Source organism: Gordonia sp. HS-NH1, assembly GCF_001418765.1.
GTDB lineage: Bacteria > Actinomycetota > Actinomycetes > Mycobacteriales > Mycobacteriaceae > Gordonia.
The window spans coordinates 1-180,192 of sequence record NZ_LIYC01000007.1 but is presented as its reverse complement, the minus strand read 5'-3'; the positions used below and the strand labels follow the sequence as shown (position 1 = coordinate 180,192).

Annotated in this window: 156 protein-coding genes, 4 tRNA genes and 1 pseudogene; 101 read left to right on the top strand and 60 right to left on the bottom strand. The window is 69.0% G+C overall.

Going from position 1 to position 180,192, the window contains the following annotated elements:
- The coding region (locus AMD30_RS24490) for an AIPR family protein (protein ID WP_231632660.1) at window positions 1-1,668 on the top strand (1,668 nt) is incomplete at its 5' end.
- Between the two features lie 128 nt (window positions 1,669-1,796).
- The gene (locus tag AMD30_RS07945; RefSeq protein WP_055475254.1) at window positions 1,797-2,426 is read left to right on the top strand and encodes a TMEM175 family protein; all 630 of its coding nucleotides are present in this window, start codon (window positions 1,797-1,799) and stop codon (window positions 2,424-2,426) included.
- Between the two features lie 6 nt (window positions 2,427-2,432).
- On the opposite strand, the gene AMD30_RS07940 is transcribed toward AMD30_RS07945, so the two are convergent.
- From AMD30_RS07940 to AMD30_RS07915, 6 genes are all read right to left on the bottom strand, one after another.
- Window positions 2,433-3,566 (bottom strand): acyl-CoA dehydrogenase family protein, encoded by a 1,134-nt coding sequence (locus tag AMD30_RS07940; RefSeq protein WP_055475253.1) that lies wholly within the window; start codon window positions 3,564-3,566, stop codon window positions 2,433-2,435.
- A complete protein-coding gene (locus AMD30_RS07935) occupies window positions 3,563-4,531 on the bottom strand; it encodes an acyl-CoA dehydrogenase family protein (RefSeq protein WP_014928747.1) in 969 nt (322 codons plus the stop codon). The genes AMD30_RS07940 and AMD30_RS07935 overlap by 4 nt, the downstream gene beginning before the upstream one ends.
- Window positions 4,532-4,536: 5 nt before the next feature.
- A complete protein-coding gene (locus AMD30_RS07930; RefSeq protein ID WP_055475252.1) occupies window positions 4,537-5,703 on the bottom strand; it encodes an acyl-CoA dehydrogenase family protein in 1,167 nt (388 codons plus the stop codon).
- Window positions 5,704-5,705: 2 nt separating this feature from the next.
- Window positions 5,706-6,629 (bottom strand): enoyl-CoA hydratase, encoded by a 924-nt coding sequence (locus AMD30_RS07925; protein WP_055475251.1) that lies wholly within the window; start codon window positions 6,627-6,629, stop codon window positions 5,706-5,708.
- Between the two features lie 64 nt (window positions 6,630-6,693).
- Window positions 6,694-7,167 (bottom strand): hypothetical protein, encoded by a 474-nt coding sequence (locus AMD30_RS07920; RefSeq protein WP_044505915.1) that lies wholly within the window; start codon window positions 7,165-7,167, stop codon window positions 6,694-6,696.
- 120 nt (window positions 7,168-7,287) lie between these two features.
- Complete coding sequence (locus AMD30_RS07915; RefSeq protein ID WP_055475250.1) at window positions 7,288-8,217, bottom strand: IclR family transcriptional regulator; 930 nt, start codon at window positions 8,215-8,217, stop codon at window positions 7,288-7,290.
- An 86-nt stretch (window positions 8,218-8,303) separates the two neighbouring features.
- Between AMD30_RS07915 and cysD the strand changes: the two genes are divergently transcribed.
- The 3 genes from cysD to AMD30_RS07900 are packed head-to-tail and all read left to right on the top strand — an operon-like array spanning window position 8,304 to window position 11,947.
- Complete coding sequence (gene cysD / locus AMD30_RS07910) at window positions 8,304-9,251, top strand: sulfate adenylyltransferase subunit CysD (protein ID WP_193363253.1); 948 nt, start codon at window positions 8,304-8,306, stop codon at window positions 9,249-9,251.
- Window positions 9,251-11,113: an adenylyl-sulfate kinase gene (cysC, locus tag AMD30_RS07905; RefSeq protein ID WP_055475249.1), complete on the top strand. Its 1,863-nt coding sequence runs from the start codon at window positions 9,251-9,253 to the stop codon at window positions 11,111-11,113. The genes cysD and cysC overlap by 1 nt, the downstream gene beginning before the upstream one ends.
- 54 nt (window positions 11,114-11,167) lie before the next feature.
- Window positions 11,168-11,947, top strand: coding sequence for a 3'(2'),5'-bisphosphate nucleotidase CysQ (locus tag AMD30_RS07900; protein WP_055475248.1), 780 nt, complete (start codon window positions 11,168-11,170; stop codon window positions 11,945-11,947).
- 15 nt (window positions 11,948-11,962) lie between these two features.
- On the opposite strand, the gene AMD30_RS07895 is transcribed toward AMD30_RS07900, so the two are convergent.
- From AMD30_RS07895 to eccA, 3 genes are read right to left on the bottom strand one after another with little or no spacing between them, the layout of a single operon-like run.
- A complete protein-coding gene (locus AMD30_RS07895; RefSeq protein ID WP_010842112.1) occupies window positions 11,963-12,502 on the bottom strand; it encodes a hypothetical protein in 540 nt (179 codons plus the stop codon).
- A gap of 14 nt (window positions 12,503-12,516) precedes the next feature.
- A complete protein-coding gene (locus AMD30_RS07890) occupies window positions 12,517-12,984 on the bottom strand; it encodes a hypothetical protein (RefSeq protein ID WP_055475247.1) in 468 nt (155 codons plus the stop codon).
- Window positions 12,985-13,043: 59 nt separating this feature from the next.
- Window positions 13,044-14,825 carry a type VII secretion AAA-ATPase EccA gene (gene eccA / locus AMD30_RS07885; RefSeq protein WP_055475246.1) on the bottom strand — a complete coding sequence of 594 codons (1,782 nt, stop codon included), beginning with the start codon at window positions 14,823-14,825 and terminating at the stop codon, window positions 13,044-13,046.
- A gap of 204 nt (window positions 14,826-15,029) precedes the next feature.
- On the opposite strand from eccA, the gene purL reads away from it, so the two are divergent.
- From purL to AMD30_RS07870, 3 genes are all read left to right on the top strand, one after another.
- Entirely contained in the window at window positions 15,030-17,324 is a 2,295-nt protein-coding gene (gene purL / locus AMD30_RS07880; protein WP_197282755.1) for a phosphoribosylformylglycinamidine synthase subunit PurL, read from the top strand.
- Window positions 17,325-17,471: 147 nt separating this feature from the next.
- Window positions 17,472-17,843: a CD225/dispanin family protein gene (locus AMD30_RS07875; RefSeq protein ID WP_010842108.1), complete on the top strand. Its 372-nt coding sequence runs from the start codon at window positions 17,472-17,474 to the stop codon at window positions 17,841-17,843.
- An 88-nt stretch (window positions 17,844-17,931) separates the two neighbouring features.
- A complete protein-coding gene (locus tag AMD30_RS07870) occupies window positions 17,932-18,288 on the top strand; it encodes a DUF2752 domain-containing protein (RefSeq protein ID WP_055475245.1) in 357 nt (118 codons plus the stop codon).
- Here the strand turns inward: AMD30_RS07870 and AMD30_RS07865 are convergent.
- Window positions 18,274-19,200 (bottom strand): glycerophosphodiester phosphodiesterase, encoded by a 927-nt coding sequence (locus AMD30_RS07865; protein WP_055475270.1) that lies wholly within the window; start codon window positions 19,198-19,200, stop codon window positions 18,274-18,276. The two genes, AMD30_RS07870 and AMD30_RS07865, sit on opposite strands and share 15 nt — an antisense overlap.
- A gap of 83 nt (window positions 19,201-19,283) precedes the next feature.
- Between AMD30_RS07865 and AMD30_RS07860 the strand changes: the two genes are divergently transcribed.
- Entirely contained in the window at window positions 19,284-20,363 is a 1,080-nt protein-coding gene (locus tag AMD30_RS07860) for an NAD(P)H-dependent amine dehydrogenase family protein (RefSeq protein WP_055475244.1), read from the top strand.
- Between the two features lie 75 nt (window positions 20,364-20,438).
- Here the strand turns inward: AMD30_RS07860 and ykgO are convergent, their stop codons facing one another.
- Both ykgO and AMD30_RS07850 read right to left on the bottom strand, forming a co-directional pair.
- Window positions 20,439-20,561: a type B 50S ribosomal protein L36 gene (gene ykgO / locus AMD30_RS07855; protein ID WP_010842104.1), complete on the bottom strand. Its 123-nt coding sequence runs from the start codon at window positions 20,559-20,561 to the stop codon at window positions 20,439-20,441.
- 66 nt (window positions 20,562-20,627) lie between these two features.
- Window positions 20,628-22,136 carry a glutamate-cysteine ligase family protein gene (locus tag AMD30_RS07850; RefSeq protein WP_055475243.1) on the bottom strand — a complete coding sequence of 503 codons (1,509 nt, stop codon included), beginning with the start codon at window positions 22,134-22,136 and terminating at the stop codon, window positions 20,628-20,630.
- A 55-nt stretch (window positions 22,137-22,191) separates the two neighbouring features.
- On the opposite strand from AMD30_RS07850, the gene AMD30_RS07845 reads away from it, so the two are divergent.
- The 3 genes from AMD30_RS07845 to purM all read left to right on the top strand — a co-directional run bounded on the left by AMD30_RS07845 (window position 22,192) and on the right by purM (window position 25,562).
- Window positions 22,192-22,608, top strand: a complete 417-nt coding sequence (locus AMD30_RS07845; protein WP_044505926.1) for a sterol carrier family protein — start codon at window positions 22,192-22,194, stop codon at window positions 22,606-22,608.
- A 143-nt stretch (window positions 22,609-22,751) separates the two neighbouring features.
- Window positions 22,752-24,359, top strand: a complete 1,608-nt coding sequence (gene purF, locus AMD30_RS07840; RefSeq protein WP_055475242.1) for an amidophosphoribosyltransferase — start codon at window positions 22,752-22,754, stop codon at window positions 24,357-24,359.
- Between the two features lie 96 nt (window positions 24,360-24,455).
- Window positions 24,456-25,562: a phosphoribosylformylglycinamidine cyclo-ligase gene (purM, locus tag AMD30_RS07835; RefSeq protein ID WP_014925493.1), complete on the top strand. Its 1,107-nt coding sequence runs from the start codon at window positions 24,456-24,458 to the stop codon at window positions 25,560-25,562.
- A gap of 270 nt (window positions 25,563-25,832) precedes the next feature.
- Here purM and AMD30_RS24485 read toward each other — a convergent pair whose 3' ends face one another.
- From AMD30_RS24485 to ygfZ, 3 genes are all read right to left on the bottom strand, one after another.
- Complete coding sequence (locus AMD30_RS24485) at window positions 25,833-26,012, bottom strand: DUF3073 domain-containing protein (protein ID WP_010842099.1); 180 nt, start codon at window positions 26,010-26,012, stop codon at window positions 25,833-25,835.
- A 94-nt stretch (window positions 26,013-26,106) separates the two neighbouring features.
- The gene (locus AMD30_RS07830; RefSeq protein ID WP_231632659.1) at window positions 26,107-26,784 is read right to left on the bottom strand and encodes an MOSC domain-containing protein; all 678 of its coding nucleotides are present in this window, start codon (window positions 26,782-26,784) and stop codon (window positions 26,107-26,109) included.
- The gene (ygfZ, locus tag AMD30_RS07825; protein WP_055475240.1) at window positions 26,781-27,992 is read right to left on the bottom strand and encodes a CAF17-like 4Fe-4S cluster assembly/insertion protein YgfZ; all 1,212 of its coding nucleotides are present in this window, start codon (window positions 27,990-27,992) and stop codon (window positions 26,781-26,783) included. Before ygfZ ends, AMD30_RS07830 begins: the two co-directional genes overlap by 4 nt.
- 58 nt (window positions 27,993-28,050) lie before the next feature.
- On the opposite strand from ygfZ, the gene AMD30_RS07820 reads away from it, so the two are divergent.
- From AMD30_RS07820 to cydC, 5 genes are all read left to right on the top strand, one after another.
- Window positions 28,051-28,920 carry an aminodeoxychorismate lyase gene (locus tag AMD30_RS07820; RefSeq protein ID WP_055475239.1) on the top strand — a complete coding sequence of 290 codons (870 nt, stop codon included), beginning with the start codon at window positions 28,051-28,053 and terminating at the stop codon, window positions 28,918-28,920.
- 227 nt (window positions 28,921-29,147) lie between these two features.
- The gene (locus AMD30_RS07815) at window positions 29,148-30,731 is read left to right on the top strand and encodes a cytochrome ubiquinol oxidase subunit I (RefSeq protein WP_014925497.1); all 1,584 of its coding nucleotides are present in this window, start codon (window positions 29,148-29,150) and stop codon (window positions 30,729-30,731) included.
- Between the two features lie 12 nt (window positions 30,732-30,743).
- Window positions 30,744-31,826: a cytochrome d ubiquinol oxidase subunit II gene (gene cydB / locus AMD30_RS07810; RefSeq protein WP_055475269.1), complete on the top strand. Its 1,083-nt coding sequence runs from the start codon at window positions 30,744-30,746 to the stop codon at window positions 31,824-31,826.
- Window positions 31,823-33,571 carry a thiol reductant ABC exporter subunit CydD gene (cydD, locus tag AMD30_RS07805; protein ID WP_055475238.1) on the top strand — a complete coding sequence of 583 codons (1,749 nt, stop codon included), beginning with the start codon at window positions 31,823-31,825 and terminating at the stop codon, window positions 33,569-33,571. Before cydB ends, cydD begins: the two co-directional genes overlap by 4 nt.
- Window positions 33,561-35,273, top strand: a complete 1,713-nt coding sequence (gene cydC, locus AMD30_RS07800) for a thiol reductant ABC exporter subunit CydC (RefSeq protein ID WP_055475237.1) — start codon at window positions 33,561-33,563, stop codon at window positions 35,271-35,273. The genes cydD and cydC overlap by 11 nt, the downstream gene beginning before the upstream one ends.
- Before the next feature lie 194 nt (window positions 35,274-35,467).
- On the opposite strand, the gene AMD30_RS07795 is transcribed toward cydC, so the two are convergent.
- From AMD30_RS07795 to AMD30_RS07785, 3 genes are all read right to left on the bottom strand, one after another.
- Window positions 35,468-36,967 carry an aldehyde dehydrogenase gene (locus tag AMD30_RS07795; protein WP_055475236.1) on the bottom strand — a complete coding sequence of 500 codons (1,500 nt, stop codon included), beginning with the start codon at window positions 36,965-36,967 and terminating at the stop codon, window positions 35,468-35,470.
- A gap of 129 nt (window positions 36,968-37,096) precedes the next feature.
- Complete coding sequence (locus AMD30_RS07790; protein ID WP_055475235.1) at window positions 37,097-37,732, bottom strand: LON peptidase substrate-binding domain-containing protein; 636 nt, start codon at window positions 37,730-37,732, stop codon at window positions 37,097-37,099.
- A 54-nt stretch (window positions 37,733-37,786) separates the two neighbouring features.
- On the bottom strand, window positions 37,787-38,095 hold the full coding sequence (locus AMD30_RS07785; RefSeq protein WP_035717146.1) for an antibiotic biosynthesis monooxygenase family protein: 309 nt from the start codon (window positions 38,093-38,095) through the stop codon (window positions 37,787-37,789).
- A gap of 111 nt (window positions 38,096-38,206) precedes the next feature.
- Here AMD30_RS07785 and AMD30_RS07780 point away from each other — a divergent pair, with 111 nt between their 5' ends.
- The gene (locus AMD30_RS07780) at window positions 38,207-39,037 is read left to right on the top strand and encodes an alpha/beta fold hydrolase (RefSeq protein WP_055475268.1); all 831 of its coding nucleotides are present in this window, start codon (window positions 38,207-38,209) and stop codon (window positions 39,035-39,037) included.
- Between the two features lie 69 nt (window positions 39,038-39,106).
- Here AMD30_RS07780 and AMD30_RS07775 read toward each other — a convergent pair whose 3' ends face one another.
- Together AMD30_RS07775 and AMD30_RS07770 are read right to left on the bottom strand one after the other, a co-directional pair.
- Window positions 39,107-40,063, bottom strand: coding sequence for a hypothetical protein (locus tag AMD30_RS07775; protein ID WP_055475234.1), 957 nt, complete (start codon window positions 40,061-40,063; stop codon window positions 39,107-39,109).
- 163 nt (window positions 40,064-40,226) lie between these two features.
- Window positions 40,227-41,123, bottom strand: a complete 897-nt coding sequence (locus AMD30_RS07770) for an A/G-specific adenine glycosylase (RefSeq protein ID WP_055475233.1) — start codon at window positions 41,121-41,123, stop codon at window positions 40,227-40,229.
- On the opposite strand from AMD30_RS07770, the gene AMD30_RS07765 reads away from it, so the two are divergent.
- The 3 genes from AMD30_RS07765 to AMD30_RS07755 all read left to right on the top strand — a co-directional run bounded on the left by AMD30_RS07765 (window position 41,122) and on the right by AMD30_RS07755 (window position 43,943).
- The gene (locus AMD30_RS07765; protein WP_055475232.1) at window positions 41,122-41,772 is read left to right on the top strand and encodes a carbonic anhydrase; all 651 of its coding nucleotides are present in this window, start codon (window positions 41,122-41,124) and stop codon (window positions 41,770-41,772) included. The two genes, AMD30_RS07770 and AMD30_RS07765, sit on opposite strands and share 2 nt — an antisense overlap.
- A gap of 133 nt (window positions 41,773-41,905) precedes the next feature.
- Window positions 41,906-42,676, top strand: a complete 771-nt coding sequence (locus AMD30_RS07760) for a hypothetical protein (RefSeq protein WP_055475267.1) — start codon at window positions 41,906-41,908, stop codon at window positions 42,674-42,676.
- Between the two features lie 187 nt (window positions 42,677-42,863).
- Window positions 42,864-43,943 carry an alpha/beta hydrolase gene (locus tag AMD30_RS07755; protein WP_311199335.1) on the top strand — a complete coding sequence of 360 codons (1,080 nt, stop codon included), beginning with the start codon at window positions 42,864-42,866 and terminating at the stop codon, window positions 43,941-43,943.
- 53 nt (window positions 43,944-43,996) lie between these two features.
- Here the strand turns inward: AMD30_RS07755 and disA are convergent, their stop codons facing one another.
- Window positions 43,997-45,082, bottom strand: a complete 1,086-nt coding sequence (gene disA / locus AMD30_RS07750) for a DNA integrity scanning diadenylate cyclase DisA (protein WP_055475230.1) — start codon at window positions 45,080-45,082, stop codon at window positions 43,997-43,999.
- 106 nt (window positions 45,083-45,188) lie between these two features.
- Here disA and AMD30_RS07745 point away from each other — a divergent pair, with 106 nt between their 5' ends.
- Window positions 45,189-45,737, top strand: a complete 549-nt coding sequence (locus AMD30_RS07745) for a PaaI family thioesterase (RefSeq protein WP_055475229.1) — start codon at window positions 45,189-45,191, stop codon at window positions 45,735-45,737.
- Window positions 45,738-45,759: 22 nt separating this feature from the next.
- Here AMD30_RS07745 and radA read toward each other — a convergent pair whose 3' ends face one another.
- The gene (gene radA / locus AMD30_RS07740) at window positions 45,760-47,139 is read right to left on the bottom strand and encodes a DNA repair protein RadA (protein WP_055475228.1); all 1,380 of its coding nucleotides are present in this window, start codon (window positions 47,137-47,139) and stop codon (window positions 45,760-45,762) included.
- Window positions 47,140-47,225: 86 nt separating this feature from the next.
- Window positions 47,226-47,909 (bottom strand): annotated as a pseudogene (locus tag AMD30_RS07735) (hypothetical protein).
- Window positions 47,910-48,355: 446 nt separating this feature from the next.
- Here AMD30_RS07735 and AMD30_RS07730 point away from each other — a divergent pair.
- From AMD30_RS07730 to ispF, 3 genes are read left to right on the top strand one after another with little or no spacing between them, the layout of a single operon-like run.
- Entirely contained in the window at window positions 48,356-48,844 is a 489-nt protein-coding gene (locus AMD30_RS07730; RefSeq protein WP_004020903.1) for a CarD family transcriptional regulator, read from the top strand.
- A gap of 30 nt (window positions 48,845-48,874) precedes the next feature.
- Window positions 48,875-49,567 (top strand): 2-C-methyl-D-erythritol 4-phosphate cytidylyltransferase, encoded by a 693-nt coding sequence (gene ispD, locus AMD30_RS07725; RefSeq protein ID WP_055475226.1) that lies wholly within the window; start codon window positions 48,875-48,877, stop codon window positions 49,565-49,567.
- Complete coding sequence (gene ispF, locus AMD30_RS07720) at window positions 49,564-50,031, top strand: 2-C-methyl-D-erythritol 2,4-cyclodiphosphate synthase (RefSeq protein WP_055475225.1); 468 nt, start codon at window positions 49,564-49,566, stop codon at window positions 50,029-50,031. Before ispD ends, ispF begins: the two co-directional genes overlap by 4 nt.
- Here ispF and AMD30_RS07715 read toward each other — a convergent pair.
- Window positions 50,028-51,260, bottom strand: a complete 1,233-nt coding sequence (locus AMD30_RS07715) for a nucleotide disphospho-sugar-binding domain-containing protein (RefSeq protein ID WP_055475224.1) — start codon at window positions 51,258-51,260, stop codon at window positions 50,028-50,030. The two genes, ispF and AMD30_RS07715, sit on opposite strands and share 4 nt — an antisense overlap.
- Window positions 51,257-52,615, bottom strand: a complete 1,359-nt coding sequence (locus tag AMD30_RS07710; protein WP_055475223.1) for a hypothetical protein — start codon at window positions 52,613-52,615, stop codon at window positions 51,257-51,259. The genes AMD30_RS07715 and AMD30_RS07710 overlap by 4 nt, the downstream gene beginning before the upstream one ends.
- 497 nt (window positions 52,616-53,112) lie before the next feature.
- Between AMD30_RS07710 and AMD30_RS07705 the strand changes: the two genes are divergently transcribed.
- Entirely contained in the window at window positions 53,113-54,621 is a 1,509-nt protein-coding gene (locus AMD30_RS07705; RefSeq protein WP_055475266.1) for a condensation domain-containing protein, read from the top strand.
- On the opposite strand, the gene AMD30_RS25230 is transcribed toward AMD30_RS07705, so the two are convergent.
- Window positions 54,552-55,559: a hypothetical protein gene (locus tag AMD30_RS25230; RefSeq protein WP_055475222.1), complete on the bottom strand. Its 1,008-nt coding sequence runs from the start codon at window positions 55,557-55,559 to the stop codon at window positions 54,552-54,554. The genes AMD30_RS07705 and AMD30_RS25230 overlap by 70 nt on opposite strands.
- A complete protein-coding gene (locus AMD30_RS25225; protein WP_055475221.1) occupies window positions 55,556-55,828 on the bottom strand; it encodes a hypothetical protein in 273 nt (90 codons plus the stop codon). The genes AMD30_RS25230 and AMD30_RS25225 overlap by 4 nt, the downstream gene beginning before the upstream one ends.
- A 239-nt stretch (window positions 55,829-56,067) precedes the next feature.
- On the opposite strand from AMD30_RS25225, the gene AMD30_RS07690 reads away from it, so the two are divergent.
- From AMD30_RS07690 to rlmB, 3 genes are all read left to right on the top strand, one after another.
- Window positions 56,068-57,414 (top strand): condensation protein, encoded by a 1,347-nt coding sequence (locus AMD30_RS07690; RefSeq protein WP_055475220.1) that lies wholly within the window; start codon window positions 56,068-56,070, stop codon window positions 57,412-57,414.
- Between the two features lie 63 nt (window positions 57,415-57,477).
- Complete coding sequence (cysS, locus tag AMD30_RS07685) at window positions 57,478-58,869, top strand: cysteine--tRNA ligase (RefSeq protein WP_055475219.1); 1,392 nt, start codon at window positions 57,478-57,480, stop codon at window positions 58,867-58,869.
- Window positions 58,869-59,819: a 23S rRNA (guanosine(2251)-2'-O)-methyltransferase RlmB gene (gene rlmB, locus AMD30_RS07680; RefSeq protein WP_055475218.1), complete on the top strand. Its 951-nt coding sequence runs from the start codon at window positions 58,869-58,871 to the stop codon at window positions 59,817-59,819. The genes cysS and rlmB overlap by 1 nt, the downstream gene beginning before the upstream one ends.
- 20 nt (window positions 59,820-59,839) lie before the next feature.
- Here the strand turns inward: rlmB and AMD30_RS07675 are convergent, their stop codons facing one another.
- On the bottom strand, window positions 59,840-60,598 hold the full coding sequence (locus AMD30_RS07675) for a LamB/YcsF family protein (protein ID WP_055475217.1): 759 nt from the start codon (window positions 60,596-60,598) through the stop codon (window positions 59,840-59,842).
- A gap of 99 nt (window positions 60,599-60,697) precedes the next feature.
- On the opposite strand from AMD30_RS07675, the gene AMD30_RS07670 reads away from it, so the two are divergent.
- The gene (locus tag AMD30_RS07670; protein ID WP_055475216.1) at window positions 60,698-62,281 is read left to right on the top strand and encodes a carboxylesterase/lipase family protein; all 1,584 of its coding nucleotides are present in this window, start codon (window positions 60,698-60,700) and stop codon (window positions 62,279-62,281) included.
- Between the two features lie 4 nt (window positions 62,282-62,285).
- On the opposite strand, the gene AMD30_RS07665 is transcribed toward AMD30_RS07670, so the two are convergent.
- Window positions 62,286-63,089, bottom strand: a complete 804-nt coding sequence (locus AMD30_RS07665) for an alpha/beta fold hydrolase (RefSeq protein ID WP_055475215.1) — start codon at window positions 63,087-63,089, stop codon at window positions 62,286-62,288.
- Window positions 63,090-63,307: 218 nt separating this feature from the next.
- Between AMD30_RS07665 and AMD30_RS07660 the strand changes: the two genes are divergently transcribed.
- The 4 genes from AMD30_RS07660 to AMD30_RS07645 are packed head-to-tail and all read left to right on the top strand — an operon-like array spanning window position 63,308 to window position 70,079.
- Window positions 63,308-65,263 carry a hypothetical protein gene (locus AMD30_RS07660; protein ID WP_055475214.1) on the top strand — a complete coding sequence of 652 codons (1,956 nt, stop codon included), beginning with the start codon at window positions 63,308-63,310 and terminating at the stop codon, window positions 65,261-65,263.
- Window positions 65,264-65,314: 51 nt separating this feature from the next.
- Window positions 65,315-66,823: a hypothetical protein gene (locus tag AMD30_RS07655; protein ID WP_084817220.1), complete on the top strand. Its 1,509-nt coding sequence runs from the start codon at window positions 65,315-65,317 to the stop codon at window positions 66,821-66,823.
- The gene (locus AMD30_RS07650) at window positions 66,823-68,427 is read left to right on the top strand and encodes a glycosyltransferase (RefSeq protein ID WP_055475265.1); all 1,605 of its coding nucleotides are present in this window, start codon (window positions 66,823-66,825) and stop codon (window positions 68,425-68,427) included. The genes AMD30_RS07655 and AMD30_RS07650 overlap by 1 nt, the downstream gene beginning before the upstream one ends.
- Entirely contained in the window at window positions 68,424-70,079 is a 1,656-nt protein-coding gene (locus tag AMD30_RS07645) for a glycosyltransferase family 39 protein (RefSeq protein WP_014925524.1), read from the top strand. The genes AMD30_RS07650 and AMD30_RS07645 overlap by 4 nt, the downstream gene beginning before the upstream one ends.
- Before the next feature lie 28 nt (window positions 70,080-70,107).
- Here AMD30_RS07645 and AMD30_RS07640 read toward each other — a convergent pair whose 3' ends face one another.
- Complete coding sequence (locus AMD30_RS07640) at window positions 70,108-71,235, bottom strand: beta-mannosidase (RefSeq protein ID WP_044505951.1); 1,128 nt, start codon at window positions 71,233-71,235, stop codon at window positions 70,108-70,110.
- Between the two features lie 33 nt (window positions 71,236-71,268).
- Between AMD30_RS07640 and AMD30_RS07635 the strand changes: the two genes are divergently transcribed.
- Entirely contained in the window at window positions 71,269-71,796 is a 528-nt protein-coding gene (locus tag AMD30_RS07635) for a DUF2599 domain-containing protein (RefSeq protein WP_055475212.1), read from the top strand.
- 30 nt (window positions 71,797-71,826) lie between these two features.
- On the opposite strand, the gene AMD30_RS07630 is transcribed toward AMD30_RS07635, so the two are convergent.
- Genes AMD30_RS07630 through AMD30_RS07620 form a run of 3 tightly spaced genes read right to left on the bottom strand, consistent with a single transcriptional unit; the run spans window position 71,827 to window position 74,524 of the window.
- Window positions 71,827-72,696 carry a metal ABC transporter permease gene (locus tag AMD30_RS07630; protein WP_014925527.1) on the bottom strand — a complete coding sequence of 290 codons (870 nt, stop codon included), beginning with the start codon at window positions 72,694-72,696 and terminating at the stop codon, window positions 71,827-71,829.
- A complete protein-coding gene (locus tag AMD30_RS07625) occupies window positions 72,693-73,535 on the bottom strand; it encodes a metal ABC transporter ATP-binding protein (protein ID WP_055475211.1) in 843 nt (280 codons plus the stop codon). The genes AMD30_RS07630 and AMD30_RS07625 overlap by 4 nt, the downstream gene beginning before the upstream one ends.
- Entirely contained in the window at window positions 73,532-74,524 is a 993-nt protein-coding gene (locus AMD30_RS07620) for a metal ABC transporter solute-binding protein, Zn/Mn family (protein ID WP_014925529.1), read from the bottom strand. Before AMD30_RS07620 ends, AMD30_RS07625 begins: the two co-directional genes overlap by 4 nt.
- Window positions 74,525-74,651: 127 nt before the next feature.
- On the opposite strand from AMD30_RS07620, the gene mshA reads away from it, so the two are divergent.
- The 3 genes from mshA (at window position 74,652) to AMD30_RS07605 (ending at window position 78,368) form a co-directional block, all read left to right on the top strand.
- Window positions 74,652-76,007 (top strand): D-inositol-3-phosphate glycosyltransferase, encoded by a 1,356-nt coding sequence (gene mshA / locus AMD30_RS07615; RefSeq protein WP_055475264.1) that lies wholly within the window; start codon window positions 74,652-74,654, stop codon window positions 76,005-76,007.
- Window positions 76,008-76,064: 57 nt separating this feature from the next.
- Window positions 76,065-76,679, top strand: a complete 615-nt coding sequence (locus AMD30_RS07610; RefSeq protein WP_055475210.1) for a YbjN domain-containing protein — start codon at window positions 76,065-76,067, stop codon at window positions 76,677-76,679.
- A gap of 81 nt (window positions 76,680-76,760) precedes the next feature.
- Window positions 76,761-78,368, top strand: a complete 1,608-nt coding sequence (locus AMD30_RS07605) for an AMP-binding protein (protein ID WP_055475209.1) — start codon at window positions 76,761-76,763, stop codon at window positions 78,366-78,368.
- Window positions 78,369-78,444: 76 nt separating this feature from the next.
- Here the strand turns inward: AMD30_RS07605 and AMD30_RS07600 are convergent, their stop codons facing one another.
- Window positions 78,445-79,893, bottom strand: coding sequence for an APC family permease (locus AMD30_RS07600; RefSeq protein WP_055475208.1), 1,449 nt, complete (start codon window positions 79,891-79,893; stop codon window positions 78,445-78,447).
- 150 nt (window positions 79,894-80,043) lie between these two features.
- Here AMD30_RS07600 and AMD30_RS07595 point away from each other — a divergent pair, with 150 nt between their 5' ends.
- From AMD30_RS07595 to AMD30_RS07580, 4 genes are all read left to right on the top strand, one after another.
- Window positions 80,044-80,790, top strand: coding sequence for a phosphoglyceromutase (locus AMD30_RS07595; protein ID WP_010842052.1), 747 nt, complete (start codon window positions 80,044-80,046; stop codon window positions 80,788-80,790).
- Between the two features lie 80 nt (window positions 80,791-80,870).
- A complete protein-coding gene (locus AMD30_RS07590; protein ID WP_010842051.1) occupies window positions 80,871-81,191 on the top strand; it encodes a GNAT family N-acetyltransferase in 321 nt (106 codons plus the stop codon).
- Between the two features lie 118 nt (window positions 81,192-81,309).
- Complete coding sequence (locus tag AMD30_RS07585; RefSeq protein ID WP_010842050.1) at window positions 81,310-82,764, top strand: sensor histidine kinase; 1,455 nt, start codon at window positions 81,310-81,312, stop codon at window positions 82,762-82,764.
- Window positions 82,761-83,447 carry a response regulator transcription factor gene (locus AMD30_RS07580; RefSeq protein ID WP_014925536.1) on the top strand — a complete coding sequence of 229 codons (687 nt, stop codon included), beginning with the start codon at window positions 82,761-82,763 and terminating at the stop codon, window positions 83,445-83,447. The genes AMD30_RS07585 and AMD30_RS07580 overlap by 4 nt, the downstream gene beginning before the upstream one ends.
- A gap of 30 nt (window positions 83,448-83,477) precedes the next feature.
- Here AMD30_RS07580 and AMD30_RS07575 read toward each other — a convergent pair whose 3' ends face one another.
- On the bottom strand, window positions 83,478-84,338 hold the full coding sequence (locus tag AMD30_RS07575; protein WP_055475207.1) for a hypothetical protein: 861 nt from the start codon (window positions 84,336-84,338) through the stop codon (window positions 83,478-83,480).
- Window positions 84,339-84,392: 54 nt separating this feature from the next.
- Between AMD30_RS07575 and AMD30_RS07570 the strand changes: the two genes are divergently transcribed.
- The 11 genes from AMD30_RS07570 (at window position 84,393) to AMD30_RS07525 (ending at window position 96,619) form a co-directional block, all read left to right on the top strand.
- Window positions 84,393-85,370, top strand: coding sequence for a Ppx/GppA phosphatase family protein (locus AMD30_RS07570; RefSeq protein ID WP_197282754.1), 978 nt, complete (start codon window positions 84,393-84,395; stop codon window positions 85,368-85,370).
- 51 nt (window positions 85,371-85,421) lie between these two features.
- Entirely contained in the window at window positions 85,422-87,275 is a 1,854-nt protein-coding gene (locus AMD30_RS07565) for a hypothetical protein (protein WP_055475205.1), read from the top strand.
- A 14-nt stretch (window positions 87,276-87,289) separates the two neighbouring features.
- Window positions 87,290-88,207 (top strand): sugar phosphate isomerase/epimerase family protein, encoded by a 918-nt coding sequence (locus AMD30_RS07560; protein ID WP_014925539.1) that lies wholly within the window; start codon window positions 87,290-87,292, stop codon window positions 88,205-88,207.
- Between the two features lie 38 nt (window positions 88,208-88,245).
- The gene (locus AMD30_RS07555; protein ID WP_055475204.1) at window positions 88,246-89,103 is read left to right on the top strand and encodes a thioesterase family protein; all 858 of its coding nucleotides are present in this window, start codon (window positions 88,246-88,248) and stop codon (window positions 89,101-89,103) included.
- 6 nt (window positions 89,104-89,109) lie between these two features.
- Window positions 89,110-89,970, top strand: coding sequence for a pyrroline-5-carboxylate reductase (gene proC, locus AMD30_RS07550; RefSeq protein ID WP_010842043.1), 861 nt, complete (start codon window positions 89,110-89,112; stop codon window positions 89,968-89,970).
- A gap of 188 nt (window positions 89,971-90,158) precedes the next feature.
- Window positions 90,159-90,392 carry a helix-turn-helix domain-containing protein gene (locus tag AMD30_RS07545; protein ID WP_004019963.1) on the top strand — a complete coding sequence of 78 codons (234 nt, stop codon included), beginning with the start codon at window positions 90,159-90,161 and terminating at the stop codon, window positions 90,390-90,392.
- A 324-nt stretch (window positions 90,393-90,716) separates the two neighbouring features.
- Window positions 90,717-90,818 carry a 30S ribosomal protein bS22 gene (locus AMD30_RS24475; RefSeq protein ID WP_003402602.1) on the top strand — a complete coding sequence of 34 codons (102 nt, stop codon included), beginning with the start codon at window positions 90,717-90,719 and terminating at the stop codon, window positions 90,816-90,818.
- Between the two features lie 98 nt (window positions 90,819-90,916).
- Window positions 90,917-91,969: an NAD-dependent epimerase/dehydratase family protein gene (locus AMD30_RS07540; RefSeq protein WP_055475203.1), complete on the top strand. Its 1,053-nt coding sequence runs from the start codon at window positions 90,917-90,919 to the stop codon at window positions 91,967-91,969.
- Between the two features lie 198 nt (window positions 91,970-92,167).
- Window positions 92,168-93,340, top strand: a complete 1,173-nt coding sequence (locus tag AMD30_RS07535) for a lysophospholipid acyltransferase family protein (protein ID WP_197282753.1) — start codon at window positions 92,168-92,170, stop codon at window positions 93,338-93,340.
- A gap of 75 nt (window positions 93,341-93,415) precedes the next feature.
- Entirely contained in the window at window positions 93,416-94,579 is a 1,164-nt protein-coding gene (locus tag AMD30_RS07530; RefSeq protein ID WP_055475201.1) for a zinc-binding dehydrogenase, read from the top strand.
- A gap of 378 nt (window positions 94,580-94,957) precedes the next feature.
- Window positions 94,958-96,619, top strand: a complete 1,662-nt coding sequence (locus AMD30_RS07525) for an HNH endonuclease signature motif containing protein (protein ID WP_055475200.1) — start codon at window positions 94,958-94,960, stop codon at window positions 96,617-96,619.
- A gap of 35 nt (window positions 96,620-96,654) precedes the next feature.
- On the opposite strand, the gene AMD30_RS07520 is transcribed toward AMD30_RS07525, so the two are convergent.
- Entirely contained in the window at window positions 96,655-97,782 is a 1,128-nt protein-coding gene (locus AMD30_RS07520; protein ID WP_055475199.1) for an HAD family hydrolase, read from the bottom strand.
- A 180-nt stretch (window positions 97,783-97,962) separates the two neighbouring features.
- On the opposite strand from AMD30_RS07520, the gene AMD30_RS07515 reads away from it, so the two are divergent.
- The 9 genes from AMD30_RS07515 to AMD30_RS07475 all read left to right on the top strand — a co-directional run bounded on the left by AMD30_RS07515 (window position 97,963) and on the right by AMD30_RS07475 (window position 106,258).
- Window positions 97,963-98,217, top strand: coding sequence for a glutaredoxin family protein (locus tag AMD30_RS07515; RefSeq protein ID WP_055475263.1), 255 nt, complete (start codon window positions 97,963-97,965; stop codon window positions 98,215-98,217).
- A gap of 150 nt (window positions 98,218-98,367) precedes the next feature.
- Window positions 98,368-99,174 carry a redox-sensing transcriptional repressor Rex gene (locus tag AMD30_RS07510; protein ID WP_055475198.1) on the top strand — a complete coding sequence of 269 codons (807 nt, stop codon included), beginning with the start codon at window positions 98,368-98,370 and terminating at the stop codon, window positions 99,172-99,174.
- Window positions 99,171-100,550 (top strand): glutamyl-tRNA reductase, encoded by a 1,380-nt coding sequence (locus tag AMD30_RS07505; RefSeq protein ID WP_055475197.1) that lies wholly within the window; start codon window positions 99,171-99,173, stop codon window positions 100,548-100,550. The genes AMD30_RS07510 and AMD30_RS07505 overlap by 4 nt, the downstream gene beginning before the upstream one ends.
- Window positions 100,547-101,491 (top strand): hydroxymethylbilane synthase, encoded by a 945-nt coding sequence (hemC, locus tag AMD30_RS07500; RefSeq protein WP_055475196.1) that lies wholly within the window; start codon window positions 100,547-100,549, stop codon window positions 101,489-101,491. Before AMD30_RS07505 ends, hemC begins: the two co-directional genes overlap by 4 nt.
- Window positions 101,492-101,540: 49 nt before the next feature.
- Window positions 101,541-103,232, top strand: coding sequence for a uroporphyrinogen-III synthase (locus AMD30_RS07495; protein WP_055475195.1), 1,692 nt, complete (start codon window positions 101,541-101,543; stop codon window positions 103,230-103,232).
- Between the two features lie 112 nt (window positions 103,233-103,344).
- A complete protein-coding gene (gene hemB / locus AMD30_RS07490; protein ID WP_055475194.1) occupies window positions 103,345-104,322 on the top strand; it encodes a porphobilinogen synthase in 978 nt (325 codons plus the stop codon).
- 48 nt (window positions 104,323-104,370) lie between these two features.
- Window positions 104,371-105,225, top strand: a complete 855-nt coding sequence (locus tag AMD30_RS07485; RefSeq protein WP_055475193.1) for a hypothetical protein — start codon at window positions 104,371-104,373, stop codon at window positions 105,223-105,225.
- Window positions 105,222-105,656: a hypothetical protein gene (locus tag AMD30_RS07480; protein WP_010842029.1), complete on the top strand. Its 435-nt coding sequence runs from the start codon at window positions 105,222-105,224 to the stop codon at window positions 105,654-105,656. Before AMD30_RS07485 ends, AMD30_RS07480 begins: the two co-directional genes overlap by 4 nt.
- Window positions 105,653-106,258, top strand: coding sequence for a hypothetical protein (locus AMD30_RS07475; protein ID WP_010842028.1), 606 nt, complete (start codon window positions 105,653-105,655; stop codon window positions 106,256-106,258). The genes AMD30_RS07480 and AMD30_RS07475 overlap by 4 nt, the downstream gene beginning before the upstream one ends.
- Here the strand turns inward: AMD30_RS07475 and AMD30_RS07470 are convergent.
- Both AMD30_RS07470 and AMD30_RS07465 read right to left on the bottom strand, forming a co-directional pair.
- Entirely contained in the window at window positions 106,240-106,944 is a 705-nt protein-coding gene (locus tag AMD30_RS07470; protein WP_055475192.1) for a hypothetical protein, read from the bottom strand. The two genes, AMD30_RS07475 and AMD30_RS07470, sit on opposite strands and share 19 nt — an antisense overlap.
- A 162-nt stretch (window positions 106,945-107,106) precedes the next feature.
- Entirely contained in the window at window positions 107,107-109,191 is a 2,085-nt protein-coding gene (locus tag AMD30_RS07465; RefSeq protein ID WP_055475191.1) for an acyl-CoA dehydrogenase family protein, read from the bottom strand.
- A 158-nt stretch (window positions 109,192-109,349) separates the two neighbouring features.
- Between AMD30_RS07465 and AMD30_RS07460 the strand changes: the two genes are divergently transcribed.
- Complete coding sequence (locus AMD30_RS07460; RefSeq protein ID WP_055475190.1) at window positions 109,350-110,045, top strand: TetR family transcriptional regulator; 696 nt, start codon at window positions 109,350-109,352, stop codon at window positions 110,043-110,045.
- 169 nt (window positions 110,046-110,214) lie between these two features.
- Entirely contained in the window at window positions 110,215-111,378 is a 1,164-nt protein-coding gene (locus AMD30_RS07455; RefSeq protein WP_010842024.1) for an acyl-CoA dehydrogenase, read from the top strand.
- A 151-nt stretch (window positions 111,379-111,529) separates the two neighbouring features.
- On the opposite strand, the gene AMD30_RS07450 is transcribed toward AMD30_RS07455, so the two are convergent.
- Together AMD30_RS07450 and AMD30_RS07445 are read right to left on the bottom strand one after the other, a co-directional pair.
- Window positions 111,530-112,132 carry a YdcF family protein gene (locus AMD30_RS07450; RefSeq protein WP_010842023.1) on the bottom strand — a complete coding sequence of 201 codons (603 nt, stop codon included), beginning with the start codon at window positions 112,130-112,132 and terminating at the stop codon, window positions 111,530-111,532.
- Window positions 112,133-112,214: 82 nt separating this feature from the next.
- Window positions 112,215-113,687 (bottom strand): NAD-dependent succinate-semialdehyde dehydrogenase, encoded by a 1,473-nt coding sequence (locus tag AMD30_RS07445; RefSeq protein WP_055475189.1) that lies wholly within the window; start codon window positions 113,685-113,687, stop codon window positions 112,215-112,217.
- 116 nt (window positions 113,688-113,803) lie between these two features.
- On the opposite strand from AMD30_RS07445, the gene AMD30_RS07440 reads away from it, so the two are divergent.
- The 7 genes from AMD30_RS07440 (at window position 113,804) to ccsB (ending at window position 121,019) form a co-directional block, all read left to right on the top strand.
- Window positions 113,804-114,742, top strand: a complete 939-nt coding sequence (locus tag AMD30_RS07440) for an SGNH/GDSL hydrolase family protein (RefSeq protein WP_084817225.1) — start codon at window positions 113,804-113,806, stop codon at window positions 114,740-114,742.
- An 83-nt stretch (window positions 114,743-114,825) separates the two neighbouring features.
- Window positions 114,826-116,175 (top strand): glutamate-1-semialdehyde 2,1-aminomutase, encoded by a 1,350-nt coding sequence (gene hemL, locus AMD30_RS07435; RefSeq protein ID WP_055475187.1) that lies wholly within the window; start codon window positions 114,826-114,828, stop codon window positions 116,173-116,175.
- A complete protein-coding gene (locus AMD30_RS07430; protein WP_010842019.1) occupies window positions 116,175-116,801 on the top strand; it encodes a histidine phosphatase family protein in 627 nt (208 codons plus the stop codon). The genes hemL and AMD30_RS07430 overlap by 1 nt, the downstream gene beginning before the upstream one ends.
- Before the next feature lie 18 nt (window positions 116,802-116,819).
- Complete coding sequence (locus AMD30_RS07425) at window positions 116,820-117,413, top strand: TlpA family protein disulfide reductase (RefSeq protein ID WP_055475186.1); 594 nt, start codon at window positions 116,820-116,822, stop codon at window positions 117,411-117,413.
- Window positions 117,413-118,225, top strand: a complete 813-nt coding sequence (locus tag AMD30_RS07420; protein ID WP_055475262.1) for a cytochrome c biogenesis CcdA family protein — start codon at window positions 117,413-117,415, stop codon at window positions 118,223-118,225. The genes AMD30_RS07425 and AMD30_RS07420 overlap by 1 nt, the downstream gene beginning before the upstream one ends.
- Window positions 118,226-118,236: 11 nt before the next feature.
- The gene (resB, locus tag AMD30_RS07415) at window positions 118,237-119,979 is read left to right on the top strand and encodes a cytochrome c biogenesis protein ResB (protein WP_055475185.1); all 1,743 of its coding nucleotides are present in this window, start codon (window positions 118,237-118,239) and stop codon (window positions 119,977-119,979) included.
- Window positions 119,980-119,999: 20 nt separating this feature from the next.
- Window positions 120,000-121,019, top strand: coding sequence for a c-type cytochrome biogenesis protein CcsB (gene ccsB / locus AMD30_RS07410; protein ID WP_055475184.1), 1,020 nt, complete (start codon window positions 120,000-120,002; stop codon window positions 121,017-121,019).
- Window positions 121,020-121,029: 10 nt separating this feature from the next.
- Here the strand turns inward: ccsB and AMD30_RS07405 are convergent, their stop codons facing one another.
- The 3 genes from AMD30_RS07405 to AMD30_RS07395 all read right to left on the bottom strand — a co-directional run bounded on the left by AMD30_RS07405 (window position 121,030) and on the right by AMD30_RS07395 (window position 122,213).
- Window positions 121,030-121,506 (bottom strand): helix-turn-helix domain-containing protein, encoded by a 477-nt coding sequence (locus AMD30_RS07405; protein WP_010842014.1) that lies wholly within the window; start codon window positions 121,504-121,506, stop codon window positions 121,030-121,032.
- A gap of 123 nt (window positions 121,507-121,629) precedes the next feature.
- A complete protein-coding gene (locus AMD30_RS07400; protein ID WP_010842013.1) occupies window positions 121,630-121,848 on the bottom strand; it encodes a hypothetical protein in 219 nt (72 codons plus the stop codon).
- Window positions 121,849-121,988: 140 nt separating this feature from the next.
- On the bottom strand, window positions 121,989-122,213 hold the full coding sequence (locus tag AMD30_RS07395) for a BldC family transcriptional regulator (protein WP_010842012.1): 225 nt from the start codon (window positions 122,211-122,213) through the stop codon (window positions 121,989-121,991).
- Between the two features lie 188 nt (window positions 122,214-122,401).
- Here AMD30_RS07395 and AMD30_RS07390 point away from each other — a divergent pair, with 188 nt between their 5' ends.
- The 6 genes from AMD30_RS07390 to AMD30_RS07365 all read left to right on the top strand — a co-directional run bounded on the left by AMD30_RS07390 (window position 122,402) and on the right by AMD30_RS07365 (window position 128,583).
- Window positions 122,402-122,815, top strand: coding sequence for a DUF4229 domain-containing protein (locus AMD30_RS07390; protein ID WP_055475183.1), 414 nt, complete (start codon window positions 122,402-122,404; stop codon window positions 122,813-122,815).
- Window positions 122,812-123,975, top strand: coding sequence for a PLP-dependent cysteine synthase family protein (locus AMD30_RS07385; RefSeq protein WP_055475182.1), 1,164 nt, complete (start codon window positions 122,812-122,814; stop codon window positions 123,973-123,975). The genes AMD30_RS07390 and AMD30_RS07385 overlap by 4 nt, the downstream gene beginning before the upstream one ends.
- Before the next feature lie 45 nt (window positions 123,976-124,020).
- Complete coding sequence (locus tag AMD30_RS07380) at window positions 124,021-124,722, top strand: ABC transporter ATP-binding protein (protein ID WP_014925565.1); 702 nt, start codon at window positions 124,021-124,023, stop codon at window positions 124,720-124,722.
- A gap of 26 nt (window positions 124,723-124,748) precedes the next feature.
- Complete coding sequence (locus AMD30_RS07375; RefSeq protein WP_084817224.1) at window positions 124,749-127,334, top strand: FtsX-like permease family protein; 2,586 nt, start codon at window positions 124,749-124,751, stop codon at window positions 127,332-127,334.
- A 93-nt stretch (window positions 127,335-127,427) separates the two neighbouring features.
- Complete coding sequence (locus AMD30_RS07370; protein ID WP_014925567.1) at window positions 127,428-127,709, top strand: hypothetical protein; 282 nt, start codon at window positions 127,428-127,430, stop codon at window positions 127,707-127,709.
- The gene (locus AMD30_RS07365) at window positions 127,702-128,583 is read left to right on the top strand and encodes a Clp protease N-terminal domain-containing protein (RefSeq protein WP_055475181.1); all 882 of its coding nucleotides are present in this window, start codon (window positions 127,702-127,704) and stop codon (window positions 128,581-128,583) included. Before AMD30_RS07370 ends, AMD30_RS07365 begins: the two co-directional genes overlap by 8 nt.
- Window positions 128,584-128,601: 18 nt before the next feature.
- On the opposite strand, the gene AMD30_RS07360 is transcribed toward AMD30_RS07365, so the two are convergent.
- Window positions 128,602-129,471, bottom strand: a complete 870-nt coding sequence (locus AMD30_RS07360; RefSeq protein WP_055475260.1) for a 1,4-dihydroxy-2-naphthoate polyprenyltransferase — start codon at window positions 129,469-129,471, stop codon at window positions 128,602-128,604.
- Between the two features lie 74 nt (window positions 129,472-129,545).
- Here AMD30_RS07360 and AMD30_RS07355 point away from each other — a divergent pair, with 74 nt between their 5' ends.
- A complete protein-coding gene (locus tag AMD30_RS07355; RefSeq protein ID WP_084817219.1) occupies window positions 129,546-130,472 on the top strand; it encodes a type IV toxin-antitoxin system AbiEi family antitoxin domain-containing protein in 927 nt (308 codons plus the stop codon).
- Between the two features lie 50 nt (window positions 130,473-130,522).
- Here AMD30_RS07355 and menE read toward each other — a convergent pair whose 3' ends face one another.
- The 4 genes from menE to AMD30_RS07335 are packed head-to-tail and all read right to left on the bottom strand — an operon-like array spanning window position 130,523 to window position 133,663.
- Window positions 130,523-131,689 carry an o-succinylbenzoate--CoA ligase gene (menE, locus tag AMD30_RS07350; RefSeq protein ID WP_084817223.1) on the bottom strand — a complete coding sequence of 389 codons (1,167 nt, stop codon included), beginning with the start codon at window positions 131,687-131,689 and terminating at the stop codon, window positions 130,523-130,525.
- Window positions 131,686-132,054: a DUF3349 domain-containing protein gene (locus AMD30_RS07345; RefSeq protein WP_055475179.1), complete on the bottom strand. Its 369-nt coding sequence runs from the start codon at window positions 132,052-132,054 to the stop codon at window positions 131,686-131,688. The genes menE and AMD30_RS07345 overlap by 4 nt, the downstream gene beginning before the upstream one ends.
- Before the next feature lie 29 nt (window positions 132,055-132,083).
- Window positions 132,084-132,365: a hypothetical protein gene (locus AMD30_RS07340; RefSeq protein WP_014925572.1), complete on the bottom strand. Its 282-nt coding sequence runs from the start codon at window positions 132,363-132,365 to the stop codon at window positions 132,084-132,086.
- A gap of 2 nt (window positions 132,366-132,367) precedes the next feature.
- Complete coding sequence (locus tag AMD30_RS07335) at window positions 132,368-133,663, bottom strand: inorganic phosphate transporter (RefSeq protein WP_010842000.1); 1,296 nt, start codon at window positions 133,661-133,663, stop codon at window positions 132,368-132,370.
- 142 nt (window positions 133,664-133,805) lie between these two features.
- Here AMD30_RS07335 and AMD30_RS07330 point away from each other — a divergent pair, with 142 nt between their 5' ends.
- The 4 genes from AMD30_RS07330 (at window position 133,806) to AMD30_RS07315 (ending at window position 152,884) form a co-directional block, all read left to right on the top strand.
- Window positions 133,806-134,870 (top strand): LLM class F420-dependent oxidoreductase, encoded by a 1,065-nt coding sequence (locus AMD30_RS07330; RefSeq protein ID WP_014925574.1) that lies wholly within the window; start codon window positions 133,806-133,808, stop codon window positions 134,868-134,870.
- Window positions 134,871-135,528: 658 nt separating this feature from the next.
- Window positions 135,529-150,546 (top strand): non-ribosomal peptide synthetase, encoded by a 15,018-nt coding sequence (locus AMD30_RS07325; protein ID WP_055475178.1) that lies wholly within the window; start codon window positions 135,529-135,531, stop codon window positions 150,544-150,546.
- Complete coding sequence (locus tag AMD30_RS07320; protein WP_055475177.1) at window positions 150,540-151,127, top strand: arsenate reductase/protein-tyrosine-phosphatase family protein; 588 nt, start codon at window positions 150,540-150,542, stop codon at window positions 151,125-151,127. The genes AMD30_RS07325 and AMD30_RS07320 overlap by 7 nt, the downstream gene beginning before the upstream one ends.
- Window positions 151,124-152,884 (top strand): DUF4012 domain-containing protein, encoded by a 1,761-nt coding sequence (locus AMD30_RS07315; protein WP_055475176.1) that lies wholly within the window; start codon window positions 151,124-151,126, stop codon window positions 152,882-152,884. Before AMD30_RS07320 ends, AMD30_RS07315 begins: the two co-directional genes overlap by 4 nt.
- A gap of 21 nt (window positions 152,885-152,905) precedes the next feature.
- Here AMD30_RS07315 and AMD30_RS07310 read toward each other — a convergent pair whose 3' ends face one another.
- Complete coding sequence (locus AMD30_RS07310; RefSeq protein ID WP_010841995.1) at window positions 152,906-153,880, bottom strand: 1,4-dihydroxy-2-naphthoyl-CoA synthase; 975 nt, start codon at window positions 153,878-153,880, stop codon at window positions 152,906-152,908.
- A gap of 180 nt (window positions 153,881-154,060) precedes the next feature.
- Here AMD30_RS07310 and AMD30_RS07305 point away from each other — a divergent pair, with 180 nt between their 5' ends.
- Window positions 154,061-154,318 (top strand): hypothetical protein, encoded by a 258-nt coding sequence (locus tag AMD30_RS07305; RefSeq protein ID WP_197282752.1) that lies wholly within the window; start codon window positions 154,061-154,063, stop codon window positions 154,316-154,318.
- Window positions 154,319-154,352: 34 nt separating this feature from the next.
- Window positions 154,353-155,003: a PaaI family thioesterase gene (locus AMD30_RS07300; protein WP_010841993.1), complete on the top strand. Its 651-nt coding sequence runs from the start codon at window positions 154,353-154,355 to the stop codon at window positions 155,001-155,003.
- Between the two features lie 10 nt (window positions 155,004-155,013).
- Here AMD30_RS07300 and AMD30_RS07295 read toward each other — a convergent pair whose 3' ends face one another.
- Window positions 155,014-157,140 (bottom strand): Rv1355c family protein, encoded by a 2,127-nt coding sequence (locus AMD30_RS07295; RefSeq protein WP_055475175.1) that lies wholly within the window; start codon window positions 157,138-157,140, stop codon window positions 155,014-155,016.
- Window positions 157,141-157,310: 170 nt separating this feature from the next.
- On the opposite strand from AMD30_RS07295, the gene AMD30_RS07290 reads away from it, so the two are divergent.
- Window positions 157,311-158,069, top strand: coding sequence for a hypothetical protein (locus AMD30_RS07290; protein WP_156354189.1), 759 nt, complete (start codon window positions 157,311-157,313; stop codon window positions 158,067-158,069).
- On the opposite strand, the gene AMD30_RS07285 is transcribed toward AMD30_RS07290, so the two are convergent.
- A complete protein-coding gene (locus tag AMD30_RS07285) occupies window positions 158,015-159,220 on the bottom strand; it encodes a GGDEF domain-containing protein (RefSeq protein WP_231632658.1) in 1,206 nt (401 codons plus the stop codon). The two genes, AMD30_RS07290 and AMD30_RS07285, sit on opposite strands and share 55 nt — an antisense overlap.
- A gap of 459 nt (window positions 159,221-159,679) precedes the next feature.
- Here AMD30_RS07285 and AMD30_RS07280 point away from each other — a divergent pair, with 459 nt between their 5' ends.
- Window positions 159,680-160,885, top strand: coding sequence for an EAL domain-containing protein (locus tag AMD30_RS07280; protein WP_055475174.1), 1,206 nt, complete (start codon window positions 159,680-159,682; stop codon window positions 160,883-160,885).
- A 123-nt stretch (window positions 160,886-161,008) separates the two neighbouring features.
- Here the strand turns inward: AMD30_RS07280 and AMD30_RS07275 are convergent, their stop codons facing one another.
- The 4 genes from AMD30_RS07275 to AMD30_RS07260 all read right to left on the bottom strand — a co-directional run bounded on the left by AMD30_RS07275 (window position 161,009) and on the right by AMD30_RS07260 (window position 164,835).
- Window positions 161,009-161,455: an Hsp20/alpha crystallin family protein gene (locus AMD30_RS07275; RefSeq protein WP_055475173.1), complete on the bottom strand. Its 447-nt coding sequence runs from the start codon at window positions 161,453-161,455 to the stop codon at window positions 161,009-161,011.
- A 257-nt stretch (window positions 161,456-161,712) separates the two neighbouring features.
- Window positions 161,713-163,020, bottom strand: coding sequence for a saccharopine dehydrogenase family protein (locus AMD30_RS07270; RefSeq protein WP_055475172.1), 1,308 nt, complete (start codon window positions 163,018-163,020; stop codon window positions 161,713-161,715).
- 57 nt (window positions 163,021-163,077) lie between these two features.
- On the bottom strand, window positions 163,078-164,163 hold the full coding sequence (locus AMD30_RS07265; protein WP_055475256.1) for an AbrB family transcriptional regulator: 1,086 nt from the start codon (window positions 164,161-164,163) through the stop codon (window positions 163,078-163,080).
- A 54-nt stretch (window positions 164,164-164,217) separates the two neighbouring features.
- Window positions 164,218-164,835, bottom strand: a complete 618-nt coding sequence (locus AMD30_RS07260) for a class I SAM-dependent methyltransferase (protein ID WP_055475171.1) — start codon at window positions 164,833-164,835, stop codon at window positions 164,218-164,220.
- A gap of 121 nt (window positions 164,836-164,956) precedes the next feature.
- Between AMD30_RS07260 and menD the strand changes: the two genes are divergently transcribed.
- The gene (menD, locus tag AMD30_RS07255; RefSeq protein WP_055475170.1) at window positions 164,957-166,660 is read left to right on the top strand and encodes a 2-succinyl-5-enolpyruvyl-6-hydroxy-3-cyclohexene-1-carboxylic-acid synthase; all 1,704 of its coding nucleotides are present in this window, start codon (window positions 164,957-164,959) and stop codon (window positions 166,658-166,660) included.
- A 72-nt stretch (window positions 166,661-166,732) separates the two neighbouring features.
- Window positions 166,733-167,239, top strand: coding sequence for a hypothetical protein (locus tag AMD30_RS07250; RefSeq protein WP_010841983.1), 507 nt, complete (start codon window positions 166,733-166,735; stop codon window positions 167,237-167,239).
- Here the strand turns inward: AMD30_RS07250 and AMD30_RS07245 are convergent.
- Window positions 167,220-167,840: a Type 1 glutamine amidotransferase-like domain-containing protein gene (locus tag AMD30_RS07245; RefSeq protein WP_055475169.1), complete on the bottom strand. Its 621-nt coding sequence runs from the start codon at window positions 167,838-167,840 to the stop codon at window positions 167,220-167,222. The two genes, AMD30_RS07250 and AMD30_RS07245, sit on opposite strands and share 20 nt — an antisense overlap.
- 109 nt (window positions 167,841-167,949) lie before the next feature.
- Between AMD30_RS07245 and AMD30_RS07240 the strand changes: the two genes are divergently transcribed.
- Window positions 167,950-169,110: a glycosyltransferase family 4 protein gene (locus AMD30_RS07240; RefSeq protein ID WP_055475255.1), complete on the top strand. Its 1,161-nt coding sequence runs from the start codon at window positions 167,950-167,952 to the stop codon at window positions 169,108-169,110.
- Between the two features lie 72 nt (window positions 169,111-169,182).
- Window positions 169,183-169,905 (top strand): demethylmenaquinone methyltransferase, encoded by a 723-nt coding sequence (locus AMD30_RS07235; RefSeq protein ID WP_035717152.1) that lies wholly within the window; start codon window positions 169,183-169,185, stop codon window positions 169,903-169,905.
- On the opposite strand, the gene AMD30_RS07230 is transcribed toward AMD30_RS07235, so the two are convergent.
- Window positions 169,902-170,873 (bottom strand): oxygenase MpaB family protein, encoded by a 972-nt coding sequence (locus AMD30_RS07230; protein WP_055475168.1) that lies wholly within the window; start codon window positions 170,871-170,873, stop codon window positions 169,902-169,904. The genes AMD30_RS07235 and AMD30_RS07230 overlap by 4 nt on opposite strands.
- A gap of 122 nt (window positions 170,874-170,995) precedes the next feature.
- Window positions 170,996-172,255: a geranylgeranyl reductase family protein gene (locus tag AMD30_RS07225; protein ID WP_055475167.1), complete on the bottom strand. Its 1,260-nt coding sequence runs from the start codon at window positions 172,253-172,255 to the stop codon at window positions 170,996-170,998.
- A 118-nt stretch (window positions 172,256-172,373) separates the two neighbouring features.
- Between AMD30_RS07225 and AMD30_RS07220 the strand changes: the two genes are divergently transcribed.
- Entirely contained in the window at window positions 172,374-173,390 is a 1,017-nt protein-coding gene (locus tag AMD30_RS07220; protein WP_010841977.1) for a polyprenyl synthetase family protein, read from the top strand.
- Between the two features lie 59 nt (window positions 173,391-173,449).
- Here the strand turns inward: AMD30_RS07220 and htpX are convergent, their stop codons facing one another.
- Window positions 173,450-174,316 carry a zinc metalloprotease HtpX gene (htpX, locus tag AMD30_RS07215; RefSeq protein WP_010841976.1) on the bottom strand — a complete coding sequence of 289 codons (867 nt, stop codon included), beginning with the start codon at window positions 174,314-174,316 and terminating at the stop codon, window positions 173,450-173,452.
- Between the two features lie 159 nt (window positions 174,317-174,475).
- Complete coding sequence (locus AMD30_RS07210) at window positions 174,476-174,967, bottom strand: YajQ family cyclic di-GMP-binding protein (protein WP_044505993.1); 492 nt, start codon at window positions 174,965-174,967, stop codon at window positions 174,476-174,478.
- 127 nt (window positions 174,968-175,094) lie between these two features.
- Between AMD30_RS07210 and AMD30_RS07205 the strand changes: the two genes are divergently transcribed.
- The 10 genes from AMD30_RS07205 to rplA all read left to right on the top strand — a co-directional run bounded on the left by AMD30_RS07205 (window position 175,095) and on the right by rplA (window position 180,065).
- A tRNA-Tyr gene (locus AMD30_RS07205) sits at window positions 175,095-175,175 on the top strand.
- A gap of 117 nt (window positions 175,176-175,292) precedes the next feature.
- Window positions 175,293-175,365, top strand: a tRNA-Thr gene (locus AMD30_RS07200).
- Window positions 175,366-175,386: 21 nt separating this feature from the next.
- A tRNA-Met gene (locus tag AMD30_RS07195) sits at window positions 175,387-175,460 on the top strand.
- Window positions 175,461-175,553: 93 nt separating this feature from the next.
- Window positions 175,554-175,721: a 50S ribosomal protein L33 gene (rpmG, locus tag AMD30_RS07190; protein ID WP_003929651.1), complete on the top strand. Its 168-nt coding sequence runs from the start codon at window positions 175,554-175,556 to the stop codon at window positions 175,719-175,721.
- A gap of 97 nt (window positions 175,722-175,818) precedes the next feature.
- The gene (locus AMD30_RS07185) at window positions 175,819-176,916 is read left to right on the top strand and encodes a fused (3R)-hydroxyacyl-ACP dehydratase subunits HadA/HadB (RefSeq protein WP_055475166.1); all 1,098 of its coding nucleotides are present in this window, start codon (window positions 175,819-175,821) and stop codon (window positions 176,914-176,916) included.
- A 242-nt stretch (window positions 176,917-177,158) separates the two neighbouring features.
- Window positions 177,159-177,231: transfer RNA gene (locus AMD30_RS07180), tRNA-Trp, on the top strand.
- Between the two features lie 39 nt (window positions 177,232-177,270).
- Entirely contained in the window at window positions 177,271-177,744 is a 474-nt protein-coding gene (gene secE / locus AMD30_RS07175) for a preprotein translocase subunit SecE (protein WP_010841973.1), read from the top strand.
- Window positions 177,745-177,814: 70 nt separating this feature from the next.
- Entirely contained in the window at window positions 177,815-178,684 is an 870-nt protein-coding gene (gene nusG / locus AMD30_RS07170; RefSeq protein ID WP_010841972.1) for a transcription termination/antitermination protein NusG, read from the top strand.
- Between the two features lie 146 nt (window positions 178,685-178,830).
- Window positions 178,831-179,265 (top strand): 50S ribosomal protein L11, encoded by a 435-nt coding sequence (gene rplK / locus AMD30_RS07165; protein ID WP_004021736.1) that lies wholly within the window; start codon window positions 178,831-178,833, stop codon window positions 179,263-179,265.
- 83 nt (window positions 179,266-179,348) lie between these two features.
- Window positions 179,349-180,065, top strand: coding sequence for a 50S ribosomal protein L1 (rplA, locus tag AMD30_RS07160; protein WP_010841971.1), 717 nt, complete (start codon window positions 179,349-179,351; stop codon window positions 180,063-180,065).
- Window positions 180,066-180,192: the final 127 nt, after the last annotated feature.

Here is a 180,192-nt window from a genome sequence, read left to right as displayed (position 1 = left end):
CTTTCTCATGGCCATGGACAACAGATTAAGCAGGCACTGGAGACTACCTACTTTCCACATCTTGACTTCGCTGGAGCGGACCAATCGCACCACAAACTGTCTCGTGCTGTGGCCGCGGTGGCTATGGCTGACCGGTCGGGCCTACCGGCAGAGACGGTCTCTAAGTCGGTTACAGACAACGCCGGAGACAACGGAATCGACGGCGTCATCTACGCGGCTGACCGAGCCACTATGGTTTTCGTGCAAAGTAAGTGGTCCGAAACAGACAAAGGGCTAAGTTCGGGCGATGTTCTGAAGTTTGTCCATGGCGTCGAGCAGTTGATGAACATCGACTGGTCTGGGTTCGGTGGACCAATCGTTGCGCGCAAGTCGGAGATCGAAGACATCCTTTTTCAGCCTGGCACTCGGGTTGAACTGGTACTGGCCACCACCTCAACCGCCGACCTTGCTGTTGAACAAGTTGAGATACTCGAGAAGTTCTGCGGCAAGATGAATGATTCGTCTGATTTGGCTAGCTACCTTTACCTGAACCAAGGACGTCTACATCAAAGCGTAGTGTCTCGGGCCGGTTCGCAGATTGACTTAAGTGTGAACCTTCGAAACTGGGGTAGCTATCGTGAGGCGGGGTGCGTCGCCTACTACGGCACGGCTTCGGCTCAGGAAGTCGTTGGATGGCATCGTTCATTTGGGGATCTGCTGTTTTCTCGCAATATTAGAGGTGCGCTCGCAGGCACTGAGGTTAACTCATCGATCGCACAGACGGCTGGTTCAGACCCGGCGCGGTTCTGGTTTTTCAATAATGGGATTACAGTCATAGCTGAGTCGTTCGAACAAGCACCTTACGTGAATCAAAAGTCGGGGAACTTTACCTTTTCCCGGGCAAGTGTGGTCAACGGTGCGCAGACGGTGAGTTCGCTGACGGTGGCATCGAGTGTCAAACCCGAACTGATTGAATCGGCAGATATCTTTGTACGATTTGTAACGTTGGACGACCCTGACGGAGATTTTGCTCGGCTCGTCACTCGGCGCACCAACACGCAGAACAGGGTGGGCGGACGTGAGTTTGTTGCTCTGGACCCGGAGCAGGAACGAATTCGAATGGAGTTCGCGGCTTCCGGCTTGCGTTACGCTTACCGGTCAGGTGAGACTGTTTCGGACACAAGCAAGGGATGCGACCTGACAGAAGCAACGATCGCAATGGCCTGCGCTGCCGGCATCGACGAAGCTGTCCTGGTGAAGAGGGAGTTGAGTCGACTCTGGGAGGACACCGGTAAGCGCCCGTACACGAAACTATTCAATTCATCTATTACTGCAACTCACGTCTGGACCGCGGTTGAAGTCATGAGACGTGTGGACAGAAGAATTGAACAGCGGAAGCGTATCGTGGATGGGCGTGACCGAAGCATTCTCGTACATGGAAACAGATTTATTCTATGGTCAGTTATGGATCACTTCTCAGTTCGATCGGTGAAACCGCGGAGTGACTTCAACATTCCGTTCGCTGAAGACGCGATCGACGAGGCAGCGAAAATTGCGCTCGATGTGGTGAGTGACGTTGTGAATCGCAAGTTCCCTGATGCCTACCCTCAGCCACTGTTCAAAAACCAGACGAAATGCCGCGATCTCGGCCCTGATCTCGCTGAGGTCATCAAAGCGCGCTGTACGTGACCGGTGCCTTGGTAGAGATATACGGTATCGGTTGTTGGGGGAGTGTCCCGGTCAAGGTCGAGCGAGGAAAGTGCAGACATCCTCTTACTTTGCTTCCGTGGCGGGCGGCGGGCTCTACAGTGCATCGCATGGCAGAACCGGAGAACCGACAGTCGCCGGAGGGGTTGAGCCGACTCATCGCGTTTGCCGACGCGGTGGTCGCGATCGCATTGACCCTGCTCGTGCTCCCGCTCGTCGACATCGCCAACGATCTGCGCGAGGACTCGTCGGTCGGGGAGGTGGTGTCGGACAGGTCGATCGAACTGGTCAGCTTCTTCGTCAGCTTCGCCGTCATCTGGATCCTGTGGCGCCAGCACCATCAGACGATGGAGTACTTCCGCGCCTACGACCGGACGTTGATGAACCTCCACTTCATCTGGCTGCTGACGATAGTCGCGTTGCCATTCGCGACCGCCCTCGTCGACGGCGCACACGTCGAGCAGGCCAACATCCTCTACATCGGCGTGCTGGCTGTCTCCGTGGCCTCGCTCATCGCGATCGCCGAGTGGGGCCGCCGGCACCGGGGATTGCTCGCCGACGACGCCGCGACCGATCGCTGGGCCGCCTCGGCGAGCGGACTGGGAACGCTTCTGATCCTCGCGTTCGCACTGGTCGTCGCGATCGTGTTCCCGCGCAGCGGAAATCTCCCACTGGTACTGCTGGTGCTCACCGACCCGATGGAGCGCCTGATCGCGCGACGACGCGGCAGACAGGGCTGACCGTCGTCAGTGCAGGGAGCGGGCGAGCTCGGCCACCGCGGTGTGGGGTGCACCGAACATCTGCGAGGTGCCCTGGGCGCGCTTGAAATACAGCTGGATGTCGTGTTCCCAGGTGATGCCGATCCCGCCGTGCAACTGGATCGCCTCGCCCGCGACACGACGACAGACGTCGGAGCAGTAGACGTGGGCGGCCAGTGCCAGTTCCGCGGCGTCGGGATCGCCGGCGGCGATCGCGGCGACCGCGGCCCGGGCGATGGACCGGGCCGTCTCGACCGACACGTACATGTCGGCCATCCGGTGTTTGAGCGCCTGGAACGATCCGATGGTGCGACCGAATTGCTTGCGCGACTTGGTGTAGTCGACCGTGAGGTCGAGGGCTCGCTGGGCGCCCCCGACCTGCTCGGCGGAGAGCAGTGCCCACGCCAGCGCACGGAGGCGGGGCGCGAGGTCGTCCGGTGCCGGGATCGCCGAGGACGCCACCTCGTCGAACCGCACCGACGACAGCGCCCGGGTGGGGTCGAGCACGGGCATCGGCGACACCGAGACGCCCTCCGCATCGGCGGGCACCTCGTGCAGGGTGACGTGCGTGCCGGGGCCGGCCGCGAGCACGAGGAACAGGTCGGCCGACTCGCCGTCGACGACGAAATGTGCGGTCCCGGACAGCAGCCCGGCGTCGGCGCGCACTCCGGGGGTCTGCCAGCCGCGCTCATCGGCCCAGCACAGCGCGGCGGTCCGTTCGCCCGCGGCCAGGGCGGGCAGCAGTCGCGACGACGCGTCGTCGTCGGCCGCGATGAGGATCGTGCCGGTGGCCAGTGCGGAGCCGAACGCCGGGACGGGACTCAGTGCGGCGCCGAGTTCCTCGAGTACCGCGGCCGACTCCACCCACGACGCCCCGGCACCGCCGAACCGTTCGGGTATCGCCAGCGCGGCCACACCGATCTCGGTGCACAGCGTCTGCCACAGACCTGAGTCGATCCGCCCGGGAGCGGACATGGCGGCGCGGACCGCTGTCGAGTCCCCGCGGCGACGCAGCAGATCCCGCACAGCGTCGACGAGTGCCTCCCGTTCCTCGGCGCCGATCGCCGGGGACGGAGGCAGGGTCTCGGTGCCGCGGCTTTCGGTGCCGGTACTGACGGTCACAGCGTCTCCAGGATGCGTTGGCGGTGTACGGCGGGCGAGCCCCAGGCGTTGAGCAGTGCCCGGGTCTTGGTGATGTACAGCGAGATGTCGTGTTCGGCGGTGTAACCGATCGCGCCCATCACCTGCAGCGAGCGCCGGGCCGACAGGTCGGCGGCCTCGGCGGCCGCGACCTTGGCCGCGGACACGTCGCGGGAGACGTCGGTGCCCTCCGGGACCTGACCGTCGATGCCCAGGGCGGCCGCGTGGACGAGGGGACGCGCCATCTCGATGGCGATCGCCACGTCGGCGAGGTGATGCTTGACGGCCTGGAAGGACCCGATCGGGCGGCCGAACTGCTTGCGCGACTGGGCGTATTCCGACGCGATGGACAGCATGGCCTGACCCAGACCGAGCAGCTGCGCGGCTGTGGCCAGCGCACCCGCGTCGGCGGCGTCGGCGGCGTCGACGCCGGTCGCGAGCACCTCCCCGGCGGTGACCCGGGACAGGGTGCGCGTGCCGTCCACCGAGGCCTCGGTGCTCAGCACGGTCGCGCGTGAGAGCACCCCGTCCACGACGAGATAGACGTCGGCGGAGGCGGTATCGGCGGCCAGTGGCTGGAGCGGTCCGATCGCACACGTCGCCAGTCGCCCTTCGGCGAGGTCGCTGAGCGGACCCGACACGTCGGCGTCGTGCAGCAGGATCGGCAGCACGGCGACGCTCTCGACGATCGGGCCCGGGGCGCAATGGCGTCCGAGCTGTTCGACGGCGACGACCATCTCCACTGCCCCGGCACTGCTGCCGCCGTGTGATTCGTCGATCAGGAGTCCGCTGATGCCGGCATCGGCGAGCTGTGAGTAGACTTTGGCGACGGCCGCGCGGTCACCGGCCGCCCAGGCACGTGTGGCGGTCGGCATGTCGGCCTTGCCCAGCATCGCATCCACCGTCGAGGCGAGGTCTGTGTGAATGTCGGAGAGTCGGAAGTCCATGTGTTTCACCGATCTCCGCGGGGAAGGCCGAGCAGGCGTTCGGCGATGACATTGCGCTGGATCTCGTTGGTGCCCGCATAGATCGGCCCGGACAGTGAGAACAGGTAGCCGTCGGTCCACTGGTCGTCGAGTTCGGCTGCGGGACCCTGCAGGTCGAGCGCGGTCTCGTGGGCGGCGATGTCCCACTGGGACCAGAAGACCTTGTTGATCGACGACTCCATGCCGAGGGAGCCGCCGGCCGCGAGGCGACTCACGGTCTGATAGGTCGACAGTTCGTAGGCACGCGACCCGATCCACGCATCCGCCACGCGCGCATCGGTGTTCGCCGTCGGTGGGACGGCGTCGCGGTTCGACCGCCAGAGCTCGACCAGGCGGTCGGTGGTGGCCAGGAACCGGCCGGGTGCGCGCAGCGACAGTCCGCGTTCGTTGGCCGCGGTGCTCATCGCGACCCGCCACCCGTTGTCCACCTCGCCGATGACACCCGACTCGCCCGGATTCGACGGGTCGTCGGGGACGAAGACGTTCTCCAGGAACAGCTCGGCGAACCCGGCCTCGCCGTCGAGCTGCGCGATCGGACGGACGGTCACGCCCTCACCGCGCAGGTCGAACATGAAGTAGGTGAGACCCTTGTGACGCTGTGCCTGTTTGTCGGTGCGGAACAGGCCGAAGGCCCGATCGGCGAAACTCGACCGCGAGCTCCAGGTCTTCTGGCCGTTGAGCAGCCAGCCGCCGTCGGTGCGCACGGCGGTCGATCGCAGCGATGCGAGGTCGCTGCCGGCCTCGGGTTCGCTCCACGCCTGACCCCAGATGTCGTCGGCGTTGGCCATCCGCGGCAGGATGCGTTCCAGCTGAGCGGGACTCGCGTGCTCGAACAGGGTGGGTGCGAGCAGGAAGATGCCGTTCTGACTCACTCGCCCGGGCGCACCGGAGCGGTAGTACTCCTCCTCGAAGATGACCCAGTGCAGCAGCGGGGCGTCGCGGCCGCCGTACTCCTCGGGCCAGCTGACGACCGACATCCGGTCGGCGGCCATCGTCCGCTCCCACTCGCGGTGTGCCTCGAATCCCTCGGCGGTGTCCATCGACGGAAGTGGTTCGCGCGGAACGTTGTCGGCCAGCCAGGCGCGGACCTCGGCCCGAAAGGCGTCGGCGGCGTCGTCGAAGAGCAGGTCCATGATCAGCTCCCCGATGCCGCTGCGGTTCCGGTGGACGCCGACGCCTTCATCGACTTCGCGTCCATGCCGCCGAGCGAATCGCCACCCGCCTCGGAGTTGGCGGCATGCGCGAAGTGGTGCCACCCGAACACCGAGTCCATGGCGGTGCGCAGCCCCATCTGGTCCTCGCAGATGTTGACGGCCTTCTTACTGAGGAACAGACCCTGCATCGGCATGGCGACGGCCTTCTCGGCGATCTCTTTCACCTTGGTCTCGAGCGCGTCGCGGGGGACGACGTGGTTGACCATGCCCCAATCAGCGGCCTGCGTCGCGGTGAAACGTTCGCCGGTGAACAGGATCTCCTTCGCCCGGCGCGGGCCGAGCACGAAGGCGTGCGCGAAGTACTCGACGCCGGGAATGCCCATCCGTGCGACGGGATCGGAGAAGAACGCGTCGTCGGAGGCCACGATGAAGTCGCAGATCCAGGCGAGCATGAGACCGCCCGCGATACAGGCGCCGTGGACCTGTGCGATGAGGGGTTTGGGGATGTCGCGCCACCGGCGGCACATCCCCATGTAGACCTCCATCTCGCGCGCGAGACGCTGGTCGGCCCCGGTCTTGTCGGTGTGGTCCCAGTGCAGGACGGCCGCGTTCTCGTAGTAGGTGTCGAAGTCGCGTTCCGGGGTGCCGATGTCGTGGCCGGCGGAGAAGTGCTTGCCGTTCGCGCGCAGCACGATCACCTTCACCGCGGCGTCGTCGACCGCCTTGCGGAAGGCCGCGTCGAGCGAATAGGTCATCACCGAGTTCTGCGCGTTGCGGTACTCCGGGCGGTTCAGCGTCACATAGGCAACCGCGCCCTCGGGTCCGCCGGTCTCGTAGGCGACCGGTGAGGTGTCCGGGCCCAGATCGTCGGGTCCGAGCGGAGGTGGGATGACGACGTCACTCATGCCCCCGAGACTAACCTAGCAAGTGCTTGGTTGGTAGTCGGTGTGGGTGATCGGCGGAACTGGCTCAGGGGATGACGACGCTCCCGCTGCAACTCGTGGACGGGATGCTCCAGAGCGCGTTGCGGTTGACCGCGCCGAAGGTGACGTTGACGCGACCCCTGCCGATCTGGCTGACGGGGATCACGAAGTAGTGGACGCCCTGGTAGGGCGGGTTCACGCGGACGTTGCTCACCTTCGAGCCGCGCTTGCCGGTGGCGAGGTTGTGCCAGTCCAGGCGTGCGGAGGACTGGTATCCGCCGGGGAAGTAGCTGGTGAAGTCGGTGGCGATGTAGGCATTGCCGGCGTACGTGCTGACGATGGTGCGCCGCGCCAGGAATGGGACGTCGACGACGTTGGGGCTCAGGCCGATGCAGTTCGACAGCGGATACTCGCGCGTCACCGCGTTCGCCTCGCCGGTGGCAGCGGCGCCGAGGCCGGCGGCCGAGGTCAGTGCGATGGCGGCCGCGGCCAACCGGGTGATCGTCTTCGTGCCGGGCATGTCTCGACTCCCTTGCTGGTGGCGGTGATCGGATGGCGTGATCACCGGTCAGTTTCCCCGTGGGAAGCCCGTTTTGTGTCGTTTCGGCGCAGCGTGTTCATTCGATCGGTGGATGGGTTCTCACCTGAGGTGGCGTGAGATCCCGTCGGCGGCAGCCCGGGTGGCCTCGCCCAGCCGGTGGAGCTCGTCGACGCGGAGCTCCCGGTTCGGGCAGACGACGATCGCCGCCACCACCCGCTGCCCGGCATCGAAGACGGGTGCGCCGATGGTGACCACCGGCACCCCGGTGTCGTCGGCTGCGCACGCGTCGATCTCCTCGGGCAGGTAGTCGATGACGGACAGCTCGGTGAGCAGGTCCCCGACCCTCGCGCGCAGGGTGTCCGACATGGTGTCGAGGGAGCTGAGGGCCTCGATCATCGCCACGTGGTCGTCGGTCATGCGCTCGATCGAATAACCGCGGTCGGCGACGACGTCGAGCACCATGCGGAGTCGTGTGCGGGTGGACTCCGCGGCCTGGCCGACCCAGTCCGACCGCGCGTCGTCCGGGTCGAAGGCGATGAACTCGCGGCAGATCGGCGGACGGAGTCGAATCCGGCTGCCGTTGCGCAGCCACGGATGTGGCGCGGACTCCGGGGTGAGGTGGGCCGGGAACGCATGCGAGGCGAGGGTGACCGCATCCGTCGAGGTCCGCCGCGCGACGAAACACGGGATGTCGAATCGGTCGCAGAGTTCGCGCGCCGCCGATGCGGCCCAGCGGACGAGGTGGTCGGCGCTCTCGGCGCTGCGGACGAGGCCGACGAAGGCCGGTCCGACGGCGAAGGTGCCTGCCGACGGATCCCGGATCAGCCACCCGCACTCGACGAGTTCGGAGACGACGGCATGGGCGGTGGCGCGCGACATCGAGGTCTGGCGGACGATCTCGGCCAGGGTCATCGACGGCTGCTCCGCACCCGCGAGGAGTTCGACGATGCGGACGACCCGGGCGGTCGGCGGCGACGCGGCGCGTGCCGGTTGACGCGCGGCGGAGAAGTCACCTACGGTTTGTGTCACATTGTCAACACTTAGTGTCGAATATTCGACATGTCAAGGGGGTTGCTCCGGTGGCCATCACCATCGATGCCGACGGCGAACGTCGTCTGGATCGCACCGAGTCCACAACCGATGGACGTCCGTTCCACCGCGGCTACGAGCTCTCGCACCTCGCCGCGCTCGAGGCCGAATCGGTCCACATCTTCCGAGAGGTCGCCGCCACCTTCGAACGGCCGGTTCTGCTGTTCTCCGGCGGCAAGGACTCGGTGGTGATGTTCCACCTGGCACGCAAGGCCTTCTGGCCGGCGCCGATCCCGTTCCCGCTCATGCACGTCGACACCGGACACAACTTCGACGAGGTGATCGAGTACCGCGATCGGGTGGTCGCCGACACCGGGGTCCGCCTGATCGTCAGCTCCGTGCAGGACGACATCGACGCCGGGCGGGTCGTCGAGCAGACCGGGCCGGGCGCCAGCCGCAACCGGCTGCAGACGACGGCGCTGTTGCGCGGTATCACCGAGAACCGTTTCGACGCCGTGTTCGGCGGGGCGCGTCGGGACGAGGAGAAGGCGCGGGCGAAGGAGCGTGTGTTCAGCTTCCGCGACGAATTCGGCGCGTGGAATCCGCGCGAGCAGCGACCCGAGCTGTGGCGGCTCTACAACGGACGTCACGCCAAGGGCGAGCACATCAGGGTGTTCCCGTTGTCGAACTGGACCGAACTCGACATCTGGCAGTACATCGCGGCCGAGGACATCGATCTGCCGGAGATCTACTACGCGCACCAGCGCGAGGTCATTCCCCGCGACGGCATGCTCCTCGCGAAAACCCGCTTCCTGCAGGAGTTCCCGGGCGAGGAGGTGCGGACCGAGACCGTGCGGTTCCGGACGGTCGGGGACGCCACGTGTACCGGCTGTGTCCTGTCCGGCGCCGACGACGTGCTGAAGGTGATCGAGGAGATCGAGGTGACCCGGCTGACCGAGCGTGGCGCCACGCGCGCCGACGACCGGATCTCCGAGTCGGGGATGGAAGACCGCAAGAAGGAAGGCTACTTCTGATGGGCGACCTCAACGCCGTCGGCGGCGCGACGGAGATGCTGCGGCTGGCGACCGCCGGTTCGGTGGACGACGGCAAGTCGACGCTCATCGGGCGACTGCTCTACGACTCGAAGGCGATCTTCACCGACCAGCTCGAGTCGATCGAGCGCACCAGCGCCGAGCGCGGTGACGAGTACGCCAACCTCGCCCTGCTGACCGACGGGTTGCGTGCCGAACGCGAGCAGGGCATCACCATCGACGTCGCCTATCGCTACTTCGCCACGCCCAGGCGGAAGTTCATCATCGCCGACACGCCGGGCCATGTGCAGTACACGCGCAACATGGTGACCGGTGCGTCGACCGCCGATCTGGCGATGATCCTCATCGACGCGCGCAAGGGCGTGCTGGAACAGACGCGGCGGCACGCCTTCCTGTCGTCGCTGCTCGGCATCCCGCATCTGACGGTCTGCGTGAACAAGATGGATCTCGTCGACTGGTCGCAGGAGCGGTTCGACGAGATCTGCGCGGACTTCGTCGATTTCGCGACCAAGCTCAACGTCGTGGACCTGACCTTCATCCCGATGTCGGCCCTGCGGGGCGACAACGTCGTCGACCAGTCCGCGGCGATGCCCTGGTACGAGGGGCGGCCGCTCCTGAATCATCTCGAGCACGTCTACATCGCGTCCGACCGCAACCTGATCGACACCCGTCTGCCCGTGCAGTACGTGATCCGGCCGCAACGCAGCGATGGTGCCGACCACCGCGCCTACGCGGGTACGGTCGCGGGCGGAGTGCTCGCCAGGGGTGACGAGATCGTGGTCTTGCCAAGCGGTTTCAGCACCACCATCACCGAGATCTGGGCGCCGGGAGGGCAGCCGGTCGACGAGGCCTTCGCGTCGATGGCCGTGTCCGTCGAACTCGCCGACGAGATCGACATCGTGCGCGGCGACATGCTGGCGCGGCCCAACAACCGTCCGTACGTCGGCCGCGACCTGGACGCGATGGTGTGCTGGTTCGCCGAGGACGCCGAGCTGCGACCGGGGAACAGATATCAGCTGCTCTGCGGCACCCGGCTGACCCGGGCGCAGGTGAACGGACTCAACTACCGCCTCGACGTCAACTCGCTGCACCGCGACGAGAAGGCGGAGGGGCTGTCGCTCAACGAGATCGGGCGTGTCGCCCTGCACACCCAGGAGCCGGTGACCTTCGACTCCTACCGGCGCAACCGGGACACCGGCAGCTTCATCCTGATCGACGAGGCCACCAACCGGACCGTCGGGGCGGGGATGATCACCGCGCCGGTGAGTCACGACAGTCACGTCGTGTGGCAGGCGACGAAGGTCACCCGCGAGCACCGTCCGCACCACGGCGCCACGATCTGGCTGACGGGTCTGTCCGGATCGGGCAAGTCGTCGCTGGCGGTCGAGCTCGAGCGGCGCTTCGTCGCCGAGGGGCGTCCGGCCTACCTGATGGACGGCGACAACCTGCGGCACGGGCTGAACTCGGATCTGGGCTTCTCCGACGACGACCGGCGCGAGAACATCCGCCGGACCAGTGAGGTCGCGGCGCTGTTCGCCGACTCGGGATCGGTGGCGATCGTCTCGCTCATCAGCCCCTTCGCCGAAGAGCGGCAGCGGGCCCGCGAGATCCACGCCGAGCGCGGGTTGCCGTTCTACGAGATCTTCGTCGACACCCCGCTCGCGGAGTGCGAGCGACGAGACCCGAAGGGGCTCTACGACCGCGCGCGGCGGGGGGAGATCAGCCAGTTCACCGGTATCGACTCGCCGTACGAGCGGCCGTCGAGCCCGGATCTGGTCATCACCCCCGACGACGGTCCGCCGTCCGAGGTCGCCGACCTGGTGCTGCGTAACCTGGGTCTGTGAGTGCGTGGAGCGCTGTCTCCATGCCGTCCCGGTACCCGACCGAGAGGAATCCCCGTGACCGACGATCGTGCCCTGGCCGGTGAACTGGCCACCGCCGCAGGTGAACTCCTGCTCGACATCCGGCGCTCCAGCGGATTGACGGGCAAAGAGCTCGGTCAGGAGGGTGACCGGCGGTCCGACGAGTTCATCCTCGGGCGTCTCGCGCAGGAGCGCCCGGACGACGCGGTGCTGTCCGAGGAGTCGGCCGACGACAAGTCGCGGCTGTCGGCGTCGCGCGTGTGGATCATCGATCCGGTCGACGGCACCCGCGAGTACGGCACGTACGAACCCGGCGGCGGTCGGACGGATTGGGCCGTGCACGTCGCGCTCTGGTCGGCGGACGAGGGACTGATCGCGGGTGCGGTCGCGCTGCCGGCCCTCGGGGTGACCTATCTCGACGACGGTTCGGCCGTCGAGCCCGTGGAGGGCCTTGCGTCACGCCCCCGGACCGGTGTCCCGCGCGTCGTCGTGAGCAGTTCACGCCCACCGGCCTTCGCCGACGAGGTGGCCGCGGCCATGGCGGGCGAGGTGCTGCCGATGGGGTCCGCCGGGGCGAAGGCGATGGCGGTCGTGCGCGGTGAGGCCGACGCGTACGTCCACGCCGGCGGCCAGTACGAGTGGGATTCGGCCGCGCCCGTCGCCGTCGCGAAGGCAAAGGGCCTGTGGTGCGGTCGGATCGATGGTTCGCCGCTGGTCTACAACAACGAGGACACCTACCTGCCCGACCTCGTCATCTGCCGGCCGGAGTTCACCGAGGCGATCCTCACGGTCACCACCGAGGGCGCGGGCGGCTGACGAACCCGTCGCGCCTCAGTGCGTGACGACGACCTTGATCACGACGATCACGGTCGCCACCAGCGTGACCGCGCCGGCACTGAACACCGTTCCGCGGCTGAGCTGCTCGTGGTTGAGTCGGTCGATGACGAAGACCGTGCCGCCGATGCGCAGCAGGATCACGATCTCCGCGACGAGCTGGGCGGTACGGGGTTCGATCCAGCCGATCAGGCCGAGCAGCAGGATCGCGCAGGGCAGGAGCGCCGAGGTCAGGATCGGCACCGAGTCGCGGAGATGGCCCAGCACCTCCGATCTCGTCGGCTCGATCGGGCCGTCGGACACCCGGCGGGCGACCGCCTCGGCGAAGATGTGTGCGATGAAGGTCGACGCGGCGGTGCCGGCGAGGATCGCGATACCGACGAAGTCGTCCTCGACGTGCAGCGGGATGAGTACCGCGAGGATCAGGATGTTGCCGTAGATGTAGGCGCTGATCCGCGGCGCGGCGTGCTTGCGCTCGAGGGGGCTGTCGCGGCTGAACAGTGGTCCGTGCAGCAGGGTCCACGGACGATCGCTCATGGTTGAGAAAGCTATCAGCGCGGGACGAGTTCGGCGACGACAGCGGCGATGGTGTCGTCGGGCCGGGTGAGGCAGACCGTCGCCGCCACGGTGGCCACCTGTTGCGCGTTCGAGGTCACGTCCAGCTCGCGCAGCACCGCCGTCCGCGCCGCGTCGTCGAGTCCGCGGAACTCCGCGCACGTCATGGTCGACGCGGCCCCGGAACCCGACCCGCGCGACGGCGACGCGGTGGTGCGGGTCGGCGTTCCGGTGGTGGTCCCGCGGGTTCTCGACTCGGCGCTGGTGGTCCCGCCGGAGCTGGGCTCGGTGCTGCTGGTCTCGGTGCTGCTGGACGCGACGCTGCTCGTCGTCGACGCGGCGGTCCCGGGGGCGGGCGCGGGTTCGTCGGACGAGCACGCCCCGAGCGCGAGGGTCACCAGCGCGGTCAGGGTGATGGTCGCGGCCAGCTGCGCCGGACGGTTGCGGCGGGCGGGGACGGACATGACGGGACTCCTCGGAGAAGGTGATCCGGGTCGGGACCCGGCTGGTGATGGCGGGGCGGTCAGCGCATGAGGCCGGAGAGGACGCCGGAGATCGCGGCCCGGACGTCCGCGGTCTCGATGCGCATGAGGTCGTCCTGGCTGAGGGCGTCGAGATCGCCGGCACTGCTGAGGCGGAACTCGCGCTCCTCCTCGGCCGCTTCGATGATGTTGCGGATGAACCGGCCGTTACCCGCGAGGTCGGTGGAACGGCGCGTGGTGCCCTGATGCTCGCGGACATCGTGGTACAGGGGCGAACAGGCCTGCTCGATCTCGAACATCGCCTCGTGGGTCAACGACGAATCCCGCTTGCGCGCAATGAACTCGGCGATACGAGCGAGCTCGTCGGGGGTGTAGGAGTCGAAGCGCACGCGGCGGGCGAAGCGCGATGCCAGGCCGTCGTTGGACGCGAGGAACCGGTCGATCTCGGCGTCGTAGCCGGCGATGATGACGACGAGCCGGTCACGGTCGTCCTCCATCCGGGCGAGCAGCGTGTCGACGGCTTCGCGGCCGAACGCGTCGCCACCGGACAAGCCCTGCTGGATCAGCGTGTACGCCTCGTCGATGAACAGGACACCGTCCATCGCGGAGTCGATGAGTGCCGAGGTCTTGATCGCGGTACTGCCGAGGTGCTCGCCGACCATGTCGCGGCGGGTCGCCTCCACGACCTTGTCGGACTTGATGAATCCGAGACCGCAATAGATCTTGGCGACGATGCGCGCGACCGTCGTCTTGCCGGTGCCGGGCGGACCGGTGAAGGCGAGGTGCAGGCTGCGCGCCGATGTCGACAACCCGCGGTCGGCGCGGACCTTTGCCAGTGTCGCGGTGGACTGGAGCTTGGCCACCTGCTGCTTCACCGAGTCGAGGCCGATCTGTTCGGCCAGCTCGCGCTGCGCCTCGGTCACCAGCGAGCTCTGGGTGTCGGAGTCTGCGGATCCCGACACCAGCGTCTCGGCGCGATCGGGGACCGACTTCGGGTCCCACCGGTCGGTGCGTTGCGCGATCTGCTCCGGTGTCGTGGCGGTCACGCGCAGGGAGGGCGACCGGATCGCCTCGGCCGCGGCCGCCAGCGACGGGTCACGAGCATAGGCCTGCTCGAACATCGACTTGGCCTTCTCCTCGTGGCCCTGCTCGCGCAGCGCGAGGCCGTAGACGAACATCGCCTGGGTCGAACACGCCGCGATCGGGCCGTCGACCGCGTTCTGCAACCGTCGCATGCCCTCGCCGAGCATGCCGAGATGGACACACGACGTGCCGGCCATGAAGTCGGCGACGGCCTGCATGTACGGGTCGTTCCACCGATCGGACCTGGTGAGCGACGTCAGGACGTCGGGCCAGCGCTGGGTGGCGAAATGGAGGAAGGCACGAACGAAGTCCACGATCGGCACGCGATGGGCCGGGGGCACCTCGTCGAGAACCTCCTCGGCACCGGCGAAATCTGCGCCGCGGACCAGGCTGGCGGCGTAGGCGGCCGTCGCCTCGACGGCGCTCGACGCCGGGAAGTCGATCATCATGCCCGTGTACCAGCGCCCCGCGATGGTGCCGGGGGGAAGTCCGAGCCGGCGCTGCTCGGCGCCGATCGATCCGCGTGCGCGGTAGAGGCCCAAGAGGACCTCGTTGCTGTTGTCGCCGCAGGCGAGGCGGCCGATCCAGGCGTCGCCCAGGGACGGGTCCCATTCGGTCGCGCGGGTGAAGGCCTTGGCCGCCTGCGCGGGATTGTCGACGGGTTCCTGACCTTCGACGGGGATGTTCAGCGACAGGACACCGAGTTCGAAGAGCGCCCTCGCCTTGCGGACATCGGCCATCGCTTCCCCCTGTGTCGTCCCATCCCGTACGGAGTCCCCTGTATCGATCTCCCCGGGTGCAACGGCGACACACCGCGAGGGCGGTCGCCGGAGACAGAGTATCGCTAGACCGCGCCGGCACCGGGCGCAGATCTCCCAGGGCCCGACCGGCGGCCGGACCGCCCCGGCGGCCGGAACCGGCCGCGCCCGCCTAGACTTGTCTGCGTGAGTGCCCAGGTGGATACCGTCTCAGCCGCTGCCCAGACCCCGGATCATCCGCAACCGTTCCGCGAACTCGGTCTCAAGGACGACGAGTACGCGCGGATCCGCGAGATACTGGGTCGCCGGCCCACCGACGCGGAACTCGCCATGTACTCGGTGATGTGGTCCGAGCACTGCAGCTACAAGTCGTCGAAGGTGCACCTGCGCTACTTCGGCGAGACCACCACCGACGAGATGCGCGCGAGCATGCTCGCCGGTATCGGCGAGAACGCCGGTGTCGTCGACATCGGTGACGGCTGGGCGGTGACCTTCAAGGTCGAGTCGCACAACCACCCGAGCTATGTCGAGCCGTACCAGGGTGCCGCGACCGGCGTCGGCGGCATCGTCCGCGACATCATGGCGATGGGCGCCCGTCCGATCGCGGTGATGGATCAGTTGCGCTTCGGTCCGGCCGACGCCCCGGACACCCGGCGCGTGGTCGACGGTGTGGTGCGCGGCGTGGGCGGCTACGGCAACTCCCTCGGCCTGCCGAACGTCGGCGGCGAGACCGTCTTCGACGCCAGCTACGCGGGCAACCCGCTCGTCAACGCGCTGTGCGCGGGCGTGCTGCGCACCGAGGACCTGCACCTGGCCTTCGCCTCGGGCGCGGGCAACAAGATCATCCTGTTCGGTGCGCGAACCGGTCTCGACGGCATCGGCGGAGTGTCGGTACTGGCGTCGGAGACCTTCGACGATTCCGACGGTTCCGGCCCCAACCGGAAGAAGCTGCCGAGTGTGCAGGTCGGCGATCCGTTCACCGAGAAGGTGCTCATCGAGTGCTGTCTCGAGCTCTACCACGCCGGGTTGGTGGTGGGCATCCAGGATCTCGGTGGCGCCGGATTGTCCTGTGCGACGAGCGAACTCGCCGCGGCCGGCGATGGTGGCATGCACATCGACCTGGAGAAGGTGCCGATGCGCGCCGAGGGCATGACTCCGGCGGAGGTCCTCTCCAGTGAGTCGCAGGAACGCATGTGCGCGGTCGTGACGCCGGAGAACGTGGACCGCTTCCTCGAGGTGTGCCGCAAGTGGGACGTCCTCGCGACCGTCATCGGTGAGGTCACCGACGGCGATCAGCTGGTCATCACCTGGCACGGCGAGACCGTCGTCGACGTGCCGCCGCGCACCGTCGCCCACGACGGCCCGGTCTATGAGCGCCCGGTCGCCCGACCCGACTGGCAGGACACCGTCATCGCGTCGACCACCGAGCCCCTGCAGCGCCCGGGCACGCCCGACCAGCTGCGCGAGACGCTGCTGGCCATGCTCGCCTCGCCCGCGCTGTGCAGCCGCAAGTTCATCACCGATCAGTACGACCGGTACGTGCGCGGCAACACCGTCCTCGCCGAGCACGCGGACTCGGGGATGATCCGCATCGACGAGGAGTCCGGGCGCGGCATCGCGCTGGCGACCGACGCCTCGGGCCGGTACACCTTCCTCGATCCCTACCGCGGCGCGCAGCTCGCGCTGGCCGAGGCCTACCGCAACGTCGCCGTCTCCGGTGCGACGCCGAAGGCCGTCACCAACTGCCTCAACTTCGGCTCGCCGGAGGATCCGGCGGTGATGTGGCAGTTCCAGCAGGCGGTCCGGGGACTCGCCGACGGCTGTGCGCAGCTGGGCATCCCGGTCACCGGCGGCAACGTGAGCTTCTACAACCAGACGGGGGCGACGGCGATCCTCCCGACCCCGGTGATCGGCGTCCTCGGCGTCATCGACGACGTGCACCGCCGCATCCCGACCGGCCTCGGAACCGAGCCGGGAGAGACCCTGATCCTGCTCGGTGAGACCCGTGACGAGTTCGACGGATCGATCTGGGCGCAGGTCAGCCACGACCACCTCGGTGGCGTGCCCCCGCAGGTCGATCTCGAGCGCGAGCGGCTGCTCGCCGAGATCCTCGCCGCGTCGTCCCGGGACGGATTGATCTCCGCGGCACACGATCTCAGCGAGGGCGGTCTCATCCAGACCGTCGTCGAGGCGGCCCTGGCCGGTGAGACCGGGTGCCGGATCCTGCTGCCCGAGGACGCCGACCCGTTCGTCTGGCTGTTCTCCGAATCCGCCGGCCGGGTGCTCGTGGCGGTCCCGCGCACCGAGGAATCACGGTTCACCGCGATGCTCGACGCGCGCACGATGCCGTGGACGCGCATAGGTGTGGTCGATCAGGGCAGCGACGCCGTCGACGTCCAGGACTACTTCTCGGTGCCGCTCGCCGAACTGCGCGAGGTGCACGAGGGCACCCTCCCGAGGTTGTTCGGCGACGCCGTCTAGTCGCATGCCCTAGTTGCGCCCCGCAACGTTCGGATCGGTGACGATTCCGTTGTACGTCAATGGAATCAATATCTTTTGTGGACGTGTCGTGCCCGGTCACGGTCGGTTACGCTCCTTGAGTTCTCTGACCGAGTCGAAAGGGCGCAGATGAGCTACCCCAATGATCCGAACCAGCCGCCGAACTACGGCGCGGGTGGTTACGGACAGCAGCCGTACGGCGGGTTCCCGGGCGGCAACCCGGCCGGTCCGGAACCGGACAACAACCTCGTCTGGGCGATCCTGGCCACGGTGCTGTGTTGCCTGCCGCTCGGGATCGTGTCGATCGTGAAGTCGACCTCGGTCAGCAAGCTGTGGGCGGCCGGTGACTACGCCGGCGCGCAGAAGGCTGCCGACGAGGCCAAGAAGTGGGCGATGTGGAGTGCGATCTCGTCGGTCGTCATCTGGGTCCTGATCGTCATCGTCTATGTCATCTTCTTCGTCATCCTCCTCGGCGCCTCCGCGTCCACGTCCACGTACTGAGCGCTTCGAGAGGGCCGTCCTCGGACGGGTCTCGGCCCTCTCGAAGCATCGGTACCTCGGGCCGGCGACCGTTGTCGCCGGTACCGGGATGGTCTGTGCGGCAGTGTGGTTCGCCGATCCCACGACGCCGGGCGGTGCCCTTCCGGTGTGTCCGACCAAACTGATCTTCGGCGTGACGTGCCCGGGTTGTGGATCGTTGCGGGCCATCTACTCGCTGCTACACGGCGACGTCCCGGCCGCCCTGCACTACAACGCCGTCGGGGTGCTGGCGATGGGGCTGCTGCTCGTCGCCTTCGTCGCCTACTGCGTGCGTCTGTGGACCGGTCGCCGGGTTCGCAGCTGGCAGCACCTCAGATACTCCGGCGTCGTCGTGCTCGTGATCGTCCTGGCCTGGTCCGTGATCCGGAACATCCCGGTCGAACCGCTCTGGTCACTCCACGTCTGAACGCCCGGCGGCACCGCGAATCCAGCGGATCAGCCGCGAACCGGGATCGCGCACGGGGCCGTCGACATCGAGAGTCGCCAGCGCCTCGGGGTCGTCGGTCGTGATCTGATCGACCCGCAACTCGAGCAGCCGCCTGATCTCCGGGGCGACGCGTGGCCCGACCCGGGTCACCGTGTACCCGTCGACGAGACGACCGCGCTCGTGAAATGCGCCGATCAGGTCGTGGCCGCGGCGGTCGGCGGCCAGGATCAGCCGATTCTCCAGGTACACCATCTCGGCTTCCGGTGACGCCGCCACCGCCCGGTCGACGAACCCGTCGAAGTCCCCGGACCGTAGTGCTGCCTCGGCGGCGCCGTGATGGCAAGGGTCATAACCGATCCGGACGCCCGGCGCGGCCGAGGTCAGCGTCTCCACCGCCGCAGCGTCGCCACACGACAGGATGTAATGCCCTGCGTGGGGGGCGACGCTGCGGGCGAACACCTCCACGGCCGCGGCGTCGAGCGCGGCGTCGTCCTCCTTGAAGTCGAGCTGGAGCGACGCGGTGGGCGCGATGTCCACCCCGTCGAAGAGGTCGGTCAGGTCCTCGAGCAGGAGGACCCGGTCGTCGATGGGGCGTCCGCTGTTGTCCCGCAGGTGCAGTTCCCGCAGATACGACGCCGGGAGTGCCGACACCGCGCCGGTACCGGTGGTGGCGTGATCGACGGTGCGGTCGTGCAGGACGGCGAAACCCCGGTCGGCGTGGATCACCAGATCGACTTCGATGCTCGCGCCGAGCCGCATGCCCTCGACGATCCGGGTCGCGGTGAACGCCGGGTCGTCGGCGCGGCGCCGGCCGCGGTGCCACTTGAGCATCGTCCGATGGCCGTCGTGGTCGATGTGGATCGGGGCGTCGGCGGGGTCCGTGGGCGACATGGCAGTCACAGCTCCCGACCTTAGTGGAGTGCATCTCGCCGAATCGGCACGCCGAAGTTGGAACGTGTTCTAGTTTGTTTCGCATGACATTGCGAGTGGTCGAGTGGTCGACCGGAACCGTCGGACGACATGCCATCGCCGGGATCGACGCCCGGGGAGACCTGGAACTCGTGGGGGTGTGGGTGTCCGACCCCGCGAAGGTCGGCAAGGATGCCGGTGAGCTGGCCGGTCTCGATCGCGAGCTGGGTGTCGTCGCCACCGACGACCGCGATGCGTTGATCGCCTTGCGGCCGGACTGCGTCGTGCACACCGCCATGACCGACGATCGCGTCATGGAGTCGATCGAAGACCTGATCTTCTTCCTGGAGAACGGGATCAACGTGGTCTCGAGCGGCCCGGTGGTCCTGCAGTTCCCGCAGGGCATCCTCCCCGACTCACTGCTGCAACGGATCTCCGACGCCGGAAAGGCCGGCAACGCGAGCCTCCACGTCAACGGCATCGACCCGGGCTTCGCCAACGACGTGCTGCCGCTGGCGATGACCAGCCTGTCCCAGCGCATCGACGAGGTCCGCTGTCAGGAGATCGCCGACTACTCGACCTACTACCAGCCGGTGGTCATGCGTGACCTGTTCGGCTTCGGACAACCGCTGGACACCACGCCGCTGATCTTCGCGCCCGGCATCCTGTCGATGGGGTGGGGGAGTGTCGTGCGACAGATCGCCGCCGGACTCGACCTGGTGCTCGACGAGCCACTCGTCGAACGCGTCGAGCGGGTTGCGGCCGATCGCGACTATTCGACGGTCTCCGTCGAGATCCCGAAGGGGACGATGGCCGCGGTCCGCTTCGAGGTGGCCGGTCAGGTCGACGGCGTGGATCGTGTTGTGCTGGAGCACTATACGCGCACCCACCCCGATCAGTGCCCGGAGTGGCCGTCCCCGCACGAGGGTGACGGCTGCTACCGCATCGCGATCGCCGGCGAGCCCGAGATGGCCGTCGAGTTCGGGCATCACGGCGAGAACGGTGACCACAACGTGTCCGGAATGATCGTCACCGCGATGCGACTGGTCAATTCCGTTGCGGCGGTGGTCGATGCCAAGCCCGGTCTGGTCACCGCACTCGATCTCCCGCTCGTGACCGGCCGGGGGTTGTTCGCCCAGAAGTAGCCGCAATCCCGGCTTGACAGATCCCGTTGCGTTTTGTCCCGGTAACCGGGACAAAACGCAACCGGATCGCTTCGATCAGCCCTGGCGCGCCTTGAATCTCGGGTTGCCCTTGTTGATGACGAAGATGCGACCTCTGCGCTTGACCACCTGCGAGCCGGGCTGGTTCTTCAGTGAACGGATGGATGCACGAACCTTCAACGGAGCCTCCTTAATGGAAATTGTTTCCATTAAAGCAGGCTCGTCGTCCCTGATCGACGGCTGGGGTCAGACCTGCCAGGTGTGTACCGGCTCGCCCTCGTGCATCTGGGTGACATAGTCGCGCAGCATGCCCTGCAACGCCTGCTCCCGGCTCTCGCCCGCGCGCTCGCGGGCCGCGACCGCCTGGCGCTGCCAGACCGACCCGGTCTGGCGCGAGATGCAGCGCCCCTCGATCACCGAGAGGTAGCGCTTCCGGGCCTTGTCGGAGACACCGAACCGGCGCAGTCCGTCCTCGGCGAGCACGAGGAGCCGGCGCAGGACGAGCTCATCGGGCCGTACCCAGCCGACATCGGGCCAGTACAGCTGGGACTCCATTCCGCTGCGGGCGCCGGATTGCAGGTTCTCGGCGGCGGCGTTGAACGACATCCGCGACCACAGCGGCCGGTCGGATTCGACGAGACCGCGGACGACGCCGTAGTAGAACGCGGCGTTGGCCATCGTGTCGACGACCGTCGGGCCGGCGGGCAGCACGCGGTTCTCCACGCGCAGGTGTGCCTGTCCCTCGTGGATGTCGTAGACCGGACGGTTCCAGCGGTAGACGGTCCCGTTGTGCAGGCGCAGTTCGTCGAGGGTCGGGATGCGTCCGGAGTCGAGCTCGGCGAGCGGGTCGGTGTCGGTGGAGACCGGGAGAAGGGCGGGGAAGTAGCGGGTGTTCTCCTCGAAGAGGTCGAAGATCGTGTTGATCCATCGCTCCCCGAACCACACTCGGGGCCGCACGCCCTGATTCTTCAGTTCCAGCGGACGGGTGTCGGTGGCCTGCTCGAAGACTGGGATGCGGCTCTCGTGCCACAACGCGGTCCCGGCGAGGAACGGCGAGTTGCCGGCCAAGGCCACCTGCACCCCGGCGATGGCCTGGGCGGCATTCCAGTGGGAGGCAAAGTCTTCCGGTGCCACCCGGAGATGTAGCTGCAGCGAGGTGCAGGCGGCCTCGGGCAGGATCGAGTCGGTCGCGGTGCGAAGGTGCTCGGTGTGGTGGGTGTCGGTCAGTGGGACACCGGTGATGTCGATCTCGAGGTCCTCACCCCGGGCCGCGAAGATCTGCTCGTTGAGCAGGTCGTACCGGGGGTTCGCCGAGATCCAGTGATGTGCAAAGTGTTCGGACTTCAGCGTCGGCAGCATGCCGATCATCACCAGGTGGCTCGAGGTCTGTGCGGCGCGCTGTTCGGCCCGGTTGAGCGACGTGCGCAGCGCTTGTTCGAGCGAGATCGTGTCGTCGGTGGTGAACGGTCGCGGCGAGACGTTGATCTCGATGTTGAACTGACCGAGTTCGGTCTGATAGTCGGGATCGGCGATCGCCTCGAGGACGGCGGCGTTGGCCATCGCCGGCCGCATCTGCTCGTCGACGAGGTTCAGTTCGACCTCCATGCCGAGGAGCGGCTTCGGCGGACGACCCTGATCGGTGAACAATCCGTCGGCGAGCATCCTGGCGATCGCTTCCGTCCCGCGACCCACCTGGCGCCGGAAACGGACCCGGTCCTCGCCGGTGAACTGCTGCTTGGACACCTCGGCTCCCATGCGGTCAATACTGCCCGATCCGAACCGCCCCGAACCCTCTTGGGAGAATGGCCGGGTGCCACCACGCAGGAGAGTGGACCCAGCAGAGGTCCGAGCCGCAGTGCTGGCCGTCTCGGACTGGCTCGTCGACCCCACCGCGCCGCCGCCGGGACGCGCCGCCCTCGCCGACGCAGTCCGGCAGTCGGCCCGGACGCTCGAACAGCTCGCGCCCGGCAACTCGGTCGAGGTCCGGGTACCCCCGTTCGTCGCGGTGCAGTGCATCGAAGGACCCCGCCACACCCGTGGGACGCCGCCGAACGTGGTCGAGATGTCGCCGCGGACCTGGCTGCTCCTCGTGGCCGGTGTCCTCACCTACGACGACGCCCTCGCCGCCGGCGACGTCGACGCCTCCGGACACCGGGCCGGGCTGATCGCCGATCTGCTCCCGCTCGTCCCGATCGCGTCCTCGGGTGACCGCGGAGCCGGAGTGTGATTCATCACTCGCCGGGGTGTCGCGGAATTACCCGCAGGCCGACACTGCTGGAAGATTCGCATCGGGAGCCGACCGACCCGTAAACTCCGTGATGTCTCCCAGCCCACTCGACTGACCGATTCGCAGCCCCAGGGAGCTAGTCGATGCCTGATCATTCGATCGCCAACATGAACCTGCTCGCTCCCACGACGGCGGGCGGATGTTCTGCACGCGGTGCGGGCGCGATCAACCCCGCCCCGCTGGACGAACCCGAGAACGAACCGCGTGAGGAATGCGGTGTCTTCGGCGTCTGGGCGCCCGGTGAGGACGTCGCCAAGCTGAGCTACTACGGGCTCTACGCCCTGCAGCACCGCGGCCAGGAGGCCGCGGGTATCGCGGTCGGTGACGGCAGCCAAGTCGTCGTGTTCAAGGACCTCGGGCTGGTCAGCCAGGTCTTCGACGAGCAGACGCTGGGAGCGATGAGCGGTCACGTGGCGATCGGCCACTGCCGGTACTCCACCACCGGCTCGACCACCTGGGAGAACTCGCAGCCGATCTTCCGCACCACCGACGCCGGCACCGGCGTCGCCCTGGGTCACAACGGCAACCTGGTCAACACCGCCGACCTCGCCGCTCGTGCCCGTGAGCAGGGGATCAAGAGCTCGGCGGCCACCTCGGACTCCGATGTGGTGGGAGCACTGCTCGCGCACGGCGCCGCCGACAGCTCCATCGAGCAGGCCGCCATGGAACTGCTGCCGACCCTCAAGGGCGCCTTCTGCCTGACCTTCATGGACGAGCACACGCTCTACGCCGCGCGCGACCCGCACGGCGTGCGCCCGCTGTCGCTCGGCCGCCTCGATCGCGGCTGGGTGGTCGCGTCGGAGACCGCCGCGCTCGACATCGTCGGCGCGTCGTTCGTCCGCGACATCGAGCCGGGTGAGCTGCTGGCCATCGACGCCGACGGCGTGCGCAGCTCACGGTTCGCCGAGCCGACCCCGAGCGGGTGCGTCTTCGAATACGTCTATCTCGCCCGTCCGGACTCGGTGATCCACGGCCGTTCGGTCCACTCGACCCGCGTCGAGATCGGTCGGCGCCTCGCCAAGGAGCATCCTGCCGAGGGGGACCTGGTGATCCCGGTGCCGGAGTCCGGCGTGCCGGCGGCCGTCGGTTTCGCCCAGGAATCGGGCATCCCGTACGGCCAGGGCCTGATGAAGAACGCCTACGTCGGCCGCACCTTCATCCAGCCGTCGCAGACGATCCGTCAGCTCGGTATCCGTCTCAAACTCAATCCGCTACGCGAGGTCATCCGCGGCAAGCGACTCGTGGTCGTCGACGACTCGATCGTGCGCGGCAACACGCAGCGCGCGCTCATCCGGATGCTGCGTGAGGCCGGGGCGGCCGAGGTGCACGTCCGGATCGCGTCGAGCCCGGTCCGATGGCCCTGCTTCTACGGCATCGACTTCGCCTCACCCGCGGAGCTCATCGCCAACGGCATGGAATCCGAGGAAGGCATGGTCGAGGGCGTGCGCCAGGCCATCGGTGCCGACTCGCTCGGCTACATCAGCATCGACGAGATGATCAATTCGACCGGTCAGAGCGCCTCGTCCCTGTGCGCGGCATGCTTCGACGGCAAGTACCCGATCGAGCTGCCCAAGGAGACCTCGATGGGCAAGGCCGTCCTGGAACAGATGCTGGCCAGTGCCGCCGGCGACCGGGCGGTGGACCCCCTGACCAAGCCGAACGACAACGTCAGCGCGGTCATGCGGCCCTGATTTTGCGTCAACGACCCTCCGGTACCGTATGACCCGTCGGCGAACACGCCGGAAACAACGTTCGACCGAGAATTCTGGAACGGGAGTGCTGCGGAGATGACGGAGCGGGATGCTGCTGCCGACGAGACGGCCGGGAGCGCGACACCGGCCTCGTATGCGGCGGCCGGGGTCGACATCGACGCCGGTGAGCGGGCTGTGGAACTCATCGCACCCCATGCCAAGCGTGCGTCGCGACCGGAGGTTCTCGGCGGAATCGGCGGCTTCTCCGGCCTGTTCGCGCTCAAGGGCAACTACCGGGAGCCGGTCCTCGCCGCGGCGAGCGACGGCGTCGGCACCAAACTGGCCGTGGCGCAGGCCATCGACAAACACGACACCGTCGGTCGCGATCTCGTCGCCATGTGCGTCGACGACCTGGTCGTCTGCGGCGCGGAACCCCTTTTCCTGCAGGACTACATCGCGGTGGGCAAGGTCGTCCCCGAGACGGTGGCCCAGATCGTCGCCGGCATCGCCGACGGGTGCGTCGAAGCCGGCTGCGCGCTGCTGGGCGGTGAGACCGCCGAGCACCCCGGTCTGATGCAGGACAACCACTACGACATGTCCGCCACCGCCGTGGGCGTCGTCGAGGCCGACAACGTCCTCACCCCGGATCGCGTGCGCGCCGGCGACGTCGTCATCGGCATGGGGTCGTCGGGGTTGCACTCCAACGGCTACTCGCTCGCCCGCAAGGTGTTGCTCGACTGGGGTCACATGGACCTGTTCGGCCACGTCGAGGAGTTCGGGCGCACCCTGGGCGAGGAGTTGCTCGAGCCGACCCGGATCTACGCCCGGGACTGCCTGGCGCTGATCGCCGAGGCCGATGTCCGTACGTTCGCGCACATCACCGGCGGCGGCCTCGCCGAGAACCTCGCCCGCGTGATCCCGCACGGCCTCGTCGCCGAGCTCGAGCGCAACACCTGGACGCCCGCGCCGATCTTCGCGTTGATCGGGCAGCGTGGCCGGGTCGAACAGCTCGAGATGGAGCGCACCTTCAACATGGGCGTCGGCATGGTCGCGGTCGTGGCGCCGGAGGACACCGACCGGGCGCAGGCCGTGCTGACCGCCCGGCATGTCGACAACTGGGTCCTGGGCACGGTCAAGCGTGCGAGCGACAAATCCGACACAGACGCGCGTGTCAGTCTGCTCGGGGAGCACCCGCGCTTCTAGGATCGGCCGAAACCGCACTCTCGCAACGACAATCGTTCGAGGCGCGGGCACATACAGAACACCGACGCTCGCCGGAGGGGTATCCCTCGGCGAGCGTCGGTGTCTGACGATGTTCGATCACCCTGGACCAACGCATGAGCACGCACCACCCATCCGAAAACGGGTGGTGCGTACAAAATTATGGGCCCGCGTCGCCGCGGGTCCGCTCATGCGGAGAGTGTGTGGGGTGATCCCAGGCGTCGAGAGATCAACGCCCGAAGAGTGTGCGCGTCAAGCGCGTCGCCACTCCTCTTCGTCCACCCAGTCGTCCACCGGATCCGGTCGTTCTACAACCGGATCGCCCTGCCCGGAGAGCTCACGCTGCAAGCTTTCCAAATCGGTGTTCGGAGTGGAGTACTTCAGCTGACGTGCAACCTTCGTCTGCTTTGCCTTTGCCCGGCCGCGGCCCATATGGGACCCCCTCGCACAATGACGGGGCGGCCAAACGATTGGCGGCCCCGTTCTCTTGAAGTAATTCTGTCGTGCGGACCAGTCTAGCGCGCCTCTAGGATTTGTGTTGTCCACCCTGGGTTGCCGCGCCGACGCGTCTTTCCGACTTGTTCACCATCTTGGTCGCCTCACGCCGGACCTTGGCCGGCAGATCGTCTCGCGCGAGCAGGGACCGGATCGCCTCGAGGTCGCCGCCGGCGAGCAGATCGCGTGATCGCACGCCGTGCTCGGGGCGGTGGACGACGCTGATCCGATCGCCCTGCGCCACGCTGCCGTTCCGGACAACCCGCAGGTAGGTGCCGAAATCGGCTTGGTCGAGAAAGCGCTTCATCCATCGCGGCTCACCCGCCCAGACCGCGAAGGTCTTGCAGGGGACGCGGGGGATGGTCACCTCGAGGACCAGACCGTCGGTTCCCACCTCCCACCGTTCGCCGACCACCGCGTCGGTGACCGCCATGCCGTCGATGCGGAGGTTCTCGCCGAACCATCCGTAAGGAAGCTCACGTCCGAGCTCCTCTGCCCACCGGCGCGCCTCGGCGTCTGCGTAGGCGTACACGGCCTGATCGACGCCGCCGTGGTGCCGCTTGTTGCCCACGTGGTCGTCGACGAGGCCGAGCTCGTCGACGACGAGGCGTCCGTGACGGGGGCGCTTGTCGATGGCGGAGCGGCCGATGCCCTCGAGGATCACGTCGTCGCCGGCCGCGCACACGGCCAGCACCACGCCCTCGCTCAACTCTGGTGTCCCGGAACCGCCGAACCGCCGCGGAGGCGTTCCACGGCGGCGCGTCCCGCCTGGATCCGGTCGTCCTCGAGGATCGAGTCCGGGTCGATCCGGGCGCTCACGGCGGTCTCTGCGCCCACGGTCAGCTCGACATCTGTGCCCACGTTGCGTTTGACGAGCGCGAGAGCGATCGGACCCCACTCGTGGTGGTCGACGATCGTGCCCAGGCGGCCGACGGTCCGGCCGCCGGCCGTCACCGGATCGCCGGGCACCGGGCGCTCGTCGCTGCTGCCGTCCAGGTGCAGCAGGACCAGCCGTCGCGGCGACTTGCCGAGGTTGTGGACCCGGGCGACCGTCTCCTGGCCGCGGTAGCAACCCTTGTCGAGGTGGACCGCGCCGAGCTCGTCGGGACCGCCGATCCAGTCGACCTCGTGCGGGATCGTGCGCTCGTCGGTGTCGGCGCCCAGCCGCGGGCGGCGGGCGGCCACGCGGAGCGCCTCGTACGCCCAGCTGCCGGCCATCCGTGCGCCGGCCTCGGTCAGGGCGTCCCACCATCGGGTCAGCAGGTACTCGGGCACGATCAGATCCACGACGGGCAGGTCCCGATCCTCGCCGAACGAGGGCATGCGCCGCCAGAAACCGAGCGGTTCGTCCTCGTGGTGGGTCTCGGGCAGCCCGCCGGCCTGGTAGACGTCGGTGTCCGCGCCGATCTCCAGGAGGTCGGCGACCGGTCCGTCGAGCGCCCCCGGGCCGATGAGCGTCACGACCTTCATGTCGGGTCGCGCCGCCGGCTCGGCCTTGGCCCAGAAGACCATCTTGGTGAGGAAGCCGAGCAGCGGGTCACCGCGGGAACCCTCGGTGTCGATCCAGGTGACACCGTCGATGTCGGTGAGGACGAAATGCTCCTCGACACGGCCGTTGGCGTCGAGGGAGAGGTTCTCGGCGCTCGACCGGTCGGGCAGGGCGGCGATGTGCTGGCTGGTGATCGTGTGCAGCCAGGTCAGGCGTTCGGCGCCGGCGATCTCGATCACGGCTCGGTCAGACCGGTCGACGATGATCACGCCGCTCCGGCCGGCTCGTTCCTCCCCGCCGCCGTAGGCGGCTCGTTGTTCACCGAGCGGATCACCGTAGTGCCACGCGGTGTCGGCGGATTGGAGGTCTCCGGGACCGGGCACCGCCCCGCCCTCGGAATGCCTGGTCAGGATGGGTGAACGGCTCACGTGTCGATTCTACGGGTCGATTCGGCATACGGCCGGGACGCATGGCAGCCTTCTATCCATGGCGGATTCGATCCTTGTCTCGCTCGACGGCACACAGCACGATGCCGACGCTCCCTTCCTCCATGCCGACGATCTGGCCGCGGTCCGCGGCGACGGCATCTTCGAGACCCTTCTCGTACGCGCCGGACGGCCCCGGTGCGTCGAGCTGCATCTCGAGCGCCTGACGCACAGTGCCGCGGCGATGGATCTCGGCGCACCCGATCTCGACGAGTGGCGCGGGGCGATCGAGACCGCGGCGCAGGCGTGGACGGAGAAGCACGGATCGGCCGGCGAGGCTCTCCTCCGGCTGGTCTACAGCCGCGGGCGTGAGCACGGATCGGCGCCGACCGCCTACGTCACCGTCGACGCGGTGCCCGACCGGGTGGCGGCGGCGCGCGCGGAGGGGGTGCGGGTGGTCACCCTCGCCCGCGGCTTCTCGATCGACCTCGCCGCCTCGGCGCCCTGGCAACTGCTCGGCGCCAAGACCCTCAGCTACGCGACGAACATGGCGGCCCTGCGTCACGCCGCCGACGAGGGTTACGACGACGTGATCTTCCTCAGCAGCGAGGGCGTCGTCCTCGAGGGGCCCCGGGCCACGGTCGTGGCCGTCTACGCCGACACCCTGGTGACGCCGCCCACCGAGATCGGGATTCTCGAATCGACCACCGTGCGTGCGGTTTTCGATGTCGCGTCGCGGGAGGGTTGGACGACGAAGACCGACGTGCTGCGGCCTGAGGACCTGGTGGCGGCCGATTCGGTCTGGCTGGTCAGCAGCGTGACCCTCGCGGCCCGGGTGACCCATCTCAACCGGTACGTGATGCCGGTACCGTCCGATGCCGCGAAATTCACCGATCTGGTCGATCGGGCCATCTCGGTGGACGACAATTGACCCCGGTCACTCGCACCTGATCACCCCGCCCGGAACACACACCCCGGGCAATGAGAGGGAAGACACCGCCTCGAGCTGGTCGGCGGGACCTTTGGCGCTTGTCCGGGCCCGGTGACCAGGCGTAACGTCGCGCCTACGACCTACTACTACCGCTGGTAGTAGTAAGTTCCCGGCAGGTTTCGACCTGCCCCCGCAGCCCGGGGGCCGGCAACTCGATTCGAGGCGATATGGACGCTCTGGACGTCTCCAGATGGCAATTCGGGATCACGACCGTCTACCACTTCATCCTGGTCCCGTTGACCATCGGCCTCGCGCCGATGATCGCGGTGATGCAGACGGTGTGGCATGTCACCGGCAACGAGCAGTGGCTGCGCGCCACCAAGTTCTTCGGAAAGCTCTTCCTGATCAACTTCGCGCTCGGCGTCGCGACCGGAATCGTCCAGGAGTTCCAGTTCGGCATGAACTGGAGCGAGTACAGCCGGTTCGTCGCCGATGTCTTCGGTGCGCCGCTGGCCCTGGAGGGCCTCGTCGCCTTCTTCCTCGAATCCACGTTCATCGGACTCTGGATCTTCGGTTGGGACCGGTTGCCGCGCCGCGTGCATCTCGCGTGTATCTGGTTGGCGGCGATCGGCGTCAACGCCTCGGCGTACTTCATCATCGCCGCGAACTCCTGGATGCAGCACCCCGTCGGCGTCGTGTGGGACCCCGAACGCGGGCGGCCCGCGATGAACGACTTCGTCGCCGTGCTGACCAACAACACGACTCTCGCGGCCTTCCCGCACGTGATCGCCGGTGCCTTCCTCACCGCCGGCACCTTCGTCGCGGCCATCGGGATCTGGTGGATGGCCCGGAACTCGTGGCGGGCGAAGAAGATCCGCGAGGCCGCCGAAACCGGTGACGTGGGTGAGATCCCGGACAGCACGTCGCCGAGTCACCTCGACGCGACACCCGAGGACCTCGAGAAGGACGCCCGCGTCCTCTGGCGGCCGGTCACGAGGCTCGCGTTGTGGGTGACCATCGTCTCCGGTGTCGCACTGTTCATCACCGGGGACATCCAGGCGCAGATCATGTTCAAACAGCAGCCGATGAAGATGGCGTCCGCCGAGTCGCTGTGCGAGACCGAGACGGGCCCGGGTTTCTCGGTCCTGTCGATCGGCCGTCAGAACAACTGCGAGAACATCGACCACATCATCGAGATCCCGAAGATGTTGTCGTTCCTCGCGAACCACGATTTCGACTCGACCCTGCAGGGCGTCGAAGAGCTGCAGGAGCAGTACACCGAGGCCTTCGCCGGACAGCCGAACGTGCCGGCGAATCAGAACTTCGCACCCAACCTCTTCGTGACCTACTGGGGCTTCCGGGCGATGATCACCTGGGCGCTCGGTTCGGTGGTCGTGGCCCTGGGCGGCCTGTGGTTCACGCGACGCAAGCGGGTGGTCGAATCCAGACGTTTCGGTTTCATCGCCCTGCTGATGATCCCGACCCCGTTCCTGGCCAACAGTTCCGGCTGGATCTTCACCGAGATGGGGCGCCAGCCATGGGTCGTCGCACCCAACTGGGAGGACGATCTCGATCCACTGCGGATCAGCATGCTGGTGCAGAACGGTGTCTCCAACCACTCGGCGAGCACCGTGCTGGTCACGCTGATCGGATTCACCCTGCTCTACGGCGCCCTGGGTGTCGTGTGGTTCATGTTGCAGCGGCGCTACGTCATCGAGGGTCCGGCCGCGCACGACTCGCGGCCACCAGGCCACACCGACGACGACGAATCCGAATCCGATGAGCCCAAACAGCTCTCGTTCGCGTACTAGAGGAGCGTGATCATGAGTCTCGAAGAAGTCTGGTTCCTGGTCATCGCGTTCCTGTTCGTCGGGTATTTCGTCCTGGAGGGCTTCGATTTCGGCGTGGGCATGCTGATGCCGATCCTCGGATCGAGCCACACCGGTGGCGACGACAAGGTCGCCGCCGACGATCCGGAGGCCGATCCCGACAAACGGCGCCGCGCGCTCCTCAACACCATCGGCCCGGTCTGGGACGGCAACGAGGTCTGGCTCATCACCGCGGGTGCGGCGCTGTTCGCGGCGTTCGGCGGGTGGTACGCCACCATGTTCAGCGCGTTCTACCTACCGCTGTTCCTCATCCTCATCGGTCTCATCGTGCGGGTCTGCGCGATCGAGTGGCGGGGCAAGATCAACAATCCCCGCTGGCGCATGTGGTGCGACATCGGAATCGGGCTGGGGTCGTGGATTCCGGCGATCCTGTGGGGTGTGGCGTTCGCCAACATCGTGCGCGGGCTTCCGATCGACGCCGACGCCCAGTACACCGGTGGGTTCTTCAACCTCCTCAACCCGTACGCCCTTCTCGGCGGTGCGACCACCCTGCTCGCCTTCCTCACCCACGGCGCGGTGTTCATCTCGCTGAAGACCTCCGGTGTGCTGCAGGAGGATTCGGCTCGCTACGCCGCCCGGCTGGCCTGGCCGACACTGATCGTGGCCGCCGTGTTCCTGTTGTGGACCCAGTTCGCGTACGGCAACTCGTGGACGTGGATCCCGGTGCTCATCGCCGCCGTCGCCGCGGTCGGCATGGTGGTGGCGACGCAGATCCGCCGCGAGGGTTACGCATTCATGTTCACCTGCATCGCGATCGCGGGCACGGTCGCCACGCTGTTCGCCGTGCTGTTCCCGAATGCGATTCCGTCGACCCTGAATCCGGAGTGGAACCTCACCATCGAGAACACGGCGTCGAGCGACTACACACTCACGATCATGACGTGGGCGGCGGTGCTCATCACCCCGGTGGTGATGGCCTACCAGGCCTGGACCTACTGGGTGTTCCGCAAGCGGCTGTCGGTCGCGCACATCCCGGACCCGGCCGGACTTCCGTCGCTGCGAATCCCGAGCAAGTGAGTCGCACCGCCCGGCCCCCGCTCGATCCGCGGCTGCTGCGGTATTCGCCGACGACCCGCCGCTACGTCGGGGTCACCGCGGTGTTCGCGGTGGCCGAGGTGATCGCGATCATCGTGGTGGCGGCGATGGTGGCCTCGATCGTCTCCGAGTTGATCGTGTCGCCGGGCGCGCGGTCCTTCGCCGCGCAGGGAGCGCATCTGGCGATTCTGACCGCCGCCCTCGTGGTGCGGGCGGCGATGGCCTACGGGCACGATCGGTACGCACACCGGGCCGCCGAGCGGGCGATCGCCGAGTTGCGCGCCGAGGCGCTCGACGTCCTCACCGATCCGGCCCGCACCTCGCCACGGTCGCTGACCGCGATCCGCGAACATGCGAGCACGGTTCTCCTGCGCGGTCTGGACGCACTGGGGCCGTATCTGTCGGGCTACCTGCCGGCCCTCGTCGCCGCGGTGGTCCTGACGCCGGTCGTCACGGTGGTCATCGCCCTCGCCGACTGGCCCTCGGCGCTCATCATCCTCGTCACGCTGCCGCTCATCCCGCTGTTCATGGTTCTGGTCGGACTGATGACACGCGACCGCACCACGCGCAAGCTGGCGACGATGAGCCGGCTGAGCGCCCAGCTCCTCGACCTCATCGCGGGATTGCCGACCCTGCGGGCGCTGAACCGGGCCGGTGGCCCGGCGGCGCGCGTCGGTGAGCTCGGCGAGGCGTACCGCCGTAGCACGATGAGTTCGCTGCGTGTCGCGTTCCTGTCGGGTGCCGTCCTGGAACTGCTCGCGACGCTCTGCGTGGCGCTGGTGGCAGTGAGTATCGGTCTGCGCCTGGTCTACGGCGAGATGTCGTTGTACGCCGGTGTTTTCGCACTGATCCTCGCGCCGGAGGCGTACTTGCCGCTGCGTCGGGTCGGGATGCAGTTCCACAATTCGACGGACGGCCTCACCGCTGCCGAGCAGGTCTTCGGGCTCATCGCGCCGGCGTCCGCCGGGTCGGGTCCGGCGGTGCCCGCCGCGGGGAGCCGGGGCGTCACGGTCGCCGGAGCGCCGATCACGCTGCTCGACGTCGGGGTCCACGGCCGCGACGGGTGGGCGCCGGAATCCCTTCGCGCGACGGTCGAACCGGGTTCGCTGACGGTGTTCACCGGGCCCAACGGGTCGGGAAAGTCGACGGTGCTTTCGACGATCATGGGCCTGCTCGCTCCTGACGAGGGGTCGGTGCTGATCGGGTCCACCCCGGTCGCCCAGGCCGATCCCGCGGCGCTGCACGAACAGATCGCCTGGCTGCCCCAGCAGCCGGTGATCGTGCCGGGCACGGTCGCCGAGAACCTGGCGCTCTACGGCGCCCTGGACCGCGGCGCCTTCGAATCAGCCTCCGCGGCAACCGGCTTCGCGGATGTGGTGGTCGAGTTGCCCGAACGGCTCGACACGGTGCTGGGAACGGGCGGGGTCGGGCTCTCCGCCGGACAGCGGCAGCGCCTCGCGCTGACCCGCGTCCTCGCCTCACCGGCGCCGCTGCTGCTCCTCGACGAGCCGACCGCCCATCTCGACGAGGCATCCGAACGCGAGGTGTTCGCGACCCTCCGCGATCGCGCCCGCGCCGGGGACACGGTCGTCGTGGTCGCGCATCGGGGTGTCGCCCGCGAGTACGCGGACCGGGCGATCGAGTTCCCGGCGGTCTCGGGCACGGCGGTCTCGGGCACGGCGGGCACAGGCACTGGCACGGTCGCGGAGGTGGATCATGCGCGGTGATCCGCTCTTTCGGGCCCTGGGGTTCCTGGGTCTTCGGGGGCGTCCGACCATCGCCGCGCTCGCCCTCGGCGTCGGCGGTTCGCTGTCGGCGCTCTTCCTCGCCGCGCTGTCTGCCTGGCTGATCACCCGCGCCTGGCAGATGCCGCCGGTGCTGTACCTGTCGGTCGCGATCACCGCGGTCCGGGCGCTGGGTATCTCGCGCGGTGTGTTCCGCTATCTGGAACGGCTGGCGACCCACGATCTCGCTCTGCAGGCCATGGCCACCGCGCGGCAACGGGTGTACACGGCGTTGGCGTCGGGCGCACCGGGTTATTCGGTCACGCTGCGGCGGAGTGAACTGCTGAACCGGACCGGTGACGACGTCGACGAGATCGGGAACGCCCTCATCCGCGGCCTCATCCCGATCGGCATCGGTGCCACGACATCGCTTGCGGCAGTGGTGGTGATGGCGCTGGTCTCGGTGCCCGCGGCCGTGGTGCTCGCACTCGCGCTGGCCGTCAGCGGCGGTGTGGCGCCGTGGCTGGCCGCACGCGGTGGTGCCCGGTCGATCCGCGACGGCGCGCAGGCCGCGTCCGAGGCCACGGAGGCCGCCACGACGGCGCTGTGGCACGCGCCTGAACTCGTCGTCGCACGCAGACGCCATCACGCGCTGGCAGCGGCCGCAGCGGCGGATCGCCGCCATCTCGACGCCACGGACCGGGGTATCCGGTGGCAGGCATCCGCCGCGGCGGCGACTCCGCTGGCATTGGGTGCGTCGCTGATCGCGGCATGCGTCATCGCCGTCGAATTGGCCTCGGCGACCTCGGGTTCGCTCGCCGGGGTGAGTTCGGGGGCTGGACTGACGCCGATGATCCTCGGTGTGCTCGTCCTGCTGCCGCTGTCGGCCTTCGAATCCACCGCGCCGCTCACCGAGGCCGGGCTGCAGATCGAGCGGAGCCGACAGAGTGCGGCCCGGCTCATGGCGCTGGTGGACGGGGCGCACGCCGACGGAACAGTCGATGTAACCGACGCCGAGGTGTATCGGTCTCCGGTGCGCCTGAGGACCACGGGCTTGCGCTGGGGACACCGGGATCGGGAGGTCCTCGGTCCCGCGGCGGGCGTGGATCTCGACCTGCGACCTGGTTCGCGTCTGGTGGTCACCGGCCCGAGCGGGGCGGGGAAGTCGACGCTGCTCCTCACCCTCGCCGGGTTGTTGCCGCCGATGGCCGGGGACGTCGAGGCGGTCGACGTCGGCGACGGTTCGATCGTCGGGTTACGTTCGGCGGGATGCTATTTCGCCGAGGAGGCGCACATCTTCTCGACGTCGGTCCGCGAGAACCTGCGCGTCGCCCGCGGTGACATCACCGACGAGGAGATCGACACCGCGCTGGCGGCCGCCGGGCTGCAGCGCTGGGCCGCAGCACTTCCCGACGGTCTGGACACCGTCCTCACCGGTGGGGCCGATGCGATGAGCGGCGGGCAGCGGCGGCGACTGCTGCTCGCCCGCGCACTGCTGCATCCCGCGCCGGTCGTCCTGCTCGACGAACCGACCGAGCATCTCGACGAGGCGGACTCCGACGAGCTGTTGCGGCGCCTCCTGGGGATCGAGCGGGACCTGTTCGGGCCCGACCGCATCGTCGTCGTGGTGACGCACCAGCCACCGGCCGATACCGGTGCGGTGGAGGTCCTCGAATTGGCGGGCCGGCCCCTTTCTGCTCCCTGAGGTGCGAGCGAAGCGAGCCACGAAGGGCTCCGCAGCGTGCCTCACCAGGCCCTTCGTGGCTCGTCGCTATCGCTCCTCGCACCTCAGGGAGCAATAGTCAGCGGCTCTCTGCCTGTGGGCGGGCACGAAACAAGAACCGGGGCCGGACGTACACGTCGTCCGGCCCCGGTTCCCCCCTGTGAGAGGCGGGAGGGCTAACCCGTGGACACCTCGTATCCCATCGGCAGCATCGTCGACTTGTGCTCGAGGAAGGACTCGAGACCTTCTCGGCCGTTCTCACGGCCGATGCCCGAGTTCTTGTAACCGCCGAACGGTGACTCGGGATCGATGGCGTACCAATTGATCCCGAAGGTGCCGGTGCGGATCTTGGTGGAGATCTCGATGCCGCGCTCGACGTCGTTCGTCCACACCGTGCCGGCGAGTCCGTAGCTCGAGTCGTTGGCGATGGCGATGGCCTCGTCGACGTCGTCGTAGGCGATGACCGACAGCACGGGACCGAAGATCTCCTCCTGCGCGATGGCCATGTCGTTGGTGACGCCGGTGAAGATCGTGGGGGTGAGGAAGTAGCCGGAGTCGAGTCCCTCGGGACGCTCGCTTTCGAGAACCGCGGTGGCACCGGCCTTCTTGCCGAGTTCGACGTACTCCTCGACCTTGTTCCGCTGGTTCTCGGTGATCAGCGGTCCGAGCTGGGCCTCCGGATCGGAGGGCAGCCCGACCTTCATCGCCTTCGCGGCCTCGACCATCGCGGCCACGATCTCGTCCTGTCGGCTGCGCGGCACCAGAATTCGCGTCTGCGCGACGCATGCCTGGCCCGTGTTGAACAGGCCGAGGAACGTCAGCATGAAAGCGTTCGCGGCGAGGTCGACGTCGTCGAGGACGATGGCGGCCGACTTGCCGCCCAGCTCGAGCGAACACCGCTTGAGGGTCTGGGCGCAGGCGGCGCCGATCGCCTTGCCGGCCGCGGTCGAACCGGTGAAGGTGATCTTGTCGACGTCGGGATGCGCGACGAGCGCCTGCCCGGTCTCGGTGCCACCGGTGACCACCGAGATCGCCTCGGCGGGAACGCCCGCCTCGATGAACAGCTGCGCGACGTAGTTGCCGGTCATGGGGGTCTCGGGTGCGGGTTTGAGCACCACCGAGCAGCCTGCGGCCAGCGCGGCACCCATCTTGTTGCAGGTGATGAACAGCGGGACGTTCCAGGCACAGATCGCGCCGACGACGCCCACCGGTTCGCGGGTGATCCTGGTGGTGCCGAACAGGCCGGTGCGGTATTCCTCCCACTGGTAGTCACGGGCCGCGTTGGCGTAGGCGCGCAGGACACCGGTGCCGGGGAGCTGTTGGAGGGTGCTGATCGCGCTCGGCGGCGCGCCCATCTCGGCGGATACGAGCGCGGTGATCTCGTCGCCCCGCTCGTCGATCAGATCAGCGACCTTCGCGATGATGTCGGCGCGCTGTGCGGGCGGCGTCGAACTCCAGACCCCGGAGTCGAAGGCCGCGCGCGCCGCGCGGACCGCGGCGTCGACGTCGGTGGCATCGGCGAGCGGTACCGAACCGACGCGCTCACCGGTGGCGGGGGAGTGGACCTCGAGGGTCTCGGTGGAATGGGGATCGGCCCATCGGCCGCCGATGAGCAACTGGGGTTGATCGCCCCCGCCGATGAGGGTGGCGGGTTGGGACTCCACGGTCTCGGTCATTACGCGTGTGCTCCTCAGAGGACGGGGCCCTGCCCGGGCGTGGGCGGTCGACAGCCGCCGACGGACAGGTGTGAACTACGGCACACGCAATACTAGAACACGTTCTAACTCTGATGCCAGGGGTGGTCGTCAGGAACTCCCGAAGGCCACCCGGGCCTCCATCCCCTGCATCACGTCGTGGAGGATCTCGATCTGATCGGTCGGGTCCTCGGCCTCGAGGAGTCGTTGCTGGTCATGCGGTTGTCCCGCCGTCTGCGCCGCCCACCGGTGGATGGGCGAGAGGTCCGCGGCCCGGGGATCGGAGTCGATGAGGGCGAAGGCGGCGATGATCGGCTCGGGATCCTCGCCGGCGGCGCGGAACTTCCGCCGGATGAGCTCGCGGTGTCGTTCGGCGAGGTCGCGCAGACGGGCCAGATCGGAGCGGCTCGGGGTCCGCTCGGGCAACACCGTGATGCGGGCGCGCGGATATGGATCGTCGGGCAGCCATTCCTCGACCCGGAACCGGCGTCGGCCGATCGCGGTCAGCGTCGCGCGGCCGTCCGGTAGCCGGGCGGTGATCTCGGCGTGCGCCAGCGTGCCGACGCGGCAGCGTGACTCGCCGCCGCCGACCTCCGAACCGCGCTCGATCAGCACCACGCCGAATCGGACCGTGGGTGGATCGGTCGAGGTGTCGACATGGTCGTCGAGCATCTGCCGATAGCGCGGTTCGAAGATGCGCAGCGGTAGTTCCGCGCTCGGCACCAGGGCGGTGCCGAGCGGGAACATCGGCGCGACGAGCGACGCGCCCGCCGCCGGTTCAGGGGTCAGGGCGTGCTCGTCTCAGGACTTGGGCCGCGCGTCGAGCACGACCTCGAACTCGAGCAGATCGGCACCCGAGGCGACCGGCTTGGCGCGCTCACCGGAGTGCGCCTCGCGGGCCGGACCCGCCGACCAGGCCTGGAAGTCCTCTTCGGACTCCCACTCGGTGACGACGAAGTAGCGGTCGTCGCCCTTGACCGGACGCAGCAGCTGGAATCCGAGGAACCCCTTGGACCCGTCGACCGAGTGGGCGCGATTGGCGAACCGCTTCTCCAGTTCGGGGCCCGCGCCCTCGGGGACGGAGATGGCATTGATCTTCACAACAGACATGCGTCCACCATAGGCGCTGTGCGGGGGCGGTCGTCTGGGGAACGACGACACGGTGGTCGGGCCCCGTGCCGGTCGTCGGTGGCACTGCGGTTCTGCGACTACAGTTCTGGCATGTTCGACGGTGAGGTTCCGCAGGAGACCGGACTTCGCGACCACGGTGGTCCCGAAGTCGCGGACGAAGCGAACGGATCGTCGGCCACAGTCGAGCGCGCGGCGCCGCCCATCGTGTTGCTGCACGGCCTGATGGGCCGCGGACGGACATGGCGCCGCCAGGTCCCGTGGCTGCGCCGGTACGGCCGGGTGTTCACCTACGACGCCGCGTTCCACACCGGCGCCGACGCCGAACAACCCTGCGACGACGGCGAACTCGCGACGGAGCGGTTCGTCGCCGACCTCGCCGAGGTCCTCACCTGGATCGACCGCGGGCCTGCGGTCCTCATCGGGCATTCGATGGGAGCCCTACACGCCTGGTGCGCGGCGGCGGAGTACCCCGAACTCGTCGCAGCGCTGGTCGTCGAGGACATGGCCCCCGACTTCCGCGGCCGGACCACCACGAGCTGGACCCCGTGGTTCGAGTCCTGGCCGGACCGATTCGCCTCCGAGGCCGAAGCCGTCGAGATGTTCGGGCCGGTGGCCGGCCGCTACTTCTTCGAGGCCTTCGACGACGGCCGGTTACACGGTCGGATTCCGTTGTGGGCCGCGATCGCCGAGGAATGGGGCCGACGCGATTTCTGGACGCAATGGCGTTCGGTCGGCGTGCCGGCGCTGCTGATCGAGGCCGAGCACGGGGTCACCCCGCCGGGGCAGATGCGGACGATGTGCGCGGTCAACGACCACGCCCGGCATCTCCGCGTGCCGGATGCCGGACATCTGATCCACGACGACGCGCCACATGTGTATCGCGGTGCGGTGGAGGCATTCCTGTCCGGCCTCGACCGCTGAGACCGCCGCGCAACGTAATTCGGGGCGTACACGACGAATCGTGTACGCCCCGAGGAGGAACGGGTGGCGTCAGGCGGGGTCGGCCGGCGCGATGGGCGCGCCGTTGAGCCGACGCCAGCAGTGCACGAAAAACAGCTGGGCGACGGGAGCTGCAACGATCAGGCCGATTCCGCACAGTAGGGCGCCGACCAGGGTGATTGCGTAAGTCACCAACCACGTGAGTAGAGAGTCGCCGAATCTGGACTTCACCAACTCGAACGATGCCTTCAGTGCCTCGACAGGCGATAGCCCCTTGTCGATTGTGGCAACGATCGAGAAGATCAAGAAGAACGCGGCGATGATGCCGGGGAGCACGCACAGGAACGTACCGATGGCTGTGATGATCCCGACCAGAATCGCGGTGCCGATCACTGGTCCGAATCGAATCGGGGTCAGGAAAGATGCCGCGGATACAGGTTCGCCGTTAGCGACACGGACCGCTCCGGAGATGATGCTCGCCTGCAAGTACAGAATGCCGATGTAGAAGACCACGGCGATAAGCGCCATTAGGATGTAAGTACCGATTCCAGGCCCGCCGGACTGGATATACCCGTTCTCGTCTATAACGAGGTCGTCACTGCTGGCGAATAAAACGGTGTAGAAGACCCCGAGGAACACCGCGTAAAGCAGGAACATCGCGAGGCCCGGCAGGATCATCGCGCCGACGTTGTTCTTGAATTTGCCGAAGGCCCACGAGAACGCGGTGCCCACGTCGATCTTGCCCGAATCTCCCGGCGCGCCGTAGGGATCCGGGGCTCCGGGATAGGCCCCGGCGTCACCGTACTGCGGCCCGCCCGGAGGCGGCGGAGGCGGGGCCTGGCCGTACTGCGGCTGCGGCGGCGGCTGCTGGCCGTACGGCGGTTGCTGGGGAGGCTGCTGCCCGTACTGCGGCGGCTGCTGCCCGTATTGGGGCGGCTGCTGCCCGGGGAAGCCGCCCGGTTGCTGCGGGTCCGGCGGCGGGACAGGGGGATACGGCGGCTGACTCATGGATCGGGACATTAGCAACGATCCGGGCGTGGTGGGAGACTATCTCCGAACGATCAAACGACTGGTCAATGAACCCGGCACGGATTATGAGGTCTGTCGGCACCGGCTCGAGCGGAGTTCCGGTACAGCCGTCTCGGAGCCGTTCGGCGGAGTCCCGGCGGAGCTATGCCTCGCCGGCGAGGCAGTAGCGTCCGCTTGCGGTGATCTCCACGAGCCCGTCGACGAGCAGCGAATCCAGGGCCCGGTCGCGCTGGGCGGTGTCGGAGGTCCACACGACGTCGAGTGCGGCGCGGTCGACGGCGCCGCTCGTGTTGCGCAGGACATCGAGGAGCAGCCCGCGCACCTGACGGTCGGTGCCGGCGAACTTCTGCACCCGGCGCGGCGGTCCGGAGTGCGTCGGCCGGCCGAGGCCGACCCAGGTGCAACCGTCGACGAGAGGGCACATGTCGCACTTGGGGTTTCGAGCCGTGCAGACGAGCGCGCCGAGTTCCATCAGCGCCGCCGAGAAGCGTGGTGCCGACGCGGCGTAGGTGCCGTCGACGGACCGGGGGAGCAGCGCCTGCGCGTCGGCGAGATCCCGCCGCGACGGATTCGCCGGTTGTTCGCGCCCGTGAACCGCGCGGACGATGACCCGCCGGACGTTGGTGTCGACCACCGGCACGGCCTGTCCATAGGCGAAGCACGCGACCGCCCGTGCGGTGTAGTCCCCGATACCGGGCAGTCCCAGCATGGTCTCGACATCCTCGGGAACCCGATCGCCGTGGTCGGCGGCAAGCACCTTGGCGCACTCGTGAAGGCGGAGCGCGCGTCGGGGGTAGCCGAGCTTGCCCCACGCCCGCAGGACCTCCCCGGCCGGTTCGACCGCCATCGCCGAGGGGGCCGGCCACCGCCGGACCCACTCCCGCCAGGGTTCGACCACCCGGGACACCGGCGTCTGCTGCAACATGATCTCGCTGATGAGGATCTGCCAGCCGCTACACGACGGGTCACGCCACGGAAGATCCCGTTCATGCATATCGAACCAACCGAGCAGATGGCCCGATGGCACACTATTGGGCATGACCGCAACGACACCACGGCAGGCCTGGCGCATCCTGCGCGACGGCAACAACCGATTTGTGACAGGTGAATCTCAGCATCCCAGCCAGGGTATCGAGGACCGGGCGCGACTCGCCGGGGGCCAGCATCCGCACGTCGCGCTCTTCGGTTGCGCCGACTCGCGGCTGGCGGCCGAGATCATCTTCGACCAGGGCCTCGGCGACATGTTCGTCGTCCGCACGGCCGGTCAGGTCATCGACTCGGCAGTCCTCGGTTCGCTCGAGTACGCCGTCGAGGTGTTGCAGGTGCCGCTCATCGTGATCCTCGGGCACGACAGCTGCGGCGCGGTGAAGGCCACCCTCGACGCGCTCGACGACAACCAGATCCCCGGCGGTTACATCCGGGACGTCGTGGAACGGGTCACCCCCAGCATCCTCGCCGGCCGTAGCGAGGGCCTGACACGAGTCGACGAGTTCGAGGCCCGCCATGTGGTGGAGACCGGGCAGCTGCTCATGCAGCGCAGCCGGATCATCGCCGATCGGATCAGTACCGGCCGCCTGGCGATCGTCGGCCTGACCTACCAGCTCAGCGAGGGGCAGGTGAACGTCCAGGGCGTGTACGGGGACATCGGTGAACGCCCGGCGCCCACCGCGGTGGCCGAGTCTGCCTGACGTCGTATTCGTCTCCGCATGCGGTGGACCTGAAGGCGAACTCTAGACTTTGCCTGCTCGGGACCGCTTTCCCGCTGCGACACGCCGCACGTGATGAACCAGAAGTCAAGACCCGGCCGTTAGCGTTGTGGTCGTGATCGAACCCCAGGGCCCGCTGCCACCCGAGATCTACTGGCGACGCCGCGTCGTCGCCGCGGGTGGTGCGCTGGTCGTGGTCGGTCTGGTCGTAGCACTGATCGTGTGGATGACGTCGGGAAGCGGGGATCCGCAGAACACCGCAGCCACCGCGAGCGTGTCGTCGAGCTCATCGGCGTCGTCGACGACATCCGCGCCGCCCGCGTCGGAACCGCAGGCGGGTGGCGCCTCCGGTGAACCGGATGCGGGGGGCGGCGCCGGCGGCGGGGCGGGTGCTCCGGCGGGGCCGCCCGCGGGGTCCGCGACCCCGGTCGAATCGACAAGTCCAGCAGGCGTTCCCGGAGCGGCCGGCGGGCCGGCCCTGTGCCCGGATCAGGCGATCTCGGTGGTCCTCTACACCGACAAGCCCACCTACACGATCGGACAGAACCCGGTGTTCACCATCGTGACCACCAACGCGGGACTGTCCGAGTGCACCCGCGACGTCGGCAAGGCCGTGCAGAACGTCATCGTCCGCACCCTGGACGGCACCCGGACGCTGTGGTCGGCGCGCGACTGCTCGCCGCTGAACACCGTCAACAACGTGGTGCTCAAGCCTGCGCAGCAGGTCAAGGACACGATCACCTGGTCGGGCACCACCAGCAGCCCCGGTTGCGAGCGCCCGCGGACCCAGGTGCCCGCCGGCTCCTACTCCGCCATCGGCAAGATCGGCGAACGCGAATCGTTCCCGATCACGTTCAACATGGTCGCCCCGGCCCAACAGCCCTGAGCGACGGTCACGTTCGCCGGGCCAGGCGACTAGTCGTAGCGCTCGATGCTGGTCTCGGCCAGGCGGGTACCGCGAACTATTCGTTCGCTAGGTAAAGTACCGACTCGTTGAGTATCAATGATGAGATCTCCTACCTCGGTCTCGTCTGGCGGGGAGGTCTCTCATCCGAGTCGGATTCAAGGCGTTCATGCGTCGCTGTGTGGTTGCCGCGGGCGTTGCGGTGACGTGCGCATCATCAGCGCTGGTGTGGGGCAGCGGGCCCGCAGTGGCATCCGACCCGGAGATGCTCAGGGCTGACGCGGGTTGCGTCTGGAGAACGCCGGCCGAGCGCGCTCAGAACCTACAGACTTGTACCTTCGACTCGACTGCGCTCGGGCGAGAGGCCACGGTCCAGATCCGAGCCGCAGACACACGAGAGCGCCAGGCAGGGCGCGGAATCTACTTCCTGGACGGATTGGGGTCGAATCCGGAGTTCAGTACGTGGACAGCGGAGCCTGAAACCGTCGCTGCCTACGATTCCGTCAACACTCTCGTCTTTCCGGCCGGTGGTGCAGGTGAGTGGATGACAGACTGGGAGAAAGCGCCCACCGGTCAGTCGATTCCGCCGCAATGGAGCTCGTTCATCGGGGTCGAACTGCCGAAGTATCTGCAGCGGAACTTCGATGTGCCGAGATCGGGCAACGGCATCGTCGGGGTATCGATGTCCGCGGGTCCGGCGATCGTCCTTGCGCTGGACCATCCAACGGTGTTCAAAGTGGCCCGTTCCTACTCCGGCTACTATCCGACTGACAACCCGCTCGGGTGGTTGGGAATACCTGCCATCCAGCGTGAGCGTGCCGACATCGAGAACGGACGCACCGCGATGTGGGGAGACCCTGAGGCGCCGGGTAACCGCTGGGCACAGAACGACGTCCTGTCCCGTATCGGCGAAGTCGCGCGAACTCGCCAGACCGTGATTGTTTCCTCCGGGAACGGAATTCCGACCAGCAATGAACTCCGCGAAGCCAACCAGGTCCTTCAGGAACGATTGGCTGCTGATCCCGGATCGGGTCCGAAGCTCGTGCAGCAGGCGGCAACCGCGCTAGCTCTGGGAGTTGCGCTGGAGTCTGGCGCTATGTTCTCGACGGTGGCCCTCCAGGCCGTATCGACACGTCTCGGACTGCCGATCTCGTTCAACTATCGGAACGGCGGACACAACTGGTATGCGTGGTCGGCGGACGCGAACGATGACGCGCAGATGATCGAACGAGCACTGCTGTCCAACTAGCGGCCTCGCGGCCGTTGCCGTGATCGAGGTACCAGTCGCCCGAATACGCGCGATCAGTCGTAGCGCTCGATGCTGGTCTCGGCCAGGCGGGACAGTCCCTCACGGATGTGGCGGGCCCAGATGCTGCCGATACCCTCGACCGCCTGCAGATCGGCCGACGAGCTCGCGAGCAGCGCCTGTAGGGTCCCGAAGCTGCGCACGAGCCGGTCCACGTGGGCGAACTGCAGCCGCGAGATCCGGGCGAGCAGACGGTAACCGCGGGGACTCATCGCCGTGTCCTGGGCCTCGATCGTCGTCGGGTACCCGAAGGCCCCGGCGAGCAGGGTGAGGTCGAGAAGGTCTGCGTCGCTGAGGTTCTCGACGACCTCGAGCGCCTGGCGGACATCCTCGGCGGTCGCCGGCTCGGGGCTGGCGTAGTAGTCGCGGACGAGCAGTTCGCGCATGGTGTCGTTGTCGCTGATCAGCTCCTCGAGCTGCAGGCTGACCTGCCGGCCGTTCACACCGAGTTCGAGGACGTACTCCTCGATCTCGGCCGACACACGACGGACCATCTCCATGCGCTGGGCGGTCGACATCGCGTCGCGCAGCAGCACGTAGTCCTCGATCTCCGCGCGCGACAGCGCCGAGATCACCTCGTCGAGCCGGGCCTTGTACCGCTCGAGGGTGGCCAGCGCGACGTTGGCGCGGGACAGGATCGGGTCCGGGCTCTCGACGACCCGGCGGGCGCCGTCGACGTAGACGCTCACGATCGACATCGACGCGCTCACCGAGATCACCGGATGCCCGGTCTGGATGGCGGTCCGCTCCGCCGCGCGGTGACGGGTGCCCGACTCCTCGGTCGGGATGGAGGGATCGGGGACCAGCTGGACGTTGGCCCGCACGATGCGCTTGCCGTCGGTGGAGAGCACGACTGCGCCGTCCATCTTGGCGAGCTCGCGCAGTCGCGTCGGCGCGAACTCCACGTCGAGGTGGAAACCGCCGTCGCAGATCTTCTCGACGTCGGAGTCGTGCCCCAGCACGATGAGGGCGCCGGTGCCGCCTCGCAGGATGCGTTCGAGGCCGTCACGAAGCGGCGTGCCGGGCGCGACGCGCGCCACCGTGTCGCGCGTCAGCTCGGATCTGACCACCTCGGCAACCATGACTTCCCTCCAGTGACCCGTCCGTCCCCGCGGGGACGGCGCCCACCCGCGCCGGGCCGGATGCCAGCGACATCGGCCGTTCTGATGGTGACTAGGGTACCGGGGTGTGAAGAGCAGCAGTTTCGTGGTGCCCGACGACCTGGACGAGGTGGAACGCCACCCGAAGGCGGCGAAGCCGGGCGAACCCGTCCGCATGCACAACCCGACCTGCTACGGCTGCGGACCGGACTCCCCGCAGGGCCTGCATCTGGTGGTGCATGCGGGTGAGGGGTTCACCGTCGACGCGTCGATGGAGGTCGAGACCCGGATGGAGGGCGGCCCCGGCGTCATCCACGGCGGCATCCTGAGCACCGCGTTCGACGAGGTGATGGGCACGATCCCGCTCCTGATCGGGCCCTCCGGGGTGACGGTGCATCTCGAGGTGGATTACATCCGGCCCATCCCGGTGGGCTCGACGCTGCAGTTCACCGGCACCTTGCTGGGCCGACAGCGCCGCAAAATCTTCACCGAGGCGGTCGCCCACATCGGTAATCCGGACGAGCCGGTGGCCAGCGCACACGCGATCTTCGTGACGATCGATGTGCGGAAGCACTTCGCCGCCCATGTCGAGAAGAGCGCCCGGGCGGAGGAGTACAAACGCCGGATGTACCCCTAGGCGTAGCGGCCAGGGGGACGGGTCAGAAGGGCGCGTCCACCGGATCGGCGTCGCGGAGACCGACGGCGTCGCCGAGGTTCGCCACACGCAGGATCCGGATGCCCGTCGGCAGTTCCTCGTCGGTGGCCGCGGGGATGATCGCCTCCCGGAAGCCGAGTCGCTTCGCCTCGGCGAGTCGGCGCGCGACGGCCGAGACACGACGGACCTCACCGCCGAGCCCGACCTCGCCGACGACCACCGTCGACTGCGGGATCGGCTGGTTCTTCACCGTGGAGTACACAGCGAGCGCGATCGCGAGATCGGCGGCCGGCTCGGTCACGCGCATGCCGCCCACCGTGGATAGATACACCTCGCTCTTCGCGATCTGTTTCAGACCCCCGCGTGCCTGCAGGACCGCGAGCACCATCGAGACGCGGTTCATGTCCAGGCCGGAGACCGCCCGGCGCGGAATGTTCATCTCGGTGCCGTTCGCCAGCGCCTGGACCTCGCCCACCAGTGCGCGTTTGCCGTCCATGGTCACCAGGGTCGCGCTGCCGCTCACATCCGAATCACGTTGATGCAGAAAGATTCCGGAGGGATCCGGGACCTGATGGATGCCGTCGTCGCGCTGTTCGAAACACCCCACCTCGTCGGCCGCACCGAACCGGTTCTTGACACCGCGGACCATGCGTAGCGTCGAGTGCCGGTCACCCTCGAACGCGAGTACGACGTCGACGAGGTGCTCCAGCGACCGCGGCCCGGCGACCGCGCCCTCCTTGGTGACGTGGCCGACGAGGATGACCGCGACCCCGCGGTTCTTGGCGAGCGAGACCAGTGCGGTCGTGACCGCCCGGATCTGGGTCACGCCGCCGGTGACGCCGTCGGCCCCGGAGGCGACGAGGGTCTGTACCGAGTCGACGATCATGAGTGACGGCGCGACGGAGTCGACGTGGCCGAGGATCGTCGCGAGGTCGGTCTCGGCGGCCAGGTAGACGTTCGGGTGCACCGCGCCGGTGCGCTCGGCCCGCATGCGGACCTGCCCGGCAGATTCCTCGCCGGTGATGTAGAGCGCCGTGCGGTCCTGTGCCGCCCAGTGTTTGACGGCTTCGAGCAGCAGCGTCGACTTGCCGACGCCGGGCTCACCGGCCAGCAGGATGACCGAGCCCGGGACGACGCCGCGGCCCAGCACCCGGTCGAGCTCGCCGATGCCCGTGGGGATCGCGGCGGACGATTCGGCGTCGACCTCGGTGATGCGCAGAGCGGGGCTCGACGGTGCGACCGCCGCGGTCGAGCGCGCCGACGGTGCCGGCCCGGCCACCTCGCCGATGGTGCCCCATTCGCCGCACTCGGGGCAGCGGCCCACCCACTTGGGCACCTGATGGCCACACGCGGTGCAGCGGAAGGACGTCTTGGTTCTGGCCACCCGGTCAGCCTAGGTGGCGGGGCCGACAGAACGAGCGAGGCCCGGCGGGTGCCGGGCCTCGCTCGTGGAAGTGGTTCGACCGGTGGTCAGTGGCCGCCTTCGCCGTGACCCTCGCCGTCGGCGCCGTGTTCGCCGGTGCCGGCCCCGGAGCCCTCTTCGCCGTGGCCCTCGTCGCCGTGATGCTAGTTGTAGAAGGTCGGCTCGGCGTTACGTGCCACGTCCTGGCGCTCGAGCTCGGCGCCGCCGTCGACCGGGGCGTCGACGGTGGTCTGGCCGGCATCGACCCAGCGGCCGTCGGCCTCGCGCTTCTCGAACACGAACGTCAGCTCGGTCGTCAGACCCGCCGCGACCGTGTCACCGGTGTTGTCGAGCTCGACGCTGAGGCGCTTCTCGAACTCGGCGTTGGCGCCGACCGGGGTGCCGCCGCGCAGCGCCCCGTTGGGCGGGATGACGCGGTCATCGGCCTCAGCGCCCTCGATGAAGGTGACCTGCCCCTCCTCGGGGTTGATCCCCTTGAGGCGGTAGTAGACAAGCGGATCGGAGTTGGCGATGACGAACGCCAGCTCGAACGGTCCGCCGTCGCCGAAGACCGTCGATGCGTCGTTCTCGGGGTAGAGGATCTGCACGTCGCGGAGCTCGAGTTCGTCGTAGTTGACGTTCGCGCCGTTGATCGCGGGCAGCTGATTGGCGGTCTGCGAGATCTGACCCGCACCGCAGCCGGTGGTGCCGAGGGCGACGGCGATGCCGATCGCGGCAACCGCGGTCACCATGCGAGATGGCCGAACCGCCGACCGCCGCGCGGAAAGTGATAGCACTGACACCCGATCCTCCCAGGTCAAACGAAGCCGACATGCAGCGCGCGAAACCCTGCACTACGCAGCGTAGTGGGCGCGGTGCGGAAAAGTCCGGCCGGGTACCCGATTGGTCTGTCGCCGTCGCCGGCGCCACGGCCCCGCAGCGGTCGCCGGGTGGTCGTGCCCACGTCGTCCCAGGGGTCGGCGGGCGGTGCCGGGGAGCCCGGTCGACACCGTGGTGGGGCGTACCCCGCGCCAGGCCGACGGGGAGCTCCGGTGGGGTAGCGCACCCTCACCGCGCACCCCTCGCGACCTCGCAAGAGCCTGTCATGAAACCTGTTCACCGCGTTGACCTGCACCGTTGGGTGGGTGCCTCGGAACGCCCGTGCTAGACTGGCTTCACTCGAAAGGGGCAAGGAACATTGAATTTCAAAGTTGGCGACACCGTCGTTTACCCCCATCACGGTGCTGCCCGGGTCGAAGACATCGTGACCCGGACCATCAAGGGTGAGCAGATCGAATACCTTGTTCTCAAGGTTGCCGACGGTGACATGACCGTTCAGATTCCCTCGACGAAGCTCGAGTACGTGGGCGTTCGCGACGTCGTCGGGCAGGAAGGTCTCGATCAGGTCTTCCAGGTTCTGCGGGCCCCGCACACCGAGGAGCCGACCAACTGGGCGCGCCGGTTCAAGGCGAACCAGGAGAAGCTGATCTCGGGCGACATCATCAAGGTCGCCGAGATCGTCCGCGACCTCTGGCGTCGCGAACAGGATCGTGGGTTGTCGGCCGGTGAGAAGCGGATGCTGACCCGAGCCCGTCGCGTTCTGGTCGACGAGTTGTCACTCGCCCAGAACACCGACGACGAGAAGGCCACCAGCATGCTGGACGAGGTTCTCGCCGCCGCTTCCTGACCGCCGGTCGCACCTGGTTCAGGACTCTTCGTGACCCCTACGCCGGAGCTTTCCGGCGCAGAAGTCTGTGTCATCATCCCGGCCGCCGGGTCGGGAACCCGGCTCGGTGAGCCGGTGCCCAAGGCCTTCGTGGACGTGGGTGGACGGACGATCCTCGAGCGATGCGTCGACAACATCCCCGCCTCGCTGGGGGCGACCGTGGTCGTCGTGGTGCCCGCCGACCTCGTCGAGCGGGCATCGGCGTTGCTGACCGGCGTGCGCGTCGTCGCCGGTGGCGCTCACCGGTCGGATTCGGTGCGCGCCGGCATCGCCGCCGCCGGCCACGCCGGCATCCTGCTCGTGCACGACGCCGCGCGACCACTCACCCCCGCGCGGGTGTTCACCGACGTCGTCGCCGCGATCCGCGCCGGGCATCAGGCGGTCGTCCCCGCCGTTCCCGTCGTCGACACCCTCAAACAGGTCGAGCCCGGCCCGGCCGGTCTCGAACGCGTGACGCGGACCGTCGACCGCGAGGAGTTGCGCGCCGTACAGACCCCCCAGGGTTTCACCCGTGACGCCCTCCTCCGCGCGCACGCCGATGACGCCGGTATCGCGACCGACGACGCCGGCCTCGTCGAGACATGCGGAATCGATGTCCACCTCGTCCCCGGAGACCCGCTTGCCATGAAGATCACCACGCCCTGGGACCTGCGTATCGTGCGCGACATGGTCGGTGGGCGATGAGGGTCGGCATCGGTACCGATGCCCATCGCGTCGACGCGTCCGCCGAGTGCTGGATGGTCGGTCTGTATTTTCCCGACGAACCGGGGTGTGAAGGCCACTCCGACGGCGACGTCGGCGCCCACGCGCTGTGCGATGCGGTGCTGTCGGCGGCGGGTCTGGGTGACGTGGGTTCCGTGTTCGGCACCGGTCGCCCGGAGTGGGAGGGTGTCTCGGGAGTCCAGATGCTCTCGCACGTACGGACTCTCATCGAGGCCGACGGGCTCCGCGTGGTGAACGCGGCCGTACAGGTGGTGGGCAATCGGCCCAAGATCGGACCGCGCCGTGCGGAGGCGCAGCAGGTGCTGTCCGACGTGCTGGGCGGCCCGGTGTCGGTGTCGGCGACAACGACCGACGGCCTGGGCATGACCGGCCGCGGCGAGGGGATCGCCGCGGTGGCCACCGCGCTGCTGGACGCCGCGGGCTAACCCCCCGAGCTCAGCAGGATGTCGCAGGCCCGGCCGGTGGCCTCGGCCGGCGGGGTGAGACGCGCGGCGAGACCGGCCGCGCCCGCCGCCACCGCGGGATCGGTGAGGGGGGCCAGATCGTCCGGGCCGAACCGGGCGAGACGATTGCCCGCTCCGGCGCCGGCTCCGCGCAGGGCGGCCGCCCACATCGGCTGATCGGCGCTCAACCACGCGACCACCGACGGGATCCCGGCGCGCGCCACGGCCGCCGTGGTGCCGGCGCCACCGTGGTGAACGGCACCCCCGCACTGCGGCAACAGGAGCTCGTGGTCGACGGGCCCATCGATGTGCAGCAGCCGGTCGTGGTGTGGCAGCGGGTGTTCGGTGTGCCCGATGACGCGCAGGCCGCGGGCGAGCAGAGTGGACACGATGGCGGTGATCTGCTCGCTGCTGATCTTCATGCTGCCGAAACCGACATAGACGGGTGGTTCGCCTCCGCCGATCCAGTCCAGCGCGGCGGCCGTCGCGTCGTTCCCGGCCGCCATCGCACTCCGGGACGCTTTGTCGGGCAACAGGAATCCGACCAGCGGACGCTGCGCGCCCCACTCCTCGTCGAGACCGGGGAAGAGCGCGGCGTCGTAGGCCTGGATCTCCGGCACGCCCCGCGCGCGGAGTCGGCTTCCGAGTGGGCCTTTCGCGACCGGTAGGTCGAGTTCGTGGCGGAGTCGACGGTCCGCCCCGCGCACCGTCAGCCAATAGGTGCGGTCGGCGAGCAGCCACATCGCTCGCGAGACGGGCCGGGGGTAGCGGCGGTAGCGGACGTCGAGGCTCGCGTTGGGCCGCAGCGGACAGAAGTGCAACGGCACGAACGGGATTCCACGACTCTGTGCGATCGCCTCGCCGCGGTCCTGGGCGAGCGGACCGGTCACGAGCAGATCCGAGGAGTCGGCGAGCTCGCGCATCACGCGCTCGGAGGTCGCGCGCCCGTGTTCGGCGACCTCGCCGAGTGCACGCAGACGTACGCGCGGGTTCTTCGATTTGAGGCGTTCTTTCACCAGTGGGCTCGCGAGGAGCTCGGCGGTCGACGGTGCCAGCACCTCGGTCGGCAGACCCGTCGCGGCGGTCATGTCGACCAGATCCTCCGGTACGGCCAGACGTACCCCGTGTCCGCGCCGGGTGAGCTCGGCGCCGAGCGCGATCGCCGGCTGGATGTCACCCCGGCTGCCGTGGACCGCGAATGCGAACCTCATGCGCCCCAGGGCTTTCCCGAGATCCCCCAGGCGGCGAGCTCGTCGTCGACGAGGGACCGCAGGGACGCGGCGTCGGGGATGCGGACCGGGTCGAGGGAACTGACGCTGAACATCACGTGGCCGTCGTTGATCGCGAGCCAGCCGCTGACACCGCCTTTGCGGTCGCGCAACCGCACCGGGTCGCCGGTGGCGGTGATGGCCCGGATCGACAGTGCACCAGCGGTTCCGGTGCCGAGCGTCGCGAACTCGTCGGGGGCCTGGCCGACGTTCGACGCCAGGCACAGCGGTGTGGTCACCTTGGACGCCAGGCGCCGCGTGATCGACGGGCTCAGCGCCTGCAACACGACGGCTCGTTGCGCGACGGCGCCCGAGTTCGCGGCGAGTCTGCCGTAGGCGTCCTTGCATGCGGTGCGCACCGCGGTGAGGTCGTCGTAGCGCCCGGGGACGACCTCCACGAAAGCCGTTGCGCCCGAGCTGGCGTTGGCCCGCCGGTCGTCGAGCGTGCGGGAGGAGACCGGCAGCGAGACCGGGACGACGTCCCCCTCCGACACGCGGCCGCTGCGCTCGAGGATGCCGACCATCAGGGCGGCGAAGAGACTGTTGTCGGTGCCCCCGCGGGACTTCGCCGCCCCGGTGTAGTCCGCCTGCGGGATCAGGACCGTGACATTCGGCGCGGTCTCGGCGCCCGCGACGTCGGTGTCGGTGTCGGGTGTGGGCCGGCCGGTCACCCGCACGGGGGAGGGCGGCGGGGTGGACCGGCTCGCGCGCCAGATGCGCGCGGCGGTCGTGCCCGCGGTCCACAGCAGGTCCGCCGCATCGCGGACGTCGGAGACGAGGCCGGGTTCGGCGCCGGGCACGTAGTCGAGGCCGTGGATGGCCTCGATGACCGCGACCGCTCCGGTGCCGCCGTCGGCGATGACATGGGAGATGATCAGCGAGACCAGCACCGAGTCGTCGGCGGCCGCGCGGGCGACGACGAGCCGCCACGCCGGCCCGTTCTCGAAGTCGAGCGGGGCGTCCGCCTGTGCCCGCCCCCAGGCCTCCTCGTCGCCGGCCGGTACCGGTTCGGTCTGCACCGAGACCGCGCCTGCCTCCGGGGTGTACCGCCAGTACGCGCGGCCCGGTCCACGGTGTCGGGTGACGAGCCTGCTCAGGCGCCCATAACGCAACTTCTGGCCGAGTGCGGTGATGGTGTCGACGTCGACCGTGCCGGGGAACCGCCAGAGTGTCTGGTTCACGACGGGGAGGCCGAGGACGACGTCCATCCGGACGAACAGGTCGTCGTCGGCGGTCAGGCGGTCGACGGCCTCCGGTGCCGACGTGCGGTCGGGGCGGACCAGGGATGCAAAATTCATGCTTGCCTTGCCGTTGGTTGATCGGGTCAGGTGATTGCCGGTACGGACTCCGCACTCTTCACCGCAAGACGCGCACACTACCGGACGCCTCTCCGGGAAACACGAGAGGGAAACCGAGGTTCGGTAGGGGTTCTGACGATGAGATCTTTCACACCGAGTCAGGGACCAACGGGCGACTCCCGCGCGCCCAGCGGTCATTGCTACGGCAGAAAAGCGCTCCGGCGACCTCAAAACTAAGGGTCAGAGCCATACGAGCACGTTAGTCGGACCTACGGACGTTCGAGTTCGGGTTGTCGGCCGACTCTTGCCACCGCATAGCCTTCCATTCATTTTGCTCGCCAAACTATCAATCAAGGCGGATCCGGGTTACTGTCTTGACCGTTGATAAGGGCGTCCTAACCGCGTTGGTGCGATCGGCTGTGGTGTCTGGGTCTGCGGTGGTGTCGTTGAGGACGTCTACCGAGGTGCTCGAACGCGTGGCGAACACGGAGGAAGTTGTGGAATACACCGAGCTGACCGACTATTCGATGCCCGGCGGCACCGTCACCGCCTGGGAGCCGCAGGTCGACGCCACCGAGTGGCAGACGGACTCCCGACAGCTGTCCTACATGCACCTCGAACACGCCCGCCGGGCGGTCCGCGAGGGCTCGGAGTGGTACAGCCAGTGGATCGGCACCGCCTTCCGGATCGAGCATCCGCTCGACCGGGAAGCCCTCTCCCGCACCATCATCGCGTGGTATCGCCGGCACGAGGCATTCCGGACCTCGGTACGCGTCCACGAACCGGAGCATCCGCAGGGCGACCTGACCCGGATCACCATCTCGGCCGATTCGATCACCGTCCGCGAGCGCGACTTCGGGTCGGACCTGGCCGCCGACGAGGTCTCCGGCCTGGTCACCGACTACTTCAATCGCACGGTCACGCCGCTGAGCTGGCCGCACTGCATCGCCGTGACCGTGGAGCCGACCGGTGACGACACCGGGTTCCTGCTCGTGTTCGCGGCCGACCACACCGTGATGGACGCCTACACCCAGGTGTTCGCCATCCGCGAGCTCACCGCGCTCTACGCCGCCGAGGTGACCGGTGAACCCCACGCGCTGCACCAGTTCGGCAGCTACCTCGACTTCAGCGACGCCGAGCGTCGACTCGGTGAGCAGATCGACGCGAACAACGTCGCGGTCAGTCAGTGGCGGGACTTCTTCGACGACACCCCGACCGCCGTGCAGCCCGAACCCGTCCCGCGTTTCCCGCGGTTCGAGGTGCCGGCCGGGTCGCCGCGCACCATCGTGTCGGAACGCTTGCCGGACAACGGGTTCCAGGCGACCTTGTCGCACTGGCTGCTCGACGCCGCGGACACCAAGCGCTTCGACGCGGTGTGCAAGGGTGCCGGATCGTCGATGACGGCGGGGATCTACACCGCGCTGTCCATGACCTCGGCCGCGCTGTCGGGCAGTGCGGATCTGCGATTCATCGGCCCGGTGCACACCCGTAACGCCATCGAGTGGGGCGAAGCCGTCGGCTGGTTCGTCGGCATCATCCCCGTCGCGATCCGGCCCGGCCAGCCGGCGAAGTTCACCGACGCGCTGACGGCCGTGGCGGCGACCTCCGCGCAGTACAAGAGCGTGGGTGCGGCCCCGTTCGCGCCGGTGGCCGAACTCATCGGCGGCGACGTGACGCCGCCCGGCTTCGTGGTGTCCTACATCGACCTCCGTCATGCTGAGGGTGCGGCCGACTGGACACCTCGCCAGGCGCGCGTGCTGCGCAGCGCGACGCGCGACGCCGACGAGGTCTACTTCTGGATCAACCGGATTCCGACCGGGCTCAACGTGTCCGCGCGATTCCCCGCCGACGAGAACGCCGCCGCCGTCGAGGTCTTCCTCTCCACGTTCCGCGAGATCCTGACGACGATCGTCGCCGACGGTGACTGCGAGTACACCTACCGTGCGGTCGAATCCGTGCCGGCCGGAGCGCACACCGGAGGGTCGACGGCCGCACTCGGCAGCTGATGACCGGCGCCGTGCGGACCGTCTTCGCCACGCCCCGGTTCGGTGCGCCGGGCTCGGTGGTGGTCCCGCTGCGCGACCACCTGATCGGCGGTCGGACCGTCGAATGGGAACTGCGCGAAGCCGATCGAGTGGGCCGTGCCGCGCAGCAGTGGGGGAGCGGGGTCTCGTTCCTGCAGTCCGACCACCTGGCGACGATGGGCGACAAGCGGCGTCGCGGCGAGGTGCACACGGGATTCCTGCTCGCCGCCATGCGTTTCGACACCGTCCTCGACGAGGGTGCGATGGCCGCGGCGCTCACCGACTTCGTGCGTCGGCACGAAGAACTGCGCGCGCACTACCGCCCCGGACCGGACGGTCCCCAGCGGTGGGTGGCGCCGCCCGAGGAGTACGTGATCGAGGTCGCCGACACCGAATCCGTCATCGTGGCCGGGGCCGATCTCGGCACCTGGGTCGGGCGTCAGGCGTCGGAAAAGGCTCGCGCGGAACTGGTTCCGGGGTCCTGGTGGGCGGCGACCGTCGACGACGGCGGTTTCACCTTCTTCGTGGCCACGGATCACGCGCACGGCGACGGATATTCGTCGGTGCTCGCACTGACCGAGATCACCGCGCTCTACCGTGCACACTGCGCGGGGAGGACACCCACACCGCCGGCGCCGGGCGCGTTCGGCGAAGCCGTGCTCGCCGAACGGTCCGCGGCGGCCGCGCTCCCGCCCGACGACGAGCGGGTGGCGATGTGGCGAGAGGTGTTGCTGGCCAACGACGGTCGCGCACCGCGGTGCCCGCTCGACCTGGGCCTCACCGACGACGCCCCGGCCCCGGCGGTCGCGGTGGAGCAGTGGTTGCTCGATCCGGATGCGCTCGCGCGCTGCGACGCCCGACTGGACCGGACCGGCGAGGGATTCGCCGGTCTCCTGTACGCCACCCTGGCGGTGCGTCACCGCGAGATCACCGGGGAGTCGCGGTTCTTCGTCTCCACGGTGCTCGCCACCCGCGACGCCGGGACCGCGTGGACCCAGGGCTGGCTGTGCAACTTCGCCCCGATCGCAGTGGAGCTCCCCGCCGAGCCGACGCCCTTCGACGACGTGGTGCGCGCGGCCGGACGTAGCGTGCGCGCCGCGCGCCGCGCGAGTTCGGCGCCCGCACACGGGGTCCTGGCGTTGCTGGCCGCCGAAGGCGTCTTCCGGGGCCTGGACGGCAGCCCGTACATGGTGTCCTACACCGATCTGGCGCGACTACCGATCGGCGACGACCCGGCCCTGACGACGATGCAGACCTCGAGTGGCGTCGGCCCCACGCGCAACGCCAACCTGTGGTTCACGCGGACCCCCGCGGGCCTCGTCGTCCGGTGTCATCTCCCCGACAACGACGTGGCACGCACATCGGTCGCCGACCACCTCGCACGTGTCGGCGGCATCCTCGACGACTATGCGAGCGGGAGCCCGAGCGGTGAAGCTCTCGAGTTCGGAGACCTGGGAGGTCGAGCCGGGGGAACTGATCCGATGGCTTCCGCTACCCGGCGGCTGCGCGGCGTCGTCGAGCGCGCCGGTGTCGGAGAACGAGCGATTCCACCTGGACTCGATCGCGCAGGGGCAACCCGGCTGGATCGCGCTCACGCTCGACTTCCCCGAGCGGCTCGAGCTCGCGCGCCTTGGCGAGGTGGTGTCCACCGTCATCGCGCGGCACGACGTCCTGCGCAGCCACTACGTGGCGACCGACACCGGATACCAGCGAGTGCTGCACGGCGGCGTCGACGTCAAGGAGGACTCGCACGAACCCGACGCCGGGCTCGGGCCCGCGGAGTTCGCGGCCGAACTGGCCGGACGGATCACCGCCACGTGCAACCCGTTCGAGCCGGTGCCGCACTTCCTGGCCGCCGTCCGCAGAGCGTCGAGCACGACCCTCGTCTGCGGGTTCGACCACTGCTACGTCGACGCGCGCTCGATGGCGCTGCTGTCCTCCGAGATCTGCGATCTGCTCGCCGGCGCGGCCCTCGCTCCCGCGGAGTCCGGGCTGGACGCGCTGCGTCGGGTCGCGGGCGACGAGGCGGCGGTGCCCCCCGACGACCCCCGACTGGGCGAGTGGGGACGATTCCTGGCCGCGACCGACTGGCAGGTCCCGGAGTTCCCCGTCGACCTCGGTGTCCCGGCGGGCGAATCCGTGGAGATGCGCACGATCGTCGAGACCCTGCTGCCGGGCGATACGGCGCGGGCGTTCAGTTCGGCGGTCCACCGACACGGCGGGCGGACGTACCCCGCGGTGCTCACCTGCGCGGCGATGGCCGTCAAGTCGCTCGGCGGGCCCGACGAGCTCGCCACCGTGGTGCCCACCGGCACCGGCGCGGGCCCCGGCTGTGTGGGCTGGTCGGTGGGCAACGCGCCCCTGCGGATCACCGGCGGCGACGATCTGTTCGGGGCGGCAGAGATCAACACGGCCCGGCTCGCCGCCGCCCTGCCGCTGGCCGAGATCGGGCTGACCCCGGTCTACCTCGCCTTCGGCAGCCGGCTCCGTCAGCGCCGGTCGGACGTCTTCATGATGTCCTACGTCGACTACACGCGACTGCCGAGTCCGCATCGGGGGGTACGGGCCGAACAGGTCTCCAGTGCCAAACCGACCGACACCGCGCAATGGTGGTTCTGGCGCGATGCGGACGGGATCCACGTCCGCGTGCGACATCCCGCCACCGAGCGGGCGGTCGCGGTCCTGTCCGCGACCATCGCGGAGATGAGGGCGACCGCCGCCGCCGTCGCCGCGGAGCCGGCCGGCCCGGTCGGCGTCCCCGGTGAGCGTGCGTGAGGTGCGCGCACCTGCGGCTCGGGCCGTCGGTGGCCAGGTCAGGGTCCGGTAGGATTGCCGGTCGTGACCCTGCGCCTGTATGACACCGACTCCCGAGAGGTGCGCGACTTCGTGCCGCTGCACCCAGGCCAGGCGTCGGTGTACCTGTGCGGCGCGACCGTCCAGGGAGTACCGCACATCGGGCACGTCCGCAGCGGCATCGCCTTCGACATCCTGCGGCGCTGGCTGACCCACCAGGGTCTCGACGTGCTGTTCGTGCGCAACGTCACCGACATCGACGACAAGATCCTGCGAAAGGCCGCGGACGCGGGACGGCCGTGGTGGGAATGGGCAGCCACCCACGAGCGTGCGTTCGACGACGCCTACCGTGCGCTGGGGGTCCTGCCGCCGTCGGCCGAGCCGCGGGCCACGGGGTTCGTCACCCAGATGGTCGAATACATGGAGCGACTGATCAGCCGCGGGCACGCCTACGTCGCCGACGGCAACGTGTACTTCGACGTCCTGAGCCTGCCGGAGTACGGGTCGCTGTCCGGACACCGGCTCGACGACGTGCACCAGGGTGAGAGCGCGGGGACCGGCAAACGCGATCCCCGCGACTTCACCCTGTGGAAGGCGGCCAAGCCCGACGAGCCGTCCTGGCCGACGCCCTGGGGCCCCGGCCGTCCCGGCTGGCACCTCGAGTGCTCGGCGATGGCCACCTCGCTGCTCGGCGCTGAGTTCGACATCCACTGCGGCGGGATGGATCTCATCTTCCCGCACCACGAGAACGAGATCGCGCAGGCACACGGTGCGGGAGATGCGTTCGCGCGCTACTGGTTACACAACGGCTGGGTCACCATGGGTGGCGAGAAGATGAGCAAGTCGCTGGGCAACGTGGTGTCGATCCCCGCGATGCTGCAACGGGTCCGGGCGGTCGAGCTCCGCTACTACCTCGGCAGCGCGCACTACCGGTCGATGCTGGAGTACTCGTCTGGCGCGCTCACTGAGGCCGCCGCCGGCTATCGGCGCGTCGAGTCGTTCGTGGCCCGGGTCGGCGCGCGCGTGGGCGAGGTGGTCGTCGGGGATGTCGACCCCGAGTTCGCCGCCGCGCTCGACGACGACCTCGGCGTCCCGGCCGCACTCGCGGTCGTGCACAACGTGGTTCGGCAGGGCAATACCGCGTTGGAGTCCGGTGACGGAGCCGCCGCGCTGGCCGCTGCGTCCACGGTCCGCGCGATGATGGGGATTCTGGGCGTCGACCCGCTGGACGACCGGTGGGCGGGTGCCGCCGACGAGTCGGCCGCCACCTCCGCACTCGACGTGCTGGTGCAGGCGGAATTGCAGCGACGCGCCGACGCGCGCGTCGCCAAGGACTGGGCGACCGCGGACGCGGTGCGGGATCGGCTGGCGCAGGCCGGTATCGAGGTCACCGACACCCCCGACGGTGCGCAATGGGCATTGAAGGGTGAGGCGTGATGGCAGGGAACTCCAAGCGCAGAGGCGCGATTCGCAAGGACGGCACCAAGAAGGGGCAGACCGTCGGCTCGGGTGGTCAGCGTCGCCGCGGCCTCGAGGCCCGTGGCGCGACACCGAAAGCAGTTGACCGGCCGTATCATCCGGCTCACAAGCGAGCCAAGGCGGCGTCGAAGTCGGCGGCCGGTCGCAGCGGGGCGCGGGCCCGGGACGAAGGTCCCGAGTATGTCCTCGGCCGCAATCCGGTTGTGGAATGCCTGCGCGCCGGCGTGCCGGCCACCGCGCTGTACATCGCCACCAACTCCGAGCCCGACGAGCGGGTCGCCGAGGCGGTGAAGATCGCCGGCGACTCGGCGATCTCCATCCTCGAGGTCGGCAAACCCGAACTCGATCGCCTGTCCACCAACGGAATGCACCAGGGCATCGCGCTGCAGGTGCCGGAGTTCGAGTACACCCACCCGGACGACCTGATGGCGGAGGCCAAGGCCAGCGGCACCCCGCCGCTGCTCGTCGCCCTCGACAACATCACCGATCCGCGCAACCTGGGCGCGGTGATCCGCTCGGTCGCGGCCTTCGGCGGGCACGGCGTGGTCATCCCCGCACGACGCAGCGCGAGCGTGACGGCCGTCGCCTGGCGGACCAGCGCCGGTGCCGCGGCGCGCCTGCCGGTCGCCCGCGCGACCAATCTGACTCGCACATTGAAGGATTGGGCCGACGCCGGGGCGCAACTGGTCGGTCTAGATGCAGACGGTGACGTCACCCTCGACGACTACGACGGCAGCGGCCCCACCGTGATCGTGGTCGGTTCGGAGGGCAAGGGGCTCTCCCGCCTCGTCCGCGAGAGCTGCGACTCGATCCTGTCCATTCCGATGGCCGGCGACGTCGAGAGCCTCAACGCCTCGGTCGCCGCGGGTGTGGTCCTCGCCGAGTTCGCCCGCCAGCGACGCGGCTAGGCAGCATCCCTCCCGGCCGGTCAGGCCGGTGGCGCGCCGATGACGATTCCGGCGGCGGTGAGTGCGTCGCGCACGGCCTGCGCGTGTCCGACCGCGCCCGGGGTGTCGCCATGGAGGCAGACCGATCCGGCGTCGACGTCGATCAGGGTTCCGTCGATCGCGCCGATCCGGCCCGTCGTGACGAGTTCGACCACCCGTCGCGCGATCTCGGCGCTGTCCGACAACACCGCGCCGTCGGTTCCGCGCGGCACGAGGGTGCCCTCCGGGGTGTAGGCGCGGTCGGCGAACGCCTCGGAGATGGTGTCGAGTCCCGCCCGTCGGGCGCGTGACAGCACCTCCGATCCCGGTAGCCCCATGACCGCCAATCCGGCGTCGACATCGCGGACCGCGGTGACCACGGCCTCGGCCTGCTGCTCGTGATGGACGATGGTGTTGTACAGCGCGCCATGCGGTTTGACGTAGGTGACGGCCCCGCCGACCGATCGGGCGAGGGCGTCGAGCGCGCCGATCTGGTACACCAGGTCGGCGACGAGGTCCGGAGTCGTCATCTCCATGAACCGGCGCCCGAAGCCGCTGCGATCGGGGTAGGACACCTGGGCGCCGATCCGGACCCCGGCGTCGACCGCGGCCCGGCAGGTGGCGAGCAACTGCGCGGGGGTGCCGGCGTGAAAGCCGCACGCCACGTTGGCGCTGGTGACGATCCCCAGCATCGCCGCGTCGTCACCGATGCCCTCACCGAGGTCGGCGTTGAGGTCGATGCGTGCCGCGCCGGAACCCATGAGCGCATCGTAGTGGTGGCCGACCAGCGGGGACCGCCCGATCGGTGTGTGCGCGGCGGCGGGTAGACGAAGTCGTCGTTTTCGTCTACGGTGGTGGGTATGGCATTTCTCGACAGTAAGGTGACCACCCGTAACGGCGTGGTCGAGGGCGCCCGGGGGAAGCGGCTGCGCAAGGGGACCATCAGCTGGCGAGGCATCCCGTTCGCGGCACCGCCGGTGGCCCATCGCCGGTTCCGTGCACCGGAGCCCGCCCACGACTGGCCCGGCGTCCGCGACTGCACCAAGGTGGCCAAAGCGGCCATCCAGGAGAAGCGGTTCACGGCCATCGCCCCGGGCAAGTTCGCGCCGATGGCCGAGGACTGCCTCACGCTGAACGTCTACTCGCCCGACGTCGCGTCGTCGACTCCGCGACCGGTGATGGTGTTCATCCACGGCGGTGCGTTCATCCTCGGCACGGCCGCCACCCCGCTCTACGACGGCGCCTTCCTCGCGCGTGCCCAGGACGTCGTCGTCGTCACCATCCAGTACCGGTTCGGTCCGTTCGGCTTCCTCGACCTCGGTCAGTTCGCCACCGAGGACCGTCCGTTCGACTCCAACGTCGGCCTGCGTGACCAGATCGCGGCCCTGCAGTGGGTCCAGGACAACATCGAGGCGTTCGGCGGGGACGCGGAGAACGTCACGATCTTCGGCGAGAGCGCCGGCGGGTCGTCGGTGCTCTCGCTGCTGTCCGCCCCGTCGACGACCGGTCTCTATCACCAGGCCATCGCGCAGAGTCCCGCCCCGGAACTGATCGTCGAGCAGGACGCGGCGAAGATCTACGCGGACGAGTTCGTCCGGCTGTTGCGCGACCCGCAGCGTCGGGCGACCTCCTTCGAACGGGACGAGCCGCCCGTCGACACGGTCCACGCCCAGCGTCTGCTCACCTCGCCCAACCCGGCGTTGCTGCTGGCGGCGGGGAACCGGCTGATGCGATTCGCCACCAAGACCGCCGGTGGTGCGAGCCCGTTCGCGCCCGTCGTCGACGGCGATCTGCTGCCGCGGTCACCGCTCGCCGCCGCCGCGGGTGGGCTCACGCAGCCGGTGCCGCTCGTGATCGGCAGCAACCGCGACGAGGGCAAGCTGTTCGCCAAACTCTGGAACGTCCTGGCCGACGCCGATTCGAGGATGGCTATGAACGCTACCTTCCCAATAAAACGCGCCCTGATGCGCGTCGAGGACGAAGAGGTCCGGCGCGAGATCGCCTCGCACTACGAGGACGGGGACCGGGATCGCATCCGGCTGGCCGGCGACTCGATCTTCTGGGCACCGATGAGCGCCTTCGCCGACGGGCACAGCGCCGTCGCCCCGACCTACGTGTACCGCTACGACTACCAGACGAAGGTGCTCGAGGCCACGGGCTTCGGGGCCACGCACGCCACCGAGCTGTTCAGCGTGTTCGGTGCCTACCGGGCCCCGATGGGTGCCGGTCTCGCCCTCGCCGACTGGCCCGCCACCGGCCGGGTCACCAAGAACGTCCAGACCCGCTGGGGCGGGTTCGCCCGCACCGGCGACCCCGGTTTCGGCTGGCCCGCCTACACCACCGCCGACCGCAAGGTCCTCGTCCTCGACGACCCCGACCACGTCGAGGCCGATCCGGACGCCCTGCGTCGTCAGGCGTGGTACCGGGTGCACTCGCCGGCCTGAGGACTCAGCCGAACTCCCACACCGACGGCGGGTCGGCGGCGAGGAACGACAGGACGAGCGGATTGAACAGCTCGGGCGACTCCACCGGCAGGATGTGGGTGCCCGGGATGACGGCCAGCCGTCCGCGCGGCAAGGTCCGCGCGAGTTCCAGCGCGTGTTCGAGGCGGACGAGCCCCCGGTCGGCGACCACCACGAGCGTCGGCGCCTCGACTCGTGCGAACGCGGCGACCTCGCAGTCCGGTTCGGTGGTCAGCATCCGGACCGCCTTGTCGTAGACGGTGTCGAAGTGCTCGGGTCCGTCGGGTGAGGTGGTGTCGTAGTAGATGCGCAGGTAGTCCACCGTGGCCGGGTCGCGCCGCGTCACCTGGTCGATGAACTCGTCGGCGGTTCGGCCGGCACTGTTGAGGTATCCGCCGACGAACACCAGCCGGCGGACGAGGTCCGGACGTTCGCGGGCGACGAGCAGCGCGACCGGGGCGCCGTCGGCCCAGCCCACCAGATGGGCCGGTCGGCATACGACGGTCTCGAGATAGACGATCGTGCGTGCGACGATGCGTTCGAGGCTGAAGTCGCCCGGGAGATCGGGGCTGTGTCCGTGACCGGACCGTTCGGGTACGAACAGTTGCAGGCCGGCGTCGAGAAATGCGGGGATCTGCGTTCCCCACGCGGACGCCGAGGCGAACAGCCCGTGGAGCAGCACCACCGGCGGGCCGTGCGCCTCCCCGGCGGTGAAGTGCCAGATCGTCGCGTCGGCGATGTCGACGTAGACGCCGCCGTCGACGTGTTCACCGGCGTGAACCTGTCGCATCGCGCTCCCTCGAGTTCGCCGGACTTCTCGACCCCCGCCATGGTCGCAGAGTTCGGCCCCTGTTCGGGCGAACGTGTGCGAATCGAAACGCCCGCAATGCCGGCGGAGGCAGGCGACACGACAGGGACCCGAAAAGGTGTCCCAATCGTTCACATCCGATAAGTTCTTCTGCGGGGCGGTGCACAGGTCGGGAACGGGGAGCACTCGAAGGGTGAGAAATGCACGTGTCCTGGGGATCTCGCGGTCGATCGCGCTCTCGACTACTCCGCACATCGTCCGTGCTGCTCGCCGGTCTCCTGCTCGCGGCGACCGGTTCGATGGGCACGGTCCCCGTCGCCGGCGCGGCCCCCGGTGACCCGCCGCCGCCACTGAGTCTGCGCGACCTCGGCTCGTCGACGACCATCTCGTTCCCCGGGCAACAGGGCGAGGTCAGTCTGGCCCTGGCGGTACCGCCGAATCTCACGCCGACCGAACTCCGCGGCGTCGCACAGTATCCGGCGTTCGTCACCGGTGGCAACGTCGACGTCCTGCAGGAGGGCAGGCTGATCTCGCGCACGCCCATCAGCCCGTCGGTCAACTCGCCCATCGTCCTGCCCCTGCGCGGTGTCCGGGTTGATCGCAACGCCGCCGACCTCGTCCTGCGGACCTACCTGCGTACCGCGGGCACCTGCCTCTTCGATCCGGATTCGGGGTTCCGGATCGAGAACGCGACCGCGTCCTACGGCGGACGGGAAGCGGCCCCGAACAGCGTCGCCGAGTTCCTCCCTCCGGTTCTGCGCAAGCTCACCATCTACGTCCCGGACGACGTGCGGCCCGCCGAGGGAGCCGCGGCCGTCTCGCTGGCGACCGCCGTCGTGGCGAACTACGGCTCGGCCGCCGTCGAGATCGAGACCGATTCGCTGTCCCGGCGCGCCGCGGCCCCCACCGAGGCCGTCGAGCCGCTCGAACGGCAGGTGGTCATCAACTCCGATCTGCTCCAGGGACTGAGTCTCGCTCCCGGCGCCGCGGGGTGGCCCGTGCTGCGGATCGGCGGTGGCGCCGACCAGCTGCCGTCGCAGGTCGGCTTCCTGACCTCGAACCTGTCGTCGATCGCGATCAGTTCCGCGGCCGTGGCCGGCGCGCCGTTCGACGCGCCCCAGCTCGCCCCGGTCGTCAACACGCTGGCCGACCTGGGTGTCGGCGATCAACAGGTGACCGCCACCGGCTGGCCGTCGATCTCCTTCGGCGTCGACCAGACGCGCCTGGGGCGGCCGTCGAAGAACGTCCGGGTCCAGGTGAAGGGTGCCTATACGCCGATGGGCGGGCAGATCGCGGTGGCGATCGGACCGCGGGTCATCGCGTCCTGGCCGGCCGACGGGTCCGGCAGCTACGACCACTGGGTGGACATCCCGCAGGACCTGTTGACGCGATACACCGAGCTGACGGTCACCTACAACCACGGCGACGTCCGCGAACAGTGCGGGGAGGGGGTGCGCAGCTCGTTGAGCCTCGACTCGTCCGGTGAGGTCCGCTCCGAGCCCGCCGACCCGCCCGCCCCGGCCGGCTTCGTGTCACTGCCGCAGTCGCTGATGCCGAGCACCGCGGTCGCATGGACGGCGGGCGACGTCGCCGACGTCCGGCGTGCGGTGTCGCTCATGTCGGGTCTGCAGCGCCTGTCCGCGGTGCGCCTCGGGGTGGAGGTGATGCCCGTCGACGACGCGATGGCCACCGACGGTCCGGCCGTGATCATCGCCGCCGACGGTCGCGGCGTCCCGGACGTGGACCTGCCTGTCACCGCGGACGGCGGCACGATCTCGGTCCGCGACGACGACGGCCGGCGCTCGGAGGTGGTCGTCACCCCGACACTGCAATTCGGCTCGCTGCAGGTGGCGCGCGATGCCGGCCGGACCGTGCTCGTGGCCAGCTCGACCGACGATTCCGCGGACCTCGACGCCGTGCTCACCTGGCTGGAGGCCGATCCCGACCGGTGGCCGTCGCTCAACGGTGACGCCCTGCTGCAAGTGGCCGGGGAGGAACCGGTGGAGGTGCTGGCCGACGAGGGCCGGCCGGAGACGGAGTCGTCGGACGGTTCGCTGTGGCCCGCGGTGGCGGTCACGACCGTCGCCGTCCTCATCGCCGCCGTCGCGGCGACACTGGTGCTCCGGCGCCGGCGCCGGCACACCGACGGGGACTGATCTCCGGTGCCATCGACCGTCTCCAGGGTCGTCGACTCGAGAGTCGTCGGGGTGGCGACGCGCCGGAAACCGGCGCAGCCGGTCCGGATGTTCGTCGAGCACCCCGACCGGGCCATCGCCCTGCGATGGCTGTTCCTGCTCGCCTGCACCGCACTCGGCTTCTGGAACACCATCCGGGCCGTCGCCGACGAGCTCATGGCGCAGACGCTGATCCTGTACGTGCCGGTACTCGTCGTCCTGAGCCTCGTCGCGGTCGTCGGTGTCTCGTGGCGCCGCTTCGACGAACTGCCGATCTACGACCGGCAGACCGACGTCATCGTCGGGATCGTCGTGCTCATCCTGTCGCTGGCGATGAAGTACCTGGTCAACCCGCGCTACGCCCGTGCGTATCTCACGACCCACATGGACCTGCTCGCGCTGTGGCTGTTCGTGCTCGGGGCATCGATCCTGTTGTTCGGGCTGCGTCCCGTCGCGCGATACCGGTGGGCGTGGCTGCTGTTCGCCCTGATCTTCCCGTTGCCGGTGCGCGGAGTCGTGCTGCCGCTCGGAGGCACATCCCTGGCCGCGGGTTTCACGCTGGTGCTGATGGCGGTGGCTGCGACCGCGATCGCGGTGGGCCGGACGTGGCGGCGCAAGGCGCTCGCGGCGTTGCTCGCCGGGGGCATCGGGACCGGTGCGCTGGTGATCTTCTATCTGCTCGACGCACCCCGCAACGTCCTCGTCCCGTACCCGGCGCTCATCGCCGCGCTCGCCACGTCGTCGTACATGCTGTTCGACTACCGGAGGCGCGGCGGAATGCACTGGGCGCCACCGGACGCCGGACACTTCGCGGCGCCGAAGGTGGCATTCGTGGGACGGCCGGGCCTGGTGGTACTCCTGGCCGCGGTCATCCTCGCGATGATCCCCACCCCGCCCGTCGGCAGCACGTGGCAGAGCGCGCGGTTCCCCCAGCTCGACATCGGTCCGGCGCTGGTGGTGCCGGTCGGGTGGCGACAGGAATCGGTCGGCGTCTACGGCTGGGTCAGCCGCCTGTACGGACCCGGTGCGACGCTCAACCGGCAGGTTCTCGTGCAGAGCCGCGGAACGCGGGCGTTCGACAAGTTCGCGCGACCGCGCCGGGTCGTCGTGGACAGCGTCGACAGCCGGCGGTCCCTGGCGCTCGAGGTGTATCCGGACATCTTCCGGTACGACCTCTCCCGGGATCGGTCGAGCGAGCCGTTCGACCTGGCGCTGCCGTTCGGGGTCGAGGGAAAGTTGTGGAGTGTCGTCGACGACGAGCGATACCTGACCTACACCGTGCTGTCGTGGTGGTGGACCAACGGGAACCGCACGCAGCAGGTCATGCTGTGGGCGGTCGACAACCACGAACCCGACGCGTACTTCCCCGAACCCCGGATCACCATCCTGGCGAACCTCAACTCGCTGATGATCATCTTGCTGCGCGGCAACTCGGTGCTGAGCGACAGCGACCCGCAGTACAAGGACCGCACCCTGCTCATCCAGCTGGCCGGCGCGTTGATCGGCGCACAGCTCGGCGCCGAGGCGGTGGAGGAGCGGTGATGAACGCAGCCGACGGAAGCGACGACCACGAGATGCGGGACGCGGACGCACCCGGCGTCGCGCGGAGCACCCGGCCCCGGCGTCCGGTCGCCGAACTGCTCGCCGACCCGGCGTACCGGGCGCAGGCACTCGACGACGCGGTGAACCGCCTCCGCGATGCCGACGCGGACATGTCGGCGTCGGTGGCGTTCAGCCGGATCCAGAAGATCATCGGATTCACGGTCCTCGGCCTCGTCGCCGTCGCGATGGTCTTCTATCCAGTCGGAACCTGCGCGACGCTCGTGTCGATCGCCACCATCGGGTATGTGGTCACCCTCGTCGACCGGGTGGTGATCTTCCGCCGCGGACTGGTCAACGGGGCGATCCGGGTGTCCGACGAGCAGGCCCGGTCGATCCCCGACGACGAGCTGCCCTACTACACCGTCTTCGTCCCGGCCTACGGTGAGCCCGAGGTGGTCGGGCAGCTCGTGGCGGCGATGGAGACCATCGAGTATCCGCGCGAGAAGCTGCAGGTGCTGTTGCTGCTCGAAGAAGACGATGAGCCGACGATCGAGGCGGCGCGCGGGGTCGAGGAGAACGGCATCGTCACCGTTGTCCTGACACCGCCGGCGCAACCCCGCACCAAACCGAAGGCGTGCAACTACGGAATGCACTTCGCCACCGGCGACATCGTCACGATCTTCGATGCCGAGGACAAACCCGATCCGCTGCAGTTGCGCCGCGCCGTCCATGTGCTGAACAACTCCGACGACGAGTCGGTGGTGTGCGTCCAGGGCAAGCTCAGCTTCCACAACGTGCGCGACAACCTGCTGACCGAGTGGTTCACCGCCGACTACGGGATCTGGTTCGGGTTCCTGCTGCCGGGCATGATGGTCAGCCGGGCGCCGATTCCGTTGGGCGGCACGTCGAATCACTTCAAGCGCGACGTCCTCGACACGATCGGGGCGTGGGATCCGTTCAACGTGACCGAGGACGCCGACCTCGGTGTGCGCATCGCCGACCACGGATACCGCACCCTCGTGCTTGACTCGGTCACGATGGAAGAGGCCAACGTCGACGCCATCAACTGGGTTCGCCAGCGCTCCCGTTGGTACAAGGGCTACATGCAGACGTGGCTCGTCCACATGCGTCACCCGGTCAAGTTGTGGCACATCCTCGGGCCGGTCGCATTCGTGCGGTTCACGCTGCTCATCGCCGGAACACCGGTGATCGCCTGCCTCAACATGGTCTTCTGGCTCATCCTGGCCATGTGGATCGGCGGGCAGCCCGCGTTCGTCGCGGAGTTGTTCCCCGGGCCCATCTACTATCTGGCACTGCTCTCGATGCTGCTGGGCAACGGCGCCGCCATCTACATGAACCTGATCGCGATCCGCGAGGACGACCGCAGTGAGTTGCTGCTGTCAGCGCTGCTGATCCCGCTGTACTGGCTGATGATGAGTGTCGCCGCCATCAAGGGCATGTGGCAGATCCTGGTCAATCCGTCGTACTGGGAGAAGACCTTTCACGGTCTGTCGACGAGCAGCCAGAGCACCGAGAGCGATCAGGCCGGCCAGAAGGACGGCGACGAGGACGACACCGCGGAACCAGCGGGAGCCCGGACGTGAGGCGCCGCGTCCCGGCCGGGGTGATCATCTTCCTGGCCGCGTGGATCCCCTACCTCGTGATCGGGATCTACCTCGCCACCGAGGTCCATCTGTTGTTCGGCGACGCGCTGTCGCGGGTGCAGTCGGCGCAGAGCGTGCTGTTCAGCCGCTCCCCGCACCTGGCGGCGATCGGCTTCGTCTTCACCCCGCTGACAGCGGTCGTCCAGCTGCCCCTCGTCGCGTTGAGTCCGTGGTTCCCGGAGATGACGACGCACGCGGTGTCGGCGGTGATCATGTCGTCGGCCTTCATGGCCGGATCGATCGTGCAGATCTCCGGCATCGCACGCGATCAGGGACTCAGCCCGCGCGTGGCGGGCACGTTCACGGTCCTCTACGCGATCAACCCGATGATCGTCCTGTACGCGGCCAACGGGATGAGTGAGGCGCCCTACCTCTTCTTCCTCGCCTGGGCGTCCCGGCGACTCATCCGATGGGTGTCCACCGACGACGTCCACGAACTCGTCGTCGCGGGGATCGCGCTGGCGCTGTCCTACCTCACCCGCTACGACGGCGGTGCCGCGGCGATCGCGGCCGCGTTCGTGGTCGCCTGGGTGACCTACTCCCGGCACGACCCCGCGAAGCGGGTGCCTCGTGTCCTGCTCGACGTGACGCTCACCCTCGCGCCCAGCGCGTTGGCCTTTCTCGCCTGGGCGGCGGCCGGGTGGCTCATCACCGGTGACGCCTTCGCCCAGTTCACCTCGGAATACGGCAATGCCGCGATCATCGCCCAGTCCGGCGGCAGCGGCTCGGCCACCACCGGAGACGCGGTGAGGTTCTCGCTCACCGAGATCACCATCCTCGCGCCGCTCCTGCCCATCCTGATCCTCGGACTGATCGCGGTGCGCGCGCGCCGGCGCCGCCTGATGCCGTTGCTGCCCGTACTGCTGATCGTCGCGGTACTCGCGTTCCAGATCTTCGGTTACTCACGCGGATCGACGTTCGGCTTCCTGCGGTTCTACATGACCGTCATCTTGCTGGCCGCGATCGTGGCCCTGATGTCGGTGCCGCTGCGGCATCAGGTTCCCGTGCGGCGCATGGGCGCACACGCCTACCTCGCCCCGGTGCGTCCGTACGCTTCCCGGTGGGGGTACAAGATCGCGGTCACGGTGGCGCTCGTCGTCGTCGCGGCGGCGCTCCCGGTCACGACCTACGGCATGACGTCACCCAAGTACGCGCCGCAGGAGTTCGCTCTCGGATCGGTGGTTCGTCCGCAACCGGATTCGGTGTCGCCCAAGTACCTCGGCGAGGAACGCATCGTGCGCTCGTTCTCCACCGAACGCGCGCTCGCGGAGTACCTCGACGACCTCCGGCTGCCCGACGGATCGGTGTTGTGCGACACCGTCTACGGGTTCGCGGTGGTGGCGCAGTCCACCCGGCCCCGCCAGTTCGTCATCCCCTCCGACCGTGACTTCACCGAATTGCTCAACGATCCGCGCAACGGCGGGGTCCAGTACTTCCTCACCGTTCCCTCGGCCGGCCGGGGTCTGTCCGACGCGATCAATCAGCGGTATCCGACCATGTACGAGAACGGGGCCCAGCTCGGGGTGCTCGCGCTCGAGGCCCGTAACGACGGCGCCGATCTACCGGATTGGCGGATGTACCGAATCCTGTGATCGGCCGGGGGTTTCGTAGACCGCGGGGTCACAGGATGTTGGCGCGGACCACACTCCAGGCCGGGTCGAACGGTCCGATGTCGTAGGTGCATGACGACTCCCGCGGATCCGGGACGAAAGCCCACAGCAGCGCGCCGGCGACACCGAGCGCGCGGTGGTTCGCGATGATGTCCTCGAACGCCCGGGCGCGCGTCGTCGCGGGCAGGCAGGAGCCGGCGTCGATGCCGATCTCGTTGACCACCAACGGCTTTCCGGCGCTCCGGGCCTGACGGACGCGAGTCGCCAGGTCGCTGCCGAGCGGACCGGAGGTCTGGCCGCGTCCGGTGCGGTAGTCGTGGAAGTCGAGTACGTCGATGCCGGGAGACCGGGCGACGTCGAGATAACCGGGACCGGCCAGGCCGCACTGGTCGCCGCCGACGAGACCCGCGAAGATCGGCCGGTCGGCGTCATAGGAGCGCAGCAGCGCGCCCGCCGAATCGAAGAACGACCGCAGGACAGCGGTGGCGTCGGCGGGACAGGTGCGCGCGTCCAACTCGCACGAGTCCGGACCGCACCGGCTCGCCTCCGGCTCGCCGACGAGCTCCCAGCCGACGACCGACGGTTCGTCGTGCCACCGCGTCACCGCGGTCTCGACCCACTGCGCGAAGGACGGCTGGTTGACCGACGGCGGTGTGCGCCAGCCCCGGGCGTAGAACTCACGGTCCTTGAACCGGCCGTCCTCGCAGTCCCCGGACCCGCCGGCGAGAACCGGCAGCACCAGCTGGCGATGCCGGGCCGCGGCGGCGAAGACCCGGTCGAGCGGCGCGAAGTCGAGGAGCCCGCTGCGCTTGTGAACGGCGAAGGACGAGAACACATTGAACCGGGTCAGTGCCCGCGGTGGCAGTTTCGCGAAGTAGGCGTCGAGGTCGACCTCGGCACCGCACCCGCTGTTCACCGCCCAGTCGGTGCCCAGCTGGTAGGCGTTGAAACCGGCGGGCCACCACGGCTTTCCGTCGAGGACGAGCCCGCCCGGGGTGGCCTGGACCCGCTGCGTCGGCGTCGGCTGGAGGGGGCCGGGGTCCGGCGTGCGGGCGCACCCGGTGAGGCACAGGAGAACTCCGGCGATCGCGGTGAGCACCACGGCGAGCGTCCGCGTCCTGCTGCGTCGGGGGACCACAGGTGCAGGTTACTCGTCACCTAAGGTGGCGGTATGACGTCGGGGCCGGACGAGCCGGGGTGCGCGGGGAGCCCGCGGGCGGTGGTGCTCGTCGCCGTCGTCGTCGCGCTGACCGCGCTCCTGTCCGCCTGCGGGCAGCCGACGCCGAACTCCCCGGCGGCGAGCAGCGCCACCTCACCCGAACCGACGACCCCGCCGGTCACCACCGCCATGCCGTACCCGGCGACGTCGGCGCCCGCGCCGGTCGTCTACCGCCCGCCCTACATCGAGCGAACCGAATGGACCGACACCGCCGTCGGTCCGAGTCTCTCGGTGTTCCCCACGCGCTCCGGGCGCTACACCACCGAACCCGGCGCGATGGCGTCCGCGTGGGCCGAGGTCGTCGCGCTCGATCCCACCGCCGACACACCCGGCATGCGGGCCCAGTTCGACTGCCACTGGCGGTTCGCCCGTCTGGTCGAGCCCGAGAAGCCCAGCTGGAACCTGGAACCCGGACGTCCCGTCGTCGCCGAGGAAGACATGGTCGGCGCCGGCTGCAACCCCGGCTTCGCCGAGGAATGACCCGTCAGCGCGTGCGATGCACGCCGTGACTCAGCGCGTGCGATGCACGCGGCGGTTCCCGATGATCCGGCACACGACGTAGATCGCGAACGAGATGATCGTGACGAAGACCGACACGGGCAGTTTCGGGGCGAGGGACATCAGCAGCCCGCCGACCGCCGCGACTTCGGCGAACACGACCGACAGCACCAGGGTGCGCGTCGGATTCGACGTGACGCGCGCGGCCGCGGCGCCGGGAGTGATCATCAGCGACATCACCAGCAGCGCGCCGATGATCTGCACGCCCTGCGCGGCCGCCAGGCCCATGATGATCGCGAACACCACGGACAGCGTCCGGATGGGGACACCCTGTGCCTGCGCCACGCGGGGGTCGGTCGAGGCGAACAGCAGCGGCCGGTAGATCACGGCCAGCACGACGACGACGATCCCGGTGGTGATGGCGATCGCGACGAGCCCGTTGATGCCGACGCTGACGACCTGGCCGGTCAGCAGTGCGAAACCGGTGCCGATCCGGCCGTACAGGGCCAGGAAGAGCACGCCGATACCGAGGCCGAACGCCATCACGACGCCGATCACCGAATCGCGTTCCCGTGCCTTGTTGCCGAGGAAACCGAACACCGCCGCGGCGATGACCGCACCGATGACACCGCCGAGGTTCACGCTGAACCCGATCAGCAGGGCCGCCGCGGCGCCGGTCACCGACAGCTCGCTGGCACCGTGTACCGCGAACGACATCTGCCGGGCGACGATCAGCGGACCCAACAGGCCGCCGAGGAGGCCGAGCAGCACCATCGCGAGGAGCGCCTGCTGCATGAAGTCGTAACCGAGCAGGTCGATGGTCGTGGAGAAATCCCAGAGATCGCTCAGCGAGCGGTCGACGGCGGAGTAGGTGGTGCTCACGCCGGCCCGCCCGAGCGTGCGATTCCCGAATCGGTCTCCGCGGCACAGTGGTGGGCGTCCTCGCCGCCGATCACGACGAGACGCCCGTTGACGCGCAGCACCTCGACGTCACTTCCGTAGAGCTCGCTCAGCGTCTCCGTCGTCATCACCTCGTGCGGCGCACCGATGCGGAACCTGCCGTCGACGAGATAGAGCACGCGGTCGACGTAGGGGAGGATCGGGTTGATCTCGTGGGTCACGAAGACGACCGCGGTCCCCGCCTCGCGCCGGCGGCGGTCGATGAGTTCGACGACCACCTGCTGGTTGGTCGGGTCGAGGCTGGCGAGTGGTTCGTCGCAGAGCAGCAGGCCGGGATCGCTGACCACCGCCTGCGCGACCCGCAGACGTTGCTGCTCACCGCCGGAGAGGACGCCGAGCGGGGCGTCGGCGTACGCCAGCGCGTCCACCGCGCTCAGGGCGCGGTCGACCAGTTCGCGTCGCCGCGCCCGCCCACGCAGACCGACGCCCCAGCGGCCGCCGTCGACACCGAAACCGACGAGGTCGCGCCCGCGGATGGCCATCGGGTCGGCGTCGTCCTCGGCGTGCTGCTGCGGGATGTAGCCGACCGCGTCGATGGTGGCGACGCTGCCGCGGTCGAGCGCGTACTGGCGCAGCAGGACCCGCAGGAACGACGTCTTGCCCGAACCGTTCGGCCCCAGGACCGCGATGAACTCGCCGGGCTCGATGGTCAGGTTCAGGTCGTCCCAGAGAATCCGGTCGCCGAACGCGAGTCGGGCACCCGAGAACGCAACGACCGGATGCGGATCCGTTTCTGCCCCGTCGCTGCCTGTCCCGGTCAATTGGAACCGGAACCCAGCGCCGCGGAGAGCGCGTCGATCTGGGCGCCCTGCCACACGAGGTAGTCGGTGACGCCGTCGGGCAGTGTCTCGGTGAACTTCACGACCGGGACGCCGGCCGAACCCGCGACATCGAGCATCGCCTGTGTCACCGGGTCCACGGCCTGGGTGTTGTAGATCAGCACCGCGGCACGACGGTCGGCGAGGATGTCCTGCAGCGCGGCGCGGTCGGCAGCGGCCGGTGACTGGCCTTCTTCGACGGCCTGGGTGAACCCGGCGGGCGCGATGTCGACGAGTCCGGCCTCGGTCAGCAGGTAGCCCGCGAGCGGTTCGGTCTGGGCGACCTCGGTGCCCTCGTGCTGCTGCCGGATGGTGGTGAGCTTCGCCCGCAGGCCGTCGATGCCGGTGGTGAAGGTCTCGGCGTTGGCGCGGTAGGTCTCCGCGTTGTCCGGGTCCTGCTCGGCCAGCGCGTCGGCGACCTTGTCGGCGACCTGGGCGACGACCGGGAGGTCGTAGAAGACGTGCTCGTTCTGATCGCCCTGCGAGTGGTCGTGGGCCCCGTCGGAATGGTCCCCGCCGGATGCGTGGTCGTCGCCGTGTTCGGCGTGGTCGTCTCCGTGCGCCTCGGCGGCATGCTCCTCACCGCCCAGCAGGGAGTAGGCGTCGACGGCCGTCGCGTCGGAGTTCGCCGCGGCCTCCTCCATGTAGGAGTCGTAGTGGCCGCCGTTGAAGACCAGGACGTCGGCGTCGGCGATGGTCGCGGTGTCGGCGGCGGACGGCTCGAACTCGTGCGGGTCACCGTCGGCGTTGGTGTACAGCGCGGTGACCTGGGCCTTGTCCCCGGCGACGGCGGCCGCCACCGAACCCCACACGTTCGTGGAGGTCACCACGGTCGGGGGTCCGTCGCTCCCGCCGGAGTCGTTCGAGCAGGCGGACAGCACCAGGGCGGCGGCGGACAGCACGCCGGCCGCGGCCAACAGGGATTTCCTCATCGACAACCTTTACGCAAATGACAATCGTTACCGAAAGCAGTCTAGGTGATCGCGGCGGCGGGCGTGCAGGGTGTCCGCACGCCGGGGGACGCGTCGGCCGGTGCGGCGTTTCTCTATGGTGGAGACCATGACCTCCAGCCCGTCCCCGCGGCGTGTCGCGCTGATCTCCGTGCACACCTCGCCGCTGGCGCAACCGGGCACCGGCGACGCCGGCGGGATGAACGTCTACGTCTGGCAGACGGCGACCCGGCTGGCCCGCCGAGGAGTCGAGGTCGAGATCTTCACCCGTGCGACGTCGTCGGCCGATGCGCCGTCGGTCGCCGCCGCGCCGGGGGTCACGGTGCGCAATGTGGTCGCCGGTCCGTTCGAGGGCCTCGACAAGCGCGACCTGCCCGCCCAGCTGTGCGCGTTCACGGCCGGGGTGTTGCGTGCCGAGGCGGCCCAGGCGCCCGGTTACTACGACGTGATCCATTCCCACTACTGGCTCTCCGGCCAGGTGGGCTGGCTCGCCCGCGACCGGTGGGGTGTCCCGCTGGTGCACACCGCGCACACCCTCGCCGCGGTCAAGAACGCCTCACTCGCCGAGGGCGACACCGCCGAACCGCAACTGAGGGTGATCGGCGAACAACAGGTCGTCGGTGAGGCCGACCGGCTCGTCGCGAACACCGAAACCGAGGCGGCAGAGCTGCTCTCGATGTACGACGCGGATCCTGCCCGCATCGACGTGGTGACCCCGGGTGCCGACCTCGACTGCTACACCCCGGGTTCGGCCGCGCAGGCCCGGGCGGCACTGGGCCTCGACCCCGACGAGACGATCGTGACGTTCGTCGGCCGAATCCAACCGCTCAAGGCGCCGGACCTCCTCGTGGCCGCGGCCGCGCCGCTGATCTCCGAAGCTGCCTCGACCGGCCGCAGACTGCGTCTGCTCGTGGTCGGCGGACCGTCGGGTTCCGGCCTCCAGCGACCGACCGCACTGATGGATCAGGTTGCCGAGCTGGGGATCTCGGACTCGGTGACCTTCCTCCCGCCTCAGCCGGCGCAACGCCTGGCGCAGGTGTACCGGGCGTCGGATCTGGTTGCGGTGCCCAGTCATTCGGAGAGTTTCGGCCTCGTCGCGATCGAGGCCCAGGCGTGCGGGACGCCCGTCATCGCCGCGAATGTCGGCGGTCTCGGGGTCGCGGTCGACGACGGGCGGACCGGTGTCCTGGTCAACGGCCACGCGGTCGGCGACTGGACCAACGCGCTCGAGAAACTCCTGGCGCAACCCGATCGTCTCGTCGAACTCGGCCACAACGCCCGAGCGCATGCCGAGCAGTTCTCCTGGGATCACACGGTCGATCAGCTCCTGGAGAGCTACAGCCGAGCCATGCGGTCGTTCGCCGCGCGCCAAGGCCCGGAATCGCCCGACGCGACGGTGACGGCGGCGGCCTCGGCTCGCCTCCGGCGCCGCTGGCGTCGCCGGCGCAACCGGGTGACGGTCTGACGCAGCCGGACACCGCCCGCTGCGCAAGGATTCCGATTCCATCGAAGAGAGGACGCCGTGAGTCGCACCGAGGTCGTCGACCTGCTCGAGAAGACGCTGGGCGAGAACGAGATCGCCTTCACACGCAAGAGCGGCGGCGGCGCCGACGTCGACCACGTGGTCGTCGAGTTGCCCGGCGAACGCAAACTCAAGACCACTGTGCTGCTGACGGCGAGTGAGCACGGTGTGCGGGTGGAGGCCTTCGTGTGCCGCCGCCCCGACGAGAACCACGCCGGGGTGTACAAGCACCTGCTGAAACGCAATCGCCGGCTGTACGGGGTCGCCTACACCATCGACAACACCGGTGACATCTACCTGGTGGGCCGCATATCCGCCGATGCGCTGAGCTCCGGCGAGGTCGATCGCATCCTCGGACAGGTTCTCGAGGCAGCGGACGGCGACTTCAACACCTTGCTCGAGCTCGGCTTCCTCACCTCGATCCGGCGCGAGTGGGCGTGGCGGGTCTCGCGCGGCGAGTCCCTGCGCAACCTCCTCGCGTTCGAGCACCTCATCGACAAGGAGTCACTGCCCGAGGCCGGTGCGCCGCTCGAGGGCCGCTACGTGCCGGGCGAATCGGTGGTCGACGGTGCCGATCAGGCGAGTGACGTCACCGCCGAACCGGACGAATCGTAGACTCTTCGCGAGAGGTCCACATCACATCATGTCAACATGCGTTGATACGATGCGGGCGAGAAATTCCCCAATGGAGGTGCCATGAGCTTCAAGAGTCCGTTCCCCGACGTCGAGATCCCCGATGTGAGCGTGTACGAGTTCCTGTTCGGCGCGGTGGCCGACGAGGATCTGGCACGCACCGCGCTCGTGGACCCGAAGTCGGGCGCGACGACGACGTACGACCAGCTGATCTCGCAGATCGACGCGGCGGCGGGAGCGCTGGCGGCGCGGGGAATCGGTGTGGGCGACGTGGTCGGCATCCTGTCGCCCAACATCCCGGCGTTCGCGACGGTGTTCCACGGCATCCTGCGCGCGGGCGGCACCGCCACCACGATCAACGCGTTGTTCACCGGGCCGGAGATCGCCAAGCAGCTGCGGGATTCGGGCGCCAAGATGCTCGTGACGATCTCCCCGATGCTGGAGCAGGCCAAGGCGGCGGCCGACGAGGTCGGGCTGGCGGATGCGGATCTGATCGTCCTCGACGGGGAGGGTCAGGACAGCTCGGGTCATCCGAACGCCGCGGATCTGCTGGGCGCGGGACTGGCCGCGCCGGAGGTGTCCTTCGATCCGTCGACGCATGTCGGGGTGCTGCCGTATTCGTCGGGGACGACCGGCAATCCGAAGGGAGTGGCGCTCTCGCACCGCAACCTGGTCGCGAACGTCGCCCAGATCCGCCCGCTCCAGGGCATGGGTGCCGACGACGTGGTCATCGCGGTGCTGCCCTTCTTCCACATCTACGGCATGACCGTGCTGCTCAACGCCGCGCTCTACAACCGCGCGTCGCTGGTCGTGATGCCTCGTTTCGATCTCGTGGAGTTCCTGGAGAACATCCAGAACCACAAGGTGACGATGGCCTACATCGCGCCGCCGGTGGCCGTGGCGCTGGCCAAGCACCCGATCATCGACAACTACGACCTGTCGTCGTTGCACACGATGATGTCGGGTGCCGCGCCGCTCGACGACGAGCTGGGTCAGGCGGTGGCCAAGCGTCTGGACCTGCACATGCTGCAGGGCTACGGGATGAGTGAGCTGTCGCCGGTGAGTCACATGATCCCGGCCGACACCGCCGGTCTGCTGGATCAGCAGGATCCGCCGCTGTCCTCGACCGGCTGGGCGGTGGCCAACTCGGAGAACAAGATCGTCGACCCGGCTTCGGGTGCGGAGATCGAGCTGCCGAGCGAGGGCCTGTCCGAGCCCGGTGAGTTGTGGGTGAAGGGCCCCAACGTGATGCTGGGCTACCTCAACAACGACCAGGCGACCGCGGACACCATCGACGCCGACGGTTACCTGCACACCGGCGACATGGCGCAGGTCGATCCGACGGGGTGCGTCTACATCGTCGACCGGCTCAAGGAACTCATCAAGTACAAGGGCTACCAGGTACCGCCCGCCGAGCTCGAGGCGTTGCTGCTGACCAACGACAAGATCGCCGATGCGGCGGTCATCGGGGTCATCGAGGCGGAGTCGGGGGAGGAGATCCCGAAGGCCTTCGTGGTACGTCAGCCGGGTTCGGAGATCACCGCGGACGAGGTCATCGAGTTCGTGGCCTCGAAGGTGGCCCCGCACAAGAAGGTTCGTGCGGTCGAGTTCATCGAGACGATCCCCAAGTCGGCCTCGGGCAAGATCCTGCGCAAGGACCTTCGCAAGTAACTTCGGCATCTCATCGACATCCGAATGACGTCGTGCCCGGATTCCGGGCACGACGTCATTCGGATTCGAGTCGGACTCAGGGGATCTCGTGCGGCGGGATGTCGTCGTAGGCCGAGGTGGGTGCGGTCCCGGTGCGCTTGTTCCACCAGTAGGTGAGGGCCCAGAGGATCACTCCCAGGAGCAGCAGCCAGCCGGCGACGACATACTGTTCCGGGTCACGACCGGTGAACGGCAGCGTCAGGTATCCGCAGGTGACGGCGCCGATGACCGCGATCGGCGTGTACGTGCGGAAGTGCTTGTGGCCCACCTTGTCCTTGCGCAGCACCAGGACCGAGATGTTGACGACGGTGAACACCGCGAGCAGCAGCAGCGCGGTGGTGCCGCCGAGCAGGCCGACGATGGAACCCTTGGGGTCGGCGCTGACGTAGGTCAGCAGGCACAGCGCGACGACCGTGGTGAAGATGATCGCCGAGAACGGTGTGCGACGCCCGGGGTGGACGTAGGCGAGGAACTTCGGCAGGACGCCCTGCTTGGCCATGCCGTACAGCAACCGGCTGGCCATCATCATGTTGATGAGCGCGGTGTTGGCGACGGCGAACATCGAGATCCACGGCAGCAGATCGGACATCGGGAAATCGGGCGCGGCGGCCTGAACGACGTCGACGAGCGGCGTCTCGCTTTCCGACAGCACGCCGACGGGCACGATGGCGACCGCGCAGATCGCGATCAGGACGTATACGACGGCGGTGATCCCGAGGCCGCTCAACATCACCTTCGGGAAGATCCGCACCGGGTCCTTGCACTCTTCGGCCATGTTGACCGAGTCCTCGAAGCCGACGAGGGCGAAGAAGGCCAGTGACGTCGCGGCGGTCACCGCGATGAAGACGTTCTTGTCGTCGGGACTCTCGAAGGCCACCACCGCGTCCCAGTGTTCGGCGTTGCCGCCGATGATGAACCAGTAGCCGATGAACAGGACGAGCAACAGACCCGTCAACTCCACCAGGGTCAGCACCACATTGGTGCCGACGCCCTCCGCGACGCCGCGGAAGTTGATGAACATGACCAGCAGCAGGAAGCCGATGGCGATGGCGAACAGTGCCGGATTCGTGGCGTCGGGTGAGTCGCCGCTGAACGCGGTCAGCATGTTGACCGCGAAGGCCCGCGACGCGGTGGTCGCCGAGGTGATGCCCGAACACATCACCGTGAACAGCACGATGAACGTGATGAAGTGGACGCCGAAGGCCTTGTGCACGTAGAGCGCTGCGCCGGCGGCCTGCGGGTATTTCGTCACCAGCTCGAGATACGAGAAGGCGGTGAGGGTCGCGACCGTGAACGCGATGAGGAACGGCAGCCATGCCGCACCGCCGACCTCGCCGGCGACCTGCCCGGTCAGCGCGTAGACGCCGGTGCCGAGGATGTCGCCGATGATGAACAACAGCAACAGCTTCCAGCCCAGTACGCGTTTGAGCTCGGGCTGCTTTTCCGCATTCTGGCCGGTGGAACCGGCATCTGTACTGGCTGTCATGCGATCACGCTAGACCTGCCCCGGTCCTTTCGCGCGGCGAATCGATGGGTTCATTACCATTTCGTCCTCCCGCGTCGTGCGCAGGGGTCGGCGCGGGACTCCGGCGGCGGTGCAGAGAAGGCGCGCACCGACTGTGGAAAACTATCCGCCATGAGCAACGGCACCTTGATCCTGATGCGTCACGGCGAGAGCGAATGGAATGCGTCCAACCAGTTCACCGGCTGGGTCGATGTGGCGCTGACCGACAAGGGCAAGGCCGAGGCCGAGCGCGGCGGCGAACTCCTCGTCGAACACGACCTGCTGCCCGACGTCGTCTACACCTCACTGTTGCGCCGCGCCATCACGACCGCGCACATCGCACTGGACCGGGCCGACCGGCTGTGGATTCCGGTGATCCGCGACTGGCGACTCAACGAGCGCCACTACGGCGCGCTGCAGGGCCTCAACAAGGCCGAGACCAAGGAGAAGTTCGGCGACGAGCAGTTCATGCTGTGGCGCCGGAGCTATGACACCCCGCCGCCGGCGATCGAGCCCGACGCGGAGTACAGCCAGGTCGGCGACGCGCGCTACGCCGACCTCGCCGAGGTGCCGCTGACCGAGTGCCTCAAGGACGTCGTCGAGCGGTTCATCCCGTACTACCTCGAGACCATCGTCGCCGACGTCAAGGCGGGCAAGACGGTGCTGCTGGCCGCGCACGGGAACTCGCTGCGCGCGCTCGTCAAGCATCTCGACGGCATCTCCGACGAGGACATCGCGGGCCTGAACATCCCCACCGGCAACCCGCTCCGCTACGACCTCGACGACGATCTGAAGCCGCTGAACCCCGGTGGTACGTACCTGGACCCTGAGGCGGCCGCCGCCGGTGCCGCTGCGGTGGCCGCCCAGGGGCAGAAGTAGGCAGAGGGTCCGTTCGGACAACGAGACGTGACACGTTTCGCCATGGCGTCGACGGTGTGGCGCGCGCTACATTAGACGGCATGGCGGATGTGGATGCCCTGCGGATCGACCATTCACCTGCTCGGGAGCGGTACGAGGCGATCCTCGTCGCCGAGTCCACGGGCGAGGACGAGGTCGTTGGCTATCTGGACTATGTCTCCGAGCCGTACCAGGTCGTCGTGACGCACACCGTGATCCGGGAGCAGTTCAGCGGTCACGGCTATGCGGGGCATCTGGTCCGGTTCGTCCTCGAGGACATCCGCAGCAGCGGCAAGCAGGTGGTGCCGGTCTGTTCCTATGTCCAGCGTTTCATCGAACGCCACCCCGAGTTCGCCGACATGGCGGTGCCGGTTCCGCAATGATCGCCCCCGTCGCCGAGCTCTCGGCCCTCGCAGGGCCTCCGGCCAACTCCGCGTGAACAACTGCCGAACACCTTCGTCAGATGTGCGTTCGGAGTTGGTCGAGTCGTAAGCTGCCCCTGTGACCGCCGCTATCTCCGCCGCGACGATCGCGTTCGTACTCGCGCTCTGCCTCGGTGTCGTGATCGGTCGACGCACCCGGGACCGTGACCGGTCTCGCGGATTCGCGTTCTTCGATCGCTTCTCGCGTGGTTCCGCACCCGCCGACGCGACCGCGGCGCCGGTGTTCCCGGTGACCCTCGGTCCCCGTGCGGTGCCGTCCTGGGCGGAGGTCCGCGACTCGGATGTGCAGTCGACCACCGACGACGGGCGGATGACCAAGGCCGGTCTGCTGAGCATGGTCGTGCGCAACACCGAGACTGCCATCGCGGTCGTCGACGAGTTCCGCGACGTCGTCCTGTACAACCAGCGGGCCGTCGAACTCGGACTCGTGCGCGAGATGCTGCTGGCCGACCCCGTGTGGGATGCGGTGAAAGAGGTGCTCGACACCGGGGTGGAACGCCGCTTCGAGTTCAGCCCGCCGATGTCGAGCCTCGGCTTCGTCTCGACCGGCCGGACTCCGAGGCCCAGCGTCGAGCACGTGCGCTGTCACGCCAAGATCGTCGCGCAGGGCGACGAACGCTACGTCGTCGCATACGGCCTCGACGACACCGAACACAAGCGTGTGGAGGCGACCCGGCGCGACTTCGTCGCCAACGTCTCGCACGAACTCAAGACACCGGTCGGCGCGATCGGCCTGCTCGCCGAGGCGCTCCTGGAGTCGGCCGACGACACCGACTCGGTCCAGCACTTCAGTCGCCGCGTGGTCGGCGAGACCAAGCGCATGGGCAACATGGTGAGCGAACTGCTGGCGCTGTCCCGGCTGCAGGACGGCGTCACCCCGGAGTTCACCTGCATCGACGTCGACTCGCTCATCGACGACGCGCTGGCCTCGGCGACCCTCGCCGCCGAGGCGGCGGCGATCGAGCTGCGCGCGGACGATCCGATCGGGGTGACCATCCGCGGCGACCGGCCACTGCTGCTCACCGCACTGAACAACCTGATCTCCAACGCCGTCTCGTACTCGCCGTCGGACACCGTGGTCTCCATCAGTCGTCGGGTCATCAAGATCGACGGGCGGCCGATGGTCGCCATCGCGGTCACCGACCGCGGGATCGGGATCGAGCCGGAGGATCAGCAGCGCGTCTTCGAACGCTTCTTCCGGGTCGACAAGGCCCGCTCGCGGATGACCGGCGGCACCGGACTCGGACTGGCCATCGTCAAGCACGTGGCCGCCAACCACGGCGGCACCATCAACCTGTGGAGCAAGCCCGGTACCGGCTCCACGTTCACGCTGTGCATCCCGGAGGACCTGTCGGACACCGGCTGGCCGGAGGCGGCCGAACAGGCGCTGTCGAATCCGGATTCACCTCCCCGCGGACTCGGCGCCGGCCATCACACCCCGCCGGCCCGGGTCGACGCAGCATCATCGAACGACCCGATTTCCGGTCACGACAACGAAGGAAACAAGAGTTGACCCACGTTCTGATCGTCGAGGACGAGGAATCGTTGGCGGATCCGCTGGCATTCCTGTTGCGCAAGGAGGGCTTCGAGGCCAGCGTCATCACCGATGGCGCACAGGCCTTGTCGACCTTCGATCGGGTGAGTCCCGACATCGTGCTCCTCGATCTCATGCTGCCCGGGATGTCCGGAACGGAGATCTGCAAGGCCCTGCGCACCCGGTCGAATGTCCCGGTGATCATGGTGACCGCGCGCGACAGCGAGATCGACAAGGTCGTCGGCCTGGAACTCGGCGCGGACGACTATGTGACCAAGCCGTATTCGGCTCGCGAACTGATCGCGCGTATCCGCGCGGTGCTGCGCCGCGGTGGCGACATGCCCGACGACGGCCTCGAGATCGGGATCCTGGAGGCCGGGCCGGTCCGGATGGACGTCGAAAGGCACACCGTGTCGGTCAACGGAACTCCGATCACCTTGCCGCTCAAGGAATTCGATCTCCTCGAGTACCTGCTGCGCAACGCCGGCCGGGTGCTGACGCGCGGTCAGCTGATCGACCGGGTGTGGGGCGTCGACTACGTCGGCGACACCAAGACGCTCGACGTGCACGTCAAGCGGCTGCGTTCGAAGATCGAACCGGATCCGGCGAATCCCAAGCACCTCATCACCGTTCGCGGTCTCGGGTACAAGCTCGAGGCCTGAGCCACACCGGGCCGGCAGCCCCCGGCGGGACTACTCCGGGGGTTGCAGCTCGTACTTGACGTCGGTCTCGCGGCGCTGCGTTGCGGCCTGCGTCGCCGGGTGGATCGCGATGAGCCCCAGGCCGTTTCGGCGTTTGCAGGCGGCCGCGAGCACCGCGTAGGCGGGTTCGCCGATCAGCGCGGTCAGCTCGGGGGCATACGATTCCCACACCTGCTTGGCGCCGACGTGGGCATCGGGGGAGCCCGAGCAGTACCACTTCAGATCGTGGCCGCCCTCGCCCCAGCCGCGCCGGTCGAACTCGGTGATCGTCGTCTGGAGCACCTCGGTGCCGTCGGGACGTTCCACCCAGTCCTGCTCGCGGCGCACCGGGAGCTGCCAGCACACGTCCGGTTTGACCGTGAGCGGCTCGAGTCCCTTGCGCAGCGCCATCGAGTGCAGTGCGCAGCCGACGCCACCGGCGAACCCGGGGCGATTGAGGAAGATGCACGCGCCCTTGTGAAGTCGGGTCTTGAGCGCTGGCTCGTCGTCGAGGTCGCTCTCCTCGAGATAACCCTTGGGGCCGACCGGATCCTTGCCCGAGCCCTTCTTGTAGAACTGCCAGTCCGCGGGCGTCAGCATGGCGACGCCGCGGGCCAGGGTCTCACGATCGTCGTCGTCGGAGAGGTAGGCGCCGTGGCTGCAGCAACCGTCTGTCTCCCGGCCGGGGAGGATGCCCTGGCATGCCGGGGTGCCGAACACGCACGTCCAATGGGAGAGCAGCCAGGTCAGGTCGGCCTTGATGACGTGCTCGGGATCGGCGGGATCGGCGAATTCGTACCATTCGCGCGGAAAGTCGAGTTCGACCTCCGGCGCGGGGTCGATGCGGGGCGCGGACGGCGAAATGGCGGTCACCTCTATACGGTAGCCGGGATCGGGCGGGCGAGGCGGCTGCACTACCGTTGAGCCGTGCGCTTAGGAGTCCTCGACGTGGGCAGCAACACAGTCCACCTCCTGGTGGTCGATGCCCACCGCGGCGGCCATCCCACCCCGATGAGTTCGACCAAGGCGGTTCTGCGCCTGGCCGAACAGATAGACGCCGACGGGCGGATGAGTGACCGTGCCCTCGCCAAGCTCATCGAGTCGATCGACGAATTCACCCATATCGCCCGGACGTCGGGTTGCGAACAGATGATGGCCTTCGCGACGTCGGCCGTGCGTGACGCGACGAACTCCGACGATCTCCTCGACGAGATCGAGCGCCGGACCGGGGTGCGTGTGCTGGTGCTGTCGGGTCGTGACGAGGCGCGCCTCACCTCGCTGGCGGTGCGCCGCTGGCGTGGCTGGAGCGCCGGGCGCATCCTCGCGCTCGACATCGGCGGGGGTTCGCTGGAGATGTCCAACGGCGTCGACGAGGAACCCGACGTGGCCCTGTCGCTGCCGCTGGGTGCCGGCCGGCTCACCCGCGAATGGTTGCCCGACGATCCGCCGGACCGCCGGCGGGTCGGGGTGCTGCGTGACTGGCTCGACGCCGAACTGCGGGCGCCGGCGGCGAAACTGCTCGCACCGGGTGCGCCCGATCTGTGCGTCGGGACGTCGAAGACCTTCCGCAGCCTCGCCCGGCTGACCGGGGCGGCGCCGTCGAGTGCCGGACCGCGGGTCCGCCGGGAACTGACGACGAGCGGGCTGCGCCAGCTCATCTCCTTCATCTCCCGCATGACCAAGGCGGATCGCGCGGAACTCGAGGGTGTCAGTTCCGACCGCGCCGGGCAGCTCGTCGCCGGAGCGCTGGTCGCCGAGGCGGCGATGCGCGCGTTGCAAGTCGATACACTGGAAATCTGTCCGTGGGCTCTTCGTGAGGGTGTGATCCTGCGCCGACTCGACGCCGAGCAGGCCGACGCGCTGGAGCCGGCTCCTGCACGCGGCGTTCACGAGGGCGTCGGCTGACCCGGAGCCCCGGACCAATGACGTTCGAGAACGAGGACGGAGAACCACTTCATGCCGAAGGATTCGGAGCCCGAATCTCGACCCATCTCGGTGTCGGAACTACTTGCCCGGTCTCAGGGTTCGGAGGGCGACGCACCGGCACGATCGCGAGACGGACGGGGACGTAGGCGCGCCGGACGTAGCGGTTCGTTCTCGGTGTCGGAGCTGACCGGCGAGATCCCGAAGGTCTCCGACGCCGGGGGCGACTCGGCGGCACCGGCCGAGACCCCGGCGCCGTCGGAGACCTCCGCCCAATCGGAGACCCCGGCGCCGTCGGAGACCTCCGCCCGGTCCGAGAGCCCGGCCCGGTCCGAGACCCCGGCCCGGTCCGAGACCCCGGCCCGGTCCGAGACCCCCGCCCGGTCCGAACCGACGACGCCGTCCGCAGAGAGCGCGCGTCCGGAGCAGGCGACGCCTCCGGAGCGGGACACGGCTTCGCGGGGGCGGCCGGACACGACTGCCGGACCGTTCCCGAGGTCGGGGAACCCGATTCCGCGGCGCCCGGCCGAGGACCAGCCCGTCGTCGACCGCCCGCGTGCCGACCGGCAACAGCGGTGGCCCGGCGGCCGCACCGCCAGCGGGATGCCCGGCTACGGCCAGGGGTCCGTCCCGCCGATGTCGACCCGCGACTTCAGCTCGGAGGCGGTCGCCCGCCGCCTCGGCCAGACCCCGCCGCGCGACACCGCCCCCGTCGACCAGGAGTCGGCGAACGCGGTCACCGGCATCATCCCGGTCGTCGGCGAGAACGGGCAGGATCTGTCCGTCGTCGACTCCGACGACGTGGTCACCTACGACCTGACCGAGGTCGATGCGAGTCCCGGCGGTCCCCGCGAGCGGGGCGACGGCGGGTTCTCCGAGGTCATGGACTTCGACGCCTATCGCAACTTCGCCGACGTGGAAGGCGCGGAACACGGCGCCGGCAGAGGCCGGTCCGGGACCGCGGCCCGTCCCGCCGGTTCGGCGAAGAAGCCCAAGGCAGCAGGCGTCGCCGGACTGGCCCGGAAACTCTTCGGCGGCAAGAAGCGCGATCGGGCCCAGGACGAGCGACCGGTCGACGAGCCCGGGTTCGACGGGCAGGACCACGACGGCCACGCCGACGACGAGACGACGTCCGGCTGGGCCGCGACCGCGGCGGCCGCCGCGACGGCGGGCGGGACGACGGCCGCGATCGCCGCCGCGCACCCCGAGATCCACCCGACCGAGGACCGCCCGGCCGACGACGACCACCAGACGTCTGACGACCTGACCGACGCCCAGCGGACCCACGACCGCCAGACGGACGACCGCCAGACGGACGACGACCGGACCGACGTCTCCCGGAGCGACGACCACCCGACCGAGGCCATCGAGCCGGTCGAGTCCCACCCCGACGACGCCGGCCGGGTCGACCTCACGAAGGACGACGACCCCGAGGATGCCGCCGAACCGGGGGAGCCGGGCGAACTCGATGCCCTGCACGACACGACGGACATCGACGAGACGCCCGACGACGGTCATCCGACCGGTGCGGGTGTCGAGGCCCGACGCGAGGACATCCAGTCCGCCGCCGGCCCGGCGACCGCCGGCGAGGCCGACGCCGCCGATACGGCAGAGGACGACGCCGAGCAGTCGCCGGTGAAGGCATGGCTGGTGCTGTTCGGGCAGGCGCTCGCGGGTCTCGCGGTCGGCGTCGGCCTGTTCTGGGGCTTCACCGAACTCTGGCGGTGGAATCCGTACTTCGCGCTGGTACTCGCCGTCCTGGTCATCTTCGGGATCGTGACGCTCTCCCACGTGGTCCGACGCACCAAGGATCTGCCGACGACGCTGCTCGCGCTCGGTGTGGGTCTCCTGGTCACCATCGGGCCGCTGGTGTTGTTGGCCGCGTGAGCCGGCCCGAACCGATGAACCCGTCAGAGTCGGAGACGGGCCGAACCTCACCAGCGGCCGAGATCCCGATCGGACTCTCGACGGCCTCGGTGTATCCGCAGAACACCGAGGCGGCTTTCGCCTACGCCGCCGAACTGGGTTTCGACGGCGTGGAACTCATGGTGTGGGGGGACCCCCTCAGCCAGGACATCCGGCGCGTCGAACATCTCTCGGAGCACTACCAGGTGCCGGTGCTGTCCATCCACGCGCCGTGTCTGCTCATCACCCAGCGCGTCTGGGGACGTGACCCGGTCGTGAAGCTCGCCCGTGCGGTGGAGGCGGCCGAGGACCTGGGTGCGTCGACCGTCGTCGTGCATCCGCCGTTCCGTTGGCAGCGGGGCTACGTCGCGGCCTTCGACGACCTGGTCGACGAGCTCGAAGCCGACAGCGGCATCGCGGTCGCGGTGGAGAACATGTTCCCGATGCGCGCCGACCGCTTGTTCGGGGCGGGCGAGCCGTCGGTCCGGCGTCTCGCCAAGCGCGGCGGCGGGCCCGGTCTGGCGGCGTCGGCGTTCGGCAAGTCCATCGACCCGACCGACGACGGCTACGCGAACTACACCCTCGATCTCTCGCACACCGCGACCGCAGGCGTCGACGCCCTCGCGCTTCTCGACCGGATGGGGTCGCGGCTCAACCACCTGCATCTGGCCGACGGACACGGGGCGGCCACCGACGAGCACCTCATCCCCGGCGACGGGGGCCAGCCCTGCGCGGAGGTGTGCCGACGGATCGCGGCGAGCGACTTCGCCGGGGCGGTTGTGCTCGAGGTCACGACGGGTAGCGCGCGCACCAAACCCGAACGCAGCGCGCTGCTGGCCCGTTCGCTAGATTTTGCGCGGCGGCACCTCAAACGGGAGCTGCACCCCGAGCCCCTCGGCCAGTTCAGCAGCTGACTCCTCGGGGGACGAGCCGGGTCGACGAAGGCGGGACGATGACCAGCAAGATCACCGAGGTGCAGGAGCTGACCGAGGTGGACCGGAGCGGTCCGGACTCGCTCACCCTGCGGGCGCACATCGACGCGACGTTCACCATCGGTCCCAAGGTGCACGGCGGCACGCTGCAGATGGTCGTCGCGAAGGCGGCCCGGACCGCGCTGAGCGCGCTGACCCCGGACGGCGATCGGCTCGCCGAGTCGGCTGCCGCGATGATCCCGGTGGCGATCTCCAGTGACTACCTCACCGCCCCCGACGCCGCGGACATCGATCTGGTGGTCGGCGTGCGCAAACGCGGGCGCACGGTCACGGTCCTGTCGGTCGACGCGGTGCAGCTGGGCCGCACCGTCGTGTCCTCGTCGGTGACGATGGCCCGGCCCGACAGCGGCCGGCCGCACCACTCCGGCCCCACGGTCCTCGACACACTGCCCGTGGGGCCGTCGCCGACGGGTATCCCACTCGACGGTTCGCCGATCGCCGAGGTCAATCACCTGGGCCCCGCCATCGATCTGGTCCTCGACTCGGAGACGTTCCCCGTCGTCCGCGGCGAGACCGGCGAGCCGCTGGTGCGCGGGTGGATCCGGCCGAAGGGCGTCGAGCCCGACGAGTACTTCACGGTCCTGGTCGGCGACATCTCGCCGCCCGTCGTGATGAATCTGGCGCTGTTCGGATGGGCACCCACTGTGCAGCTGACCACCTATGTCCGCCGGCACCCCGCGCCCGGCTGGCTGCGCTTCGCCGCGACGAGTTCGGAGGTCGGCCCCGGAATGTTCGAGGAGGACCATCTCGTGGTGGACTCGACCGGGACAGTCGTCGCACAGTCCCGCCAGCTCGCCCTCATCCCCTCAGGAAGGTAGACATCCGTGTCCGAACGCATCGCCATCATCGGCGGAGGCAAGATCGGTGAGGCACTGCTCGCCGGTTTGATCGGTGCAGGCACCCCGACCAAGGACCTCGTCGTCGCCGAGCGACAGGAGAGCCGCGCCGCCGAGATCGCCGATGAGTACGGCGTGCTGGTCACCGACGTCAAGAGCGCCGCCGAGTCGGCGCAGTACGTGTTCCTGGCGATCAAGCCCGACGACGTCGATTCGATCCTGCGGATTCTGGCCTCGGCGGAGGACAACGCGGAATCCGAGCGGGTGACCGTCACGCTCGTGGCCGGTCTGCCCCTGTCGCGATACGAGAGCGCCCTGCAGGCCGGTTCGCCGGTCATCCGGGTCATGCCCAACACGCCGATGCTCGTGAACGAGGCGATGTCGGCGGTCTCGGCCGGTCGGTACGTCGGCGACGAGCAGCTGCAGGCGGTGGTCAAGATCCTGCAGACGGTCGGCCGCGTCACGGTCGTTCCGGAGAAGCAGATGGACGCGGTCACCGCGGTCTCCGGTTCGGGACCGGCCTATGTCTTCCTGCTCGCCGAGGCGATGATCGATGCCGGCGTCGGGCTCGGGCTCACCCGGCCCCAGGCCTCGGAGATGGCGGTTCAGACCATCCGCGGTGCGGGCATCCTGCTCAGCGATTCGGGGTTGTCCCCGGTCGATCTGCGGGCGGCCGTCACCTCGCCGGGCGGCACGACCGCCGAGGCCATCCGTGAGTTCGAGGCCAACGGCTTGCGGCACGCCGTGTACCAGGCGACTCGTGCCTGCGCGGCGGCCAGCGCCCGCGGTGGACGTCGAGTGGAAGTCGAGGGTTTGGCACAGGGACACGCCGTCACCGACACCCCATGAATTGTGGTCGACGGGCCGACAAACCCCAGCATGTTGGGGTCGAGTCACAGGAATCTCAGAAATACCGGTCTCTCACGTCGCTTTTTTCACATCTGCCACGCTAAGCTTCTTTAAGCACGTGCGTGTCTGATGTCCGCAGGAGGGGAAGCCTGCGGCCGCGACGCGTGCACCGGAGGTATGAGTGATTCATGGCACCTGCAGACACTCCTGGTGACAGGACTGGCGCAGTGAGCAACGCGGCTTCGGCGTCGCAGTTTCTCACCGTCGCCGAGGTTGCATCGTTGATGCGCGTTTCGAAGATGACCGTCTACCGTCTCGTCCACAACGGCGAACTGCCCGCGGTTCGGGTCGGACGCTCGTTCCGTGTGCACGCGAAAGCGGTCCACGACTATCTGGAGACGTCGTACTTCGACGCCGGCTGATCCGGCGCACGCTGGACGCCTGAACAGCAGTTTCATCGGAAGACCTCCGTGACCGGCCCGTGCCGGCCACGGAGGTCTTCTGCTTCGACGGTGGCTGTCCCGGGCGTGCGAACGGGTGTCGCCGCGGCCCCGGAACGGAATCGTCGACGACCGCGATTTCCCGATCCGGTGTGCCGCCCGGTAGGCTCGGTGGTCGCGTACCTGGATGCGCCGGTGAGCCCTTTGTCACCGCCGCTCGTCGCTTCGCTCCCGGCGCCGTTCCCGGCTGAAGTGCAGACCAGGGCCGAACAAGTACATCAGTGTCAATCGTGAGGAAGCGCCCCGATGGGTTCAGTGATCAAGAAGCGCCGCAAGCGCATGTCGAAGAAGAAGCACCGCAAGCTGCTGCGCAGGACCCGGGTGCAGCGTCGCAAACTCGGCAAATAGGCCTTTCTTCGGCATCGGGACCCGCTTCGGCGGGTCCTTTTGTCGTTCCGAGGGCGGCTCGTCGGGCCGAATCGTTCGGCTGGCGATAGCCTCGGGACATGGCCGAACCCACCTCCGCCGCGCCCAGGGTGGTCCTGGTCACCGGGGCATCGACATTCCTCGGGGGCTACCTCGTGGCGCGCCTCGCGGCCAACCCCGACATCGAGAAGGTCCTCGCGGTCGATTCGCGGGTGCCGCGCAAGGACCTCCTGCGTCGGATGGGACGTGCGGAGTTCCTGCGTCTCGACATCCGGCGCCCCACCATCGCCAAGGCGCTCGCCGCCTACAACGTGGACACGGTCGTCCACGCGGCGACCTCGATCGCCGACACCGCCCCGCACTCGGCGGCGATCAAGGAGTTCAACCTCGTCGGGGCGATGCAGGTGTGCGCGGCCTGTCAGCGCACGCCGTCGGTCAAGCGACTCGTCCTGCGTTCCACCGCGATGGTCTACGGCGCCAGCAGCCGCGACCCGTCGCACTTCTCCGAGGAGACGCGCGCTCCCCGCGAGCCGAAGCGCGGATACGGTCGAGATCTACTCGACGTCGAGGGTTATGTGCGGGGGCTGGGCCGCCGGCGTCAGGACATCGACATCACCATCCTCCGCCCGCAGGCGATGCTGGGTCCGCGGATCACCACCCGGATGAGTTCCTACCTCTCGCTGCCGGTCGTGCCGACGGTGATCGGATTCCAGCCGCGGTTGCAGTTCCTGCACGAAGAGGACGCCCTGGCGGCGATGGAGCATGTCACCCTCGCCGGGAAGGTCGGCACGTTCAACATCTCCGGCGAGGGCGTGGTCACCCTGACGCAGGCGATCCGACGCGTCGGACACGTCGAACTGCCAGTTCCGAGCAGTCTCCTGGCTCCGATCGCGGGCGTGTTCCAGGACTTGCGGTCGGCGAAGCTGAGGTCGTCGCAGACGGAGTTCCTCACCTATGGCCGGGTGCTCGACACCACGCGGATGCGGACCGAACTCGGCTTCGTCCCGCGGTACACGACGCTCGAGACGCTGGACGACTTCATCGAGCGCAGCGGTGTGACGCCGGTGATCGGGTCCGATTCGTGGAAACTGTTCGAACAGCGGGTCGTCGCGGCGGCCCACCAGCTGCAGTGAAATTTCGGGTCACGATCGTGACGAAGTCGACGTGAGCATGCGCAACGTGAGTGCAACCTCTAGACTTGGACGTCAGACCCACATCGCATCCGGCGCACGCGTGCGGCGAATCGATCTCCGCGGCGGCTCGAGCGCCGACATCGACGTAGATCCGGGCCCCGGCCCGGCCCGGATCCCGTACCCAGGAAACAACTAGGGGTGAGCATTTTGGCACGTGGCGGAGCGACAGATGCACGTACCGCGAAAGTCATTCAGCTCTACACGTCGCCGTCGGGCCCCGACGCCCGTGGTGTCCGGGATTCCGGTCGCCGACGCCACCCGAGTCAGCAGGTCGGTCACGAACTGTCGAAAACCGCAGCAGCGCAACGTGAGTCGATGCTCGGTCATCCCAACACCGACGGGTTCGGACGAGCGCCGGCGCAGGTCACCCCGATCAGCGACGAGATCACGCTTCCCGACGAGGCACTGGGTGTCGAACACCGCGGCCCGACGAGGTCGAGTCCGCTGTTCAGCCTGGGCGGACTGCGTGGCGCGGTCGCCGACACCCTCACCTCGACCGCCGGGTTCATCCGCGAACGGATGGCGGGGGAGTACGAGGTCGACGAGTTCGGCTTCGACCCCCACTTCACCGAGTCGGTGTGGTTCCCGGCCATCCGGCAGGTCTACGAGAAGTGGTTCCGCGTCGAGGTCACCGGTATCGAGAACCTGCCGCGCGAGGGCGGGGCGCTCCTGGTCGCCAATCACGCGGGCACCATCCCCGTCGACGCGGTCATCACCTCGCTGGCCGTGCGCGACAACCACCCCGAGGGCCGGTATCTGCGCGTGCTGGCCGCCGACATGGCCTTCGACACGCCGGGCTTCAGCGAGGTGGCCCGGCGGATCGGGGCGACGCTGGCGTGCAACTCCGACGCCGACCGGCTTCTGCGTGCCGGCGAGCTGACCGCGGTCTGGCCCGAGGGATACAAGGGCATCGGCAAGCTGTACAAGGACCGCTACAAGCTCCAGCGGTTCGGTCGCGGCGGGTTCGTGACCACCGCGCTGCGCAATGCCGCGCCGATCATCCCGGTGTCGATCGTCGGTTCCGAGGAGATCTACCCGATGCTCGCCGACCTCAAGCCGCTCGCCAAGATCCTCGGCCTGCCGTACTTCCCGGTCACCCCGCTGTTCCCGTGGCTCGGCCCGTTGGGCATGGTGCCGTTGCCGTCGAAGTGGCACATCCACTTCGGCCGGCCCATCGAGACCGGGTCCTACGACGAGGCGTCCGCCGACGACCCGATGGTGGTCTTCGACCTCACCGACCACGTGCGCGAAGAGATCCAACAGACCCTGTTCCGGATGCTCAGCCGGCGCGGGAGTGTCTACTTCGGCTGACGACCGCAGCCCTCGAGGCGCCGAATGGCACGCGTTCGGCGCCCGCACCGGCCCGTCAGCTGATACCCATGGTGCATGCGTGCAGTGGTGTGCCGGAACGGCGAGCTGACGGTCCAGGAGATCCCCACCCCCGAGCCCGGTGACGGGCAGGTGTTGTTGCGGGTGCTGCGCGCCGGGATCTGCGGATCGGATCTGCATGCCCGCGTCCACTGTGACGCCTCGGCGGAGGTGTCCGCAGAGGTCGGCTACGACGCGTTCATGCGGTCCGGGCAGTCGGTGGTCATGGGACACGAGTTCGCCGGCGAGGTGGTCTCCTACGGGCCCGGATGCCGTAAGCGGTGGGCGCCCGGCACGCCCGTGGTGGCCGTGCCGATGATCCGACATGGATCCCAGGCGCATCTGACCGGTCTGTCGGAGTCCGCACCCGGCGGGTACGCCCAGTTCGTGCTGGTGTCGGAGGACATGACCTTCGAGGTCCCGGACGGTCTGTCGGCCGAGCACGCCGCCCTGACCGAACCGATGGCCGTCGCCCACCACGCGGTCCGGCGGGGGGACGTCGGGCGTCGCGACGTCGCGGTCGTGATCGGATGTGGGCCGATCGGGCTCGCGATGGTCGCCATGCTGAAGGCGGACGGGGTCCGGACGGTGATCGCGAGCGACCCGTCACCAGGCAGGCGCGCACTCGCGCACCGGGTGGGCGCCGACATCGTCGTCGACCCGGCGGTGACCTCACCCTTCGAGCGGTGCGCCGAGGCCGGTCAGTACATCACCCGGGCCCAGGACCTGCTCGGCGCGGCCTTCGACGCGATGCGAACCCTTCGCCGGATTCCGTTGGCGCCGTGGTCATCTCTGTTCCGGATGGCCGATCGTCTGGGGGCGACGCCGAAGGGTCCGGTCGTCTTCGAGTGCGTGGGCACCCCGGGGATGATCGAGTACGTGGTGACCGAGGCGCCCTTCCGGTCACGCGTCGTCGTGGTCGGGGTGTGCATGGAACCCGACACGTTCCGGCCGGCCATGGCGCTGAACAAGGAGCACGAACTGCGCTTCGTGTTCGCCTACGATCCCGCCGAGTTCCACGACACCCTGCACATGATCGCGGACGGCAAGGTCGACGTCGCACCGCTGATCACCGCGACGGTCGGTCTCGACGGTGTCGGGGCGGCGTTCGACGCCCTCGGTGGCGCCGAACACCACGCGAAGGTCCTCATCGATCCCATGAGCGAGGTGGCGACGCTGTAGGACCGGGGCGACACGGTGCGGTGGCCGAATCCGGTTGTCGCAATAGATTGTTGACCGTGCGTCGAATCCCGTCGACTGGGCGGCCCCTGACCGCTGGTTGAGCCAGCACCCCCTCCGCTGGTTGAGCCAGCACCCCCTCCGCTGGTTGAGCCGGCCCCGAGCGGAGCGAGGCGCCGTGTCGAAACCACCTGATGACCCGAGGAACTCAGCCATCGTCGAACACGGCTGGGATACCGCAACGCCCAGAACCCGTTTCGTCTACGACGATGTCATCAGCTGAGACCGATCAGGGTTTGTCGGTGGTCGGGTTTACATTGGTCGAAACACATCACCCAACTCGGGGCGGGTGGCGAAACAGGCGTCGGGGGCGTTGTGAGGGTGTGGACCGATCTACCGGGCGAGTTCGTCGCCGGGGTCGATCCTGCCCGCGCGGCCGAGACCGACATGGTCATGTTGATGGCCGGCCTCGACGCCACCCGACGCGGAGAGTCCTATCTCGCCTGGCATCGATATCAGACGATCGCGGCGATGACCGACCGGCTCGTCACCACCAGCGCCTCAGGCTTCGTGATGGACGGCCACGCCGACTGCGCCGCCCGGATCGCCCGCCAAGCCGCGGTGTCACGACGGCAGGCCGAAATCTTGATCGACGAGGCAATCGCCCTGCGTGACCGGCTCCCCGACACCGCCGACACCTTGCGTGACGGGGTCCTGTCGCAGTGGCAGATCCGGCTGATCCTCTCCCGCACCGAGCTGATCCCCGCCGACGACCCCGTCATCCCCGCCCTCGACGCCGAGATCGCCGATACTCTGCGCCGCCGCAGCGGTGTGTGGGATCGGGCGCGGTTGCGGGACATGGTCGACCGCCTCGTGTTCCGCCACGATCCGGATGCGGTACGCCAACGCCGCAAAGACGCGATGGACCAACGTGGGGTGTGGACCCACGAACTGCCCGACGGCACCGCCGAACTCACCGCCGTCATGTCGGCAGAGAACGTGCGGATCTCAGCCAAAGCTGTCAGCGTCCTCGCTGATGCGGTATGCAAACGAGACGGGCGCAAGCGCGGGCACCGCCAGTCCGATGCGATGTTCGCGCTGTTGACCCGCACGGCATTCGAGTGCCAGTGCGCCGACGACGAGCCCTGCACTGCCGACATTCCCGACCCGCAGAGTGTCCTCGAGGCGGTGCGCGCCGAGATAGTGATCCATGTGGTCACCGACGCCGCCACCCTCGCGGGGGCGCCGGGGGTGGGGTTCCTCGACGAGCACGGCATCATCAGCGACGAGCATGTGCGTGACCTCGCCGCCCGCCCGGACGCCACGCTGTCCCCGGTCACCCCGGCCCGCACCCAACCCACCTACGTCGCCACCAACGACGACGATCACCGGCGGACCGCCCAACACCCGACACCAGCCGAAGACACACGAGCCGACGACGACAACGGTGGCGCCACAACTCGATCGGACGGTGAGCCCGGCGACACCACCGCATCGGTAGCAGTGGTTTACCCGGCAACCCATCCTGGCAACGGGTACCGGCCGACCGCGTCGTGCGCTGATTTCGTGCGGGTCCGGGACGGGTATTGCACCGAACCCGGCTGCACCCGTTCGGCATTCGCATGCGATCTCGACCACGTCACCGAATACGACCACACCGACCCCGCCCGGGGTGGGGCGACGTCGAGTGAGAACCTCAACGCCAAATGCCGCCCCAGTCACCTCCTCAAAACCCACGGTGACTGGGTCGACGTGCAATACCGCGACGAAGACGACCGCCTGGTCACCGAGTACGAGACCCCCGAAGGGGTCACCCTGCCCGGGGATGCCGAAACCCTCGAGGACACCTTCCCCAACCTTCGGCGAATCCGGTTCGAACAGGCCGCCCAAGCCCCACCCACACCACACGTCATCGCCTCCGCCGACAACCGGGAGCGCGCCCCCAGCCGACTGGACGCCAAACTGGCCCGCCGGCGACACGAACGCGCCCGCAACAAACGAGCCCGCGAAGAACTCGACCGCCTCGACCCACCGCCCTTCTGATCCGGGGAGCCGGGGCCGGCAGCGTGGAGGAAAGGTCAGCGCTGCCGGAGGAACCGGGCGGCCGCCGCGGCGCCTCCGCCCGCGGCACCGAGCACGATCGCGGTCCCGGCCCCGTACTTGGCGGCCTTTCGCGCCGTGCGGAAGTCGTACATCTCCCACCCGCGGACCTTGGCGACGTCGCGCAGGTCGGTGTCGGGGTTGATCGCCACCGCGCGGCCGACCAGTGACAGCATCGGCACGTCGTTGTGCGAGTCCGAGTACGCCGTACACCGTTTGAGGTTGAGCCCCTCCCGGATCGCGAGTGCGCGCACGGCATGGGCCTTACCGGGCCCGTGCAGGATGTCACCGACGAGCCGTCCGGTGAAGACCCCGTCGACGCTCTCGGCGACGGTGCCCAGCGCGCCGGTGAGGCCCAGTCGGTCGGCGATCGTCTGTGCGAGTTCGACCGGTGTCGCGGTCACGAGCCACACCTGCTGCCCGGCGTCGAGGTGACGCTGGGCCAGGGCCCGGGTGCCCGGCCAGATCTTGTCGGCGATGTAGTCGTCGAAGATCTCCTCGCCGAGTTCGACGAGTTCGGCGGTCGGCTTGCCCGCGATGAACGACAACGCCTTCTCCCGGCCCTCCGCGACGTCGCGCGCATTCTCCTTGCCGGTGATCCGGAACTTCGCCTGCGTCCACGCGAAATCCATGATGTCGCCGTAGGTGAAGTACTTCCGCGCGGCGAGACCGCGAGCGAAGTGCACGATCGACGCGCCCTGGACCAGGGTGTTGTCGACGTCGAAGAAGGCGGCGGCGGTGAGGTCGCGGCGGGGTTCGCCCGGGATCTCGGCCGTCGGGCGCGAACGCAGCGAGTCGACGGCGGCCTTCGCGCTCGCCTCACCGGCCAGCGTCTGGCGGAGTTCGTGCGCGGTCTGCCGGAAGCGGCCGGTCGCGGCGGTCGCTCGCTGGGAGATCCAGGTGGTGACCCGGTTGGTCTCGTCGTCGACGAGTTCGTGGAGTTCGGCGTCCTCGTCGAAGTCGTCGGTGAACTCCACGCTCGCGGCGTGGGCCTCCCAGTCGTCGCCCGTCGGGCCGTCGCCCTGCATCGGATTCGGCGGGAGAAGTGCGGCGTCGTCAGGCGTCTCGTCGTCCTGCCGGTCTTCCGGGCCCGGGGTCTCGCCCACTGCCCACCTCCCACGCGTAGCGCCAGCACTGCTTGCCGGGTACAGCCTAGTGGTGCGCCTGGGAACCGGGCGACTGGTCTCCGGCGTTCGATCCCCACGCCCGGTGACGGACCGCACACCGTCGGCGGGGGAGGGTCACCCGGCTGATCCCGCGGGCGCTGCGCTGGGAGGATGGTCGGCATGACGGTGGAACTGTTGACCCGTGCGGGGTGCGCGGCGTGCGCGGCGGCCCGCTCCGAACTGACCCGGATCTGCGCCGACATGGGCGTGGAGTTCACCGAGGTCGACGTCGACGAGGCGGCCGAAGGGGGTCGGCCGGACGTGCGCGCCGAGTTCGGCGACCGGCTCCCGGTGGTCCTCCTCGACGGTGACGAGCACAGCTACTGGGAAGTCGACGAACCGCGTCTGCGGGACGATCTCGCGGCGCGGCGGTGATCGGCGCCCACGTTCGACGAGACGCCTAACACAGCTCGGCCGACCCCGAGGGGCCGTGTGAACAGATTCACAGGGAAGTTATATCCTCCCTTGGTCGGGAAGAGTCGGGTCCCGGTGTCTGGTGACGCCGGCAGATGTGTGGGAGTGCGAGTGGGCGCGGAGAGTGCGAAGTCGGCCGACGCCGACCCTCCTGCGTCCGCCGTCCCTCCGGTCGACGGCCCCGCCACCGACATCCCCGGTCCCACGGTCGCCCGGTTGGCCACCTACCTGCACGTACTGCGCTCGTTCAGTCGTCGGGGCATCCTGCTGGCGTCGAGCGGCGAGCTCGCGACGGCAGCCGGGGTCAACCCGGCCATCCTGCGCAAGGACCTCTCCTACGTCGGCGCCAACGGCGTGCGCGGCGTCGGATACGACGTGGGCAGGCTGACCGCCCGGATCTCGATGACGCTGCACACCGACAGCATCCACACCGTCGCGCTCGCGGGCGCCGGCTCGCTCGGCCGTGCGCTGCTGTCGCACGCCGGCTTCGGACGCGGCTTCCGGGTCGCCGCGATGTTCGACGCCGATCCGGCCCTGACCGGCGCGGTTCTCGAGCCGGGCGGCCCGCGGGTCGCCCCGCTGACCGACATCGCCGCCGTCTGCGCACAGGTGGTCCCGGCCGTCGAGATCGCGGTGATCGCCACCGCCGACGACGACGCCCGACGCGTCTTCGACGCCTTCGTGGCCGCGGGTGTCCGGCAGGTGCTCAACGTCACGCCCGTGTCGCTTCCGGCGGAGTCGGATGTTGTCGTCAGACAAGTTGATCTAGCCTTGGAACTACAGGTGTTGGCTTTCCAGGCCTCTCGCGGGCCGCGCGACGACGTCAAGGAGGCGCGCGAGGCGAAGCCGACGCGGGGGCACCGGGGAAGTGCCGGACACCAGGGAAATGTGATGGGTGAAGAAACGGTGACAGCGTGAGTGTTCTGTTGTTCGGGGTATCGCACCGCAGTGCTCCCGTCGAGGTGCTCGAGCGGTTGGCGGTCTCCGACCACGACCGCCCCAAACTGATCGACGAACTGCTCTCCTCGCGCGCGATCTCCGAAGCCATGCTCGTGTCCACGTGCAACCGCGTGGAGATCTATGCCGTCGTCGACGCCTTCCACCCGGCGCTCGAGGCGGTCGGCTCGGTCCTCGGCGACCACTCCGGCATGACCGTCAACGAGATGACCCGCCACGCCTACGTTCGTTACTCCGAGGCCGCCGTCGAGCATCTGTTCACCGTCGCGGCGGGCCTCGACTCGCTCGTCGTCGGCGAGCAGCAGATCCTCGGTCAGATCCGCAACGCCTACCTCAGCGCCGACGCCAACGACTCCGCCGGACGAGTGCTGCACGAGCTGGCGCAGCAGGCGCTGCGGGTCGGCAAGCGCGTGCACACCGAGACCGGGATCGACCGCGCGGGTGCCTCCGTGGTCTCCGTCGCGCTGCACCGTGCCAAGTCGCTGCTCACCGATCCCGCGACGGGCGCGCACCGCCTGCGCCGCGCGGTGGTCGTCGGTGCCGGCGCCATGGGCGGTCTGGCGACCGCGCAGCTGGCCCGTGAGGGCGTGACCGAGATGGTCGTCGTCAACCGGACCGTCGACAAGGCCGACCACCTCGCGGGCAACATCGCCGCCAACCACGGCATCAGCGTCCGCGGCGTCGGGCTCGACGACCTGCCGGCCGCGATGGCCACCGCCGACGTCGTCGTCACGTGCACGGGCGCGATCGGCGCGGTCGTCGGCGTCGGGTCGGTGCACTCGGCACTCGCGGCCCGTACCGGGGACGCAGCTCCGCTCGTCATCTGCGACCTCGGGCTCCCGCGTAACGTCGACCCCGCCGCGGCCCGCCTGCCCGGCGTGCACATCGTCGACATCGAGGGACTGCGCGGCGACTCCGAGACCCAGGCCGCCGAGAACGACACCCTCGCCGCCAGGTCGATCGTCGCCGCCGAGCTCGCCGACTACCTCACGCACCAGCGTCAGGCGGAGGTCACCCCGACCGTCGCGGCCCTGCGCCAGCGCGCGGCCGACGTCGTCGAGGCCGAGATCCTGCGCCTCGAGACCCGCCTGCCCGACCTCGAGGGCGCACAGCGCGACGAGGTCGCCAAGACCGTCCGCCGCGTCGTCGACAAGCTGCTGCACGCACCGACCGTGCGCGTCAAGCAGCTCGCCTCGACCCCCAACGGGGATCACTACGCCGAGGCGCTGCGCGAGCTGTTCGAACTCAAACCCGGTGCAGCCGAAGCGGTTTCGGCTCCCGACCATCTCGGTGGCCTGCCTTCGGGCGACGCGGCCGGCGATCTGGGTGACCGATGAGCGAACCCTCCACCGCGCCGATCCGGATCGGTACGCGGGGCTCGCTGCTGGCCCGGACCCAGTCGCAGACCATCGCCGACGCCCTGACCGCCGCCGGACATCCCGCCGAACTGGTCATCATCAAGACCGCCGGTGACGCCTCGGCGGCCCCCGTCGCCGAGATCGGCGTCGGGGTGTTCACCACGGCGATCCGCGTCGCGCTGCGGAACAACGAGGTCGACGTCGCGGTGCACTCGTACAAGGACCTCCCGACCGCCCCCGAAAGTGACCTCACGATCGCGGCCGTCCCGCCGCGGGTCGATCCCCGGGATGCGCTGGTCGCACGCGACGGAATGGTGCTCGGCGAACTGCCGCCCGGCTCGGTGATCGGTACCTCGGCCCCCCGGCGGGCCGCGCAGCTTAGAGCACTGGGTCTCGGTTTGGAAATCCGCCCCCTACGAGGCAACCTAGACTCTCGGTTGGGCAAAGTCGCCAGCGGCGAACTCGACGCAGTCGTGGTCGCCCGCGCCGGACTCGTGCGGATCGGACGGACCGACGTGGTCTCCGAGGCGCTCGAACCGGTGGTCATGCTGCCGGCGCCGGCGCAGGGTGCACTCGCTGTGGAGTGCCGCTCAGACGATGCCGAACTGGTGAGAATTCTCGCCGAGTTGGACGACCAGTCCACCCGCGCGGCCATCGAGGCCGAACGGGCGGTACTCGCGGCTCTCGAAGCCGGATGTACCGCACCGGTCGGTGCGATCGCCGAGGTGGTCGAGTCGATCGACGAGGACGGGCGCATCTTCGCCGAACTGTCGTTGCGTGCGGCGGTGGCGGCCGAGGACGGGTCGGACGTGATCCGCGCTTCGGTGGTGGGTCCGGTCGATCGTGCCGTTCAGCTGGGCAAGGACCTCGCCGCCGAACTGCTGGAGCTGGGAGCGGGCGACCTCGTCAACTCTCCCTAGCAGAGAACGAACTGCAGCCCTCGCCGAGAGGGCAGGAGAGTGCGAACCCATGAGCCGTACGAAGAAGGCAAATCCCGGACGGATCCTGTTCGTGGGGTCGGGTCCAGGGGACCCAGACCTGCTCACCGTGCGGGCACGCACCGTGATCACCAACGCGACCACCGCCTACATCGATCCCGATGTACCCGCGCCGGTGGTGTCGCTGATCGGCAGTGCGCATCGCGACGAACCCGCCGCCGACACTCGCCGATCCACCAAGAAGGCCGAGAAGCCCGCTGACGACGCCGCGTCGACGCCCGCCGCACCGGCCGACGATTCGCAGGCCGCCGGTGACGAGGCCGGCGCGACCGATGCCGGGCAGACCGACGAGGAATCGGTGGTCCGGCCGGCGCTCGGCGATCCGGCCGAGGTCGCCAAGACCCTCGTGGCCGCGGCCCGCAACGGCGACGACGTCGTGCGCGTCGTCGCCGGCGACCCGCTGACCACCGATTCGGTCCTCGCCGAGGTCAACGCCGTCGCCCGTACGACGGTCACCTTCGAGGTGCTGCCGGGCCTGCCCGCCGCATCCGTGGTCCCGAGCTACGCCGGCATGCCGCTCGGTTCCACCCACACCGAGGCCGACGTGCGCGGCGAGGTCGACTGGGCCGCGCTGGCCGCCGCCCCCGGCCCGCTGGTGCTGCACGCGACATCGGGCCACCTGGCCGAGACCGCCAGCGCGCTCACCGAGCACGGCATGGCCCCCCAGACCCCGGCCGCCATCACCATCAACGGCACCACCTGTGCGCAGCGCACCATCGAGGCCACGCTCGCGACGCTCAACGAGCAGGGCAACGCGCTCACCGGTCCGCTGATCGTCACGGTCGGCAAGGTCGTGGGCGCGCGCGGCAAGCTGTCGTGGTGGGAGTCGCGCGCCCTGTACGGCTGGACCGTCCTGGTGCCGCGGACGAAGGACCAGGCCGGCGACATGAGCGAACGGCTCGTCAGCCACGGTGCGATGCCCAAGGAGGTGCCGACCATCGCGGTCGAACCGCCGCGGAGCCCCGCGCAGATGGAACGCGCCGTCAAGGGTCTCGTCGACGGGCGGTACCAGTGGGTGGTGTTCACCTCCACCAACGCGGTGCGCGCGGTGTGGGAGAAGTTCGCCGAGTTCGGGCTGGACGCCCGGGCGTTCTCCGGCGTCAAGATCGCCTGCGTCGGCGAGGCCACCGCCGAGAAGGTGCGCTCCTTCGGCATCAACCCCGAACTCGTGCCGTCGGGTGAGCAGAGCTCGCTCGGTCTCCTCGAGGACTTCCCGCCCTACGACGACGTCTTCGACCCGGTGAACCGAGTCCTGTTGCCGCGCGCCGACATCGCGACCGAGACACTGTCCGAGGGACTGCGCGACCGCGGCTGGGAGATCGACGACGTCACCGCTTACCGCACCGTGCGCGCCGCACCGCCGCCCGCCGAGACCCGCGAGATGATCAAGACCGGTGGTTTCGACGCGGTCTGCTTCACCTCCAGCTCGACCGTGCGCAATCTCGTGGGCATCGCCGGAAAGCCGCACGCGCGCACCATCGTCGCGTGCATCGGGCCCAAGACCGCCGAGACCGCAACGGAATTCGGCCTCCGGGTGGATGTGCAGCCGGAGAACGCATCGGTGCTCGAACTCGTCGACGCGCTCGCCGAGCACGCCGCCCGACTTCGGGCCGAGGGCGCACTTCCGCCCCCGCGCAAGAAGTCTCGCCGCTCGCGTTCCTGAGCTGCTCCTGCTCCCTGAGGTGCGAGGAGCGATAGCCGCCGGGCCGAGCAAGCGACGAAGGAGCGCGTCGAGCTCGACGAGCCTCGAAGGGCCCGTGAGACGAAGGAGACCCATGCCACCCGTGATCCGGCCCCGACGACTGCGGACCACCCCGGCCATGCGCCGGCTGGTCGCCGAGACCTCGCTGGAGCCGCGACATCTGGTGCTGCCGATGTTCGTCGCCGACGGCATCGACGACCCGGTACCGATCTCGTCGATGCCGGGCGTCGTGCAGCACACGATGGATTCGCTGCGGACCGCCGCGGCCGAGGCCGTCGACGCCGGTGTCGGCGGGCTCATGCTGTTCGGGGTGCCGCGCGCCGAGGACAAGGACGCCACCGGGTCGGGCGCGGATGCCGACGACGGAATCCTCAACCGGGCTCTGCGCACCCTCGGTGACGATCTCGGGGATGCCACGGTCCTGATGGCCGACACGTGCCTCGACGAGTTCACCGATCACGGGCACTGTGGCGTCGTCGACGGTCGGGGTCGCGTCGACAACGACGAGACCCTCGAGCGCTACGTGTCGATGTCCCTGGCGCAGGCGCGGGCGGGTGCGCATCTCCTCGGGCCGAGCGGGATGATGGACGGCCAGGTCGCCTCGATCCGGGCCGCCCTCGACGCCGAGGGCTTCACCGACACCGGGATCCTGGCCTACGCCGCGAAGTACGCCTCGGCGTTCTACGGCCCGTTCCGCGAGGCGGTCGGCTCGTCGCTGCAGGGCGACCGGCGCACGTACCAGCAGGACGCGGCCAACCGGGTCGAGGCGCTGCGCGAGGTCCGGCTCGACCTCGAGGAGGGCGCCGACATCGTGATGGTGAAGCCGGCGATGAGTTACCTCGACATCGTGCGCGACGTCGCCGACATGAGTGACGTGCCGGTCGCGGCCTACCAGATCAGCGGCGAGTACTCGATGATCTCCGCCGCCGCCGAACGCGGGTGGATCGATCGCGATGCCGCGATCCTGGAATCGCTGACCGCCATCCGACGGGCCGGTGCGTCGATCGTCCTGACCTACTGGGCGGCCGAGGTGGCGCAGCGCCTGTCCTGACCTGAGCGTGTAGGGCTCGTCGTGCTGCCCGTTCACTAGGCTGGTCCCATGTCCGCACCGTACGACCCCGCGTCCGACCCCGGCGCGCCGTCGCGACCGAAGATCCCCGACTCCGTCTCCATCGCCGTCGAGCTGTGGGTGGTGGTGATCGTCGGGCAGATCGTGGCGATGTTCGCGCAGACCGGCACCTTCGTCGACATGATCCGCGATCAGGTGAGTTCCGCTCCGCAGGAAGGGGTCCCGCCCGAGCAGATCGACTTCATGACCTCGTCGGGGTTCGTGGTCGGTGTGCTGGTCGTGACGTCGCTGTTCCTCACCGCGATCACGGCCTTGGTCGTCTGGTTCACCCGCAAGGGCTACAACTGGGCGCGCATCGTGCTGTCGGCGATGGGTGTCTACGTCGTGGTCAGCTTGCTCTTCTCGCTGTTCGGTGGCGACACGTCGCCGGCGTGGGCGATGGTCCCGCAGGTGATCAGCGGCGTCGCGGCGCTCGGCGCGACAGTGCTGCTGATGCGCGGCGACTCCGAGACGTATTGCCGGGCCATGGCGCAGGCGCGCAAGCCACAACCGATCCACCCCCCGACGCCGCCGTATCCGTACGGCCAGAATCCGTATGGCCAGAACCCGTACGGACAGAACCCGTACAGCCAGAACCCGTACGGACAGAACCCCTACGGACAGAATCCGTATGGCCAGAACCCGTCCGGCCGCAGTCCGTATGACCCGAACCCATACGGCGAGAACACGCCGTATGGTGACAGCGAACATCGGGATGAGCGCGTCGGCCCTCATCCCGAGAAGCCCCACTCGGAGCCCGTCCATCTCGAGAAGCCGCGCCCCGAGAACCTGCGCCCCGAGAACTCGGGGTCCGAGAACCAGAACGAAGGACCGAAGAACCAGTGACAAGTCCCGATCCGGCGCTGCGTCCGAAACTCGTCGTCTGGGCCTACCGGTGCTGGCTGGCCTCGGGCGCGCTGCTGATAGCGCTCGGCGCGCTGGTGATCGTCGTGTCCGCGGTCGCCGACACCGGGACCGTCACCTCCGGAGTGCTGGGTGCGATGGTCGTCGTGGTGGGTGTCGCGTACATCCTGCTGGGCAGCAAGGCCTACACCGGCGATGTGCGGTGGCGCTCGTCGCTGGCGGCGCTGACCCTGGTCGTCGTGGCGATGCTGCTGTTCCTGAGCCTGGGAATCCAGTTCTTCGCATTTCCCCTGCTCGCTGCGATCGTCGGTCTGTTCGGGTCGTTGCTCGCCTACCGGCCGCCCGCCGAGACCTGGTACACCGGCAAGGAGCCGGACGCTCCGGCCCGCCGGTCCCGCAAGAAGAACACGTGACCTCCGATCCGCCCGCCTCCGAGCCCGAACCCCCGGAACCCGACGCCCCGGAACCCGATGTGGCGGACCCCGTGGAACCGGCGGGGGAGATCTTGTTCGCCGAATCCGGGGGCAGTTGGTGGGTCGTCGTCATCGGTCCGATCCTGGTCGGTGCTGTCCTGGCCCTGGAGATCGCCGGACCCGGTCAGGTGCACTGGCCGGTGCTGGCGATCTTCTTCGTGCTCCTCCTCGGGTTCTCGGTCGTGCAGGTGTCCGCGGCGCGTCGCCATGTCAGTGTCGAACTCACCGAGACCACCCTCCGGCAGGGCGCCGTCACGACCCCGCTCGCCGACATCGAGAAGATCTTCCCGCCCAACCACGGTCACACCCCGGAGGACTGGGAGAGTTCGTCCGCGCTCGGCGAGCTGCACGGAGTACCCAGGCGCCGCAAGGGTATCGGCGTGAAGCTGACCTCGGGGACACTCGCCCAGGCATGGGCCCGGGACGTCGAACGGTTGCGCAGCGAACTCACGCAGGCGCACGAGGCGGTCCGGCTGGGTCTGCCGCCCAGGGGCACCCCGACCACGGGCCGGGACCCCGGGGATCAGGACGTGACCGAGTGACGGCCCGCCCGGCTGTCGCGGTAGGCGCGGCGTCGTAGATCGCCCAGCCACGACGGCGCGAACTCGACGCCTTCGGGCCGGTGCAGGATCGGGTCGAAGTCGACGTCGAGTCCGGTGAGGACGTGGTCGAGTTCGATCCGGACCACGGGCACGAACCGTCGGGCACCCGCTTCCAGGACGATGACGATCGGCTGGTTCCGGCGCAGACGAGCAGCCAGGTCCTCGATCGACACCCCGGAGGAGTCCGACGGCTCGAGGATGCGGGCCCGGATCCAGTACAGCTCTCCGTCGTATCGGTAGGGCGTCAGGCTCGACACCGCGGTGGCCCAGTGCGTCGTCGGGAGCGGCAGCGGTACCCGGCCGGCCAGCGGGGCCGGGCCGGCGAGCAGGAGATCCCAGGTACCGGTGGCATCGGTCGTCGACGAGACGCCCCCGCCGCCCACCGTGCCGGGGTCGGCCGCCGGGAACCGGATGGCCACTCCGACGATGTCCGGCAGTCCGCCGGGCGTGCCGATCCCCTTCGACACCCGTACCGACACCGGACCGCTGCGGAAGGGCAGTGGGTGATCGGCGGACAGTGCGGCTCGCCCCCCGCAGAGGAGACCGTCGGGGTGGAACACCCGGGCGTGCCGCAGGGCGGCGAGCCAGCGGAACGGGGTCGTGACGAGGTCGGGCAGAGCACTCACATGAGTCCCCTTCCGGATCGGGAGGCGGGCACACGCCGCAGCGGGGCCTCGGCAGCGGCGTCGGCGGCAGTATGCCCGCTCTCCTGACGCTCAAACCCGCCCCGGAACGCAACGCGGCCACCGTCTCCTCGACGGTGGCCGCGATGGTCTGTGGAGCAGGCGTCAGCCGTTCTGCAGCATGGGTGCGCGCAGCAGCTCCTCGGGGACGCCGAACGCGTCGACCAGCGACCGTGCGTGCGGGCGCAGCTCCAGGCAGAGCTCGTTCACGCCGCGGCGGATCGCCTTGGCGCGCTCCACCGAGATGTGCCGGTGCATCAGGAACCAGGACAGGTCGTCCTCCAGCGCCGAATAGACGAACAGGTCGCACACCTTGCCCAGAAGGTCTGCCGCCGAACGGGAATCGCAGTTCTCGATCGCCTCGACGAAGGCCTCGAGCACGACACGCTCGATGTGTGCGTGTCCCACCTTCAGCAGGTGGTCCTGCGCGTTGTTGAACACCTCGAAGGCGTCGTTGTCGTCGTCGAGTGCGCGGCGCAGACGTTGCGCACACGTGCGGACGAGGTGATCCTCGCGATTGCGGAACAGCCGGATCTGCGTGCTGCGGTCGGTGAGGGCCGACTTCTCGGTGTCCTCGTCGGAGCCGTCGAGCAGGGTCTGCACGACCTGCCGGACCGCGGTCTTCTCGGCAACCACGTCACGTGCCATGCCGGCGATGAAACGCACCCAGCCGCCGGCCGAGAGTCCCTGCACGTCTTCGGAATACGCCGACAGCAGCTCCTTGGCGATCAGCTGCGTCATGATCGTGTTGTCGCCCTCGAAGGTGGTGAAGACGTCGATGTCGCCACGCATGATCGACAGCTGGTTCTCGTCGAGATAGCCTGCGCCGCCGCAGGCTTCGCGGCTGACGTTGATGGCGTGGGAGGCGTGCCAGGTGGCGTAGGCCTTCAGGCCGGCGGCCTGTCCCTCGAGCTGGCGCTGACGTCCGGCGTCGGAATCGTCGGGGGCGACCGACTGCACCTCGTGGAGTTCGGCGACGATCTCGTTCTGCGCGAACCCGATCGCATACGACTTGGCGATGAGCGGCAGCAGCTTTCGTTGATGGCCCAGGTAGTCCATCACCGTGATCTCGTCGGTGGCGTCGGGTGCCTCGAACTGCTTGCGGATCAGGCCGTAGCGGGTAGCCAGGGCCAACGCCTTGCGGCCGGCGGCACCGGCAGTCGCGGCCACACTCACGCGGCCGCGGATCAGGGTGCCGAGCATCGTGAAGAACCGGCGGTTGGTGTTCTCGATGGGGGAGCTGTAGCTGCCGTCCGCGGCGACGTCGGCGTAGCGGTTCAGCAGGTTCTCCGCGGGGACCCGGACGTTGTCGAACATGATCCGGCCGTTGTCGACGCCGGCGAGTCCGCCCTTGTATCCGCAGTCACTGGTGGTGACACCGGGCAGGTCGTTGCCGTCCTCGTCGCGGATGGGCACCACGAAGCAGTGCACCCCACGCCCTTCGGCCTCCTCGTCGGGTCCGCCGGTGACGAGCTGCGCGAACACGGCGGCGTAGCGGGCGTGTGCGGCGGCGCCGCCGATGTAGTCCTTGCGGGACGACGGGGTGGGGGAGTTGATCACGAACTCGCGGGCATCGCGGTCGTAGGTGGCCGTGGTCTCGATGGCCTGGACGTTCGAGCCGTGGCCGGTCTCGGTCATCGCGAAGCAACCGAGAACGCTCAGATCGATGATCCCGGGCACGTACTTCTCGTGATGCCTTGCGGTGCCGAGGTTCTCGACGGCGCCACCGAAGAGGCCCCACTGCACGCCCGCCTTCACCATGAGCGACAGGTCCGCGTAGCCGAGCATCTCGATGGCGGTGATCGACGCCCCGATGTCACCGCTGCCGCCGTGGTCTTCGGCGAACCCGGCGGCGGCGAAGCCCTGAGAGGCGAGCTCGCGCATCACCTCGAGGGTGTGCGCACGGGCTTCGTCGAGTGTCCGGGACGGGTCCGGCAGCAGGTCCGCGCGATTCGAGTTCTCGCGCACCGTCTCCCTCGTCGTGCGCCAGCGGCCGTCGAGGACGAACCGCAGATTGTCGACCAGCAGGGCCCGCTCGTCCGCGGACAGCTCGTCGTCGGCGGACACCGACGCCGGCGTCACCGGATCGTCGACGGTCGGCTCGGTGGCGATGGGTGTCGGACCCGTCGTCGAAGGGGTCTTCGCAGCAGGGGCCTGTTCGTCGGGACTCGCCGAAGTGGGGGTTGCCATGGCTCCACCGTACGTAGTGGATCGGCGTCGGACCTAGCTTTTGTGGCGCTCGCTACTGACGAGTAAGGAACACCATCCGGTGGACGGGTCGGCGCCGAACATCCTCCTCGGGGCCGGTCCGACGGCCACGTCGCCCGCGGTGTGGTGATACTTGACCCATGTCAGCCGCGGACTCCGATCCGGCCGCGTTCCGCACGCGGGTCGTCGCCGAGTCGATCCGTCTGTTCAGTGAGCACGGGTACGAGTCGACGACCGTCGAGCAACTTGCGGCGGCGGCCGGCATGTCCCGCCGCACGTTCTTCCGGCAGTTCGGGTCCAAGGAAGACGTGATCTTCGCCGACCACGAGTCGTTGCTCGCCCAGGTCGGCGCTCGGCTCGCCGCCGACCGCGATGACCCGTGGCTGGCCGTCTGTGCCGCCGCGGAACTGGTCTTCGGCCACTTCGTCCGCGATCGGGAACTCGCGGTGCGCCGGGCGCAGGTGGTGCAGGAGGTGCCGGCACTGCGAGACCGGGAACTGGTGACCACCTACCGCTACCAGGGGGCGTTCGAGGAGTTCCTGCGCACCCGGCTGCCCGACGAGTCGCCGGTTCACGTCGTCGCCTACGTCGCCGCGGTCACGGGTACCCACAACTTCCTGCTCCGGCAGATGATCCGCGGCGATGCCGAGGCCACGCCGGAACGCCTGCGCGTGGAGCTCGAACGGGTAGCTGTGGCACTCGGTGCCGGACCGGCCGGAGAGGCGTCGAACCGGCATGCGACTCCGGGCAGACAGGTCACCGTCGTGACCTATCCGACGGGGACCTCGCCGGCGGAAGTCGCACGTCGCGTGGCCGAGGAGCTGGGGGAGGGCTGAGTCCCGCGAACGGTCGCGGGACAACCGCCGCGGATTCGGGGACAATCGGCCGGGAGAGGTCCCGCGCGGTTGACATGGCACTCAGTGCCGTGCTGCACTGGGGATCAACATCTGCCGGTACACGCGTGCCGGGAACGAACAGGCACTCCAGGTGCCGTGAGGAGTTGTCATGGGTTACGGAAATCCCGACTTCAACGTCTTCGAGCTCCCGGAAGAGCACATCGCCCTGCGTGAGGCGATCCGGGCGCTCTCGGAGAAGGAGATCGAGCCCCACGCCGCCGACGTCGACGAGAACTCCCGGTTCCCCCAGGAGGCCCTCGACGCCCTCGTCGCATCGGGGTTCAACGCGATCCACGTACCCGAGGAGTTCGGCGGTCAGGGCGGCGACTCGATCGCGGCGTGCATCGTCATCGAAGAGGTCGCCCGTGTCGACGCGTCGTCCTCGCTCATCCCCGCCGTCAACAAGCTCGGCACCATGGGCCTGATCCTCAACGGCTCCGACGACCTCAAGCAGCAGGTGCTGCCCGGCATCGCGTCCGGCGAGGCGATGGCGTCGTATGCCCTGAGTGAACGCGAGGCCGGCTCCGACGCCGCGGGCATGAAGACCCGCGCCCGCAAGGACGGCAACAACTGGGTGCTGAACGGCACGAAGTGCTGGATCACCAACGGCGGCAAGTCGTCCTGGTACACCGTCATGGCCGTGACCGACCCGGAGAAGAAGGCCAACGGCATCTCCGCGTTCATGGTCCACAAGGACGATCCCGGCTTCACCGTCGGACCGCTGGAGAAGAAGCTCGGCATCAAGGGTTCGCCGACCGCGGAACTGTACTTCGAGGACTGCACGATCCCGCTCGACCGCATCATCGGCGACGAGGGCACCGGCTTCAAGACCGCCCTGCAGACCCTCGACCACACCCGCCCCACCATCGGCGCGCAGGCCGTCGGAATCGCGCAGGGCGCACTCGACCAGGCGATCGCATATGTCAAGGACCGCAAGCAGTTCGGCAAGCCGATCAGCTCGTTCCAGGGTGTGGAGTTCATGATCGCCGACATGGCGATGAAGGTCGAGGCCGCCCGCCTGATGGTCTACACCTCGGCCGCCCGAGCCGAGCGCGGCGAGAAGAACCTGGGGTTCATCTCCTCGGCGTCGAAGTGCTTCGCCTCCGACGTCGCGATGGAGGTCACCACCGACGCCGTCCAGCTGTTCGGCGGCGCCGGCTACACCCGCGACTTCCCGGTCGAGCGCATGATGCGCGACGCCAAGATCACCCAGATCTACGAGGGCACCAACCAGATCCAGCGCGTCGTCATGAGCCGCGCGCTGCTTCGCTGATCACCCACACCGCTGGTTGAGAATCACGATCTCGCCCCGTCGGCTTCGGCCGGCGGGGCGAACTGCGTTCCCGCGGTGCCGTTTCCGTCCCGCTGATGGGATCGAATCAGCGGCACGGAATTGGCGACGCGGGAGGGGTGTCCGTGAGGTGCTAGGCGTACGCCGACCGGAACTCGATGCGGGCGCCCTGCTGCCGGGCCGCGTCGCGGAAATTCTTCATCGCGCGTTCCATGTGGAAGCCGTTGGTCACGATGATCGCGCCGTTCGCGCCCATGTGCTTGAGCATCCGCACCGTGTTCTGGGCGTTCTGCACCGTGGAGGTCGACGCCCCTTCATTGACCATCTGCCACATCGGGATTCCGCGTCGGATGAGGCCGAGGTTCATGAACTGGGCTTCGGTGACCGGGAGCCAGTGGGTGTCGCCGCCGGAGACGATCATGCGGTTGAACGGGTGCTTCTTGCCGAGGTTGGCCGCGACGTCGAGCCTGCGCTTGAGGACATCGGGGGTCTGGCCGAGAACACCGAACTTGGCACCCAGGACGACGATGTAGCGAGTCGGCGGACTCTGCCAGAGGAAGTTGCTGTTCGGGGTGCCGAGTTCGGAGCTGCCGAGGTCCACGCTGCCGAAATCGGTACTGATCGCGGCATTCTGGACGTTCGCGACCGGCTCGGACGGTGCGACGGCGACGGCCACCGAGGCGGCCGTGGCGATCGCGGCCGCGGCAGCCGCGGTCGTGAGGGTTCTACGACGCATGGTGACCGAGTGTAGGGATCAGTACGGCCGTGCAGGTATCAAAGTGGTAACACCTGCATCTCTAGTCACATACGTAACATCCTCAAGTGAGCGCGATGTACTTCACCGAGAGGTACTCGTCGATGCCCTCGCTGCCGCCCTCGCGCCCGATTCCGGACTGTTTGATCCCGCCGAACGGTGCAGCGGCATCGGAGATCACGCCTCGATTCACCCCGACCATGCCCGAGTCCAGGCGCTCGGCGACCCGCATGCAGCGCTCGAGATCGCGGCTGTAGAAGTACGACGCCAGGCCGTATTCGGTCGAGTTCGCGGCCTCGATGCCCGCGGACTCGTCGTCGAAGGTGCTGATCACCGCGACGGGTCCGAAGATCTCTTCGCGCGTCACTGGGGCGTACGGGTCCACATTGTCGAGAACCGTTGCCGGATAGAAGAAGCCGCGTCCCTCCGGTCGTTCACCGCCCAGCCGAACCCGGGCGCCGTCGGCGACGGCCTGCTCGACCGCCTCGGCGACCTTGTCCCGCTGATCGGCGTTCACCAGCGGTCCCAGGGTCACCCCGTCGGAGTAGCCGGGCCCCATGCGGACCTCCGACATCTTCGCGACGAGCTTCTCGGTGAACTCCTCGACGACCCCCGCCTGCACCAGGAAGCGGTTGGCCGCGGTGCACGCCTCACCGCCGTTGCGCATCTTGGCGGCGAACGCGCCCTCGACCGCGGCGTCGATGTCGGCGTCGTCGAAGACGAGGAAGGGGGCGTTGCCGCCGAGTTCCATCGAGGTGCGCTGCACTCGCTCGGCGGCCTGGCCGAGCAGGCTGCGGCCCACCGGCGTCGAACCGGTGAAGCTGATCTTGCGAATCCGGTCGTCGGTGATCAACGTCGAGGACACCTCGCCGCTCGACGTGGTGGGCAGGACGGACAAAACGCCCGGGGGGAGGCCGGCTTCGGCGAAGGCCTCGGCCAGGGCGAGCATCGTCAACGGTGTCTCGCGAGCCGGCTTGACGATGATGACGTTGCCTGCCGCGAGCGCGGGACCGATCTTGCGCGTTCCCATCGCGAGCGGGAAGTTCCACGGCGTGATGGCCAGGCACGGTCCGACGGGCTGATGTGCCACCAGGATGCGTCCGTTTCCGGCCGGCGCCGGAGTGAACCGGCCCCCGATCCGGACGGCCTCCTCGGCGAACCAGCGCAGGAACTCCAGTCCGTAGGTGGTCTCGGCGCGACTGTCGGGAAGGGCCCGGCCGAGTTCGAGCGTCATCAGCATCGCGATGTCGTCCGCGCGTTCGGTGAGCAGTTCGAAGGTCCGGCGGAGGATCTCGCCGCGTTCGCGTGGTGCGGTGGCCGCCCAGTCCGCGGAAGCGGCGACGGCGGAGTCCAGCGCAGCACGGGCGTCGGCGACCCCCGCGTCGGCGACCGAGACGAGCGACTCCTCGGTGGCCGCGTCATAAACGTCGAAGGTGGTGCCGTCGGCCGCCGGTGTGGACCGGCCGTCGATCCAGAGACCGGTGGGCACCGCTTCGAGCACTCCCCGCGGGTCGAGAACGTTCTTGTCGCCACTCATCCGAAGCCACATCCTCACATGTCGGTTCTGCCGGTTCGAACCCTACTCCCGGACTCCGATCGACCCGCTGAGCTGCGATGTTGGCGAGTGGTCGGGATGGGGGCGACTATTGCGTCGTGGCGAAACGAAGGCTGTTGGGGACCCTGACCGGACTCGTTGCGGCCGGTGCCCTTCTCGCCGGATGCGCCCAGTCGACGCAAACGGATGCACAGTCGACGCAAGCGCCCGCCCAGTCGACGCAAACGGGCGCCCAGTCGACGGAAATGCCCGCCCAGTCGACGGAAAAACCCGCCCAATCGACGGAGTACGTGAACCTCGGCGACAGTTTCAGCGCCGGAACCGGCGTGAGCCCGCTCGAGGAGGACTCGCCCATCTACTGTCAGCGGTCGTCGAGGAACTACGCGCACATCGTCGCCGAGGAAGAGGACTTCGACCTGACCGACGTCAGCTGCGCGGGCGCCGACACCGGTGACTTCCGCGAGTCGCAGCACCAGGGCGTGCCGCCTCAGCTCGACGCCCTCGACGAGGACACCGATGTGGTGACGCTGATGATCGGCGGCAACGACGAACAGACCTACGGCCGCGCGATCCGGCTCTGCAGCGAACTCGCCGACGTCGACCGCGCCGGTGCGCCGTGCACCGATCGCTACGGACGATCGCTGATCGACCCGGTCGCGGCCGACATCTACCCGGCTGTCCGTCAGGCGCTGCGCGATGTGCGAAACCGGGCGCCGAACGCCCGCATCCTGCTCGCGGGCTATCCGTGGCTGCTCCCGCCGACCGTCAGCTGCTATCCCGAGATGCGGCTCGCCGAAGGTGACGTGCCGATGATCCGCGAACTGCAGACGGCGCTGAACACCTATGGCCGGCGCGCGGCCGAGGACGAAGGGGTGGAATTCGTCGACATGTCGCAGGTGTCCGAGGGGCACGATGCGTGTGCCGGCGACGAGCGCTGGATCGAGCCGATGACCACCTCGGGCCCCGGCGCGGTGCACCCCAACGAGCAGGGGCAGGCGGCGATCGCCGAACAGGTTCGCAAGGCGCTCGCGGGCTAGTCCCGCACCGCTGCGACGCCGTGCCGACCCCGCTGACCAGCGGGGATTTGGGTCACCCGGTGCCGTTTGGAACACTGTAGGCCGTGACCCCTTCCGCTGCTGCCACGCCTGCTCCCGGAACGGCTGCCTCGGCCGCGCTGTTCACCCGCGCGACGCAGGCCATTCCGGGGGGCGTCAACTCCCCGGTGCGCGCGTTCTCCGCGGTCGGCGGGACCCCGCGCTTCATCGCCTCCGCGGTTGGATGCCGGCTCACCGACGCCGATGGCAACGACTACGTCGACCTCGTCAGCTCGTGGGGTCCGATGATCCTGGGGCACGCACACCCGGCCGTCGTCGAGGCAGTTCGTGAGGCGGCCACCGGCGGGCTGTCCTTCGGTGCGCCCACCGAGGGCGAGATCGAACTCGCCGAGGAGATCATCGGCCGCGTCGACCCCGTCGAGCGCGTCCGGCTGGTGAACTCCGGCACCGAGGCGACCATGTCGGCGATCCGCCTCGCCCGCGGGTACACGGGTCGCGCCAAGATCATCAAGTTCGCCGGCTGCTACCACGGTCACGTCGACGCACTGTTGGCCGCGGCCGGTTCCGGGGTCGCCACGCTCGGCCTGCCGACGAGCCCAGGTGTGACCGGTGCGTCGGCGCACGACACCCTCGTGCTGCCCTACAACGACCTCACCGCAGTCGCCGACGCCTTCGCCGAGTTCGGCGACGACATCGCCGCCGTGATCACCGAGGCGGCGGCCGGGAACATGGGCGCGGTCGCCCCGGTGGAGGGTTTCAACGCCGGACTGCGTGACCTCACCCGGCGCCACGGCGCGCTGCTCATCATGGACGAGGTCATGACCGGCTTCCGTGTGAGCCCGAGCGGTTGGTACGGGCTCGAGGGTGTGGCCGGCGACCTCTACACCTTCGGCAAGGTGATGAGCGGGGGACTGCCCGCCGCGGCGTTCGGTGGGCGCGCGGATGTCATGGAACGACTCGCACCGACCGGGCCGGTGTACCAGGCGGGCACGCTGTCGGGGAACCCCGTCGCCGTCGCCGCCGGACTCGCGACCCTGCGGCACGCCGACGTCGAGGTCTACCGCACCCTCGACGCCAACGCCGACCGGCTCGCGACGATGCTGCACGAGGCCCTCTCCGCGGCCGGGGTGGCCCACCGCGTGCAGAAGGCCGGCAGCCTGCTGAGTGTGTTCTTCACTACCGATCCGGAGACGCCGATCGTCGATTACGCCGGTGTCTCCGCCACGGAGACCTGGCGGTTTGCGCCGTTCTTCCACGCTCTGCTCGAGCGCGGCGTCTACGCACCGCCGAGCGCCTACGAGGCCTGGTTTGTGTCCGCGGCGCTCGACGAGGATGCTTTCTCGCAGATCGCCGATGCGCTGCCCGCGGCAGCGCAGGCGGCCGCGACCGCAGCCACACCGGGGGACAACGCCTGATGCACACGATCGTCCACATGATGCGCCACGGAGAGGTCGACAACCCCGACGGCATCCTCTACGGCCGTCTGCCCGGTTTCCGGCTCTCCGCCGACGGCCAGGCGCAGGCGCGCAAGGTCGCCGACACACTCGCCGACCACGACGTCCGGGCCGTGTTCGCCTCGCCGCTGCAACGCGCGCAGGAGACGGCCACGCCGATCGCCGCCGCGCACGGCATCCCGATCCTGACCAACGACGACCTCATCGAGGCCGAGAACGTCTTCGAGGGCCTCAAGGTCTCGGTCGGCGACGGCGCGCTGAGCAAGCCGCGGCACTGGCCGAAACTGCGGGACCCGTTCACCCCCTCCTGGGGCGAGCCCTACATCCAGCTCGCGCACCGCATGCTGGCCGCGGCCAACAAGGCCCGCGACGCCGCCCGCGGTCACGAAGCCGTCTGCGTCAGCCATCAGCTGCCCGTGTACACGCTGCGCCGGTTCCTCGAAGGTCAGCGCCTCTGGCACGACCCGCGTCGTCGCCAGTGCTCGCTGGCCTCGCTGACCAGCCTCATCTACGACGACGACGCCCTCGTCGACATCATCTACTCCGAACCGGCCGGGTCCTCCGACCCGCTGGCCACCGGTGCGTGAAACCGAAGGTCTGACCCAGTGCGCAAGTTCCTCCTGCCGGCGGTGTTGTCGGCCCTGATCATGCTGATCGCCGGCTGCAGCACCGGCGACGACGCGGTCGCGCAGGGGAACACCTTCCAGTTCGTCTCGCCGGGCGGGCAGACCGTCATCACCTATGCGCCCGAGGATCGCAAGCCGATCGCCGACGTCACCGGCGAGGATCTGATGACCGGGCAGGAGCTGTCCCTGTCCGATCCTCCGTTCGCCGGCAAAGCCCTCGTCATCAACGTCTGGGGATCGTGGTGCGGGCCCTGCCGTGGCGAGGCCGATGACCTCGAGCGCGTCTACGAGCGCTACCGTGCCGACGGCGTGGAGTTCCTCGGCATCAACCTGCGCGACGACCGGGAGTCCGCGAAGGACTTCATGATCGACCGCAAGGTCGGGTATCCCTCGATCTACGACTTCCCGGGGATGTCGCTCGCCGCGCTGACGACGCCCACCTCGGTGGTGCCGACGACGATCGTGCTCGATCGGGAGCACCGCCCGGCGGCGGTGTTCCTGAAGGCGGTCTCGGACGCCGAGCTCGACGAGGTCGTCCAGCGCGTCGCGGCCGAACCGGCGGGCCCGGTGTGATGAACGGCTCGACCACGATCCTCGCCTCGTCGATCGGCGACACGTTCGCCGACACCGTGTCCAGCGGACCGATCCTGCTCGCCTTCGCGGCATGCCTGCTCGCGGGGCTCGTCTCGTTCGCGTCGCCGTGCGTCGTGCCGCTGGTCCCGGGTTACCTGTCCTATCTGGCCGGTCTCGTCGGGGCGGAGGCGCCCGCGGTGAAGGTCGGCGAACAGGCCAAGAGCGGCCGGTCGCGGGTCGCGCTCGCCGCCGGCCTGTTCGTCCTCGGCTTCACCGTCGTCTTCGTCGCCGCCACCGCGACCGTCCTCGGCGTGACCAGTACCTTCGTGCTGAATCGTGAACTGCTGCAACGCATCGGCGGGGTCGTCACCATCGCGATGGGCCTGGTGTTCATCGGTCTCATCCCCGCGTTGCAGCGTGAGGTCCGCTTCGAACCGCGTCGGGTCTCCAACATCGTCGGCGCGCCGCTGCTCGGTGCGGTCTTCGCGCTCGGGTGGACGCCGTGCCTGGGACCGACCCTCGCCGCGGTGATCGCCACCGTCAGCGGGACCGAGGGGTCGACGGCGGCCAAGGGTGTGACCCTCATCGTCGCGTACTGCCTGGGACTGGGCCTGCCCTTCGTGATCCTGGCGTTCTCCTCGGCGTGGGCCCTGCGCAGTCTCGGCTGGCTCCGCCGGAACGCCCGCACGATCCAGGTGATCGGTGGCGTCCTGCTGATCGGGGTCGGCGTGGCCCTGCTGACCGGCTGGTGGGACCAGTTCATCGTGTGGGTCCAGGTCCGCTTCGTCACCGACACCCAACTACCGATCTGAGCGCTGGACCCATGACCGATCTCACCGACCGCCCGCAGGTGCACACCCCCGAGCCGGCCCGCAAGCCCCATTGGGCGCGTCGCCGGGTGCTGTGGCCGGTCCGCAACCTGTGGCGGTCGCTGACCTCGATGCGGACCGCGCTGATCCTGCTGTTCCTGCTCGCGCTCGCCGCGATCCCCGGTGCGCTGCTCCCGCAGCGCGAGCTCAACGAGCAGAAGACCCTGGAGTACATCGCCGACCGCGGTCAGCTCGGCGTCTGGATGGACCGGCTGCAGCTGTTCGACGTCTTCTCCAGCGCCTGGTTCACCGCGATCTACGTGCTGCTGTTCATCTCCCTCGTCGGCTGTCTGACGCCGCGGATGGTCGAACACTTCCACAGCCTGCGCGCGAAACCCGTTGCCGCACCCCGCAACCTGTCCCGTCTGCCGCGGCACGTCACGCACACCGTCGACGGCGACCCGGAAACGATCGCCCGCCGGATCGAGGGGCGGTTGCGCGGCTGGCGTCGCGAGGTCGTCGTCCGCGAGCCGAGTGCGGCGTACCCGGACGGATGCGTCGAGGTCTCCGCGGAGAAGGGATACCTCCGCGAGTTCGGCAACCTGGTCTTCCACTTCGCCCTGCTGGCGCTCCTGGTGTCGATCGCGGTGGGCAAGATGTACGGCTACGAGGGCACCCGCAGTCTCGTCGCCGACGGCGAGCAGGGCGTGTGCAACACCTCGACCGCCATCTACGACTCGTTCCGCGCCGGCAACCTGGTCGACGGCACCGACCTCTCACCGTTCTGTTTCCGCGTCGACGACTTCTCGGCGACCTTCCTGCCCAGCGGCCAGCCCGACATGTACGACGCCACCATCCGGTACGCCGCGGGCAGCGACGGCGGCGTCGGCAACCTCGGCGATCCCGCCGGCTGGGAGACCGCCTCGGTCCGGGTCAACGAACCGTTGCGCGTCGCCGGCGATCGGGTCTACGTCCTCGGCAACGGCTTCGCGCCGAGGTTCACCGTGACCTTCCCCAACGGGGAGAAGCGCACGCAGACGACCCTGTTCGTGCCGGATGAGCTCCAGACGATGCTCTCGTCGGGCGCCGCGCGCTTCGACACCCCGGCCGGCCTCTACCCCGACGCCGACGACCGTCGCAAGAACCAGATCGCCCTGGAGGGCCTGTTCGCGCCGACCGCGTCGTTCCACGGCTCGCTGTTGACCTCGGCGTCGCCGGAACCCGACGACCCCTTCGTCGCCATCCGGATCTTCAAGGGCGACACCGGTCTCGACACCGGCAAGGCGCAGAACGTGTACTCGCTCGACCAGGACCTCATCGAACAGGGCCGCCTCCAGCGCCAGTCGCAGGTCAACCTCGGGGTCGGCCAGAGCCACACCCTGGCCGACGGCACGACGGTGACCTTCGACGGCTACGACCGGTGGGTGTCGGTGCAGGTCTCGCACGATCCCGCCCAGGTCTGGGTGCTGGTCAGCGCGATCGTGATGCTCGGTGGTCTGCTGGTGTCGCTGCTGATCCGCCGCCGGCGCATCTGGGCCCGGCTGGTCCCGGTGCCGGTCGCGAGCGCGCAATCCGACGGCGGTGACCGGGGCGCTGATGGTCACGAGAACGGGCAACGACGTACTGTAGTAGAGATTGCCGGCCTGGCACGCACCGATCAGGCCGGATGGGGTGAGGGCTTCGACGAGCAGGCGGCCGATCTCGTGGCCGACGACGCCGGCGCACCCGCCTCGCGGCGGACGACCCGGCGGCTCTAGCAGCCGGCGAAAGGAAGCACATGAACACCGAAGCACCGGCGATGCCGATCGACGAGACACTCGCGCGGTACTCGGACCTGCTGTATGGCACCGCCATGACGGTCTATGTCGTCGCGGTCATCCTGTTCCTGGGTGCGCTCGCGGCCGTCCGCGGCCGCCGTCTCGAGCAGAAGCAGCTGGTCAACGCCGGTGCCGGCGGGACCGAGGCGCGAGTGCCCGGTCGTGTCGACGAGTCCTCGCGTCGGACTCTCGGCGAGAAGCTCGGCAACATGGCGCTGCCGGTCGTCGTCGTCGGACTCGCCGCCCACCTCGGTTCGATCGTGCTCCGCGGGATCGCGACCGAACGCGCGCCCTGGGGCAACATGTACGAGTTCATCTCGATGACGTGCGCCGCGGGCGTGCTCGCGGGACTGATCATCCTGCGCAAGCGCGAACACCGTCCGCTGCTCTCCTTCGTGCTGCTCCCCGTCATCCTGCTGATGTTCATCGCCGGCCGCTGGCTCTACACCCAGGCCGCGCCGGTCGTCCCCGCGCTGAAGTCCTACTGGCTCGCCGTGCACGTGTCGATCATCTCGGTGTCCTCGGGCATTCTGCTGGTCTCGGGCGTCGCGAGCATCCTCTACCTGGTCAAGATGCGCTGGGCGGCGACCTCGCCCGACGGTTCCGCCGCGGCCGCGAGCCGCCCGGGCTTCGCCGGCTCGGTCCGCCGCATCGTCGAGCACCTGCCGTCGGCCGATCAGCTCGATCGCCTGGCCTACAAGTGCGTCGTGATCGGCTTCCCGCTGTTCGGTCTCGGCGTCATCTGCGGTGCCATCTGGGCCGAGGCGGCGTGGGGCCGGTTCTGGGGCTGGGATCCCAAGGAGACGGTGTCCTTCATCGCCTGGGTGATCTACGCGGCCTACCTGCACGCACGAGCGACGGCGGGCTGGCGCAGCAATGCCGCGGCCTGGATCAACGTCGCCGGATTCGTGGCGATGCTGTTCAACCTGTTCATCATCAACCTGGTCGTCTCCGGCCTGCACTCCTACGCAGGTCTGTGAGCGGCAGGCGTCAGCTGGAAGCCTCGCTCGGGGAGTTCTCCTCGGCCTTCTTGGCGAGCGCCTGCGCCTTGACCAGCTTGAGCAGGTCGATGAGCGCGTCGATCGTGTCCGGGCACAGCGAACCCATGTCGATCCCGGACAGATGGCTGCCGGTCACCTGGAGCATCTCGACGTAATTCTGTTGTTGCCGAACGCGTTCGAGATCCTCGTCGGGGTTGGACAGGAAGTAGGTCACGCTGACGTCGAAGGCGCGGGCGATGGCTTCGACCGTACGGAACGACGGCGTCCGGGCCTTGCCGGTGCGTAGCTGGGAGATGTACGCGTCAGACAGCGAGTAGCCGAGCCGGTTGGCCTTCTCGGCGATCTTCTTGCCGGTATATCGGATGCCGTTCTCGTCACGACTGTGTTCGAAGAGATAACCGATCTTCTCGGCGAAGCTCAGGTCGTCATCGGTTGACGTCCCTCGCGGAGATCGTCCCGGGTTCAACGGCGCCTTCTCTCGGATCAGCCATCGTGGAATCGATGGTGAAGTGGACGATACCCTACCCCTGGGTATGTTCCGTAGAGACGTTCTGAACCTGGTCTCAGCTTTTCTGCCGGGCCCCACGCCTCAGATCTCGTCACCGTCGGTGCCGTTGGTACCGCGGGTGCGATTGTCCAGGTCGCGGAGGAAATCGGGGTCGTCGTCGGGACCGAGCGGGCCGCGCGGCCGGGCGCGACGAGGGCCGGACGAGGGGGTGTCGCCGGACTCGTCGGCATGGGGTCCGAAGGCGCGCCACATGAGGAAACCGATGGCGAGAAGACCCAGAACGGCGAACAGATAGATCATGACAACCTCCCGCAGTCCAGCGTACGTGAGATGCCTCAGAGGCCAGGGTGAACGCGGGCCGGACCCGCACATCTCGGCCGATCGGATGAGTCCCGGCCGGCTGGTCGGGCCGCCGGCGACAGGGGAGGGCCCGACGCGGGTCAGTGCGTGCGACGGTTGAGCAGGGCGACGACGTCTTCCTCGCGGAAGCGCCGATGGCCCCCCGGGGTGCGGATCGAGCCGAGGATGCCCGAGCTCGCCCAGCGGGCGACCGTCTTCGGATTGACGTTGAACATCGCGGCGACCTGGCCGGGGGTCAGCGTGTGCTGGCTGGCGAGTCCAGGCGTGATGTAGGTCGCGGGCGGTGCTGTCTCGATGCTGGTCATGGTTCCCCCTGCGTGGTGGAGTGCTCGGTCGGCGCGCCGGAGGTGGCGAAGCGGCTCTGCACGTGGTGGACGAGTTCTTCATGAATACACGCAAATCGCCCAGGTACTCGAACCGTCAGCGGGAGGTAAAGAGCGTGCAAAGCCCTGCGACCTGCGGGAGCGTGAGGACCGCCCAGTAGGCTGGAGGGGTGAGTGAACCGCACGACCCCACCCCCGTCCCCGGCACACCGGCCCCCGGCAAACCCGCCCCCGGCGAGAAGGCCGCGCCCGGCGACGCCGCCCGCCAGACGACCGCCGCGGACACCGCGCCGCAGGCCGGTGGACGCCCGATGACCCTGGCGGTTGCCCTGTTCGCCTACACGTTCGCGCGGCTGCTGCTCGTCGCCGCGGTGGTCGTGATCATCATGGTCGGCGGACGCCTCGTCGACGTCGAGGTGCCGTTCCTCGTCGCGGCGGTGTTCGGTGTGCTGATCGCACTCCCGCTCGGCATGGTTCTGTTCAAGACGCTGCGCCTGAAGGTCAACAGCGAGATCGCGGCCCTGGAGGCCGGTCGCCGGTCCAAGCACGACGATCTGCAGGCACGGCTCCGCGGCGAGAAGTGAAGCCGACGCGGCTCGTCGACCGTCGCGCCGACCGCGCCTGGACCCAGAACGCCATCCGCCTCATCGAGGCCGACGGCCGACGCAGTGCCGACACCCACCTGCTGCGCGTCGCACTGCCCGCGTGGTCGCGCTGGACCGAACCCGCCGGCAACGGACCAGGCGGGGATCCACTCGACGGGCTCGGGGCTCGCGAGGTCGGTGTGGACCTCTACGTCAAGGACGAGTCGACCCACCCGACTGGATCGTTGAAGCACCGGCTGGCGCGTTCACTGTTCCTCTACGCCCTGTGCAACGGGTGGGTCGTCGAGGGCACACCGGTCATCGAGGCGTCGTCGGGGTCGACGGCGGTGAGCGAGGCCTACTTCGCCGAGCTGATCGGCGTCCCGTTCATCGCGGTGATGGCCAAGAGCACGTCCCCGGCCAAGACGGCGCTGATCGAACGCCACGGCGGGCGGTGTCATTTCGTCGATCACCCCGGCGAGGTCTACGCCGAGGCGCTGCGTCTCGAGGCCGAGCTCGGCGGCCATTTCATCGACCAGTTCACGATGGCCGAACGCGCGACCGACTGGCGCGGCAACAACAACATCGCCGAGTCGATCTTCGCGCAGCTGGCCGAGGAAGACCATCCGATACCCACGTGGATCGTCGTCGGGGCCGGTACGGGTGGTACGTCGGCGACCCTGGGGCGATACGTGCGATACCGGCGCCACGACACCTGGCTGGCGGTCGTCGACCCGGAGAACTCGGTGTTCTTGCCCGCGTACGAGTCGGCGGACGGGACGCTGACCGCCGAGACCGGCTCCCGTATCGAGGGGATCGGCCGCCCGCGGGTCGAGCCGTCGTTCATCTCACAGGTCATCGACCGCATGATCGGCGTGCCCGACGAGGCGTCTATCGCGACCGCGCGCCGCGTGAGCGATCTCCTCGGCCGCCGCGTGGGCGGGTCCACCGGCACCAACATGTGGGGGGCCTTCTCGCTCGTCGCCGAGATGGTCGCCGCGCGGACGCCCGGCAGCATCGTCACGTTGCTCTGTGACTCGGGGGATCGGTACGCGACCACCTATTTCGACGACGACTGGCTGGCCGCCGGCTCGTTCGACCTCGGCCCCGCCGAGACGGTGCTCGACGAGTTCCTCGCCACCGGTCGCTGGACCGCCTGAGACCCGGGCCGGATACCACCGGTGGGTTACGATCCGGGAGTGTCGATGGAACCCGGGCGGACGCCCGGCACCGGAAGTGCCCTGGTGGAGGCGGTCGATCTGGTGCGCGAGTACCAGATGGGCGACGAACGGGTCCGCGCCCTGGACGGTCTGAACCTCTCGATCGACGGCGGGCAGTTCGTGTCGGTGGTCGGTCCGTCGGGAGCAGGCAAGAGCACCCTGCTGCACGTGCTCGGGGCTCTCGACACCCCGACGTCCGGGCGGATCAGCATCGACGGGGTCGATCTCGGCGCGCTCGACGACACCGCCGCCTCCGAATTCCGGCGCAATCGCGTCGGATTCATCTTCCAATTCTTCAATCTCGTCCCGACGATGTCGGCGTGGGAGAACGTCGCACTACCGCGCCTCCTGGACAACCAGTCCCTGCGCAAGGCGAAACCCCGTGCGGTGGAACTGCTTCGGCGGGTCGGACTCGGCGACCGGGTCGATCATCGGCCGTCGGAGCTGTCCGGCGGCCAGATGCAGCGCGTCGCGATCGCCCGCTCGCTCATCATGGACCCGACGATCCTGCTCGCCGACGAACCGACCGGGAATCTGGACTCCAAGACGGGTGAGTCGGTACTCGAACTGCTCTCGGAGGTCGCCCACGACACGCCCGACCGGCTGGTGGTGATGGTGACCCACGATCCGAAGGCCGCCGCGGTCGCCGACACCACCATCACGGTCCGCGACGGGAAGATCGCCTAGTGCCGAGCCGGGGTACTCGCGCCCCCCTGTCGGCTGAGCAGGGGAGGAGCGTAGCGACGACCCGTGTCGAAGCCCTGCTCGCCGGTCTCACGCGCATCCGGCTGCTGAATCTGCGCGAGATCCGTACCCATCGGTTGCGCCTGCTCACGTCGCTGGCGGTGGTGGTCGTGTCGTCGGCGTTGCTGATCGCGGTACTCGGGACCTACGGGTCGGCGTCGGAATCGGTGCGCGAGTTCAACAACGCGGTGTCGGGTGTCGCCGACATCGAGGTCGCGGGCATCACCGACACCGGGGTCGACGAGTCCCTGGCCGGCGAGATCCGTCGCGACGTCGATGCGGCGGCGGCCGTCGTGCCGATGATCCGCGGGTCGGTCGTCGTCGAAGGTTCGGCCGTGCCGCTGCTCGGCTCCGACCAGCGCGTCACCCAGCTGTCGGGCAGTCTGCGAGCCGCCGTGCAGCAGGAGCAGGCGGGTGGTCCGCAGTCGGCGACCGTCGATCTCGATCGCCTGCGCACCGGCGTGTTCGTCGGTCCGGGTCTCGGGCTCGAGCGCGGAGACCGCCTGTCGGTCAACGGGATCGACGTAGAGGTCCTCGAAGTCCTCGGCAACGCGCAGGCCGCGGGCCTCAACAACGGCCGCTTCGTCTTCGCCTATGTCGACCTCGCGCAACGGCTCGTCGGACTCGAGGGCCGCCTCGACTCGATCCTCGTCGTGACCGAACCGGGCGCCGACGTGTCCGCGGTTCGCGCGCAGGTGAAGGGCATCGTAGACGGCCGCGCGGTGGTGGTCGACCCGGACTTCCGCGCCAAACAGGCCGAGGTAGCCAGTTCGGTGACCCGCGACGCGACCCTGCTGGTGTCGCTGGTGTCGCTGGTGATCGCCGCCTTCCTGGTGTTCAACACGATGAACATGGCGGTGGCCTCGCGGCGCAGGTCGCTCGCGATGATCCGTGCGTTGGGCGCCAAGCGGTCCCACCTCGTCGGTGACATGCTCGGCGAGGCCGCGTTGATGGGTCTGGTCGGCGGCGCGCTCGGCATCCCGCTCGGGATCCTGGCCGGGCGGGCCGTGATCGGCAGCCTGCCCGAACCACCGGCCGACTCGGTCGGCACCGTCATCAACTACCACCTGCCGGCCTATGCGCCCGCGGCCGCGGTGATCGCCTGCGTGGTGGCGTGTGTCGCGGCGACGACGCTGGCGGCGCGGGCGGTGTTCGCGGTCTCGCCGGTGGAGGCGATGGCTCCCGTGGAGGTGTCGGACTCCGCGTCCCGGCGTGGTCCCGCGGTGGTGGTCGCCGCCGTACTCGGCGTCGCCGGCCTCATCGCGTCGTGGGTCATCGTGTCGACGGTGCCGGGCCGGCCGGCCATCCTCGCCGGTGTCTTCTATCTGGTCGGCGCGCTGCTCCTGTGTTTCGCGCTGTCGAAGCCGTTGGCCTGGGCGGTGGTTCGGGTGGCGCGCTGGTTCGGCGGTCCCGGGCAGCTCGCGTCGGTGAACACCGAGCGAGCCCCGCGGCGCGCGTGGGCGACGTTGATGACGGTCGCGGTGGCCATCGCGGTCGGGATGGGGACATCGGGCGCGCTGGACAATCTGGTCTCCTCGATGTCGAAATCCCTCGACGGGCTGGGTGATCCGGACTTCTACGTGTCGTCGACGTCGGCCGCGACCCTGCCCCTGGGGCCGATCCTGCCGGCGTCGGTGGCCGAGCGCGTCACCGCGGTTCCCGGCGTCACCGAGGTGGTCGGTGGCCAGTGGGCCGCGGTGAACATCGGCGAGAGCAAGGCGAATGTGCAAGGGCTCGAGCCAGGTTCGCGGGCTCCGTTCATGCGCAAGGCCTCGCCGGAGGCGGTGGCGAGCGTGCTCGCCGGGGACGGCATCCTGATGTCGAATGTCCTCGCGCGGGCGCTGGACGTGGACACCGGCAGCACGGTGGAACTCGCGACTCCCAACGGCCCACGGCAGACGGTGGTGCGTGACACGGTCGACTACGTCTCTCTCGATTCCGGGGTGGCGGCCATGTCGCAGGAGTTGCTGGCCGACTGGTTCGATCGCGACGGTGACACCTACCTGCAGGTGATCACCTCGCCCGACGCCGACCCGGTTCAGGTCCGCCGGGACCTCGATGCGCTGGTCCAGAACGTCCCGACGACGGGCAACAAACCGATCAGCGTCTACAGCGGCGCGGAGGCCCTCGCCGCGACCCAGGCCACCGTCGAGCAGGCCGGCGCGTTCGCGGTCGCCATCCAGTGGATCGTCGCCGGTGCGGCCGCGATCGCACTCCTCAACACGCTGCTGCTGTCGGTTCTCGAACGCCGGCGCGAGCTCGGCGTCCTGCGGGCCATGGGCGCCTCGCGCAGGTTCGTCTCCCGCACGGTGCTCGCCGAGGCGGGTGCGGTCGCCCTGGTCGGGTCGGTGGTCGGCGTCGTCCTCGGTGCTGCGATGCATCTGCTCAGCAACCAGATCCTGACCATCACGACGTCGCTGACCGTGCTCTACTCGCCGCGGCCGTCGGCCCTGCTCTTCGTGACCATCGCGGTCGCGTTGTGCCTGGTCGGGGCGTTCATACCCGCGGTCCGTGCCGGTCGGATGAACATCAGCGAGTCGATCCAGAACGAGTAGTACGGTCTGCGAACCCGCGACCGGGCGAGATGTCGCACACCCCGCTCGTCAACAATTATTGACAAGGCAGTCGTGTCAACATAACCTGACATCATGCACGACGACCACAGCACCGACACCGCACCCGACGCATCGAGCGCCGAGCTGGCCGGGGACGCCGCGAGCGGCGACCCGGCGAGGGGCCTGGCCGCGGTACGCGCACTGCGCACCCTGGCCGACCGACTCGAGGACGTGCAGGTGGCCAACGCCCGTGCCAACGGGTGGAGCTGGCAGGCGATCGCAGAAGTACTGCAGATCAGCCGACAGGCCGTGCATCAGAAGCACTCACAACGTGAGGCCCGTGCGAGCGGGCCAGAAGGAGATTCAGATGTTTGAGCGAATCAGTCGCGATGACAAGATGCTGCTGGCTTTCGCCACGCAGGAGGCCGGCGACCTGGGTCACCGGCAACTCGGTAACGACCACCTGATCCTGGGCATGCTCTGCAATGCCCGCAGCCCGCTGTTCGCGCTGCTCGCCGACCATGGCCTGACGCTGTCGTCGGCCCGGGAGGCGGTACGTCGGTACCATGACGAGCACGCGGATCGGTCCGACACCGCGGAGACCGCCGACGACGAGTCGTTCCGCGAACGCTATGAGGGGGACCGAGAAGCACTGCGCACGATCGGGATCGACCTCGACAAGGTCCGCGAGGCGGTGCGCGGGCGGTTCGGTGAGGACCTGTCCGACGGGTGGGGCGAGCGCGCCGAGCGCGGACCCCGAGGTCGTGGTCGCGGGAGACGTGGGGACGGACGTCGCGGGGAAGGACGAGTGGACCATGGTCACCGCCACGGCCGTGGTCGCGGCCCCCGGCCCGACTGCGGTCCCGAGGGCTTCGGCCCGGGTCCCTTCGGTCCGGGCGCCTTCGGACCGGGCGCCTTCGGCCCGGGTCCCTGGGGCCAGGGTTTCGGCCCCGGTCCGGGCGGACCGTTCGCCGGGGAGGGGCCGTGGGAGCCGGGACGCGGCCGGCGCGGACCGCGGGGCCGGGGTTCCCGGCCGCGCTTCGCGAGCGATACCCGGGACGCCTTCGGCCGGGCCATGGAGATCGCGCGGGAACGGGGCGACCGACGGCTGCGCGCCGAGTACCTGCTGCTCGGGATCATCGACACCGCCGACGACGCGTCGCGGGCACTGATCGAATCCGCCACCACCGCACCCGAACTCCGCGCGGCCGTGGTGGCGATCCTGCCCGACGTCGAGGCCCAGGTCTGATCCCGGGAGCGGCCGGCCTCAGGTCAGTGCGAGTGTGACCGCCGTGACGACCGCCCACGCGAGCATCGCCTTGCCGGTGGTACCGATCGACGGGATCAGACCGGGGCCGGCCGCACCCGTCCTCACCGGCGTGTAGGCCTGCCACAGCAGCGGGAACGTCACCAGCCCGACCAGCGCCCATGGGGTCGCGAAGGCCAGCACCACGCTCATCGCGAGCGGGGTCAGGAGCAGCACCGCGAAGAGGATCCGGGTCCGGGCGTCGCCGAGGCGCACGGCGAGCGTGATCTTGCCGGACTCGGTGTCGCTGGGGATGTCTCGCAGGTTGTTGACCACCAGCACGCTGCTCGAGATCGCGCCGACACCGACCGCGCAGGCCAGCCCGACCCAGTCGATGCGGCCCGAGGAGACGTACTGGGTGCCCAGGACGGCGACGAGTCCGAAGAAGGTGAACACCGCGACCTCGCCCCAACCGGCGTACCCGTAGGGGCGCTTGCCGCCGGTGTAGAACCAGGCTCCGGCGATGCAGATCGCCCCGACCAGCACGAGCCACCACGCGGTCGCGATCGCGAGCACGAGCCCGCAGACCGCGCCGATCCCGAAGCACAGGAACGCGGCGGTCTTCACGGCCTTCGGCGAGGCGACACCCGATCCGACCAGGCGCATCGGGCCGACGCGGTCGTCGTCGGTTCCGCGCACACCGTCGGAGTAGTCGTTGGCGAAGTTCACCCCGATGATGAACGCGACGGCCACCGCGAGCGCGAGTACCGACTTCCACCACGTCACGTCGCCGACGTGCAGGGCCGCGCCGACGCCGGCCACGACCGGCGCGATGGCGTTGGGGAGCGTGCGCGGACGAGCGCCCTGAATCCACTGCGAAGGGGTAGCCACGGAGTTCATCGTGTCAGGCTGCCCGGCAGGTGTCGCATAACGGGGTGCCATGCGCGACGACACACTACGTCTGCGTGACCGGCCGGACGATGGAACCGGTTGCGGTGCAGCTGCGTCTGAGTTCTGTGCGTCTTCCGGTGGAATTGCGGACCCTGGCCCTCGGCCACGATGGCGTGATCACCGCGGCCGACGCCCGCGAGCACGGCGTCGACCGGTGGGCGGTGCAGCGCCGGGTGCGGGCGGGTGAGTGGGTTGCCGTGCATCCTCGTGTCTACCGGCTCGCCGATCATCCAGAGACCGACCGCACGCGGATACGGATCGCGACGCTGGCGGCGGGCGCGCACGGGGTGTTGTCGGGGCTCGCCGCTGCGTGGTGGCACGGGATGGTCGACGCGCCGCCCGCGACACCGACGGTCACCGCGCTGCGTGGCCGTCACGGCAACCCGGTCACGGGAGTGCGGATCCTCAATCGGGCTCTGGCTGACGCCGACGTGTTGTCTCGGGACGGGCTGCCGGTCACTGGGATCGCGTTGTCGGCGTTGGAGGGGGCGGTGGAGGGCGGTGTCGAGGTCATTGATGCCGCGCTGCAGCAACGGCGTACCACGGTAGAGCGTCTCGTCGAGGCATATGAGCGTCGCCGTGGATGCATCGGCGCGGCCGACATGGGTCCGCTGATCGCACTGGTGGAATCGGGTGCGCGGTCGGCCGCTGAGCGGCTCGCAGTGACGATCCTGCAGGACGCCGGTCTCTCGGGCTGGAAGGCGAACCATCCGAGCTGTGGATACGAGATCGACCTCGCTTTTGACGACCGTATGGTCGCGGTGGAGATCGACGGGTTGGCGTTCCATCGCGATGCCGCGACTTTTCAGCGGGACCGGAGCCGACGCAATGCGCTCATCGCGGCCGGCTGGACCGTGCTGAACTTCACGTGGGGTGACCTTCGGGATCGTCCCGAGTACGTGGTGTCGTCGGTGCGGCATGCTTTGGCCGCGGCCGCATGAGTCGGCTACGGGCAGGTGTCGCAGAACGGGGCGCCATGGGCAACGGCGCACTACGTCTGCGAACCGAAGCGAGCCCGCAACGCGCGGCGGTCGTACTTGCCGGGGCCGCGCAGGGGGAGTGCGTCGAGTTCGACGATCCGCCGGGGTGCCGCGTAGCGGTCGAGCCGGTCGGTGACCGATCCGCGAATGCGGTTGACGTCGAGGCGTTCTCCGGGACGGACCACGACGAACGCGGTCACCGCCTCGCCGAGACGGTCGTCGGGGAGCCCGACGACGACGCATTCGGCGACCGCCGCGTCGTCGGCGATCACGGCCTCGACGACCTGCGGTACCACGGTCAGCCCGCCGGTCGAGATGGCCTCGTCGGCGCGGCCGGCGATGCTGAGCAGCCCGGCGTCGTCGACCACGCCGAGGTCATCGGTACGAAACCAGCCCGGCTCGGCGAACGCCGGATGGTCGGGCAGATTGCGGTATCCGGACGCGACGACCGGGCCGCCGAGCAGGACGCGGCCCACGCCGTCGGGGGCGGGGTCGGCGATCCGGACCACGACACCGTCGAGAGGCCGCCCGTCGTAGACGCAACCACCGGCGGTCTCGCTCATCCCGTACGTCGCGACAACCGGGAGGCCCTCGGCGACTGCTCTGTCCCACAACGGCTTCGGAGTCGCCGCCCCGCCGACGAGGATCGCGTCGAGGGCACGCGAGGCGGCCGTCGCGCCGGGATGGTCGAGGATCTTGACGAGCTGGGTGGGAACCAGCGAGGTGTACCGCCGCGGACCGTCGAGCTCGCGCACGGCACGGGCGTACACGTCGGGATCGAAACCGGTACGTAAGTCCAGGATCGCCGGGGTCTGTCCGGCGGTCAGCGCGCGGAGGATGACCTGCAGGCCGGCGATGTGATGCGGCGCGAGCGCCAGCAACCAGTTGCCGTGTCCCCCCAGGCGATCGGCGGTGGCCCGCGACGACGCGGCGAGGGTCGCGGGGGAGTGCTGCGCACCCTTCGGGGTGCCCGTCGACCCCGAGGTCGAGACGACCAGGGACACCCGGTCGTCGATCGGAGCCCCTGCGTCCAGCGCGGAACCGAGTTCGGCCGCGGCGCGGGCGTCGTCGGGCACGGGCAGCACGGCCGTCGAGCCGTCGAGGACGGCACGCAGGTCGTCGACCCGGTCGAGGACCGCAGGCGTGGCGGGCAGCAGAAGCGGGCGCAGTGTTCTCAGGACGGATCCCCGTCGGTCGGATCGTTCCCGTCGGGATCGGCGCTGTCGGGATCGTCCCCGTCGGGGTCGTCGCTGAACGGCCATCCGCGGGAGATGAGGTGTGCACGCACCCGCGAGATGTCGTCCTCGTGGGGCAGGTCACGGGTGTAGTGGCTGATCTTCACTGCGGTGTCGATCCGGGAGATCGGCTCGGGTGGCGGCGGCGACTCGCGGACGAGCTCGGCCGACACCTGGGTCACCTCGTCGTCGGTCAGTTGTCGTCGCAGCAGCGCGACGAGCGGGATGTAGTCGTTGTGCGGGACGCCGTCGGGGTATCCGGCGCGCAACCACTCCACGACCTTCTGCAGAAGCGTCGGGCGGTCCACGGCGTGTCTCCGATCAGAAGCGGGGACGATCACTTGTAGCCGAACGGGAAGAGCTTGATTCCGGTGTAGTAGTAGATCGTCTGCCGGGTGATCCAGAGGATCCCGACGACGATCACCAGGATGACGATGGCGAAGATCACATACGCCAGGGCCTTCAGCGCAGGATGCGGGTCGGAGGCGGCCCCGTCGGCGTCGACGGCACCGTTGCCGAGGGACTGCACTCGCAGTCCGATGGCGAACAGAGCGGGTAGGCCTGCCCCGAACGCCAGTCCGACGACGAGTACTTTGCCGATGGCCTCGAAGGTGTCCACTCTCAGGAGCTCCTCTCCGGGTCGTGCTGGACGATGATCTCGGCCGGGATGACCGGGGGTAGCGGGAGGCTGGTGTCGTTCTCCTCGGTCGCGACCGCCTCCTCCCACTCCTCGCCGACGCGGGCGTCGCCCTCCCAGGCGTCGTTGACGTTCTCGTGGTCGACCTTGTTCTCCTGTGCCCGCCAGTACATGTAGCCCGACGCGGCGACCAGCACCGCGAAGATGATGAGCGCGCCGGTGACGTCGCCGAAGAGGTGCGCGATGAAGTAACAGGCGGCGCCGACCGCGCCGGCGGCCGGCAGGGTGGTCACCCAGGCGACGGCCATCCGGCCGGCGACCGACCAGCGGACCTGGGCGCCCTTGCGGCCCACCCCCGAGCCCAGGATCGAGCCCGTGGCCACCTGCGTGGTCGACAGCGCCATACCCGCCGCGCTCGAGGTGAGGATGATGGCGGCCGACGAGGCCTCGGCGGCCATGCCCTGCGGCGAGGTGATCTCCACGAGACCTTTGCCCAGGGTGCGGATGATCCGCCAGCCTCCGAGATACGTGCCGATCGCGATGGCGGCCGCGCAGCTGAGGACCACCCAGAACGGGAGGCCGTGGCTCACGCTGGACGCCTCGAGGTGCCCGGTCGCGATCAGCGCCATGGCGATGACGCCCATCGTCTTCTGGGCGTCACCGGTGCCGTGGGCCAGCGAGACGAGCGATGCGGTGGCGACCTGTCCGTAGCGGAAGCCGGACTCCTTCTCCCGGTCGGCGATCCGGCGGGTGATCGCGAAGACCAGCCAGGTGCCGCAGCCCGCGACGAGACATGCGATGACGGGCGCGAAGAGCGCGGGGATCAGGATCTTGGAGGTGATCCCGGACCAGTTGATGCCGCTGACCCCGATCGCGGCCAGCCCCGAACCGATCAGTCCGCCGAACAGGGCGTGGGACGAACTCGAGGGCAGGCCGAACAGCCAGGTGAAGAGATTCCACAGAATGCCGCCGATGAGCCCGGCGAAGATGATCAGCAGTGCCGTCGTCGCCGACAGGCCGGCCACCAGCTCGCCGGCGTCGGGGCCGGATGTCTGCTGGATCTCCAGCACGTCCTTGGTGATGGTCGCGGCGACCTCCACGGACAGGAAGGCGCCGACCAGGTTGAGCACCGCCGACAGCCCGACCGCGACCTTCGGCTTGAGGGCGCCGGTGGCGATCGACGTCGCCATGGCGTTGCCGGTGTCGTGGAAGCCGTTGGTGAAATCGAAGCCGAGGGCTGTGATCACCAACAGCACCAGGATCAGCATCTCGCCGCTCATGGTGATGATTGTGGGACCTACCTCCCCCATTTTCCTAAAAACCCGGCACAGTTCCGCCGAACGGGCACCGGGCCGGGGCTTACCTATCGGACGTTCAACAGACTCTCGGAAACCGGGCGTCCCTGTGGAAGAATCCGACGGCATGACATCGATGAAGCTGGGCATGCCGATCAACTACGCGGGGGACTTCCGCGAGACCATCAACAACCTCGCGGACTTCGAAGCGGCGGGCGTGCAGCGCATCGCGGTCCCGGAGGCCTACAGCTTCGACGCCGTCTCCCAGCTCGGCTACATCGCGGCCAAGACCGAAACCATGGAACTGCAGACCGCGATCCTCCCGATGTACTCGCGTACGCCCACCAACCTGGCGATGACCGCGGCCGGCCTCGACTACATCAGCGGCGGCCGGGCGGTGCTCGGCATCGGCGCGTCGGGTCCGCAGGTGATCGAGGGATTCCACGGGGTCAAGTACGACTACCCGCTGGGTCGCGCCCGCGAGCACGCCGAGATCTGCCGGATGGTCTGGCGCCGCGAGAAGCTGAACTACCAGGGCAAGCACTACACGCTGCCGCTCGACGAGGAGCACGGCGGTTCGGGGCTGGGTAAGCCGCTGAAGATCATCAACCACCCGGTGCGTGACAACATCCCGCTGCTCCTCGCCGCCATCGGCCCCAAGAACATCGAACTCGCCGCCGAGATGTTCGACGAGCTGCAGCCGATCCTGTTCCACCCGGAGCAGATCGACGCGGCCTTCGGTGAGTCGCTCGCGGCGGGCAAGGCCAAGCGGGATGCGTCGCTGGGCGATCTGGGCATCGTCGTGCAGGCCACCGCGCGCATCTCCGACGACGCCGAGCAGATCGACAACGCCAAGCAGCTCGTGCGTCATCACGCCGCCCTGTACATCGGCGGGATGGGCGCGCGCGGCAAGAACTTCTACAACCAGCTCGCCGTCCGTTACGGCTACGTCGACGAGGCGAAGCTGATCCAGGACCTCTATCTGGACGGCAAGAAGGCGGAGGCCGCGGCTGCGGTTCCCGAGGACCTCGTCACGTCGATGTCGCTGATCGGTTCCAAGGCCCAGGTGGCCGAGCGGGTCGCGGCGTTCCGCGAAGCCGGCGTCACGTGCATCCTCGCCTCGCCCACCGCGCCGACCCACGCCGAGCGTGTCGCCGAGGTCGAGCAGCTGCGCGACGTCTTCGGGGGCTGATCTCGTTCCTCGTGCAGTTGATCCGAATGCGGCGGCCTGCTGTCACAGGTCGTCGTTTTCGTTTCTCCGGCCATTCGCTGTTCGGGTGCAATTCCGCGACATTTCACCACACTTCGACGATGGTCCGTGAACGTGAATTCACCGGGGCTGATTAATGGGTTATCGACAGATCCACCCAGCTCGCAGGAAATGCTATTCCCGCTGTGCCGAATAATGCCCGCAATGGTGCTCGCCCCCGAGTTGTGAGCCGACTACCCGTCCCATAGGCTCTTGTCATCCGCTCGGCGCGCGTCGGTTTCGGTCGACGCGGCTGATGTGATGACGGTGTCGGGAAATGACCGTTCGTCCCGGTGAGGCGTCGATGTGAGAATTCACGACGCGACCGGCGGGCGGCGTGACAAGAGGGCGGCACATGGTGAGTGGTGAGGCAAGGCGTTGAATTCGACGGCGCCCGTGTTTCGATCTCGTGGCCGACGCATGTCTTTTTCGTGTACGTCGGGGTGTGGCGGCGTGCGCGATCTCTTTTGTTCGGCGCAGCGAGCGGGCCTGATGAACACGGCGCCGACAATGGCAGTTCAGGGACCGGGGGGATCAGACGGTCGGCCCGGCCCGTGAGCCCGGGTCTTTCCGGCCGTAGGTGCGAACGCCGGGACGTCGCATGAACAACTCGCCCGATCCCGACACGGCGGCGCCGAACTCTCCGCGGCCCTTCGCGCTCAGCGCCGCCCAGCGATCGCTGTGGTTCACCCAGCAGGCGGCGCTCGATGTGCCGATCAACGTCGCCCAGTACGTCGAGATCGACGGTCCCATCGACGCCGACTTGTTCGTGCGCGCGACCAGCGAGGTGGTGCAGCGCGCGCAGTTCACCCAGCTCCGGTTCGTCGACACCGACGACGGTCTGGTCGGCGTGTACGACCCCGGCCTGCATTACTGGGCGGACATCATCGATCTCCGTGACCGACCGGATCCGCGTGCCGTCGCCGAGGAGATGATGGCGCAGGACTATTCGCGTCCGCTCGATCCGCGCGTGGACCGGACCGCGCGCGGGTGCCTGTTCCGGCTGTCCGACGACAAGTCGCTGGTCTACAACCGGGGACATCACCTGCTCTCGGACGGTATGGGCGGCAAGGACCGGATGGTCGAGGCCCTGGCGGCCTATGACGCGGCGGTGACCGGCGAACCCGCTCCGCCGCAGAAGCCGGTCGATCTGGATCTGCCGGCCCGGGCCGACGCCGAGTATCGCGAGTCGAAGCGTTTCGGCACCGACCGCGCGTACTGGCGGGAGAACATGGCGGGCGTCGGCATCGCCGCGACGCTGGCACACCGTCCGGGGCGTCCGACCGCGGTGGCCCGACGCGTCGCGTCCGCGGTGCCGCCCGCCACCATGGCGAGGCTGCGGGAGGCCGCGCACCGTGGTTCGACGATGTTGCCGAACGTGCTCGTCGCCGCTTTCGCCGCCTACCTCGGCCGGGCGGCCGCACAGGGCGACGAGGTCATCTTCCAGTTCCCGGTCGCCGCGCGGACGACCGCGGCGCTGCGGGCCACACCGCTGCCGGTGGCCAACATCGTGCCGCTGCGGACCGGGGTCACCGGAGCGGGCACGGTCGCCGACGCGCTACAGACCACCCAGGCCGCACTCATGGGTGCGCTGCGGCATCAGCGTTACCGTGGCGAGGACATCTGGGCCGACGTCGCCGGCGACGAGTCCTCCGGGGCGACGCCGCGGACGGCGGCCCAGGAACGTTCTGGTCCGATGCTCAACCTGATGCTGTTCGAGCGCGAATTCCCTTGCGGGCAGGCGCGGGCCACGTTCCACATCCTGACCGTGGGCCCGGCCGACGATCTGACGATCAACATCTACCCGGTACCCGGCGAGGACCAGGACTCCTCGCTGATGATCGGCGTCGAGGCGAATCCCAACCGGTACGACGACGCCGAGGTCGCCGAACACCATGCTCAATTCCTGTCGATGCTCGACACTTTCGCCGACGCATTCCTCCACGCCCCGGACACCCGGGTCGACGACCTCCCGCTGCGATTCCCCGATGACGGTTCGTACCGGGTGTCGTCGGAGGGCGAGGTACTCGACCAGGCCCCGGACACGGTCTGGGACGCCGTCTCCGACGTCGCTGCCCGTCGCCGGCACGAGCCTGCTGTCGAGTTCCCCGGAACGTCGTCACCGGCGCTGCTCACCTTCGAGCAACTGCACGCCCGTGCGCGCCGACTCGGCGCACAGCTGCGCACCCTCGGTGCGCGTCCCGGGGCCACGGTCGCCATCGCGGTCGCGTCGGATGCCGACCGGCTGCTGGCCTGGTGGGCCGTCGCCGCCTCGGGTGCCGCGGCACTCCTGCTCGATCCTTCAGCGCCGCAACCTATCCCGGATGCGATCGGCGCATCCGCCGGCTCGGTGCTGGTGATCGGTGACGACGACGCCGACCCGCCGGTCGGTGTCCGCGCGGGCGACGTGCACACGCTCGCCGGACTGTCCGGCGTCGCGCCGGCGGCCGGATACCCGGCGCCCCGTCCGGACGACACCGCGTGCTTCGTGGTCGGGGCGGCGGGAGTCGCCGCCATGACACAGCGGGCGGTTGCGCGGCTCATCGCCGACGGCGTGTTCGCCTCGGCCGCATCCGACCCGGGCTATGGGCGACTCGCGTGCACGGCACCGAAGGCCTCCTGGGCGGCGCATCTCGAGATCGTCGCGTGTGCCGCGCACGGGCTGCGACTCGTCGACCCGGACGCCGACCTGGCGACGCACGGAATCGTCCCCTCCGGGATTTTCGCCGACGGGGTGCCGGGCAATGCGACGACCGTGCTGGTCGTCGACTCCGGCACCGCGCCTGCCCCGACCGTCCGGCACGCTTTCGGACGGGACCTGCGGAGCACCTACGGTCCGGGGGGCATGCTGGGGCCCTTCACCGCGACGGAACGCATCCGGCCGGATCAGCCGATCGATCGGCCGTTGCCGAGTGGGCGGCCGCGGCCAGGGGTCGACGTCGCGATCCTCGACCACCGGCTTCGTCCCCTTCCCCCCGGGATCACCGGTGACGTCTACGTCGTGGGAAGCGGTGCGCCGCAGTACTTCGCCGGCGATCCGGCGCGTACCGCGACGATGATCGTCGCCTGTCCGTGGCAGCCCGGTCGGCGCATGGTGGCCACCGGGGACAAGGGCCACCGGGAACCGGGGACGGGTGACCTCGTCATCGATCACCGATCCGGCGATGTCGTCGAGATCGACGGCGTCCGCGTCGATCTCGCGCTCCTCGAGCGTGCTGCCACCGAGGTTCCCGGTGTCGCGGCGGCGACCGCGGCGGTACTCGACGACGGTGTCGGGATCGCGGTGCGCCTTGCGCAGACCGGACCCGGCGTGACGGGGGCAGCGGAAAGTCGCGACCCGCAACGGGTTCGGGCCGCGGTACGGCGCCGGGTCAATGCCGAGCTGCCGGCCGTGCAGTGGTTGCGCCGGGTGGCCATCCTGGATTCGGTGCCCCTCGACCGGAACGGCGTCGTCGATCGATCCGCCGCCGCCCCGCTGATCGCGGCGGTTCCGGAACCGCGTGCCGCGCAGCGTCGTCCGTCGACACCGATCGAGATCGCCGTCGCCGAGGCGGTGACGGACGTTCTCGGCGTACCCGATCCGTCGATGGACGACGAACTCGTCCAGCTCGGCGCCACCTCGCTGGGGTTCATGCAGCTGGCGACGTACCTCGGCGACACGCTCCGGGTCGTCGTGAGCGTGCGCGATCTCGGTGATGTCACGACTCTCGCCGAACTCGCCGCGGTCCTCGAGGCCTCCGCGCCGCGCCGCATCGGACCGGGGGAGTCACCGGGAACCCCGGGTGCCGACGGCTACCGCCCGACCCGTGCGCAGCAGGAGATCTGGCTGCTCAACCGCGCCGACATGCACGCAACCGTCTATCACCTCCCGGTGCGCCTCGTCCTCGCCGAGAACATCGCGGCCGACGTCGTGCGGGCCGCCCTCGTCGATGTCGCGGCCCGGCACGAGGCGCTGCGGACGGTGTATCCCGACGCCGGCGGGGAGCCGGTCGCGGTCGTCCGCACGGTCGACGAAGCACGTGCCGCCGTGCCGATCAGTGCGGCCACACTCGACGCCGCGGGCGTCGAACTCGCGGTCTCGGCCCCGTTCGACCTGACGGTGGATCTGCCCTGGCGCGCGATCGTCGACGAGACCGGCGGACGCACCGAGCTCGTCCTGGTCGCCCACCACATCGCGATCGACGAGTGGTCACTGCACATCGTCGTCGATGACTTCGCGCACGCGCTGCGCGCCCGTCTCGACGGCGCGGAGCCGGTGTGGGCCGAGGATGCCGTGGGTTTCGGCGCCGTACTCGAGGCACGGCCGCACGTGACCGATCCGGCGGCAGAAGTCCACTGGGCGAAGGTGATGCGTGAGGCCCCCGCCCGCATCGCGTTGCCCGAACCGGCGCGGACGCTGCCGGCGGGGCTCACCTCCGGTCCGGCGACCATCCTGCGCCGCACCATCGGTCTCGCCGCCCGCGAGAGTGCCGCCACTCGTGCACGGGACGCCGGGACGACGCTGAACACCCTGCTGTGCGTGGCCCTCTCGGCCACCGTGGCGGAGTACACGGACTCCGACGATCTCGTGATGTCGGTGCCGGTGGCGGGGCGGTTCACCACCGAGGAACTCCGTCCGGTGGGCATGTTCGTCGAGACTGTTCCGGTGCGGACCACCGGCGTGCGGCACAGCGGTGTCGCGGAGGCCCTCGCCCGCGTCGGAGCGGACCTCACCGCGGCGATCACGCACGCCGACGCGGCGCCGACCGGGCTCGCCGATGTCATCTTCGCCTACCACGCCTCCCGGCCGGATCTCCCCGGGGCAGCCGTCTTCGCCGATGTCGAGACGCTGCCGAGCGGGCAGGCACGAACCGCCCTGGAATTCACCGTCTTCGAAGAACCGGATGGCCTGTCGGTCGTGCTGACCGTCGCCGGCGGCCGAGTCGACACTGTCGTCGCCGAGCATCTGCTGGATCGTTTCGTCGAGACGGTCGTGGCGATCGGCATCGCGCCGCCGGAGTCGGTCGTCGCCCGATGCGTGCCGGCCCCGGCCGGTCGGGCGCGACCCGACCGGGCGGCCCGGCGGACCACACCCGTCGACCCGATCGACGCACTGCGGCGCCGGGCGGAGACCCGGCCGGAGGCCACGGCGGTGATCGCCGGTGACACGACCCTGACCTACCAGGAACTGCTCGACCGCGCCGAGACCGTCGCGAACAGGTTGCGCGAGAACGGTGTGCGGCCGGGGGATCGGGTGGCCCTGATCCTCCCGCGGAGTGCCGACACCGTGATCGCCATCGTCGCGGTGCTGATGGCCGACGCGGTGTACGTGCCGATCGAACCCGGCGACCCACCGTCCCGGACCGAACTGATCGTGGCCGCCACCGCCCCCGCCGCGTTCATCGAGACCGGGGTCGAGGTCCGCCCGGCCGCGGAAGAGGTGCGAGCACTACCTGTCCCGGGCGGGGCCTATGTGATCCACACCTCCGGGTCCACCGGTGCCCCGAAGGCCGTGATGGTGACCCGGACGAACCTGGCGGCGATGCTCGGCGCCGCATTGGACACGATCGCGGCGACCGATCACGACGTGTGGAGCTGGGTCCACTCCTATGCGTTCGACTTCTCGGTCTGGGAGATCCTGGGCCCGTTGGCCTCCGGCGGCTCCGTCGTCGTGCTGGAGCGCGAGACGGTCCTCGACCCACGGCTGCTGGGCTCGGCGATGGACCGGTACGGGGTCACCGTCTGCTCACAGACCCCGACGGCGTTCGGCAACCTCATCGACCCGTCGGTGGCCGCCACCGTCCCGCACTCTCGACCGACGGCGCTGCGGACCGTCGTCTTCGGCGGGGAACCGTTGTCGCCGGCCCTGTTACGGAACTGGGCGGCCGCCCATCCCGAGGTCGCGCTGGTCAACATGTACGGCATCACCGAGACGACCGTGCACCTGACGGCCACCGAGGTCGACGTCGACGACGATCGCAGCGACATCGGCGTCCCGCTCGACGGTGTCGCGATGACGATCCTGGGCCGCGACCTCCGCCCGGTCCCGGTCGGCGCCGTCGGCGAACTGTACGTCAGCGGCGATCAGGTCACCCTCGGCTACCACAACGCACCGGGGACCACCGCATCGAGATTCGTCGCGGATCCGAGTGGTACCGGACGACGGATGTACCGAACCGGAGACCGCGTGCGCGAGATCGCCGGTGGCCGCATGGTCTATCTCGACCGCACCGACGACCAGGTCCAGATCCGCGGTCACCGCATCGAACTCGGCGAGATCGTGTCCGCGCTTCGTGACGTGCCCGGCGTCGGCGACGCGCGTGTGCTGGTGGATCCGGGGAACCGGAACGGTGACGAACGGCTTCTCGCGTTCGTCACCGAGGACGGTCTCGCCGACTTCGACGTCCTGGACGCCCTGAACGAGGAACAGATCCTCGGGTTCTGCGCGAACATCCTTCCCGGCCACATGGTTCCGGCCAGGGTCGCGATCGTCGACGGCTGGCCGATGACGCCGACCGGCAAGCTCGACCGCCGCCGCCTCACCGGCATGCTCCCCGAGGCCGCCGCGAGGTCGTCGCGGGCGCTGACGCCGGTCGAGCAGTCCATCGCGGACGCCATGCGCGCGGTGATCGGGACCGATGCCGACGTCGCCGCGGACACCAACTTCTTTGCGGCCGGGGGTACCTCGCTGTCGGCGGCGCGGCTCGCGGCCGCCCTGGCCGGAGCAGGCAATCACGTCACCGTCGCCGACGTCTTCGCGCACCCGACGGTCGCCGCGCTCGCCGCGCACCTCGAGACCGCGGCGCAGACCGGCCGCGCCGTCGACGGTGTCCGCTCCGGTCTCGCCGGCTTCGTGACTCCGGTGGCCGGTGCGGATCTGCCGCTCACCCCCGAACAGATGGACCTGTGGCTCCGGTGGCGCACCCAACCGGACTTCACCGGTTACCTGATGCCGCTCGCGCTCCCGGTCGACGCACGCCCGGACGCTCTCCGCCGCGCCCTCGTCGAGATCGTGACGCGACACGACGCGTTGTGCACCGTGTTCCCGGTCGGTGTCGACGGGCCGGTGCAGCACCGCCTCCGCGACGAGGACGTCCTCGATGTCCTGGAAGCCGAACTGGCGACGACGGTCCCGGTCGCGGACGACGAGTCATTGGCCGCGACGCTGGGTGCACTGCACGCCCCGATCGACCTGGCCGCCGAGCTGCCCTGGCGGGTGCGCATCTGCGAGATGGCCGGCCAGACCTGGCTTCTCGTCGTCGCGCATCACATCGCGGTCGACGGTGAGTCGTTTCCGATCCTGTTCGCAGAACTCGAGTCGGCACTGGCCGGGACACTCCCGGCCGCCGGCGGAGTCGACTACCGGGAGTACTCGGCGTGGCGGGCCGGGACATTGGCCGCGCGGCGGAACGAGCTCGTCGCGCACTGGGTCTCCGCGTTCGATCGTGCCGTCGAACCGCTGCGCCTGCCGGAGCTCGACCCCGGGGCCACTCACCCGTCCTCCCCGGACCAGAAGATGGTGGTGCACCGCGCGCTCCGGACCCTCGACCGCACCGAGACCGAGGTACTCGACGGGCTCGCCGTGACGAGACAGAGCACGCCCTTCATCGTCGTGCACACCGCGCTGTCGGCGGTTCTGGCGAGACAGGCCGGCACCGACGTCGTCACGATCGGCACGGCACTGTCCGGGCGCATCGATCCGCAGCTGCTCGACGTACCGGGACTGTTCGCCCGTGCCGTTCCGCTGCACACCCCGATCGACCTCGACCTTCGGTTCGTCGACCTCCTGGCCGCGGTCACCGCGGTCGACCTCGGCGCGTTCGCGCACGCGGATCTCCCGCTCACCGAGATCACCGAGATCGCCGACCCCGAACGCGTCAAGGCGGGTACGCCGCTGTTCGAGGTCTCGTTCGGCAGCGTCCCGGACGAGCTCGTGGCGGTGAGCCCGTCGGGGGTCGAGGTCATCTCACCCGGGGTCATCTCGTCCGGGGACAGTGCTTCTGGCGGCATCCCCTTCGGTGGTGTCCCGCTGTTCGGGGTGGACGTGTCGATGTTCCGCCGCGACGGCGCACTCCATCTGACGATGGCGTGCACGGGTGCGGTGGCGAGCGCGGCGCGGCTGGATGCGTTGTGCGACCTCGTGGTCGAGACGATCCGGCGCGGGGTGCGCGAGCCGCTCAGCCCGGTCGCCGAGTTGCTCGCCCCCGCCCGGTCGGCCCCGTCCCTGCCGGATCTCGACGCCCAGAACGCGTCTCGCGGTCCCGAGACGCTCGACGAGCTGCTGACCGCGGGACTCGTCGGTGATCCGCAGGCGATCGCGATCGTCGATCGCCGTCATCGTGTCCCCGGATCCGGTTCCGCGCTCACCAACGCCGAGCTGGACCGCTTGACGACGCTCGCCGCACGCGCGCTGATCGATTCGGGGATCGGCCCGGGTGACGTGGTCGTCGCACTGCTGCCTCGCTCGTCCTTCGGCGTCATCGCGACCACCGCGGTGGCCCGAGCGGGTGCGGCTTTCGTCAACGTCGATCCCGCGGACCCCGCGGGGCGGCGGCAGATGATCATCGAGCGGTGCCGGCCCCGCGCGGTCCTCACCCTCGCGGCGACGGCAGAGTCGGTACCCGCGAGCGTGCCGGTTCTCGTGCTCGACGAGTTGCTCGCCGATGCAGTCGATTCCGGCACGGACGCCTCGGACCCGGCGCCGTTCGACACCGCCGAGCGGGTGCGGCCGCTGTCGGTGGACGACGTCGCCTACATCACCTTCACGTCGGGAACCACCGGACTGCCCAAGGGGGTCCAGGTGACCCATCGGGGTCTCTCCGACTGGGCGCGGGACACCGTGGCCCGTCTCCGACTCGACGAGTCCGACCGGGTATTGCACACGTACGCAACCGGATTCGACGCGCACCTGATGGGTCTCGTGCCGCCTCGGGTCGCCGGCGCGGCCATCGTCGTGTGCCCGCCCGGCGTCATCGCAGCCGACGAGCTCGCCGAGTTCGTGGACGCCGAACGCGTGAGCGTCCTGCTGACCACGCCGTCGGTGCTGGCGACCCTGAGCCCGGACGAACTGCCCGGCGTCCGGCACGTGGCGGTCGGCGGTGAGGCGCTCGGCGCCGGGCTGGTCCGGGACTGGACGGTCGAGCACACGCTGAGCAACGAGTACGGCCCCACCGAGGCCACGGTCGCGGTGAGCAGCGCGCGATACGGGAGCGCGGCGAGCGGGCCGGTACACATCGGGGTGCCTCTGCAGGGCGTCGGCATGTACGTGCTCGATCATGCGCTGCGGCCGGTTCCCGATCACACGGTCGGTGAGCTCTACCTCGCCGGGAACTGCCTGGCGCGTGGGTATCTCGACGATCCGGCCGCCACGGCGCGCGGGTTCGTCGCCGATCCCCGCGTCGACGGCGGGCGGATGTACCGGACCGGCGACCTCGTCCATCGCCGTCCCGACGGCACCTTCGTGATCCACGGTCGCACCGACGACCAGGTGAAGATCCGCGGCGTGCGTCTGGAACCGGGCGAGGTCGACGCGGCGTTGTCGGGGCTGCCCGGTGTCGCGACGTCGGTGACCGCGACGAGGACCAGCCCGTCGGGGGAGAAGATCCTGGTGTCGTGGGTGGTGGCCGAGGACGGCGGCCAGGTCGCGGACCTGCCACGGCAACTGGCACACCTGTTGCCGCGCAGCATGATACCGAGTGCTTTCGTGCCGGCGTCCGCGCTGCCGATCGGGCGTAACGGCAAGGTCGACGTGGCCGCGTTGCCCGATCCTGACTTCGCCGGCACCACAGGGAGTCCGACGGCCCGTGCGGGGCGTCAGCCGTCGGGGGTCACCGAAGAGCTGGTGTCCACGGTGTGGGCGGAGGTCCTCGGACGTCCCGTGCAGTCCCTGGACGCCGATTCCGACTTCTTCGCCGAGGGGGGCACCTCGCTGTCGGCCACGCAGGTGACGTCGAGGCTGACCGCGGCGACCGGCGCGGACATCGGGGTCCGCGTGATCTTCGAGGCGCGCACGCTGTCCGGGGTCGCCCGGCGCGTCGACGATATCCGCGACACCGCAGGGGGATCGGCGTCCGAGCCGGCGCCCGCGAGGTTGCCGGTGCCGGAGCTGTTGCCGTTGGCATATCCGCAGCGGCGCATGTGGATCCACCACCATTTCGATCCGCGTTCGACTGCCTACCACGTTCCCGTCGTGCTCCGGATCCGTGGCCGCGTCGACCTCGCCCGCCTGCGGAAGGCGGTCGACGAGGTGGTGGCGGCGCACGCCGTCCTCCGGACCGTCTATCCCGATTCGCCGTCGGGTCCGCGGCAACGCCGGATCGAGCACCGGAGTCCGGTGCTGCGACATCGCCTCGTCGCGGCCGAGGCGGGTCCCGAGGGGCTCCGCCGACAGATCGACGACTTCCTGCGCAGGCCTTTCGACCTCGAGTCCGAGTCGGGGTTCCGGGCCGCGGTCTTCGAACTCGACTCGGCCGAGGACCCCCACACGCATCTGGCGGCGGTGTTGCACCACATCGCGATCGACGGGTGGTCGATCCGGGTGCTGCTCACCGACCTCCTCCGCGCGTACGACGGCCAGCGGCTGTCGGTGCCCGCCGACGAGGCGTTCACGTACGCAGATTTCACTCAATGGCAGATCGCACGGCTCGGCGATCCGTCCGATCCGCACAGCAGATACGCGCGGGAGCTGCGGTTCTGGGCCTCGACTCTCGCCGATGCCCCCGGGCCCCTCCGGTTGCCGGGCAGCGTCGACCTCGACGGTGACGACCCCGATCTCCACGAGGCGGTACGAGGCGGCGCCACCGGGCGACTGTCGACCACCATCGTGGGGACCGATGCCCTGCACCAGACCGCGAAGACGTTGTCGGCGAGCATCTTCCAGGTCGCCCACGCCGCGCTCGCGACGGTGCTGGGGCAGTGGACCGGTGAGTGGGACCTGCTGATCGGCGTACCGGTGCACGGCCGGCTTGCGCCAGAGTGGGAGTCGGTGGTCGGCATGTTCGTGAACACCGTCGCACTGCGGACCGGCCTGCATCCGGACCTGACGATCCGCGAGGCCGTCGAGCGGGCACGCGATGCCGCCCTCGCCGCCCAGCCCCACAGCGAGGTCCCCTACGAGGACGTCGCCCGCACGGTCCGCCCCGACGGTCGGGCCGCGGGGGATCCGCTGATCTCGGTGCTGCTGGTCAACCAGGACGTCGTGCCCCAGTCGTCGGGCGAGGTCGTGCTCGCCGGTCCGTCGTCGAATCATCCGGGAACCGGGGCGGATTCCGTGGTGGCCACCCTGATCCCGGAGTTCACGGCCACGGTCGACGCCAAGTTCGACATCGAGGTCGTCCTCGCCGAACGGGACGACGAGTTGCACATCACCGTCGTGCACTCCGCAGCCGTCCCGGCCGACGTCGCCCGCACCCTGCTCGACGACTTCCGCAGATTCGTGCTCGCCGCCGCCGGCGACGCCGAGCAACCGTTCCCGGGGGCCACCGGTCCGCTGACCGAAGCATCTGTGGCGCAACGGTTGCCGGGAACGTCGAACGCCGGCAGGTCGGTATCCGCGTCGTCGCTTCCGTCCTCGCGCGGAGCGTCCCCGACCTCGCTCGTCGTGGCGATCACCGAGGTGATGTCCGAGGTGCTGGAGGTGACGCCGGGGTCGGTGGGGGACACCGACGACTTCTTCACGCTCGGCGGGACCTCGCTGTCGGCCACCCGGGTGACCTCCGCTCTGGGGCGTCGTCTCGGCGTCCGCGTGCCCACCCGGTTGCTCTTCGAGAACCCCACCCCGGTCGCCCTCGCGCAGGCGGTGTCGGACCTTCCCGACGAGGAATCCACCCGGGTTGCCTCGGCATCGGCGCCGATGGACGCGACGGTGTCGCACCGGACGGACACGGCCGTGCCCGAGACCGACCTCGGCGACCTGCCGCTCGCCCCGACGCAGCGTCGGATGTGGGTGGGCGCGCAGATGCTGGGCGCCGTGCCGATCTACGCGGTGCCCGTGGTGGTGCCCACCCCCGCGGGTACCGGTGAACCTGCGGTGATCACCGCCGTCGAGACGCTCGTCGACCGCCATCCGGCGCTGCGTACCCGGTATCTCGCGACCCCGGACGGACCCCGTCAGCGGGTTCTCGGGGCATGGCGACCGTCCCTGCAGCGGGTGAGTACGACCGAGCTCGCGACCGCCGCGGGCATCGGGATGCTCGGGGAGCCCTTCGATCTCACCGGCGAGCCGCCGGTTCGGGTGTGGCTGGTCACCGGCGACGACCAGCTCACCCCGGTGGCGGTCGTGATGATCGCGCACCACATCGCGATGGACGGCGAGTCCGCCGCCATCGTGCAGCGCGAGCTCGGACTCCTCCTCGCCGGCCTCGAACTCGGTCCGGCACCGACCGGATTCGCGACGGTCGCCCGACAGATGGTGGCCGACGAAGAGCGGTCCCGGGCCGATCTGCTGGACTTCTGGCGTCGTGCACTCGAGGGGCACAGCGGGGAACTCGATCTCGCGCAGCGACGGCCCGCCGTTCGTGACCTCCGGACCTCGACCATCGAGTATCCGCTGGACGGCGATGTCGGGCAGGCGGTGTCGTCGGCTGCGCGGCGGGCGCACGCGAGCGAGTTCCACATCCTGCACGCGGCCGTGGTGCTGGCCCTCGCGGTTCAGTCGGGGTCCGACGACATCGCCCTGGCCACACCGGCGTCCATGCGTCGCGACTCCGGCACCGCCGGAACGGTGGGCATGCTCATCTCCACCGTCGTGCTGCGCACCCGGGTCGTCCCCGGCATGACGGTCGGCGAGCTGATCGCACGCGTCCGCGACGACGACCTCGCGGCCCTCGATCACGCGGCCATCGCGTTCGACGATGTTGTCGCACTGATCGATCCGCCGCGCGTCCCCGGACGCCATCCGCTGGTGCAGGTCGCGTTCTCGCTCGCGGACCCGGCCGGCGCGCCGGAGCCGCCGATGTCGGATTCGGTTCCCGCGGACGCCGATTCGGCCGACGCGTGGACGCTGCCGCGCAGCGAGTTCGACATCCACGTCGTGGCGGTACCCGACGCGGGCGGCTGGCGGTTGCGTGTCGACCACGGCCGGGAACTGTTCGACGAGAGCGCGATACGCGCCCTCGGCGAGCGCCTGGTCGCGGCGGTCGCCGCGGTGGTCGGGGAGCCCGCGCGCCGCCTCGCGTCGATCGAACCGCTCACCGGCGCGGAGCGGCGCTTCGTCGCCAGCCGTGCGCGGTCGTCATCGGTGACGGGGGCCGAACCGCTGCTCGCCGAGCTCCTCACCGAAGCCGTCGCGACGTTCCCGGACCGTCCCGCGATCGCCGACGAGAGCAGGTCGCTCACCTACCGCGAGCTCGACGGCTGGGTGTCGGTGACCGCGCGCGCGTTGCGGCAGCGGGGCCTCGGCGCCGGCGACGCGGTGGCGGTGGTGGTGCCGCGGTCGATCGAGTCGGTGGTCGCGATCTGGGCGGTCAGCCGAATCGGCGGCGTGTGCGTACCGGTCGATGTCACCTACCCCGCGGCCCGGATCGATCATGTGGTCTCCGGTGCGGGCGCGAGTGTGCTCACGCCCGCCGACATACCCGGACAACCGACGGAACCGGTGGTGTCCGAACCGGTCACGCCGGTGTCACCGGACGCGCTGGCCTACATCATCACCACATCGGGTACCACCGGCACCCCGAACGTCGTCGGCGTGACCCATCGGGGAGTCCACCGGGTGGCCTCGCTCGGAGACGTCGAACCGACCGACCGGGTCGGGATGGCCATCAGTCCCGGCTTCGACGCGACGTTCCACGACATGTTGCTGCCGCTCGCGGCGGGCGCGACCCTCGTGGTGGTTCCCGCGGGGATCGCCGGTGGGGACGATCTCACCCGGTTCCTCGACGACACGCGCGTCAGCGTCTTCACCGCCACACCGTCGGTGATCCGTACCCTCCGCCCGGCGGCCATCGGTGCGCTGCGACTGGTGTACATCGGCGGCGAGGCCCTGTCGGCCGATCTCGCCACGACGTGGTCGGAACACGCGCAGGTCCTCAACATCTACGGCCCCACCGAGACGACGGTGACGGTGTCCACCAGCGCCCACCGCCGGGGCGACCCGATCCGGCTGGGGCATCCGCGCCCCGGCATCGGTGCCGAGGTGCTCGATGCGCAGCTGCGCCACGTCCCGCCGGGCGTCGTGGGCGAGCTGTACATCGGTGGAACCGGAGTCGCCCGGGGCTATCTCGGCGACCCGGCGCTCACCGCCGCGAACTTCGTCGCCGGCCCCGGCGGCGGTCGGCGCTACCGGACCGGCGACCTCGTGCGGTGGGACCGCGACACCGGTGAGCTGGTCTACGTCGGCCGGGCGGACCGTCAGGTCAAGATCCGCGGGCAGCGGGTGGAGCCCGCCGAGATCGATGCGGTGCTCGTGCGGGCGGGCGCCGAACGTTCGGCGACGGTGTTGCGGCAGGGCCCGGTGGGGCCGGCCCTCGTGTCCTACGTGGTGTCGCCGTCGGTGCCTTTCGCCGAGCTCCAGGCCGTGTGCCGGTCGTCGTTGCCGCGGCACATGGTGCCGAGCCGGATCGTCGCACTCGATGACCTGCCGCTCAGCGGTGCGGGCAAGATCGACACGAGACGGCTACCCGAGCCGATCTGGTCGGAGTCCCGGCGCGACCCCGAGAACGACACCGAGGCAGCGGTTCTCGAGGCCTTCCGAACCGTCCTCGGTCAGCCCGCACTCGGTCGCGATGCGGCGGGTCTCGACGCGGCCGACGGCGGTGCCGGGATACACGTCGGGATGGACGACGACTTCTTCGCCGCCGGCGGGCATTCGCTCGCCCTGCTGCAGTTGCGTGACGAGCTCGCCGCCCGGACCGGGCGCATCCTCGACGCGGCGGACCTGTTCAGCCACCGCACACCGGCCGAGGTCGCCCGACTATTGGACGGGCCTGCCGGGGTGGAGCTTCCGGCGCAACGCGTCGTGTCCCTGTCACCGGACTCCTCGGCCCGGCGCCCGGAGGTCTGGTGTGTGCACACCGCGGCCGGCATCGTCGAACCGTTCCGGGTGCTGGGCGACTCCCTGCGATCGGCCTCGGTGTTCGGCCTGCAACTGCCCGAACTCGTACTCCCCGGCCGGGAACTCCCGCCGACGGTCGAGGGCATCGCGGAGCTGCACGTCGAGGCCATCCGGGCGACCCAGCCGCAGGGACCGTACCGGCTCGTCGGATGGTCGGTCGGTGGTGTGATCGCCCACGAGATCGCCCGCCGGCTCGTCGAACTCGGTGAGGAGGTGGCGCTGCTGGTGCTGCTGGACTCCCGTACCCCGGCCGAACTCGGGACCGTGGACGACGAGGAGCTGCGCGCCGCCGACCACCCGCTGCGGGAGCTGGCCGAGCGGCACGACCCCGAGGCGGTGCGGCGTTTCGAGGGCCGGACGAGGCGCCTGGCCGCCGCGGCCCGCAGCTATGACCTGCGTCCCGTCGATGTCGGCAAGGTCGTCTACGTCGCGGCGCAGGACAACCCGGATCCGGAGAACTGGGTACGGGTGGTCGATCCGGGCAGAGTGGGTGTCGTCGACGTGATGTCCGCCGCCGCAACGCATGCGCAGTTGGGGCAGTCGGAAGTGATGGCGCGGGTGGCCCGCAGAATCGAGGAGGAATGGTGACCGGATCCGATCACACGGCGGCGCCGCCGTTGTCGATCCTGTTCGTGTGTACGGGGAACATCTGCCGTTCGCCGATCGGCGAACGCGTGCTGACCGGTCTCGCCGGCCGGGCGGGTGTCCCCGTGACGTCGACGAGTGCCGGCGTCGGAGCGCTCAACGGCCAGCCCATCCATCCGCACGCTTCGGCCGTGTTGGTCGAGAACGGTTACGACGCCGCAGGATTCGAGTCTCGGTATCTCCGTCCGCCGATGCTCGTGGAGTCCGACCTGGTGCTGTGCATGAGTCGCGAACACCGTGCCGCGGCGCAGCAGATGGCGCCGGCGCGGTGGAAGCGGGTGTTCACGCTGACCGAGTTCGCCGCACTGTGCGACCTCGGCGCGCTGCCGGAGATCATCGCCGGTCGCGGGCGCCTCGACCCCAACTCCGACCTGCTCGACATCGTGGACCCGATGGGCCGGCCGCGCGAGGACTTCGACCGCGTGTTCGCCGAGGTCGAGCCGAAGGTGGCGGCGGTGGTCGCGTGGCTGGCGGCACAGGCCACCTCATCCGCGACCGAGCGGGTCGCGGGGGAGGGCCGATGATCCGGCGGGTGGCGGGCAACCGCGTGGTCCAGATCGTCGCGGTCCTGCTGGTGCTGGTCGCGGCGGCCATGGTGTGGCTGGCGTACTCGGCGTTCCAGGTCCGTGACGACCTGGAGTCGGTGCGGGCGGATGCGAGCCGGGCCCGGGCCCTGATGCTCGACGGTGATCAGGCCGGTGCCCGGCAGGCCGCCGAGGCGGCGACCGCGCGCGCCCAGGACGCCGAGGACCGGAGCTCCGGCTTTCTGTGGTCGGCGGCCGCGGCCGTGCCGGTCGTCGGCTCGCCGCTGAAGTCGGTGCAGGAGATGAGCGACGCGGTGGCCGCGCTCTCGGGTGACGTGCTGGTGCCGGCCGCCGATCTCGCGACCGTGCTCGACCCGAATCGTCTGCGTTCCGGGAACACCGTGAACCTGGCTCTGTTGCGCGAGGCCCAGCCGGCCCTGCAGTCGGTCGCCGAGAAGTCGGCGGAGGTGGCCGCGCAGGTCTCGGCGATCGAGCCGAGCTGGCTCGGCGTGGTGGCCGATGCCCGGGATCAGCTCGCCGAGCAGGTCGATGCCGCCGATTCGACGGTGCAGGCGACGAACATCGCCGCCCAACTCGTCCCGTCGATGCTGGGCGCCGACGGTCCCCGCAACTACTTCATGGCGTTCCAGACGCCGTCCGAGGCGCGCGGAACCGGTGGTCTCGTCGGCGGTTTCGCGGTGCTGAACGCGACCGGGGGCCGCGTGACGATACCCGAGCTCGGCGCCAATTCGGAGTTCCGGGACCCGGCGACCCCGCAGATCAACCTGGGACCCGAGTACGACGCCGTCTACTCGTACTACCGGCCCTACACCGACTTCCGGAACGGCAACCTCAGCGCCCACTTCCCCGACGCCGCGCAGATCTGGCTCGCGAACTGGCGGGCACAGACCGGCCGGCAGCTCGACGGGGCGATCGCGCTGGACCCGATCGCGCTGAAGTACGTCCTCGAGGTCGTCGGGCCGGTGTCGGTGGGCCGCGAGAAGATCACCGCCGACAACGTCGTCCCGATCACCCTGTCCACGGCCTATCAGCGCTTCGCCGACGACAACGCGGCGCGAAAAGACTACTTGCAGTCCATCTCCCAGGCCGTCGTGAACAAGCTCGTCACGTCCGGCGGGAGTACCCGGGATCTGCTGGAGGCACTCGGCCGCGGTGTCCACGAGCGGCGGATCATGATCTACAGCACCGACGCCGACAACCAGCGGATCCTGGAGTCGACCAAGCTCGGGCACCAGATCTCCGACACCTCCTCGCCCTACCTGCAGGTGGCCGTCGGCAACGCGTCGGGGACGAAACTGGATTACTACCTCCGGCGTGAGATCAGTTACTCCTCGGGTGGATGTGACGGTGACACGCGGGAGTCGACGATCACGGTGAAACTCACCAACACGCTCGACACCACCGACACCACCGACTACGTCGCCGGGAACCTCGGCACCGAACTGTCGGTGAAGAAGGGCACCAACCTCGCCAACGTGGAGTTCCTGGCGACCAAGGGCGCGGTGCTGAAGGAGATGACCCTCGGCGACGGCGGCGCCTTCTACGTCGAGCAGACGCTGCACGGCCGCCCGTACTACTCGACCCGCGTGGGCATCGCGCCGGGGCAGACCGCCACGATCGTCCTCAAGATCGACGAGCCCACCTCGGCCCACGGCGACGCCGAGGTGCCGATCCAGCCGCTCGTCGACGACCCGACCGTGAAGGTCGACGTCCCCGCGTGCGGGGCTGATCAGTAGGGTCCCCGCGTGCGGGGCCGATCAGTAGTAGTACGGGTAGTCGTCCCAGCGCGGGTCGCGCTTCTCGAGGAAGGCGTCGCGCCCCTCGACCGCCTCGTCGGTCATGTAGGCCAGGCGGGTGGCCTCGCCGGCGAAGACCTGCTGACCCATGAGGCCGTCGTCGGTGAGGTTGAACGCGAACTTCAGCATGCGCTGGGCAGTGGGGGACTTGCTGTTGATCCGGCGCGCCCATTCGATGGCGGTGGCCTCGAGGTCGGCGTGCGGGGCGACGCGGTTGACCGCGCCCATCCGGTGCATGGTCTCGGCGTCGTAGGCCTCCCCGAGGAAGAAGATCTCGCGCGCGAACTTCTGCCCGACCTGCTTGGCGAGATACGCGCTTCCGTAGCCCGCGTCGAAGGAACCCACATCGGCGTCGGTCTGCTTGAACCGGGCGTGCTCGGCCGACGCGAGGGTCAGGTCGCAGACGACGTGCAGGGAATGCCCGCCGCCGGCCGCCCAGCCGTTGACGACCGCGATGACGACCTTGGGCATCGTCCGGATGAGGCGCTGGACCTCGAGGATGTGCAGGCGCCCGCCCTCGGCCTTCACCCGTGCCGCGTCGACGGTGTCGGCGCCGGCCGCTGCGACGTCGTCGTCGTGCGACGTGGCGTACTGGTAACCGGAACGTCCGCGGATGCGCTGATCGCCGCCGCTGCAGAAGGCCCACCCGCCGTCCTTGGGGCTCGGTCCGTTGCCGGTGAGCAGGATGGTGCCGACGTCGGGCGAACGCCGCGCGTGATCGAGGACGCGGTACAGCTCGTCGACGGTGTGCGGACGGAAGGCGTTGCGGACCTCGGGGCGGTCGAATGCGACGCGCACGATGCCGTGCTCGCGCCCCTCGCCGACATGGCGGTGATAGGTGATGTCGGTCAGATCGTCGAAGCCGGGCACCGCCGCCCACGATGACGGGTCGAACGGCTGGTCGGCGGGTCCCTGGGTTTCTGACGTCGCAGTCATGGGGTCAGCCTAACGACGCCGCCTCCGCCGAACCCACCGTGCCCGACGCCGTACGGATTGGTGGGCGGAGGTCACGAAGTCGACACAGCTTCGACGCGGATTGCATTCAAGTATTGGATGGCGGTCCGCCTTCGGGTCGAACATCACCGAAATCTCAGTTTGGGGTGATTAGCTGTACGTATGGCTGTATGGGGGTGGATTCTGATCATCGGGGGCGCGTGGTGTGTCGTGTCCGCGGCGGTCGCGGTGATCGTCGGGAGGGCGGTCCGGATCCGAGACGAGAAGGAACGCGGGCCGCGTGGGGTGCCGGATTACATACCGGAGTCCACGCGGCGGCTGGCTCGTGGAAAGGTCTGCGTCGATCTCGCCGAACATCGTCGCGGCGCCGGGAGTGCGGCGAGCGGGTCGTTCCACCACCGGCAGACCGACACCGACTAGGTCGCGGCACCGCTGCCTCTTATACGGTTGACCGGTGACCGAAGCGAACGATCGCGCCGTCGAGACCGTCGAAGAGGATCCCCACGAAGGTGGCTTCCGGGCTCATACGGCCATCACCACCGAGCGTGGCGGGCCCCGCTACGGTGAGTTCAGCGAGCAGGTCCGCCTGCTCATGGACAACGCTCGCTACGCCTGCCCGGACGACGCGCTGGTCGACGAACTCATCGACCGGCTGGCCGCCGTCAACGAACGGCTCGCCGAAGTCCGGATCGACGAATGGCATTCGCCGGCCGGCACCCGCATCGACCTGCCCTCCCGGGGCAACATCACCCTGCCGCCCTACGTCGTCACCGAGGTCGGCGACACCGGGGTCGTCGCCGAGCTGACGTTCCGCGACTTCCATCTCGGCGGGAACAACGCCGCGCACGGGGGACAGGTGGCCGTCGCCTTCGACGACGTGGGCGGCTTCGCGTCGGCGGTCGCGATCCAGCACGTCAGCCGGACCGCCTACCTGAACGTGCAATACCGGTCCATCACGCCCCTGAACACCCCGCTGCGCATCCACGCCTGGGCGGAGCGTGTCGAGGGCCGCAAGGTCTTCGTCAGGGGCACCCTGCACCACGGCGATCGCCTCTGCGCCGAGATGGACGCGCTGTTCATCAAGCTCAACCCCGGCCAGCCCTAGTCCCGCCCTTTCACGAGCCCGTGGGCAGGCGCCGGCTCACCACCGACGGCGAATCCGCGCGCGACAGCCGCAGCACGATGGTGGGCGCCTCGTCGGCGTCGAGCGGCCACGTGTCGAGCATTTCGCGGCGCAGGGCGGCCAGTTCGTCGCCGTGATTGCTCGACAACCCGCGCGCGGTCTCGTCGTCGCCGGCATACAGGAACGTCGGCGTCATCGGATGCACGTCGTAGCCGAGCCGCTCGGCGGCCACCCACAACTGCTCCGCCACGATCCCGCCGCGCAGATAGTCCCCGGCGGATGTGCCCCGCTGCACCAGCACCAGCACCGCGGACGACGACGCGACCCGGGACCCGGCGTCGGCGCCGAGCGCGGTGCCGCCACCCCATTCATCGAGCAGGGCCATCACGTCGGCGCGGCGCAGCACGTCGAACATGCCCGCCATGGCCGGTGGCAGGTCGAGCGAGGCGACGTCGATGCCCTCGGCGGCGGCCGGGTCGTCGGTCAGCTCCTCGAACATCTCGCCGTGCAGCTCCGGCGTCAGGAACCGGGCACGATCCGAGCGGGAGATGATCGATGCATAGCGATCGATGTCCGCGCGGTCGGCGAGGGCCAGCAGGCGGGTCCGGTCGCTCGTGGCGGCGTCGCGCAACCGGGCGAGGTCGTCGTCCGACGGCGGGGACCCGTCCCCGACACCGCGTCGGGTTCCGCGAGCGAGCAGCGCGCTGAGTTCCGCCTCCGCCTCAGGCGACCGTGAACCGGTGTCGAGGCCCTTCAACCGGGCCCGCCCGGCGAGGGTCTCGGCGGCGTCGACGATCTCGATGTCGTCGAGCACACCACGCGCGGTCGCCGCGATCCGTGCGTTGTACAGCGCCGCGCCCACCGCCACCGCCGACGCCCGGTGTTCGACATCCAGGGTCGAGGTACGCGTGCGGTCCAGAGTGATGGTGACGGCATCCTCGTCGGCGGTGATCTGCCACGGCTGCTGGTTGCCCGCCGACGGCGCGCGCCTCGCGGCGTGCAGGACGAGCTCGCGGTCGGACATCGCCTCGACGGGCGGTTGCTCCTGCGGTGGCAGCGGTTCGGATGCGGCCGCCGCCTGCCGACCACCGTCCGGAAGAGCTGTCCCGATCGGGTCCTCGAGACCGTCGAGCCACGAGTCGCGATCGAATCGGACCCGTCCCGAGCGCAGGGGCTTGCCCTGGACGAGGCGCCGGACCGCCGCGGCCACCGTGGCACCGCCCAGCAGGACATCGCCGCCGAGTTGCGGCCAGGCGGTGACTGTGTGGCCGAGCTCGATGGCCGACGCCGCCATCGGCGCGGTGACCTTCGTCGGCTCGAGCACCCGAACGGCCAGTGGGGTCAAGGACGCGCGGTCGAGTCCGACGAGATCCTCGATCCGCAGATCGCCCGCCAGACCGTGGAAAAGAGGCCGATCGGGTTCGAGGTCGAACCTCTCGACATCGAGAGTGCCGCCGTCACTGGTTTCCATCAGGACGGGGATTCCGCGCGAACGGCACTTCTCGCGGATGAGCACCTTCACATCGAAGGAATCACATTCTTCGACGACGAGATCGAGGCCGTCGAGGAATTCATCGATGTTCTCGGTTGTTATTCCGTCGGAGTATACGGCGGTGGTGAGATAGGGATCGATCTCAGAAATCCGCCGCGCGGCAATCACCGCCTTGTTGTCATGAATATCCATGAGCGTGGCCGGAATTCGATTCATATTTGTCAGTTCGAGTTCGTCGAAATCGGCCAGGCGTAATTCGCCGGCAAGTCCTTCGAGTGCGAGGGTGAGCGATATCGCATGTCCCACACTCAAACCGACGATGCCGATCCGGAGGTCGCCGGCGGCGCTCTGCTGTGCGGCGGTCAGCTTGTGTCGGTTGCGGTCGAGCCGGAGTCGTCGGAACGTGCGCGGACCGGGGATCTTGACGAGGGCATTACGCCAGGGGAAGTGCACGAAACGCGGCGCCTCGTCCCACAGCGCGGGCTCCGCGGGTGGGAGGAGTTCGTCGAGTGCGCGGCCCGTGCGTTCGGTGATATCGGACACAATCAGCGAGGGTTCGGCGGTCAACTCGGCGGGTAGTTCATCCGGCGAGTAGAGGGTGGCGGCGGCGTCCGGCGGAGTGTGCATACGCCCATGGTGTCGCAGGAGATTGCGCGACGCCAACCGCCAATGAGGCGGTTCGGTTAAAAGAAGTGCGCTTGTGGGAGTGCATAAATGCCCCCCTGTGGCAGCATTACACGCGGGGTCGGGGGAGATCTCGTCTCTAAATTTCCTAATTCCTGGAAGGGAATACTGCGATGAATAAGATGACAACTACCAATGATGTGGTCCGCACCGGCATGCTGCGATCGGTCGCGCCCGAAACCGGGACGGAGTACTCGGTGGTCGTGGCCAGCCCGCGGTCCGAACCCGCCCTCTGGCACGAGTACCTCGCCGGCGCGGACGCCTCATACCACCGTCACGGGTGCGCCGCCGCGCTCGAATACGACGAGGTCGCCGGCGGCGAGGGCACGGCGATGTTCTTCGCGGTGCTCGACGCCGAGGGCAAGGTCGTCGGCGGACTGCGGGTCCAGCCCCGGTTCGAGGCGGCCGCGCAGTCGCATGCGCTGGTCGAATGGGCCGGCCAACCCGGTCAGGTCCAGCTCGTCAATGCCATCGAGGAACGTCTGCACGGCGGCATCGTCGAGGTCAAGACGGCCTGGGTGGACGAGCGCTCGTCGATCGCGGGCTCGGTTGCCGGTCAGTTGTCGCGGCTGGGACTGGTCATCATGGAGATGTCCGGAGTCGATGCCATGATGGCGACCGCGGCCGACCACGTCCTGCGGCGCTGGCAGTCCGGTGGCGGGCGTGTCGACGAGTCGGTGCCGGCCACCCCGTTCCCGGACGATCGCTACCGCACCCGGCTCATGTGGTGGGATCGTGCCCGCCTGAACAGCCTCACCAGCCCGGAGACCTGGCAGCGGATGCGCCGGGAGGCCGACGCCCTGCAGGCGGTCACGACTCAGCGTCCGCTGGTCCGGCTGTCGATGTCGACGAAGTCGGCCGGGCGCCGGTAGAAGACCTCGTACAGGCTCGCCGACGGCGGTGACACCGTCCGCTCGGCGTCGGCCGCATGCGCACTGGGTGCGCCATCGTCCCAGATCACCGCGTCGATGGACTCGATCACCGTGGTGTCCCGGCCGTTCTCCTTGGCCTGGTACACGCAGGCATCTGCCTGACCCAGGAGGTTGCCGATCACGTCGTCGGTGGACGAGGCGGTCTCGTAGCGGCCGGAGACGAGATCGTCACCCGCGAGGCGCAACGGCGCGCAGACACCACCGACGCTGATCGTCACCGGCGCGGCGGCGGCCACCGCTGCCCGAAGACGTTCGGCGCTGAGCCAGAGTTCGTCGGCGTCGTGGACCACGTGGAACATGAGGAATTCCTCGCCGCCGTAGCGGCAGACCTCCGAACCGACGGGCGCGTGCTCACGGATGGCCGCCGAGGCCGCCAGCAGTACGCCGTCGCCGGCGAGGTGGCCGTACTGGTCGTTGATCTTCTTGAAGTGGTCGACATCGAGCAGCAGGATGCCGATCCACCCGGTGGACGAGCGTGCGGCCGAGAGGAGTTGTGAGGCGCGGATCAGGAAACCGCGACGGTTGAGCAGGCCGGTCAGGGGATCGATTCCGACCAGACGGGTCTGCTGATCGAGCACGGCCTCCATCGACTTGCGCAGTGCGACCACAAGGAAGACCGGCACCACGATCAGACCGAGCATCGCGCCGAAACTGATCAGGTAGGCGGGCAGCGAGGGAGAGGTGACCGCCAGGACGAAGGCGGCGCACACGACCGCGAGTGCCAGATGGGACAGGATGAGCCGGGTCGTCGCCGAGATGGCGCCGATCGCCGGGATGACCGCGACGATCGCGAGGACGAGCGCCGACGAACGCGGCGAGGCGAGGATCATCGACGTCCCACAGATCCCGACGATGCCCAGGCCGCCGAGGAACGCGAATTCGAGATCGGTCAGCCGTGCGCGGATGGCCGTCACCGCGAAGACGACGGCGATGAACGACCAGATGGTCAACAGGATCGGCATCCCGCCCGGGTAGAGGGTCTCCGGAGCGAGCACGCTGATGACCGGTAGCGGGATGACACCACCGGTGCTGATCAGCGTCGCCATCGACCGGGCGTCGTAGCGACGGAGCACCCTTCTGATCAACGCCATCAACCACGACCGCTTTCCGTCGGCGGCTGTGGGGGCAGCCGCTTGTTCGCCGAGATTCGCATTAAAGCCACTGCGACCGCATTGGCGGAAATCGCGCAATCTTTCCTGTCCTACGCATAGGCAATGAAAGCACCTTACCAGCAGTTTTGCGGTCGCTCCCGAAATCGTTAGCAGACCTGCCGAGAATAGTCGCGAAACGGCGCGCGCGCCGGTCCGGGCCCTCTCGAACATCACATAAGAAAGCAATGTGTCCCCTCGCCGGCCCGGGTCGGAAAAACCCGCCGACGGTTTCGTCGCCACTGCCCGGCGCTTGTGAGAACAGTCATATCGCCCGGACCGGACCCCCGACCCGGGTCGACTCGCCCGCCTTCCGGAGAACAGGCCGGCTGAGTAGAATCAGCCGATGGAGAACTGCGGCGCCCGCGCCGCCTGGGGGGATCGGATTGAGCGAATGACGTCGTGTTGACGGTCGGCACCTCGGTCATCGCCGTGTCGGTCGACCCGTATCACCGAGCAGTGGTCGCGTATGGCTACGAGGCGTCGGCCGCGGCCTCTGAACGGTTCATCGAGCAGGTGCTGATGCCCATCAGTCCGCGGGCTCGATTCCACCGGCGATCGGACTTCTACTGGCTCATCTACCTCCCGTGGACCGGCGCCGGTGACGACGAACTCGGACGCAACGCACTGATCGAGGCGGCCCGCACCAAACTCGGCGCCCACACCGTGAGCGATGGCGATCGCAGCTGGTTCCTCGACGTGTGCATGGGTGTCGCCGTCGGCGACGAGCAGCTCGAGGCGAGTTCCGAGGACGATCTGGTCCGCCATGCCGACGCCGCGCTGTGCATCGCGCTCAGCAGCCGGCGGGCCGTCGTGTTCGCCTCCCCCACGATGCAGCGTCACATCCGGGCCGAGGTCGATCTCGCCGGGTGGCTGACCAGGTCGGTCGAGCGTGACTTCTCCGTCTTCTATCAGCCGATCGTCGCAGTCGGCGACCGCCGGGTCGTCGGGTATGAGTCCCTGCTCCGGTGGCACACCGAACTCGGTGTCCTCGCTCCGGACGCGTTTCTCTCTGTGGCCGAAGGAATCTCGCTGCTGGCGCCCATCGGACGGCATGCGATAGGCGAGGCCATCCGGGATCTGTCGGGTGAGATCACCCGGAAAGTCGGCGCGACGACGTTCGTCTCGCTCAACCTGTCCGGCCAGCAGCTGTGGGACGACGGGCTCGTCTCCTACGTCGCCGGTCTGATCGACGGACATGGCGTGGACCCGTCGAGGGTGTGGGTCGAGGTGCGCGAGGATCAGGCGATCCGGGTGGACACATCCGCCTCGCGGGCGATCGACGCACTGCACGATCTCGGCTGCACGATCTGCATCGACGACCTGGGCGCCGGGTTTTCGGCGCTCCGTTACGTCCGGGACCTCCCGGTGGATGTGCTGAAGGTCGACCGGACCCTCATCGCGCAACTGGCCGACAGCTCCCCGGACCGCGCCGTTGTCCGGGCGATCGGCGAGATGGCCGCGGCCACCGGGGTGAAGATGGTGGCCGAGGGCATCGAGTCCGAAGAGGTGCTCCCGATACTGGAGGAGTTCGGCTTCGACTATGCCCAGGGCTACCTGTTCGGTCGGCCCGCGCCCCTCGCGGACCTGTTCGGATCTGCTTCCTGAGGGTCGCTCCCGGCCGGAATGCGTTGTGAGCGAGCCGCACCGCACCCTGAGGTGTGAGGAGCGATGGCTCGCTTCGCTCACACCTCAAGGGGGAAGGGATCACCCGCGTTCAGCGGGCGGCGGTCACGTGACCGTCCCGGTCTCGATCGCTTGTGGCCGGCCGGAACTCTCCACCTCGATCCGCCGCGGCTTGGCCTTCTCGGCGACCGGGATCGTCACGGTGAGGACGCCGTTGTCGTAGCGCGCCGAGATCGCCGAGCTGTCGATGGCGTCGCCGAGAGTCAGCTGGCGGCGGTAGGTTCCGGAGAATCGTTCGCTGGTCAGCCACTGCACGCCGTCGTCGGATGGCGTACTCCGCTGGGCGGACAACGTCAGGACGCCGTTGTCGACACTCACGTCGATGGAGCCGGGATCGGCGCCCGGCAGATCCGCGACGAGCAGATAGTGATCCTCGACCTTGTACAGGTCCAGAGGCATGAAACGGGGAGTGCGGGCGGTTCCGGCCGCTGAACCGGTCATCATGCCTCGGGTCCAGGCATCCATGTCGGAAAAGGGATCGAAACGAAGCACAGCAGTTCACCTCCTGTTCTACAAGGCTGCTCGCCACCCGTCAGACGAGCAGTTCATCGCTGTACTGCCAACGAAGATAGCACCGGATCCCGGGCTCGTCTAGCACTCCAGGGGTGAGAGTGCCAGAAAATTTCAGACCGCGGAAACGACACCGCCCGGCCGCGAGTTCGACTGTGCCGGTAGTGGTCCCGGAATGGCAGGGACAACCCGGAGCGGGGTCGAACGGCGCGGTCGGGCATCGTCGGATGAGGGTTTGATCAGTCCGTGAGCTCGGTGGCGTCGATGGTGAAGCCGGCATTGCGCAGGCGGTCGACGAGGGCGTCGCCCATCGCCACCGCCGTGGTCAGGACCCCGGAGCGTTTGGGGAGCCGGTCGCGGTCGAGGGCCAATGCCAATGCGCTCTCGGCGAGCATCACCGCGGTGGCCTTGTATCCGGGGTCGCCCTGGGCGCGCATCCGGGCCCGGTAACGACGGCCGGTGGTGGTCCGCGTGAATGTGTCGACCACGAAATATCCGCTGTCACGGGCCTTTTCGCTCGGTCCGTCACCGGGTTTCGGCAGCACGCGGTCGAGGACCCGACGCGTGGGGCCGAAGCTCATCGCCCCCATGAACGCGCCGGTGCCGACCGCGACCGCGCCGGCGAGCAGGGTCGACACCGCGGGGACGCTGCCCACGCTCATTGTCTCCGCGTAGTGGAAGTTCTTGCCATAGGCGTTGTCCAGCAACGCATTCGACCGTCGGACGATCCGGGTGTTGTGCGCGGCCATGAAGAAGGGGGCGAGCGTGCCGCGCAGCGACGGGTCGACCTTCTTGGCGTTGATGATGGACAGGTCGCTCGGTTCGTCGGACAGGCTGACCCGCGGCACGTCGCCCGGGCCGCTCGACAATGCCTGCGGGTTGAGCATGAGCCGCCGCGACTGCGCGTTACGTGCCTCCTCGGCGATGACCCGCATGGAGTCGATCGTGCCGCCGGAGATCCCGCCGCGCATCGACGCCACCACGAGGGTGGTGTCGGTCATCTCGCCGGCGGCGTCGTCGGAGACCTTCTTGTACAGCGCGTAGGTGGTGATGTCGGACGGTACGGAGTCGAAGCCGCAGGAGTGGACGATGCGTGCCCCGGAGGCGGCGGCGACCTCGTGGACCTTGTCGATGGAGTAGCGGACGAACGGGACCTCGCCGGTCAGATCGACGTAGTCGGTGCCGGCGGTGGCCGCCGCCACCACGAGGGCCTCGCCGTACTTGAGGTAGGGACCCACGGTGGTGCAGACGACCTGGGTGCGCGCGACCATGGCGTCGAGCGCCGCGGGCGACTCCGCGTCGGCGATGATCAGCGGCCAGTCGTGCGCTCGCAGCGGCAGTCGTTTGCGGGCGTCGGTCAGCTTCGACTCGTTGCGTCCCGCGAGTGCGATCTTCGTGCCGATGGGCGCGTGATCGGCCAGATACCGCGCCGTGAGTTCACCGACGAAGCCGGTGGCGCCGTAGACCACGACGTCGAATTCGCGACCGTGCCCGGTGGATCGGTTGTCGGGAGTGGATGTGCTGTCGATGTTCGATTCCCCGCTCATCTCCCCGACTTTACGTGGGACGCGGGTCACACGTAACCGCCGACCGGTCCGGAACGCTCACGGCGAACGCCGCGCGGCGAGACGGGCCGCGAAGGGCGCCACGAACAGCATGAGCAGCACGCGCAGGATCTGGGCGGCGACGACGAAGGCGACGTTCCCGCCGGCCCCGGTGGCGGCGGCGAGCACCGCGTAGATGCCGCCCGGTGTCGTCGCCAGATAGCAGTCGAACATCGACTCGCCGGTCCATGCCGAGAGCACCACGCCCAGAAGTGCGCAGCCGGCCCCGATGGCGAGGATCAGCACCAGCGCGAGGGGCAGGACGCGGCCGATCGCACGCAGGCGCGGCATCGTGAAACCCAGACCCGCCTGCCATCCGATCACCGCGTAGGCGACGGCGAGCAGGGCGGGGGAGACCTCCGCGGGACCGGCGATCCCGGTCAGCTCGGCCACGGTCGCCAGCGCCAGCGGACCGAGCAGACCGGCGGCGGGCATGCGCAGCAACCGGCCGAGCGGAATCCCCACGCCGAGGCACACCGCGAGCAGCAGCAGGCCCCAGGCCTGACCCTGCAGGCTTTCCGCCGACCACGCGTCGGCGCCCGGCGTGACCGCGTCGCCGTCGGCGCCGAACACAAGGGAGGCGACCAGCGGGATGGTGACGGTCACCAGCGCGACGCGCAGGTACTGGATGACCGCGACCATCCGCTCGTCGCCGCCGAATTCGCGGGTCAGCGCCACCAGTCCGGACGCCCCGCCGGCGACGAGCGCCAGGGAGCCGGTCAGCGGATCGACGTCGCGGCGCAGTCCGAGAAGGGCGCCGCATGCGATGGAGATGACGAGCGTGCCCAGACCGATGACGAGGACCGGGAACCACGACGATCCGAGGCCGCTGATCGTCTCCGGCTCGGCCATCGTGCCGATGAAGACCCCGAGGACGCCTTGCGACGCCACGAACGCCCACCGCGGGACGATCGGGTCGTCGGAGTCGTCGGAACCGGAATGCGTCGGTCCGGGTGCCCGGCCGGCGATCGCGAGGGCACCTGCGACCACGAGGCCTGCGAACAGGGCCGCGGCGTCGACGTCGAACACCTCGAGCACCAGCGTCGCGACCGCGGTGAGGAGTACCAGCACTGTCCAGCGACGCACTGGGTCCACCCTAGGCCCGCCGCCGGGAGCGGGGCGAATCGAGCGGGTCGAAGCTCAGGCGGGTCGGGCGGTCCCGAGGCTCAACGCGCCGAACGGCTTCGGGACGCCCGGCTGATAGAACTCGTCGACGGGTCCGAGTGTGAAGCCGGCGGCGGTCAGTTCGGCTCGCACGTCGCGGGTGAGATGGCAGCCGCCCGCGACGCGCTTCTGGATCGGCTCGAGTCGCCGCTGCCATCGGCGGACGCGGGAGTCCGGTGCGCGGCCGTGTTCGAGGAATGCAAGCCGGCCGTCGGGGCGCAACACGCGTCGGAGCTCGCCGAGCGCCGCCCTCACATCGGGGATTGTGCACAGGGTGAAGGTGGTGAGTGCGGAGTCGAAGGAGTCGTCGTCGAAGGGGAGTCGTTGGCCGTCGAGCCCGGCGCGTTCGATGGGCACCGGTGAGGCGGCGACGCGTTCGGCGGCCATCGACCAGCCGACCGCGGACGGTTCGACCGCCGCGACCTCGCTGAGCGCGACCGGGTAGACGCCGACGTTGAGGCCCGAACCGAATCCGATCTCGACCATCCGGCCGGACAACGGGGCGCAGGCCCGCGCTCGCAGCGGTGTCAATGCGGCCATGCCGCAGGTGCGTTCGATGAGGTGCGGCAGGACTCGGTCGTCGTAAAAGCCCACGTGACGAGGGTAACGCCGCTCCCCGCCGCGATGTCGGGACTCGGGAGTACCCAGTGGTGCGTCCCAGAGACAGGCGACAGGTCGGCCACCTCTCTCTGAGACCCACCACTACGCTTGTGGGATGAACCGACCGGCCCAGAACGCCCCGGGGCCCAACCCGTCCACGCTGCAGGCCCGGGTCATCGTCGACGAGATGATCCGCGGCGGTGTCCGCGAGGCCGTCCTGTGCCCGGGATCGCGCAATGCGCCGCTCGCCTTCGCTCTGCACGCCGCCGATGCCACCGGACGTCTCCGTCTGCATGTGCGGATCGACGAGCGGTCGGCGGGGTATCTGGCGCTCGGGCTCGCGGTGTCGTCGGGGCAGCCCGTGCCCATCGTGATGACCAGCGGCACCGCCGTCGCGAACATGGGACCGGCCGTCTTCGAGGCGAACTACGCGCGGGTGCCGCTCGTCGTCGTCAGTGCCAACCGTCCCTATGAGCTCCTCGGCTCCGGCGCCAATCAGACCGTCGAACAGTTCGGCATCTTCGGGACCCAGGTGCGCGCGGCGATCAGTCTCGGTCTCGCCGAACAGGATCTCGACACCAACAGTCAGTGGCGGTCGGCGGTCGGCCGCGTGCTGGCCGCCGCGCGTGGCGCCCGTACCGGCAACGCCGGCCCGGTGCAGTTCGACATCCCGCTGCGCGAACCGCTGGTCCCCGACCCGGACGAGCTCGTCGGCGCCGACCCGACGAGCGACCTCGGCGCCTTCTCCGGCCGGCCCGGGGGACTGCCCTGGACGCAGGCGCCCGTCGGCCGACTCGATGTCCCGCTGCCCATCGACCTGTCCCTGGACACCGTGGTCGTGTCGGGGCACGGATCGGGCGTCCATCCGGGTCTGGCGGGGGTCCCGACGGTCGCCGAGCCGACGGCTCCGCGTGCGACGACGCCGCTGCATCCGCTTGCCCTCGGCTCGGTGCGGCCCCAGCAGGCGATCATCTGCGGCCGGCCGACGCTGCATCGCGGGGTGTCCCGCCTGCTCGCCGACCCCGAGGTCCGGGTCTACGCACTGACCACCGGGCCGCGCTGGCCGGACGTCTCCGGCAACGTCTACGCGACCGGGACGCGCATCGAGGTCGTCGGCGAACCGCGTGAGGACTGGCTCAAGGAGTGCGCGGCGGTCCAGGAACGCGTGGCGTTCGCCGTGACCGCCGAACTCGACGAACCGGGGCCGGCGACCGGACTCCACGTCGCACGTGCGGTCGGCGACGCCATGGCCGCGGGTGACCAACTCGTCGTCGGGGCCAGCAACCCGATCCGCGACATCGCCCTGGCCGGTCGGATCGCCGACGGCGTGCGGGTCCTGTCCAACCGCGGCGTCGCGGGTATCGACGGCACCAACTCGACGGCGATCGGTGCCGCGATGGCGCTCGACCGGGACCGGGCCGGCGCGCGGACCATCGCGCTGATGGGTGACCTGACGTTCGTGCACGACGCGACCGGTCTGGTCGTCGGACCCGGGGAGCCGCGCCCGTCGTCGCTGCGGATCGTGGTCGCCAACGACGACGGCGGCGGCATCTTCGGCCTGCTGGAACAGGGCGATCCGCGGTACAACACCGGGGTCTACGCGGGAGCATACGAACGGGTCTTCGGCACACCTCACCGCACCGACATCGCGTCGATGTGCGCGGGTTTCCACATCCCGCATCGGCGGGTCACCGTCGGCGAACTGGGTACGGTGCTGGCGCAGGACCCGGTGTCGGGCGGTATCGAGGTCGTCGAGGTCGCCACCGACCGGGAGCGGCTGCGAGCCGTGCACGCGGCGATCGCGGCACGTCTGCGGTGACGCGGCGGCGGTGACACGGCAGCGGTGGTCGGGGCCCGAACCGCCCGATCGATGCCCGCTAGGCTGAACGGCATGAATCCGGTGATCCAGCGACGCGTGCAGCTCGGTCTGCTCGTCGTCGGCGTCACGGTCACCTTCATGGCGCTGACCCTGATCGCCGGGTGCTTCAAGAACGACTCGACGATCGAGGCGAGCAAGGCGACCGTGATGGCCGAGGTCGTCTCGGTGGACAGCCTGCATGCCGCGGTGAACTTTCAGACGCCCGACGGATCGTTCCACAGCCCGCGCTTCGGGTTGCTGTATCCGACGGAGTTGAGCGAGGGGCAGCGCATCAGCGTGGACTACGCGGTCTACAACCCCGATCTCGCACGCCCGACCGGTCGCACCGCGGTGCTGTCGATCATCCCGGCCCTGTCCGTGGTGGTCGGGGCGTGGCTGGTCGTCGGCCTGCTGATGGTCGGGGTCGCGGAGTTCAGCCGGCGCTGGGCCAGACGCGACGCGACGGACGAGCCGGATGCCGTTGCGGCCGAAGGAGACACGGCCGAGCGCGACGAGACGGTCAGCCCGGGATCACCCTGAGGGTTTCGCCGGTGACGACGATCGCCTCGTCGTCACGCAGGAACTGCAGCCGGTGGCCGGCACCGAATCGTCTCCGCGTCGCCTCGACCGGGCCGCGACCCCCGACCGTGCCCTCCGCGTGCGGGATCACCGTGACCCCGACGAGCCCGAGACCTTCGGTCGACGTCAGGGGAGCTGTTTCGGCGGGATCGTCGAGAAGTGCCAGCGGCGCGATGTCAGGGCCCACCACCGCGGCGCCGGCACTGACCCCGATGTAGGGCAGGCCGGCTCGTACCGCGTCGACGAGCACACGGTCGGCGCCGGCCGTCCGCAGCGCGCCGAGCAGGTGGAAGGTGTTGCCGCCGGCGACGAAGACGGCATCGACCTCCCCGAGTCGCCGGGCGAAGGCAGTCGTGCCGGATGTTTCCGGGTCGAGCTCGGTCACCTCGTATCCCTGCTGACTTAGCGTGTCCCGCTCGAGGTCGAGCCACGCGTGATCGGGATAGATCGACGACGCGGTGGGCAGGTAGCCGATGCGGCAGCCCGGCCCGGTGAGCGGCGTGAGGAACCCCGGCACGGGGGTGAGCCAGCGGCTCAGCAGCAGCAGGTGGGTGTCGGCCACCTCTCCACTGTGCCCTGATGCGCGGGCAAGGAGGTGTTCACCCCGAATTGGGCGGGCCGACACGTCCTGGAGTGCGGGCCGGTCACGTCCACGGTCGACCATCGTGCTCATGCGCGTCGCGATCGTCGCCGAGAGCTTCCTGCCCCAGATGAACGGGGTGGTCAACTCCGTCCTCCGGGTTGTCGACCATCTCGAGTCCACCGGGTACACCGCCGTCGTCATCGCACCCGACACCCCGCGCGGCGAGCCGGGCGGGCCGCGGCTGGTCGGCCGCCGGACCCCGGTGCACCTGCTGCCGGCCGTGCAGGTGCCGCGGGTGACCTCGCTTCCGGTGGGAGTGCCGTCGCCGCTGCTGTACCGCACCCTGCGCGACTTCGAACCGGACGTGGTGCACCTGGCGTCGCCGTTCGTGGTGGGTGCCGCCGGCGCGCTCGCCGCCCGAGCGCTCGGCGTGCCCGTGGTGGCCGTGTTCCAGACCGATGTCGCCGGATTCGCCGCGTCCTACCGGCTGGGTGCGGTGGAGAAGCTCGCGTGGCGATACACGCGCCGGTTGCACGAGATGTGCGACCTCACCCTCGCGCCGTCGACGGCGACGTTGGAGGTACTCGCCGCACACGGCGTGCCGCGGCTCGCGCGGTGGGGCCGCGGGGTGGATGTGGGGCTCTTCTCGCCGGACAAGCGCGACGCGTCGCTGCGCGTCGAGTGGCTGGGGTCGAGAGCACACGACGACGCCCTGATCGTCGGGTTCGTGGGACGGCTCGCTCCGGAGAAGCACGTGGAGCGGCTCGCCGGGCTGTCCGGGAACCCGCGAGTCCAGCTGGTGATCGTCGGCGACGGTCCCGAGCGGGACCGGCTCGAACGTGTCATGCCCGATGCGGTGTTCACCGGTGAACTGCGCGGTGAGGCCCTGGCGCGCGCGTATGCCGGCTTCGACGTGTTCGTGCACGCGGGCGAACACGAGACGTTCTGCCAGGCCATCCAGGAGGCGATGGCCAGCGGGCTGCCGGTGATCGGTCCCGACGCGGGCGGCCCGCGCGACCTGGTCTCGGCCTTCCGGACCGGATACCTGCTGGAGGTCGCGAGCTTCGCCGACACGCTCCCCTCGATCGTCGAGTCACTGCACGACGAGTCGGTGCGAGCGGCCTTCGGCCGCGCGGCGGTGCAGGCCGTGCGCGCCCGCACGTGGCCGTCGGTGTGCGCGGAGCTGGTGAACCACTACGCCGCCGTGACCGGTGGTGGGGTCGTGACCGAGGTGGGGCGGCCGGCCTGAGGTGCGGGGGCCGCTCCTTCGGCGACGAACCTCACGGCAGTCCGACCCGCGCCGCCCGGTAGCGTGATCGGCATGTCATCGACGGGCGCGACACCACCGGAACGAGCGAGTCTGGGCCGGGCGAGCCTGGCGAAGGACCCGGCCGAGGTCGCGGCGATGTTCGACGGCGTCGCTCGGCGCTACGACCTCACCAACACGGTCCTGTCATTCGGTCGGGATCGTGGCTGGCGCAAGAAGACCCGTCGGGCACTCGACCTGCACCCGGGCGACGTCGTCCTGGACCTCGCGGCCGGTACCGCGGTGTCGACCGTCGAGCTGGCGTCGTCGGGTGCGCACTGCATCGCCGCCGACTTCTCGCTCGGCATGCTCAAGGCCGGGGCGCACCGGGCCGTGCCGAAGGTCGCCGCTGACGCCCTGTCGCTCCCGTTCGCCGACGATTCCTTCGACGCCGCGACCATCTCGTTCGGCCTGCGCAACGTCAACGACGTGCCGACCGCACTCGCCGAACTCCGACGAGTGCTGAAACCCGGTGGGCGGCTGGTGATCTGCGAATTCTCGACGCCGACGCTGAAGCCGTTCCGGACGGTGTACATGGAGTACCTGATGAAGGCGCTACCCGCGGTCGCGACGAAGGTGTCGAGCAGCCCGGCCGCGTATGTCTATCTCGCCGAGTCGATCCGGGCCTGGCCGGATCAGTTCGCCCTCGGCGACCTGATCCGCGACGCCGGGTTCTCCGGGGTGCGGTGGGAGAACATGACCGGTGGTATCGCCGCGATCCACTCGGCGCGGGCCTAGGAGTTCGCGGCCCGCGGTGTCCCGACGCCGGGAACGGTGTCGTGCGACACCGGGCACCCCGGCGCGAAGGTGCCGAGGTCGTCGATGCGGAAACCCTTGGGGTAGCTGCGAACCTGCTTCGTCTGCCGTCCGAAGAGCGGTTCTGTCCGCGGCGGTGCGAAGAACCGGATGGCGAGTCCACGAGCCTTGAGTCCGCCGCGGACCAGCACCCGCTCGACCGCGGTCGGTTTCGGATAGCCGAATGCGTCGAGGAGCCGATCGTCCATGAGCGCGAACGACATCCGGCGCACCACCGCACGCGGCAGCAGCTTGTACGGCATGAACGTGCCCAGCAGATCCAGGGTGGCGTCGGCGACGGCGAGCGAGTCGGGACTGAAGGCGAAATGGGCGGTCTCGTACTCGTCGTAGAACTTCTTGAAATCGTCGTAGGTCTCGGGGATGTCCTCGATGCCCATCACCTGGCCGAGCCGGCGGTAGTAGTTGGTGAGACCGAGGATCTCGTGGTTGGTCAGTGAGCGCCATTCGTAGGCGTTCACCCACTCCACCGGGCAGACGACGAAGGTGGCGAGCACGTAGCGGAAGTCGTCGTTCGGGATGTCGTACATGCCGTGCATCTGGTTGATGCGGCGGATGCCCGCCCGCCCGGCCGGGCTGTCGACCCCGTGCTCGATCGGGGCGTCGAGCAGCAGCACCGTGTCGTCGTAGCGCTTCTGCGTCGACTCCGTGAACTGACCGGTCTTGTAGAGGAGGTCGCCGATCGACGGCACCGCGTACGTCCGGAACAGGGCGAAGCTCAAGGCCTGCGTGATGCCCCACGGGAACTCTCGCGTGGCGAGGGCGCGCGCGACGGCGGTGGGGTCTCCGACCGCATCCATGTGGTCGATCTCGCCGCGCAGGTGATAGCGCTGTGCCAGCCGGTTCTGGAGGGCGTGCTTGGCTCGGGTGGCGAGAGTGGATGCGGCGGACATCGTGCATCTCCTGGGTCGACGGGTGGCCTGATTGTGTCACAGGTGTGGCGGCGACCACACCGGTTGGAACACTACAGCCCTGCCGTCTCAATGCGCCAGACGACGGTGTCGACGGCCGGACCTCAGGAGAACGGCGGACGCGGGTCGATCTGCCGGGAGACGCGTCCGGCGGTGCGCCAGGCACGGGCGACGAGGTCGGCGTCCTCGGCGGTGATCAGGTTGCCCATCACCCGCACGACCATGGACATCAGGTGCGGGGACCGGATGCCGGGACGTCCCAGCGTGGGGACGGTCTTCGGCATGGTGAGCAGGCCGGCGAGGCGGCGGGCGGCGGAGAACGCGAGCCCGTAGTGCTCCACCAGGACATCACGCCACCGGTCCGTGTAGTCGTCGGTGCCGAGGAGTTCGACGGCGAGCCTCGCGGTCTCCAGGGCGTAGTCGATGCCCTCGCCGTTGAGCGGATTGACGCATGCCGCGGCGTCGCCGATCAGCATCCAGTTCCGGCCGGCGACGCCGGACACCGCACCGCCCATCGGCAGCAGGGCCGAGGTGATGCGGACGGGCGGGCCGTCGAGTGCCCACTCATCGTGCACCATCGCGGCATAGTGCTCGAGGATCGGCCGAAGCGCCATGTGCGCCGGCCGTTTCGACGTGGCGAGCGCGCCGACGCCGACGTTGACCTGGCCGCCGCCCGCCGCGCCGAGGGGGAAGACCCAGCCGTACCCCGGCAGCAGTCCGCCGTCGGGTCCGCGGAGCTCGAGGTGGGACCCCATCCAGTGCGCATCGGCGCGCGCGGAGGGTGCGTATGCGCGTGCGGCCACACCGTAGGCGGTGTCTCGATGCCATTGCCGCCCAAGCATTTTGCCGACTCCCGACCGGACCCCGTCGGCGACGACGAGGTCGGTCACCCGCATCGTGTGCGAGCCCGTGGGGGTCGCGAAGGTCACCGCACCCACCCGGTCGCCATCCATTTCGACGTCAACAGCCTTGACGCCCTGCATCATTCGTGCTCCGGCCGACACCGCGTGGGCGCGGATGGCCTCGTCGAACTCGGTTCGTGCCACCGCGCTCCCGTACGACGGGAAACGGCCGGACGGCCACCGGACCTGTTGGCGGGCACCCCAACCGTTGAGCAGGAGTCCGTCGATGCGCGGACGGTCGGCGAGCAGCGCGCCCAACCCGAGCGCGTCGAGTTCGGCGACGGCGCGCGGCGTGAGTCCGTCACCACACGTCTTGTCGCGCGGGAACACCGCGGCGTCGGCGAGGACCACGTCCCGGCCGGCGGCGACGGCATGGGCGGCCGCCGCGGATCCACCCGGTCCGGCGCCGACGACGAGGACGTCGGCGGAATCGGGGAAAAGAGGGGTCGTGTCCGTGCTCACCCGACCAGTATGTCCGGACCCCCGACGGGTTAGGCTCAGCAGCAGGTGGGGTTGACGCGGCGATCGCGTGTCGCACCGACGAGAATTGCCGGATCAGACGAGATGGGGCCGCGTTTCCGTGAAGTCCACATTCGCCGGGGTTGACCTGGTGTCGGATGAGTTCGCCGATACGGTGCGCTCCTCGCTACAGCGGGTCGAGGATCTACTCCTCGCCGAGCTCTCGTCGGGCGACGAGGTCATGACGGAGGCGGCGACCCACCTCGCGAAGGCCGGCGGAAAGCGATTCCGGCCGATGTTCGCGATCCTGGCCGCCCAGTTCGGTCCGCGCCCGGACTCCGACGACGTCATCACCTCGGCGACGGTGGTGGAGATGATCCACCTCGCCACCCTCTACCACGACGACGTCATGGACGAGGCCGCCATGCGGCGCGGTGCGGCGAGCGCCAACGCTCGATGGACGAACAGCGTGGCCATCCTCTCCGGTGACTTCCTGTTCGCGCGCGCCTCGCGACTCGTCTCGACGCTGGGTCCCGAAGCGGTACGCATCATCGCCGAGACCTTCGCCGAACTCGTCACCGGTCAGATGCGGGAGACGGTCGGCGTCAAGCCCGGCGCCGACCCCGTCGAGCACTATCTGCGGGTCGTCTGGGAGAAGACCGGGTCGCTGATCGCCGCCGCCGCCCGTTTCGGGGCCATGGCCTCGGGGGCGACCGCCGACGACATCGAGCGGCTCTCGCGCATCGGCGACATCGTCGGCGTCGCCTTCCAGGTGTCCGACGACATCATCGACATCAGCTCGGTGTCGGTGGAGTCGGGCAAGACGCCGGGAACCGACCTCCGCGAAGGCGTGCACACGCTGCCGGTGCTCTACGCCGTCGCCGGGGACGACGCGACGTCGGCCCGGTTACGCGAGCTCCTCGTCGCCGCCGACGGCACGGCCAGGCCGCTCACCGACGACGCCGAGGTCGCCGAGGCGATCGAGATGCTCGGCTCGTCGGCGGGTATGACCGCTGCCCGGGCCAAGTTGCAGGAGTTCGCCGACGAGGCGCACGGGATGCTGGCCGAGCTTCCCGAGTCGCCGGCCCACCGGGCCCTGGCGTCGCTCGTGGATTACACGATCGAACGCGTCGGCTGAGGGGGTTTCGACTCCGCTCAACCGGCAGGGGACTCCGCTCAACCGGCAGGGGACTCCGCTCAACCGGCGGAGCGGTCGTCGCGGGCCATCTCCTGCAGCCTGCGGATGCGTTCCGCGGTCGGCGGGTGGGTGGCGAACATCCGGGCCATCCGATCGGTGGCGCGGAACGGGCTCTCGATCATCAGATGTGACTGAGCCGCGATGTCGGGTTGCGGCGGCAGCGGCGCGGCCTGCACGCCGCCGGAGATCTTCGCGAGCGCCGAGGCGAGCGCGAGCGGGTCCCCGGTGAGTTCTGCGCCGGACTGGTCGGCCTGGAACTCGCGCGACCGGGAGACCGCCAGCTTCACCAGGGTCGCCGCGATCGGTCCCAGCACGGCGATCAGCAGCATCGCCAGCGGGTTGGGCGCGTTGTCGCGGCCGCCGAAGGCGCCCATGAACATCGCGAAGTTGGCGAGGCCGCTGATGACCGCCGCCATCGCACCGGCGATCGAGCTGATGAGGATGTCGCGGTTGTACACGTGCGACAGCTCGTGGCCCAGCACGGCCCGCAGCTCACGCTCGTCGAGCAGGTGCAGGATGCCGGTCGTGCAGCACACCGCGGCGTTCTTGGGGTTGCGGCCCGTGGCGAACGCGTTGGGTGACTCGGTGGGGGAGATGTAGAGCGCGGGCATCGGCTGGTGCGCCGTCGTCGCCAGTTCACGTACGATCCGGTACATGACCGGCGCCTGCAGTTCGGTCACCGGCTGCGCGTGCATCGCCTTCAGCGACATCTTCGCGCTGTTGAAGTAGACGTAGGCGTTCATGCCGACGGCGACGACCACCGATCCCCACAGGATCAGCGGGCTCTGGAACAGCGCGCCGATGCCGACGATGATCGCCGACATCAGGCCCAGCAGAGCCGCCGTCTTCAATCCGTTGAGATGCATCGGGTCCTCGTCTGTCCGGCGCCGCGGGTCTCGGTGTCCTCGGGCCGGTCCAGGCGAACCCGGACGGCCGAGGAGTGCTGGCGCCTTCATCCGGTCAAACGACGCAGAACCCGAATCGGTTTCCGCATGCCGATGTCGGTGCGGGCGCGGTGGCGGCGGTCAGCGGTAGTTGACGAACTGCAGGGCGATACCGAAGTCCTCGCCCTTGAGCAGCGCGATGACGGCCTGCAGGTCGTCGCGCTTCTTGCTCGACACGCGCAGCTCGTCGCCCTGGATCTGTGCCTTGACGCCCTTGGGTCCCTCGTCGCGGATCTTCTTGGAGATCTTCTTGGCGTGCTCGGAGTCGATGCCCTGCACCAGGGTGCCGGTGATCTTGAAGGTCTTGCCGGAGCCGACGACCTCGCCGGCGTCGAACGCCTTCAGGGAGATGTCGCGACGGATCAGCTTCTCCTTGAACACCTCGAGGCCTGCCTGAGCGCGCTCCTCGGCGTCGGAGGTGATCACGATGTTCTCCTCGCCGGACCACTCGATGCCGGTGTTGGTGCCCCGGAAGTCGTACCGCTGGGACAACTCCTTGGCAGCCTGGTTGAGGGCGTTGTCGACCTCCTGGCGGTCGATCTTGCTCACCACGTCGAACGATGAATCAGCCATGTCCGACAGGGTATGTCATGGCGATCGGAGTGGAGTTGACCAGCCGGTTTGCGCGCGGACGTGGTGTTCGTTGTATTCTTCACGGCGTTGTTCGAACGGCTGTCGCGACGGCCTGGGAGAGCGGCACGGCAGGTTGCCCGAGCGGCCAAAGGGAGCGGATTGTAAATCCGTCGCGCAAGCTACATAGGTTCGAATCCTATACCTGCCACAGCGTGGTTCATCTTCGCGAAACTGCACTACAGACGGTCTCCGACCAGCGATTTGTCTAGCGCAGACGCGAGTGTGTAACCTCGTTAAGGCTCTCGGGCGCAATTGCCCGGGGCACGCCCCCTTAGCTCAGTCGGCAGAGCGTTTCCATGGTAAGGAAAAGGTCGACGGTTCGATTCCGTCAGGGGGCTCGCTGGACGAGAAGTCCGCGGGGCGGTGTAGCTCAGCTGGTTAGAGCGCACGACTCATAATCGTGAGGTCGAGGGATCGAGTCCCTCCACCGCTACACATCGGGTCCGACCGGAACCGAGCGCAAGGGTCGCAAGCCCTGAGGGAACTTCCGAACCCGACCACGTACCACCCGAAAGAAGGCAATCAAGTGGCCTCCTCAACAGATGTTCGCCCCAAGATCACCTTGGCCTGCGAGGTGTGCAAGCACCGTAACTACATCACCAAGAAGAACCGCCGCAACGATCCCGATCGCCTCGAGATCAAGAAGTTCTGCCCGAACTGCGGCAAGCATCAGGCGCACAAGGAATCGCGCTGACGCTGTCGTCGGCCTTTTCGAAGTACATCCAGCAGCGGGTCGCCTCTCGGAGAGGCGGCCCGTCTTGCTGTGTCGGGCCCGAAGGGAGTAGTGCTCAATGTCACAGGTGAACGAAGCCGAGATCCAGGATCGTGCGGACGAGGCGTCGAACGGTGGTGCGAAGCCGACCCCCGAGGAGATCGCCGCCCACACCCAGAGCCTCGTCGGCTTCCACTACACCGTCGACGACTACTACGAGATCGGCCGCGAGGAGATCCGTAAGCACGCGATGGCCGTGCAGGATGCGCACCCGACCCACTGGAGCGAGGAGGGCGCACGGGCCTTCGGTCACGACCGCCTGATCGCCGCGCCCACCTATGTGTCCGTGCTGGGGATCATCGCCCAGCGCAAGCTCTTCTCCGACGTCATCACCGGCTACGACATGTGGCAGATCATGCAGACCGATCAGCGGCTGATCTACCACCAGCCGATGAAGGTCGGTGACCGCCTGATCTGCGACGTCTCCCTCGAGTCGTTCCGTCACGTCAGCAGTCCCGAGATGATCGACCTGATGGTCACCAAGAACGTCATCTGGAACCAGCACGACGAGCCGGTCATGACGACCTGGACGTCGCTGGCCGCGCGCCCCGGCATGGACGTCGACCCCGAGCTGGAGGCGTCCCTCGACCACGTGATGATCAAGGTCGGCGCCATCGGTGAATCCGGGCACACCGTGGAGCCGAAGGCAGGTCGTTACGACCTCCCCGATCCGACGCAGTCGCCCGGCGCCTTCGGTGCCATCGATTTCGACACCCTCGCGGTCGGGCAGGAACTGTCCCCGAAGCGCTATTTGCTGACGCGCGGGAACCTCGCGAACTATGCGGGCGTCGCCGGCGACCCCAACCCGATCCACTTCTCCGACCATGTCGTGAGCGCGGCCGGGATGGACGACGTGGTCGCCCACGGCATGCAGACCATGGGGCTCGGCGCGAGCTTCGTCTCGGAGTTCATCGGTGACCCGGCGGCCTTCTGCGAGTACAACGTGCGCTTCACCAGCCCGGTCTACGTGCCCGCCGACGACAGTGCGGCCGTCGACTTCACGGGCAAGGTCAAGTCGCTCGACCCCGCGACCCGCCGCGGAACCATCGCGATCACCGCCAAGCAGGGCGACCGCCGCATCTTCGGACGCGCGCAGGCGGTCATCCAGTTCAACTGACTGGTCACGGGGCATGCCGACGGCAGGCCGAGGGACCGACGTGTACGGTCGTCGAGGGGTTGGAGACGAGCCCGTTTTGGGTCCACCGCCCCGGTGATCTACACTGAAGTGTCTGATTGATTCAGGCTTGCGCGCTACCCATAGGGTGGCGCGTTGGTTTTGTCGGCGACGAATCGCCGGCAGGTCGTGAGGCCGGGTCGATGAGACGGCAACGCCGACCACTCCGGTGGAGGGCGTCGCAAAGGGGCGTAGCTCAATTGGCAGAGCAGCGGTCTCCAAAACCGCAGGTTGCAGGTTCAAGTCCTGTCGCCCCTGCCCTGGTGAAGGGCACACGCTGACGAGAGGACCGCGAAGTTGAGCAAGCGAGACCGGGCCGCCCGCGCCAAAGACGCCGCAGAAGGTTCTGCGGCCGATTCGGCTGCGGCTGAGCTCGACGGTCGCGACGAGGCCACCGACGCGGGAACGGGCGACGAGACGTCGACCGGCACCGCCAAGGAGCTGCGTCCGTCCGGTAAACGCTCTGCTCGCGGGCGTCGCTCGTCGGCGGGTGCAAACGACGGTGACACCGACTCCGGTTCGGGGTCCGTTGCCGTCAAGGAACGCAAGACGAAGAAGAAGGCGTCTGCGGGGGAGAGCCGGAATCCGTTCGTTCGGATCTGGCTGTTCCTGACGCAGGTCGTCGCCGAGCTGAAGAAGGTCATCTGGCCTACGCGGCGCGAGATGATCACGTACACGATCGTCGTGCTCGTGTTCGTCATCGTGATGACCGCGTTCATCTCCGGCCTCGACCTCGCCTTCGCCAAGGGCGTTCTCTGGTTGTTCGGCTGACCCACGCGGTGGGCTCGGCCGGCGACGAGGAGTACGACCGCCAGATGAACCATAAGGAGCGTGGGCTGCAGTGAGCACCCCGGAGAACGAACTCGCCTCGACCGATTCCGTCGACGTGGCTGACGCCGAAGTCGACGCGGCCGTGGCCGACGCGGTGGACACCGAGGGTGACGCGATTGCCGACGACACGGTCGTCGAGGGTGACGAGGCCGCGGCCGAGGACACGGTCTCCGAGGACGCCCCCGAGGCAGGTGAGGCCGAGGCGGATGACGCCGAGGCCCCTGGCGAGGAAGCCCCGGCCGAAGAAGCCGAGGTCGATCCGGTCGAGGAACTGCGCAAGCAGCTCCGGCGGGCGCCCGGCGACTGGTACGTGATCCACAGCTACGCCGGTTACGAGAACAAGGTGAAGGCCAACCTCGAGACCCGCGTGCAGAATCTCGATGTCGGTGACTACATCTTCCAGGTCGAGGTGCCGACCGAAGAGGTCACCGAGATCAAGAACGGCCAGCCCAAGAAGGTCAACCGCAAGGTGCTGCCGGGTTACATCCTGGTTCGCATGGAACTCAACGACGAGTCGTGGGGCGCCGTGCGCAACACGCCGGGTGTCACCGGCTTCGTCGGGATGACCAGCAAGCCGTCGCCGCTCTCGCTCAACGAGGTGCTGCAGTTCCTGATGCCGCGCACCGAGGCGAAGAAGCCGGCCTCCTCGCGGGGTTCTGCCGCCGAGGGTGTCGAGGCCGCAGCCGCCGCCGCGTCGAACGTCATCGAGGTCGACTTCGAGGTCGGCGAGTCGGTCACCGTCATGGACGGCCCGTTCGCCACGCTTCCCGCGTCGATCAGCGAGGTCAACGCCGAGCAGCGCAAGGTCAAGGTGCTCGTGTCGATCTTCGGTCGTGAGACGCCGGTCGAGCTCGGGTTCAATCAGGTCGAGAAGATCTGACCCTTCGAGGCTCGCTTCGCTCGCACCTCAGGGGGCGGAGGGGGAGAGCTTCGCTCGCACCTCAGGGAGCGGGAGAAGCAGACAAACACAGACTTTCACGTCTCCAGCGGGCGTGAATTCGCAAGGAAACAAGCAAGGAACAGAAGATGCCTCCCAAGAAGAAGAAGCTCGCCGGGATCATCAAGCTCCAGATCTCGGCAGGCCAGGCCAACCCGGCCCCGCCCGTGGGTCCGGCGCTCGGTCAGCACGGCGTGAACATCATGGAGTTCTGCAAGGCGTACAACGCGGCGACCGAGTCGCAGCGTGGCAACGTCATCCCGGTCGAGATCTTCGTGTACGAAGATCGCTCCTTCGACTTCAAGTTGAAGACCCCGCCGGCTGCGAAGCTCCTCCTCAAGGCCGCCGGGCTGCAGAAGGGCTCCGGCGAGCCCCACACCAACAAGGTCGGCAAGGTGAGCATGGACCAGGTCCGTGAGATCGCCAAGACCAAGGCCGAAGACCTCAATGCCAATGACATCGATCAGGCCGCGAAGATCATCGCCGGCACTGCTCGGTCCATGGGCATCACCGTCGAAGGCTGACACACCCAAGTCATCCCCGTGGGAGGGCCGGCTCGGCCCGCACCACACACCCCGCCGTTCGAGTGCGGAGAAGGAACAGAGCAATGAGCAAGAAGAGCAAGGCCTACGCGGCCGCGGCCGAGAAGGTCGACAAGACCAAGCTGTACAGCCCGCTGGAGGCTGTGGAGCTCGCCAAGGACACGTCGTCGAAGAACACCGACGCGACCGTCGAGGTCGCGATTCGCCTGGGCGTCGACCCCCGTAAGGCAGACCAGATGGTTCGAGGCACCGTCAATCTGCCGCACGGCACGGGTAAGACTGCCCGCGTGATCGTGTTCGCCGCCGGCGACAAGGCCGCCGAGGCCACCGCCGCCGGTGCCGACGAGGTCGGTGCCGAGGACCTGATCGAGCGCATCCAGGGCGGTTGGCTGGACTTCGACGCTGCGATCGCCACCCCGGATCAGATGGCCAAGGTCGGCCGCATCGCGCGTGTCCTCGGACCGCGCGGCCTGATGCCGAACCCGAAGACGGGCACCGTGACCACCGACGTCACCAAGGCCGTCAACGACATCAAGGGCGGCAAGATCAACTTCCGCGTCGACAAGGCAGCCAACCTGCACTTCGTCATCGGCAAGGCCTCGTTCGACCCGGCCAAGCTGGCCGAGAACTACGGCGCCGCCTACGACGAGATCATGCGCGCCAAGCCGTCGGCAGCCAAGGGCCGCTACATCAAGAAGGTCACCGTCTCGACCACCACGGGCCCGGGCATCCCGGTCGACCCGGCGGTCGCCCGCAACTTCGCGGAGGCACCGCAGGCCTGATCTCGCATCAGGCGCACTGACACCCACGAGGGGCCCGGCATTCCGATGCCGGGCCCCTCGTGTTGTGTCTGCGTGGTCCGCTCGCAGCGTTGGGTGGCACTCACGCGTGGTCGGCGAGTATGCGTGT

Excerpts from the sequence above, each read along its gene's own strand:
- AMD30_RS07945 (WP_055475254.1), top strand. The coding sequence starts at position 1,797 with ATGGCAGAACCGGAGAACCGACAGTCGCCGGAGGGGTTGAGCCGACTC.
- AMD30_RS07935 (WP_014928747.1), bottom strand. The coding sequence starts at position 4,531 with ATGGACTTCCGACTCTCCGACATTCACACAGACCTCGCCTCGACGGTG.
- AMD30_RS07930 (WP_055475252.1), bottom strand. The coding sequence starts at position 5,703 with ATGGACCTGCTCTTCGACGACGCCGCCGACGCCTTTCGGGCCGAGGTC.
- AMD30_RS07925 (WP_055475251.1), bottom strand. The coding sequence starts at position 6,629 with ATGAGTGACGTCGTCATCCCACCTCCGCTCGGACCCGACGATCTGGGC.
- AMD30_RS07920 (WP_044505915.1), bottom strand. The coding sequence starts at position 7,167 with ATGCCCGGCACGAAGACGATCACCCGGTTGGCCGCGGCCGCCATCGCA.
- cysC (WP_055475249.1), top strand. The coding sequence starts at position 9,251 with ATGGGCGACCTCAACGCCGTCGGCGGCGCGACGGAGATGCTGCGGCTG.
- AMD30_RS07895 (WP_010842112.1), bottom strand. The coding sequence starts at position 12,502 with ATGAGCGATCGTCCGTGGACCCTGCTGCACGGACCACTGTTCAGCCGC.
- AMD30_RS07890 (WP_055475247.1), bottom strand. The coding sequence starts at position 12,984 with ATGTCCGTCCCCGCCCGCCGCAACCGTCCGGCGCAGCTGGCCGCGACC.
- eccA (WP_055475246.1), bottom strand. The coding sequence starts at position 14,825 with ATGGCCGATGTCCGCAAGGCGAGGGCGCTCTTCGAACTCGGTGTCCTG.
- AMD30_RS07875 (WP_010842108.1), top strand. The coding sequence starts at position 17,472 with ATGAGCTACCCCAATGATCCGAACCAGCCGCCGAACTACGGCGCGGGT.
- AMD30_RS07870 (WP_055475245.1), top strand. The coding sequence starts at position 17,932 with ATGGTCTGTGCGGCAGTGTGGTTCGCCGATCCCACGACGCCGGGCGGT.
- AMD30_RS07865 (WP_055475270.1), bottom strand. The coding sequence starts at position 19,200 with ATGTCGCCCACGGACCCCGCCGACGCCCCGATCCACATCGACCACGAC.
- AMD30_RS07860 (WP_055475244.1), top strand. The coding sequence starts at position 19,284 with ATGACATTGCGAGTGGTCGAGTGGTCGACCGGAACCGTCGGACGACAT.
- AMD30_RS07850 (WP_055475243.1), bottom strand. The coding sequence starts at position 22,136 with ATGGGAGCCGAGGTGTCCAAGCAGCAGTTCACCGGCGAGGACCGGGTC.
- purF (WP_055475242.1), top strand. The coding sequence starts at position 22,752 with ATGCCTGATCATTCGATCGCCAACATGAACCTGCTCGCTCCCACGACG.
- purM (WP_014925493.1), top strand. The coding sequence starts at position 24,456 with ATGACGGAGCGGGATGCTGCTGCCGACGAGACGGCCGGGAGCGCGACA.
- AMD30_RS24485 (WP_010842099.1), bottom strand. The coding sequence starts at position 26,012 with ATGGGCCGCGGCCGGGCAAAGGCAAAGCAGACGAAGGTTGCACGTCAG.
- AMD30_RS07820 (WP_055475239.1), top strand. The coding sequence starts at position 28,051 with ATGGCGGATTCGATCCTTGTCTCGCTCGACGGCACACAGCACGATGCC.
- AMD30_RS07815 (WP_014925497.1), top strand. The coding sequence starts at position 29,148 with ATGGACGCTCTGGACGTCTCCAGATGGCAATTCGGGATCACGACCGTC.
- cydB (WP_055475269.1), top strand. The coding sequence starts at position 30,744 with ATGAGTCTCGAAGAAGTCTGGTTCCTGGTCATCGCGTTCCTGTTCGTC.
- cydC (WP_055475237.1), top strand. The coding sequence starts at position 33,561 with ATGCGCGGTGATCCGCTCTTTCGGGCCCTGGGGTTCCTGGGTCTTCGG.
- AMD30_RS07795 (WP_055475236.1), bottom strand. The coding sequence starts at position 36,967 with ATGACCGAGACCGTGGAGTCCCAACCCGCCACCCTCATCGGCGGGGGC.
- AMD30_RS07790 (WP_055475235.1), bottom strand. The coding sequence starts at position 37,732 with ATGTTCCCGCTCGGCACCGCCCTGGTGCCGAGCGCGGAACTACCGCTG.
- AMD30_RS07785 (WP_035717146.1), bottom strand. The coding sequence starts at position 38,095 with ATGTCTGTTGTGAAGATCAATGCCATCTCCGTCCCCGAGGGCGCGGGC.
- AMD30_RS07780 (WP_055475268.1), top strand. The coding sequence starts at position 38,207 with ATGTTCGACGGTGAGGTTCCGCAGGAGACCGGACTTCGCGACCACGGT.
- AMD30_RS07775 (WP_055475234.1), bottom strand. The coding sequence starts at position 40,063 with ATGAGTCAGCCGCCGTATCCCCCTGTCCCGCCGCCGGACCCGCAGCAA.
- AMD30_RS07765 (WP_055475232.1), top strand. The coding sequence starts at position 41,122 with ATGACCGCAACGACACCACGGCAGGCCTGGCGCATCCTGCGCGACGGC.
- AMD30_RS07770 (WP_055475233.1), bottom strand. The coding sequence starts at position 41,123 with ATGCCCAATAGTGTGCCATCGGGCCATCTGCTCGGTTGGTTCGATATG.
- AMD30_RS07755 (WP_311199335.1), top strand. The coding sequence starts at position 42,864 with ATGCGTCGCTGTGTGGTTGCCGCGGGCGTTGCGGTGACGTGCGCATCA.
- disA (WP_055475230.1), bottom strand. The coding sequence starts at position 45,082 with ATGGTTGCCGAGGTGGTCAGATCCGAGCTGACGCGCGACACGGTGGCG.
- ispF (WP_055475225.1), top strand. The coding sequence starts at position 49,564 with ATGAGGGTCGGCATCGGTACCGATGCCCATCGCGTCGACGCGTCCGCC.
- AMD30_RS07715 (WP_055475224.1), bottom strand. The coding sequence starts at position 51,260 with ATGAGGTTCGCATTCGCGGTCCACGGCAGCCGGGGTGACATCCAGCCG.
- AMD30_RS07710 (WP_055475223.1), bottom strand. The coding sequence starts at position 52,615 with ATGAATTTTGCATCCCTGGTCCGCCCCGACCGCACGTCGGCACCGGAG.
- AMD30_RS25225 (WP_055475221.1), bottom strand. The coding sequence starts at position 55,828 with ATGTACGGGCTGCCGTCCAGGCCCCGGAAGACGCCTTCGGCGGCCAGC.
- rlmB (WP_055475218.1), top strand. The coding sequence starts at position 58,869 with ATGGCAGGGAACTCCAAGCGCAGAGGCGCGATTCGCAAGGACGGCACC.
- AMD30_RS07675 (WP_055475217.1), bottom strand. The coding sequence starts at position 60,598 with ATGGGTTCCGGCGCGGCACGCATCGACCTCAACGCCGACCTCGGTGAG.
- AMD30_RS07670 (WP_055475216.1), top strand. The coding sequence starts at position 60,698 with ATGGCATTTCTCGACAGTAAGGTGACCACCCGTAACGGCGTGGTCGAG.
- AMD30_RS07665 (WP_055475215.1), bottom strand. The coding sequence starts at position 63,089 with ATGCGACAGGTTCACGCCGGTGAACACGTCGACGGCGGCGTCTACGTC.
- AMD30_RS07660 (WP_055475214.1), top strand. The coding sequence starts at position 63,308 with ATGCACGTGTCCTGGGGATCTCGCGGTCGATCGCGCTCTCGACTACTC.
- AMD30_RS07650 (WP_055475265.1), top strand. The coding sequence starts at position 66,823 with ATGAACGCAGCCGACGGAAGCGACGACCACGAGATGCGGGACGCGGAC.
- AMD30_RS07635 (WP_055475212.1), top strand. The coding sequence starts at position 71,269 with ATGACGTCGGGGCCGGACGAGCCGGGGTGCGCGGGGAGCCCGCGGGCG.
- AMD30_RS07620 (WP_014925529.1), bottom strand. The coding sequence starts at position 74,524 with ATGAGGAAATCCCTGTTGGCCGCGGCCGGCGTGCTGTCCGCCGCCGCC.
- mshA (WP_055475264.1), top strand. The coding sequence starts at position 74,652 with ATGACCTCCAGCCCGTCCCCGCGGCGTGTCGCGCTGATCTCCGTGCAC.
- AMD30_RS07605 (WP_055475209.1), top strand. The coding sequence starts at position 76,761 with ATGAGCTTCAAGAGTCCGTTCCCCGACGTCGAGATCCCCGATGTGAGC.
- AMD30_RS07600 (WP_055475208.1), bottom strand. The coding sequence starts at position 79,893 with ATGACAGCCAGTACAGATGCCGGTTCCACCGGCCAGAATGCGGAAAAG.
- AMD30_RS07595 (WP_010842052.1), top strand. The coding sequence starts at position 80,044 with ATGAGCAACGGCACCTTGATCCTGATGCGTCACGGCGAGAGCGAATGG.
- AMD30_RS07590 (WP_010842051.1), top strand. The coding sequence starts at position 80,871 with ATGGCGGATGTGGATGCCCTGCGGATCGACCATTCACCTGCTCGGGAG.
- AMD30_RS07565 (WP_055475205.1), top strand. The coding sequence starts at position 85,422 with ATGCCGAAGGATTCGGAGCCCGAATCTCGACCCATCTCGGTGTCGGAA.
- AMD30_RS07560 (WP_014925539.1), top strand. The coding sequence starts at position 87,290 with ATGAACCCGTCAGAGTCGGAGACGGGCCGAACCTCACCAGCGGCCGAG.
- AMD30_RS07555 (WP_055475204.1), top strand. The coding sequence starts at position 88,246 with ATGACCAGCAAGATCACCGAGGTGCAGGAGCTGACCGAGGTGGACCGG.
- AMD30_RS07545 (WP_004019963.1), top strand. The coding sequence starts at position 90,159 with ATGGCACCTGCAGACACTCCTGGTGACAGGACTGGCGCAGTGAGCAAC.
- AMD30_RS24475 (WP_003402602.1), top strand. The coding sequence starts at position 90,717 with ATGGGTTCAGTGATCAAGAAGCGCCGCAAGCGCATGTCGAAGAAGAAG.
- AMD30_RS07540 (WP_055475203.1), top strand. The coding sequence starts at position 90,917 with ATGGCCGAACCCACCTCCGCCGCGCCCAGGGTGGTCCTGGTCACCGGG.
- AMD30_RS07530 (WP_055475201.1), top strand. The coding sequence starts at position 93,416 with ATGCGTGCAGTGGTGTGCCGGAACGGCGAGCTGACGGTCCAGGAGATC.
- AMD30_RS07515 (WP_055475263.1), top strand. The coding sequence starts at position 97,963 with ATGACGGTGGAACTGTTGACCCGTGCGGGGTGCGCGGCGTGCGCGGCG.
- hemC (WP_055475196.1), top strand. The coding sequence starts at position 100,547 with ATGAGCGAACCCTCCACCGCGCCGATCCGGATCGGTACGCGGGGCTCG.
- AMD30_RS07495 (WP_055475195.1), top strand. The coding sequence starts at position 101,541 with ATGAGCCGTACGAAGAAGGCAAATCCCGGACGGATCCTGTTCGTGGGG.
- hemB (WP_055475194.1), top strand. The coding sequence starts at position 103,345 with ATGCCACCCGTGATCCGGCCCCGACGACTGCGGACCACCCCGGCCATG.
- AMD30_RS07485 (WP_055475193.1), top strand. The coding sequence starts at position 104,371 with ATGTCCGCACCGTACGACCCCGCGTCCGACCCCGGCGCGCCGTCGCGA.
- AMD30_RS07465 (WP_055475191.1), bottom strand. The coding sequence starts at position 109,191 with ATGGCAACCCCCACTTCGGCGAGTCCCGACGAACAGGCCCCTGCTGCG.
- AMD30_RS07460 (WP_055475190.1), top strand. The coding sequence starts at position 109,350 with ATGTCAGCCGCGGACTCCGATCCGGCCGCGTTCCGCACGCGGGTCGTC.
- AMD30_RS07455 (WP_010842024.1), top strand. The coding sequence starts at position 110,215 with ATGGGTTACGGAAATCCCGACTTCAACGTCTTCGAGCTCCCGGAAGAG.
- AMD30_RS07450 (WP_010842023.1), bottom strand. The coding sequence starts at position 112,132 with ATGCGTCGTAGAACCCTCACGACCGCGGCTGCCGCGGCCGCGATCGCC.
- AMD30_RS07445 (WP_055475189.1), bottom strand. The coding sequence starts at position 113,687 with ATGAGTGGCGACAAGAACGTTCTCGACCCGCGGGGAGTGCTCGAAGCG.
- AMD30_RS07430 (WP_010842019.1), top strand. The coding sequence starts at position 116,175 with ATGCACACGATCGTCCACATGATGCGCCACGGAGAGGTCGACAACCCC.
- AMD30_RS07420 (WP_055475262.1), top strand. The coding sequence starts at position 117,413 with ATGAACGGCTCGACCACGATCCTCGCCTCGTCGATCGGCGACACGTTC.
- resB (WP_055475185.1), top strand. The coding sequence starts at position 118,237 with ATGACCGATCTCACCGACCGCCCGCAGGTGCACACCCCCGAGCCGGCC.
- ccsB (WP_055475184.1), top strand. The coding sequence starts at position 120,000 with ATGAACACCGAAGCACCGGCGATGCCGATCGACGAGACACTCGCGCGG.
- AMD30_RS07400 (WP_010842013.1), bottom strand. The coding sequence starts at position 121,848 with ATGATCTATCTGTTCGCCGTTCTGGGTCTTCTCGCCATCGGTTTCCTC.
- AMD30_RS07395 (WP_010842012.1), bottom strand. The coding sequence starts at position 122,213 with ATGACCAGCATCGAGACAGCACCGCCCGCGACCTACATCACGCCTGGA.
- AMD30_RS07380 (WP_014925565.1), top strand. The coding sequence starts at position 124,021 with ATGGAACCCGGGCGGACGCCCGGCACCGGAAGTGCCCTGGTGGAGGCG.
- AMD30_RS07370 (WP_014925567.1), top strand. The coding sequence starts at position 127,428 with ATGCACGACGACCACAGCACCGACACCGCACCCGACGCATCGAGCGCC.
- AMD30_RS07365 (WP_055475181.1), top strand. The coding sequence starts at position 127,702 with ATGTTTGAGCGAATCAGTCGCGATGACAAGATGCTGCTGGCTTTCGCC.
- AMD30_RS07335 (WP_010842000.1), bottom strand. The coding sequence starts at position 133,663 with ATGAGCGGCGAGATGCTGATCCTGGTGCTGTTGGTGATCACAGCCCTC.
- AMD30_RS07330 (WP_014925574.1), top strand. The coding sequence starts at position 133,806 with ATGACATCGATGAAGCTGGGCATGCCGATCAACTACGCGGGGGACTTC.
- AMD30_RS07325 (WP_055475178.1), top strand. The coding sequence starts at position 135,529 with ATGAACAACTCGCCCGATCCCGACACGGCGGCGCCGAACTCTCCGCGG.
- AMD30_RS07320 (WP_055475177.1), top strand. The coding sequence starts at position 150,540 with ATGGTGACCGGATCCGATCACACGGCGGCGCCGCCGTTGTCGATCCTG.
- AMD30_RS07315 (WP_055475176.1), top strand. The coding sequence starts at position 151,124 with ATGATCCGGCGGGTGGCGGGCAACCGCGTGGTCCAGATCGTCGCGGTC.
- AMD30_RS07310 (WP_010841995.1), bottom strand. The coding sequence starts at position 153,880 with ATGACTGCGACGTCAGAAACCCAGGGACCCGCCGACCAGCCGTTCGAC.
- AMD30_RS07305 (WP_197282752.1), top strand. The coding sequence starts at position 154,061 with ATGGCTGTATGGGGGTGGATTCTGATCATCGGGGGCGCGTGGTGTGTC.
- AMD30_RS07295 (WP_055475175.1), bottom strand. The coding sequence starts at position 157,140 with ATGCACACTCCGCCGGACGCCGCCGCCACCCTCTACTCGCCGGATGAA.
- AMD30_RS07290 (WP_156354189.1), top strand. The coding sequence starts at position 157,311 with ATGAATAAGATGACAACTACCAATGATGTGGTCCGCACCGGCATGCTG.
- AMD30_RS07285 (WP_231632658.1), bottom strand. The coding sequence starts at position 159,220 with ATGGCGTTGATCAGAAGGGTGCTCCGTCGCTACGACGCCCGGTCGATG.
- AMD30_RS07270 (WP_055475172.1), bottom strand. The coding sequence starts at position 163,020 with ATGAGCGGGGAATCGAACATCGACAGCACATCCACTCCCGACAACCGA.
- menD (WP_055475170.1), top strand. The coding sequence starts at position 164,957 with ATGAACCGACCGGCCCAGAACGCCCCGGGGCCCAACCCGTCCACGCTG.
- AMD30_RS07250 (WP_010841983.1), top strand. The coding sequence starts at position 166,733 with ATGAATCCGGTGATCCAGCGACGCGTGCAGCTCGGTCTGCTCGTCGTC.
- AMD30_RS07240 (WP_055475255.1), top strand. The coding sequence starts at position 167,950 with ATGCGCGTCGCGATCGTCGCCGAGAGCTTCCTGCCCCAGATGAACGGG.
- AMD30_RS07235 (WP_035717152.1), top strand. The coding sequence starts at position 169,183 with ATGTCATCGACGGGCGCGACACCACCGGAACGAGCGAGTCTGGGCCGG.
- AMD30_RS07230 (WP_055475168.1), bottom strand. The coding sequence starts at position 170,873 with ATGTCCGCCGCATCCACTCTCGCCACCCGAGCCAAGCACGCCCTCCAG.
- htpX (WP_010841976.1), bottom strand. The coding sequence starts at position 174,316 with ATGCATCTCAACGGATTGAAGACGGCGGCTCTGCTGGGCCTGATGTCG.
- AMD30_RS07210 (WP_044505993.1), bottom strand. The coding sequence starts at position 174,967 with ATGGCTGATTCATCGTTCGACGTGGTGAGCAAGATCGACCGCCAGGAG.
- AMD30_RS07185 (WP_055475166.1), top strand. The coding sequence starts at position 175,819 with ATGTCACAGGTGAACGAAGCCGAGATCCAGGATCGTGCGGACGAGGCG.
- rplK (WP_004021736.1), top strand. The coding sequence starts at position 178,831 with ATGCCTCCCAAGAAGAAGAAGCTCGCCGGGATCATCAAGCTCCAGATC.
- rplA (WP_010841971.1), top strand. The coding sequence starts at position 179,349 with ATGAGCAAGAAGAGCAAGGCCTACGCGGCCGCGGCCGAGAAGGTCGAC.